A 164833-nucleotide genomic window follows, 5' to 3' on the forward strand; every position below is an offset into this window, starting at 1 on the left:
TCTTGCGGTCGGCATCTCCGGGGCGGTCGACGCGGTGTTGGAAAAATCGGCCACCGATCCGGCGGCCATAAAGCTTGTCTCGATGTCGACGACACTCGCCACCAACGCGCTGGTCGAGGGCCAGGGCGGCCGCGTAGCACTCGTGATGATTGGCTTTTCCGAAGCCGACCTTGCCCGCGACGGGTTGAAGACGGCGCTCGGCACCGACCCGGTGGGCCCCGGCGGCCACGATGTCCACGGCAATGCCGCCAAGCTCGATTTGTCGGCGCTGCAGGCAGCACTGCCGGAGCTGGAGAAATCGGTATCCGGCTTTGCCGTCTGCGCCTATTTCGCCACCCGCAATCCGGCGCATGAACTGGAGGCCCGCAGTCTGATCCGCGAGACGACGCATCTGCCGGTCACCGCCAGCCACGAACTGTCGGCCAAGCTCGGCGGCCCGCGCCGCGCGCTGACCACACTGCTTAACGCCAGGCTGATCTCGATGATCGACCGGCTGGTGGCGGCGACCGAGGGCTTTCTCGAGGTGCGAAAAATCGCGGCGCCGCTGATGGTAGTGCGCGGCGACGGCGCGCTGGTCTCGGCGGCGTTCGCCCGCCAGCGGCCGATCGAGACCATCCTGTCCGGCCCCGCCGCCAGCCTGGTCGGCGCCCGCCACATGACCGGGCTCGACAATGCCATGGTGTCCGACATCGGCGGCACCACCACCGACGTCGCCGTGCTCGACAAGGGCCGGCCGCGGCTCGACCCGGAAGGCGCCACCGTCGGCGGCTTCCGCACCATGGTCGAGGCCGTGGCCATGCGCACCTTCGGCCTCGGCGGCGATTCCGAAGTGGCGCTGGAGGATGGCGCGCTCAACCCGAAAATCCTGCTCGGGCCCCGCCGCCTGGTGCCCTTGGCGCTGGCGGGGATGGCCCATGGCGCCGCCGTCACCGCGGAACTCGAACGGCAATTGCGGGCGCCCAATCCCGGCCGCATGGACGGCCGCTTTGCAGTGCGCACCGGTGTGCCGGACCGGCTTGCCGCTGGACTGACCGGCGCCGAAGCGCGGCTCTACGAGGCGATTGGGGCCGTGCCGCTAGCCGTCGACAGGCTTTTGACCTCCAACGCGCAGAACGCGACGCTCAACCGGCTGGTGTCGCGCGGGCTGGTGCATGTCGCCGGCTTCACGCCATCGGACGCCGCCCATGTGCTGGGCAAGCAGGCCAACTGGGATCCGGCCGCCGCCCGCCTCGGCGCCGAACTGTTCGCGCGCAAGCGCGACGGCCGCGGCCAGCCGATTGCCCCGACGCCGGAGGTTTTGTCGGAGCGCGTGCTGGTGACGCTGACGCGCTGGTCGGCCGAATATATTCTGGAAACCGCGTTCGCCGAGGATGGGCTCGACGGCGCCGCGACCGTCGCCCATGCGCTGGTGCAGCGCCGTCGAGCCCATACCGGCATCGCCCGCTTTACGGTCGCGCTCGACCGTCCGGTCATCGGCCTCGGCGCCTCGGCGCCGCTGCACTATGCCGGCCTGCCGCCACTGATCGGCAATGGCTGCGTGGTGCCGGAAGATACTGACGTCGCCAACGCGCTCGGCGCCGTCGTCGGCCAGGTCCGCGTCTCGGCCGAAGCGCGCGTCAGCCAGCCAAAGGAAGGGCTATTCCGCCTCGCCTCGGGCGAGACCCTCCGCGATTTCCGCGACGAAGCCTCTGCGATCGCGGCGGCCGAGTCCGATGTGCGCACTTTGGTGGCGCAGCGGGCGAAAGACGCCGGCACCGACAGTGCCGAAATCGAAGTCGCCACCGAGTTCAAGGTCTCGACCATCGAAGGCCAGCACATGTTCATCGAGGCGCATGTGGTCGCGGTGGCGTCGGGAAGGCCAAGAGCAGCGATCTAATCTTAGGGACGGGCGGAGTCGAAATAGGTTTCTGCAGGTACGGTTTTAGCCGAGGCCAGGCCCGACCCAAGCCGGGACCATTGCACGACACTGCTGCGGTGAGACCCCGTTGAAAGTTCTGAAGCACTTTGCGAAATGAGAGGGAGAAACAAATCCGCAGGCCATCGCTACATCAATAATAGGCATGCGGGTGCCTTCGATCAGGCGCTTGGCATGATCTACCCGGAGCCGTAGATAGTGGCGGACTGGAGGCATTCCAACCTGTATCGAAAATAGACGTTCCAATTGGCGTCTGGACACCCCTGCCCGTCGGGTAATTTCACTCATGGCCAGCGGATATTCTATGTTCTCCTCCATCATCCGCATTGCCATGAGGAGCTTGTCGCTGACGCCTGCAAAGGCGAGACCCGAAGGCCCCGTCTGGCGGTTTGATCCAGATCGCTGGCCGTCGACGATGGCGTGACGACAAACCTCCTGCGCGACGAACGCGCCGGCGTGGCTAGCAATGAGATCGACAGCCAAATCGAAAGCTGCCAGTTCGCCGGCGCAAGTCGAGAATTGGCCGTCTTTGATGAAAAGGGTGTCGCGGATACGCGGCTGCGTAAACACCTCTGAAAAGGCGGCGAGCCGAGACCAATGGATTGTGCAGCGCCTGCCTGTCAGAAGGCCAGTCTGGGCAAGCAGCCACGTCGCTGTCCCAACCGCCGTTACCGCGACCCCATGGCGTGCGGTTGTGCGTAGGAAGCTGTTCAGCTGTGGCGTGAATTGGTGCTCCACCGGCTCACCGGCCACTACCACCAGATGGTCCGGCTTGCAGTTCTCCGAACAGGTTTGTTGTTTACCAATCGTGGTATCCACGGCTATCGAGATGCCGTTGGCACCCTCAACGGCTCGTGCATCGAGCCCTGCGATCCGCCACCGGAACAACTCTATTCTCGACACCGTGTTGGCTATGCGGAAAGGCTCAAGGAACGCATGCAGCGCGAGATGCGAAAAGCCTGGCAAGACGAGAATCAGCAACGAAAATTGGCTGCAGTCCACCGGACTGTCAAGCGTCGTCAATGACCTGAGAGCACTGATGTTGGCAGGAGCGTTCATTGGATTTCGTCCATGCGATTAGCCGGGCCTGATCTCATCTGTGCCCGACTCCGTGCCCGTTCGGTGCGACTTCTCCAGCACGGGACGACGATGAGACAAACGCCTTTCCTGGTCCTCCCCTCGCCGCAAGCCTGAGATTGCGTCGGCAGTGCCCAACCAAGTCGATTCTCGCCCGCCACGACGGCTTACGACCGGGGCCGCTTATCCTGCCTAAAGCACGGCATCGCCGAGTTCGATTTCCCTGCGTTTTATGAAGTCCAGAAGCGCTTCGTCGACGGCTTCATCGATGGGCGGCGCCTCATATTCCTTTAGCGCTCGGACAGCTGCTTCTATTCCCCGGGTGTTGGCATCCTTAGAGCCGTTGAACGACCACTGCTCAAAGCTGTCGTGGTTCATCAATTCAGGGACGAAAAAGGCGTGCTCGAAATTCTTCAGCGTGTGCTCGGTTCCCAGGTAGTGAGAGCCTGGCTCACTCTGTCGGATCGCATCGAGCGCTTCATCCATCTCGCGCATGACTATGCCCTGCCCGAGCTTGTAGAACATCACCATCTGCTCGGCGTCGAGCATGAACTTGCTGTAGCTCTGGGTCAGAGCCGCCTCGAGGTAACCCGTCGTCGAAAGCACGAAGTTCGCTCCGGCGATAAGTGCGCCATACATGTTGCGCGCCGCCTCATAGCCGGCCTGGGCATCCACGAGCTTCGAACTTGTGTTGCTGCCGCTGCAGCGCCAAGGCAGTTTGTAGTGCCTGGCCAGTTGGCCGACAAGCAAGTTCATGTGGCAGATCTCGGGCGTCCCGGCCATCGGCGCGCCGCTCTTCATGGAGACAGTCGCCAGCCACTGGCCATAGATGCAAGGCGCGCCGGGCCTCACCAGCTGCGCAAAGGCGATGCCGGCAAGCGCCTCCGCATTGAGCTGCGCAACCGCTGCCACGGTGCTCGCCGCCGTGCTGGCGCCACCGAGGACGAAGGGGGCGAAGATCATGGCCTGGTTGTTGGCGGAATAGACCTTGACCGAGTCGAGCATCGTCGCATCCCAGACCAGCGGGGAATTGCAATTTGCAAGCGAGATAATGACCGTGTTGTCCTGGACGAACTCGTCGCCGAACACGATCTTGGCCATGGCGACCGTGTCCTCGGCCCTCTCGCGTGACGTCACAGCACCCATGAACGGCTTGTCGGAGTAGCGTATCAGGCTGTAGTTCATGTGCAGGTGCCGCTTGGGGACCGCGATGTCCATCGGCTCGCAAAGCACACCGCCTGTCATGTGGATTGCCGGGGCCTGGTAGGCGAGCTTCGCGAAATTCACGAAATCCGTGATCGTCGAGTTTCGCCTCTTGCCCTCCAGATCGAGCACATTTGGCGATCCGTAGGCCGGGACAAAGATGCTCTTTCTGCCACCGAGGCTGATCGTCTTGGCTGGATTTCTGGCAACGACAGTGAAGGTTTCGGGGGCTTTGGCGACAAGCTCCAAGAGCTGGTTCCTGTCGATCCTGACCCGCTGGCCGACGACGTCGGCACCGGCCGCGCGCCAGAGTTCGACTGCCTCATCATCGCGGAATTCGATACCTATCTCTTCCAGTATCTGCATGGAGATATTGTGAAGCCGAAGCAAATCCTCCTGGCTCAGCAAGTCCATATAGGGTAACCCGCGCTCAAGCGGCGGCAAGAAAGTAACCGTTCTGTCAGATCGCAATTTTTGCCGAGCGCCTCGGCCACCTGATCTCGCAGACATTTTTTCATCCCTAATTTACGCGGCAATATAGGATTCTGCTGTGACGCTAACCACCAATAAAAAATGATGTAACTTATGAACTGAAGTTATGACCGTGAGTGACCGAAACTATCGTTGTCACACACGAATCCCCCTGCCCGGGAAGCGGGTTCCGCCGCCCAGCCGCCAAGTCCCGCACAAAATTTCAGAGTCGTAGTGGCCGGAAAGTGAGCGCGCAGCTGGCTAGTAGACGGCTTTGGCTCCCGCGACCTCCAGCGTGGTCCCGGCAATGAAACAGGCGGCATCCGAGCTCAGGAAGAACATCGCATCGGCGATATTTTCGGGTTCGCCAAGCCGGCCGAGAGGATTCGACCTACTGAGTTCGGCCACCGCCGTGGCGGGATCGAAACCGCGATGTACAAAGCCGGACCGAAGCATGGGAGTATCGATCTCCCCGGGGCAAACAGCATTGACCCTGATGCCGTCTCCCGCATGGTCTCGCCCAAGACATTTTGAAAACGTGGCGACGGCAGCCTTGCTGGCGCAGTAGGCTGCGTGACTGGGCCCGGGATAGACGCCCCAGGTCGAGGAGATGTTGACGATCGAACCGCCGCCATTTTCCTTCATGAAGCGCACTGCCCGCCGGCAAGTGTAGAATATGGCCGTCAGATTGATGTCGAAGGTTCGCTCCCAATCCTCATCGCTTGTTTCCAGGATCGTCCCGCGCGTGATGATGCCGGAATTGTTGACGAGGGCATCAAGGCGGCCGGTCAGGTTGATTGCAGTGTCGATGAGGTCCTCGCAATAGGCCTTGCTTCTCAGGTCGCCGGGTCGGGCCAGGGCATTTTCCCCAATCTTGTTCAATGCGGTAGTCGTGTCCTGCAATGCTTCCGCGTTGGCGTCACCGGCGACGACAAAATATCCGTTGGCCACGAACTTCGCGCAGATTGCTCGGCCCATCCCGCCAGCAGCTCCGGTGACGATCGCGGTCTTACGTTCAGTCTTCATGATCGTTTATCCAGCGGATCGAAGAGATATCGGCGGCAGGCACGTGCATCCAGGAAGCATGGTCTTATGTCCCCTAGAGGCGCTCATGCACGCCTCGCAGGATTGACGATGCGGTGATAACGCCCACATCTGCTCCGCTCTCATCGATAACGACCATCGGCGTGTTGCCGTGTCGATTGGACAGGCCAAGCAGTTCTTCGATCGGCGTATCAAGCCTTAGCCGCGGAGCATCGGCCAGAGGCTGGCCCTGTCCGACACTTTCGAACTGCTCAAGCGGCAACATCACCGTTTCGGCCTTCAGGAGCTTAAGCCGGCTGCTTCCCTGGACAAATTTTTCGACATAGGGGTCATTTGGACTGCCGATTATCTCGTCGGCTGAGCCGATCTGAAGCATCTTTCCGTCTTTCATCACACCGATGTGGTGTCCCAGCCGGACGGCTTCATCGAGGTCATGGGTGATGAAAAGCGTGGTCTTTGCCAACTTCGTCGAAAGCGCCTTGAACTGATCCTGCAATTCCCGGCGAATGAGCGGGTCGAGGGCCGAGAAGGGCTCGTCCATCAACAAGATGGAGGGATCAGCCGCCAGCGCTCGAGCAAGGCCGACCCTCTGTTTCATTCCGCCCGAAAGCTGGTCGGGGTAACGGTCGCCCCAGCCGGCGAGCTGGACGAGCTCGAGCTTTTCCTCCGCAATCTCACGGCGCTGCCGGACGCTCGCCTTTCGCAGTTCCAGGCTCAAAGCCACATTGTCGCGAACCGTGCGATGGGGAAGAAGCGCTACGTTCTGGAAGACCATCCCCATCGTGCGGGCGCGGAGCTCGCGCATCTCATTTTCGGATTTCAGGTTGATGTCTTCGCCGCCGACGATGATCTGGCCGGAGCTCGGCTTGATCAGACGGTTGACATGCCGGACCAGAGTCGACTTCCCGCTCCCGGAAAGCCCCATGACACAGAAGATCTCGCCTGCCTCGACCTTGAATGAGACGCCGGCAACGGCCGCAACGCAGCCGTGTTTTTCGAGGAGCGTGGCCTTGGAAAGGTCGTTGCGCTGGATGCTGGCGAGGTCGACTTTCGAGCTCGATCCAAAGACCTTCCAGACGTCCTTGAATTCAACGGAATGCGCTTTCAAAGGTAAGCTCCACGATTGAGAGTTATCGCCCGGCGTATCAACGGTGCGGGGCGAGCATGCTGTCACAGGGAAGCGTTCTACTTCGCTGCCTGGTTCGCGTTGGCTATCCAGTTATTCCATTGATTAAGGCAGGTCTTTTCCGGGCTTCGGCGCGCTGCCCAGGAGCCAGGAACCTTCGCTGCGACTGCAAGGTGCCGAAGAGGTCTGTCCATGTTGCTAAGCTGGCCGCTCATAGTCGCTCCCCTTATTCTGAGCCAGCAGCTCATTGCCGGCCACTTTCCAGTCGTCGGCGCCGGGGGAGGACCTGGAGGGTCTGAGCATGTTTGTAAACAGCGCTGCTGGTCCCCGCCTGTACCAGGCAACGTGGCCGAATTGTCTGTGTCGCGACATTGCGGCCTGGGTCAGCCGATCAAGGATAATGGCGAGTATGACGATGCCAATCCCGCCGGTGGCGGCTAGGCCAACGTCCAGGCGACCGATGCCGCGCAAGACCATCTGGCCAAGCCCGCCGACGGCAATCATGGAGGCAACAACGACCATTGAGAGCGACATCATCAATGTCTGGTTGACCCCTGCGAGTATGCTGGGAAGCGCCAGCGGCAACTGAGCCTTGAACAGGAGTTGATTGTTGGTTGCTCCGAAGGCGCGCATGGCCTCGACGACTTCTTCGGGAACCTGCTGAATCCCCAGTGCTGTTAGTCTGATAACGGGCGGCAGCGCAAAAATGATCGTTACGATCACGCCCGGCACATTGCCAATTCCGAACAACATGACGACTGGCACGAGATAGACGAAGGATGGAATCGTCTGCATTGTGTCAAGGATCGGCCGGCAGATCGCAGCGGCCCGCTCACTTCGACCGGCAATCACACCCAGCGGAATGCCGACGATCATGCAGAAGACCACTGCGGTGAAGACGAGAGACAACGTTGTCATCGTTTCACCCCAGATGCCGAGGAGGCCGACCACCACCAACAGACCTGCAACCTGGAGCGCCAGGCGCCAGCCGGCGATCTGCCAGGCAATCAGGCCGACGCATACGATGGTGATGAGCGGCGGGATGCCATTGAGGGCGAGATCAAAAGCCGTGAGCAGCCTGTCGAAAGGCCATTTCAAGGTCTGGAACAGCGGGCGATAATTCGTGACTACCCAGCTCAACACGGCCTCAACCCATTCACTAAAGGGCAGGTGCCAGCTTTTGAACGGATCTAAAATATCGGACAGACTCACAAAAGCTCCTTTCGACCAGAAACTGACTATCGAGTGCTTTCTGGATATCATGAGCGCCAGCGCTGCCCTGGTTCCAAGGCGGAAGGATTGGCTGTGATCAGCAGCCCCCGCAGCATGCTCGAAAAGCTAGAACGGCCGCTGCGTGCGTCGCATTTTGATCCACTCACTCCCGCCCGGAAAACCACCACATCCGTGAATTGTGACCCTGTCACCCCAGGAACGCTAGCTACGCGGGAGCAACAAAACAACCGAACAAATAGTTATACGCGCCCGACTAAATGTTATCCGGCGAAGATGGTTCAGTATGCGCAATCGGCGCCTCATGACCGAGCACCGGCGCGGCGCCAACGAGTTCGGCAGTCGACGCTGGCGGGGCCGGCCTCAGGTCCTCGACCTCGGATATCAGCCAGTCGCGAAAGACCTGGACGTCTTCCCGCCCTATCGCCTTGTCCGGAATCACCAGGTGATGCTTTCGGCCGGTGAGATAGCTTTCACCGAGAGGCCTTATCAAAATGCCTTCATTGACGTAGTCACTCACCAGATGACGCCAACCCAAGCCGATGCCATAGCCTCTAATCACCGACTGCATCATGGTTGCATAATTGTTGAAGGTGAGGGTGCGCTTGAAGGAGGGCGAGATTCCGAATTGCTCCAGCCAGTGCACCCAGTCGAAGGGCGACCAAGGATAGGCGGACCAATGCTGGTCGTCCATGACCAGAAGAACCTCATTTACCAGATCCGCCGGCGCCAGGATTTGCGATGAGTGTGTCTGATAGGCCTTACTGCAAACAGGGAAGACCTCCTCGCTGAAGAGTTCAATGGCTGTGAAGCCGGGGCGCGGCAGATACCCCATGACCACGGAAACGTCGAAACCGTCCGTTGCCGGCGCGGGACTTCGCTCGAGCGAAACCAAGTGGAGATCGACCTTCGGATTGGCGGCAACGAAGTCCCCGATTCGGTGGCTCATGAACAGAGTTGCGAACGACATCGGCATGCCGACGGTCAAGGGCTGGGCTCTCTGCCTTCTACGCACGCTGTCAAAGGCGGCCGCCATATGTCCGAGGCTTAGCGTCACAGCCTCGAACAACTCCTCACCCGGCGGTGACAGCGAGACCTTCTGGTTACCTCGGTTGAACAGCTGGATCTGGAGGTGGTCCTCCAGCGTCAGAATGTGGCGGCTGACTGCTGCCTGGGTAACCGAAAGCTCGTTTGCGGCCTTGGTGAAACTTAAATGCCGCGCCGCTGCTTCAAATGCCCGAAGAGCGCTCAACGGAAGCCTGCGATAGTCCTTCGACATGAGTAATTGTTATACCGGTCCCGACAAAAAGTAAATTGCGTCTCGCCTCGTTCTCTATAAGCATAAGGACGATCGGTAGCAATGATCTCAATTGCACAGAACCCAGGTCGGGCTAAGGGTTGAGCACAGCGGAACGCAATCTGCGTCTAGCAAATAAAAGGCATTGCCTGGCCAGCGATTGCAATGACGTAAACCAGGGATTTTCTGACGTCGGCTGGGTGTCATCTGCTGCTCGAAGCAAGGGGGAAACGTCAACGCCCGGTAAGGGCACTCGATAGGGTCAAGCGCGCGATACTAGTCTCCTAGGATCTCGGTGGCCAATCAACTCCCAAGGCTTCGCCGGAAGCCTGGTCGGTACCCCATCGAGCGTGGGGTACCGACCTTTTTCGACAGAAAATAAGGCGAAAACCGACATGTCCGACGAAGAGATCATCCTTTCGGAGCTTTCCGACGACGAACTCGTGCAGCAGATGCACGACGATCTCTATGACGGTCTAAAGGAAGAGATCGAGGAAGGCACCAATATCCTGCTCAAGCGCGGCTGGGTGCCCTACAAGGTGCTGACCGAGGCGCTGGTCGAAGGCATGCGCATCGTTGGCGAAGATTTTCGCGACGGCATCCTGTTCGTGCCGGAAGTGCTGCTGTCCGCCAATGCCATGAAGGCCGGCATGTTCATCCTGCGTCCGCTGCTGGCCGCCACAGGCGCGCCGAAGCAAGGCAAGATGGTCATCGGCACCGTAAAGGGCGACATCCATGACATCGGCAAGAACCTCGTCGGCATGATGATGGAGGGGGCAGGCTTCGACGTCATCGACCTCGGCATCAACAATGCGGTCGAGAAATACCTCGATGCGATCGAGCAGCATCAGCCCGACATCATCGGCATGTCGGCGCTGCTGACCACGACCATGCCCTACATGAAGGTCGTCATCGACACGATGAAGGAAAAGGGCATCCGCGACGACTATGTCGTGCTGGTCGGCGGCGCGCCGCTGAACGAGGAATTCGGCAAGGCCGTCGGCGCCGATGCCTACTGCCGCGACGCAGCGGTGGCCGTCGAGACCGCAAAGGACTTCATGAAGCGCAGGCACAACGCACGTGGTTGATGCGCGAGGATAGATGCGCCAGCGTTCCGCACCGAGTTTTTGATCATCATCGAGAAGGACCAGTGAACTTATGAATGCGCCCTTTTCAGCGGGAGACCGTTCGCGCATCGTTGGATGGAGCCTTGACCGGCCAGAGATCGACAGTGGCGACGAAATATGCCGCCTAACTATCCTTGCGCTTCCCGGCTTTTCCCTACTCAGCCTGTCGTCCTTCGTGGATCCGCTTCGCCTTGCAAATGCGGTTGCTGACCGAAGGTTTTTCGAATGGACGATGGTCAGTCCCGACGGACAGCCGGTTGAATGCGCCAGTGGTTTTAGCCTCGCAGTTGCCGGTGACTTTGCACGGATTGCTGAGGGCATTCAGGCCTGCAAGGGACCGAGCATGGTTGTCGTCTGCGCCGGCGAGCGAGTCGAAAAGCAGGTCTCGGCCTCGCTGAGTAGGATCCTTCGCCTGTGCAAGCGATTTGGAACCCCGCTCGCCGCGCTAGGCACCGCTACATGGCTGCTGGCCGAAAGCGGGGTGCTCGATGATGCCGCCTGTACTATTCACTGGGACAAGCGGGCCGCGCTCGCCGAGACGTTCGCGCGCGTTCTGGTGAATGACCGGCTGTTTGTTCGTGACGCGCAAATCGCCACATGCGCTGGCGAGTTCGCCTCGTTCGATCTTGTGATGGACCTGATCAGTGAGCACCTCGGCAAAGAAACCGCGTTAGCTGTCTGCAGATATACGACAGCCGGCCACTGGCGCTCTGCGTCTGAGAGACAATGGACGATAACCGGCAGAGAAATGGTGACCTGCAAGCCGCTCGCCGAAATCGTCCGGATCATGGAAGAACATGTCGAGGATCCACTCCCTCTGCGTGATATCGCCAAATGCGTCGGCCGCTCGAGGCGCCAAATCGAGCGGCTTTTCGAGCGCTCCGTTTCGTCCTCTCCCATGCGCTACTACATGACGTTGAGGCTCGCTCGCGCAAAACGACTCATCCAACAAACAGACTTGCCGGTCGTCGAAATTGCGGTCGCGTGCGGCTTCGCATCGGCATCGCATTTTTCAAAGTGTTTCCGTCAGATCTACGGCTGTAACCCGAGGGTCTGCCGAAACTGACCTAGGTCAACATTAACATCCGCCATTCTTCGCGGTGCGTTCGGATCCAGTCTTCTCCTGTTAATTCGATGCAGCACGATCATAGGCACTCCAGTTGGGATTGAATCGCCCACCACCTGCAATCCCGGGTGCCCACACGCTGGCACTTCAATTTCGAATATCGTGAAGAGATAACGCCTCAAACCTATCAAGGGTACCCGGTTGAGCAGGGATGGAAGGCGAAACCGGAGCAATTCAGAATGCGACAATCTCAAAGCATTTCAGAAAAAAAGTTGACCGTAGCTTCTGCCAGACACGGCATCCGCGCAGCGATGATGTCCTTCCTCGTGTGCGTTGCTCTTTTACTTCTGCTGGTAGCGTTTAAGTTCGGCATCATTCTTTAGAAGGCGGATCACCAATCTCGCCACGCGACCAATATCGTAATTACCCACCCCCTCGCCCCCTCGATGCGGCACGGTGCGTCGTCACTCGTCGTCGATGTCCGGGTACTGCGGGGGAGCCTTGCCGATCTTGCTGACGATCCTCGGGTAATTGGCATCGGGCTGCGCCTGCCCTGTTCCAATAAGTTCAACGCGGAAGCGCCACTCGTCGCCGTAGTCGTACAAGAAGGTCATTGCCGAGCCCACCTTCTGGAAGGCTGTGCTGACGCGGGTGCCCTTCACGCTGCGAGAGCCGCTCCCCTCTATGTCGGCGAAGAGTTCGAACCGCAGGGGCGAGTCGAACAGCTTTCCCGTCAGCTTTGAATAGAAGCCGTAGGCGTGATCCAAGTCGAAGCCAAATGCCGCTACGATGGCTTCGGCCAGATCCGCCAGCGTGCTCGAACTCGACACCTCGATGTCCCGACAAAGCCGTGCCCGAAGAGAGGCTCGGAAGATCAAGGTCGCGGGCTCAGTCATCGCAGATTTCAGGCGCTGACGGTTTGAAGGATGATTTTGAAGGAGTTCGTGCCTGGCGCGAGACGAGCCGTGTCGACGACGGTTCGAATGTCGGCTTCGCCCTGGGCGGCCCACATGGCGCGATAGCCGTTGGTGATCTTCCGTTGAACGACGGCGGGTCTCAGCGCCCGTTCGCAGGCGTTGTTCGTCGCGTCGACCATTCCTGGCCATTGGGCAAAGGTCAAAAGTTGATCACGAGCTCGCCTGAACTTGTTTTGGATGTCGCGGGCCAGATCGCACGACGTTGTGGTGGCGAAGATATCGTCCAGACTTCGCTCCAGGGCGCGACGCTTGCCGGCGATGGTCGAGGCGGCGAAGGTTTCCATACCGTCGGCTAGGGCGAAGGCCCTTTGCAGCCAACGTTTGAGCCGTGAGGGCAGCATGTCCTCACTTGCCTCGTCCGCATAGGCGACGTCGCGGGCGAGATGCGCCAGGCAGGTCTGATGCGCATTTGCGTGACCTTGTTGTGCGGCATAGCGATCGGAACACCAGACGTCGGGCCGCTGGCCGTCCATCAGGGTCCGGACCACGACGGCACCGCGCGTTGGCGCCGCTTGATGAACAACCGCTTCGGCGCAGCGAAACACCCAGTGGTAGGCGTTGCTTCCTTCGATCCGCACGCCGGTCTCATCGGAGGCGATGACCTTGGCCCGGCGCAACGCCGCGACGGCCTTGTCGCACTCAGCCGCGAACGCGCCCTGCGCACGGCGCAACATGTTCATCAGTCCGCCCTGGCTAATGTTGAGACCGAAAAGGTTCGCGAACGCGCCCTGCAGCCGCTCGTAGGACAGGGCCTGGAAAGTCTTGAGATAGGTCGCTACGGCGTGCACGCGTGGCCCGAACGGCGTCCCCTTCGCCGCATCTGGCACAGCCGCGACGACCAGCGTGCCGCAGGACGGGCATCGGACTGCCAGACGCCGATGGCGCTCAATCAAAGGCCTGATCGCGGGAAGCTCAATCTTGTCGTGCTCGCTGACGGTTTCGGCAGCAAGATCGCTCGACAGGCTGGCGCGGCAGCAAAGGCATTGGTCGGGATGATGATCGATGATGCGATCGGCATCCTCACTCATGGCGCGGCTGTGACCTTCATGACCCGCCTTGGCGCCGCCAGGCTTTGCCCTGTCCCGACGCGCCTTGCGATCGCTCGAAGGTGGCTTGGACGACGTGCGTGATGTCTTCTCTGGCCGCTGTATCCGCAGCACCAGATCGATCAACTCTTCCTTCGTCAGACGCTGCAAATCAGTGCGATCCATATCCCCATAGATTCAGGGATTCTTGCCCCTGACAAGGGCGTGAGTAATTACGATTCTGCCATCGTTGATGAAGCGGGCGAAGTCGACCCAGCGCCTGAGCATGTAGTTGATTGGCTTCAGAACCTCGGAAGAGCGCGAGAGGGTTTCGCGCTCGCGAAGCAGCCAGGCGTGCATGTCGTCGAGAAGTGGTTTGCTCTTCTCCTGCCGCACGGCATACCGATCGTCAGCGCTGCGGCCGTTGATGGCGCGCTCGATCTCGAACAGCGCGTCGAGGCGCCTGACCGCCTCCAGGGCGACCGGCGAGATCGGTTTGCCCTTCTTGCCATCCCGGGCCTTTTTCGCGATGTCGGCCAATTCGAAGAATCCTCGCCGCGCATGGGCGTAGCAAAACGCCGGCGTGATCGGCTGCTCCTTCCGCTGCGGGTCAAACAGCGGCTCGAAGCCACTGTAACAGTCGCACTGAAGGATGCCGGCGAACCCGGCCAGATGCTTCTGAGGATGCTCGCCGCGCCGGTCGCTCGAGGCGTAATAGATCGCCGCCGGCGGCGCAGGCCCGGCGAAGGGACGGTCATCGCGCGTATAGGTCCATATGCGCCCGGTCGCGCACTTGCCCTTCGCCAGGATGCGAATGGTGGTGTCGTCGCCATGAAGGCGCTCGGCTGCGAGCACATGGCGTTCGATCAGCTGGAAGAGCGGCATGACGGCGAAGGATCCGTGGCCGACCTGATCGGCCAGCGTCGACAGCGGCAGGTCGATCCCCTCGGCCTTGAAGCGCGCGCTCTGGCGGTTGAGTGGAGCATGCATGCCGAACTTGTCGAACAGGATTGTGGCCAGCAGTTGAGGACCGATGAAGCCGCGCGGCGTGGCATGGAACGGCGCCGGCGGCTGGGTGATCTTCTCGCAATCCCGGCACGTAAACTTCTCCCGGACCGTTTCGATGACCTTGAAGCGGCGCGGGATCTCCTCCAGCGTCTCGGTCACATCCTCGCCCAGCTTGGACAGCCTGGATCCGCCGCAGCAGGCGCAGGTGGTGGGTGACTCGATGACGATGCGCTCATGTTCGATGTCATCCGGCCATGGCTTGCGCACCGGTCGCTTGCGCGTGAAGGGGCGGACCTTCTGGATCTTCGCCGCGGCGACCTGCGCGGCAAGCTCATCCTCGGTCGCCGAGGTGACAAGGTCTTCGAGCTCCAATTCCAACTGCTCGATCAGCCGCGCCGTGCGCTCGGAGCGCTGCCCGTACAGTTCGCGTTTCAGCTTCTCGATGCGCAGCTCAAGATGTGCAATCCGCGCCTCGGTGTCGGACAGCATGGCCTGTGCGTTGGCGGCTTCAGCCTGCCAGCTGGCAGCATCCGCGACCGCCACATCGCGTTCAGCCTGCAACGCCTCACGCTCGGCTAGCAGCGCCACGTAGGCGCTGGCAAGATCCGAGGGAAGATCAACCGGCTTCGAAGTCATGTGCCGATTGAATCACATTCCATTGTATTTTCAATCAAAAAATGCTACCCAACCCGGGTTGGACGCCATGTTTCCTGAGGGTTGCGCCAGTCTATCCCAGACAATAGATAACTCAGCTGTGCTGGAGATACTGTCACAGCGCCACCCTCAACTGTTGGCCAGATGAAGCGGCCGCGCTCAAGCCTTTTTGTGAACAGGCATGATCCTTGGCCATCATGCCAGATGACCTTCAGCAAATTTCCACGCTTCCCCCTGAAGCAAAACATGTTGCCCCCAAGGGGATTATGTTTGAGGACCTCCTGCACCCGGAGCGCCAGCGAGGGAAAGCCACATCTCATGTCGGTGTAGCCTGTGGCAAGCCACACACGCACGCCTTGTGTCGGGATCATCGCAGCATTTCCAGGCCCTGCAAGATCCGCAGCAGGACACTTACGTCGACAGTGCGGTCAACGATCACACGCCGGCCGTTGACCCCGACGATTTCCATCCGGCCACCGGCAGACACCGCTTGGCTGGTCGTAGCTGGTACTTCAGAATGCGATCGCGCAGGAGCCGGCTCTTCCGGCTCTACGTCGTGCAGGCTGGGACCGACAACACCCATGTCAATGAACGCGACCGGTGGGGTCTCAGGCAGCGGTTTGGACTGGCCCAATCGCCCTTGCTGGGCTTGCTTTATCCAGATGAACAAGTGGTTCGCGTTCATGTCGTGACGCCGCGCCACAACCGACACCGGATCACCGGACTCCTGCACCTCAAGCACGATCGCCAGCTTCTGCTCAACCGTCCAGGAGCGGCGCGTCCGCTGTTGGCCCGCACCCGGCGGCAGCGGCAGAGCCGCGGACGTGCTCGCTTCCACCGTCGATGGCTGTTCCATAGCCAGATACTTCATTCGCCAAGCGTCCACTTAATCTAAGCGGACACTATCGCCTCAAGCTACGCGTCAGTAGGCGGCCTCCAGCGTATGCATACCTCCGATCTTGGCGTGAAGCGCCTTCAAATCCACCGATGGCGCCTCGGCGCTCGCAACGCCCGAGCCGAAGACGCCGGCGGCGCCATCAAGCAGTTGCGCCTTCCAGGCTGTGATTTGGTTCGGGTGAACATCGAAAAGCTGAGCCAACTCGGCCAGCGTCTTTTCGCCCTTGATGGCAGTCAAAGCCACCTTGGCCTTGAAAGCCGGTGTGTGGTTCCGGCGCGTGCGCTTCGTCATGGTCTCTCCTGATTCGCGGCAACCACGTTGCCGTTGTCAGGCGGAAAATCCACTTATCGCTCTGTCCAGATTCCCCAAGCCAGCTCTCTCAATGCCGAGATGAAGCGCCTCAACATCACAGGCGTCAGTTCCATCCTGAATGGAACTACTCAATCAAACCGCGGCGGTCGCTAAAATCGTAGCGCTTATCGCTGCAGGTGTCCTTAATGCAGGATCATCTGGTCAGACGCTCTGTGCCGTGAGGAGTTTGATGACAATCTCGGCACGACGAGCAAAGGGGCTTGTCTGTATCGGCGAAATGCGGCGCCAGAAGACAAAACGATGGTGCCCTCCGCAATAAGGGTGCAATCACTTCCTCTGCCCAACCGATCGTCCCGCCGCAGCGGGAACCGGGAGGACTGCGTGCGCTTCGATGAGAGGCTTGAGTTTCCTCATCACCTCAGGCAATGGGGGAACGGAGCGATTCTCTTTCGACGAAACATGAAGCAATAGGTGCTCGTAAGTGGACAGCAGGGTGTCGTCGGAAGCTCGATAAAGCCACATAAACGTATGGATCTTTTTGCCATCCGACGGCAGGAGTTGCGCCGTGACATATAGCGCGTCTCCAAGCTTCGCCTCAGCAAGGAGCCGAACATGGCTCTCCACCGTGTAGTAACTGTGGCCAGCCTTTACATAGTCCCTGTCGACGCCGATGATTTTAAGGAGAACTTCGGTAGCCTCGGTGAAGCTTTGAGTGTATCGGTATTCTGTCATATGCCCGTTATAGTCAATCCAAGCAACAGGAACTTTCAATTCGAGAAGCCTTAATGACTCGTTACTCGGACTGGCCTGATGTTTCGGTACCGTCTTCCAGAGATTCGCCTCGAACTCAGCCAGCAGCTTCCCGGCACCCCAGCCACGCCCGCCATCGCCGGCCTTCAGCGCCTGCATGATACCGACGAGATTCCAATCGCGGATCCGTTCGAGCTCTCGAATGCCGCGCCGCCCCGACTGTGCGTCAGACTGCACTGCGATCTTTTCAACGACGTCAGCATCGAGGTCGACCACATCGGTCAGCTTGGTCCAGGGCCAAACGAGGCTGGGATCACACTTGGAAAGAAAGTCGCGCATGCCAGTTCCACCGCCAGCCATGCGGCACGTCTCGAAGAGGCCCATCTGCGCCCAGCGAAGACCGAACGAGTAGCGGATCACATTATCAAGCGTTTCGGTGTCGCAGATGTCGTCCTTGGTCAGCCAGAGGGCTTCCAGAAGGCGATCGCCGACGAAAGCTTCAATTTCCTTGTTGATGATCATCCCCGTCATACCAATAGTCGCAAGCTTGACCATGGCGTCTTCCAGCACAGCTCTGGTGGTATTCTTGCCACCAACAAGCTTGACCAGAGGCAGTAAATAGACAGGGTTGCAGGGATAAGCGACGAACATGCGCTCTGGGTGCTTCATGTCACGCTGGAGATCGGTGGGCATCAGGCCAGAAGTCAAAGACCCAATCAGCGCCTTGGAATCGGCTGCAGCGTCTATCTGGGCGAGCACGCCGCGCTTAAGGTCGAGCTTCTCCGGCACACTCTCCTGAATCCAGGCTGCGCCTCGCACGGCGTCCTTGAGCGACTCGCCGAAACTTGAAGCGCCCTTGACGGGAAGTGGCGCGCTCGTGAGCATCTCATACGCGCGTTCGGCATTTGCCATGACTTCGGACATGAGCCGCCGAGCTTCCGGATGCGGATCAAAGATTCTGGTATCGATGCCGCCTATGACGAAGCGTGCAGCCCAAGCTCCACCTATAACGCCACCCCCAATACAAGCCGCCTTACTGATTTTAGCCATTTTTCATTTAGCTTCCGAATTGCTTCTTCATCAAGTCTGGGCGACCCTTCAGGGAAGCAGGTCGCGATGACCCGCTTCCTGGAGGACGCGCGGCACTTTACCTCTTCGTGAGCTTAAGCTTCCGCCGTACCTCATCGGGGCCAATAATCCTGCCGCCCATGTTTTCGACGACATTGACGGCCTTCTCGACCAACTGACCGTTGGTTGCAAGCTGACCTTTGGCAAGGTAAAGATTGTCTTCGAGACCAACGCGCACGTTACCACCTGCTAAAACAGCCGCCGCCGGATATGCCATCCCGTCGCGTCCTATGGCAAAGACTGAAAATGTCCAGTTAGGGGGAACGCTGTTCACCATCGCCATGAAAGTGTTGAGGTCATTAGGGGCCCCCCATGGAACACCCATGCAGAGCTGAACCAAGACAGGGTCTTCAATCAGGCCCTCTTCGACAAGTTGCTTTGCGAACCACAAATGTCCCGTATCAAAAACCTCCATCTCTGGGCGAACGCCAAAATCGGTCATCATTTTCGCCAACGCGCGAAGTGTCGATGGCGTATGCACCATAACGTAATCGCCAAGCTTGAAATTCATCGTGCCGCAGTCAAGTGTACAGATCTCTGGGGTGCACTCGAGAATGTGGTTGAATCTTTCGGATGCACCGACAAGATCAGTAGTGGGATCGAGTGGAAACGGCTGCTCGACGCTGCCGAAAATCATGTCACCGCCCATACCTGCGGTGATGTTTAGCACAACGTCGGTATCCGCCTGCCGGATGCGGTCAGTGACTTCTTTATAGAGTTCATGCTTTCGAGATGGCGCCCCGGTTTCAGGGTCACGGACATGGATGTGTACGACTGCGGCCCCCGCCTTTGCCGCCTCGACGGCAGCGGCCGCAATTTCTTTCGGGGAACGAGGAACGTGCCGGGAAGTTGACGCGGTATCTGCTGCGCCGGTCAAGGCACAAGTAATAAAGACTTCTCGGTTCATAGAAAGAGGCATCAATCTTCTCCTTAAGTGAGCGCGGGGTGACGGCGGAAGATGCTAGGTATCGCCGGGCAAGGCCGAGACTTGTTAGTACCCAGAACTTTATAGTTGAAATATGGACGTCGACTGTGATCGAATTCCCCAAGGTAACGGGGCATCGAAGAGTGCGTAGATATGCAAGCAAATTATTGACTCACCTCGCATCGGCGCTGATCCCTCCGAGATCGCCGTGCTGAATGCCCCACAGCCATCGAAAATAGCGCACATACGCAGGGTCATTGAGCCTCAGAGATTCCCGCAAGTTGGCGAGCGCGACCGGCGTCGCCGACTAGCCGAGAATCGATTGGGCCACGTCGCCCGGCAGGATCTGCGTACCAGCGAATATCAGCTCAGAAACCGCAAGCAACAGCAGAATGCCCAGCGCAATGCGCTGGGCCACTACCTTTACGATGAAAGACATGAACTACCCGTTGGGCTCACGCGGTTAGCCAGCACTTCAAACCAGCCATATTGTTCATCAGGCTCCAGTTCGGATCGGGAACGAACCCGCCAACCTTGTCGGAGACTGCGTCAATCCAATCGTTGAAGACCGGCGCTATGACGCCTCCGTTATCGCGCAAAATACGACCCATATCGCTGTAGTCCTTCTTGCGTTTAGCGGGATCAAGCTCGGAGCGCGCCGCTATTAGGAGTCGGTCGAAGTCGGCGTTCTTAAAGCGGGTGTCATTCCAAGGTGCAGTCGACAGATAAACGGTTGAATATATTTGATCCTGCGTCGGTCGGCCCGCCCAGTAAGCAGCGCAGAACGGCTGCCTGTTCCAAACCTCGGAATCGTAGCCGTCGTCCGGTTCACGACGGACCTCAATCGGAATTCCTGCCTTCGCCGCGCTCTGTTGGAAAAGCTGCGCGGCTTCAACCGCTCCGGGAAAAGCGCCGTCAGCGGTTCGTAAAACAATCGACGTTCCGTCATGGCCCGACTTCTTGTACAACGCTGCCGCTTGTTCTGGATCATACCGACGCTGCGGAATTGAAGCATCAAAGAGCGGATAGGCCGAGTTTATCGGCATATCATTGCCAACACTGCCATAGCCACGAAGTATTTTGTGGACGATCTCATCCCGGTCGATCGCAAGTTTTAAGGCCATACGAAGGTCCTCATTGTCGAAGGGTGGGGTATCGACATGCATGACAAAGACGTAGTGGCTGCGGCCCGAAACGTTTTTGATTGAAACACCTGCCATCCCTTTGAGTCGATCAGCGACCTTAGGGTCAACCCGGTTCACCATGTGTACTTGGCCGGATTGCAAAGCACCATTTCGGGCGGTTTGATCATTGATGACAAGAACCTCGCTTTCGGCGACATGGCCGATATTGGAGTCCCAGTAGTTCGGAAATTTCTTGAAAGCGCAGCGTATCCCAGGCTGATAGGACTCCACCATATAGGGGCCGGAAGCAATGCCGGAGGTAGGATGGTCCTTGCCCCCGCTGGGCTGTATTACCAGATGAAAATCAGCCATATAGTAAGGAAAATCCGCATTCGGTGACTTGAGTGCAACCTTGAAGGTGTCCCCGTCGTAGGACAAGCGGTCGATGTCGGTCAAAAGTCCCCGCGCGCCGGACTTAGACTTTTCATCCGAGTGTCGCTCGATGGTTTTGAGGACATCTTCTGCAGTCAGTGCCCTGCCGTTGTGAAACTCAACGCCCTTGCGAATTGTGAACTCCCAATTGACACCATCCCTGGATGCAAATTCTTCCGCCAGCCTTGGCTCAAGGTCGCCTTTGGGGGTTACATTGAGAAGGGTTTCACCGTAGTACCGTAGCGCTAGAAAGTTTGTATCGTTGGCGGCATACGCTGGATCAAGCGTATCGGTGCTTGCTCCATTGCCGGCGCCAATTTTGAGGTGACCGCCCTTGATGGGCTCGCCTGCCGCGACAGATTTAGGAAAAACGGAAGCCGCGGCTGCGCTGAGGCCAAGTGCCGAGGCGCGACCGAGGAATTCACGCCGGGACATTTGGCCTGCGTCAAAACTAAATTTCAGGCGTTCGAATTCTGTAGTCATACGAGATCCTCCCGGTTAGCAGTATTTTCAGCGAGCATATGGCGCTTTTTCGAAGCATGTTAGAAATATTATGCGATTGCGGCAGTTAACTTCTGCTGAAAATTGCAAGTCTCATATGCTGATACTTCATTTACGTCCCCCTATTCTGAACAGCCCCCTCCAGCTCCAGCATGAGGGTATTCCCTCATAACGTTTCGAAAATGCTAGCGGCGCTGGAGTAACAAGACAACTGGATAAAAAATTATGCCTCGTAGGACTAAATGTTATCTGGCGGTTCCAACCTGTAAGTTCAATCACGTGGAAGCCTCGGCCGCGTTAGCCGGGGGTGTTTCAGCTGCTAGGATCAAGATCTGCGGCCTTTGTTATCTACCAATTGCGAAACGTCCTCGTGCTCAATTGCCGTGACCGCTCTCAGGCCGGCGACTTGCCAAAGTGACGCGCAAACAGCGAGACCTGCTGAAGGTAGGAGCGCTGGGTGGGTAGCGTCGCCTTAACATTTTCGGCGGACTTTACGGGCATGAGCCCGCACCCGCCCACCGATATTATGACGCTCCGATACAAGCGTCATCGTTTTCCTGCCGAGATCATAGCGCATGCGGTGTGGCTCTACTTCCGATTTCCACTGAGCCTGCGTCATGTGGAAGATATTCTGGCCGAGCGCGGCATCGAAGTCTCGTTCCAGACTGTCGCGGAATGGGCTGCCAAGTTCGGCCGCGGATATGCCCGCTCCATCCGGCGGCGGTCCAGGGGTAGTTTTGCCGACAAGTGGCATCTCGACGAAATGGTCGTTGCTATCAAGGGCAAGAAATTCTGGCTGTGGCGGGCCGTCGATGCCGATGGCTATGTTCTCGATGCCTTGATCCAGAGCCGCCGGAACAAGAAGGCGGCCTTGAAGCTGATGCGAAAGCTGCTGAAAGGGCAAGGCACTCACGCCGCGCGTCATGATCACCGACAAGCTCAGATCCTACGATGCGGCCAAAAGGGAAATCATGCCAGGTGTCGAGCATCGATCGCATTAGGGGCTGAATAACCGAGCGGAGAATTCTCATCTGGCAGTTCGACGGCGAGAACGAGGTATGATCCGGTTCAAGTCGGCACGACAATGCCAGCGCTTCGTTTCCATCCATGGCCCGATCGCCAACCTCTTCAATCTTCACCGGAAACATCTGATAGCCGCCGATCACCGCGACATTCGAGCCGCCACTATGGCGGTCTGGAGGCAAATCGCTTTGTCGACAGCCGCGTGAAGAGGCCACATCGGGGGCATCCCGTGCCCAACCCAAGTTAAGGCGACGCCACCGGCGGCAGAGCCACGCAAAGGGTGAATGACAAACCCGCCCCCCCTGCAAACCCCACCTCCGCCCGGAAATCTGCCCCGGTTACCGCAGCGCATTGACTGGCCGGCCGCTGGAGGCACGTTTGGGGCACGTCTATTCGGACGGTCCTGGCATGCCGCCGCTACGAGACCATCTGACCGCCGCGCTTCGCGACACCTCCGGCCGGATCAGGCGATGCGGAACCGGACGCGCCGTTCAGAATGGCCGCTTACTAGGCCTCCACCGTTGTTGAGCCTGTCGGCACCCGCGCGACCGCAAGCCTACTCCTTGACGCGCACGAGATGGAGTGCATAAAGGAAAGGGCGTATGTCCCTTACGGGGTAGGGGGTAACGTGTCGTTGCCGCTGTCCTGAAAATGCTCGAAGGGCAGTTCGCCGCTTCATACAAAGCCTTCGCCCGGCAATGCAATCCGTATGTCGGCCACACCCGCAGACCGTCATACCTAACATGGAGCGGATTACTGGCACCGAAATCGACCGCATTCTTGCCAACGTCGGCTATCGCATTCATGACGCGCCGCAGTCTTTCTCAGCAACAAGAAAAACCGCGTGATCGCGGCCGCCAAGCGACAGATGCAAGGTCGTTACGCAATCGGGCTGGTCATCGACCAAATCCAGGTCAAGCCCAAAATGGGCCGCAATTATCTCGACGAGTAGATGCTGTCAAACAATTTCCTGATGGCGGACGGCTACAACTTCTCGCTGCAGTTCTAAACAAGTTTAGGGCGCTTTGTGGCTTGTTGTCGTCGCCATCCAAAGTCGGTCAACCTAACGCCTGGATCGCCAATTGGGCCAGCTGGCACCTCTTCACGGCAAATGGACAGGTTGCGAAATTAACTGAGAGATGAACCGGAAGACCAATGCCAAAGATTATTGATGCTGAGCAGACACGACTTCGCATTGCCAAGGCAGCATGTAAGGCGATAGCGGGGAAAGGCATTTCCGCAGTCACGATGATCGACATCGCCAATGCCGCTGGCGTAACGACGGGAATGATTACCCATTACTTCGAAAGCAAGGCAGACATTATCGCAGCTGCCTTGCGCATTCCACTTCTTAACATGGAACGCAAGATGGCTCATCGGCTGGCAAGAGGTGAAGCGGATCTTGCCACTCTGCTTGACGTCGCGATTCCAGCATCCAGGTCCCATTTTGAGGACAGCCTGATCTGGGTGAATTTCTGGGGTGTAATTGCAGCCGATTCTGAATTTCGTAAGCTCAACGCTACGCTGCATCGCGAAGGTGTGAGCATTTTCGCCCAGGTCATCCGTTCAGGGTGGCCAGAAAGTGCGGAGTGGCCGAAGGAGATCTTCGGGAGCGCATTACGTTCGATTGTCACATTCATTTTTGGTCTGAGCGCAGGCGGGGTGACAAATCGAGGTGTCTGGACGAGTGCCGTTCAGCGCTCACAGTTAAAACTACATCTGGGCTTGGTTCGCTGTTGGGCGCGACATCAGGCTCTTCAGGTTAGCGCTGACGCGCAGTGCGTTATAACTGCCAACGGGCGCATCACTAGGGACCGGCAAAGTGGAGAGATAGCGGGCCAGGATAACCAAGTAACGAGAAATCGCAAGGAGCGCCCCACTTCCCGATCCGAGGCCTGATCATTGATGTCATCCTCGATGGAGGGCGTCGTGTGTACGCGGCGCCCGCCTTCAGGCCGCTCGATCAGCGATGCTTGGACATGTCGATCGCTATCAGCACGGCATCAGTGGGAGTGGTGGCGTCGCCTTAACTTGGGTTGGGCACGGGATGCCCCCCGATGTGGCCTCTTCACGCGGCTGTCGACAAAGCGATTTGCCTCCAGACCGCCATAGTGGCGGCTCGAATGTCGCGGTGATCGGCGGCTATCAGATGTTTCCGGTGAAGATTGAAGAGGTTGGCGATCGGGCCATGGATGGAAACGAAGCGCTGGCATTGTCGTGCCGACTTGAACCGGATCATACCTCGTTCTCGCCGTCGAACTGCCAGATGAGAATTCTCCGCTCGGTTATTCAGCCCCTAATGCGATCGATGCTCGACACCTGGCATGATTTCCCTTTTGGCCGCATCGTAGGATCTGAGCTTGTCGGTGATCATGACGCGCGGCGTGAGTGCCTTGCCCTTTCAGCAGCTTTCGCATCAGCTTCAAGGCCGCCTTCTTGTTCCGGCGGCTCTGGATCAAGGCATCGAGAACATAGCCATCGGCATCGACGGCCCGCCACAGCCAGAATTTCTTGCCCTTGATAGCAACGACCATTTCGTCGAGATGCCACTTGTCGGCAAAACTACCCCTGGACCGCCGCCGGATGGAGCGGGCATATCCGCGGCCGAACTTGGCAGCCCATTCCGCGACAGTCTGGAACGAGACTTCGATGCCGCGCTCGGCCAGAATATCTTCCACATGACGCAGGCTCAGTGGAAATCGGAAGTAGAGCCACACCGCATGCGCTATGATCTCGGCAGGAAAACGATGACGCTTGTATCGGAGCGTCATAATATCGGTGGGCGGGTGCGGGCTCATGCCCGTAAAGTCCGCCGAAAATGTTAAGGCGACGCTACCCGCTGCTGCGATGCAGTTTGGCGTGTCCATATTGTCCGCTATTGTGGGTCTAAAAGAGCAGACCGACGCGTCCTTCGACCGTGAAACCCTCATACACCTTAGCTCGGATTCAACAAGGTATCGGATACTGCCTCGACGAGCTCTATTCATCTCCAGCGGAAAAACTATCACTCCGATGTAAAAGAAGCCGGTTGATAGAAGTAATATGTATCATGCGTAAGAATTGATGTATTAACCTGCGGATATTGCCCGTCTCCTCGTTTCAAAATCATTTAGAGTTTTCCCTGCTCCCATGTTGTACTTTGCCAAAACTCTCTGGATGGCCACCAGGCACTCGTCTCGAATCTTCTCCTGTTCTCTAACCGATTTGCTTGCCGCCTGATCCGCTGTGCCGTTTGCAAAGCGATCGATGATTTCTCTAGTCACAGCTGGGGCCGTGTTGTGTGACCAGGGCCAATCAACCGACGGCCCAAATTGTTTAAAGAAATATTCCACGCCACCCTCTCCGGCCGACAGCATGTAGAGTTGGCTCATTCCCATAATTGCCCACCGCAAACCGGGACCGTACACAATGCTTTCGTCGATTTCACCGGTGGTTGCTATATCGTCGTTGACCATATGGAGAATTTCACGCCACATTGACTCCTGAAGCCGATCCGAGAGGTGACCAGAGACCTCCCTCTTTAGAATCAGAACGTGCATTCCAATGGATCGGTAGAATTCAGCGGCTGCCTCCTTCACGTCCGGACTCGTTTGTTCGTTTCCAACGACCTCAACCAGCGGACACAGGTAAACGGGATTGAATGGGTGACCGACGATAATTCGCTCCGGATGGGATAGGCCTACGTGCAATTCGCTTGGCATGAATCCCGAAGTGCTGGAGGAAATAACGACGTCGGGGTCAGCCACTTTGGAAATGGGCTCCAATACCCGCAGCTTGAGTTCGAGAGACTCGGGCACATTCTCCTGAATGAAATCGGCTTTGGCCGCCATCTCTGCCGAGTCCAGGGTGAATGTTAGCCTGCCGGGCGCCGGCATAGGCAGCCCAGCAGTCAGCGCCTGCAATTGCGGCATCGCATTTTCGACAGTATCTCGAATCCATATCTCCATTTTCGGATCTACGTCAGCGGCAATCACGTCGATACCACAGTGCAATGCACGCGCAGCCCAACCGCCACCAATAACGCCAGTACCTAGCAACCCAAGGGTACGTACCTTACGCATACTTTCTCCTATGACTCGACGGTGAACGATACATAACGGGCCGCAGTTGAGAGGGCGACCCTCTCTGATCTCAAGTCCCCGCGCTGATGTTAACCACGTCCATTGTTGAACCCCTCATCTGGCGGAGAGTTGTAACAGGCGATATATAACCGCCTTTTTTGGAACCACGCAAGCCAAAACAGCGCTATGCAGTGTTTCATAGAGAGCTATGGCTGAAACGGGGTGATCGGTTTGAGAAGAGCGGCGCATCGAGGGCGGGTGATGAAGCCTGCCAGAACCTCTCAAGGAGAGCGATACACCATGAACGAGACTATCAACATTGTTCGCCTTCGTCAGCCCGACGAAATCGATGATCAGCTGACGGATGTGCTTCGCAGCGGCGCGCGCAAATTGCTTGCGCAGGGCGATCGAGATGGAAGCCGAGGCGTTTCTTGCCGAGATGAAGGATCTGAAGCTGCCGGACGGGCGCGATCGGCTAGTCCGGCACGGTCACGGCCGGAGCGGATGATCCAGACGGGATAGACCGGTGCCTGTCAGCCGGGTGAAGGTCCGGATCGCGGCGCGAATGGCGAAGCGGACCGGATCCGGTTTTGCTCCCAGCACATGCTACGCATGCCCTCGACCGCATCCCACGGCTTGTGACTAGCCGACGGCGCGATGGCGCCCGAAGGGAATTCAAGCGCTGCAACGGCGACCAGTCGCCGTTGCAGGCCGCCGAAAACTCATCGTTGCGCATCAAGGGGGCTAAATGACCTCCAACCTATCTTTGATCGAATCCCATTTGGTAGGCCAGGCCGATAACGTTTTCAGAATTGTAGAGCTCAATGGAAAAACTACAATTCCCCTTTGTCACGTATCCAATATTGGCGTTGATGTCGATCTCGACATCCTGAAACTCAAGGGGTTGGTTGAATATTGGAAAGAAAGCTTTATAGATAGCCTCCTTAAGAACGAACAGGTCTCGTCGCTGGAGCAGACTTGAGTCGTACATCCATTTCTCTCTGGAAGTTGCAACCAAGTCAATTAAACCGTCCGGAAGAGGTTCATTAGGTTCAATGTCGATACCAAGCGCCCCGATGATTTTCTTCTCTGCAATCGCGGCCGCTGCTACCGTATCGTGATGGGCCAAAGAGCCAACAATGCCAGCTGGCCAAGTCGGAACACCCGATTGCGTCTTTAAGATAGGCATCGGTGGAACTCCTAGTTTACCTAGGAGTGTTCGAGCGATAATTCTTGCCGCACCGCTTTGGCGCCGGACTTTGGTAACAGCGCGCCCTTGCGCAGCGACCTCGGAAGCGAACAATGCGGCTTCGTCGACGCGACCTATCGGACGAACGCCGACGAGAATGTTCGGTTGATCTAACCTTATAATATCCACCTATTTTGCCCCTTTTAGGTTTCGGATTGGAAATCTCACGCAGCCGGCGTTCCTGTCGCAGATAATCGCTGAACCCGGCAAATACCTGGTCCCCGGACCAACGGCGGAGTGGCACAGTTGCAGCGCTTCCCGCGTCGCGCAGCACCGTCAGCAACTGCTTCAGCGCCGCACGGTCGCCCCGCTGGATGCATTGCTTCCTCACTCGGCGCCAAGGTACCTTCGACCATACGTTCTTCGAGATCGGCCTGCTTCAAACGACCTTTTTTCGATCCAACTCAAGAGATGCCAAGACCTCGGCCGAGCCGACATGACCTCGCCTTCGCGGTCTTGCACGTACTGCCCCGGACTACCCAAACCGAAGGCCGAACGCTTTTGCCAGTCCCATGCAAGATTCACTTCCGGCTGGCGGGCTGCGCCTTCACCGGGAGGGGTCGAACCCTCTAGCCCTCTAGGTCGCTTCGAAAGGTTTCAGGTTACATTTCCATTCTCCTTTCCAGGACTCTCCTGTCGCAAGGGAAGTCTATGTCAACATGGAACCGGCGGGCGGCTGCATCTGGGTCTACGGGCCCGACGATCAGCAAATCCCGACCTACACAGACCTCCGCCTCGAAAGGCGGGCCGCCTTCATCCGCGAGTACAATGCCAATCGCTGCCACGACCAAAACGGCGGCCCAACCAGTCGAGGTCACGACAGGGCGCTTTACGTCTTTACGAATTCTCAGACGGCAATCCTTAACATTCATAGATTAGAATGATCCCTATGAAGATTTGTCACCGGACCCTTCTGCAACGGCAGGAACTCGCCAGTGATGTTTCGTTCGTCGTAACCTGCAGTCCCGTTCGGATGTGAGGGATAGCTTCGGAGCGTATCATGCTCCGCCACTTTCCGCTGTGATTATTCGCACGGGTGGTGGTTACGACGGCATATTCGCTCGTACAGGTCGCCGAACGTTGCCGCCTCAATTATCTCATCCAACTTCGGCGACCGCCAGCGGTCGCTTTTCTTGAAATGAGCTTGAAGCTCTGCGGCGAGAAGGCTGTCTCCCCCAATATCGAAGAAGTTGTCGTCCAACCCTATTTCCTTGGTGCCGAGAAGAGCCTTGACTTCATCAAGGAACAGGCTCCTCGGATCCCCCTGCCGTAACATGTCGTCCTTGCTCGTTTCGACTTCGTCCGGCGGGGGTCTTTTCTCTTCTTCTGGCTGCTCGTCGGGCGTGATTGTCCGCACTTGGTCGACCCATTGCCTTATGCGTTGAGGAAAGAGTCGCGTCGCAACAATAATCTGGCCGTTATCAACCGTTGCCAGTATGCGCTTGATGACGTTGATCCCCTCGTCGGAACTTAGCGCCAAATCCTTCACCTGACATGTCCGGTACGCGGCGGTCACCTGCTCATTGTAGGAGGAATCCCAGTCATCCCAGTTGGAATTGATCCACCGGACACCGAGTTTGCCCTGCACCCGGCGTGCAAAGGCGTCTATGAACCTGTTGGCCGCTGCGCGGGCGGCCATCGCTGGTCCGCCGAGGATGGACACGACGGACGAGAAAAGGAACACGAACTCCGGTGATTGCGCGTGAGCGGACTTAATTCGCTGGATCGCACGGTAAAGGTTGCGTGTCCCGATGAGTTGGGAGGCGAACTCATTGGCAGAGGTTGCGTCCTTCATCACTGAAAGAAACTGCGGATCGGCTAGTCCCGCGGCGTGAAAGATCCCGTCGATCCGCCCGAGTTCCCGGACCGTTGTGTCAAGCGCGCCCGACAGGCTGTCGCAGTCGGATACGTCGGCCTGACGAAGAATCACCTGACCTTTTACGTCGTCAAGCGTGGCCAGTCGCCGTCTCCAGCCATCCTCATTGGGGTCCACGCGCCCTGAATTAAGATGGTCGGGTAAGGCAAGCGGGGTTATCAGGACGACAGTGGCCCCAAGTCTTACGAGATGTTCCGTTAAGGCCTGGCCGATCCGCTCGAGTTCTCCTGTGATCAGATAGACGCCCTTTGGTCGCAGGGTCTCCCGTCCGGAAACCTCCGAAGCGAGGGCCACCTCGGAAAAATGAGGCGCCCACCGTCGATCTCCGCGGAGCGCGACGATCGAATCCGGACCAGGCACGTCACGCTCGATTTCAGCCGCGAGCTGATAGCCTATATTCGGGTCGTCGATATTCACATCGACAACCCGGCAATCGACCATTGGGTTTTCCTGCGGCAACACGATGGCGGGACCGACAACGCACGCTTTTTCGGGATCTGAAGGTTCCTCACCGATCTGAACGATCCGATTGCTGACGATCCAGAGGTCGACTGGGGTGTGGAGCGTCAGTGTGGAAAGAACTTGCGCCAAATCGAGTATGGCGTCGTAGCTCCGCAAAAGATGGGTCTGCACATTACCCGGATCCTCGCATGCGTCTGCTGTGCCGCTCAGGTGCCAGAGGCAGACAATGCGGTCAGCGGGACACTGCGAAGCGACCTCGGCGTCGAAGAGCGCCTTCAGGTCTTCACGGGTGGGATCAATGTAAATAGTAGACCCTTCGATTTTCACGGGCGAGTTTGAAGGTTTGGCTCGTCGGCAAACACGGACAACTTCATGACCCGCACCCTCCAACTGCTGTGCGATGCTGTTTGCCAGCACGTCTCCCGCGCGCTCCACCTCCCCAAACGGCCGATCGGCGAGCAGCAGCCATCGTAGCGCCTTTGTACTTCTGCCCCCAAGAACCGTGCGGGGAAGCATTTTCTCTGTCCAGGTCTGCGCATAAGTGAACACGTCCCCCCTATGCTGTTCTCGCTGCTCGGGCTGCCGCGGAAGCGTCGGGCCCGCTGGCCGATCGTCCGGCCAGCAACGGTGACCGTCAAACGAGTACGTCGGAAGGGGAAGGCGCCGGCGAGGACCGAACGGTTCCAATTGATCACTGGCCCGCTTCCAATCTACCGCAACACCGGTGGCCCAGAGCGCCCCAAGACATTCCAGAAGGACATGGCGGTCCGTGGACTCTTCGTCGTTCTCATCGCGCGCGGCTGGCACAATAGCTGGGATTCTCGTCTTACGATCCTCTTGGTTGATCGCCCCATGTGCGAAACGCGTCAGATTGCGCGACGGGCCAAGATCAACGAGTGCAGTTACCGCAGCCGCGACCACGGCTTCGAGAGAGCGATCGAACCGGATAACCCCAATTGCTTGCCTACTCCAGTGGGTCTCCAGCAAGGGCACTTTCGCCTCATGCAGAGATCCTGAATTCAGAGCAATGGCCACATCCGGCAACCGCTTTTCAACGATGCGGACCTGCGCATCGATGATCTCAGCCGCTGGTTTCATCATCTCAGAATGACTGGGAACGCCAGCTGTATTAATGACGTTGTTGGGGATCTGTACTTGTTCGAGCCTCCCCTGAAGCCTTTCGATAAGTTCTCGCTTGCCGGTGAACACGACACCCATATTTGAGTTCACGACACCAACGCTGATCTCGCCAGCTTCAGCTTTATCACGCCAAGCGTCCTCCACGAGGATACGCTCAGCCTCGTCCGGGCCGCATCTGGCCGCAAGCATTGCACCGTCGATACCAAGATTCACCATCGCGCGGCTACGAACAACCGTCAGCCGAATAGCATCATCAAGTTTCAGTATGCCCGCTAGGGTGGCCACGACATATTCGCTCATGCTGTGTCCGACCAGATAATCGGGACGCACTCCGCACAGTTCTAGCAACCGCGCCATGGCGTATTGCACTGCGAAAATCATGGCACTGATTTCTTCGAAGGAGGCGGCCGCGTATGCGTGGTCGTCTCCAAACATGACAGTCTCCAGGTCACGATCCAGAACCGGGCGACTAGCGGCCGCACAAGCCAGGATGGCATTGCGGAAGTCCGGCACGCAATCGAACAGATCCTTGAACATTCGCTTGTGTTGCACTCCGCAACCCGGCACCATGAACCCGATCGACGGTGAGGAAAGGGTCCGATCCGCCGCACGATCCCCCTCTTCTTCTAGTTTCGCGATGGCCATGTCCAAGTTCCGCGCCACAACGACTGTTCGATAATCGAATTGGCATCGCGCCACGCGTAGCGTGTGGGCGACATCACCGAGATCGATCTCGCGCTTGCGCCGCAGGAACACGGCTAGATTCCGGCAGGCCCGGCGTAGCGCTGAAGGAGTCTTTGCAGATAGGCAAAGGGCGTGGGATCCCCGCGCGACCGATCCGGGCCAAGTCCTAGCGTTGTCGCTGTTCCATTCCTGCAGCACGACATGGCAGTTGGTGCCGCCGATACCGAGGCCAGTGACGCCGGCAGTTCGAAGACGTCCCTGCGGGCGGGGCCAAGGTCTAAGCTGCTCATTAACGAAGAAGTGCGTGCCTTCCAGACCCAGATCTTCGTTGAGCCGGTTGATGTTGATGGTCGGGGGGATTACCCCGTGCTGAAGGGTGAGAACTGTCTTGATAAAGCTCGCGACCCCAGCGGCGAAGTTGGCATGGCCGATGTTCGGTTTAATTGACCCGAGCGCACAGGCGTTGCCGGTTTCCTCTTGCCCCGCGAAAGCCTTTGCCAAAGCGCGGATCTCGATCGGGTCGCCGACCTTAGTGCCAGTGCCATGAGTTTCGATATACTCCACGTCTTCGGGGCCGAGTGCCGCAGAGGCAAGCGCTTGGCGCACAACATCGGCCTGGCCTCGCGCGCTAGGCGCCGAGAAGGACGATTTGGCGCGGCCATCGTTATTAATGGCACATCCTTTTATCACTGCGTGGATCGGGTCGTTGGCCGCAAGCGCATCTTCGAGGCGCTTGAGAACGACGACCCCTACCCCATCTCCGAGCACCGTCCCATTGGCATCGGCATCAAAGGCTCGGCACACACCGTCCGAAGAATTGATGAAGTCCTTGACAAACTGATACCCCGCTTGAGGGAAGGTGATGCTCGCCCCGCCTGCCAGCGCCATGTCGCAATAGCCGGCCGCGAGCGACTGAGCGGCGACCGCAATCGCCACTAGCCCAGTTGAGCAAGAGGTTTGCACCGCCATGCTTGGGCCTTTGAGGTTCAGCATGTAGGACACGCGCGAGGCGAGATAGTCCTTGTCGTTGCCGAGATCCGTCAGGAAAGCGAACGGTGCATTAGTAGGATCGATGAGGCCGCCGCCCTTCAAATGGTGTAGTAGATAGAGGGGGAAGGACGAACCTGCGAACACTCCCGTCCGCCCCTCATGCTGGGTGGGCGCGTACCCGGCCGACTCGAGTGCCTTCCAGCAGCATTCGAGAAACACGCGATGCTGCGGATCCATCAGTCTTGCCTCACGCCTCGAGAGACTCCAAAAATCCGGATCGAAAAGGTCCACATCTTTCAGGTGGGCACCCATGCGCACATAATCGGAGCGCTTCAGGACAACCTCCGGAATGCCCCGGGCCTTGAGCTCCTGTGCGGAGAGCGGGGCGATCGAGCACACCCCTTGGCAGAGGTTTTCCCAGAGCGCATCGACGGTCTCCGCGCCGGGGAAACGCGCGGCCATACCAATCACCGCAATGTCTATCCTGGGGCTGTGTCGCCCGTCGAACGCCTTAAAATGCGCCCTGCCTACTGAGATTGGCTGTGTTTTAGGAAGCTTCCGGATCTGGGGTTGTTCCTGCTCGCTACGGCGCTTGTGAAGAAGAGCAGCGAGTTCTTTGAAAGTCGGGTTGAGGAAGACCTCCACTACGCGGAGATCCACCTTCAGACTTTGACGAAGCTGCGTGCAGAGACGGGCGGCCAGAAGGGAGTGTCCGCCGCAGTCGAAAAAGTTGTCGCCCGGCTCAGCAGCTTCAGCCTGTAGAAGGTCGCTCCAAGCTGCGCGAAGTGCCGATTCGACCTCGTCGCCACCTTTCACTGGACTGCACGCCTCTTTCGCGAGGTCGCGGAGGCGCAAGCGATCAAGTTTCCCGTTGGCCGCAATGGGCAATTCCCTCACCGCGACGAAATTTGACGGGATCGCGTAGTGCGGCAGCTCAGACTTCAAATGCGCCCGCAAAGCAGCTTCCCAGCCCTTGCAACCATTCCGCAAGACCACATAGGCGATCAGTCGATCAGGCTGGCCAGTCGCCGCATCGAGTTCCGGCAATACGGCGGCGGAGCATACCCCGGAGTGCCGAAGCAAAGCAGATTCTACAGACCCCGGCACGACGCTGAAACCTCGGATCTTCACCATGAAAGCGCAGCGCCCGATAATCTCCAGTTGGCCGCCGGGCAGCATCCGGCCAAGATCGCCAGTGCGGAACATCGTGCCACCAGCGCGGAACGGGTCGGCAAGGAACCGTTCCCGTGTCATCTCTGGGCTGTTGAGATATCCATGACCCACTGCGTCGCCGCCGACGAAAATCTCGCCCGGGAAGCCCAGTGGCACGGGTTCGCGTTGCTCTTCGAGGACATAGACACTGACATTGTATTGAGGTGGACCGACCGGCACTACCTTTTGTGCTGCCGTAGGATCGATCTCGGTCAAATCAATATGCGCGACCTCATGTGTCTCTGCTGTGCCGTAGTTATTAATAATTTTGACATGCGGCAACGCATCCTTTACTCGCGCAAGCAACGCTGTTGTTACGACCTCGCCTGATAGGTAGATCAATCGGAGATCTGGAAGGCGCGAGGGGACGTCGAGGAAGCCGCTGCTGAGAAGCACATCAAGCAGGGAAGGGGTTAATAATGTTCTGGAAATTCGATTTCGTTCCAAGTAGACGACCAACTGTTGCGGATCGTAGATAACGTCGTCCGGGATCAGATAAGCTGGTATCCCGGCCAGGATCGGCCGCATTATCTCCCAGACCAAGAAGAGATTGACCGCCTCGCGCTCATCAGGCGCGTATGGCAGAGCGTGATAGTACCACTGGTGAGAGCATACATTGGTCCGGTGGGGGCAGACGATCCCCTTCGGTTCACCAGTCGTTCCAGACGAAAATACAATCTGTGCCGGCGCATCGAGATCCACTACTTGGGGATTGCCGTGATTGGCCTTGCCGAGTCTCATTTCCCAGCCATCGTCGAGCGACAACGCAAGACCTGACCAGTTAGGCGAAAGGCTGGCTGCGAAACGGTTATTGGTGACGACGATTTCAACAGATGCCTTCTCAAGCATCCGCTTTAGCGCCGCAACGGGCTGAGCTTTGTCAAGCACAACGTAGGCTGCCCCTGTCTTAAGAATACCAAACAGCGCGACGGCGTATTCAGGTGAAGTATCCATAAGTATACCGACGCGCGAACCTCGGCTCTGACCATGTCCGAGGAGATGTTTAGATAGCAGCTCGCTCAAGTCGTCGAGTTCACGGTACGTCAAGATTCCACTCTCGGAGACAACGGCAGGGGCGTCCGGATTAAGGCCCGCTTGCTTACGGAATTGATCATGTAGTGGTAACTCGGGATACGGCAGGGCGTCGCCAATTCGTATGGAGGCCGGGAGTTGTGCCTTTACTTCCCCGACTTCACGCAGAAGGGTAGACACTACTTCCTCCGTCATCGAATGGGTGTAAAAGTGATCGCTATCAAACATAATCCGGGCGAAGCGCGACGTCGTAAGCCGACGCCATTCGTCTAGGTCATTGGCATTGATTGTTTCGTCTTGAACTCCCCCCATTGCGGTGATTGCCGCCCGGAGAGGCGTTGGTAAGTTCCGATCATAGGTCTCCGCAAGTTCGAAGTCGGCCCGCATTGGGGGCAAGATGAAATTATTAAGGAGTTCCTCGTTTGCCAGCGCCTCCTTGGGGACCAAACCAAGGCTCCGGATCACATCGGTTAATTTGTCGTCCGCGTATATATACATTGGCGGCTCATCCGCCGGCACGTCCGCCGAGGGGTGAGCAGACACGACAACATGGAAGGGACATGGCAGACTGGCCTTCTCCAGGGAACGGGCGATCTCATAAGCCACGAGGGCACCTACGCTATGACCAAAGAAAACAAAAGGCCGGTCGTTGTACCCGCGGAGCGCCTCAGTGACCATGGGTACTAGTACGTCCATGCTGCGGATGGCGGCCTCCGCTGACCGTTTGCCGCGCCCGGGAAGATCCAGGCAAATAAGATCTACGTCGTCGGGGAGGTAGTCTGACCATGTACGGAACGACTGCACGCTACCACCCCCATGCGGAAAGCAGATTATTCTATACGATGGCTGAAGTGAACTCTTTACGACACTCAGCGATGCTCTGGCTTCTCCAATAACTTTGTCCATTTCTCAAATTACTCCGCTTCGATGCAACTTGGAACCAACGTCTCCGCCTGGACGTTGATTTTGTCCGTAAGTTTCACGATTAGTCGGCCCGTTTGTACCCACTTCATTGAGGAACATGACGCGTCCGAAATCGTCTGGAAGTCGCTTAGCGGGGAGTTATCGGCCAAAATCATATGCCCAGCCCCTCGACCTGATCGTCCGACGGAACTAGCTAGGCATTCGTCGTGTAGGCGACATAGGCGCAGCATAAATTCCTCCGAAACAAGCAGTGATCCTTGCCCGACGAGCCGGGTTTCCCACAGCTAGGATAAGGTTCTCGACGTGATTTATAGCGGTTGCGCGCGATGGAAAGAAGGAGATATTTGTAAGAATTGAGTTAAGGCGTCTTTAAAAAACTGTCATCCTAGATAAATGTTATAAGGACGTGTCATTTATAAAAATATAAAAATATTTATCAACTTGAAAAGTCTATTGGTTCATATATTTAACTATTCTGCGGCCTAGACGTACGTGAGCGGTAACTGCTCAGCCCTTCGGTTTAAGGGTTTTCGGCGGGCGTAGGGGTGGATGCATTTTTCGGTTGCGTCGGACTCGCGAATATGAGTCAAGGGTTGGGTGGCTTCTGCCTTCTGATTTTCATGGCAAGGACGCGTTGATCGCCGAGCTGATGGCGCGGATGGATGCGTTGGTTGCACGCAACGAGGCGCTTGTGGCGAAGAATGCGGCGCTGCTGTCGGAAGCTCTCAGCGTCGCCGCAGCGACGGAGGCCAGCGATGAAGATCACAGCTGATCACCTGGCGCGCGGCGCCTTCATCTACATCCGCCAATCGACTGTCGACCAGCTTGCCAACAATCATGAGAGCCGGCGGCGTCAATATGGTCTTGCGGAGCGCGCCCGTGCTCTTGGCTGGGCGGATGTGACAGTCATCGATGACGACCTTGGCCGCTCGGGCTCGGGCGTCAGTCGTCCGGGCTTCGAGAAGCTGCTGTCAGGGTAGCGTCGCCTTAACATTTTCGGCGGACTTTACGGGCATGAGCCCGCACCCGCCCACCGATATTATGACGCTCCGATACAAGCGTCATCGTTTTCCTGCCGAGATCATAGCGCATGCGGTGTGGCTCTACTTCCGATTTCCACTGAGCCTGCGTCATGTGGAAGATATTCTGGCCGAGCGCGGCATCGAAGTCTCGTTCCAGACTGTCGCGGAATGGGCTGCCAAGTTCGGCCGCGGATATGCCCGCTCCATCCGGCGGCGGTCCAGGGGTAGTTTTGCCGACAAGTGGCATCTCGACGAAATGGTCGTTGCTATCAAGGGCAAGAAATTCTGGCTGTGGCGGGCCGTCGATGCCGATGGCTATGTTCTCGATGCCTTGATCCAGAGCCGCCGGAACAAGAAGGCGGCCTTGAAGCTGATGCGAAAGCTGCTGAAAGGGCAAGGCACTCACGCCGCGCGTCATGATCACCGACAAGCTCAGATCCTACGATGCGGCCAAAAGGGAAATCATGCCAGGTGTCGAGCATCGATCGCATTAGGGGCTGAATAACCGAGCGGAGAATTCTCATCTGGCAGTTCGACGGCGAGAACGAGGTATGATCCGGTTCAAGTCGGCACGACAATGCCAGCGCTTCGTTTCCATCCATGGCCCGATCGCCAACCTCTTCAATCTTCACCGGAAACATCTGATAGCCGCCGATCACCGCGACATTCGAGCCGCCACTATGGCGGTCTGGAGGCAAATCGCTTTGTCGACAGCCGCGTGAAGAGGCCACATCGGGGGCATCCCGTGCCCAACCCAAGTTAAGGCGACGCCACTGCTGAAACAGTTCACTTAAATGGGTTCTTCGCGTTGTTCTGCCAATTGGCATGAGTTTTGATGCTCTCGATGCGAATGCCAATAGGGGCCGAACGGGCGCTTCGGCTGATAGTTGGCCCCAACACAAAGGAACTGTTAATGAGCACCCAGGATCAGCAGACAGCACCAGCGGAAGCCGTACGAGAGCGAATCAAAGCATCCCATAACCTCGATGGCGACGCAGTTCGCTTGGCCAGCTTATACCGCGGATGGGCGAGCACCTTCAATCAGGATCAGGTCCGCGTCGGGTACTGTGGTCCCACGATCGTGGCAGAACTGGCAGGCGCCGTGCAAACGGCTTATTTAGCCGGTCAGCGAAATGGCATCGCAGTCCTGGACGCTGGTTGCGGAACAGGGCTCGTCGGCGTGGAACTGGAACGCCTCGGCTTCGGGCTAATCGATGGGTTTGACCTTTCGCAAGAGATGGCTGAAAAGGCGCTGCAAACCGGCATCTACCGCCATGCGCGAGGAAACGTTGACCTTAACGGGCGGCTCTCAGACTACTCGGGCGCGGGATATGACCTAACCGTCTGCTGCGGTGTTTTCACGCTCGGGCACGTTCGACCGGACGGGTTGCGCGAGTTGGCTCGCGTGACCCGTCCGAACGGATTCGTAGTTGCAAGCACCCGCAAGAGCTATGCGGAATCAACATCCTTTGAAGTCGAGGTGCAGCGTCTACAGGATGAGGGTTTCCTTGAATTGGTGCAGTGTCTAAGGAACGGCAGATACCTCGCCGAGGAAGACGGGCACTACTGGGTTTTCCGAATACCAGCCTCCGCATCGGCGGGAAAGCGGCAATGATGACGCTACCGCACGACTCATTCGCGACAACTAGCTAGCAACCTACGCGAGGCGACGAAGCGCGCACCGATGCGCAGGATACGGTCCGCGTAACTGAGCTTCTCTGGGCGCTTGACATGGTAACCGGATCGCACCTGACTAGTGAATACGGTGCAATACTATTCACGCCCCTCTTGTCCGAAGCAGGACAAGAATGTCGCAACCCGACGAAACGGCCGGGCGACGGACCTGTCGATATTGATGAAGTGGTGAAACTCAGAACTTCGCGCCAACCGGCGCAAGTCGCGAGGACAACGGAGCAGGACCGCTGTTCCGTGATTAATCTCAGCCTTCCAAGCCTACTTTGTAGAGTTTCGGCTGTCTCGCTATGAGCCGGAGATCCGATACCCGGTCGTTCGGTTCGGGCCTGCTGATCTGATTGGAGCATTCAATGTCTCATCGGTATTATGATCTCGCATTTTTCGTTGCTCTTGAGGCATTCGAAGCATCGGCATTTCATCTTTCGTTTGAGCTTGCAGCTTCTGAGCTGAACGTGACGCCGGGAGAGATTAGTCGGCAGATCAAAGTCATCGAGAACGAGCTAGATGTTCCGCTGTTTTCGAGGGCAGCGTCCGGCGTGGTGCTTACCAGCGCTGGAAAAGACCTCTACATCGAGCTGGAAAGCATTTTCTCCAAGACGTCCCAGGCGTTGACGACCATTAAGCGCGGGAGTCGTACCCTATGTCCCGACTAGCTTCGCCGATAGGTAGCGGTCGATCAACCTAGGACGTAGTGACGATTTAAGGGTTTGGGATTGAACGAACCCGCTGACGCGGGATTGGCGTGTGCATTGGCTGGAATGGCCTCCTGATGGGAAGGTTTGGTTGCTGAGACCAACCCCTGACCAGGAGACCATCCCATGGCTGAAGCCACGGCAGCGGTAAGCCCGCTGCGCCGTCGTATGATCGACGACATGAGCTTGCGCAACCTGTCGCCCGCGACGCAACGATCCTATCTGCATGCGGTGGCGAAGTTCAGCCGTTATTTCGGCCGGTCGCCGGATCGGTTGGGGCTGGAGGACGTCCGTGCGTTCCAGGTTTATCTGGTGTCGCAGGGCATTTCCTGGCCGGCGCTGAACCAGACGGTCTGTGCGTTGCGTTTCTTCTACGGCGTGACGCTGGACCGGGCGGAGATCCCGGAGCGCATCGTCTATGCGCGCACGCCGCGCAAGTTGCCGGCGATCCTGAGCGCCGACGAGGTGGTGCGCTTTCTGGAAGCAGTGCCATCGTTGAAGGCGCGCACTGCACTGACCACCGCCTATGCCGCGGGGTTGCGCGCCTCGGAGGCGGTGAGCCTCAAGGTGGCGGACATCGACAGCGACCGGATGGTGATCCAGGTCCGCCACGGCAAGGGCGCCAAGGATCGCACGGTCATGCTGTCGCCGCAGCTGCTCGGGATCTTGCGGACCTACTGGCGACTGGCACGCCCGCAGGACTGGCTGTTCCCCGGACGAGGCGACAAGCCGATCGACGTGCAGGTCCTTCATGCGGCCTGCCGCTCCGCGACCAAGGCGGCAGGTTTGGTCAAGCGGGTGAGCGTGCATACTCTGCGCCACAGTTTTGCGACTCACCTGCTTGAGAGCGGTACGGATATCCGGATTATCCAGGTGCTGCTGGGGCACAACAACCTCTCGACGACGGCGCGCTACACCCATGTGGCAACAAGCACGATCGCCAGGACGCAGAGCCCGCTCGACCGCCTGACGCTGGAGGTGGTGCCGCCCGCCTGAGCCCGGCGATGCGCTCCGAGCTGGAGGTGGCGGATATCTTCCGTCGCCATGATCATGCCTATCGTCTTGCCCATGACGGCCATCTCGGCCGCGTCGAGCGCCGCGTCATGTCCGCGATCGAGCTCTGCCGGACTGCGGCGCTTGGCGGCCATGTCGAGGCCTGTGAGGACTGCGCACATGCCCGCGTCTGCTATAACTCCTGCCGCAACCGGCATTGTCCCAAGTGTCAGAGCGCGACGCGCGAACGGTGGCTCGCCGACCGTCAGGCCGATCTGCTGCCGGTGTCTTACTTCCACGTCGTGTTCACGGTGCCGGCCGAAGTCGCCGAGATCGCCTTTCACAATAAGGCAGTCGCCTATGCCATCCTGTTCGAGGCCGTCGCCGCAACGCTCAAGACCATCGCCGCCGATCCGCGGCACCTCGGCGGGGAGATCGGGTTCCTGGCCATTCTTCACACATGGGGCCAGGCGCTCACCCATCATCCGCACATCCATTGCCTCGTCCCCGGCGGCGCTCTCTCTTCCGATGGGCGCTGGCTCAGCTGCCGGCCACGCTTCTTCCTGCCCATCCATGTCCTCTCCCGCCTATTCCGGCGGCTGTTCCTCGAGCGGCTCCAGGCGGCCTATGCGGCTGGGCGACTGCGCTTCTCCGGCACGCTCGACGGGCTCGGTCAGGCCCATGCCTTCACGGCCGCGATCCGGCAGCTTCGTCGCAAGAACTGGATCGTCTATGCCAAGCCGCCGTTCGGCTCGCCCGAGCAGGTCCTCGCCTATCTCGGCCGCTATACCCACCGGGTCGCCATCGCCAACAGTCGCCTGGTCAGCGCCGACGAGACCAGCGTAACCTTCCGCTGGCGCGATTATCGTCACGGCAACGCGCCCAGGCTGATGTCGCTCGATCCGCACGAGTTCATCCGTCGCTTCCTGCTGCACTGCCTGCCCGACGGCTTCCACCGCATCCGCCACTATGGCTTCCTCGCCAATGGATGCCGCCGGACCCGACTCACCATCATCCGGCAACTCCTGGTGGCGATGAAGCTCGCTGCGACCGCCGCAGCCGGCGAGACCACCAGGCCGCTCCCGCGCTTTGACCCAACCGTCTGTCCCTGCTGTGGCGGCATTCTGCGCATCACCGCCACGCTGCCGCGATGGCGCACTGGGCCATCACGACCGCAGCCGGATACCTCATGACGACAGGATGTCGCCCCAGCATCGATCGTGGCAGCGTCGCGGCATCAGCGTCGACGGACGCAATGACCCCCCATATCGTCATCTTCCCGACCAGCCCGAAGAGCACAAGCATTACCCCGAAGCACGCCCAAAGATGCCAACGGGCGCGTCGATCGCCTCGGTCAACGTCGGCGTCTCGGCCTCGTCTTCACCGACATGGCAGCGTTGCATCACACCAAGCCGCACACCTAGAGCAGGCTTCGCGATACTAATCCCATAGCGCGTGGCCGCGTCAGCGGGTTCGCTCAATCCGGCTTCAATGAGGTCGCGCACCGCGCCAAGCCAGACCATCACCGCCGCGCGACCTCACAGAACCCTCCAGATTCCCAAGGATTGGCAAATCAGATTCAACGCTGATTTTTGGAGATCGGCGATGGATTGCGATGCGCTTGGGGACGACCAGTGGGACCGGATCAAGGGTTTTGTGCCCGGTGGCACGAAAGGCAAGCGCGGCCCGCGTACAGATAATCGGAAGTTCCTCGACGCGCTGTTGTGGATGGCGCGTTCGGGTGGCCGTTGGCGCGACCTGCCGGAGCGGCTTGGCGATTACCGCTCGGTGAAGCGGCGCTATTATCGTTGGATCGGGATGGGCGTGCTGGACGATATGCTGGAAATGCTCGCCCGCGAAGCCGACCTCGAATGGCTGATGATCGACAGCACGATCGTGCGAGCGCACCAGCATGCCGCCGGGGCACGCAAGGTCAAAGGGGGGCGGATGCCCAGGGCCTGGGTCGGTCTCGCGGCGGCCTGAGTACCAAGATCCACGCCGCCACCGAGGCGCTCGGCCTTCCCATCCGCCTGATCGGCACCCCCGGCCAGCGCAACGACATCGCCTTGGCCCACGACCTGATCGACGGTATCGACGCCGATGCCGCCATCGCCGACAAGGGATACGACGCCGATCACCTCGTTGACAGGATCACTGAACAGGGCGCAGAGGTCGTCATCCCGCCCAAGCGCAACCGCAAGGTCCAGCGGCAATACGACCGCGATCTCTACAAGGAGCGCAACCGCATCGAGCGCTTCTTCAACAAGCTCAAGCAGTTCAGGCGCGTCGCAACCCGTTACGACAAGCTGCTCGCAAACTTCATGGGTTTCGTCAAACTCGCAGCAATCGCCATTTGGCTCAGATAGTTAAATCGTCACCACGTCCTAGAGCACGTCCCGCGATCAATGAATCGATTGTGATGTGACGTCGGGCTTCGCGGGTGATTCAACATCCACTTTGATGAGGTGGACGATGGGAAGAGCACTGAGCGACGATCTTCGATCGCGGGTCTTGAAGGCTTCGGACGCGGGCATGTCTGCCCGGCAGGCGGCGGCGCGGTTCGGCGTCGGCATATCGAGTGCAATCCGGTGGATCGCACGGGCGAAGATCGGCGAGCGGACGCCGCGGCCGCAAGGCCGTCGACGCGCGTCCAGCCTCGATGCGCATAGAGCCTTCATCGTGGGGTTGATCGATGAGCGCAAGGACATCACGCTGAACGAGATGGTAGAGCGGCTGGCGGTCGAGCGATCGGCTCGGATCAGTCGCAGCGCCTTAAGCGCCTGGCTTGGCCGGCACGGCTGGACGTTCAAAAAAAGTCCGCACATGCACTGGAGCAGGATCGTCCCGACATCCTGAAGCGCCGTCGTGCGTGGTTCGACGGCCAACTCGACCTCGATCCGGCAAAGCTGGTGTTCATCGATGAAAGTGTGCTGCAGAGGCACGGAAGGAGTTCAGTATGAACTAACCCCGTAACGTGAAGCTGCGTGAATGATGGAGGATGGCCCTCCGGGATCGGCTTTCAGGAGCGGGTCTCAAACCAGTCCGAGCTGCTGCGGTAAAGAGCCGTGGTGGTGAGCGTCGGATGAAACGTTCGGACGAGATCCGAGCAGGTGAATGTCCAAAAGACGAACGAAAGTGAACCCTCCGAAGACGCGTCGTTATGAACGTAGGTGTCGTCGAAACCAGGACCGTTTCGTCATCCTGGGACAAGTCCGCCGGGTGCCTGATGACAGGGCGGGCGGCGGCCGGCGTAGAGGGGGCGTGAGTTGGACATAGGCTTTCACGCGGAACTGCAGGAACCAGGCTCCTGATGCAAAGGGAGATGCTCAAGCGGAGCAAACCGCAAGGCGAGAGTACCAATGCGGGAGACTGGGGCGGACCGACCCGTATGAGCGTTGAAGGCCCTGTAATGGGGTCGGAGCAAAGGGGTCGGATCAGGTGGTCGTATTGTTTGAAACAACTGGAAACAGGATGACTTCGGAAAGTACGACAGACAAGCCGTTTCGAATTGAGAAACGTCGAGTGTACGAAGCTTACAAAGCGGTCAAAGCCAACCGTGGCGCAGCCGGGGTGGACGGGCAGACTCTGGAGATGTTTGAGAAAGACCTTGCGAGAAATCTCTACAAGATCTGGAATCGGATGTCTTCGGGGACTTACTTTCCGCCGCCCGTGCGTGCCGTCTCCATTCCGAAGAAGACTGGGGGCGAAAGGGTTTTGGGTGTGCCCACCGTCAGCGATCGAATCGCGCAGATGGTGATCAAGCAGATGATTGAGCCGGATCTGGACTCCCTCTTTCTTCCGGACTCCTACGGTTACAGACCGGGAAAATCGGCTCTGGATGCCGTCGGCGTGACGCGTCAGCGGTGCTGGAAGTATGATTGGGTTTTGGAATTCGACATCAAAGGGCTGTTTGACAATCTTCCGCACGATCTCCTGCTGAAGGCGGTCAGAAAGGACGTGAAGTGCAAGTGGGCTCTGCTCTACATCGAAAGGTGGTTGACAGCGCCGATGGAAAAGAAGGGAGAAGTCATGGAGCGCACACGCGGCACCCCGCAAGGGGGCGTGGTTAGCCCGATTTTGTCGAATCTTTTCCTGCACTATGCATTTGATCTCTGGATGACGAGGACGCATCCCGAACTTCCATGGTGTCGATATGCCGACGATGGTCTCGTGCATTGCCGGAGCGAGCAACAAGCCGAAGCCCTCAAGGCGGAGCTGAGTTCTCGGCTGGCAGCGTGCGGACTTCAGATGCATCCGACAAAGACCAAGATTGTCTACTGCAAGGATCAACGGCGCAGAGAGGCGTATCCGAATGTCACGTTTGACTTTCTCGGGTATCAGTTCAGGCCGCGACGGGTGGCGAACACACAGCGGGACGAGTTCTTCTGTGGTTACACGCCTGCGGTCAGTCCGACGGCGCTCAAATCGATGCGGGCAACGATCAAAAGCTTGAACATCCCGCGGCAGACGCCGGGGACGCTGACCGAAATTGCCAAACAGCTCAATCCGCTCCTCCGGGGATGGATTGCCTACTATGGACGGTACAGTCGTTCGGCCCTGTCCACTCTGGCTGATTACGTTAATCAGAAACTCAGGGCTTGGATCAGGCGAAAGTTCAAGCGCTTTCAGTCCCATAAGACACGCGCCAGTCTCTTCTTGCGAAAGCTGGCGAAGGAAAATCCGGGACTGTTGATGGCTTTTCAAAAGCGCGTCTAAACGACGACAAGCGTTTGGTGCTTGTGGACGGAACAAAAAGGCGGCCTTTGCAGGCCGCCGAGTGTGGAGGATGTGTGCTTTAGAGCGAGGACGGGGCTTTTTCGATATCGCTGTGATCGGTCGGTGTTCGTTGCTGCTCCTGGATAAGTTCCTGGAGTTGGACGCCGTAGTGAGACCAGATGCTATCGGCGAGATCGTTGAGGAGCTCGAAGACAGCGAGCGCCTGTTCGGGTGTCCATTCGGGATTGATGAGGAAGTGGATACCACGACTGAGGCCGGACGGTTGAGGATCTGGTTTCATGCTGCGGGCACCTTTTCGCCGGAGGAGCGGCTGGTGCGTTTTTCGCGCTGTGCCTTTGATCGCTCGGCCGCTTCCTTGAAGCGGTAGGAATCGCCTTCGATGGAGATCACCTCGGATCGGTGCATGAGGCGGTCGACGAGGCTGACGACGCAGGCGGCATTGGGAAAGACCTCCGACCAATCAGCGAAGGGTCTGTTGGTGGTGATGATGGTTGAGCGTTTTTCGTAGCGCCGGCTGATGAGTTCGAACAGCAGGTCCGCATGACGGTTCGAGTAGGACAGATACCCGACCTCGTCGATCGCAAGAACGTCGGCGGCGGCGTAGTGGTGAAGGCGTCGGCGCAAGGCTGCGTCGCTGTCGAGGGCGGCGAGTTCGCCGAGCATCTCGCTGGCGGTTCGGAAGACGACGGTGTGACCGCAGATGAGCGCCTGGTGAGCGACATTGCGAGCAAGTGTCGATTTCCCGACGCCGTTGGGGCCGATAAAGACGATGTTGGCGGCATCGTTCATGAAGGACAGGGTCATCAGATCCTCGACGGCGGCGCGGTCGATGCGGCGAGGCCAGTGCCAGTCATAATCGGACAGTTGCTTGAAGTGGCCGAGCCTGGCGGCACGCGTGCGTCGCCGCATCGAACGGTCGGAGCGCTCCTCTTCTTCCCATTGAAGGACGGCGGCCAGCCAGTCCGCGTCAGCGATTTCGTCCCAATGGGTGATCAGGCCATTGAGGCGCAACGCCTTGGCCCGGTTGAGCAGGATGTCGGGATTATTCATCATCTTTGCCTCCAAGGGTCAGTTGGTCGTAGCTGTCGAGGCGATGCGGCCGTACCGTCGTATCCTTGCGCCGCACGTGTTCGGGCAGGCTCGTTTCGACCGGCGGCGGAGCACCGCGGGCGACCCGGCGGCGTTCCAGTGCGTCGCGAACCGACCTCGAATGGGAGGCGCCGGCATGCAAAGCTTCCTCGACGGCGGCCTGCAGTTCCTGCGCGCCGTACAGGTCAAGCAGTTTCAGCAACGCGTTTGTGATCGCACCGATATTGGAGCCACGCTCGGCGGCCCGGATCATCAGGGTCTGGCAGGCCGGCACGGCGCGGGTCAGGCTGTTGAGGCCGCGATGCTGGCGCGCCTCGCGCTTGATTGCGACGAGTGCCTTGAGGTGCTGAGGGTCCTCGATCTGCTGGTCGCGATCATAGCTGCGACGGTGACTGGCGATCATCTTTGCGCCGTCGAAGACGCGGACCAGGCCGAGATCGGCGCGCACGCTGAGCGTGCGCCGGACATGAGCATGCGGTACCGAGTAATCGTTGAGGTTGAAGCGCACATAGGGCGTTTTGCCAACCTTGGCGGCGACCTGCTCCTCGACGGGGTATGGGTTGGCGGGCAGCGGCAGAAGCAGTGGCTGCTCTTGCGCAAACGCCTGGCGGACCGTCATCGTCCGGTCCTCGGGGCATGGCCGGTCGGCTGCCTGGTTGCGGCACCACTGTTCGGCCTGGGCGTTCAGATCGTCGAGATCGGTGAACTTGCGGGCGATGAAGAATGCTTCCCTTATATGCCGTATGGCGCGCTCGACGCGGCCTTTTTCGTTGCCCCGGGCAACCGCGACAGGACGTGGCTCGAACCGATAGAAGCCGGCGAAGGCAAGCAGCGTCGGATGGAAGCGGATCGCATCGCCCTGGCGCTCGAGCACCGCACTCTTGAGATTGTCGTAGAGCAGGACCCTGGGCAGCCCGCACCATGTGTTGAACGCGCCGACGTGACCGCGCAGGAAGTTTTCCATGCGCGCGTCGAGGAAGAAGCGCAGGTAGATGTCGCGTGAGTAAGAAAGCACCATCACGAACGCCATGAGCGGCCGGCGGGCGTTGCCGATCTCGATGTGACCGAAGTGGGCCCAGTCGACCTGTCCCTGCTCGCCCGGCAATGTGCGCAGCCGCAGGAACGCCTCGGCCGGCTTGCGGGGACGGTGCAGGGCGACCAGGTGCCGAAAGTGCGTCGGCAAGCCCCGGTAGCCGCGCTCGCGCACCATCGCATAAAGGCGGCTGGCGGTCAGCGAGGGGAACTTTTCCAGCGTCTGCTCAATGAATGGAAGATACGGGTCAATGATTGAGGCTCTCTGCAGCGGCTTGTGCCGGGGCAATCCCGCCTGGGCCAGAACGCGATGCACCGTCGTGTGATGGACATGCAATTGCCTGGCGATGGTGCCGCAGCGCCACTTCTCGGCGTGATACAGGCGCAGGATCTGCGCTTCCAGTTCGGGGCTGATGGTCATGATACGGGCTCTCCGTCTGCGTAGTCAGCTTCACGGGCATAACGAGGCCCCCGGCGACGCACGAAGCCGGTGCGAACGAACGGCGACAGTCGACAGTCGCAGCGCCGACAGCACGGCGTGGGCATGACCGATGTCGTCGCCCGCCTGGCGACGTCAGCAAAAGCAGCGACGACATCGTTCGAGGGACTGACCAGTAGTGAACCGGCAGGAGATGCAGGTGGAGAATGATGCGTCACTTTATTGTGCCGAGCCCGATATCGTCGGGCCCGGACCGCATGAGCCAGGCGTCCCCGGCGGCTGCGCTGATAACGTCGCCCCGCCTCGCGCACACTCTCGCGGCGGGCAGCACGGGCGCAGTCCTGGCCGCAGTAGCGCTGTCCCCGGTCGCAGCTGCGGCAGATCGTTACCTGCGAACGGCAGCGGCCGCACAGAAAGAAGCGGCCCGTGAGCATCCGCGACGATCCTTTCGGAGCGCCGCTGGGAGTTCGGGGAAAAGGTCGACGGAATGCGCTGACAATGCGATAATGCAGTCGCGCACCGTCAGTGGAGCGTGACACCGAGCCCGGACTTGCCAGTTGAGATCGGTGTTACGCCGGATTGTTTCTGCGGCGCTGATTACCCGCAGATCTACCACAAGGCACGCGCATGGCGGGGTACGTCGAAAGCCGCCTCAGGGCGGCTGGAGACGTGCCCCGCGTCTATCCCTTCAACCTCCCATGATCAGCACCGCGCCGCAAAGGCGGCCGCCCGCTACAGCGCTAGTTGAAGAGCGCGCGGGCGGCCGCCTTTGCTCTTCCAGCGCTTCAGATCTTGTCGTCGTTTATCAGCGGGTTTCGACCGTCTTCGACAGGGACTGTTCGTGCATTGGAAGGCGTTCGGAACGAACACGTTTACCTGATGGGAGCGGTGTGAATCGAGAGGTTCACGCACCGTTCTGCGAGAGTTGCGCCTTGCAAGCGCGTTGAAGTCTGCCGTCTGAGATGACGGCCGCGGCAAAGCCTAGCGAGCAGCCGCGAACTGAGTCTTGCGTGACGTCCGGTAACGGCCGTTGCGAAGCGTAGACAGGGAGGTTGTAGGCCGGAATGAAGTGAACGGGAAAATAGCCCCGAAATCGAACGTGATCGGAGTAGCCGACCCTGTCTCTCAAAGGGGAAGGCGGAATCGCAACCCGCGTCATCGCGAGCGGGCTGAGGTGCTCCCGGGGTTCGTACCGCCAGCATGCAACCGAAGGCATTGACGTGAACAAGGGAGATCCATCCGGTTCAAGCGCAAGCTTGTAGGACCTGCCAAGCCGATGAGGTGAGAAGGGTCTGATGACCGGGTGGAAGTCAGACTGACTGATAGTACTCGGAGGTCGGGAGAGCCGACTACATGGGGAAGCGGTCAGCGGTAGTTGAATTGTTCTTGGGCGACATGGGCTCCATTCGACGGGAGTCACGGCCTTCTATTCTAAGAGAAGATCAGCTGACCATGGAAACGAAACTTGAACAAATAGCAGTGAAAGCTCGGCGCGAGCCAAATCTTCGCTTCACCTCGTTGGCCCATCACATCACGCGCGACCGAGTGCAAAAGAATCTACTACAGATTCCGAAGCGCTCCGCCGCCGGGGTGGACGGACAGACGGTGGCGGCGGCGAGGGAGAGCTTCGACGGATGGATCGAGCCGATGCTCCAATCCATCCACCGACAGGGATATCGGGCACCGAACATTCGGCGTGTCTATATCCCCAAGCCCGGTAAGACGGAGAAGCGCCCCCTCGGGGTTCCAACTGTCGCCGACCGGGCGCTCCAGCGCAGCACGGCTGAGGTGTTGTCCGCCATCTACGAGCAGGACTTCTTGCCCTGCTCGTTCGGCGGCAGGCCGAAGCTCAGCGCCCATCACGCCTTGGCGACCCTCAATGAGGTCATCGCCGGCGGCATGATCAGCTGGGTGTTGGAGGCGGATTTGAAGAACTTCTTCGGGAGTCTCGATCATGATTGGGTCCTCCGGTTTGTCGAACATCGAGTCGGTGATCCGCGCCTGATCAGCTTGATCCGGCGCTGGTTGAAAGCGGGCGTCTTGGAAGACGGAGCGGTGCATCCGAGCGAACAAGGAACGCCACAAGGCGGATCGATCAGTGTGCTTTTGAGCAACCTCTACCTTCATTACGTTCTCGACCTCTGGTTCGAACGCGTGGTGAAGGGCCGGTTGCGGGGCGAAGCCCGACTGGTGCGCTATATCGACGACTTTGTGATCTGCTTCCAATATCGATCGGACGCCATCCGCGTACAGGAGGCCTTGCGTCTTCGGTTGGGGAAGTTCGGCCTCACTCTAGAGCCGACCAAGACCAAGTTGGTCGAGTTTGGTCGGTTCGCGCAAAGACACGCGGGCAAACGCGGCAGAAACCGCCCGGAAACAATCTACTTTCTGGGTCTAACGCTCTATTGCACGCGAAACCAAAGAGGCAACTTCAAGGTTGGGATGCGCACCGAGAAATCTCGGCTAAAGCGCAGCCTTATGTCTCTGCAGGAGCTCATGCGGCGAATACGGCATTACAAGATCAGTGACCAGGCCGGTGAAATCAACGTCGTCCTGCGCGGCCACTATGGCTATTACGGCGTCGCCGGAAATCTCCGGAGCCTCGTAAAAGTTTATCGAGCCGTGGAGCGTTACTGGCGCGGAATGCTGCGCTGCGCAGCCGCAGCTGGGCAGGCCGACGCCTCACTTGGGACGCATTCAACCAAATCAAAGAACGGACACCGTTGCTGAAGCCTAAGCTGCGCCTCCCTTATCGGGAGATGCAGGCGCTTGCAGTGCTGTGAACCAACTGTCGAAGAGCGTCGGTGCGGGAAATCCGCACGCCACGTTCTGTGGGAACCGGGGGCGGGCGACCGCCTCCGGTGACCCGGTGGGCGGCGTCGCGAGGCGTCCCCCTATCCCGATCAATCCTGAATATCAACAACCCCTAAACCGACTGCAAAATGAAAGTACCGGGGCAAATTGTTCCCGGGGGCTGAAAAGGAGCCTTCATAGAAACAGCGATTGTCGTTCCCGATCCCAACATCCATGAAAGGAAGAACCATGATCCTCATAACCGGAGCCTCGGGCCAGTTGGCATCGCAGATCGTAGCACGGGCGCGGCAGAAAGGCATTGCGGTTCTCGCCGACAGCAGAACTGCCGGTGCTGACCGCTCCATTGACTTCGACAGATCCGAAACGCTCGACTTCACCGGCGTCGAGACCATGCTCCTGACTTCGGCCGGCTCTGCAGAAGACGATTGCGTGGTCCGTCGACATGGTGCCGTTCTGGCTGCTGCTCGCGCTCAGGGGGTGAAGCATGTCGTCTACACGAGCCTCACCTGTGCGAGCGATCATCTCGGCTTTGCCTTGGCGCACCGCTGGACCGAACGCGAGCTTCGGGCAAGCGGTATGGCTTGGACCATCCTGCGCAATGGCCTCTATGCAGAACTGATCGGCTCTCTCGCTGCGCCGCGCGAGGGGGTGATTTCCACTCCCTTTGGCGAGGGCCGGATTTCCGCGGTTGCAAGAGCGGATCTGGCCGAAGCAGCGCTTGCGGTGCTTAGCGATCCGGTTAAGCATGCCGGCCGCTGCTACGAGTTGTCGGGGGCTGCCGCGTTTTCCATCGCGGACCTCGCACAAAAAATAGCAATCCCTTATGAGCCGAGCAGCTTTGAGGAGGAACGCGCGCGGCTTTCGCCCTTGCCACTGTTCGCTTTCCAACCTCCCATGCTGATGTCGATTTCGTCGGCGGCAGCGGCCGGGTTTTTGGAAACTCATGCAACAGACCTCGTCGCGTTGGTGCCTACGCCACTAGACGCGCTAGAGATTGCCTGCGCCGCCGCTCGACAATCGGCGCAGTAGTTTACAGTGCACCTATCTCCTGGCGTAGGCCGGGTGACCTCGAGACGGCGGCAGAAATGAGAGCTCGAACTCGCAGCAGGGTGTCATCAGGCCGAGCAGGGGGCTTGGCTTGAGAGCTGTTGATCTCAACTGGCCGAGACCCATGGCGGTGCATGGCCATAGCCTCTCACTAGAGGCAGCGCAACCTCTGCGAAAATCGCCGAGGCGTCTCGGCGTATCCCCCAAAGCGAGAGCCGGCTTGCTGGCGTGCCTATTCGCGTCCAGCGCGCCATTCCCGCATTGCGAGGTTCAATCGTGCTCCCACCTCGACGAGCGGGCGCGGCGGCAATCTTTGCGGCTTCTCGAAAGCGCGGAAAATTTCACCGAGCAGGGATTGATGACCGACTGCGAGTTCCGCCGTTGCTATGCCTGCGGCGGTAGACTTGGTCCCCCCTATGCCGTTGCAGGCGCATGCCGCGAAAATCCGATCCTCCACTTCGCCGAATAGCGGCACCGTATTCCAGGTGAGCGCCATTGCACCCGCCCAACGATACTGCATCTTTAGGTGGCGATGATCGGGAAAGCGGTCCGCGAATTTGCGATCGTGAAGCTTGGCCGCGCCTTTCATAGCGGTGGCGCCAACTTCAATGCTAGGTATGTAGCTGTAGCGCGACCGGATGAGAATTCTGTCACCAGCAGCCTCGTTGATCCGTCTCACCGTCGTCCCCATCGGCGCTGCCGGCGTTGCTCCCCATTTACTGAGCCCGCCAATGAGCGAAGGGGCAAACGGCTCGGTCAGCGATGCGTAGGTGAAGACGTGGAGAAGCTCACCGCTTCCAAAGCCGAAGCTTTCAGCATGCCCGTTCGTCGCCAGGATCACCTTAGCGGCTCTGACCTCGCCTTTAGGGGTCTTCACGGTGCACCCGCTCGAGGAGGTTTCAATAGACAGGGCGGGTGTCCGTTCGAACAGGCTGACAGAACCTTTAAACCGGTCCGCAATGCCCCTCACCAGCGCAACAGGTTGGACCATAGCGGCACCTGGAGTGAAGAGGCCGGCCTTGAACGAACGCGTGCCCGTAATGTCGGCGATCTCCGCCGCGCCAAGGAGCTGGTGGGGTTCGTCCAACGCCTTCAGCTTGGCAGAATAGGTCGCCAGATGCTCCTTGCCGGCGTCCGTCATGGCCACGCTGTATTTGCCGCAAGGATCGAAGATGTCCTTGCCCCAGTCACTGGCCTGTGCCAGCCGCGCATAGAGCTCAATGGCGCTTCGCGCCACGGTGATCTCGTTGCGGCTCTTAGTGGCCGCGTCAACTCCGAAATTGCCTGACGAGATGTCATGCGGCAAGTCAATGAGAAAACCGGAATTGCGGCCACTCGCCCCATTCCCCACGACATCGGCATCGATGATCGCGACCGAGAGGGTCGGATCTAGCTGAGCCAATCGCGTGGCCGCGGCCAATCCCGCGAAGCCGGCGCCGATGATGACGACATCCGCAGTGATGGCGCGATCGAGTGCCGGTGTGGGAGCTCTCGCGGGGAGCAATGCCGCCCAGCCTGGCTCTGCACCATGCGCCGGTAATCGACTAGCGCGAAACGTCTTTGCCATCATCACAAGGCTTCTTGCTCGACCAGCCCGCCCAGCGCTTGCCGCAGTGCAGCGATCCGATCTGACGAGATGGAGCCGAAGGGTTTCCGTGCGCTGCCACAGCCATAACCGGTAACGTGAGCCGCCGCGTAAACATGCTGGACATAGTCGCCCTCCCAAAGGAGGGACATTAGCGGTTCAAGCTGGCGCCCGATCGCCCGCACGTCGTCCCACCTTTTTTCCTTGGCGGCCTTCGTGATTGCAACGCAAGTCCGAGGAGCGATGTTTGCCCCACCCCAAATCAGTCCAGAGCAACCCGCAAACAGAGAGAAAGGTACCAGCGGATCGGCCCCGTTGATGACATCCAGGCCGGTTGCGATCAACCTGACCTGGGAAATCAGGTCTCCACTGCTGTCTTTCACCGCGCGGAATTCGGGAAGTTCGCAAAGCTTTCGCAGCAGATCAGGCGTAATCCGCACACCTACCGCCTGAGGCACATTGTAGCCGATGATGGGCAGCCCGACCTTTGCGACTTCAGCGTAGAAGTCGAAAATGCTTTCGTCGTCCGATGGACCTTCGAAGAATGGCGGGAGCACCATGACACCGTCGGCACCGGCGTCCTTGGCGAATTGCGTTCTTGCTACGACATCTGCTGTCAGCAGCGCCGAAGCCTGGGCGATTACTTTGGCTCGTCCGGACACCACGCGCGCGCCGCGCTCAATGACGCATCTCGATTCCTCAGGAGTTAGATAGACATGCATCCCGGTACCAGAACTAAACACGAAACCATCGACGCCGGCAGCCAGGTAGCGCTCGATGAGTGCCTCGAAACGCCCGAAATCGACCTGCCCGCTCAAGTCGAACGGTGTCGTGATCGCTAGATTAAGACCGGGAAAAGCGGACGTTGACATTTCAAATCCCTTCTTCGGAGCTGGTCAGATCGACCCATACGGTCTTGGTCTGGCAATACTGATCGTGCGCGTGGATGGACTTGTCCCGGCCACCAAAGCCCGACTGCTTGTAGCCACCGAACGGAGTGGCGGTGTCTCCCTCTCCGTAGCAGTTCACCGTGACCGTCCCCGCCTTGATCGCGCGCGCGGCCCGAAGCGCCCTCGTGCCGTCGCCAGCGAAAACCGAAGCCGCTAGGCCATATTCGGTCTGATTTGCCAGCGAGACCGCTTCTGCAAGAGAGTCCACCGGGATGACCGAGAGGATCGGCCCGAAGATTTCTTCGCGAATATGCTTACCTTCATGGCGGGAAAATTCGATGATCGTCGGTTCAATAGTCGTCCCACCGACAACCTTTCCGCCAACGACAAGCCTGCCATCATTTTCCAGGTAGCCACTGACTTTCTCGAAATGAATGGTCGAAACCAGCGGGCCGATGCGGGTCTCGGGGTCAAGAGGGTCGCCCACCGTCCAGGTCCTTGCGACTTCCGCCAGCTTCTCCAGAAGCCGATCCTTCACGGCTCTGTGAACGAAAAGGCGCGAAATGGCCGAGCAGTTCTGTCCAACGTTCCAGAACGCGCCGTTGCAGATGTGAGAGGCCACGGCGTCTAGATTGCGAACGTCGTCCATGACGATGCAGGCATTCTTGCCCCCCATCTCGAGGACCACTTCCTTCAGATTGCTCTCCGATGAGTATTTTAGGAAGCGACGGCCGGTTTCGGTCGAGCCGGTGAAGGAGACTGCGTCGATATCCGCATGACGGCCGATCGGTTCTCCGACATCCGGACCATCGCCTGTCACAACGTTGAAGACGCCGGCTGGAACTCCGACCTCGAGTGCAAGCTCTGCCACACGCAACGTCGTGAGCGATGTCTCCTCCGCCGGCTTGACCACGACAGTGCAGCCCACGGCAAGCGCAGGGCCGATCTTCCAGGCGAGCATGAGAAGCGGGAAGTTCCACGGAAGAACGACGCCAACGACGCCGATTGGCTCGCGCACGATGAGGCCGAGAGAAGAGTCGTTTGCTGGCGAGACCTGGTCGTAGATCTTGTCGATGGCTTCGGCATGCCATCTGAGACTGTTGACGGCCTCCGGTACGTCGATGTTTATGCAGTCAGTGATCGTCTTGCCGCTGTCAACGCTCTCCATCAGCGCCAATTCGAGCGCGTTCTCCTCGATGACAGAAGCCAGCCTCAGAAGCACCTGCTTTCGGTTGGCCGGCGCCAGCTTCGACCAGCGCCCGTCCTCGAACGCTTGCCTTGCGGCGGAAACCGCTTTGTCAACGTCCGCCGCTGAACCCGCCGGGAGGTCAGCCAGGACCTTGCCTGTTGCCGGATTGATGGTGGGATAAGTCTTGCCCGACAAAGCCGCGACCGGCGCTCCATTCACGATCATGTTGGTGGGCAACCTGATGGATTGCGCCTGCCTCTTGTAGTCAACTGTGCCGTGCATTCCCATTCTCCTCTGGTTCACCACTGACGAAGACTTGCCTTCGAGTGCTGTCGATGCTGCGGAGCGGCATGAGCGACATCGCCTCTGGAGACCAAAAGGCCAGTTCACTTCGTCCTCGGTCGCCCCACAACACGATGACACCTAAGGTAGCTGCACCGGTCCATCGAATGCGGACGATCTTCTCTTCGAAGACCAAGCCACCCTGCCGATACCGCCGAGGCGACAAAAAGCCAGTCCGGGTCAAGGCTCGGTATGCTATACGCAGCAGGCGCCCCCACTTCAAATGAGTATTAATGGGGGTTGAGATAACCAGGAGTCATAGGGATCCCAACGGGGTGCAACAACAGGCGTGCCGTCCAACCCGCGCAAATCATGCTTGGCGCTCTGCCCGTGGGGCGCATTGGCGCGAATGCCGTGACTCAGTCGGGCCGCGCCGCAGCTCGTTCGGTATGCCTTCAGGTACGCGAGCGTTCCGCCCCGATCATGCCCTGCTACTCGCAAGCAATAAACTAGGCCTCGCGATGCCCAATTCCAGCAGTCCATGACGACTGGCGAGGTAGAGGGGAATGCGCGAGCCATCTCGAAATGACAGCGATTGGCTTCTGTAAGCAAAGGCAGCGAATCTTGAGTCTTGCCCCGCCTCCAGCTCCGACGCGGGGTCAGACGCACTCCTCCCACTGGCTACCATGACCTGTCGTTATAGCGGTGCGCACAAAAACTGATTTGCGCCCAACAGCGTTGTCGATGAGCATGGAGGCAGGCAAATGCCAGTCTGCCCTCAGGCTCGCAATCCGCGTGGCGATGGTAAGCATGGCGATGGGCCAAGACTCCGACGAAGCATCCAGTCGGACGGAAAAGACATCTAATGAGACCCGAGCAATGGTGCCGGAGGATTCAGGGAGAACAAAATGAAATTCAAAATTGCCGTTGCAACGATCGCGATAGTGGCCAGTGCAACCCTGTCGGCTGGGGCCGAACAGGTGAAATATGGCTGGCTCGGTGGCGTAAACGAAGAGCTCTTTCAAGGGTATGTCGTGAGAGACGGTCTCCGAGAGTTGGGGTACGATGTCGAGGAGCAGCCGGAGCAAGTTCAAGTCCCGCTCGCACACACCGCCGTTGCGGCTGGAGACCTGCAGTACTATCCGGCGCATTGGGCACCGATGCACAAGGCCTTCTGGGAGGGAGCAGGAGGCGACGAGAAGCTTATGACAGTGGGGACACTGGTGCACGGCGACATACAGGGATATCTGATCGATAAGAAGACAGCGGATGCAACCGGGATCAAATACCTCGAGGATTTAAAAGATCCGGAGAAAGCTAAACTTTTTGATATTGATGGTAATGGCAAGGCCGATCTTTTCGGCTGTGACCCGGGGTGGGGTTGCGAACGTATGATCGAACATCATCTCGACGCTTATGGATTGCGCGCCACCGTCGAGCACAAACAAGGCAGCTATTTCGCCATTATGGCGGATGCCATCGAACGCATCAAAGAAGGCAAGCCCACGCTTTACTACACTTGGGTTCCTGGCTGGATTTCCGGCGTGCTCGTCCCTGGAAAGGATGTTACATGGCTGAATGTGAAGTCTACGTCACTTCCCGATGGCCAAACTGGCAGCACAGAGATCGAAGGTCTCGGCAATTTAGGATTTCCAGTCAACGATACAAAAGTCATTGCGAACACTGCTTGGCTCAAAGCCAATCCGTCGGCAAAGAACTTTCTGGAGGAGGTAACTATTCCAGTTGATGACGTTAGCGCCGAAAACAAGATGATCTACGACGGAGAGAAAAGCCCTGACCAGATTGCCAAGCATGCTACGGACTGGATAGCTGCTCACAAGACCCAGTGGAACAAATGGATTGCCGACGCGAAGGCCGCAAAGTAATGCACAGGAAGAGCGGGATACTTGGTCCGGCTCTTCTCTGTATTAACATCAGTTCTGTATTAGAATTTTAGTTCCGGCCTGAACGAGCGTTTCATCGAAGGTGCTTTTGATGTCTGCGATGAGGTCCTCTGGATCTTCAAGACCGATCGAGAGGCGCAGATGCCCGTACTTCTGGAAGTTGGGTGGATAGCGATCCGAGCCGCCGCGGCCGCTGCCGCCCACGTGCACGATCAGGCTCTCGTCGTGACCGAGCGAGACCGCCGAGGTGATCACCTTCAGATTTGCGACGAACCGATTTTGAGTGTCGGGATCGCCTTCGACCGCGAAGGCCATCATCGCGCCATAGCCCTTGCCGGCGACTGCTTCTTCGCAACCTGATGCTGGTCATGGCTTTCAAGGCCTGGGTAGGTGACATAGGCAACACGCTTGTCGGCAGCGAGCGACTGGGCGACAAGTTCCGCGGTCAAGAACTGCTGCCTGAGCCGAAGCGGCAAGGTGACCGAGCCGCGCATGATCAGCCAGGCGTTGAAGGGAGAGAGCGTTCCGATAGCGTCGCCTTAACATTTTCGGCGGACTTTACGGGCATGAGCCCGCACCCGCCCACCGATATTATGACGCTCCGATACAAGCGTCATCGTTTTCCTGCCGAGATCATAGCGCATGCGGTGTGGCTCTACTTCCGATTTCCACTGAGCCTGCGTCATGTGGAAGATATTCTGGCCGAGCGCGGCATCGAAGTCTCGTTCCAGACTGTCGCGGAATGGGCTGCCAAGTTCGGCCGCGGATATGCCCGCTCCATCCGGCGGCGGTCCAGGGGTAGTTTTGCCGACAAGTGGCATCTCGACGAAATGGTCGTTGCTATCAAGGGCAAGAAATTCTGGCTGTGGCGGGCCGTCGATGCCGATGGCTATGTTCTCGATGCCTTGATCCAGAGCCGCCGGAACAAGAAGGCGGCCTTGAAGCTGATGCGAAAGCTGCTGAAAGGGCAAGGCACTCACGCCGCGCGTCATGATCACCGACAAGCTCAGATCCTACGATGCGGCCAAAAGGGAAATCATGCCAGGTGTCGAGCATCGATCGCATTAGGGGCTGAATAACCGAGCGGAGAATTCTCATCTGGCAGTTCGACGGCGAGAACGAGGTATGATCCGGTTCAAGTCGGCACGACAATGCCAGCGCTTCGTTTCCATCCATGGCCCGATCGCCAACCTCTTCAATCTTCACCGGAAACATCTGATAGCCGCCGATCACCGCGACATTCGAGCCGCCACTATGGCGGTCTGGAGGCAAATCGCTTTGTCGACAGCCGCGTGAAGAGGCCACATCGGGGGGCATCCCGTGCCCAACCCAAGTTAAGGCGACGCCACCCTTTGCAGCCCCACCGGTCTCGGAAATGCCGTAGTTCGAGGTGCCCAGATACTTCATCGCCACGCGTCCACTTAATCTATGCGGACACTACCGCCACAAGGTACGCGTCAGTAGGCGGCCTCTAGCGTATGCGTACCACCGGGGCCCGCCATGGCGCGGTCAATGGCGTGTGTACGCAAATCGGCAATGACCGGTTCGCTGTGTTCACGACCACCAAGTCGAAGAGCCGGCTGAACTTCCTGCGGCTCCTGAACGGCGGGTCGGCCCGGTGGGTCCTGAACGCCGCCTCACGCGCCTACATGCTGGATCTTCTTGCCGGGCGCGAGCCGTCCGGGTTCGAGGACGCGGCGTCATGGGACGCCCATCTGCTCGCCCATGGCCTGGAGCCCAAGGATGGCCCCCTGGACCCGTTCCGCATCGCCAGTGAAGGCGCGTTGTGGGGCGGTCTGACCGAGGCAAAGGCCCTCGACGGCACCGTCATCCTCAGTGATGGGGCGGGCCAGTTCGCAATCGGCGAGCACGCGCGGTGCTGGGTCCACATGGAGCGGCAGATCCATGCCCTCGATAGCTTCACCGAAACCGCAGCGCCGCGCCAAGGCCCTGATCCAGAGCCGGATCTGGTGGCTCTACAACGACATCAAGGCGTGGTGTCTGGATCCCACGCCCCGAAGAGCCAGGGAATTGGCCCGGCGGTTCGACCGGATCGTCGGCATGAAGACCAGGTTCGTGACCCTCGACCTACTCGCGCGCATCCGGACCGACCGCCAAAGCTTCCTGAAGATCCTCCAACGCCCGGACATTCCGCTCTACACCAACGGCTCGGAGAACGATATCCGCAGCGTGGTGACCCGGCGCAAGATCAGCGGCGGAACCCACAGCGACCAGGGCCGTGCCGCCCGCGACACCATGCTCAGCATGATGAAGACCTGCAACGAGCTCGGTGTCAGCTTCTGGGATTATCTCGGCGATCGCCTCGGCATCCCTGGCAGCAAGATCCTACCGCTTCCCGTTCTCCTCGCCGCTCACTGAATCCCAACAGCAGATCGACGCGCCCAAACGCCACCGCCTTTGCCCCGGTTACTCGAAGAATTCCTAACCGCTTGAAATTTAAGGTAATTACTCACGCCCTTGTCAGGGGCAAGAATCCCTGAATCTATGTGGATATGGATCGCACTGATTTGCAGCGTCTGACGAAGGAAGAGTTGATCGATCTGGTGCTGCGGATACAGCGGCCAGAGAAGACATCGCGCACGTCGTCCAAGCCACCTTCGAGCGATCGCAAGGCGCGTCGGGACAGGGCAAAGCCTGGCGGCGCCAAGGCGGGTCATAAAGGTCACAGCCGCGCCATGAGTGAGGATGCCGATCGCATCATCGATCATCATCCCGACCAATGTCTTTGCTGCCGCGCCAGCCTGTCGAGCGATCTTGCTGCCGAAACCGTCAGCGAGCACGACAAGATTGAGCTTCCCGCGATCAGGCCTTTGATTGAGCGCCATCGGCGCCTGGCAGTCCGTTGCCCGTCCTGCGGCACGCTGGTCGTCGCGGCTGTGCCAGATGCGGCGAAGGGGACGCCGTTCGGGCCACGCGTGCACGCCGTAGCGACCTATCTCAAGACGTTCCAGGCCCTGTCCTACGAGCGGCTGCAGGGCGCGTTCGCGAACCTTTTCGGTCTCAACATTAGCCAGGGCGGACTGATGAACATGTTGCGCCGTGCGCAGGGCGCGTTCGCGGCCGAGTGCGACAAGGCCGTCGCGGCGTTGCGCCGGGCCAAGGTCATCGCCTCCGATGAGACCGGCGTGCGGATCGAAGGAAGCAACGCCTACCACTGGGTGTTTCGCTGCGCCGAAGCGGTTGTTCATCAAGCGGCGCCAACGCGCGGCGCTGTCGTGGTCCGGACCCTGATGGACGGCCATCGGCCCGACGTCTGGTGTTCCGATCGCTATGCCGCACAACAAGGTCACGCAAATGCGCATCAGACCTGCCTGGCGCATCTCGCCCGCGACGTCGCCTATGCGGACGAGGCAAGTGAGGACATGCTGCCCTCACGGCTCAAGCGTTGGCTGCAAAGGGCCTTCGCCCTAGCCGACGGTATCGAAACCTTCGCCGCCTCGACCATCGCCGGCAAGCGTCGCGCCCTGGAGCGAAGTCTGGACGATATCTTCGCCACCACAACGTCGTGCGATCTGGCCCGCGACATCCAAAACAAGTTCAGGCGAGCTCGTAATCAACTTTTGACCTTTGCCCAATGGCCAGGAATGGTCGACGCGACGAACAACGCCTGCGAACGGGCGCTGAGACCCGCCGTCGTTCAACGGAAGATCACCAACGGCTATCGCGCCATGTGGGCCGCCCAGGGCGAAGCCGACATTCGAACCGTCGTCGACACGGCTCGTCTCGCGCCAGGCACGAACCCCTTCAAAATCATCCTTCAAACCGTCAGCGCCTGAAATCTGCGATGACTGAGCCCGCGACCTTGATCTTCCGAGCCTCTCTTCGGGCACGGCTTTGTCGGGACATCGAGGTGTCGAGTTCGAGCACGCTGGCGGATCTGGCCGAAGCCATCGTAGCGGCATTTGGCTTCGACTTGGACCACGCCTACGGCTTCTATTCAAAGCTGACGGGAAAGCTGTTCGACTCGCCCCTGCGGTTCGAACTCTTCGCCGACATAGAGGGGAGCGGCTCTCGCAGCGTGAAGGGCACGCGCGTCAGCACAGCCTTTCAGAAGGTGGGCTCGGCAATGACCTTCTTGTACGACTACGGTGACGAGTGGCGCTTCCGCGTTGAACTTATTGGAACAGGGCAGGCGCAGCCCGATGCCAATTACCCGAGGATCGTCAGCAAGATCGGCAAGGCTCCCCCGCAGTACCCGGACATCGACGACGAGTGACGACGCACCGTGCCGCATCGAAAGGGTGGGTAATTACAATTTAAGCCCTGGCTGCATCTGGCATGACGATTGCTTCGCATCTGGTGCCGTTCACTTAAACAGAGTTTCTTCATGCGCAGATAGAAGCCGAAATAATGCGTGATCGATAAGATAATTCTAGAGAAAGATACCAAAGCACACCTCGGCTCTCAGGAATGGAGTAAGACCCATGATCCGCACCATTGCAGCAGTAGCTTGCCGTCTTACGGATTCGGCCTCGGCGTTCGTATTAGAAGCAAGAGAATTCAAATATTTATCGAGTATCGCTGTTTCGAACAGCTGGAAATATCAACTCTCACCCGTGGCGACTGCCAAGAGGTACCCGTCATTGCTGTCAAACGGGCACCTTGACGGTGCTTCCATTTGATATCGTGGCCCCAGGGTTAGCCCAGGCTGCGTGATATGACGCGCATCCGTCAACTAGTATGCCAGCTGCTGAACGCGCCGAAGACGTATTTCGCAGGCTCAGGATATGGTTCAGACCATACTTCGTCTCGTCCGCATCGCGACAACGGTTGTCCGTCCCACGACAGCAGGCATAACGGTGGAACTCCCAAGCAAGTCCACTCTTGAATGGGAAAATTAGGTCCGCATGCGCACGCGATGCCGAAAAGGGGGCGCGAGCCCCGCACCGGCCCTTTCGGTCCAAATCGGGTAGCCTGTTGCAATCTATTTGTCCTGAAGGAGAACGATATGATGTTCCGTCCATTACATGACCGCACCCTGGTTCGCCGCCTCGAGGCCGAGGAGACGGCGGCCGACGGCATCATCATTCCCGACACCGCGAAGGAAAAGCCGCTGAAGGCCGAGGTGATCGCCGCCGCCCTTGGCGCACGCAAAGAACCCGGCCAGCTTCAGCCGTTGGACCTCAAGCTCGGCGACCGCCGTAAGGCGATGCTGGAGGATATCGCGATCCTGACTGGCGGCGCGGTCATCAGTGAGGATCTCAGAATCAAGCTGGAGAATGTCACGCTGGACGTGCTCGGCCGCGCGCTAGGAAGGTCACGATCGAGAAAAAGGAGAACACCACGATCGTCGACGGTACCCGCAGGAAGGAGGAGATCCGGGGCCTCATCACGCTGTTCAAGGCGCAGATCGAGGAGACCACCTCCGACTGCGACCGCGAAAAGCTACAGGAGGTCTTGCCGGGCGGTGGCGTGGCCCTGCTCAGGGCAGCAAGGGCGTTCGACGCGGCCGCCATCGATGGCTCCGACCAGAAGACCGGTGTCGAGATCGCCGTGCGGCGCGCCAGATCGCCGAGAATGCTGGTGTGGATGGCTCGATCGTCGTCGGCAGGCTGCGAGAAGCCGGAGTTCGGCTATGGCTGGAACGCGCAAACCAACGAATTCGGCCGATCTCTTCAACGAAGGCGTGATCAAATCCCGCCAATGTTCCTCCAAAGCGTGCGCGAACGTATTTCTTGTAAGAATGCAATAACCTAATATTGTCGCACGCAGGTACCTTGTGGTAACAATGACTCGCCAAAGGAGGCCGCATGATACAACCCGGTAGAACCCCACTTCATATTCAGCTCGCCGACATCATTCGGTCTCAGATCGAGAGCGGTGTCTATAATGCTGGTGATCAACTTCCAACTGAGATGGAGTTGATGAAGCAGCACGAGCTCAGCAGCAGCACTGTGCGACAGGCGGTGCTCGCGCTTGTGAGTGAAGGCTTGCTGTATCGACGCGCTGGCAAAGGGACTTTCGTTGCGAAGCGTCACATCGGCCGGGACCTGCTTACGTTTTCAGGATTTTCGGAAGAAGCGGCAGCCCGCGGATTCCGGCCGGGTGCTAGGCATATGACGGCCCACTGGCGTCCCGCTGACGCCGTGGCAGCCGCACTTAACGTGCCGACCCATGAGAGCATTTTCACCATCGAGCGCGTGCGAACGATCGACGACGAGGTCGTAGCAGTTGAGACAGTTTCGTTCGTAGCAGCAATCGGTCGCCTGATGGAAAAACTCGACCTTGCCGACACCTCTTTCACCGAGATTCTTGAGCAGCAACTTGGTGTGCCGCTGGCCCGAGCTAAGCAGGAGATACGGGCCGGCATCGCGCGTGCAAAACTGGCAAAAGCACTCGACGTGTCGAGCGGCACAGCGGTGCTGCAGATCGATCGTACTGCCTTCGACACGGCCGATCGGATTATTTACTTCTCGTCCTCGTCTTATCGGGCGGATCGCTACATTTACAGCTGCTGGATCGAGCGAAACAGCGCCTCGATCGCTCAACCTCGCCGATTGATCGGCCGGAGTAGATGAGATGCTTCGCTCTGAGGAAGTCTATGTAGTTGGCTCTTACGGAGTCGCATTTTGGATTGTGGGCGAGGTACCGGCGCCGGGTGAAACCTTGCTAGGGTCGGGGTTCGCCTTCGGAAATGGCGGCAAAGGCTCCAATCAGGCTATCGGAGCCGCGAGACTTGGGGCCAGATGCAGCCTGCTGGCGGGGGTTGGCGCCGACAAATTTGGTTTAGAAGCTCTGGAACTTTGGCGTGTCGAAGGTGTCGACTGCTCGGCGGTGAGGCAAACATCCGAGACGCCTACGATGGCCGGTATCATCATTCTCGACACCGCAGGCGAGAACCGCATCATCACCGATCCTGGCGCCAATGCGCGGCTCACGACGACCGATGTCGAACCTTCGCAGCCACCTGGAAGAGCCCGGGCATCCTACTCACACAGCTCGAGATCCCAGTCGAGACGGCGGCCCGCGCGCTTGCCATCGGCAAGACGCGGGGACTGACGACCATCCTTAATCCTGCACCTGGCCGCGCCTTGCCGAAGGAGATCCTTGCCGATGTCGACATCCTAACCCCGAACCAGTCGGAAGCACGCATCCTGCTGGGGCTCGAGGCGGACGATTGGCAGGCTGACGCCGAAATAGCGGCAAGACTACGCGGCCTCGGCGTCGGGCACGTTGTAATGACGCTGGGAGCGGATGGTGCGCTGATTGCCGGGCCTGACGGAATGACAAAAATCGCGAGCTACCCGGTCGACGTCGTCGACACCACTGGGGCCGGAGATGCATTCAACGGGGCACTCGCTGCAGGGCTGGCCAGTGGATTGACCCTCGCTGAAGCCGTTCGCCGCGGCACCGCAGCGGGAGCCCTCGCAGTCACGAAAAAGCTCGTGGTTCCGGCATTGCCCGATGAGAGACAGATCGCTGAGTTGATGAAAACCCGGACCGCTCCCCGATGAAAATAAAGGTCGCTTTCCTTCCCACCAGCCCCCTAGCTATCGCCGGCGACGTATGTATTGTCGTCGATGTGATCCGCGCCACGACTGCTATTGTCGCGCTTTTCGACGCCGGCAGCGATCGTGTGTTTGTCGGAGGATTTCGCTCGGACGTCGCCAAAGCGCGCGCCGCCGTTGGCGAGAATGGCGCTATCTGCGCCGAGCTGGATGATGGATCACCCCCCCCGGATTCGATTATGAGCCCTCGCCGTACTTGCTGTCCGGACTCGATCTATCAGGCCGCTTTTCGATGCTGGCAACCGCCAATGGCACGCCAGCAATTCTCACAGCAGTGCGCGAAGGCGCAGCTCTAATACTCCTGGGTTCGTTGCGAAATCTAGATGCGGTTGCCCGGCGCGCTCTCGCTGAAGCGTCATGGCGCAATGCACACATCACGATTATCTGCTCCGGCCAACTGCGCAACTCACGTATCGCGATTGAAGATAGCTATTGCGCCGGAATGATCGTTTCCCGGTTCTGTGAACTTGCGAATGATGACGCAGTCGAACTCGACGACTCCGCGTCGCTTGCTCGTGGTTTCACAATCTCACAAAATAGCGCCGCGACGGTGTTGCTGAGCTCAATGACCGGGCGACGTTTTATTGGCAATTTTCGACAGCATGACGTGGAGTTCTGTGCACGCACCAACGAATCGAAGATCGTTCCTGTCGTCAACGCGCAGCACAAAATTTGTGACCATCCGGTTTATCTCCTCGATGCCTAGTAGCGCAGACGCCATCAGATTGATCAGTGGCCGACCTCGCGTCCTGGCTACGGCAGATCTCAGCCCGGAAGGCATCGCCTCGCTCCGCGAAATGAGCGAACTCAAATTGCTCGGCTGGGCAGCCGGCGAGTGGTTCTGTGATCGCAAGCAGCTAATGGACGCAGTTGCTGATGCGGAGGTCATGTTAGCGGGATACGAGTGCTTTGACGAGGAACTGCTGGCTGCCGCACCTCATCTTCGCGCCATCCTATCAGTGCGCTCGGCTCCGCAAGCGAACATCGATGTGGCGGCCGCTACGGCGAGAGGGATCGCCGTCCTGCACACTGTCGGGCGGACGGATCACGGGGTTGCTGAGTTCACGGTGGCGCTCGCGCTGGGTCTTACTCGGCGCCTTATCCCTGCCAGTGCATGGATTAGGTCCCGCTCCCCTGACTTCGACGCCGGGGAGGATTTTTATCGTGGCACGGTATGGGGTCGCGGCGCGGATTCTCCCCAACTCGCATTCACGGGGATCGAACTGCATGGTCGCACACTCGGTATCATCGGCTTTGGGGCAATCGGTCGTGTCGTCGCTGAAAAGTTTTCCGGCTTTGGCATGAGGATTGTCGTCCATGATCCTTATGTCGACAGCGCCGAGCTAAGAACCCTCGGGGTCGAACCGGTCTCACTCGACCAACTTCTGGCACGCTCGGCGATCGTGACGTTGCACGCGCGGCTCAGCACGCAAACGCGCCGCATGATCGGCGCAGATGAGCTCGATCGGATGCGGCGCGGCGCGTATCTCATCAACACCGGTCGGGCAGGCCTTATCGACACTGGCGCGCTACTACGAGCCTTGGATCGCGAACGGATCGCTGGTGCCGCGCTAGACGTCTTTGACACGGAGCCGCCTTCGGCTAGGGATCCGCTTGTTACTCATCCGCGCGTCCTTGCGACGCCTCACATTGCCGCATGGACCGAAGAAATGCGCGTACGTCACACCCGGAGCATTGTGCAAAATCTGCAGCGGCTCTTGGCCGGCAAACCCGGCAATCTATCGAACCCCGAAGTTCTCACGATGGCTGGAAGGACCGCGCCTTGAAAATCATCGATGTCGCCTCGCGTCTCTATCACATCCCGCCGACGGTCTCCTGGGAGGACGCCACACACCGCGTCGCGAACCTGGAATTCATCGTCACCCGCGTAACCACAGACGCTGCAATCATTGGCGAGGGCTTTGCCTACACGACAGGAATCGGCGGAAGCGCCATCCTCGCCCTGATCGATGATTATTGCCGAACGATGCTTGTTGGACAAGATCCGCGACAGATTGAACGGCTTTGGTCGTTCCTCTATGGCCAATTGCATCGCAGCGGCACCGGGGGCATCAACACCCTTGCATTGGGCGCGATCGACATCGCCCTATGGGATATTGCGGCCAAGTGGTACGACGTTCCATTATTCCGTCTGCTCGGTGCGCGGCGTGACAGCATCCCCACCTATGGCAGCGGCATAGACCTCTTCCTCGACAGTGACGCTCTACTCAACCAGGTCGATGGATTCTTGGCAGCGGGCCACAAGGCGGTGAAGATCAAGGTCGGTCGGGAGAACGCCGAAGAAGATCTTGATCGTATCGTAGCCGTGAAGAAACTGATCGGTCCCACGCGACGACTGTTCGTCGATGCCAATCAGCGCTGGAATGTCGCCGACTGCATGATCCGCCTGCAGAAACTCGCGGGTTTCGATCTTGGCTGGATCGAAGAGCCTCTTCATGCCGAGGACATTCGCGGGCACGCCGACTTACGCGGCTTCATAGCGCTGCCCATTGCGGTCGGCGAAAGCCTATATACGCGGCATCAGTTTGCCGATTATCTCCAGGCCAACGCCGTAGATGTCGTCCAGGCGGACGTGTGCCGCGTCGGAGGTATCAGCGAATGGCTGAAGATCGCCAATGTGTCAGCGTCCTTTCACCGCACCATGGCGCCCCACTACATGTCCGAACTGTCCGTCGCCATGATGTGTGCGATCGACAACGCGGACATCCTCGAATGCGTGCACGGCGGAAGCTTCTCGGAAATGGGTGTACTTCAGACGGAACTTCGCCTTGAGAACGGTGTAGCCTTTCCATTTGAAACACCCGGACACGGCGTCACGTTCGACGACGAGAAACTCGAACCCTTCGCTATCGATCCGGCTGAACTCCGGACTCGGAACATGCAGAGCGCAAAGTAAATGCGTATTCATCACGCCAGCACGGCGTTCGATTGCAACAACCTCCTGGGCGAAGGATGCTACTGGAGCGCGTTGGATCATAGCCTTTGGTGGACTGACATTGAAGGAAAGTGCGTTTTTCGCTGGGACGACCACGGGAAAGCTGGGGCTTTGCGGCAACTTCCTGATCGTGCGGCGTTCGTCTTTCCACGGGCGCGTGGTGGCTTCGTGCTCGGCTTTCCTAAGTCGATAGCTGTCACTGATCCCACCTTCACCGACTTCTCACAAGTCGCCGAAATTGAGCCGCACCTCCCGCAAACCCGTATCAACGACGCCGCTATCGATCCCTACGGTGGAATCGTCTTTGGCACATACAATGAACTAGGCCGTGAGCGAACTGGAGGCCTATATCGCATTGCGCCCAATGGCGAGGTCGTTACGCTCTTGAGTGGGGTAGCGGCCGCCAACGGATTGGAATTTTCGCCCGACGGCCAGATCATGTACTTTACCGACACCGCGGAGGGCACAATCCGACGTTTCGCACTCGCTCCGCGTTTTGCGGGTCTTGCCGAGATGGAGCCACTGGCAGGCCCGAACATCGCTCCGGGATCGCCTGATGGCGCCACTGTGGACATTGAAGGGGGCTACTGGAGCGCCAGGCTACGAGGCGGCTGTGTCGTTCGTATTGATCGAAACGGTCACCTGACAGATCGCGTCGATATACCGAGTATGGCGCCAACCTGTGTGGCACTTGGCGGCGAAAGTCTGAAAACGCTGTTCATAACTTCACGACGGATCAGGCAATCATCTGACGAGCTTCTTCGATTTCCCGAGTCCGGCAACCTATTCTGCGTTGAGGTCGGTCAGGCGGGCCGACCGCCCTTCAGTTGTAGAGTTTAGCTTCCCAAGAGAACGAGGCGGCCAACTCGGCCGGCGCGGGCGGAGCGAAATCGGGCTTCGTAGCGGTGAACTGAGGGACAGTGCATGACACCGATCTTCAGCGGCTCTCCGGCTCTTGCGGAAATTCCAGCCAATTGCGCAGCGTTCAACCACTTCCTCTACGATGGCCAGCTCGAGCCCGACAACCTGATCGCGGAGCGCGCCATTGGTGGATTTACAACGACCGATTCATACTGCACCTCCTCTTCAAACGTCCGGAAAGGGGTCGGAACAAGAACTGCTCAAAATCGTACGCTAAGGGCGAACGGAGCAAGAACCCGAGTGCGATATCGGCCGCATTGCACTTGATCTCTGTGGATAGCGTAGCCACGGCTGACGTATGTGCCCCCCAGTTTGACATCGTTCCATCGAGTATTGTGATGGAGTCGGGCGATGCGCAGACGGAAGCTTCTCAAAGATCAAGATCGGCAAAAACTTTTCAGTGTGCCTACCGATGAGGACAGCCTCATCCGACACTATTCGCTGTCATCGGCTGACAGGCTTGAGATTGGCCTTCGCAGGCGAGAACACAATCAGCTCGGCTTTGCTGTTCAGCTTTGCCTGATGCGCCACCCAGGCAGAGTGCTCGCCGCCGGAGAGACTCCGCCTCGCGCAATGCTGAAGTATGTTGCCGATCAGGTCGGCGCCGACCTCGGGTCGTTCGCGCTCTATGCGCGCCGTGAAGAAACCCGTCGCGACCACGCCGCGCGCTTGATGATGTATCTCGATACGAAGAGCGCAACGGGGGAGAACCGTCGAGCGGCGCTACTGGCTGCGATTCAGGCGGCAACGATGTCCGACGACAGCGTCGGGATTGCGAAAGCCATCGCCGCGTCTTTTCGGGAACGCGGTTCCCTACTTCCGGTGACCGAGACAATCGAGCGAATAGGGCTCGCGGGCCGCTCGATTGCTCGTCGGCGGGCAGAGAGAGTGCTCATCGAAGAAATTTCGGTCGATAAGCTTCAATCATTGGATAAACTGTTGGAGGTTGACCCGGCCATCGGCCAGACGCGCTTTCATTGGCTGCGATCGGCGCCAGAAGCGCCGGGTGCATCCAACCTGGTCGGACTGACTGAACGGATTGCATTCTTGCGGACGCTGGAGATCGATCCGAAATTGCAGGCTCGCATATCATCGGGACGGTGGGAGCAGATGATCCGTGAGGGCAACGCCACGCCGGCATGGCTGGCCAACGACTTCAACGCGAGTCGCCGGCACGCGCTGATCGTGGCACAGGTCATCAAACTCGGCCAGAAGCTCACCGACGATGCAGTGTCGATGTTTATCAAGCTGATGGGTCGACTGTTTTCGCAAGCCAGTAACCGCAAGAAACAGCGACACATAGACTGCAGGCCGGATACCGCCAAGGCGCTGCGCATGTTCCTCGACACAATCACAGCCCTGCAGTCCGCCAATGACTATGGCCGGAACGCATTGGAGGTTCTCGATCAAGAAGTTGGATGGCACCGGCTGCTCCGGATGAAGCCTGAGCTTGAGTCGATGGTCGAGGACAACGAGGCGTCGCCATTGACCTTAGCGGCCGAGCAATATGCGACTGTCAACAAATATGCCGGTGCGTTCCTGCAGGCGTTCACGTTCCGCTCAGCTCGCCGCCACGATCCGCTTCTTGCGGCGACTGCGTTGCTGAGACGGCTCTATGCCGAGAAGCGCCGAGCGCTGCCGGAACGTGTCCCCATAACTCACCTCAGCCAAGCCGATCGCAAGCTCATTCTTGGACAGGAGAAGCCGGATCGTCGTCTCTATGAAATCGCAACGCTCGCGGCTTTACGAGATCGACTTCGGTCGGCGGACATATGGGTCGACGGCAGTCGATCCTTCCGACCAATCGACGAGCATCTGATGCCGCGGTCAACGTTCACCACAATGAAGGAGCAGGATAGGCTCGGACTTGGCGTTCAGGGTGACGGTGCGGCCTGGCTCGCGGAAGCGCGACAGATGCTCGACTTCAACCTGAAGCGGCTGGCGCATAGAGCACGATCCGGAAAGCTCGAAGGTGTTCGTCTGGAAGCCGGCACGTTGATCGTTACGCCAACCGCTGGTGAGGTGCCCGTGGAAGCTGAGGATCTTAACGCCGAGATCAGTGAACTCTATCCGTTGATCGAGGTGCCGGACCTCCTGAGGGAAGTGCACGAATGGACCGGCTTTGCCGATTGCTTCACGCATGTTCGCACGGGTGACACTCCGAGGAATGTCTCGGCAATGCTGGCTGGCGTACTCGCCGATGCGACCAACCTCGGTCCGAAACGGATGGCCAGCGCGTCCAAAGGCATCAGCGCTCACCAGATCAGCTGGATGCGTACCTTCCACGCCCGGTCAGAGACCTACCGCGCAGCCCAGGCCTGCGTGACGGACGCACACACCCGCCATCCGCATTCTCGCCTTTGGGGCAACGGCACGACGTCATCATCTGATGGCCAATTCTTCCGAGCAAGCGACCGAGCCGCAAAGCGCGGAGATATCAATCTACATTACGGCAGTGAGCCCGGTTCGAAATTCTACAGTCATCTGTCCGACCAGTACGGCTACTTCAGCATCCTGCCGATCAGTCCGACTGAGAGCGAAGCTGCCTATGTGCTCGACGGGCTGTTCGATCAGGACACGATCCTCGACATTCAGGAGCACTTCACGGACACCGGCGGCGCCAGCGATCACGTCTTCGGATTGTTCGCCTTGATCGGCAAACGCTTCGCACCTCGGTTACGCAACCTCAAGGATCGGAAGTTCCACACGTTCGAGAAAGGCGATGCATACCCGGCGCTGTCGAACCACATCGGAGCACCGATCAACACCACGCTCATCCTCGACCACTGGGACGATCTGCTTCATCTCGCGGCGTCGATCACGACGCGATCCGTCGTGCCGTCGACCATCCTGAAGAAGCTTTCGGCATCGCCAAAAGAAGGTCAGCTCGCCAGGGCGCTGCGGGAACTGGGTCGTATTGAGCGGTCTCTCTTCATGATCGAATGGTACTCGAGCCCGACATTGCGCCGGCGCTGCCAAGCCGGACTCAACAAAGGTGAGGCTGCGCACAAGCTCAAACGCGCGGTGTTTTTCCATGAGCGTGGTGAAATCCGTGACCGATCGTTCGAAAGCCAAGCGTTCCGCGCCTCCGGCCTCAACCTCGTCGTTAGTGCGATCGTACACTGGAATACGGTCTATCTTGATCGGGCTGTCACACACTTGAAAATGGCGGGCAAAAACATCCCCGAGATGCTGCTGAAGCACATCTCCCCACTCAGCTGGGAGCACATCAACCTGACCGGCATCTACACCTGGGACAGCGAGCAGCATCTGCCGGAAGGCTTTAGGACACTGCGCCTTCCGGTGGGGCTAAAGCGTGTCGCATGATGTTCATGATCCGTTCGACTTTAGCGTACGATTTTGAGCAGTTCTTGTTCCGACCCCAGAATTGGATGGGGAATTAGCATTAGGCTGTCCTCAATGCAGGTTGGGGTGCGCCCCGGTGCCGGTTTCATCAATTACATATCCGCGTGAGAACCGATCGAGTCGGTAAGCGCGCGCGGTCTCATGAGGGGAGCCGGTCGCAAGAAGATGGGCGAAAGAGTAACCGCTGGCTGGGGTCGCCTTGAATCCACCAATGCACCAGCCGCCGTTGAAAAAGAGGCCTTCGATGTTCGTGCGATCAATGATCGGTGAGCCGTCCATCGACATATCCATCAGGCCGCCCCACATCCGCAGCAGTCGCGCACGTCCGATCATCGGCATCAGCGCCAAGCCGCATTCAGCCGCATGCTCGACCACCGGAAGATTGCCCCGCTGGGCGTAGGAATTATAGCCGTCGATATCGCCACCGAAGACCAGGCCGCCCTTGTCCGACTGGCTGATGTAGAAATGTCCCGCCCCGAAGGTGATGACGCCAGGAAGTATCGGCTTTAAGCCTTCTGAGACGTAGGCCTGCAACACATGGCTTTCCATTGGAAGCCGCATCCCCGCCATCGCCATCACCCGGCCCGAAGATCCCGCCACTGCGACGCCAACCTTACCGGCACCAATATAGCCCCGCGAGGTCTCGACACCGCGGATTTTGCCATCGACAATCCGGAAACCTGTCACCTCGCAGTTCTGGATCAGGTCCACACCACGCAGGTCGGCGCCACGGGCGTATCCCCACGCCACGCCATCGTGCCGCGCCGTTCCCCCGCGCGGCTGCAATAAAGCGCCACGGATTGGAAAGCGCGCATTCTCGAAGTTCAGAAAGGGAACCATCGCGCGCAAATCTTCGCGGCTCAACAGACGCGCGTCAGCTCCGGCGAGGATAACCGCGTTTGCGCGGCGTCGAAATGAATCGCGCTGCGAATCCGAGTGAAGAAGGTTGATGACTCCGCGTTGAGAGACCATCGCGTTGAAGTTGAGTTCCTGCTCCAGTCCTTCCCAGAGCTTCATCGAAAATTCGTAGAATGGCTCGTTGCCGGGAAGCAGATAATTTGAACGGATAATGGTCGTGTTGCGGCCAATATTCCCCGATCCCAACCAGCCCTTCTCCAGCACAGCGATACGGGACTGCCCGAACGTCTTGGCCAGATAGTAAGCGGTCGCTAGACCGTGACCGCCTCCCCCGACGACCACATAGTCATAGTCTGATTTGGGCTCCGGATTACGCCAAAGAGGGCGCCATCCAGTGTTCCCTTTGAGCGCTTCGGCAAATACGCGGAAGCCTGAGAATTTCATCTCCCGAATTCCTTTTGACAGTATTAGGCTTTTGGGCCCGCAATAGTGGATCAATTCCCACTGCTAGGAGATACGTAGCCACGGTAGCAGAACGACACCGGACCGGTCATTGTCGCCATGTCGCCGTCAATCGCTACGGTCATAACGCCGCCAGGCAGGTGCACTGTGACCTTGCTGCCCTTGACCAAATTTCGTTGATGCGCCGCGAATACCGCAGCGTACGCACCCGTTCCACAAGCCTGTGTCAGGATCCCCGGCCGCTCCCATACGGCGAGTCTGATCGTGTACTCGTCCACAATTTCTGCCGCGCCGACGTTGGCGCCCTCGGCGAACAATGGATGGGTCTGGATTGCGGGCCCGTGCGTGGGGAGGTCTACATTGGCGAGAGAAGATACGAAGAACACCGCATGCGGATTGCCAACGTTTACGGCTACACCGTTGGCAAGCGGGCCCGAGATCAGCGGCAAGTCCAGTGTGTCAGCTGGCTGAGACAGGGGCACACGCCGCCAATCCAAGCTTATGGGCCCCAGCTCCACGCTGACGGTCATCGGCCCGCCATCACGGCATGCCAGCACACCCGCGGCCGTTTCGATTCGGACCTCGTTGGCGCGCGCTTCGTTCATGAGCAGGTAGGCGACGCAACGGGCGGCGTTCCCGCAAGCACCGACTTCTCGGCCATCTATGTTGAAAATTCGCATGAACGCGGCAGCTCCCGCGGCTTGCCCAGCTTTGGTAGGGGGCTCTAGGACAAGCAACTCGTCAGCTCCGACCCCGGCATGTGCATCACAAATCCGCTCAATATCAGGGCTTCGCAGGTGTCGCATGTGTTCGCGTCCGTCTAGAATCACGAACGCATTGCGCACACCGTGCATCTTGATGAACGGGATTTCGAACGTGGGGTTGAACGACCAGGGCTCCCTGAAAAACGCGGTGTGGCTCGGCGTCATGTACTTACCGCCCCCAGATCAGAGTCGTCGTTTGATTTCATATCGCGCCATCTTGAATCAGCTTCGAGCGCCATCATCTCGGCAACGGTCTGGCGCCGCCTGATAATCGCGTAGCGGCTACCATCCACCAGGACTTCGGCTACGAGAGGCCGAGCATTATAGGTCGATGCCATTGCAGCGCCGTAGGCGCCCGCCGACAGGAAGGCAATGCGATCACCCGGCATGAGTGCTGGAAGATGCGTATAGAGACCGAAGGCATCAGCGCTTTCGCAAACCGGTCCTACGATGCGGCACGGACGCGTCGGGCCGCCGCGTGGGCGCAGCATGGTCACGGGATGCAGGGCCTCGTAGAGCGCAGGCCGTGCAAGATCGTTCATACCGGCATCCACGACGACTATATCGGCATCTTCGGCCGGCTTGATATAGAGTACCTGGGTAAGCAGAACTCCAGCCTCGCCCACTAGCCGGCGGCCAGGCTCGACTGTGAGTTCCGCGCACAAGTGACCGACCGTATCGCGAACGACGCCCGCATAGCTGCCCAGGTCGGGCGGCGTACCATGGCCATAAGAGATACCAAGGCCTCCGCCGAGATCCAGTCGATGCACCGGCAACCCGGTGGCACGAAGTTCCTCTGTCAGCCCCGCAATTCGAGCATAGGCGCGTCGATAAGGCTCCAGATGCATAACCTGCGACCCGATATGTACGGCCAACCCAACCGGTTCGAGGAAAGGCGAGGCCGCCACGCGTGCATAGAGCGCCGTTGCCTGCTCTAGAGCGATGCCGAACTTGTCGCCCTTACGTCCAGTCGAAATCTTACTGTGGGACAGAGCATCGACATCCGGATTGACGCGCAGCGCGACCGGAGCGCGAACATTGCGACCTTCGGCGACGCAAGCGATGAGATCAAGCTCGCTCGCGGACTCCACGTTAAACTGATGAATGCCTGTATCGAGCGCCCATGCGATTTCTTCACGCGTCTTGCCGACCCCGGAGAAGATGATACGTAGGGGGGGCACGCCCACGGCTAGCGCCCGTTCCAACTCGCCTCCGGAAACGATGTCCATCCCGCACCCGAGTTGCGCCAGTTGCGCCAGGATGGACAGGTTGCCGTTGGCCTTTACGGCGTAGCATATTGAGACGTCTTCGCCGACAGCGATCTTAAAAGATCGGTAGGCCTCCGCTATCGCCGCGCTCGAATACACGTAAACAGGCGTGCCGAGGCTCGCGGCAAGCTTCTCCAGATCGACCGCCTCCAGCTGAATGGCCCCACCGACGGGGGATAGGCCAACTGTGTGCTTGGAACGCCGTGCAATGTCTCCAAGCTCGGACCGACCGATGTCTTTCTCACGCGCCATAGAATGCCTCTTCCATGCAGTAGAGGACATCATTCCACAGGCATCATGGGATGAAAAATGCACATTTTTTCGCTGGTTTATTCAGTTCTGATATAAAACATTGTTCTAGGTTCCGGGTTTTGCGAACTCTTCGGCCATAAGGCGACATTCCTCCGCTATAAGCGAAGCCGCGTTGGCAGCCAACGTGCTGATCGGCCGCCCTCGTGGACGACAGATGCCGACCACGAAGGGGATCGAAATCGACAGCGGGCGCACGATTACGCCCCGGCCTCTGTAGGCGTGGGCACTGAAAGGGTTTACCAGCCCCACACCTACGCCCTGCTGGACGAGCGAGCAGATAGCATCCGCCATTGGCACCTCAACACGGATGTTACGAAAAGAGCCAGGATCGGGGAACAATCTTTGGAAACGCGCGCGATAGGGGTCGGTGGAGGAGTAGCTAATCAGCGTTTGGTCATCAAGATCGCCCGGAGCGATCACCGCCCGCGCAGCAAGCGGATGTCCAAACGGCAGCACACAGACTTCCTCGCCCGCCGTCACCTCCCCGATCTCCACTCCATCCACCGGCACACCGACCTCTATCACAGCGAGTTCGTAGCGCAGGGCGAGCAGGTCCCTCATGAGGCTCGCTTGCTCGACCGGGTAGAGCCCGATGCGGGAGGATGGTTCGGATTCGAGGAGACGGCGGCAGACGCGCGGCATGAGCGTCAGTGAAAATAGCGGGAGGCATCCGATAAGGACGGACTGATTAGTATTGTCGCGAATAGCTTCTGCGGCATGCATCAATTGCTCAAGCCCGAAATACGAACGCTTGACCTCTGCGTGCAAGGTCAACGCCTTCTCTGTCGCAAACAGGCGCCGGGAACGTCTTTCGAACAGCTTTAAGTCAAGCAGTCGTTCAAGCGTGGCAAGCTCACGGCTTAATGTGGGCTGCGAGGTGCGCATGAACTCTGCCGCTTTCGTCAGGCTGCCAGCGGTCATGATCGCATGAAAAACCTCAACGTGGCGCAAGGTTATTGGCATGCAATTCTCCATATCAGATATGAAATATATTACTTCAAATATGACACATTTTTGAATAAAAAAGGTCGTTCCGACGAAGGCCTCCGCCATTCGCATTTGGCGATGCGACGACCGTCCCTGACGTCTTCGGCGGTGGGGGCAGTCACATCATGTTGGGAAGCGCGAAAGCTCAACGGACACGCCATTTCGAGCTTTACGCTTTGAAACCGCCGAGGCTGCTTCCGCAATCGAAGCATCGCACATGAGAACGGCTCCATCAACGGCCCGCACGGCCATCTCAAGCGGGCGATCAATGACGCGCTGCTGATGCGGGGATCGAGCGATTTCGACGGCCTGGTAGCCTACCGTCGCTTTGTCGACGAGATCGGCAGCCGCGTGAATGCTCGCAACGGCGCCGAGATCGTCATCCCGCCCAAGCGCAATCGCAAGGTCCAGCGGCCTTACGACCACGATCTCTACAAGGAGCGAAATCGGATCGAACGCTTCTTCAGCAAACTCAAGCAGTTCAGGCGCGTCGCAACCCGGTACGACAAATTGCTCGCCAACTTCATGGGCTTCGTCAAACTCGCCGCCATCGCAATCTGGGCACCTCGAACTACGGCATTTCCGAGACCTGTGGGGCGGCAAAGCGGTTCGGCCCGGGCTGATGGCGGGAAGTGGCTTCGGTTTTGGTCGTTGAGGTTGATGCTGGGTGCCGAGTTTGGCGTCGCGGCGGCGTTTTCCGCCGCTTTTGGCGTCATGCAGGCGCAGTTCGCCCCTGGTGCCAGACGTAGCGCATCAGATTGTAGGCGAGGTTCGTCAGGCCGATCTTGGTCCTGGCGCGGGCGATGCCGATCGTGCGGATGAAGAGTTTCATCTGCGCCTTCTGACGGGCGAAGACGTGCTCGACGAAGGCTCGGGTCTTTGAGCGCCGGCCGTTGGCCCGCGACGTCGCTTCGCTCATAGGCCGGCCCTTCGGCTTCTTGTGGTGGATTTCGGAGACATATCCGTTCCGGTCGAGCCACTCCTCGTTCTTCTTCGAGCGATAGGCGGTGTCGGCCCAGACCGTAGACCCGGTATTGGCGCGGTTGAGCACGTTGCGAAGCTGCGCGCCGTCATAGGCGGATGCGCTCGTGACGTTCCAGCCGCGGATGAAGCCGTGCCGGCGGTCGATGGCGGCATGGTTCTTGTAGCCGAAAGCGGGAATGGCGATGTCGCGCTGCTGCGCCTTTCCCTCCTCGGCGACCTTGGCCTTGGAGAACTTCACCGTCCAGCGGGCATCGCGATCCTTCTGGCGCAGCTTGGCCGGCTTCTCCTTCCATGCGTCCGGCACCTTGCCCGCCTTGATGTCGGCCTTCTCGGCGTCGGTGTTGCGCTGCTTCGGCGCCGCCACGATGGTGGCGTCGACGATCTGCCCGCCCATCGCCAGATAGCCGGCCTTGGCGAGGTGCTTGTCGAAGCGGGCAAACAGGTTCTCCACCGCGCAGGCCTGCGTCAGATGCTCGCGAAACAGCCAAATCGTCTTGGCGTCTGGCACTCTGTCGCCGAGCCCCAGTCCGAGGAAGCGCATGAAGGACAGCCGGTCCTGGATCTGGAACTCGGCCTGGTCGTCGGACAGCCCGTAGAGCGCCTGCAGCACCATGATCTTGAACATCATCACCGGGTCGTAGGCAGGACGACCGCCCCTGGCGCCGTCCGAGCGCTTCAGCACCTTGGCCAAAGGCTTGCGGAAAACCTCCCACGGCACAACGGCGTTCAACTTCTCCAGGGGATCGCCGGCTTCGCTTAGCCGAGCATAGAGCTCATCGATATCCCAGAACCCGGCCTGTCCCCGCATCCAATCCCTCCTTCCAAATCGCAACGGCAGTGAATCACAAACCGGTCAAAATGGGGAGGTTTTTCGAGACCTCCATCCTGGCTCAAATAGTTAAATCGTCACTACGCCCTAGTAGCCCTGCACAGAGATTATGACTCTTTGGGGGTTGGCTTTGGATAGGTTTTGGCCATTTTGAGACGGGCCTGCTCGGTCGAGAACATCCAATTGATGCGGGCGCCACTGGCGTTTCGCTGGTGTTCCCAAGCGGCGACCTCGGCGACGAGGCATGCGCGGCTTTCGATGCGGCGGTCGAGGCACTGGCTGCGCAGCACGCCGATTTCGATCTCGACCATGTTGAGCCAACTGGCGTGCTTGGGCGTGTAATGGAACTCCAACCGTCGGAGGATACGTCGCGCCTCTGACGCCGGCAGGCTCTGGTAAAGCGCGGCGGGCGTGTGGGTCGACAGATTGTCGAGGACGACGCGGATGCGCTCGGCCTGCGGGTAATGGAGATCGGCGAGATCGCGCATGCAGTGGGCAAAGTCGTCTGCCGCGCGCCGATCGGTGACCTTCACCTTGCGCCAGGATCGGTGTGCGTCGAGGAAGACGAACAGGTTGGCGGTGCCGTTGCGCTTGTACTCGCAGTCATACCGCTCAAGCCGGCCCGGTTCGGCCGGGATCGGCTGTCGCACCTCGCCGATGAGTTGGGTCGGGCTTTCGTCGAAGCACACCACCGGTCGCTTCGGGTCCGGTGCCTCGGCATAGAGGTCGAGCACGTCCTCCATGCGCGCGACATACTCGGCGTCGACCTTGGGGATGCACCACATGTCCTTGCGCCAGGGCTTGAGATCGTTCTCGGCCAGGCGACGGCGCACCGTCTCGCGCGACAGCTGTCCGTGCTCGGTCAACTTGACGAACTCATCGGCCAGCAGCTCCAGCGTCCAGCGGGCTCGGCCCGGTGGCGGGTTCGAGCAGGCCGTGGCGACCAGCAGGGCTTCCTCCCTGCCCGTCAGCTTGCGCTCCGCGCCGGGGCGCGGCTCTTCTCTGAGCGCCGCCTCCAGACCGATGTCCACGAAACGGCGCTTGGTGCGATAGACGGTGGAGCCGCCGACCACCACTGTCGCAGCAATGGCCTCATCACCCAGGCCGGCATCGGCGGCGAGCAGGATTTGCGCCCGCTTGAGCTTGCGCGCCGGATGCCTGCCGCCTGCCAGCATCGCTGTGAGTTCATCACGCTCGGGTTGGTCGAGATCGACGCGATAGCGTACATTCATCCGGAAGGCCTCCTTCGATTGCCAAGGTTCCGGATGAATCGACAAATGAATCAAATACTTGACGGGCAGCCGCCGGACGCCCCCCAATTCACCGACAAACAGGGCCAGTATCTCGCCTTCATCTGGGCTTATATGCAGGTCAACCGCCAGCCGCCGGCCGAACGCGACATGCAGCGCTATTTCGGCGTCACCCCGCCTTCAGTCCACCAGATGGTGCTGACCCTTGAGCGCTTAGGCCTGATCCGCAGGCAGCCTGGTGTTGCACGAAGCATCGAACTGCTCATCGACCACAACGGCCTACCGCCGCTGCAACCCATCCAACCCGTCATATCCTCTGTGCAGAGGTACTAGATCTCGGTAAGGCCGCGGCGCAGGCGGTTCATGGCGACGGCGCCGCCTTCAGTTATATGAAACTGATCTTCCAGATTGAAACGCGCAACGCCGTCAACATAGAGCGGCACCTCGAATGCGAGCACCATCCCCGGTTGGATTTCGACCTGGCTTCCCGCCGAAATAAAGGGCCATTGTTCGGAGAATACTGAGTTACCGACTCCGTGGCCGAAATGTCCGCGGCTGTAGGATGGAACCCCCTCTCTAGCAAGGCTTTCGCTTACAATTTTATGCACTTTCCCCAATAGGTTCCCGGGGAACAACTCGGCCTCTCCGGATTCGAAGGCACGCTCAACAATAGCATGAAGCCGCTGTTGATCAGAGGTGGGAGGGCCAAAAACAAAGTTGCGGGACATGTCCGCACCATACCCATCTACCGCGCAGACCATGTCGGCCTTGGCCGCGTCACCAGTGCTTATCGTAGCAGCAGCACTCCTTTCCCGGTCTCCCACGAACACAAATTCTTTCGTTTCGACGGTATAATTTGTGCCGTTCGACGCATTCTTCACCCCAGTCCGGTAGAGCGAGATCAGTTCAGTCGTGGTCATGCCGATGGATGCGTTAGACAACATGTGCGACATACCTGCTTCGGAATATTCTATCCCGGTCTGAAGAAGCGCCACCTCCTTGTCAGATTTGATCGCCCTCAGCCGATCGAGTACGGGCGTGCCATCAGCAATCGTGAACCGACTCAGCTTGGTCTCGATGACCGGCAAGTCGGCCGCGGGAACGAAGGCAAGATCCAGACCCACAGTTCCTCGGTCAATACCAAGGTCCGCCATCAGGGTTGAGAGAGCGCCTGCTGAAAAGTCCAGATCGAACGTTTCCGGTCGGCGGAAATCCTGTGGCCGTTTCAGCAACCGGAGAGCTGCTTCAAGTCGCTGTTCCAGCGGCTCATCCACCGACTGGGCGTCGATAGACACATGTTCGATCCATGTCGGGTGAGAACGCAGCACAGCGTCGGGTGCATGTTCGGCGAAGGAGGAAATATCGTAGTCTGGAACGACCAATCCTAGCGGAATGTCCGGCTGCCGTGGCACCAGGGCAAAGCATGCGCCTGCGCGTCGAAACAGCGCGGCAGGGGCAATTGGGGCGCCGGTCGCATAACGGATTGCTTCTGGCTCACACAGAATGAGCGCGTCTAAGCCTGCCTTGTCCATCAGTTCGGAGGCCCTCGCGCGATTTAGCGCGCCATTTTGGGCTGCGTTGCGGCCGTAGCCCACATCAACGTTTGCTTGCATTAGACTCGAGCCTTCTGATTATAAATGAACAGGGGATGCTGATAGCGAGGAAGATCAGCGCAACCATTGTATATGGTTCGTTGTATCGATAGGTTTGGCCGGCAATATTTTGAGCCGCTCCGAATAGCTCAACCACAGTAATCGCCGCCAAGAGTGGTGTTTCCTTAAACATTCCAACGAGGTAATTGCCTAAAACTGGCAGGATCGGCGTGATGGCTTGAGGGCCAATTACAAGGAACCACTTTTTGCCCGTGTGTAACCCAAGTGCGTCTGCTGCCTCGAACTGTCCCCGTGGAACTGAAGCGATTCCAGCGCGGTAGACCTCAGAAAAGAAAGCTGAATAGTGCAGCGATAGTCCAATTATACCAGACCAGAGAGCTCCAATCGTGAGCCCCAAGCCCGGCAGGACGTAAAACACGAAATACAGCTGCACTAAAAGCGGCGTGTTACGGATAAAATAAATGAACCCGATAGAAACGACTCTAAGCGGCATAAAAGCCGATCGATGAAATAATGCAAGCACACCGCCGCCCAGAAGAGCACCCGCGAAGCCGCCAAAGGTCGCGATGATCGTGATAGCCGCGCCTTTTAAAAGCGCTGGAAGGATGCTCAGGGCGAATTGAAGGTTAAACTCCACGACTAGCCCCCCGAAAGCGACCAGCCCTACGCTCCGCCCAGAGTACGAGCAGGTTCAATGGTGTATTGATAATGAGATACAGAACCAAAACGTCCGCCCAGATCAGAGATGTCTGCCCAGTCGAATAGACAAGGCTCTGGCCGTTGAATGTCAGATCTGGGATAGTTATCAGTGAGACGAGAGAAGTCGCCTTTACAATCTCGATTGCCAGATTTCCGAAACTCGGAAGCATGATAATCACGGCTTGAGGCAGCACGACTTTCCGAAAAGTGATCCAATGCGGCAGCGACAGACTGCGAGCCGCCTCAACCTGTCCAGCATCGATGCTCTCGATAGCAGATCGCACGATTTCAGACCCATAAGAGCCGAGATTGAGGCCAAGGCCAATCACCGCCGTAACCTCGGCGGAAAGCTGAATCCCGTAGAGCGGAAGGATAAAATAGAGAAAGAACAGCTGAACCAAGAGGGACGTTCCGCGGAAGAACTCGACGTAAACGAACGCTGCCTTCCGCAGGAACATTGATCTGGACCGTCTTGCCATCCCTATGACGAAAGAGACAATAAGCGTGGCGATGATGGACTCTGCTGCCAATCGCACCGTTACTCCTGCCCCTCGCACGAGGAGGGGCAGGAGTTGTTCATTGTAGAACAGTGCGTCCATAGTGTGGTCAGGATCCGGAACAGATTTGCGCAGCGGTTACACTAGGATCGGGAAGATCTTGTTCGGTAAAGCCGTACGGCTCGAGAATTTTGAAAAGCCGTCCGGAAGTGCGAAGCTGCTTGATGCCGTCATTGACGGCTGTCACTAAATCAGCGTCGTCCTTATTAAAACCAAATGCCTGGTAGTTAAGCATTGGATTTCCATTGTTGTCCTTGGCAATCGTGTAAGGTGCGACACGCTCGACATCGCCCGCACCGAACTTCTTGATCAGATCGCTGACCTCAAGGGCCGGATAGTAGATGGCGTCAACCCGATCTGCCTTCAGTCCGGCGATCGCTTCCGTATCACGGTTGAATAGAACGATGTGGTCCTCGGGGATACCGGCTCTGTGGAGGTCGTCAACCTGGGCAGTTCCGACCTGCGTGCCAACTTTCACGGAGCTGGACTTGGCGATGTCCTCCAGCGAGTGAATTTTATGCGGGTTGCCGGCCTTCGCTGCCAATACATTCGCCACGCGCGTAATGGGGATGCTGAACGCAATTGCCTGACATCGTTTCGGCGTTATGTACATGCCGGCTCCGATGACGTCGAAGCGATGCGCGGTAACACCTGGTATCAGAGCCGAGAACTGGCTGACATTTGCCTCGATCTTTTTGATCTTAATGGGTTCAAGTGCCGCCCGTAGAACCTCGACGATCACTCCCGTCACGGTCCCATCCGGCTCCACATATCCGTACGGCTTCTCGTTGGAGATTCCGACAACGACGGTGCCAGATTCCTTGGCTTTCTCGAGCGAAGTCGTCGCGCCTGCGCTGGACATTGATGGCAGTAGCAAAGCCGCCGCAAGTGCACTGCGTCGAAGCATTTTTGCGTCGTTAGGCATTCCCCTGTTCCTTTCTTTGTAGTTGACTTATTGATATTCGCTGCAAGCGAAATTCCCATCGCGGTTGCCGGATCTATGCAGGTGGCTGATGCCCGACCGCTGGTCACCGTGAAGTTTCCTTCCGTTTCATTCCAGTCGCTAATTATCCGGCGCAGGTGACACATCTGCAAATATTACATTTTTCTGCATATATTTCATTTTTGATATGAGTGCGGCCAATAGGCTTTTCGGCGATGTCACGGTAACGGGTTGTGAGGAGACATTGCGACAGACGCAGGTGGATGAACACCTCGCCGATCAGCTACAAGCGCCATCGTTTCCCACCGCAGATCATCGCCCATGCGGTTTGGCTCTACTTTCGGTTTCCGCTGAGCCTGCGCCTTGTCGAAGAAATGCTGCTGGAACGCGGCCATTGTCGTCTCCTACGAAACGATCCGCCGTTGGGCAAAGAAGTTCGGCCCGGACTACGCCCGTCGCCTCCGACGCAAGCAGCCCAGCCGGGGCGACGTGTGGCATCTGGACGAGGTGGCCATCACCATCGCCGGCAAGAAACACTGGTTGTGGCGGGCCGTCGATCAAGACGGCTATGTGCTCGACGAGATCGTCCAGAGCCGACGCAACACCAAGGCGGCCAAGCGATTGCTGACCAGGCTGCTGACCAAGCAGGGCGTCGTACCAAAGCGGATGATCACCGACAAGTTACGTTCCTACGGGGCCGCTCAGCGGCAGATCATGCCGAATGTCGAACACCGTAAGCGCGTAGGCATCCCCACGTAGCGTGCAGGCGGTTGATCGCTCATTTTCAGCATGAATCATGCGGAGAATCCTGTGAGCGACAGTATGAGCCATCATAGAACATTCGAGATTTTGACGGCGGAGCCTGTGCCGTCCCGGCGCAAGCCGCGCCATCGGTCGGACGAAGAGAAGGCACGGCTTGTCGCCGAAGCGTTCTCGCCAGGGGGCAGTGTGTCGGCGGTTGCGCATTCCGAGGGGCTGGACCCCTCGCAGCTCTATGCGTGGCGCCGCAAGGCGCTTTCGTCGGGCATGGTTGCGCCACTGACGGAGGCAGCGAGCAAGCCGGCGAAGTTCACGCGCTTTGAAGCGGTGGGCAGCGACACGGTGGAAATCGTCATTGGCGATGCAGTGGTGCGCGCCGGCGGCGATGTTGATCCCGATCGCCTGGCGAGGATCATCCGCGCGGTTCGCAAGGCATGATCGCTTCCGGTGTGGTGGTTTACGTGTCGTGCCAGCCGGTCGACTTCCGCAAGGGCGCGGCATCGTTGATGGCTTTGGTCAGGGATGGCGGCCTGGACCCGTTCTCCGGGGCGCTTCACGTATTCCGCTCGAAGCGTGCGGACCGGGTTCGCATCGTGTGGTGGGACGGCAGCGGGGTTTGCCTTTATTCGAAAACGTTGGAAGAGCACAGCTTCTGCTGGCCAGGCATATCGGCCGCGCGCATGCGTCTGGACCACTCGCAATTGATGGCGCTTCTGGCTGGTCTGGACTGGAAAAAGATCCGTCCGGCCAGGGTCCGGCGGCCGTTATCGACGGGCTGAAACCGGCCTGCGGCAAGATGAATCATGCGGCTGGAACGGTTGGGAAAGCGGCTGTTTTTGTGCTCTGTTGCTTGCCATGGTTCTACCGGATCTTGCCCTTCCCGACGACGTTGATGCGCTGAAGGCGATGATCCTTTCCATGGCTCGCGAGCAGGCTGCGAGCGAGGCCCGGATCGCAGTCGCCGAAGCTCGGATCGCAGCATCTGAGGCGGAGGTCGCCCGGCTGAAAGCCGTCGAGAAAAGCGCCAACGAGCGTATTGCCAACCTCACGTCGATCCTTTGCAGCGCACGCAACATGGCACGCGTTCCGAGCGGCTACGCCTGGCCATCGACGACGAGCAGGCCTCCTTTGTCTTCGAGGAGGTCGAGACCGGCCTTTCGGCGATCCGGAGCGAACTTGCTCACGCGGCCGGGGACAAGCCGAAGCGTGCCCCGCGCCCGCGCAAGGGTTTTGCCGCCCACCTCGAACGCATCGAGGAAGTTATCGAGCCGGAAATCCCGGCCGACTGCGAGGAGTTGGAAAAGGTTCTGATCGGCGAGGATCGATCCGAGCGGCTGGACGTCGTGCCGCCGAAGTTCCGGGTCATCGTGACGCGCCGTCCCAAATACGCTTTCCGGGGCCGTGACGGCGTGGTCCAGGCTCTGGCGCCGGCGCACATCGTTGAAAGCGGCCTGCCGACGGAGCGGTTGCTCGCCTATATCGCTGTCTCGAAATACGCCGACGGCCTTCCACTTTACCGGCAGGAGGCAATCTATCTGCGCGACGGTGTCGAGATCAGCCGGTCGCTGATGGCGCAGTGGATGGGACATCTGGGCTTTGAATTGCAGATGCTCGCCGATTATATCCTGGAGCGTGTGAAGGAGGGCGAAAGGGTCTTCGCCGACGAGACGACCTTGCCCACCCTTGCCCCTGGGTCCGGGAAAGCCACGAAAGCCTGGTTGTGGGCCTACGCGCGTGATCATCGACCGTTCGGCGGGACCAGCCCACCGATGGTTGCCTATCGTTTTGAAGACAGCAGAGGCGCCGATTGCGTGGCGCGTCACCTCGCTGGATTCGGGGGCATCCTGCAAGTGGATGGCTACTCGGCCTATACTAACCTGGTCAAGGCACGGGCCAAAGCCGGCGGCAATGAAACAATCCGGCTCGCCGGGTGCTGGGCTCACCTGCGGCGCAAATTCTATGACCTGCACATCAGCGGGGTCTCGCAGGCCGCGACGGTAACGATCACCGCCATGACCGAATTGTGGAAGGTCGAGGACGAGGTTCGCGACAGGGATGCCGGAAGCCGCGCCGCGCTCCGTCAGGAAAAGTCCGCGGCCATTGTCGCGAGCCTCTTCGATCTATGGGAAGCGGAACTGCACAAGGTCTCCAGAAAATCCAAGACCGCCTAGGCGATCCGCTACGCGCTCACCCGGCGGGAGGCGCTGGAACGCTTTCTGATGGACGGTCGCATCGAGATCGACTCCAACATCGTCGAGCGCGCGATCAGGCCCCAAACGATCACGAGAAAGAACAGCCTGTTTGCCGGCAGCCACGGCGGTGGACGAACCTGGGCGACGGTAGCCACCTTGCTGCAAACCTGCAAAATGAACAGCGTCGATCCGCTCGACTGGCTCTCGCAGACCTTGACCCGCATCGCTCAAGGCTGGCCGGCATCCGAAATCGAAATGCTCATGCCTTGGAACTTTAGGGCCTGACGTTATCGGCTGACCGCTTACCGAACACCGTTCGCACAAGGGATTGAATAACCGGTCGGAGAATTCACATGTGCCGCTGCGAAAACGGGAGCGGATGATGCAGGGCTTCCGATCGCCAGGGGCGCTGCAACGCTTCGTCTCGATCTTCTCAGCACTCAGAAATCTCTTCGTCCCGGCCCGCTCACACCGCTCCGCATTCGAAATTCACCACCACCGCCTCCAGGCCCTGACGGCGTGGAAAACCGTAGCTGGGGTCAGGTGAAATCAGCGCCGCAGGTCTTATCGCGTTCTTATCCAGACAACGTGACATCGCCGATCGCCGCTCCCGAAACAATCACATCCATCGGAATGCGAGAATGGGCCCATGTCGGTCAAACCCAATGACTCTTGGTATGAGTCCTGCAATGTGTCAAAAAGGGCTACAAATTTTATAAAATTCATCGCTGCAAATCAACCACGCGCTCTGCGAAACGTGACCTCGGATCGTGGCCCTGTTGCAGGAGGAAATAATGAAAGACGTCGTAATCATCGGATCAGGGAAGATCGGCTCCACGATCTCGCGGTTGCTCGCCGATAGCGGGGACTATCATGTCACTGTCGTCGACCGTAGCGCTGAACAACTGTCGGAAATTGAAAGCGGTCCCGCGCTCTCGACGGCATACCTGGACATCACCGACGAGGCAGCCTTGTGTGCGCTGCTGTCCGGCAAATTCGCGGTTCTAAGCGCGGCGCCCTTTCAGCTCACCGTGGGCATCGCCACTGCAGCGGCCAAGGCTGGCGTACACTATCTCGACCTCACGGAGGACGTTGAATCCACTCGGCAGGTGAAACGGATCGCCGAGACAGCCAAGACCGCATTCATTCCACAATGCGGGCTGGCACCCGGTTTCATCTCCATCGTCGCGAGCGATCTTGCGGGCAAGTTTGATAGCCTGGATAGCGTGCGCCTGCGTGTCGGGGCACTCCCACAGTTTCCGAGCAATGCCTTGAACTACAACCTGATCTGGAGCACCGACGGGGTCATTAACGAGTACATCCAGCCCTGCGAGGCAGTCGTAAATGGCGAACTCGTTGAAGTGCCAGCACTGGAGGAGCGCGAAGAATTTTCGCTCGACGGCGTCACCTATGAGGCCTTCAGCACCTCCGGCGGCCTTGGCACGCTTTGCGAAACGTTGAAGGGCAAGGTCAATACGCTCAACTACCGCACCATTCGCTATCCCGGCCATGCCGCTATCATGAAGGCGCTTTTGCACGACTTGGGGCTACGACACCGCCGCGATGTGTTCAAGGACATACTCGAACACGCCCTTCCGACCACGCTACAGGACGTTGTGATTGTCTTTGTGACCGTTTCGGGACGCAGAAACGGGCGCTTGATCCAGGAAACCTACGCTAACAAGATCTACAGCGCGGAGATTGACGGGCGCATCACGAGCGCGATCCAGATTACGACCGCATCCAGCATCTGCGCGGTTCTCGATCTGCTTGCCGCCGGCAAGATCCCGCGCCAGGGCTTCATTCGGCAGGAAGACATTGCATTGGGCGCCTTTCTGGGGAACCGCTTCGGTGTTTACTATCGGCAGGGAGAGGCGCTGAAGAGCCACGGCGTCACGGTTGCCGCATAAGCGGGGCTATCCCGCGGCCTTCCGCCAGCCTTGTCGATCGGCGGCAGTTTGCGCGACTGGCTGGTTGTAGCGCGACGATTATGGAGTCCGGTCGGCGACAATTGCCGGAGGAGGTTTTGTCGTTGACGGTCGTTGGGGCGGGTACGATGCGGTCCCGATGGCTGCACGGGTAATTGACGCTAGCGACAATTACGCCGGCGTTTGAGTTGGCTCAAGCCTGATGCATCCGCGGGTGATGCCCGCGACAATTACGATGACCGGTCGTCGGTGTCGTCGGGCGGGTAATTGTCGGCGGGGCTGTGCATGGGCACTGAGCGGGCGATGGCGGATCGCTTGCGGTAGCTCTCGCCGTTCATCTCGATGATGGTGGAGTGGTGAACGAGGCGGTCGATGGCTGCGACCGTCATTGCGGGATCACCGAAGTTGTCATGATGCCTCCTTCCTTGATCGCCTGTTGCGTGCGATGCGCGCCCGCAGCGTGCTGATCTGGTTGTCCGAGAGTTCGATTTGCCATGGCTGGCCTTTCGTGAGCTGACGCCCCGTGACCCATCCGCGGGCGAGATAGTCGAAGATAACCTGCGGTGTGATGCCCAAGGCGGCTGCTGCCCCTTGAACGGAGTAGGTTCCATCCGGCCACCGAGCTGGATTGGCGCCAATCCCGTTGATCTTGACGGTGGGGATGCTCCAGCGTGTCCGCAGAAGCCAGACATTCTCACCTTTGAACGCGCAGCCGCGTGCTGCGACAAAGCCTTCCGCGTTCAGCGTCGCCGCAATCTCCTTGTCCATCTTGCCGTCGGCATTCAGCTCCGTCACGCGCTCGCGCAATCTCTCGATATCGATGTAGTTGGCGTAGGTGTGGACACGCCTTTGAAGAGAATGCTCGCTTGTTGCCCCGGTCTGCCACAGGATCTTGAACCAGACCTGGCCCCGCAACCGCCTCTGATCGAGGACGACCTCGTCAATGATGAGACGTAGGATGCCCTTTCGCTCGGCCGACGTCGTTGAAGGGGCATACCAGATGCCAGGCAGGTCTTCGCCCAGCTTTTGAAGACACTCGCGGTCGGACTCACTCAAGACCAGGGGCTCGTCGGACCGCCACCGTTCGTAATCCTGCTCGACGGCTTCGGCGGCGCGCAGCTTCTCTTCCCAGCCGCGCTCCAGAGAACGCGCCACCAGACGGTTCTCGGGCTCCACCGCGTCGTATTGGCGCCGTGCCCGTTCCGTCTCATAGCGGGCCCGCTCGCGCCTCAGAGCCCACTGTCGCTCGAGCTGACGTGTCTCTTCTTCAATCTGGCCCAGCGCGGCAATGGCGATGGCAATCCTGTCCGGCTTCAAAGCGTCGAGCAGGATGCTTTCAACATGTGCGTCGACGGGCAGCGCGCGCCCTTCCTGGCATAGCGGTCCGCCGTCCTGATCGCGGTCGGCACGACACGTGTAGACGGGATAGTTACCTGCAGGACCGCTATAGCGTAGGCTCATCCGGCGACCGCACCGGCCACAAACTGCAATACCCTGCAACAGTGCCGCTCCCTTGCGCGGCACGCCGGAATGGCCAGCCTTATAGCGGTTGATGTTGTTTGCCAGTAGTCTCTGATTCTCCATAAATTCCTCCCAGTCGATGTATCCGGAATGGGCAGACTGAAGACAAACCTCCCAGTCCGCGATGGGGACCTTCACCGTCTTCGGGCGATAGACATCATGGCGAACCCGCCCGCCCTCCGCCCGGCATCGTCCATAAACATACGCCCCGGCATAGGCAGGATTTTGGAGAATGCTGAGGACCCGTGAACTGTCGGCCTCGCGCCACATGATATCGTGCGGAGCGGGACCCATAAGTGGACGCACAGGCAGTGGCAGATCGTTCTTTCGCAAGTATCGCATCACGGCCCGTGCACTGTGAAGCTCGCGGAATTTGGCGAAGACAAGGATGAGCCTTGCCTGCACCTGCTCATCGGGATTGAGAACAATCCCGCCTGCGCGATCATGGGCCAGCCCGGCGGGAACGGGAAGCCGCAGCTCGCCACGCGCCGCCTTCTGACGTTCGCCCTGATGGAGGCGCTGCCTGATCTGGTGAAGCTCCGCCTCGCTCATGATGCCGGACAGGCCGAGCAGCAGGCGATCGTGGTAAGCGCAGGGATCATAAAGACGTTCGCCGTCGGCAATGTTGACGCCGAAGAGCGAGCACAAATCAAGGAGCTGATGCCAGTCGCGATTGTTGCGGGCAAGCCGCGAAGCGTCGAGGCTGATAACAAGGCCGGCATTGCCCAACCCGATCTAGGATCAGCTTCTTGAACCCCACCCGCTCAACTGTCCCGGACCCCGATTTGCCAAGATCCTCATCGATGATGTGCACACGTTCATGCGGCCAGCCGAGGGCGACGGCACGATCGACGAGGCGGTACTGCAACTCCGTGCTTTCTTGATGATGCCCTGGTTCACGGAAGACTGGCGAACGTAAATATAAGCGAGCTTGCCGCGATGCGCGGCTGTCACACATTCGTCCGGCCTATTCGACGCTCTCAACATGCCCGTCCGCCTCGAGCAGCGCGCGCGTTGGTCGCATCCGCATCAGCAGGGGAGCAAGGTTCTGTGCGATCTGCTTTTGCGTTTCCGCTGGCAAGTTGAGCCAAGGTCCCGGGAGGGTTGTCATGCCCGGGTTCGGAAGTTCGGTGAAGGTCTGGGACGCTACGCGGTGCAGATTCGACTGGATGTTCATCGCGAATCACCTCCTCGATATGAGAGGCGAATGTGCTGTTCAAATGGTGCATCAATGTGAGCAACGTCCGGGCGTTGATCCGCCCCAACGACTTCGACGCGCCTTGTTCTTCCGGAGACGGCGCTGCGAGGTCGGTTACCGAGCGCCGAATAGAACGCCGGCGCCCGTCAGACAGCCGTACGACGACGAAGTCTGGACCTCGGGCCGAATGGGATGACAAAAGCTGAAGACGCTGACCCGCAAGGCCGTGGCGCGGATCCGTGACGGTTAAATGAGATACCACCCCGTCCAGAATGGCGGCACCCTGTAATGTTGGGTTCGGGGAAGACATTGTCTCAAGCGGAAAATGGCTGATTTGCGGTGATGGCGATTGAGTGACGTTCGTAGCGGTGAGCGATGAGTTCGAACAAGGCGCTGGTTTCGATCTGGTCCTTTCGGACGTATGACAGGTCGTCGAGTACGATGAGATCGTATTTGTCGAGCTTGTCGAGCATTGCTGGCAGGCTGAGATCGCGGAGCGCGGCCTGCACGTGGCCCTCCGGAAGTGCCGTTGCGCCTTCAGGGCTCCCATAGTCACGCCATCCAACTAAGATCTTGTGTCGCCTTTGTCGGGTCCGCTACATGAAACTGTTCTGTCAATCACTTGTTTTGTCTCGGGCTAAACAGCTGAAAAGCAATCAGAAAGGTTTTCTATGGCTCGGTCAGCCAAATTGGCACGAGTTTTGACACTCCTTGGTACGAGGCGGCGAGAAGTTCCGACCGGCGTCCATGTCGCGGGCAGCAGCGACGAAGGGAGAAGAAAGCCGCATGTCAGGTCTGCGTCAGATCGAATTCTACGGCAACGGGAGCATCGGTAAGTCAGCCACCTCCCAAAATACGTTCGCCGCGCTTGTCGACCTTGGGCAGCAGATCTTCTTCGTCGACCGCGAACCCAAAACCGACTCTAGCCGCCCGATCCTCAATTCGAAGGCGCAGGATACGGTCCTGCACCTGCACGGGAAGTTCAGTGAAAGACCTTGAACTCGAGCCGCGCTCAAAGTCGGCTGCAAAGGCATCAAATGCGTGGAATCCGGTGGCCCTGAGCCAGCCGTCGGCTGCGCCGCCCACAAGGCCACCCCGGCCAGTCGCTTGGCGCGGTGTTCGCGGCCCACGGCGTCGAGCCGATCACGTCCTTCTTCTACGGACGGCCAGGCTGGAGGCTTTGTTGCGGAGCAATCCCAATGACGGCTGAGTATCACCATGTCGATAGTCTGATGACTTCCGAAATAGCAAGGGAATCGCCATGTTTCTTAAAGCTGACGGAACTGAAGTATGGCTGCGGACATCAACAAAGTTGCCATATCTATCCTTTTCTGGCGGGATCGAAACGTCGGAGAACTATTCCGAAATTCGACCAAGGCTGTGTCAGGCCTATGAGTTGCTTTCTGGCATCGCCTCTGACGATGCATTCCTGGTGCAGGAATTCGCGAACGGTGGCGCCTTGGTCTTCTGCGCTAAACCCGACAAGACTTGCGCTTTGCTGCTGCTGGGGAAATTTGACCGCCGCCGGGAGAGGCGAAATCGCTTCGACGTTCTCGAAAACCTCGTCGAAGTCATCGAGAACACTATAGATGGAATTGGCCGACGGGCCGGCGCGACTATCCGCTTCGACTTCATACAGCCTGATCTCGCAATGCGCGTCGGTTGAGAAGGAGGCGTCATGAGTCAGCACATCGTCTTCATCGACACCAATTCGCCCGGCATCGAGACCATGCGTCTCGCCAAGCAAAGGGGATTGCGGGTCTCCCTTATTAGATCCGGCTATCACCACTATGTCGAGACGGAGCGCGTAAAGCGCATATTTTCGACCCTCGATACTATCGTCGCCATTCCAGACTCCACCGTGGATAAGAAGGTTTTGCATGCCATGAGACAGCTCGCAGCGCTTGCGCCAATCGATGCCGTCATCTCCGAATTGGAGCCTTGCGTTGATGTCGCAGCCCGGGTCTGTGAGCGACTGGGCATTCCATTTACCAGCGCATCCGCCGTGACGACTGCACGCGATAAGGCACGCGCGCGCGAAGTGATCCTACGCGCAGGCTTGCACTGCCCAAGATTCCGCCCGGTAACCACGCCGCAAGAGGCGCGTGCTGCGGCGGAAACCATCGGCACTGCGGTGGTGGTAAAGCCGCAGACCGGCTTCGACAGCCTGCTCGCCACGGTAGCGCTCACGCCGCCGGATGCCGAACGTGCGGCCCAGAAACTCCTATCTGGGATCGATGCTCTGCCCAGGCAGCTTCAAGCTCAATTTCGCAAAGGTATCCTCATCGAGGAGTATCTTAGCGGCCCTCTTGTTTCCGCCGAGATAGGTGTACGGGATGGAAGATTCTATCGCTTCATGATGTCCGACCACACCCGCGCACGCGAAGATGAATGTATCGAGATCGGCGCATCGATGCCCGCCAATTTGACACCTGATCAGGTCGAGGCTTGCTTCCGGTACGCGGAAGCGGTTGCGCGGGCGCTGGGGCTGGACTTGGGTATTTTTCACGCCGAAATGATTGCGACGACGCAAGGCCCTGCTCTGGTCGAGATGAATTCGCGGCTAATGGGGGGCGTCATGCCCCATGTATATCGCCATCTGACGGGTGAAATGATCCAGGAGCGGCTGCTAGATATCCATCTTGGACACCCAATCCGCGAAGGCCTGCCGAAACACGCCGGCTACGTCTCCGCCCGTAACATCATTCCCGATCGGGACGCAGCACTGGCCAACCATATCGATCTCTCGTGGCTGGAGGAATATGGCGATCAGCTGATCGAGTTCGATCCGCACCGCCTCGATCCGGGAATTCAGGTCCAACGCCGGGAAACTCTCGGCTGGTTCCATGTGCGGGCCGGATCCTTCACAGAGGCCAATACGGTTGCCAATGCCGTTCTCGGGCGTTTCGAGAAATCCATCGGCATCCCCCTGATGCGATAGCAGTCTGCCGCGCCGCTTCGGGTGACGGGCAGACGACGACGAACAGATAGGGCCTCTCTCTTGTAGCCCTGATGAGCCAAGGGGGCAGCCGTGTGACCCGTCGGTGGCCGATGTGGGCTTGATGGGATTTGCCGCCATGCCGTACCGCAGACGATGCTGCTGATCGATCAGGCGGCCGGCACACAACTCCCCAAATTAACATTTTCCGGCAACATCGCACGCTGCTGCTATCCTTACGGGCGCGGACCTCAACCCGTCCGAGAACTTGCGCGCGAAATGCCTTTCAATCGTGTCATCGACGCCTACGACTCCTGCTGCGAGCCTCTCGAAAGCTCCTCGCCCACCCGTATACCGCCTTTTAATTCGATTGTGCGATTGCTGTCAGTCAAGCATTGTGACCGCTGGTAAAGTTCGGGACTACAAGCCAGCTCGGCGATAGACGGAAATGTGACGTGTCGACGCTTGGGTGAAAGCACCTCCCGCCCAATCTCCACAACGCTCCGCCAGCTCCAACCCCACGCACTCGGCCATCGTATCCAGTTCCTGATGGTACACATATCGAACCGGTTGGGCCAGACGCCGCACGGCTGTTCCAGAAAACAAGAGGAATGATGAAACCAGGTTCTGTTTCAATGAATCGTGGACGTCCGTACGGAGAAATGTGTTTTCATGATCGACGTGCAAAGTCGTAGTTTTCTGCCCGTTCACGAAACCGTCCAAGGCCGGCACATCGATCTCTATGATCAAAAGCCCGTCCTCGCCTAACACCGACGCGGCAGATCGGAAGCAAGCAATTTGCGCTTCGCGCGTGAAGATCTGCATGAACGTGTTGTAGATGCAATAGACTGTATTGTAGCAGCTTGTTAACGTGAAATTGGCAATGTCCCCTTGCCAGGCCTTGACCACACTGCTGCGGCTGGCAAGCAGCCTCAACATGCTGTCGGAGTTGTCGATGCCTTCAACCTTGATCCCTCGGGCGCTCAACGGAACCGCCACGCGTCCGTTGCCAATACCGAGTTCAAGCGCATTGCCTCCGTTACAGTGTCGCTCAAGAAAGGCAACCGTCTCATCTGCCTCAACTATCCGACCCCGCATATTGGTGATGCTTTCGTACACCGAAGCCCAGTCGTCATCGTAGATGAAATTGTCAGGCATTGTCGACACTCCTCTAAATCTATTTATAATACTCTGCGCTTCACTAGTTCTTTTGCACTATCAGCTTCCTTTTTTGTGTCGGTTCGTGAGCCGCAATTCCATGGTCATCGACATCCAGCGATTGCACGCTAGAGCTGCATCCTCTGCGCAACACGCCAAGTGGCCGATAATATCTCGGGTTTATGCTATGGAAGACACCACGGCGACTGCTCGTCGCGAGTTGCTCTACGGCCCACATTTCTGTTGCTTGCAGCGGAAACGAATGGAGCTCACCGCAATGCTCTGACGCAGACCCGACAAGTTGCTCTCCTTTCCTTTGTTCCATCCATCGCGGCTGCCCGCGACATGGATGCCAATCGTCTCGCCGCCTCGCACCGAAGCGCTCAAAACCCGTGCCAATTAACTCGAGCCGAACGAAAAAAATTTGTGATGGTTTTTCAGTTGCTTAGCCGGACGGAACAAGAGATGGACTAACAAGCCTATGTCGCTGACTCGACAAACCCGGCAGACGTTAGATCGTGTCCCATCAGGTTCTCGAATCGCTTCTGTCAATTGGCTCCTTTCTCTTCGCTGATGCAGCGCTTGCCGAACTCAAGGTCTCTCCGTGGTCGATCGCAGGGATCGCCGCATGTTTGCGTCGGAACGGGGGTGAAGTGGCCGTGTTGCATGGACCAAACGGCGAACGATATACGCGCTCTCGCGGACGGAATTCAGCTAGCCCGCTTGATGCACGGCGCTGACCGTTCGGCGGCCTGAGGCGGCGCTCTGGTTGCCTTTGCGGTGGTTTTTCACAATGTTCATCAGGCGCCGGCGGTGATCCGTCGTGATGGAAGGCGGGGGTTTGCAGGTTGCGGTCGACGGGTTCGTTTCGGGGCGTCTGCGCCCCGTCGGCTACGTCACGAGCCGCGCAATGCGATCGAGGACGATGCGCAGGATGCGCTGGTGCGGGCAGGAGCTCGGCAGGTGCAGGCGGATTTGCGTCTTCATCTCGACCACCCGCGCGGCGATTTTGATGAGGCGCAAACGCAGCGTGTCGAATTGGGCGACGGCAAAGCTGGAGCGCTTCGGCATCGCGGCCCGCAAGCGCCACATCAACCAGTAAGCACCGGCATGCAGGAAGAGCCGGAACTGGTTGGCCGTCGCTCTTGTGCAGGAGGTGCCGTCGGCGGCGAGATGCGTCTTCCACGCCTTGATATGGTTCTCGGCCGCTCCGCGCCGGCAGGAGAGATCCTCGTAGAGCGCCTTGGCCTTGCCACCGGCAAGGTTGGTGACGATGAAGCGGGTGTCGCCACCTTGGGCGCCGACCTCGACCCGGGCGATGATGCGCTCGACGCGGCTCCAACTGGCGGCGCCATCCAGGAACTCCTTGAAGTGGCGGACCTTGCCCGTCTTGGCCGACGCTTCGAAGCGCGCCATCGTGCTGGTCTCCAAATCCTCGACATGCTTGCGCAAGGTCGTGGTGGGCGCCAGGCCGAAGATGAAGTCGATTTCGTTGGCGCGGCACCAGTCGATGACCTGCGGGCTGCAATAATGGCCGTCGGCGCGGATCAGGATCCTGGTGTTCGGACAGTTGGCGCGGATCGCCCGCACCAGGTGGCGCAGGTAGGGGCGGATTTCAGCCCCGCTCGGCCGCGTGGCCGGCCGCAGCACCGCACCAACAAACCGTCCCACGCCATTGAATACCACGATCGGCTGGAAGCCGTATTCCTCGTAATGATGAGGTGGAACGGCCCGCTACCGCAGCATCAGAGTCCTAAAACGTGGTCGTTTATTCAACGCCACAAAATAGGAGCCGTTCCGTGAAGCATATTACCACTATCGGACTGGATTTGGCCAAGCAAGTTTTTCAGATCCACGGCGCTGACGTCGAGGGGACTCCAATCGTCAGCCGGAAGCTCCGGCGTGCCCAGGTGTTGCGGTTCTTCGAGAAGCAGCCAACGTGTCTGGTCGGGATCATGGCCTGCGGGGTGCGCATTACTGGGCGCGCGAGATCGCGGCACTTGGTCATGAAGTGCGGTTGATCCCGCCGGCCTATGTCAATTTTGTGAAGTTATGGCGAGGTGAGCATAATGCAGAGCGTTTTTAGCTTGGCGTCGCGCAGAAAGGCGGCTGGCGAGAGCGCGCTGTGGTGGATCGCGACGGTGAGCTAAAAACGTGTTGGACTAAGCCGCCGGCACGGGTGGCCGCTATGGGCGTTCAAATTGAGGCCGTGCTCATGAACCGGCATGGTGTGGGCGCGGATGCGGTCGTGGACGCGGCGATTGCAGGGGTCGGTGCGCCGAAAGCGGCACGGCTATCGGTTGCGGCAAGGTGAGGACCGGCGCCGCGCCCTGCCGGGAAGGGCTGCCCCTTCTCGCAAGATTGTGAGTAACGATTTGATCGGATCGCTTGCGATCAAATGTCCGGCCTTTATGTGCGGTCGCACGTGACTGCTGACCAACATGGTTTCCGCGACGCGAGTTCCTAAACTAATGCCGCTTCACTACCGAGGACCCGGAGCAGGATCCAGCCGTGGCAACGAAACCTTCAGATAAAATTCACAGATCTTTGCAATGCAAATCGCCGACTATGGTATGTTCAGTGCAAAATCTGAGATCAGGTACCCTAATGGAAGCGGGCGCCAGTCGGACCGCCGCACAGGGTCCGTGTGAGAGGTGCGGCTTGAAAGAACCAACGGAGACGCTTCAAAACAAATAAAGCCCGACAGCGCAAAAAACCTCTTTTGACAAAAGGCCAACACATTCCTGCAGTAGAAAATATGCTTAAACATCTCAAGGAGCGCCGAAAAATGCAAGATAATTACATCTATGGTGACAATTGGTCTTCGGTCTATGAGAAAATTACCAATATGCGGGGTAAGATCACAGAAGCAGATGACACTGCCTGCTTTCTTCAGCGACACAGTAGCGGAGGCAGTGCGCTCGAACTCGGCATCGGCGACGGACGAGTGGCGATTCCGTTGAGCGGGCGAGGGGTCAGCGTGGAAGGCATCGACAACTCCGAGAGGATGTTGAAGCTGCTTGCTAGCCGAACCAATTTAGTCAAGGCTTGGCAGGGAGACATTGCCAACTTCACATCAACCAACCGCTACAACACGGTGTATTGCATCTACAACACGTTTATGGTGCTCTTAACGCGCGAAGCGCAGTTATCTTGCCTTCGGTCTGCTGAGCCAGTGTTAAGCGAGGGTGGGACCTTGATCATAGAGATCGATGTGCCGGCCTTGGAAGGTTTTTTCAACGGGCAGAGAACTACGGCATTGCTCGTTGATCATGAAAACACATTTCTCCGTACGGACGTTCACGACCCATTGAAACAGAACTTCGTTTCATCGTTCCTTTGGTTTTCCGGAACGTCCGTGCGGCGTTTGCCGCAACCGTTTCGGTACGTTTACCATCAGGAACTCGACACTATGGCAGAGTGCGTCGGGTTGGAACTGGTGGAGCGTTGGGGGGATTGGACGGGAGGCGCGTTCACCCAAACGTCTACACGTCACATCTCCGTCTATCGCCGAGCTGTCTTGTAGCCCGGAACTTTACCGGCGGTCGCGATGCTTGAACTACTTGCATCTAATCGCGAATTCGAATCGAATTCAGGGACCGGCCAGCGCTGAGCCTGCTACTGGGCAGGGGATCGCAGCCGCTCGAGCAGACCGCGGCCTTCGCGTTCGCAACTGGCGAAGGCGAGTGGCCTCGGCCGCAAGGCTGCGACGAAGCCCGCCGCGAAGGCGTCTGCCAAGCGAAAGGCGCGAGCTTAGTCCAGTCACACGACTCTCTTAACTGGCTGCTCCGCAAGAGGGGCCTTGATGAGACTGCGCCAGAGGCCGAATAGTTTGGGGCGACCATGGGATAATCGGAGGGCAGGCTCCATTTGGATCTGTATTCCTCCGGCGCTCCAAACTTCGGTCTCAGAGCAATGAAACCCCGGAATCTCCATTGAACCGGAGCAAAGATGGGTCTCGGGTCATAACTCATAATGGACGTTAAGATGGCGCTTCAGCGATTTGAACTTCTTTCCGTCCTCGAGACAGATGATACCAAGAGTCATGGGGTTTGACCGAGATGAGCCCATTCTCGCATTCCGATCGATGTGATTGTTTCGGGAGCGATGAGTAGTTTGTGCCAGGCACCGGATGCGGCGTCGATAATGGCGTCGTAGCTGTCGAAGACGCGGTTTGAGAGCCAGTTCTGCCGCATGTACTGCCAGACATTCTCGACCGGGTTCAATTCGGGCGCACGCGAGGGCAGGAAGATCGGCGTGATGTTGGGCAGCATGTTGAGGTTGGTGGTGGTGTGCCATCCGGCGCGATCCATGATGAGCACGGCATGCGCGCCCTTTGTGGCCCCACGACATGCCGCCTTTGAGCAGGCCGCGGATTTCCTGTTTTAGGTCCCCGCAATTTTCGCCCTGGTGGGGGCGTCGAACGGGACCAGCTTGTCCCACGTTCGGCTTATGACGACACGCTTCTTGCCCTTGTCCGATCGACCATGCCGGCCGACTTTCATGCCTTCGTAAAAGCGTGCGGCATGACGGTGTAGCGTCCGCAGGGAATAGCTGACCGCCCTACCCTCCACCCTCCACCGACCTAATGTGCCTGATATCTATGACGACGAGATCGCCAATCTCGGCGAATGGCTCGATCTGACGTCGCTCATCCTCTCCGACATTGTGGAAGACCCTACGCCGTCCGAGCGTGGGCGGCGCGGTCTCTACACAACGACATCCTGAAATGCGTGGCCGAACTCGAGCGCCCCCGCCTCACTGTGTTGTCGGGCGTCATGGAAGCACCGCAACCGGGGCTGCCCGATTGGAAGGTGGCCATTGTCTCGGTGACGCCACGTCTGACCGATCCCGGCGCGCCCAAGCGCCGCCACGTCATGGTCGACCGCCGCTGCGTGGCACTGCCGCCGAATGCGCTCGCTGACAGCTAGGCAATGAGCGCGGCGCGCTCAGCGATGAATTGGGCAATCTGAGCCGGTGCGAAACGGCGCGCATCGACATAGCCATCGGTGCGGAACACTCCATCGACGGCGCCGTGGTCCACGCGCACGAACATGACGCGCTGATCTTCGCGCGCCATGATGATTTCGCGGATGGCACGGAATTCGACGCCGCACCAATCCTTGCGCTGATAGTCCTCGCCGAGGAAGACGACGATCAGCTTGGACCGATTTCGGTAGATGTCCTGCAGGAGGGTGTCCAACGAGAGTCGCGCAAGCTGGGACACGTAGTTGTTGTCGTAGAAGTAGGCATTGGGGCCGATGCGTGCTTCAAGCTCGCGGGCGACCTGCTCGACCAGTCCGCGCGCCTCACCAGGGAAAGAGAGGCCGACATCGAAAGTGTGCCCCGTGATGTCAACGGCCCTCCCGGCCTGCTGGGTCCATGACGGCAGCACGATGCCGCGTGCGGCGTGGAGTTCCTTGGGCAGGTTGACATTCTTGACCGCCCAATGCGTGAGGTTCATTTCCCAGTTGCCGATATCGAGCTCGAAGCTGAGGGCATCGAAATCGGCCGCCACCAGGAACGGATCTACAGGGATTATCTCGTATACGATCCGCACCTGACCGCGGCGTACGGTGACCTCGCGGATGATGCCGAATTTGGGGTCGAGCTTGCAGCCGGCTTCGTAAGCGAAGATGGAAAGCAGACGAGTCAGTTCCTTCAGCGCTGCCTCGTCCAGGGCGCCGAACTGTTGGGCTATCTGCTAGTCGGTGTATCCATGGTGGCGAACGCAGCGGCTGGCGTCGAGCACGCAGGGATCGCCTTTCCACTGGTCTTCCCATCCGGATACGAAGAGATTGTACATCGGCGTGCTTTCAAGGTGAGGCGTCAGAGCAGAAGCCCGACATCGTGGAGGAAGGCGGCGAGCATGGGCTCGACTGCAGCGGCCCGGCGCACATCGGTAAGGCCGATGCGGCGCGCCAGCAGGATCTTGGTCATGGGTTTGTCGTACTGAGGCCAGGCACCATGCAGGGCGACTCCCGATGCTTGCGTGGTCGGCGGCCGATGCTGGGCGAAGCCGTTGAGGTGACGCAGCAGCAGCGCCTCGTGGCAGGGGTCCTGCCAGTTGAGACGGATGTCCAGCTGGTTGGCAAGCTGCTCGGCGTGTTGCCAACGCTGGTTATCGTTCTGCACCTGATCGATGTCGAGGAGCACTGCCCGACGCGCGAATTCCGAGCGACGCCGGCGTCTCCGCTCGATCTCTTGTGCGGCGCGGCGCAAGCGGGAGGTGGGGTCACCCGCGCCCGGGCTGAGGTTCACGACTTCGAGGTGAACCGGACGGCCGGCGGCTTGCAGCAGATCGTTGAGCAACTGCCCATAGGCCTGTTCGGATTCCCCCTCGCAGCCCAGAAAGATCGGCGTTTTCGGTCTTATGGTGGGACGGCGCATCCTCATCCAACCTGGGGGACTGCGCCGTACACGCCGCCGAGATACTTCTTGTAGAGATTGTCGGTGCGGCGAACGGCGCCAACGTCCATCAGGCTAAGCTCGCGACCGCGGGCGGTTCATCGCATTCCAACCCAAGGCGACCGCGACGGGCTCGGTGAGTTCCTTCTTGCAAACAACCGGATCGTCCTTAGCAGCCGGCGGAGCCCGCCAATTTTCAGCACAAGGCGATAGCGGGCGACTAGGCTGACTCGACATTCAACGCATCCAGATCATAGCAGCGGCGAGGTGAATGAAGGCGAGGAAGTGAATGGCGCGTCAGTCGTAGCGGGTGGCGAAGCGTCGGAAGTGCTTGAGCTTGTTGAAGCAGCGCTCGATGCGGTTTCGACATCGGTAGATGAGCGGATCATGCGGGATCGGTTCTGATCTGGAGCGGGTGGAGGGGATGACCACCTTGGCGCCGGTTTCGGCGATGAGGCTGCGCAAGGCATTGGAATCATAGGCTCGGTCGGCAAGGACGGCCTCAGCCGTGTAGCCTTGCAGCAGTATCGGCGCGGCCAGGATGTCATGGCTCTGGCCGGCGGCGAGCAGGAACCTCAGTGGGCGGCCGAAGCTGTGGGCGAGCATGTGGATCTTGGTGGTCAATCCACCTCGGGAACGCCCCAGAGCCTGATTTTGGTCCCCCCTTTCCGGTCGCTGCCTGCTGGTGTGCGCGGACCAAGGTGCTATAGAGCATCAGATATTGGTTGTCCCGGTCCTTGCTGAGATCGTCAAAGATACGCTCCCACACCTTCGCCCTGCACCAGCGCGAGAAGCGCTTGTGCAGCGTCTTCCACTTGCCGTAGCGCTCCGGCAGATCATGCCAATGGGCGCCCGACCGAAGCACCCAAAGCACGCCATTGACGAAAAGCCGGTTGTCCAAGCCCGTCCGTCCAGGATCACCCGCCTTGCCCGGCAGTAGCGCGGCGATCCGACGCCACTGGGCTTCGCTCAGTTCATACCGCTTCGCTGCCATCCATCAGGTCCCCGCCAAATCGCGGATACCTATGGATCACGCTTCCCTCCCGACGGGAATCCTGAATGTCGATTGGTCCTAGCATTACAGTTGCATATTTATCTATGGTCTGAATCTATGGGTCTCCATGATTCGGAGGTCATGGATGACAGGTGCATCAATCGAAACTACGCTTGAGCTTTGGGCATCATCGCTGCGTGACGTGAAAGCGCGTATGCGCGGACTGTTTACGCAGGAGCGAGTTGCAGCATCTGCGAACCTTTTCCTGGACGGCTTGCTGGGTGACGAGCGGCGTAAGACAGGTTGGATGCGCGCTGAGGCGGCCGGTGATCCCGGCCCGTGGCGGCAACAAGCCATTCTGGGTCGCGGGCGTTGGGACGCGGACGCACTTCGCGACATCGTGCGAGAGTATGTTGTAGAAAACCTCGCCACAGATGATGCGGTCCTGGTCATCGATGAGACGGGCTTCCTCAAGCAGGGCAAGACATCGTGCGGTGTTGCGCGTCAATATACAGGTTCTGCAGGCAAGATAACGAACTGCCAGATCGGTGTGTTCGCCGCCTATGTGTCCGCTCGCGGTCATGCCTTTGTCGATCGGGCCCTGTACTTGCCCAAAAGCTGGACCGGAGATCCGGTAAGGCTTGCAGCAACCCATGTTCCTGAGGCTATAGCCTTCGCTACCAAGCCAGGCTTGGCTGTCGATATGATACGGCGTGCGCTGGCAGCCGATGTGCCGTTTTCATGGGTGGCCGCAGATGCGGTGTATGGCGTCGGGGACGTCGAAGGAACCCTGCGGCGAGCCTGCAAAGGCTACGTTCTTGGGGTCAAGTCGGACCACCATTTCGGCTCTTGGTCGGGGAAGCCTCCGGTCGCCGGCACAGCTCAGGAGATCGCCCGTGATCTCGATCCAAGTGCATGGCAGCGTCTTTCCGCCGGTGAGGGCACCAAAGGCGCGCGGCTTCATGACTGGGCCTACTGCGAACTCGCCGATCTCGATGCCGACGAATATAACGAGACGAAATCGGGGCTTTGGACCCGTGGCCTCCTGATCCGGCGCAATATCAGCGACGGCGATCTCGCATTCTTCACCACATGGTGCCCGGCCGGGACGGGCATCCAGACGCTCGTTTCCGTGGAAGGCCATCGCTGGGCGATCGAAGACAGCTTCGAGACCGCCAAGAACGAGCTCGGACTCGATCACAACGAAACCCGGTCATGGCATGGCTGGCATCGCCACGCCTCCCTCGTCATGCTCGCCTTCGCCATGATGGCGGTGATCCGATACCGCGCCAATGACGCGACGCCCCAAAAAAGACCGCGGATGCCGACCATCAGGATTTGATCCGCTGGTCTATCCAGGAAGTCCGGCGCATCGCCATCAGACTCGCCCAGCGTCGCATAAACCCCGCCTACGTCATCGCATGGTCATGCTGGAGGCGCGCCCATCAGGCGGCCGCTCGACGAGCTCACCTAAAATCTAGAATGCAACTGTAATGCTAGTCCTCAGGAGCTCACGTTGCGCCCCCAGAAATCAGCGCTGAAATTGTTCAGCCGGTCATCGTCACCGAGCCTAACCTCAAACTGACCTGGAATGCCCGCTCCGTCACGGCCCGCCCGGAAATAGTCGCGCACTGACCAATGAGCCAACCGCTCAAAGTGCTCCCATTCGTAAAGCAGGTCACTCTCACGGTTCTCCGCAAGCTTCCTGGCGCTCGGCTTTCGCTTAGGCTTCGGCTGAGCGAGCGCATGATAGTCCAAACGGGGCCGGACCTTGTGCTTGAAGACAATGGACCCAGAAGTCCATTCATCCCCGGTCGCCCGGCGCCACCGGTAGCTAACGCGAACCTGCATGTTCTGGGTCAGACCAAATGGAGGCATCGTCGGATCGTAGACAAAAAATAGCTGGCTCTCGCGTTCCTCGACCTCCATGCGTTGCCTTATCTGGGCGAACGCAAAAGTCAGATCACTGCCGGCCTTGTGAGCAGAATATAGCGTCTCTTCGCGCTTTTTGGCCGACTTCGCGATCCTATACGCCGCAAGCGCTCGATCGAAGTACCGAACTTTGGTGGCCACGTACTCTCCGCAGTCGTAGAGTGGTGGGCTGCTGAGTTCTCCGAGGTGCTCTGAACTGATGGCCTGATCAACCAAGTCATGAAGCTCGCCGCTGTTAATCGCGCCGATGGCCTGCTTCTCGCGGTGACTCAGGTTTATCAGCCCCATCTCGCTCTCCGTCCGCATAGATCACACCGTCACGTTCAACGCATTTGAGGTATCTGACAACACCTGTTGTACGAGAAGCGCACCCGGAAACATGACTACAGGTCAGATGCACCTTATGCCTCTATCGTCCTTGACCCGATGAGGTTGAGAGCCCGTCGACCGGCTGCTGCGCTTCATCGCCACGCACGCGCAGGTACCCCGCCTCCGCGCACCGATACCGAAAAGTGACGCCTTGTTTGCCTCCTCCCTTGCTACCGCGTTGCCCGGCGAACGGCCCGGCGGATGACTTCGCTCGAATCTGGATCGGGGTGCTCGCCACCGCCTTTCCATTCATCAGAAACCAGCCATTCTTCAAAGTAGAATAGCCATGTCGCAATCCATGGAATGAAGGTCTGGTCCAAGCGCATCGACCCCACCCACTCATGTGCTTTGGGCAGGTGCAGGCAGAGTCGGAGTGGATCGCGGTAGACGTGCGGCAATTTCCTCTCGCCAGCACGAAGCTGAATGTCCGGTTCCAGCACCACAGCCTTCGCTGATCCGCCTCGCTCATAGCTCAGACGGACGCGATATTCCCGACATAATGGCGTGGGACGAACATGATATTCCCAGGTCAGTCCTTTTGCATTCAACGCACCGTCACCCGCACAAATCGGGTTCGCTCGCAGGAACAGGAACTGCTGTGCGGGCGTTAGATCAGGACGGGTTGACCAGCTCATTCATCACCGAAGTACGTGTTCTTCGGCACAGCGGTCGCCGCATCGCTGTTGGTCAACGTAAGACCAACCATAGGCGCAACAAAAAGCTTCTGCGCCGCGCGCGCGCTCGAGATCTGTTCCGTGCGGGCGTCCATGACGCGCGACACGACGGTCTTGCCGTAGGCATCGCCGAGTTTCTTGGAGATGCGGTCGAGGCCTTCGAGTTCAGAGAGGTTCTCGAAGTCGGCGAGCGCCTTGGCGTTCCAAGCATAAAAAGCCGTGGCCCGCGCAGGCTCCTTGTTCCAGCGCTCGGCGAAATTCTCACCGATGGTCGTTTCGTTGGCGACAACATACATCCGCTGTCCATTAACAAACGGCCGATCGATGAAGTGAGGCATCATCCGGATCGTAGCGATGACGACATCAAGTTCGGAGTCAAAGGTGAACGTGTTCACGCAATACTCGTAGGCTTGCGCTGCCAGCGTCGTAATGACTATGGAGATCGGCGCGATGTCGGCCTCGATGTCGAAGAAATAAATATCGCGGTGGCGCTTCAGCAACTGAACGGTGCGGCGCAAAATGTCCTTGACCCTCCTGTGAATGGGGAAGGGCTCGATATTTGCCTGTCGGTCAGATGCGATGGCCTTTTGAACCTTGAGGCGGGGCCGCATCAAGGAGCGCTTCTCGAACAGTGCCCGATATCCCTTTGGGTTGGTGGGCTTGAATTCGCTCAGGCTCTTATCCGGCACCAACTCACCGCCATTGTTGCAGCTAGGGTTCACAATTGTCGGTGACACATCGAGGTGGAATTCGCGTGCGTAGTTCAGACGCCAGCACCGCTTTTTCTCCTCAAGCATAGCCGCGTAGCGTGGATTTTCGCGAAGCCGGTCGCCAACGATCTTCTTCAGCTCAGCGGGCGGCCGCACACACGCAAATCGGAAAACGAGGCAGATGACATCCACATCAAAATCTTCGCGGCCGAGCGGCTTTACCGAGGTGCCCAACCCGGCTGATCCATGCGGATAAACATCGATGTGTTGCAAAGTAGGATTGTCCGACGAGGACAACCAATCTGCGACCGCCTCATAACTCGCCTTGGCGGCCTCCATTTGCGCGGTGGTCAGTTCGAGATCCTGACAGATCTCGTCCAATATCGAATAGACCTCGGATTTGCGCAGCAAAACATTCTGAGGCACGAGGCTTCTGGCAAGCTCGTTCATTTCATCACCTCGCTTAGTTGGTAGCATGGCACAAACGGCTCTGCCGGTTCCGTCAGAAAAACAGGTTCGATGCGCGCGCGGTCGCGGCGAGCCGCTGCCGCTCCCATCCCTTTCAATTGAGTAATTTTGCGGGTGTCATCGAGCTTAAAGAACTTCTTCGGCACATCCGGGCAGAATCGAAACAGCGCCTCGCGCTCACATTCGTGACCCGTGAGCAACTTGGCCATCCCCATGGCGCTGCGCGATTGACCGTCCATAAACAAACGGATGACATCGGAACCAAGGACACCCCAGCCGGGCGCCTCTCCGATCATGTAAACTTCATTCACGCAGCCAAGGCTGAGCACCCGCAGGCTGGTCGAAGGCCAACCCAGCAAGGTGATGGCCTCAACAACTGCCATTGCGATTGGGTTGTTGCACCACGTGCCGCCGTCAAGCAGACCGACATCGTCTGCTGTACGATGCCGCTTGAAATACGTGGGCGCGGCCGCCGTGGCCATCGCCGCATCGAGGGCAGACTTTTTATAGTCCGTTTTCAATCGGCGATGATGCGCCGTCTTGTAGATATAGACACTGCGCAAGTCGGCATCCCATGCCGGGACCAAGAGCCGCGTCTTGGCATCGCCGATGCGCTTGCCCTGAAGCACACCCTCTAGTTCGGCGCGTAGCAATTCCGCATCATGCTTTGGCGCGGCGACGTGCCGAATCTCTCCCAAGAGGTCACCAACACGCGTAAAGAAAGACCCGCCGCCCTGGCCGAAAATGTACGGGCCACGCTGAACGTAGAGATCGAGGAGCCGCTTCGCCGGCAGTCCCAACGCAAGCCCGATGGCCAGGATGCCGCCGGTTGACGTCCCCGCGATCAGGTCGAAATACTCGCCTATCGGTCGGCCGATGTCTTCCTCCAACGTAGCGAGGAACGACGCTGGCTGAGTCCCCATGATGCCACCGCCATCAATGCACAATATCCGGCGAATTGGTTCCTTGGTTTTCTCATCCAGCGTCGGCATTGTCATCCCTTCGGCGGATACGGGTCATTCCCGTACGAATTGCGATCGCGAATTTCACCATTGGGGCGGTGGACCACGACCTCACTTTTCTGATTGATTGCGATCTCACGCGCTGCGCGTTCGGCGTCCGCCTGGGTGCTGTGCGTGGATGTTACCCTCTGGTTTCCGGCTCCCCGGACAGCTCATGCATTGTCATGGGGGACGATGTGCTGATTTTTACCAGCCATGCTACTCTCCTTCTTTCCTTGACCGGATTCGCAAATGGTAATACGATTCTGTACGCTCGGTCATAGGTTGAGCCCAAAAAAAGTCCCTTTAGGGGCTGACGATCTAGGTAAGGAAGTCTATACGATCTGTCATGATAGAGTCAAGCATCCCATCCACCTTCGCCGCCCGCCTGCGTGACATCCGTGAGAAAAGAGAACTGAGCCAATCCGAGCTTGCCCGTGAGGCCGGGATGCAGCCTTCGGCAATAGCCCACTTCGAGGCGGGCAGGCGCAAGCCATCTTTCGATAATGTCCGCGCACTCGCAAAGGCCCTGAAGGTCACCGCCGACTATCTACTCGGCACCAAGACGACCACAACCGCCTTCCGTGACGAAGACAAATTGTCCGCAAAGGACCGCAATTTTATTCAGAACATCATCGACACGATGATCGGCGAGAAGAAGTAGGATCCGCCCTTGGCAGGCTTCCGGCTAAAGATGGCAACACAGCTCGGCGAAAAAATCGCCGCCGAGTTCGGCTTCCATCAGTTTCCGGTCGATGCGTTCGACATCGCACGGCAAAAAGAAATTTCGGTGCAGGCCAAGCCTGCCGACGTGAAAGGCGTATCGGGCGCGATTATTTTTGCGAACGACAAGGTGACCATCATTTACTCGAATGAGTATGAGAACGCCGGTTTCGAACATTTCTCCCTCGGCCATGAACTGGGCCACTATTTTTTACCAGGTCACCCGGAAGAGATCATAGCGATGGGCGGGGCGCATATGTCCCGTGCTGACTTCACGCAGAATACGTCAATCGAGCTTGAAGCCGATCATTTCGCGAGCGGCTTGCTTATGCCGACGGCGCTGACACGGAAATTTCTATCGAATAATCAGGTCGGCCTAGACAGCATTCTGAAGCTGGCGGATGAAGCCGGATGCTCATGCACCGCTGCCGCAATCCGAGCCGCCGAATGCAGCGCTTATCCGCTCGCATTGGTTCGATTGCCCGAGGCGATTGACCCTTGATGAAGAAGTCATCGGGCTTGGAAAATATGGCTACACTCTAACGCTGCTCAGCAGCGAACGCTTGCCGGATGATCCCGCCGAAGAGGAGGACGAGGATGCTGCCCTCGAAGAGAGCTGGACCCCTCGGTTCGCTTACAAGCGATGATCGAACGAGCTATCGTTTGGCGCGGGTCGCGCAAGCCCAGCGCTTTGTATGTGTAATGACTACGAGCAGCACATGATCTGGGCCGAGTCTGCCGGATTCCCACGGCATATCGCGCGATTCATCTATTGATCAGGTATAGGCAAACGCAGCGCGGCTATTCGCCCGCCTCTTCTCCGATACCCTATTGTCCGGCGGAAAAGTCGGGCATGATGTCACCTGTCAGCAGCTTGTCCTTCGACAGCAATCCGGCATCCTCGAGCGCCTCGAAATCCGGCAGGTCGCGCAGCGTATCAAGGCCGAACTCCAACAGGAATTCTTTTGTCGTCACGTAGGTGTAGGGCGCGCCTGCCGTCGGGCTACGTGGACCGGAAGCGATGAGGCCGGCACCGCGCAGATGACCAATAAAATCGCGACTGATCTCCTTGCCGAAGAAAGACGACAACTCGGCGCGGGTGATCGGTTGGAAGTAGCCGATGCACATCAGCACCAAAACCTCCAACTGCGTAAGGCCGGCCGTCTTCCCACTTCCACCGACAGCGGCGCGGATGGCATCGGCATAGGCCGGCCGGGTCAGGTGCTTCCAGCCGCCGGCGACAGCAACTAAATCATAGGGACGACCGTGCAGCTCCTCGCGAATGTCGTCGATCAAAAGATCGATGCTGCAGTTTTTGCCGACGACCCGCGCAAGCACCTCACGTGTCACCGGTTCGCTGGCTGCAAAAATGGTTGCCTCGACGCGATGCATCCATTCGCGCCAGCGCGCCTCCGGCGGCAAGTGATCCAGCTTGCGATCAAACAGGCGATCGCCTGATCGATGGTCATCGGATCGACCTTTCCCCCTTCTCGCGCGCACTGCCTCCGCCATGGTGTCACAGCCCGTAGATGCGAAAAGTCGGCCGGCCGGAAAGCTCACGCACCGCGCCGAGTTCAACCAGCCGGTCGAACAGCCGGCGCAGGCCGCGATCGCTCATGCTTGAGATCTTTTCCGAGGCAACGATCGCATCGTCTGACAGGAGCTTGTCCACAACAGCGTCCGCCCCTTGGCCCTGAGTTTCGGCGCAACGGCAAGCAGACGGTCCGCGCGGCGCTCGAGCTCAGCGGAAAGATCAATGGCGCGCAGCGCGGCGCGCGCCTGCGCGGCGAGCAGACTTTTGGCACGCTCAGGATCTGACTCAATGCCTGTCGTGGCAGAACTGGCTGCCGCCCGCCGCGGTCGGGCGCTTGTGCCCAAGGCCGCCTCGCGCCTAGCAACGGCATCGCGTGTACCCAACCCATCCGTTGCGCCAGCAGCGCGTCGGCGAGCCATGCCCCGACGGCGCGCGCAAAGCCGTGGCGTTCGGCGGCCATGAATGTGCCGGTCAGCGTTGCGACCATGCCAGCGCCGGCTGCGAGTTGCCGGAGATCCTCCGCCAGATCGCTCGCCGTCTCGTCGTCGCTGGCGTAACCGAACTCTTCCAACACCGCAGCGAGATTTTTTCCTTCAGGAGATCTTCCGCTGGACGCACCGCCAGCCGGCGCCAGGCGAGTAACAAAAGACCGGCGGGACCGACGGACAAAAAATCGCCCGGCCGTGTGAGCAGCACGGGATCGCGCAGCGCATTTTCATCCTCGACGCGGCCGGCCTGTTTCGCCGTTGTCGCGGCCGCCGCAAGCGCCAGGCGCTGCCGCCAGGCGCCGGCCCATCGCTCCTGCTGGCGCACCACCCCATCTTGTTCCGGCCCCTATTAAACGCAGCGCGACACCGCCCCTTCTGCGCGCCGCCTACCCCAGAGAAGTTACCGGTCTCCGGTAAACTTGGTCGCAGATACGAAAACGCTCGGGGTCGGCTCGGGGTCAGCTGGCGTTGTCTTGCGACCGCGACTCTGAAAGTACTGTATTACTTAAGATTGCGAGCCCGCAGACGTCCTCAGGCTAGCTCAATCGCCACAGCGATGCCCTGTCCAACGCCGATGCACATCGTTGCCAGCGCATAGCGGCCACCGCGTTCGCGCAGCTCCAACGCCGCGGTGCCGGAGATGCGCGCGCCCGACATGCCCAGGGGATGGCCGAGCGCGATGGCGCCGCCATTCGGATTGACGTGCTCGGCATCCTCGGCAATGCCAAGCTGGCGCAGCACGGCGATGCCTTGCGAGGCAAAGGCTTCGTTGAGCTCGATGACATCGAACTGTTTTGGCATCAGGCCAAGCCGCGCGCACAGCTTTTGCGTCGCCGGCGCCGGACCGATGCCCATGATGCGTGGTGCAACGCCAGCGGCGGCACCGCCGAGGATGCGGGCGATCGGCGTCAGCCCGTATTTCTTCACTGCCGCAACGATCAGCGCCGCCGCGCCGTCATTGACACCGGAGGCATTGCCGGCGGTCACCGTGCCGCCCTGCCGGAACGGCGTCGGAAGCTTGGCCAGCGCCTCGACCGTGGTGCCCGCCCGGGGATGTTCATCTTTGCAGACAACAATAGGATCGCCCTTGCGCTGCGGGATCGTCACCTCTGTGATTTCCTTGGCCAGCCGTCCATTGGCCTGTGCCGCGACCGCCCTGTCCTGGCTGCGCACGGCAAAGGCGTCCTGATCAGCGCGAGACACCGAAAAATCCTCGGCGACGTTCTCGCCGGTCTCCGGCATCGAATCGACGCCATACTGCTTCTTCATCAGCGGATTGACAAAGCGCCAGCCAATGGTGGTGTCGTAGATCTCGGCATTGCGTGAAAACGCCGTGTCGGCCTTGGGCATGACGAAAGGCGCGCGGCTCATCGATTCGACGCCGCCGGCAATCATCAACTCCGCCTCGCCGGCCTTGATGGCGCGTCCGGCGATGGTCAGCGCATCCATGCCGGAACCGCACAGGCGATTGACCGTCGAGCCCGGGATTTCCTTGGGCAGGCCGGCCAGCAGCAGCGCCATGCGCGCCACGTTGCGGTTGTCCTCGCCGGCCTGGTTGGCGCAGCCATAGACGACATCATCGACCGCCTGCCAGTCGATGCCGGCATTGCGCTCGACCAGTGCCTTCAGCGGCACAGCGCCGAGATCGTCGGCGCGGACCGACGAGAGCGAGCCGCCAAAGCGGCCGATCGGCGTGCGGATGTAATCGCAGATATACGCCTCGGACATGTCAGGCAGCCCTCTCTGCTTTATCCAGCAGAAGCGCCGTCACAGGTCCAACCTTAAAGCCATGTTCGTGGCTTTCGGCGAGGGTCGTAAATGCGGCGTCCAACGATTCGCGATCCTGATTTCGCGCCCAGAAGAGAACTCCCCCTTCATGCTTGGGGAACCCGTAACCATTGGTCAGCACCAGGTCGATATCTGACGGCGAATGAGTTACGCCTTCGGAAATAATCCATGCAGCCTCGCTTGCCATGGAGGCCATTGCGCGATTGACGATATCTGAAGCTGGGATCGAGCGACGAACGCGCCCCGCATCGCTAGACGCCTTCATGATGAGGTCGGTGACGATGGGGTCAACTTCGCCGCGTCCTCCTGCCGCCGGGTACAGATAGTAACCGGCTCCTGTCTTGCGGCCGAACCTGCCAGCTTCGCACAAAAGGTCGGGGATTACGACATAGCGATCTGTCTGTTTGCGGAGTGACGCTGTCGCCTGGCGCATGCGCCAGCTGATGTCGAGGCCCGACAAATCAGCTACGGCGAACGGACCCATGGCAAACCCGAATGCCTCCAGCGCAGAGTCAATCTCGTGCGGTAGTGCACCCTCCTCCAGCATGAATTCGCACTGGCGGCGGTAAGCCCCAAAGAGGCGGTTGCCGATAAATCCGAACGAGTCCTTGGAGAGTATAGGCAGCTTTCCCATTGTGAGTGCGAGGTCAAAGGCCGCGCCTGTCACATGCGGTGACGTACCCTCATGTCGAACGACCTCAATAAGGCGCATCACATCAGCCGGGCTGAAAAAATGCATTCCCGCCACGTCCTCGGAGCGGCCGGAAAACGCTGCGATCTCGGAGACCGACAGGTACGACGTATTCGTCAGAAGGACCGCGCCTGGTCGCGCTGCGCTCCCAAGGGCCTCAAATACCTGCTGCTTTGCGCGGATATCCTCAAAGACGGCTTCGATGACGGCATCAGCCTCGCCAACACGCCGAGCATCTGTGGTGACTGTAAGCCGGGGTAAAAAAAGGCCCAATTGTGCGGGATCAAGTCGACCGCGCTCGACGCGTCGCTGAAGTCCTTTCTGTACGCGTTCAAGTGCGCGGGCCGCGGCATCAGAAGTTGATTCCACGATGATGACGGATTTTCCAGCACCAAGCAGCGCAGCTGCAATCCCCGCCCCCATGGTGCCCCCGCCGATCACAGCAACCACATCAATCGGGTTGGCTCTGGACGCGGCGGCTTCAGCAGCTTTCAAAGCCTTGCGCTCTGCAAAGAACAGATGGCGGAGGGCTGAAGCCTCTCGGCCCATTCTCAGCTTTTGAAACGCCGCCCGTTCGTTCGCTAGGCCTTCCTTGAACGGCAAGCGTCCGCATTGTTCGACGGCGTTGATCGCCGCCACGATATGCGGCCGATGGCGGCCGGAACTAAGCGCTTGAGCCTTCGTGTCTGCGAATGAGGAAGGTTCGCATTCCGGAATCGGCTTGTCGGATACCTTGTGTTTGGCGGACTGAAGACCGGCCAGGAAAGCAAGGGCTTCAGATTCCAGATCTCGCTCGGCCACCGCGTCGATCATGCCTAACTTGACGGCTTCGATTGCAGGTACGCGGGTGCCCGCGCAAATGAGCTCCACTGCCTTTTCCCGCCCAACTAGTCGCGGGAGGCGCTGTGTACCCCCGGCCCCCGGAATAAGGCCGAGGGTGGTCTCCGGAAGGCCGACCACAGCGTCGGGACTGGCAACGCGGCCATCACAAGCTAGTACAAGCTCATACCCTCCGCCCAAGGCCGCGCCGGCAATTGCAGCCACGAACGGCTTGGTACTCTCCTCGATGGCAGCGATGACCGATGGAAGTTGCGGGTCCTTCAGCGGCGCTCCAAATTCGCGGATGTCGGAGCCGGCCATGAACATCGTGGCAGCGCCGATCAACAGGCCACCCGTCAATTCCTCATCAGAGTCCACAGAAAGGACTGCTTTCAGGAGCCCGTGACGAACCTCAAGTGAACCTGCATTGATTGGCGGGTTGTCGATAATGATGATGCCGATATCCCCCCGCCGCTCGAGCCTCACCGCTTGCCGTGTTGCTGATCCTGACATCCACTAACCCTTGCTGACGGCCTTGGCTGGTTGAAACAATGCTCGAGTAAAGCTGCGGCCTGCCCCAAGGCGCTTTTGGATCACCAGCGCCGGGAGGATGGGCCAAAGCTTCGTGCGTCAAACCACGCTGGCGTTGATGGACGCCAACGCAGCGGAAGCTTCCGCGATGATCCGATCGACGAGTTCGGCGCAGCTGGGTACGTCATTGATCAAGCCGACAGCTTGTCCGCAAGACCATATCGCATCATCGAGTTTGCCCTCAAAGTAGACTGAGGGATTCCGGCTGCCGGTGATCAGGGGCAAGAGCTCCTCTAAGCCGGCGCCCGCGGTTTCCATTTGCACGACCCTGCTTGCGAGTGCGTTCTTGGCTACACGCATCGGCGAGCCGATTGATTTCTGTACGATTAAAGTATCCTCGGCTTTCGCAGCCACCATCCAGTCCTTGACGGCCTGGTGGGCGCCCGCCTCCTGCGTCGCCAGGAACCGCGTCCCCATGACGATTCCGTCGGCGCCAAGACTTAAGGCAGCCAGCAACCCTTCGCCGTCGCCGAATCCTCCGCCGGCAATAAGGGGGATGTTGATCCGCGAAGCGGCCTGCCGCACCATGATCAGAGTGCTCACGTCGGTCATTCCAGGATGGCCGCCCGTTTCGTTTCCTACCACGGCGACGGCGTCGCACCCGATGCTTTGAGCCTTGAGAGCGTACTGGGCGGCAGGCACCTTGTGTATGATCTTCAGGCCCGCCTTCTTAATCCGTTCAATGTAGGTCTCTGGATTTTGGCCGGAAGTCTCAAGAACAGGTACGCCTTCATTGATACAAACCTCCAGAAAATCGGCCGGGGCGTACTGTCGTGCCGTGGGAAAGAGGTTGATGTTCACGCCAAAAGGCTTGTCGGTAAGCCTGCGTAACATCTCGATTTCTGCCGAGAAGGTCTCGAGATCAGAGAAAGTTGCGGATGTAATGATGCCTAGCCCACCTGCATTGGAGACAGCTGCGGCCAGTGGGGCGCGCCCGATCCGGAACATGCCCCCGCAGATGATGGGGTGCTGGATACCAAGAAGTCTGGTCAGTTTGGTCTGGAACATGTCCCTGCCTCTTGGACGTTTCGGGAAGTCGCCAACCGCGCAATTCCGCGCCGCTGATGCTAAACTGCCCACTTTTGTTGAGCTGCCTCGTGCCAAACCGTTTCACGGTGGTGCCAGGGCGAACCGAGAAGCAGCTGCCGAGCACGGGCTCGCCGAAAGTAAAGCTGCACATCCGTTTCCAGCGTGTATCCCATACCTGCCCAAATCTGCTGCGCCGTGAAAGTGCATTTGCGGCTGCTCTCCCCGGCCTGGATCGAGGCCATGGCCACATAAACCGGAGTGGGCGAGATCGCTGCGTTGCCCACCAGCAGACGTGCGGCGAAGTTCTCCATATACGCCTCCGCAAGTCGCTGTTGGACGGCTTGGAACGAGCCTATGGCCACTCCGAACGCCTCTCGTTCCTTGGCATAGGCAACGGCTAGGTCGAGTGCCCCTCGGGAAAGACCAACGACCTGAGCTGCCAGGACCGTGCGCAGAACGTTCAGCGCGGCTTCCAAATCTGCCCATCGGCAATCACCATTGCCAATGATGATGGTCTCGCCGTCGGCCACCGACACCCAATCCAGCGTGCGATAGCCATTGTTGGCGATATCCGGATTCGCCGCTCCGCCCCATCCGGCAGTGGGCTTTTGCACCAGCGCCAACGCAACACCCACATCCGCCTGTACGGGGATAAGGACCGCATCGGCACGCTCAAGGTGCTCGGCGACCCATGGCTTACCGCTTTCATTATCTGCCAACGGTGTAATGGCGCAGTCTTCTGCGCTTGCTGGCAGCCCATTCGCCGGCATGGCAATCGCTATAAGCTTCTGGCCGGTGGTGACAGCTTCGATCAATTCGTAGAGGGATCCGTCGTTAAACTCTGCCAGAAGGGGTATGACAAAGGCTGCAGTTTCCGCGAAGGGCATCGGAAACGCCGCAGTGGCCAGCTCCTCTGCAATCATTGCGACAACGGGTAGCCCCTGGGCGCCGAACGCATCGGGAGTCAGCAGGCTAATCCAACCCAAGTCGGCGACCGCCTTCCAGAGTCCGTTTGCGGCATTCCAGTCACCACGTTCCGCTCGGCGGACGACTTTTGTGGTCAGCTCTTTCGCGACAAAGGCCTGAGCGACCTCCTGGATCATTTCAAAATCAGCCTGATCGACAACGCTTTCACTGGCTTCGAGTGCACCCACGCCTTGATTCATGTCACCGAACTCCGTTTGCTGATGTCTCTGCGGCCTGGCGGGCGGCGAGTTCATCAAGAATTTCCTTGGTATGCTGCCCCAATGCGGGGGGCGGCCGATGGGATTTGGGGCGACCGTCACTGGTTATGCCCAAGCCCATGGTTCGAACTCGGCCGAACTCAGGCATGACGAAATCGACGAAGTAGCCCCCGGCCTCGACCTGCTGGTCAAACATCAAGTCGTCTGACATCTGCACAGGCGCGCAAGGGACGGCACAAGCCTCGAACGCGGTGACCCATTCTGTGGTGCTGCGTTTGGTAAACTCGTGCTCAGCATAGGCGGTAAGAGCCCGCCGACTGGCGTCCTCTTCGTCCGTCTGCGGCAGTGCATCTGGATTTTCGAACCAAGGATCCTCCAAACCGACGATGGACATGAAATGCCGTCGCTGAGGGACATTCAGGCAACCTATCGTGACATATCCGTCACTTGTTTCGTAGGTGCGGTAGTAGAGTTCACGCGCGACAAGATCATGCATGTGCTTGGCAGATGCTCGCATACGATCCCTGACCGTCCCTTGCGACTTCTGGGGGTTTTGCCCATCCACGGCTTCAATCGACACCAATTTTTGCCGCTGCAGGCTAAGGGCTGCTTCAATTAGCGTGCTCTCGATCTTCTGTCCGACGCCGGTGCGCTGTCGCTGGATAAGCGCGGACAGCACTCCAATCGCCAGCGTCTGACCGGCGGTGAAGTCAATCAACGCGATACCCGCGTATCGCCGCGGGGCTTTCCCATCCGGATTGGGATTTGACGCGATCAAGCCGGAGACCGCCTGGATCACCAGATCATAGCCAGCATGGAGAGCCCGGGGCCCTTTCTGTCCGTAGGCCGAATTCGAAGCATAGATCAGACGGGGGTTGAGGTCGCGGACCGCCTCGTATCCGATACCCAAGCGTTCAGCGACGCCCGGCCTATAGTTGTGGACCATCACGTCGGCCGATGCGATCAGGGCTTTCGCGGTGCTGAGGGCCTTGTCCGTCTTCAGGTCGAGCACGATGGATCGTTTGTTACGATTGAGCGCAACAAAGCTTTTGCTGAACCCCGGCGAGAACGGGTCTTGGCCTCTCCATTGCTCGCCGGCCGGTGGCTCAACCTTGATAATGTCGGCGCCCATATCACCCAGCAGTTGGGTGCAGAATGGACCAGCAATATAGCCTGAAAAATCGACGACACGTATACCGTCCAGAGGACCTGACGAGGTCATTTCGGCAACCCCAGGCCACGAGTGGCAATGATCCCGCGCTGGATTTCGCTCGACCCCCCAGCCAAGGTAAGCGCCGGAGAGGCGCGGAAAACGGCTGGGAAGAGGCCGTCAAAGATTGCAAGGTCGGAACCGTATTCGAACTGGGCCAGCGGACCGACAATGTCGACCGTTGCGTCCGCCAAGGCCTGGGTCAACAAGCCGACATAGAGTTTTCCAAAGGAGAACTCGGCGCTGACCCCCTTCCCCGCGTCTAGGTTGCGTGCGATCATATACCCGAAACTGCGCGCAACCTGGAGCTTCGTCCGGAGCTCACCGATCTTGTCTTGGACCATGCTGACGTCGGCGAGACGGCCCCTGCCGCAGTCGCTTCCCTCGCGCTTAACATATTCGACGAGTCGATCGAGGGAGAGCCGGGCGGCCCCGACCCTGTCCATACAGGATCGTTCCAGATCAAGGCTGCGCATCGCCTGATGGAAGCCGCGGTTTTCCTCGCCCAGAAGGTTTTCGGCGGGAACGTGCACATCGCTCAGAAAGACTTCGTTCAGGACACCACCGCCCAGTGTTGGGAAACTGTTGACGGTGACACCTGGCATGTTCATGTCGAGTACGAAGAGGCTGATCCCGCGATGCTTGACGACTTTTGGATCGGTCCGCGCGGCGAGGTACATGTGCGTCGCGACCTCGGCCGAGGAAGTCCAGATTTTGTGGCCGTTGACGACGTACTTGTCGCCCGAGCGAACGGCCGCGGTCCGCAGGGATCCAAAATCCGACCCGGCCGTAGGCTCCGAGAACCCCTGGCAAAACATCGCGTCGCCAGCCGTGATCATAGGAAGATATTTGCTCTTCTGCTCGTCGGTCCCGAACAGCATCAGCGAGTTGCCGAAGACCTTGACGGAAAGGAGGTAGGCGGAAAGGGGAGCGCGCGCATAGCCGAGCGCCTCGTCAATGATGGCGGTCTCCAGATGGCTCGCGCTTCGCCCGCCGTACTGTTCGGGCCAGTGGCGGCCGATCCAGCCCGCTTGGCCGAGCGCCTTGAAGAAGGCTGCGGAATCGCCGTCACTCATCGTGCCTTGGCGCTCCAGCCCGCGCACGGTTAGAGGGATCGTCTTCTCGCAAAACTCGAGGACGCGACCACGCAATTCGGCAGCTTCGTCTTCTGTAGGAATGATACGCATTCGCCGGTTAAGCTCCTCTCGACGAGACTTCGTCAGCAGGCGGATTAGCCTGATGCCAACCCATACGCGGCGAACCTGACTCTCGAAATTGAAAAAAAAACAACGCCTTTGAATGCTTCTGAATCGGCAGTCCGTCCTCAGGTGGCGAGGCCGGAAAAGCGCGTCCCGAATGAATAATAATTATGACTTCAATGGGTTGCGGCACCAATGCGCTTCCGCATCAGACGCCTGATCAAGCATGATTGGGCACGATGGTTTCGACAGCAAACGAGCTCGACCACGTCCCTGAATCGCGTTGGAGCGATAGTCTGAGCAGTCGCCTGTCACTGCGGGTTACCTGACGGGGCGGGCGAGCGCTGCATATTTAGGGTGCAGATATCCCTGGACCCCTTCAATGCCGTTTTCGCTGCCGAAACCGCTATCCTTGATGCCCCCGAACGGAGCCTCCGGATAAGCCAGCCCGAAGCTGTTGACTTGGACTATGCCGGCTTGCAGGCCGTTGATCAGCAGCTCTGCTGCTTCGCTGGAGTCAGTGAACGCGTAAGCCGCCAGCCCGAAGGGAAGGCCGTTTGCGATTGTCAGGGCCTCGTCGAGGTCGTCGAAGGTGCAGATTGCAGCAACCGGGCCGAACGGCTCTTCCTGCATGATGCGCGCCGAAGGAGGCACGTCACACAGGATGGTCGGCGGATAGTGAAATCCAACCTGTGGCCGCTTGTGCCCCCCATGGGCAAGCTTTGCTCCGGCCTTCACCGCTTCATCAACAAGTTCATCTATCGCCGCCACCCGCCGCGCATTGATCAACGGGCCGATCGCCTGCAGTTTTGTGGCTTCCACGAATGCGGTTGTGAACTCCTCGGCTATGGAATGATGCACGATAAAGCGACTGGCGGAGACACAGACTTGACCAGCATTCCGGAACTTGTGTGCTGCAGAGAGCTGCGCGGTAAGGACCGGATCGGCATCGGGACACACGATAACGGGCGCGTGCCCTCCCAGCTCCAAGGTGGCCTTCTTGAGCGCTTGTCCCGCTCTGGCACCTATCAGGCGCCCAATGGCAACGGAGCCGGTGAAAGACACTTTGCGAATCCCAGGAGAGGCGATTAGGTAGCTCGAGATTTCGTCAGGGTTGCCAAACACCATGTTTATCGTCCCGGCCGGCAATCCTGCATCATGCAACGCCCTGATCAACGCCGCAGCACCCGCCGGCGTTTCTTCGGCCGGTTTCACGATGACCGAGCATCCAGCGGCCAAGGCCGGGGCGATTTTCGCGACAGGTTGGTAGATCGGGAAATTCCAGGGAGTCAAAGCAAGTACGGGTCCGACGGGTGTCGGCAGAACCATAAGCCGTTCGCCAGATTGACGGCACGGGATCACTCTGCCGTATATGCGCTCCGCCTCGCCGGCATTCCACCGCAAAACCTCTGCAGAATAGAGAACCTCTCCTACCGCTTCGTGGAAAGGCTTGCCTTGTTCGGCAGAGATTTGGCTGCCAATTAACTTTGCTCTGGAGTCGAGGATATCTGCTGCCCGCCTCAAAACCACAGCTCTATCGTGCGCAGAAGTAGCGGACCAAATGTGAAAGCCGCTTATCGACGCCGTCACTGCGTCATCAAGATCTGAAATTGTCGCCTTAGCGCAGTACCCAATCACCTCTCCGGTTGAAGGGCCAATGACCTCAATCCTCGCTGTTCCAGAACGCCAACTCCCGCCAATGAAAAGTAGCGTGTCCGGATAGTCCTCTGCGATCTCAACCGGCGCCATGATCTTCTCCCCTTGGCCTGGATTCCTGTCGGAAGGGTTGATCCGCCTTACTTTGGACCGCTTCAATTGAATAGAATTTCAGTCCTGTTTGAGATATTTCCCGCCGTGGGGCGTTGCATCGGTGAGAGTTGCGCGCCAATGCGTCGCGACGTTGACTATGCTCGCTCTGAAGTGACGGAGGGTCGTTTTGACCTTTCAGCAAGCCAGCGTAGCGCGGTCATTTGCCGGCTATCGCTGTCGACAAGCTGCTAATATGCTGACCCCACCAATGTGCCGGATAAGGCGCAAGGAGCGCTGAAAACCTGATGGGACGCAAAATTCCGCCCTTTGCCGCGATCCGCGCATTCGAAGCTTTGGCACGTCACGGCAATTTGCAGGCGGCCGGTGACGAGCTCGGCATATCTGCGAGCGCTATCAGCCACCAAGTGAAGTCTTTCGAAAGTCACGTTGGAACCAAACTACTGATAAAATCTGACAACCGCCTCCGAATTACTAAGGCTGGATCACAATTGGCGTCCGAGCTGCGCGACATCCTCGATCACTTGGAAGCAGCGATGATCAAGGTCTCTCTGGCGCGAAAGACAGGGCGAATCTCAATAAATCTGTTCCCCTCTCTCGCTGAGCTTTGGATGGTGCCCTTACTGGCCCGATTTGCAGAGCAATACCCCGAGATTTCCGTCACCCTCATCACGAGCCCGGAGAAGGTGGACCTGTCGGGCAGTGATATTGACCTTGCCTTTCAGTATGGCGTGGAGCCCTCAGGAGCGTACAAGTCGATTGCTCTTATTCAAGAGACCATCGCTCCGGTGTGCTCGCGAACCTTCCTCGCACGTCGTGGGCCAATCACGCAGGCATCTGACCTTCTGGGGCATCCGCTTATCTATTGCGCGTCCTCACCCGACGAATGGCGAATGTGGATGGAGCAAAACCAGGTTTCTCTCGGTGATGTGGGCCATTGGCTGGAGGTGGACACACGATCAGCGGCACTACAGGCTGCACAGCAGAACATGGGCATCGCCATCGGGCGACGACCGTTCGCAGATCTAGCGCTGGCTCAGGGCACTCTGGTGCCGATTTTTAAGCAACCGACCCTCACCGGTATGACTTATTTTCTTGTGGCGCCGGCCCGATCGTGGAGCGCCCGTAACGTGCGAACCTTCAGTACCTGGCTGACTGCAGCAGCCAAAGCGGAAAACCCTTTCTTGCCGACCGAGCCCGGAGACTAAAAGTCTGGGCAGCTAGTTTCCCGCGCCCTCCATGCGCCTCGCTTTAATGGCCTCGTCCAGCCAGCCGACTTCTGTCTGCGGAACAGAGGCTAGGAGAAGTTCGGTGTACGGATCGAAGGGTGGCCTTAGCACCTGATCTTTTGGCCCGTAGCGGACGACTTCTCCGCGATACATGACCAGCATGGCATCCGCGATCGACTTTACGGTTGCCAGATCGTGCGTGATGAAGAGATAGGCGAGCGCCTCCTCCTTCTGCAGCTTCAGGAGAAGCTTCAAGATTCCGTTGGCGACCAATGGATCAAGCGCAGAGGTGACTTCGTCGCAGATAATCAATTTCGGCCTTGCCGCCAAAGCTCTCGCGATGCAAACGCGCTGCTTTTGTCCTCCCGACAGTTCCCCCGGATAACGACTTGCGAGGCTCTGGCCCAGTTCGGTTGTCTCAAGCAGTTCGGCAATACGCTGTTCACGCTCTTTGACGCCTATCCCGAAATAGAATTCAAGTGGACGGCCGATAATTGTCGCGACAGTTTGGCGGGGGTTCATCGCGACATCGGCCATCTGATAGATCATCTGTAGCTGGCGAAGCTCTTCCTTAGACCGATCGGCTAGCCGTGGTGGGAGTTCGTGGCCATCAAACTGGATCCGGCCTGCGACCGGCGGCAGCAATCCTGTTATGACCCGTGCAAGCGTCGATTTGCCTGATCCTGATTCGCCCACTACTGCAAGGGTCTGGCTGGGCCGAAGATCAAGCGATACATTGCTTAGGATTTTCACCGCCCCGCTGCCATAGCCCGCTGTCACTCTGTCGACCGTCAGGATGGGGGTTGCATGAGGCCCTTTTTGCTCGTGGTTGATCTCGTGCACAGACACCAGGGCGCGGGTGTATGCCTCCTGAGGGGCCTTGATGATCTGTCGGGTAACGCCATGCTCGACAAGTTTTCCATTGCGCAGGACAGCTATCTCGTCGGCGACTTGCGCTACGACAGCCAAATCATGCGTAATATACAGGGCCGCCACCCCGGTAGCATGGATTGCGTCCCGAATCGCGGCCAGCACATCGATCTGGGTGGTGACGTCAAGCGCAGTCGTAGGCTCGTCGAAGACAATTAAGTCAGGTTCAGAGCATAGGGCCATTGCCGTCATCACACGTTGCAATTGCCCCCCTGACACCTGGTGCGGGAAGCGTCGGCCGATAGTGTCAGGCTCAGGTAGACCTAGCTTTTTGAAGAGGCCCACCGCCCGCTTTTCGGCCTCAGCACGTGTTGCCGTGCTATGGAAAAGAGCGGCCTCCACGACCTGATCCATTAACCGGTGCGCTGGATTAAACGCTGCGGCAGCAGATTGCGCCACATAGCAGACCTCTCGGCCGCGAAGGGCGCGTAAACCCGCCTTTCCACCGTCAAGGATGTCGCGGTTATTGACCATGACCTGGCCGCCGGTAATCTTCACCCCCCCGCGCCCATAGCCCATACTTGCCAGGCCTATCGTTGATTTGCCCGCGCCAGACTCGCCGATGATGCCTAAGACCTTGCCGCGGCGGAGTGTCAACGATACGTCATCAACGAGCGTAATACCTCCCCGCGCTCCTTCAGGTGAGTGCAGGTTCGCCTCAATTCGAAGGTTGCGTATCTCGAGCAGCAGATCGGCCCCAACATCCTCAGCCTCCACTGTGGCGTTGCCAGGTGCTTTCAAAAGTCCAATTTTGCCAGACAATGCCGTTCCCTTCGTTTCAAGTGTTTTTGCTCTTCTTAACGTCACTGGGCATAGCTGCCCCTCGCTCACGCGCAAAGTGAGCGGTCGCCGGATACGATTGGCGGAGTGGCACGGCGTGCGCTTACTATGCCACGCCTCTGATAGGCCGTTACGCCGAAAACTGGTCGACCGGCCCTAATCTTCCTTGAGCCCGCTAGCCCGATGAAGGAACCAGTCCACGACCAAATTGATGGCCACAGAGAGGAGCGCAATCGCGCCGGCCGGAAGGAGCGGCGTGATGTCACCGTAAGTGATCAAGGTTGCGCTGTCTCGCACCATGGACCCCCAATCGGCCGTCGGCGGCTGGATCCCGAGGCCGAGGAATGACAGGCCACTGATCAACAGAAACACGAAACAAAACCGCAGACCAAATTCCGCTATGAGGGTGGGCGCAACGTTGGGCAAGATCTCTCTTGACATGATCCAGATAGCGCCTTCCCCTCGCAGTCTCGCAACCTCTACGTAATCCAGAACGGCCACGTTAACGGCTACAGCCCTCGTGAGCCTGAAAACACGGGTAGAGTCTAAAATCGCAATGACCAGGATCAGGGCAGGTATGGATGTTCCGAAAATTGACAGGAGAAGGAGCGCGAAAATCAGTTGTGGTATCGACATCAGTACGTCGACGAAACGGGACAGAAATTGATCCGTCCATCCCCCGAACGTTGCCGCCGCCAGCCCTGCAGTCGTACCCAATGAAAATGCAAGGATCGTAGTGACGAGAGCAATACCAATTGTATTCCGCGCCCCGAACACCAATCTCGTGAACATATCGCGGCCCAGGCTGTCGGTGCCGAGCCAAAACTGATTGCTCCAGGGCTCGAAAGGAGCAGCCACTATGTCGGCCTCCCCATACGGCGTCAGGGATGGCGCCAAGAGCGCTGTTAGCAAATACACCGTGATGATCGCTATTCCGATTTTCGCAGTGAGTGGCACAGAGGCAAGCCTTCTGGCTCCCGCTCTCAGTGACCCATGCGGTTGGAGGAATGTCATTGTGTTTTGCCGCTTTCCGGAAGGTTTCTAGTCATTTCGGATGCATGAGCCTTGGATTCACCACGATCGACACCACGTCGGCGGTCAAGTTCAGCAGGACGTAGGTCGACGCAAATATGAGGCTGCACGCCTGCACGACAGGGATATCCCTCTTCTGGACGGAGTCCACGATGAGTTGTCCCAGCCCCGGATATACAAACACCACCTCGACCACGACGACCCCGGTGATGAGGTACGCCAGATTGAGAACAACGACATTTGCTATGGGCGCCAATGCATTGGGCAAGGCGTGCCTGACTAGAATCCGCCATTCCGGCAGTCCTTTCAGCCGCGCTGTTTCGATGTATTGGTTTCCGAGGAGGGTGACGATGGAAGTTCGCGTCATTCTCATCATGTGGGCCATGACCACCAGCGCCAGTGTCAACGCTGGAAGCGCAATGGCGGCCAGACGACCCATGAAGCTAGTGCTGGAACCGACGTCAGAAAGGCTTGGGAGGACGCCGGCCTGCACCGCCAGAACAAGGATGAGAATATAAGCGACGAAGAATTCTGGGAACGATATCCATGTCAGAGTGATGACGTTGATTGCTCGATCGATGAACGTGTTTCTGTACAGGGCCGCCACCACTCCTCCACACAGTGCCACTGGTACTGCTATGGCCGCCGCGCTCGCGGCTAGAAAGAGGGTGTTTAACAAGCGCGGGCGGATTAATTCAGAGATGTCTCTCCCACTAGAGAGTGCCGCTCCAAAATTTCCGTGCAGAATGGCCCAAAGCCATTCCCAGTAACGCAGATAAAAGGGCAGATCGAGCCCCAGGCTTCTGCGAAATGCAGCCACGGTCTCAGGAGTCGCCGACTGTCCGAGAATTTCCGTCGCGGCATCGCCGGGAAGGAACTGAATTCCGGCGAAGATCAACAAAGAAACGATCCACAGGGTCAGTGCCCCTAAGGCAACCCTCTGGCCAATAACTTTCGAAATTGCGGTCATCGCCCTATCACAACTCCTCAACGCGTCCACATTCTACAATTTTGCGGATCGCGGCATAGTCGACATCTCAGCACGGATCTCTCTGACGCCCCTAGCGGCGCCGAGTTCGCCCCTTGCCACGATCGATTTGAGGAGGTTCAGTGCCCTGTCATACCGACCGAGCAGAAGCCACTCAGGTCTTCCGAACGACGGCCGGTCCCTCATTGTTGATATGCCCGGGCCGTCATTCAATTGAATTCCAATCCGCTGGGCTTTAGCAGTCTTCAAGCTCTTTCAACTCGCGCTCAGCGTTAAACGGCGTAGCGGCCAGCTCAAGTCACATTTTTTTCGGTGCGTTTGAATCCAATTGGATTGCCCTCCGGTCTGCCGCTTCGCACATTGACACTAATCATAACGGGGACCGGAGTGCCGCGCCCTACGCGGCACTCTAAAATAGGAGATAGCAATGGGTCAGCTTGAATATGGGATTTTCCGCGGCGCGACACGCCGAGAAATCATCAAAGGAGCGATAGCCGGCGTCGGAGCGGTCGCACTCTCATCCCTTCCTACGCTGAAAGCTAATGCAGCGCCCAATAAAGGCGGCACGCTGCGGATCGCGCTCGGCCATGGCAGTACAACGGATACGCTTGATCCCGGACTCTTCGACAACGATTTTACGATCTTCACCGGCTACTGCTATCGCGGGCATCTGACTGAGATTGCTCCCGATGGGAAGGTCATTGGAGACCTCGCCGAGAGCGTCGAGCCCAGCTCTGATGCCAAAACCTGGCGATTTAAGCTCCGCAAAGGGGTCCCGTTTCACAACGGGAAGACCTTGGAGGCCTCCGATGTAGTAGCCTCTTTCAGGCATCACATGGGTGAAAATGCGACTTCAGCGGCGAAGGCTCTGATGGACGGGGTGGATGTGAAAACCGACGGCAGCGATGCGGTCGTCTTCACCCTTAGTGGCGGCAATGTTGATTTTCCGTACATCGTCAGCGACTTCCATTTCGCAATCATGCCCGCCAACGCCGACGGCACCGCCGATTGGAAGTCCGGCATCGGCACAGGCGCTTATAAGATTGACAATTTTGAGCCAGGCGTGCGTGCGGAATTTTCGCGTCAGCCCAATTTCTACAAAGAGAATGCGGCATTCTTTGACGGCGTCTTGGTTCTTGCGGTACCGGACGCGACTGCCCGCCAAACGGCCCTGCGGTCCGGCAACGTTGATATGATTGACCGCGTCGATCTAAAAACGGCGCATCTGCTGGCAAGGGTGCCGAATCTCGCGATTTTCGAAACCAAGGGTACCGGTCACAACACCATCCCGATGGACGTGCGCAAAGCGCCGTTTAATAACGTTGATGTGCGCCTCGCACTCAAATACTCCCTTGACCGCGAAAAACTTTTAGAAACGATCCTGCTGGGTCATGGCGAGGTAGGAAATGACCATCCCATCAGCTCCATGAACCGGTACCACAATGGTGAAATGCCGCAGAAAAAGTTCGATCCGGACAAGGCCAAGTTCCACCTGAAGAAGGCTGGGGCATCCGATCTTTCGGTCGATCTGTACGTTTCTGACGCGGCGTTTGCCGGCGCCGTAGACGCGGCGGTGCTGTATCAGCAGCATGCTAAGCAGTCCGGCATCAACATCAATGTCGTGCGCGAACCAAATGACGGTTATTGGTCGAATGTCTGGATGAAGAAGCCGTGGTCCTTTTCCTATTGGGGCGGGCGGCCAACGGAAGACTGGGCATTTGTGACAGCCTATGCACCTGGCGGCAACTGGAACGAGACATTCTGGCAAAACCCGCGGTTTTCTGAACTCCTTTTGGCGGCAAGGTCCGAGTTCGACGACAACAAACGCAGACAGATGTACTACGAGATGCAAGCCATTCTCAGTGATGATGGCGGCGCAATCGTACCTCTGTTCAATAACTATGTGGATGGGGTGACAACGAAGCTGCACATTCCCGAGGTCACGGCCTGGAACTGGCCTCATGATGGGCACAAATGCCACGAGCGTTGGTGGTTTAACGCATAGAATCGTCGTTTTGGACGGCTCTTCACGGCGTCATTGGGCAGTCAGTTGAATGTAGATGGATGGTGAGTATGCACACAGAGGTACGCCGGAGAATCCAGGCTCTACTGCAGAAGGACGGGGCGGCGGCGTACCTAGCGATCACACCCGCTAATTTCTTTTACACGTCCGGCTATCACAGCAGTTTTCTTGATCTCAGTTGGCGCATGACGGGCACTGACATGGTTTTGGTCCCCGCCGATCCTGGCTTGGAGCCCGTCATGATTGTCAGCGACTTTCTATCCGGCGCCGCGGAACGGTCCACCGACATTCGAGATATCCGACCGTACTCAATGTGGATAGAGGCGCGCGATCTCGATATCGTTGCGTCTCGGCCGAACGACGCCCGACCCGATTTGCGCCCTCTTCGCCCGGAGCAATACAAGCATGCCGAGATTGCCGCCATTGTTGCCGGTGTCCTCGAAGAATGGAAATGTGCTGGTGGTCGTATTGCGACTGATCTGGACTTCATGCAGGTCGAAACCCGGATACACTTAGCAAATGCCTGCAGCCGGGCCACGTTCGTCGACTGGGCCGATGCCATTTACAAGCTGCGTTCGATCAAGCATCCCGAGGAAATCAGGCGGCTGCGCAATGCAGCCATTGTCTTCGATAAAATGCTCGAGCGGTCTTTTGCAGGCATCAAAGAGGGCTATACCCTCGAAGAGATGCGCGTCGAGTGCGAGCTGGGCGCCATTGAAACCTTTAGGGCCAACCCGGCTATCGGCGAATATCAGGGGAGTTGGGCTTTCAACGCCATCGGTATTGGCGATACCAACCGGGTGAAAAACGGCGACGTCATCAAGGTCGACGCCGGCGTCCGCCTAAATGGCTACTATAGCGATTGCGCCCGCGTGGCCATCTTTGGTGACCCTTCAAAAGAGGCGCTGCTGGTCTACGAGGCTCTGAGCAGGGCCAGTGAAGCAGCAGCCCTCAAGCTGAAGCCAGGCAATACCATGCGGATGGTTCACCAGGTTGCCGAGCAGACGGTCCGAGCGAATGGCTTACCGAACTACACACGTGGTCATTTTGGTCATTCGATTGGGATCGACAACCTAGTCGAAGAACGGCCATTCATTGGGATGAATGATACGGTTCTTGAGCCCGGTATGGTGGTCTGCCTCGAGCTTCCCTATTACCCGCCGAGCGTCGGGGAATTCAACATCGAGGACATGTGGCTGATTACCGACACGGGCGCCGAGTGCCTGAATTTTGTGTCGCGGGATCTACTTGTCGTCTGAGTTGACTGGGAGCCGCCGCTCCCCAATCGCTTTAGTCGCGGAAATGCCCGGCCAAGTTTGCGGTTAGCAGCTGACATTTGCGAATGCGGGTCGACGGCTTTTCATGCCGTCGACCTGCCCCAGACTCAAGACATAAGCTCCTTGCGGGTCGTCAGCCGCACAGACGCCGCCAAGTCCACCGATCTCAGCTGGCTGCAACCCACAGCAATCCGTCGAATACCTTCGACGATGTTCGCATCAGACGTTGCTACCGACAGTCTTATGAACGGGTCCCCATAGAAGGCGGCCCCTGGAACCGTGACTACGCCCGCAGCCAACAAATGATCCGCAAAGTCAGTCGATGATGCGATGACCATGCCATTGGGTGCCTGTTTGCCAATGTACGCTCCGCATTCCACATACAAAAAGAATGCGCCCTGGGGCATTCGAGGCCTAAGGTCGGGTACCTTGGAGAGGGCCTCCACCGCAAGTGCGCAACGCCGGCGGTAGACCTCGCGCCATTCCGCTAAAAACTCTTGCGGACCGTCCAGGGCGGCGATGCCCGCAGCTTGGCTAATTGAACATGGCCCGCCGCTGGTCTGGGAAAACAAAACACGCAAACCGGTGGTCCACCAAGATGGTCCACCTGCATATCCAATGCGCCACCCGGTCATTGCGTACGCCTTCGACAACCCGTTGACGGTCAACACCCTGTCAGCCAGGTCCGGAGCTACTTGTGCCAGGGTCGCGAAAGTCGCCGGCGCGAAGACGACATGCTCATAAAGATCATCTGAGATTACGTTGACGTGGGGATGACGACGCAACACCTCCGCTATAGCACTGAGTTCCTCAGCGGACGCCACAGCACCCGTCGGATTGCCTGGCGAGCAGAGAAGAAGGAGCTTCGTTTCAGCCGTGATCGCCCTTTCAAGCTTGCCGGCGTCAATCCCATATTCCTCAGATTCCGCAGTTTGCAGCAGCACGGGCGTTGCTGCACAGACCTGCGCCATGCCTACATGTGACGTCCATGCTGGGGTGGGGATGATGATCTTATCCCCTCGGTCCAGAACCACCTGCATTGCGCTCGCAATCAGTGGCTTTGCGCCGGACGCGATTACGACCTGGGAGCGCTCAAAATTCAAACCATTGTCGCGCGCGAATTTACGCCGTACTGCGTCCTTGAGAGCCGCCGAACCATCCGCAGCTGTATATCGTGTATACCCCGCATTGATCGCGTCGATCGCTGCCTGTCTGATGTGCTCAGGCGTATCGAAGTCCGGCTCGCCGAGGGATAGGTCGATAAGATCAGTACCGCGCGATCGCAAATCGGTGGCACGGTCAAACATCTTACCGATTGGGGATCCCGGAACCTTGCGGATCGTGTCTGACAACATCGCTCTCAAGCCTCCGCCAAAAAGTGGTTCGGGCCGAGGCTCTTCGGTCCGACCAAAACGTGGATTACGGCGGCGCGGCCCGATGACAGGGAGCGCTCGAGCGCGGGTTCAAAATCCTCGGTTGCTTCAACCCGTTCACCATGTGCGCCATACCCCTCGGCGACCTTGGCAAAGTCGGGATTGCGCAGATTGGTCCCGGAGACGCGTCCTGGGTAACGTGCCTCTTGGTTGCCACGAATGGTACCGTAGCTCTCGTTGTCAATGATGATGAACAGTGGGTCCAGCTGATACTGGATCGCAGTTGCAAGCTCCTGGCCGTTCATCAGAAAGTCGCCATCTCCGCCGATGTAGACGGAAGGCGAATGTGGTCGCGCAAACTTGGCCGCAACGGCAGCTGGAACGCCCATACCCATCGCCCCGTTGATCGGAGCCGCGGCTCCCAAGAATTGCCGATAGCAATAGTGAATATTGGCCCAATCAGTGGCGTTCCCGGCACCAGTGGTCATTGTCGTGTCGCGCGGAAGGCGCTCGTTGAGCACGCGCATGACCTCGGCCATGTCGACCGGCCCAGGTTGAGGCGGCAACGTCACATGGGCCGTGTAACCGGCCAAAGCGTCTGACGTTGCTGCGGTATGGAGACGCGTGGGCCGAAGTTCCGCGAGCGCCAAGGCGGCGAGGCTCGGGTCAGCCAGGATCGGCAGATCGGCCTGATAAAGCCTCCCGAGTTCCTCCGCCCCAGGGTGGATATGTACAAGCTGGCAGTCAGGTCGTGGCGCAGCAATGATCTTGTGTTTCATCGTAGTCGGATCATTCAGGCGGGAGCCCAGAGCGATAACCAAATCGGCCTCGCGGGCGTATTGGTTCGGCTGCGGTATGCCCCCAAAGCCAACACTACCGACGAAGTTGGGATGATCATGGGGGAACAATCCCTGGCGCCGGAAGCCTATGGCAACGGGCAGGTCGTGTGCCTCGGCAAACCGAATGACGGCCGCGTGCCCCTCTGGTGTCCAGATTGTTCCTCCCAACAGCAACAGGGGCCTTTTTGCCTGCTCAAGCATTTGGCCGACTGCGGATATGTCTGCGGGAGAGGGAGTGGCGGGCGTCTCACGAGCCGCAGCTAAGTCGGGCGTATCGGTCAGCGAAAACAGCATATCTTCGGGCAGCGCAAGCGCAACCGGCCCTGGTCGTCCCGACACTGCGATCTTAAACGCTCGGTTGACGTACTCAGGCAGCCGGCCTGCGTCATCTACTTCCGCTACCCACTTCACGGTTTCGCCCAGAAAGCGTCTGTAATCTATCTCTTGGAAAACCTCGCGGTCGCGATAAGGCCGGCTAATTTGGCCGATCAAGAGGATCATCGGCGTCGAGCCTTGCATTGCCGTATGCAACCCGATGGTGGCGGAGGTGACTCCGGGTCCCCTGGTTACGAAACAAATGCCCGGGCGGCCGGTCAAATCCCCATAGGCTGCGGCGGCAAAGCTTGCGCCCCCTTCTTGCCTCATGGTGACATAACGCAGGGCATTGCCTAGATCATGAATGGCATCAAGTGCAGCGAGATAACTCTCTCCGGGCACGCCAAATATCACCTCGGCACCATTTATCCGCAATGCTTCAACTAGAACCTGCCCGCCGCTGCGCATGCTGCCCTCACAATGGTTGCAAAAAGCGCCCCCGGGTGGTCTTAAACCACCCGGCCGGTGACGTTTTGCTGTTGATTTCGATGACGTAGAGAAACCAGAAATATGCGGCCACACCAGCGAAAAAAATTCAAGGGGGCCCAAAATGCTCAACGAAGTTCACCCTCAGGAGTATCGTGAGCGTCACATAATCGGTTGCGCGGAAGCGCGAGGTGGGAGAGAGGGACCTCGCCCAGAATTCTGTAAATGCGATTCAGACCGAAGCCGAAGGCGCAAAAAAAGCGCCGAATCATCACTGCCAGCCTTGGTGACGCGGATCCGTTTGTTCGGCGCACCCGCCAACATTTCGCCAGCTCCCTTGGGCGCGAGTGTGCCATTCAGAATTAACTGTCGCTGTCCGAAATTAAGCCGATCTCCGGAGGTCGTTTCCGCGCTCGTGCAATAGCTTAGGCGCATCGCTGCCGCACGACATGACACGAAGCGTGGTCTCGATCCGGGAAAGACGAATGCTGCCAACGCCGTTGGTAACGGCAGCGCAGTTCTGGGGAGGTGGCAAAGCGCGCGAAGGGAGGTGTTCTCACCGTAGATAACAATCGCTTCGTAGGCGTCGGCCCCCACAACGTTGTGTTCGGCGCCGGTATTCACCCAATCCTCGCGCGTCGGCTGCCCGATCTCAAAACGCATGCCGATACGGCTTTCGATCTGATCCATGGCGTTGGTGTCACGCCTCGTTCCCGCCAACCGATGAGCGTTACCAGAGAGCAGCAACGGGAAACCGCAGCACTCCTGAAGATGCAGCAGCTCCCGTAACACAGTGGGTGTGAAGTTCTGATATTCGTCCACCAGTAACGCACGCGTCGCGCCGTATCGGGCGTCCAAAAAGTTGATGCAATCCTTCCCAAGGTCGTAGGTGAACTTGCTGTCCTTTTGGACGCCGTAGGCGTCGTGCAGCATCTGGAAAATCAGCCTGACAGCCTTGCTATGCTGCGCAACCTCACAGTAGGGAGCTCCGCTTTGGGCGGCTATCCACCTGAGGTAATTACCCACCCCCTCGCCCCCTCGATGCGGCACGGTGCGTCGTCACTCGTCGTCGATGTCCGGGTACTGCGGGGGAGCCTTGCCGATCTTGCTGACGATCCTCGGGTAATTGGCATCGGGCTGCGCCTGCCCTGTTCCAATAAGTTCAACGCGGAAGCGCCACTCGTCGCCGTAGTCGTACAAGAAGGTCATTGCCGAGCCCACCTTCTGGAAGGCTGTGCTGACGCGGGTGCCCTTCACGCTGCGAGAGCCGCTCCCCTCTATGTCGGCGAAGAGTTCGAACCGCAGGGGCGAGTCGAACAGCTTTCCCGTCAGCTTTGAATAGAAGCCGTAGGCGTGATCCAAGTCGAAGCCAAATGCCGCTACGATGGCTTCGGCCAGATCCGCCAGCGTGCTCGAACTCGACACCTCGATGTCCCGACAAAGCCGTGCCCGAAGAGAGGCTCGGAAGATCAAGGTCGCGGGCTCAGTCATCGCAGATTTCAGGCGCTGACGGTTTGAAGGATGATTTTGAAGGAGTTCGTGCCTGGCGCGAGACGAGCCGTGTCGACGACGGTTCGAATGTCGGCTTCGCCCTGGGCGGCCCACATGGCGCGATAGCCGTTGGTGATCTTCCGTTGAACGACGGCGGGTCTCAGCGCCCGTTCGCAGGCGTTGTTCGTCGCGTCGACCATTCCTGGCCATTGGGCAAAGGTCAAAAGTTGATCACGAGCTCGCCTGAACTTGTTTTGGATGTCGCGGGCCAGATCGCACGACGTTGTGGTGGCGAAGATATCGTCCAGACTTCGCTCCAGGGCGCGACGCTTGCCGGCGATGGTCGAGGCGGCGAAGGTTTCCATACCGTCGGCTAGGGCGAAGGCCCTTTGCAGCCAACGTTTGAGCCGTGAGGGCAGCATGTCCTCACTTGCCTCGTCCGCATAGGCGACGTCGCGGGCGAGATGCGCCAGGCAGGTCTGATGCGCATTTGCGTGACCTTGTTGTGCGGCATAGCGATCGGAACACCAGACGTCGGGCCGATGGCCGTCCATCAGGGTCCGGACCACGACAGCGCCGCGCGTTGGCGCCGCTTGATGAACAACCGCTTCGGCGCAGCGAAACACCCAGTGGTAGGCGTTGCTTCCTTCGATCCGCACGCCGGTCTCATCGGAGGCGATGACCTTGGCCCGGCGCAACGCCGCGACGGCCTTGTCGCACTCAGCCGCGAACGCGCCCTGCGCACGGCGCAACATGTTCATCAGTCCGCCCTGGCTAATGTTGAGACCGAAAAGGTTCGCGAACGCGCCCTGCAGCCGCTCGTAGGACAGGGCCTGGAAAGTCTTGAGATAGGTCGCTACGGCGTGCACGCGTGGCCCGAACGGCGTCCCCTTCGCCGCATCTGGCACAGCCGCGACGACCAGCGTGCCGCAGGACGGGCAACGGACTGCCAGGCGCCGATGGCGCTCAATCAAAGGCCTGATCGCGGGAAGCTCAATCTTGTCGTGCTCGCTGACGGTTTCGGCAGCAAGATCGCTCGACAGGCTGGCGCGGCAGCAAAGGCATTGGTCGGGATGATGATCGATGATGCGATCGGCATCCTCACTCATGGCGCGGCTGTGACCTTCATGACCCGCCTTGGCGCCGCCAGGCTTTGCCCTGTCCCGACGCGCCTTGCGATCGCTCGAAGGTGGCTTGGACGACGTGCGTGATGTCTTCTCTGGCCGCTGTATCCGCAGCACCAGATCGATCAACTCTTCCTTCGTCAGACGCTGCAAATCAGTGCGATCCATATCCCCATAGATTCAGGGATTCTTGCCCCTGACAAGGGCGTGAGTAATTACCACCTGAGTGCTACAGTCTTGCCGAGCCCGGCTTTGCCGACCGCAAGCACCGGATATCGCATCTCGACCGCCATATCGAAGGCCGCGCGCACGGTGAGCGCAGCGCGGGTGTCAACGAATATCCTCATTCGACGATCCTCTTCACCAAGTCCATCTGAGCGGCTATGCGCGCGTCCTGTTCGCGTCGACGCTCTTCGGAGGTGGATGGCTGCTTCGGCATTACGATCCGCGCCAGCCGCTGAGACGGGTCGAACGACACTTTGCCCGCCGGCTCGTTGGGGATACCCTGAACAACGCGCACCTCCAGAGATTGCTCTCGCCAACTGCCACACTGGCAGGCCCTCTAAACTGCCTGACGAGAGATTCCTGCCAACTTGGCGGGCAAGTTGAGTGGCATGAACTCTTTCCACGACATCGTGCGTTACACGGACGTGCATCGCCCGTGTCCGGTTTGCCATCGTCAGATGCAGCCGGACGCGTTTCCCGAGTTGAACGGCCGCGACGGCGTCCCACGGTACACTTTGCCGGGGGCGGCTCCCTGCACGATCTTCGTGCTGCTCGACTTGATGCGGAACGAATGGGAGCGGGCGCTAACCGCCACGAACGGGATGTCTGGGCGCGTTTTCCCACGCCTGGTCTTCGTGATCCTGTTCTGGACGGCCTTTGAGGTGTTGATGGAGCGGTTTTTCGAGGCCGCCTTCGCTGACGATCCCGAGAACAAGGAACTTCGCCGGACGCCCAACATCGGGCAAAGGCTGAACCGGGTCTACCGCGACCGCTGGGGCAAGACCTTCTGGGACGATCTGGCCGACATCGGCTACCCCGAGGTGTCCCGCCACCTCCAGACCGTTCAGCATCGGCGCAACGCGTTCATCCACGGCGACGCCGCGGCGATCGACGATGCGCTCGCCGTCTCGACAGTCGCCAGTTTGCTGGACGTCCAACTGGCTTGGATCGCTCTGTTCAACAAGCGATGTATCGGCAGGCAGAACAAGATTCCGGTATGGGCGTTCAGACCGAAGCCGTGATCGTGGTGCTGAAGGGCTGGCCGCCGCCCAGATCTCAAGCCGTCCCATTTTTGCAGAGATGACCCGAAATCGCCTTGCGGACCGCGCCGGAAAATAGAGCGCGGCGTTCGGGGTCCGCGACCAGCGCATCCCGGAGCGTTTTTGGCAACTCGAGTTGCACGCCCGCCCGGGATATTCCGCGGTTGCATATGTTGTTCCGGTGCTCGCCGGGAAGGCAATGGCCGGACGTGATGGCCTTGAAGCCCACGCTCGTAACTGCCAGCGCAATGGCGTCGCGCAACTCCTTGCCCCGGCCGCCGAGCCAGATCGTCTCCGGGTCGTCGCCGTCCGCGCGGCCGTGCATGCCGATCGCGATCTGGGCCTTGCTCACCAAGCCGACGCATTGATTTTCGTCGAAATATTCGGATGGTATATGCAGCTCGCGATGCGGTCGTTTCGGCTTGAGCCCTTCAAACAGGTAGAGCGAGAAATCATCTCCCGCGACGGCGGTGGCCAGTTGAGACGTGCCATGCTCAATCCAGCCGCCATGCGGCGCGACAATTGCTACGTTCGAAGCTCGATCCAAGACCAGGAAATCGTAGTCGACGCCCTGCAGCTTCTCGGCTGCCAGGTCAGCGAAAGCCATGTACTCGCCGTCTTTGGTCTTCCGCACAATGCCTGGAGATCGATTCATCGCTAGCTCCCTGTCTATCTATTGTCTCCTCCGGATCGCAACGAAGAAGGCCAATGGCCGGTTCAGTTCCGGTCAAGTCACCTCTCCGGGGGATAACTGGCAAGTTCACTCTTCGTTCTATCCGGCCGCCCTGCAATCCTGTATACTTTGAGGCGTTCTTTTGCACCACGTTCCCTTGAGAGGATCTGCCTGATGACTGTCCAGCCCAGGACTCTCAATGAGCCGACAATCAGCTGCCCGCGCTGCAAGACCGACATCAAGCTCAACGAGTCGCTCGCGGCGCCGCTGATTGCGGCGACGCGCGAGGAATATGAACGGCGACTGGCGCAGAGCAACGCCGCCATGACGGCCAGGGAGGAGGAGGTTCAACGCAAGCAGGCGGCTATCGACGCCGCCCGGGATGACATCGACAGCCAGGTCGCCGAAAAACTCAAGCTCGAGCGTGCCGCCATCGCCGCCGAAGAGGCCCGCAAGGCAAAACTTCTGGTCTCGACCGACCTTGAGGACAAGGACAGGAGGTTGGGCGAGATGGAGGCGACGCTGAGGGCGCGGGACGAAAAGCTCGCCGCGGCGCAGTTGCAGCAGGCCGAATTTATGAAGCAGCAGCGGGCGCTCGACGATGAAAAGCGCGAAATGGCGCTGACCATCGAAAAGAGGATCCAGGAAGGGTTGGACGCCGTCCGCGTCAAGGCCAGGACCGAAGCCGAAGACGGCCTCAAGATGAAGGTGGCCGAGAAAGAGGAACAGATCGCCGGCATGCAGCGCCAGATCGAGGAGCTGAAGCGCCGCGCCGAGCAAGGATCTCAGCAGCTTCAGGGCGAGGTCCTTGAGCTCGAGTTGGAGTCGCTGATCGCCCGCCGGTTCCCGATGGACATCATCGAACCGGTCGCCAAGGGTGAGTTCGGTGGTGACGTGCTGCAACGCGTGGTGGGACCGGCCGGCCAGCCGTGCGGCGCGATCCTGTGGGAATCAAAACGCACCAGGAACTGGAGCCAGGGCTGGCTGGGCAAGCTGCGGACAGACCAGCGCGCCGCCAAGGCAGACATCGCGTTGATGATCTCCGAGGCGCTGCCTGCGGGGGTCGAAACGTTCGATCTGGTGGATGGCGTCTACATCGCCCATCCCAAATGCGCGATTCCGATCGCGATCATGCTCCGGCAGTCCCTCATCGAGCTCGCCAACTCCCGCCTCGCCCAAGACGGCCAGGCCACCAAGATGGAGCAGGTCTACGGCTATCTGACTGGCCCCAGGTTTCGCCACCGGGTCGAGGCGATCGTCGAGAAATTCTCCGATATGCAGGACGACCTTGCCAAGGAAAGGAAAGCCACAATCCGCCTGTGGGCCAAGCGGGACGCTCAGATCCAGGGTGTCATCGAGTCGACCGTCGGAATGTACGGTGATCTGCAGGGCATCGCCGGCAAGGTGATGCAGGAGATCGCGGGCTTGGAGGTCTTGGCCATAGAAGCATCCGCGTCCATCTCCGAATAGGGAAGGTGGATGTGCAACTGGATGTCGGGTTTGAGAGCGAGGGCAAGCTGCCCTTTGTTACGGATGATCCGTCAAAGGCGGAACGCAACGCCAAGAAGCCGCGGTGCTGAACCCCCTCGCCCTGCCGGGTCATCAGATTGCTATGCAGCCTCCGGTTTTTGAGCCAAGCTGGTGCGGATATGAAAGCCTAGCCGTGACAGACCGCGAAATTCACCTCTACCTCGACGACAGCGGCAGCCGCGAGCCAGACCGAGAGCCCAAAGAGAAGCGCCGGGACGAAATGGATTATTTCGCCCTCGGCGGCATCCTCATCAACGAGGAAGACGTCGACGAGCTCTACGCCCGCCACAAGGCCTTCTGCCAAAAGCACGGCATCACCTACCCGCTTCACTCTTGGGCGATCCGGGGCGGACGCGGCGACTTCGGCTGGCTGAAGAAGCCGGAGGCCGCCTATGAGTTCCTGGGAGATCTGCAAGGGATGTTGCTTGCGCTGCCCGTGATCGGCATCGCCGCGGTGATCGACCGACCCGGCTACGTCGCCCGCTACCGGGACCGGTATCAGGACCGCCTGTGGTTTATGTGCAAAACGGCCTACTGCATCCTGATCGAGCGCGCCGCCAAATATGCCCGCAGCCAGGACCGCAAGCTGCGCGTGTTCTTCGAGCGCGCCGGCAAAGCCGAGGACCGCGACCTGGTGGCCTACACGCGGATCCTGAAGACGCAGGGGATGCCGTTCGACGGTGCCAACTCCGCCAGTTACGGGTCGTTAACCGCCGAGGAGTTCCGGGACATCGTGCGCGGGGAGCCGCGCGGCAGAACCAAAGCCACACCGATGCTGCAGATCGCCGATCTCTACCTCTATCCGATGGCCAAGGGCGGCTATGACCCGTCCTACCGGCCCTACCGGGCCCTGATGGACCACAAGCGTCTCAACGACGCGCACCTACAGCCCGAGGACCTGGCATCCTGCGGCATCAAATACAGCTGCTTTGAACGGATAAAAAACAAAGACCCGGACTAGCCGGGCCTTCGTTTTGAAAAGTTCGGCTGGCGCCTGGCGCCAACCCCGGAGCGATGCTCACGTCCAAAGTATGGGTATTGACGCTCTCTTTGTCAACACCCCGGGTGAACCTCTGGTCGGGGGGGCTCTATCTTATCGCTTGCATATAGCACGGTTCGTCTAATCGACACTTCATATTATCAAGTCCTCTTCTTTGGGTGCAGCGCCGTTCCCCGGCCCCTGAATCCAGGGACATAGGCCGGACGAACCTTGAAACACCCTCATGGATTGGTCGACCGAAGATGACGCGCTGCGTATCGCTGCCGACCTGATCAACGACCCGGGCCATCAGATAGGCCAGAGCGGGGTTTATGCGCCTCGGCTCCCAGCCGTACCGCTCGGCGACCTGGCCTGTATCGTGGGGCATCGGGCGGGACGGACGAACCGAAAACACCACTTCATCTCGGTCACCTATATGGAAGGCTTCGCCGATGACCGCGGCCGCGTCCAAGTCTATCGGGCCGAGGCGCCAGAGGCACCGCTGCCGAAGGAGCCGAGGGCAACTGGGTACGAGAACTACTATTACTCTCAGAAACTCCCCGGTGGCGGTCAAGAAAACCACAGATTCGAAGACCTCTGGAATCCGATCGAGACCGTTTGGCCAGAGACCGTCCGTGCGCTTCAAGCTTACCCTGTTCAGACTTCAGAAATTGATCAACGGTAAGCGGGCTCGCCAGAATGGCGTCGATCCTGCCGGCGACCAGGTCCTGGCTGGCCTCATCCTGTGTCTGGTATGTTTTGATCTCGGCCAAGCTGTCTTTGAAGTGCTTGCTGGCGTAGACTTCGGCGTTGCTGGAGACCTGAACACCGAGGATTTTGCCCTTGAGGCCTTCAGGCGTAGGTTCCATTGCGGCTCCCTTGGGACCGGCAATTGTGTACCCGTTGTCGCTATAGTATTTGTCGGAGAAATCGATCGTCTTCTTGCGCTTCTCGGTGATCGACATCGAACTCATGATGACATCGATTTTCTTGGACGTCAGAGAAGGAATGATCCCGTCCCAGGCCACCGGAGTGATGACGCAGTCGAGTTTTGCCTCGGCGCAGATTGCATCAATGATTTCAATCTCCCAGCCGACCCATTTTCCAGAGGCGTCCAGGGACGAGAATGGAGGATAGGGCTCTGCCGCGATTCCGACCTTCATCTGGTCAGCTTGCGCCATCAAAGTAGATGCCCAAAAGACTGCCGCTGCTACCGTAATTTTGGAAAGTATGCTCACTATGATTCCCCTATAAGTCGTGTGGTTCACTTTGGTGTTTCAACCGCTAAGTTACTCTGCGGATGAACTGTTGAAGCCTCTCCGATTTCGGAGAGCCGAATATTGCGTTCGGTGGTCCTTCTTCCTCGACGCGGCCCTCGTGAAGAAAGACCACGTGGGTGGCGACCTCGCGGGCAAATTTCATTTCATGCGTGACCAGGATCATGGTGCGACCTTCACGGGCCAAACCGCCAATGACGCCCAACACCTCGCCGATGAGTTCAGGATCGAGTGATGACGTTGGTTCGTCAAAGAGCATGACGCGTGGCTGGACCGCTAGCGCGCGGGCGATTGCGCCACGCTGCTGCTGGCCGCCGGATAGAAATGCCGGGTAGACGTCCCGCTTTTCCAGAAGCCCCACTCTCGCGAGCAGCTTCTCGGCTTCAACGATCGCTACTTCTCGCTTGAGGCCAAGCACACGAACCGGCACCTCGATCACGTTTTCGATCAAGGTCATGTGGCTCCAGAGATTGAAGCTCTGAAAGACCATGCCGAGCCTGGAACGTATGCGTTCGATCTGCTTTCGGTCCGCCGGAACGGTGCTTCCACTGCCGTCTGGCTTAAGGCGTATTTCCTCGCCATTCACCCTGATAACACCGCTGGTCGGGTTTTCCAGGCAGTTGATACAGCGAAGTAGCGTTGATTTGCCCGAGCCGCTGCCACCGATGACCGCCACCACATCCCCGTCGCGTGCAGATAGCGAAACCCCCTTCAATACATGTAGCGAGCCAAACTTCTTGTGCAGGTCCTCTACGTGGATCGCTTCGGCGGCTGCGTCGGGCACTGTATGACGAGGAATTGTTCTAATTGTTGCTGACATTGCTACCGGCTCCCATGTCCGAAGACAAAAGATACGAGCAAGAGCAATAGTTCTGTTCTGAACGCATTCATTCTAGGTCCTCTTTTTTGCGTCGAATTTCTTAGTGTCTGAATCGGAATGACCGCCGTGTTTTCAGGCCCTTGCGAGCCGTCGGGTAAGCATGCGGATGTTTGCGATGAGGACCCAGGCCTGTGCGGATTCGATGGATCGCTCGAAGTCCTTGGCCAGCCTACGGCACCTACCCAGCCATGCGAAGGTCCGCTCAACGACCCATCGGCGTGGCAGAATCTCGAAGCCTTTGGCGCTGTCCGATCGCTTGATGATCTCCATCGTGAACTTGCCGATCTTTTGCAGGACACCCCGCAGTTTCGGCCCTGCATAGCCGCCGTCGGCGAAGACATGGCGCAGCCACGGCCAGCGCTTGAGGATGGATTTCAGGACGGCCGGCGCGCCGTCGCGGTCTTGAATGTCGGCGGCGTGAACGACGACGCCGACCAGCAGGCCCAGCGTGTCGACGACGATGTGGCGCTTGCGGCCCATGATCTTCTTGCCGGCGTCGAAGCCTCGTATTCCGCCGCTTTCGGTGGTCTTGACCGACTGACTGTCGATGACGCCGGCGGACGGGCTCGCTTCCCGGCCTTCCCGTTCGCGCGCCGCCATGACGAGTTCATTGTTGACGGCGCGCAGCAATCCTTCGTCCCGCCAGCGCCAGAAGTATTTCTGCACCGTCGAGAACGGTGGGAAGTCCTTCGGCAGAAGCCGCCATGCTCCGCCCGACGACGCCATGTAAAGCAGCGCGTTCACAACCTCGCGCAGGTCCGTCTTGCGGGGCCGGCCGATCCGGTTCGGCGCCGGCATCAGCGGCTCGATCAGCGCCCACTCCGCGTCCGTCAGGTCGCTTGCGTAGCGCGGGCAGCGCCGTTCATAGTGAGGGCGAGTGGTTTCGGTCCAGGGCATCATGATCTCCGTCGAATCTCAGCAATCCGACAGAATCACAACCCGCTGAAATCACTCACTTCTTTTTGGAGCAGACACTTAGACATAGACGCGCGGGATGTGGTCCCGGAGCTGGGCATAAAGCCCAATTACGTCGGTGCCCCATAGAGCGACGATTTCGTCCTGCGTGATCGTCTGGTTTCCTTGCTGCCCAAGCAGGAGCACCTGGTCACCAAACCTCGCGTCAGGGACGTCTGTCAGATCAATGCGGAGGTGTTCGAGATGCGCGGGACCAAGCAGGCGTGCGCGGTGCCCCCGCACCAACGCCTCCGCTTGCGCTGGAAGGTGGCGCGGAAATCCGTCGCCCCACCCCATCCCCAGCACACCGATGGTCATTCCCGAACGAAAACCGGGTAGGTCCGGCATTGGGCCGAGAGAATAATCGATCCGCTTGACGGAAACGAGGCATGTCGAAATGGCCCTAAGCGCCGGCCGCAGTGTGACAGGCCGCGCGGGTCGATCTGTCTCGGGAAGACCGATGAACAAGGCCCCGGGATCGACGGCATCGAGATCCATCGCAGGGTACTGAAGCACACCTGCAGTGCTCGACAGCATGGTGATAGGAGGGCGGGTGCCGGAATCCTCGGCATCCTGTAGAATCCGCTCGAGGCGGGCGAATTGCTCGCTCGCATCCGAAGCCGACGATGTTGGTAGCTCGCTAAGATGGGCGTAGAGCCCTGTACGTCAACGTCTTTGTAGGCGTGCGCGGCCGCGAGAAGTCGACCCATTTCCTGCGGCGTGGCCCCGGCTCTGAAGAACCCGAGATCCGCCTTTACGAAAATGCGCGTGGTATTCATGGCGGCACGCCAACACTCCAGTTCATCAACGCTGGAGACGGTCACAGTGAGTCCGAGCGATTCAATTGTTTTCGACGACGTCGGCAGAGGTCCGGGATAGAGCAGAACCGGCAGATCTATACCCAAGTCCCGAATGGCGATGGCGTCCGATAACGTAGCCACGGCGAAGCCGTCAGCCCCCTCTGACGCCAAGGCGCGGGCGACAGGCCCCGCTCCACAGCCATATCCATTGCGCTTCAAACACGCAAAAATTTTCACCTTAGTAGGCAGCTGCGCGCGGAGTTGATGATAATTGTGCCTGATCGCACCGAGGTCGATCTCGTACCAGCTATCTCGCAAGGCCGCACTTTGCCAGCCGGCAGCTAAGCCCAGCGATGAAGAATAAGCTTGATCGTGAATTTGCATACCAGACCATGGAAGGCACTCAAAAAACCGTCAATTTATTAAGTTTTTGTGACACCCTATTAGCTTTACTGATATAGCGGGCAAACGGATGCGGAGGGCTCCGCAGCTATCGAGCTAGGGGCAAACGCGATGGAAGAAAGTTTGGGTCGAAACAGCAAGGCTGGATTCAGGTCTGCCCAGATTTTTCGGGAGATCATACGGACCGGTTCCACAAGGCGAGCGGCCAAAGAACTTGGCATCACCCAGTCGGCCGTAAGTCAGCATCTCAAACTGTTTGAAGACACTGTGGGCGAGGAACTGTTCGTGCGAGATCGCCGTGGCCTTATCCCAACCACACGCGCGATCGAGCTTTACAACCGGCTAGACAGATACTTCGAGACAGTAGGGCGGATTGAGAGGGAAATCACCGACAGTTTCCGCTCTAAGCAAAGCCGTCTAACGATTGCCGCACCTCATATATTCGCGTTAAAGCTTATCCCGCAAATCATTGATGCGCTCAACGATCTCGATCCATCTCTAGAGTTTCATTTCAGGGCACAGCGATACGATGAGATAGCACAAAGCATTGTGACCGGAGAGGCCGATATCGGAATATCCCGGCTGCCGTTAGACGGGCGTTTTTTCGAGTGGCAGATAGTGGCAGATAGCACAAGCGTCTGTGTATTGCATCCTGACCATCCCCTTGCCAGAAAAGACGTCATAACTCTGGATGGCATCTCAGACGAGCCGCTTATCGATCTAGAGAAAGAATACACTTCCAGCAAACTAGGCTCACTGGCGCACGGGCGGAGTGCCAAGATCTTCTCCGACACGATAGGCTTGGACGTTTCTTTTGTGGCCCACGGGATGGGCATCGCAATCGATAACGAATTCATTGCGCAGCAATATCAGATGTTTGATGTGAGGATCGTTCCTTTTCGACCCTCAGCAAATTACCACTACGTGGTATTTTGGCGCCGCAGCAGTGATAAGATCTCGCACCACTCGGCGATTGTGGAGACATTCGTGAAGGTGATAAAACGTGAACAATCATTGAGAATGAATGCGCTGTTAGCAGACGGACATACCGAAGCCGGGTTTCCGCGCGCCGGCTGAGAGAGCGTTTGCGAAATGGAACCGATCCTACGCGAGGTTCTGATAGTTGATCGGTTCACCACCCAGGCGTCGCCCCGAAAATCGCGGCTCATCTGCATAGGCTCCGCGACTGAGGAGTTTTCCGCTCTCCGTTCTCCGCAATACATTTCACAGCTAAATCACAAAGAAGAGGTGTGCTCAGACTTATTTGGCGTGAATAATTTCTTCTGACACTTCCGTCCGCAGCTTCGCACCCACGACAAGCGGCGGCCAAGAGCGGCGATAAATTGATCATAGCGCTCTGCCCCTCTTGCACGCGCCGCCACCTGTGCGCTTTCTGGTAGAGGGGTGGTCGAATTTAGCCAAAGCGGACGAACAGGGCGAGTGTTTCACTCGTCTGTCCTGCGCCGTGCCGCTAGGTCGAGGATGCCGCCACGCAGGAAGCAAGTCAGTTGCGTGTAACTCTAGACTAGCGGCCGATATGCTGCATGACTTCAGAATTCATCCGTTTCACTGGAATTGTCGACCCGCCGCGTCCGCATCTCAAACAGGGGACGGCTGATGTTCTATCGGCCGTCGTCCGTGACGACGAATTCTATGCTCGGCTCCTTCCGAAGAAGCGGCGGCCGTAAGGCAGCGCCGTCCGTTAGACAGGTGCAGCACGACTCAGGCGGCCGGCTGCTGACTTTCGACCGTCGGCTCGACCGCTGCGTCGGTTATCTCCGCATCCTGCTCGGCAGTGGCCGCCAGGGCAGCGTCGGCTGGTATCGGCGCCTTCCGCTCCGCCTCGGCGAGGCGCTCGATCCTGAGGGAATCCTTAAGGGCAGCCAGCGCCAGAACAAGCTTTTCCATCTCCACAACCGGGCGAACTGGCTCGTCGTCCAGCCGATGGTCGCGGCGGATCTGCTGGATCAATCGCTGGATCGCGTCCGCCTCTACGGAACCATCCAGTAGCGCCTCAACCTTCTCCAGTAGGTTCGAGACCTCCTCCCTGGCTGCTGTCCGGGGATGGTCGCGAACGAACAGCTGCTGTTCACGGTCGACCAGATGGCTCAGCCGGTCGCGTCCCGCCTCACCCTCCGCACGGCGGCGCAGCCGGTTCAAGTCCATGAAGACCCGACGCATGCGCTCCAGATACAGATCGATGGCATCGCAGTGTTCAGCGGTCCGCTCCTCGCACAGCCTGACCACGGCACGTGCGAAAGGCAGCTTTTCAATCCTCGTATCCTTCTCGGCCAGCATGGCTTCGAGCCTCTTGAAGAGACCGCCTACCTGGGCGCCGCATTCGAGGTCGCCGGCGGAAATCGTCGTCGGCTTGCCCGCTCGATACATCGCGAGCTCCTGAAGGCAGACGTTCGCGGCGGCGGCAGCTAGCGAAGCTGGGACCAGATCCTCGATCTCGGCGATGCCCTCGACGTCCTGCTCGATCTTTCCCAACTGCAGGACTAGGTCTGACGACAAGAGGCTGCTCAGTGGCTTGCGCTTCAGAGCCTTGACCGCGTCATCGCCGGCCGAATCGGAATCCACCAGCACGACGACCGGCGGCTTCTCCGCATCACGCCCGCGCACTAGGTGGACCATGTAAGGCACGTGGCTCGCCGACCCGCACGGCACGATCACGATACTATTCAGGTCGAGGGAGTCGTTCTCGCGCGCACCCAACTTCCGGATGGCTCGCGACGCTCCTGCCAAGAGCACCTGCTCCGTGATGCCCTCGACTAGCAGGTTAACCGACCCCACGAAGGCGGTCTCCCCGACATAGGAACCGAATGCGGAGCGCAGCGGCTCATAATGGTTCTGGGCGGCATTATCGACGACCAGCGTTCCATCGCGTCCACGCCCCTTCTCGAGAACGCGGATGCGCTCCGCGTGATTCTTGTCGATCAGGAATGGTGAGTGTGTCACGTAGACTACCTGGATGGCCGGGCGATCCGGCTGATCGTCCGTTAAGTCGCGCAGAACACGCATGAGGTCCTGCTGCGCTTCGGCGGACAGATACGTGTCAGGTTCGTCCATGAGCAGGATTCGCTCCTGCGATCCCGGTCGATGAGTCTGAGACTGGATTAGATATGATAGGAAGTATTTCAGACCGCTGCTGCGCTCCGCGAACGTGTATTCCGTCCCCGTGCGGTCGCGGATGGTGAAGACTAGGTCGTGCTCGCGCGGCGCCACGCGCAGCGAGAAGTCTCTGTCCTGGACCCACCAGCGGCGGAAATTCAGCGATCGCTCGAGCTGCTCGTTGATCCGCTCGACCAGCGCATTCGCGTATCCCTCTTGGCCGTCGGCGATCGCCTCTGCGAGTTCAGATATTGCCTCTGGGTCGATCCGTGCCAAATCCAGCAGAAGGCTGCGTGCCAAGCCGAGCGAGCGACCGTCCTCATCGACCTGCGGCGGGCGGCCAAGTTCCTGGACGAGCGGCTTCAGAATAGCGAAGATGCCGGATGCATTACTTTGAACCGAGGTGTGATCCGGGCCGATCAAACTGGCGAGCGGCTTCAACCCGTCGAGCAGCGACGCTCGCGCTCGACGGGAGGAATGCTCTCCCGTCGCACTTCCCGAAACGAGCCAACTGAACGGAACGCTGTCGGGCAAAGCAACGGACGAATGAATTCGATAGGGACTCGGAAGAATCGCCGTGAACTCCTTCGCGTCTACGACCTTGAGGGGATAGGCCAGCCACTCGTCACCGGCAGGGATCCATATGGTCAGATCGTCGGGCCCTTCGCGGAACATCATGAATTCGGTAGCCGCAGGCTCGGTCGCCCCGGTCACTTCCTTAATAGCCTCCCACTCCGCTGGGGTTACCTCAACCCAGGCCACGCCAAGGTGAGGCCAGCACCCCTCGTCTACAGTCACCCCGAAGAATTCGCAGTAGCGGCAGAGGTCGCGGCGGGCGAAGCCCTCGCCGGTAACTGCCTTTTCGATAGCGCTCAGAAGGTGACTCTTGCCTGACTCGTTCGCGCCGACGATTGTGGTCAGACGCTCGTCTATCCGCACCTCCACATAGGGAAACCACTGGCCGCGGAAATTCTCCCATTCACCTCGCGCCTTAGCGCCCGGCTTTGCCTTGCGGATCCGGTCAAAATTGAACGACTTATAGAAGCGCGCAAAGACCGTCGAAAGATGCATGCCTAGTCCCCCCCAATAGATCGGCGCAGACTGCCCGATGTTCTCTTCTTGTTCAACGCAGTTCGGACACGCGATCCCTCGGTCCAAGACTCTTCTCCGATTCTCATGTCTCCCAGTTCCGCCGTCGTCGAACGCTGGTCGCGAGTTGGGGCTGAGGTCTTCGCGGAGCGAGCCTGATTGGCGATCCAGCGTTAGCCGTCTCAACCTGAAATCGCGGCAACGTTTGCCGACGACTGATCCAATGCCAACCGCAATCGCTCGATTTCCGGGCGACTGTGTTCACGGGCGGCAAGAATCTGGGCCCTTGTCTGCTTGAGTTGCTCAAGACCGAGAACCAGGGCGCCCTGCAGCCGCTTGCGGTCGCCGAGAATATCCTGGTCAATCTGCGCGATATCGCGTGGATCGATCGCGCGTGAGGGATCGAAGACAAAGCGGGCTTCGACGGACCTTCGCCAATTCAACAACTTCTGCGCGGTTTTGGGTCCGAATCCGGGCACACTGTAGAGCTTGTTCCTCTCGACATCGAGCGCTGTTTCGACGCCATACGACTCCAGGACCTGTTTCTTGCCCGGTCCGATGCTCTCGATCTTTGCCGATGAGATTTCAAAGTTGTCCAGGAACCGGTGCAGTTGCGCCTGGCGGCGGTTGCGCTCGAGCTCCGAGATCCTGGCTACCCGTTTGGAAGGTAAGATGTCCCATTCGCGCCTGAGCCCGGCGAGCACCGTTTTTTGCCTGTCGAAGGCATCCGGCCCGGCCCTCTGCATCCACGGGGTTTGCGCGTTTTTCCACTGGGTGGCGGCCTCGCCGGCGATGCGCCGGTATTCCGCAGCCTCGCTGTCCCTGTTCAAGAAACCTCTCAACCCCAGAAAAACCCCCATGGCGATGCCCAGCACCCAGATCTGCGCCATCATTAAGCCAGCGACGCCGACCACTGCGGCCGCTATTCCTGCCCGGAAATTGGTGCGGCGCGCGTGCCCCTTGAGCTTCAAGGCGTTGGGATCTGGTGTCACATTCTTTTCGAGGACGGTCGGCACCGGCCCGGGGTGCGGGATGGCGTCCACCTGCCGCTGGAATCCGGCGATATCGAAAAGCGTAGCCCCGCCGGCGGGAACAACGGTTGAGAAGAGCGGGACGCCCGTGGCGCCTTCCATTTTGCACCAAGGGCACGGCGATGAGCCAAGTGACCAGTGGCTGGAATTGGCGGAGCACTGCTTGAGGTTCGCTTCAAGTTCCGCCAGGGCAGCCACCCATTCCCGGGCCACGGGCCTGCCAGCCGACGTTCCCCTTTGCGAGAAGGCATCCTCAAACATTTTTGCAAGTCGTGGGCCGACGATGGCGAGTTCGGGGGAACTCGGAGGCCTCGCCATTCCAACCGCGGCGGCGTTCGCCCCGTAGGGAAAGCGGTGCTCCTCGATCGCCTTCGAAATCGGCATGTCGCCGGTTCCCGCGTAGCGGCCGGCAAAGGGGTGTTTTCCCATGAACAGCAACAGGAAGGCCATCACGGCCAAACCGAAATTGTCGTGATTGGGCGTCCTCACGATGCCCGAAAACGATCTGCCCTGCAGCTCCGGCGGTGTGAAGGTCTCGATGCCCACCTCGCAAAGATATTGCTGTCCCAGATAGGAGACCTGGAAGCTGTCGCAGTCGATCAGGCGCACGGTAGCGTCCTGCGCCACGAGCACACCGCCGTGGTTCACATCGCCGATGACGCAGGCGTTATCGTGAACGGCCGCAAATGCTCTCGCGGTGTTTGCCGCTACACGTGTCAGAAATCGCCAATCGACCCGCTGAAAGTCGGTTCTGCGGCTTTTGGGGCTGTAGAGCTGATGGATGCTTTTGCGACCGCTGATCTTCGGCATGATCAGCCCGATGGGCTTGCTGTCCTTGGAGCAGACCAGCCCCGTCGGCCAGGCCGTCAGCTTTTCGAGTGAATCGGTCTTGATCTTGCCCATCGCACGGATCTTGTCGATCCTCTGCTGGTCGAGCGGCCGGTGGTAGATCTTGGCGACATGGTTCTTGTGTGCAGTTAGGTCGTAGACGGCGCCCTCGCCGCCCTGGCCGACGATTTCGCCAAGCTTGAGGGCTTCCCCTCGCAGAGTGAACACCTCGCGGACCTTGGCATTCATTTTGCGGCCATCATCGCTTCAGCTGGCGATCTCGTGGCCAGGATCAACGACTTGTCATCATCGGTCCTCTGGCAGATCTGCGGCGAAAGCAGATAAGCCTTCAGTCCATCCGACAGCGTAGAGTCCTCGCCCGCGACTGCCGATCGTCTGACCGCCGGGAACATCGTATCGAAGAAAGGCTGATGGACGCTGCGCGAAGCCTGGTGCAAGACGAGGTTCTCGATACCGTCCGAGAACAGCGCGACCTCGTCAATGCGCCGTGGCGCGAACTCGAATTCGAGGACATCCGCGACATTTGACGACGTGACGAAGTTGGTCGTGTTGGCAAACTCGCCGTGCTGCGGCCAGAACACGTAGGACCATCCGTCTTCACTGCCGTGCGAAACAACCATTGCGCCGTCGCCGACCTGGAAGAACACAGTGCTTGTAGGGCCGAGGATGGCAACCAGCAGCGTGCATGCATAATCGCGCACCTCATGACCGAGTGCGCGCGCATGAGCGGCGATGCGCTCGGCAATTTCGGTCACCCACGCCAACGCTTTTGGCCGGTCGATCTGATCGAGCGCACCGTTCTCTGTGAAGTGCACGAAAATGAGCTCCAGCAGGTTCTGCCCGGCCAGCCAAGACCCAACCTCCGAGTGCGCCGCACTGCCAGCGCCGTCGCAGACAGCGGCCGCGAGGATTGGACCTTCCCTGCCCTCGATCAGGGCATGGACCGAATTATCCTGACAGGGCTTGCCGGCCGTGACATGCGAAGTGCCGATGGCGCTAGCCGACGCTATGCGCCAAGACATCACACCTCAGCCCAACCTGCGGGAGATTGGAGCGCCACGGTCTGTCCGACCTGCGACTGCGAGACGCCTGACAGCGATGCGGAGAGCCATGAGAACAGCTCGCGGAATTTGAGGCCACTTAGCTTCAGCGGCTGGCGTGTGGAGAGCTTGGCAAGGATGTCCATGTTGGCACCCTCGACGCCAACGGCGAAGAACGAAAACGCCTTTGCTGCCTCGCCGGATTTGACCGCGTGTTCGGCAGCAACGATGCTGTCCGTGGGTGCGCCGTCCGTCATAAGAAAGACCCATGGGCGATAATAGGAGATGCCGTTCGCGCGGTATTCATCTTTGCGACGTCGCAACATCTCTAGGCCTTGCTCGATCGCCGCACCCATTGGGGTGTCGCCGCTGGTCACCAGCGTGCTGGGCGTAAACAGGTCAGCGGTCTGGAAAGGCGCGACGATATTGACCGGTCCGAAGGTGACGATCGCGACCTCGACGCGTTTCATCGCCAGGCTGTCGGCCGCGAGCTCGTCCTTAAAGGCGACAAGGCCCTGGTTCAGTGCGTCGATCGGCGCTCCGTTCATCGAATATGACGTGTCGAGCAGAAGGAGGCATGGACAGCGAGGTTCGGGGTTATCCGCGAACTCTGCAGCCCCAAACGGTATCTGATCAAACTGGTTGGACATTTTACTCGCCTTTTCCCCGAAATATCGCTTCCCGCAAGCCCGGGGCTCCCGGCATTCGACAGGTAGCGTCCAAAAATTATTGATACCGGGATTGCAAAGCGCGTCGATGCCCTTGCCCGCCCCAATTTTCAATCCCCTTCCCTATCTACAGATGCTCGGTTTCTGCTGTCAATTGACTTGAGATTTAGCCACCAAAAGTCGATTCGACTTTCGCGCACTGCTCTGTTTTGTATTGTGCAGGGAGGGTGAAATGGTCAGCCAACAACGGATCGGCTGGGGCATCGCGGTTTTCTGCGCTATCGGGTGGGCCATGTCGAGCATCGACGCCAGATCGCCACCCCCCCCGCCCCGCCAGCGGTCCCCGCGGCAACTACCTCCGCGGCGCCTCAGGCACAGCCGAACAAGAGCTCGATCGCCTATGCAAAGCCCGACGCGGTGGCTGCCCAGGAGCCCAACCCCACCACGTTGGTCCGCTGGCTGTACACCACCAAAAACGTCCGTGTCAGGGTCGCGCCTGAAACCGGGGCGCGTATCATCACCACGCTTCCGCTGGGCGACCTGGTCCAGACCAATGGTCAACAAGGTGACTGATACAATGTGAGGGTCTCTGCACGGATCGGATGGATCCATGGCGACTACCTCAGCGAGGCAAAGCCGGTCGATCTGACTTCGACCGCACCGCTCGCGCCAGCGGCTGTATCAGATGACGGCACCGTTTCGGAGCATGCTTCGGGCGATCCTGTCAGAGACCCCGTGGTCGGCATATGCGACTGCCCATACGACCTGATGCGCAATGGGCGTTTGTGCGGGGCCGGAGCGCTTACAGCAGGCCAGGCCGCAGAAGCCCGGTGTGCTACTGGTAGGAGGGCTGCGCCGCCAGCAGCGAGCGGTTGATCCACCCGAATGTGACTTTGTCCTTGCTGACCCGGGCCCAGCGACCATTGATTTCGACCACCGTCAGAGCGGTGCCGGCCGGCACCTGCCTCACCACGGTGCCGCCCATGGAAGGATCCGAACGGATATTCGCGGTCCTGGTCACGACTGCCGTTGGAAATTGCTCGCTTTGCGGCTGCTCGACCGCTGCCGAGGAACCCAGATCGGTTCCCGATGAAGTGCTTGGTGGTTTCTGATCACCAGTGGAGGTGGGCCAGCTATTGCCAATGGGAGCGTTCTGCTGAACCGGCGCTTTGGCTGCTTCCACAAATGGCGGCAGAATCGAAGGGCTGATGTCGCGGCTTGCCGGCGGCAGCGGTTGGGTCTGTCCTAGTTCCTGGCGGACGGTTCGGGGTGCCAATGTCAGGCTTGGCGCAGCGCCGGATTTTGTGTCGGAATTCTGGGCCATCAAGGCCGCCCCAACACCGACGACGCCGATAGCAACCAACGAGACTTGCGCCGCCCGGCTTCCCCTGGCGGCGTGGTAGATCAGGGCCACGAGTGCTGCGATCAATAAGCCCAGAAAAAGAGCTGATTTACCGCTGCGCTTGGAAGCATAGGACATGCCCGAACCGGGAAGACCAACCGTGCTCTGAATGCCGCCACGACCCATGTTCAACGTGGAGCCGGGCTTGCCAAAGGAGGCACTGCTGAGCCCTTTCCCGGTGACGTTCAGGCGAACGCCGGGAATAAGCCTCAATGACTTTCTGTATCTAAACCCCACTGCGCCCCCGCGCGTACTTTGAAGCGAACATTAGCGTTGGGGCACCTACGAAGCAACGTCCGTTTCATAGAACTCGAGGCCAAGCAGTCTATCGATTTGAAAGTCCCGTTCGCGCTTGGCTGGGTTCGTAGCAACGGCCTTCACTTTGGCCGGGCCTTTATCCTACGGCGTCCCGACGTCGATCTGCAGCACTGGAAGCAGTATGTCCTGCTGCGCAAGATATGATTTGAGGGTTTCCTGGAAACGCTCAATGTCTGGCAATACCTTGCGGCCTACACGGATGATTTCATCGCCCTTTGGCTCTTTCGCGAATACAACGTTGATCTTAAGATCCGCCAGGCGACGGTTCAACACGAGAAACCGATCGAGGGTGTTGTTCAGCCCGAAATCAATCGCTACGTCTTCTTCATGTCGCCTCAGTTTCCCGGAAACGAGCGCCGCCCGCAGTTCGAGCGTGCTGGCGTCGAGGTTTGGTTGGTCGATGTCTGACAATCGCGCAGCGTTTGACCTGGTCGAGTTCGAAGATCGGTGGGAGTGTTTTTAGCGGGCAGCTATTCTCTGAACACCGCCATCGGGCCGAAGACCAACAATCGTTATACGAGGCGGATAGATCCTGCGCATCGTCTCAGAAACCGAATGACACCACATAGCTTAACAGCTATATGGATACGGGGGAATCGTTGCTAATCGACGCTCTTTGTTCGCTCCGTTAAACGGAATGGTCCTAGCGTCGCGCGCTTCCCAGCAGCAACCGCGCCATTGGGCCAATGGGGAAGCATGATGGGGCGACACCTCGAAGACATTTCCGACCTGACCGCGGCACGGCAATCCGCGATCGAGCCGCATCGTGATGCGGTCCCGGAGGAGGTGGAGGGCCTGCGCGAGCTTCGGCAGATCGCTGGTAAGGGTCAGGCCGAGATCGCTTCCGCGCTCAACATCAAGCAGCCGTCCGTCTCGAAGATCGAGAACCAGGCGGACATGTATCTCTCGACGCTTAAAAGCTATGTCGAGGCTGTCGGCGGCAAACTCGAACTTGTCGTCAAGCTTCCCAAGCGCCCTGCCCTTCGCATCCACCAACTCGGCGAGGCGATTTCACAACCACGGACTGCTCCAAGCCGGCGCGCCGTAACCCGCGAGGCGAAGCCTCGCCATGGATGAATTGCAGCGCGCCATCTACGTCCTCCACTTCCGGCTGGCCTTCCACACCAAGCAAGGCATCACGTTCCAGGATTGGTTCGTTCAGCTCGCAGGCCATGCCTTTGGCGCGGACTTTGAAGAGGTGCGCCCCTACGGCGCCCAAGGCGATCTCAAAAGCGACGGCCGCCGCGTCAGTACGCGAGCGGTGTTCCAGTGCTATGCCCCCAAGCAGATGACGGACACCAAGTTGATCGCCAAAATCGACGAGGATTTCCATGGTGCCCTCGCCCACTGGGGCGACCAGATGAGCGAATGGATCTTCGTCCACAATGACGGCGACGGCCTCCCTCCGAAGGTGGTCCAGCATATCGACGCGCTTCGCGCCGGCCATCCCGATATCAACATCGAGACCTGGTCCGAGCCGGAACTGCATGCGCTTGTCTTCACACTGGCCCTTCCCGCCATGCAGGCATTGTTCGGCTACGCGCCCTCGATCGCCGTTCTCGACCACCTTGTCCTGAGCGACATCGTCCCGATCATCGACGCGCTCGCCCGGCAGGAGCCCAATCCCAATCCGCCTCTGACGCCGCCCTCTCTTGAGAAGTTGAAGAAGAATGAACTGTCGGACGACAGCGCGGTACTGCTTCAAATGGGCCGTCGCAAGAGCGCGCTCGTCGATACATTTTTCAGCAAGAGCGCGCGGCCTGATCTCGGCGAGCGGATTGCCGAGGCGTTCCGCACGCGATACGCCGAACTCAAAAGCCTGGAGCTCCCGGCGGATTCAATCTTCGGCTACCTGCAGGACTATGCTGGCATGAACGGCGAGCCCAAGCGTCAGGGCGCTGCACTCGCGGTCCTCGCTTATTTCTTCGACAGCTGCGACATCTTCGAAGACCCGGCCGTCCTCGTGGAGGCGTTATGATCCTCCCGACGAAACATGTGCGTCCCGAACGCGCCCTCATCGGTGTCGGTGCCGAAGTGCTAGAGATACTGAAGCGGCCGATGACCATGTCCCGACTCTGGGACGAATTGCGCGGCCGCCGGTCACTGCATACCCCGAACGCGCCGATCGACTATCAGTGGTTCATCCTGTCGCTCGATCTGCTCTTCACGATCGGCGCCGTCGACTATGATCGCGGCCTGGTGCGGAGGTCCGCATCATGATCCGGCGTTTCAGCAGCGATCTCGCGTCCTTCAAGGCCCTGACCTTCAAGCCGGGCCTCAACATCCTGCTTGCCGACAAGAGCGCTGGCGCCAGTGATCGCCAGTCCCGCAACGGCGCGGGCAAGACCAGCTTCGTCGAGTTGGTACATTTCCTGTTCGGTGCGGAAGCCCGCAAGGAGAGCATCTTCCGCTCCCCGGAGCTGGTCGATTGGACCTTCGATGCCGCGGTCGACATCGCCGGCCAGGCGGTGTCTGCCGCCCGCAGCGGTGCAAGACCGAGCCGCATCATGATCAATGGTGACGTCGAGGGCTGGCCTGTCCCGCCGCAGTTCAACCGCGAGGCGGGCCTATATGAGCTCTCCAATGAGAACTGGAAGGCCAATCTCGGCGCCCTGTGGTTCGGCCTGCCCGTCACCACCGGGGACGAAGCCGAGCGTTTCCAGCCATCGTTCCGATCGCTGTTCTCCTATTTCGCGCGCCGCCAGCTCAATGGCGGCTTCCAGCGGCCGATGCAGCATGCGACCGTCCAGCCGCCGTGGAACCAGCAGGTGTCGATCTGCTACCTGCTTGGCCTCGACTGGACCATTCCGGGCAAATTCCAGGAATTGCGCGGGCAGGAAAAGGTCGCTCAGGAGCTGAGAAAAGCCGCCAAGGGCGGCGATCTCGGGCGGTTCTTCGGGCGCGCGGCGGACCTGCGCACCAGACTCACCGTTGCTGAGGCCCGCACTATCCGGCTGCGGCAGCAGCTCATCAATTTCGAGGTCGTGCCCGAATACAAGGAGCTTGAGCGCGAAGCCAATGAGATCACGCGCGAGATCGACGGACTGAATGTCGAGAACGTGGTTGATGGCGACCTGCTCCAGCAGCTTCGCGCCTCCCTCAACGACGAGGCCGCGCCGGATCTCGGCGATGTCACGAAGCTCTATGCTGAAGCCGGGGTGGTGCTCTCCGACATGGTGCGTCGCCGTTTCGATGAAGTGGAGCGGTTCCACCGGACGATCATTGAAAACCGGCGCGCGCATCTCAGTGCCGAGATCGCTTCGGCCGAAACGCGCATCGCAGAACGCGACCGGCGCACGATCGAACGTGATCGCCGGCGTCGCCAGATCATGACGGTTCTTCGCTCCGGCGGCGCCCTCGAGCACTATACCAGCCTGCGCGAGGAAGCTGGCCGCGCCGAAGCAGAGGTCGAGGGCCTCCGCCAACGCCTTGAGACCGCGGAACGCATCGAGAGCACCAAGGCCGAGCTCGACATAGAGCGCGCCAATCTTACCAAGGCGCTGCGCGACGACATCCACGAGCGCAGCGATATCATCCGCGAGGCGATCCTCGCGTTCGAGGCGCTATCCGAGTCGCTTTATGAGAAGGCCGGGAGCCTGACCATTTCCGAGACTGGGAGCGGCCCGCAGTTTGATGTCCATATCGAAGGGCAGCGCAGCAAGGGCATCACGAACATGCAGATATTCTGCTTCGATCTGATGCTGACCGAGATCAGCCTGCGGCTAGGCCGCGGCCCAGGCTTCCTGTTGCACGACAGCCATCTCTTCGACGGCGTCGACGAGCGCCAGGTCGCCAAAGCGCTTCAACTTGGCGCTGAGCGCGCTGAGGCGGCGGGCTTTCAATACATCGTCACCATGAATTCCGACGCCCTCCCCAAGGAAGGATTCCAACGCGGCTTCAACGTCCAGGACCATGTCATGGACCCCAAGCTCACGGATGCGACCGATACCGGCGGATTGTTCGGCTTGCGCTTCAACTAGACCGCCTCTTCTCCAGAAGCCGGTCGCCGAACACGAATGCCTGTGCCATGACCGGAATCGATGACGACGACGTCCCCTGGGCTGATCCTGCGATCCGGACCGACTATGAAGCGGCTCTCGGCCGCTTCATCCTCGCCTTCAACGAGGTCGATTATTATCTGAGCCAGATCATCGCCTGGGAGCTTGGGGAGAGAAAGTCCCAACACCTACGCTCCTCACTGACGGCAGGCCCCTTTGCGGCGCGGTTGGATACGCTTGAAGCACTGTCGACCACGTCCAGGCTGGGAGGAGTAGCGACTCTGCCGATGAGCCGCCTGCGGTCGCTGAACGCTGACCGGAACCGCCTCGCCCACGGCCATTTTGACCAGAACCCGTTCGACGGTTCCTACAACGTCGTGCTGGCCGCAAAGGCGCATGAATATCCTATCAAACGCATATCTGCCTTGGCAAACGAGCTTGCCACGATCGCCGAGAAGTTTCGCCAAGCCTATCTGGCCCATCATTTCGACGACCCGGACGAGGTAGGGACTGAATGATCACTCGTCGCCCCAGTGACATTTTCAACAATCTTCGATGAGGTCGACGACGCGCCATGTTCATTGAACGCCTGACACTTTCCAATTTCCGTTGTTTCGGGCCTGCCCCGCTCACCATCGATCTCACGCCCGGCCTGACGGCCTTCGTCGGCGTCAACGGCGCGGGCAAGACGGCCGTCATGCAGGCCCTTCAACGCCTATTCGGAATTACCGGCGACCATCGCCGACTGCGGCGTCAGGATTTTCATATTCCGTCCGTCGAAATCGCCGCGCCCCTGCAACGGAGCTTCGTACTGGAAGCGATCGTGGCCTTCCCCGAACTCGATGCCGCCGGTGCGGGCGGAGCAGCAATCCCAGAATTCTTCCACCAGATGGCCGCCGACGAGGCCGGTAGGCTGAAATGCCGCCTGCGCCTCGAGGCGACATGGACGGATGACGGATCGCTCGACGGAACGATCGAGCAGAAATACTGGGCGATCCGGACTTTCGGCGCCTACACCGAAGCAGACTGTACAGAGCTGAAGGCGACCGATCGCGCCCGCATCCAGATGATCTACGTCCCGGCGACGCGCGATGGCGCCTCTCAGGTCACGGCCTTCCTGCGCGGCAGGCTCTGGCGCGCGATCAACTGGTCGCAGGGGGTTCGGGACACGTTTACCGATGCAGGCACGACGCTCAACGGCGCTTTCGCGGGCGAGCCCGCCGTGGATATCATTGCCGCGGCCGTCAGACGGCGCTGGCAGGAGGTTCATACGGCGGGGACCGACACGACGCCGCTCTTCCGCCCGATCGACCTGCGCTTCCAGGAATTCATCCGCAAGGTCGAAGTGGTGTTCCGCCCCGACGAGGCAGGCCGGGAACGCGCCCTCGATGACCTGAGTGATGGTCAACGGTCGCTCTTCCACCTGGCGATGACAGCGGCGATCCTCGATGTCGAGGCCGGGATTGTCGCCGATCCCGCCGCAGCGGGCTTTCAGGACGACGGCGTGCCGCTGCCGGCACTGACCCTCATCGCGGTGGAGGAGCCCGAAAACAATCTCGCGCCCTTCTATCTCTCCCGAATTGTTCGCCAGATCAAAGATCTGACGCGAGGACCGCGCGCCCAGGCCGTCGTCTCCAGTCACTCACCGAGCATTCTCGCCAGAGTCGATCCGACCGAGGTCAGGCATTTCCGGCTCAACCCGGCTGATCGCACTGCACGAGTGCGGCCAATCAGCCTGCCACCCGGTGAGGAGGAAGCGTCCAAGTTCGTCCGGGAAGCAGTGCGGACCTACCCCGAGCTTTATTTCGCGCGCTTTGTCGTGCTCGGCGAAGGCGCGTCCGAAGAGGTCGTTCTGCCGCGTCTTGCTGAGGCTATGGGCTTGGAGATCGACCGTTCCTTCGTCGCGGTGGTTCCGTTGGGCGGCCGGCATGTGAACCACCTCTGGCGGCTGCTGACCGACCTCGATATCCCCTACGCGACCCTGCTCGATCTCGACTGGGGTCGTTCCGGCGGCGGGTGGGGGCGCATAAAGACGACTTGCACGCAGTTGCTCGCCAATGGCGTTCAACCGGCGCAGTTGTTCGGTCCTCACCTGAACGCAGCAGGCACCGTTGTGGTCAACGTCGAGGGCTTCGATGCGCTGGCCCCTGACAATATCGCTGGCCTCAACCAGTGGATGGGCTGGCTGAATCAATTCAACGTCTACTTTTGTACCCCTCTCGATCTAGACTATTCCATGCTTCAGACCTTCCCGGCCGCCTATCAGGTCATTGAGCCGGGTCGGCAGGGTCCATCGCCATTGGGCGATCCGCGCACGGCAGTTCTAGGTGACGACGGTCTGCCGCACCTCTATGGCCCACCCCAGGATGCCTTCCTGCGCTGGTATCGTTATCTGTTTCTCGGGCGGGGCAAACCAAGCACCCATGTCCGCGTCCTGAGCAATCAGGATTCTGCCGTTCTCGCCGCAGGCGCACCACCGGAAATCCGAGCTCTCCTGACCTCGATCGTCGCCCGCCTCACGCCCGCGGCTCCGGCAGGTGCCTGATCATGCCTCTTGTTCGTCCGGACGACTGGCGCCCGCGTGGCATCGACGATCTCGAACCCGCAGCGTGGAATGCGCTCCGGCACGGCGGTTCGGCATGCGTGGTGGCTGGGCCTGGCGCCGGCAAGACCGAATTTCTGGCCCAACGCGCGGTCTATCTCCTCGAAACCGGGATCTGCCATGCGCCGCATCGCGTACTGGCGATCTCATTCAAGACTGACGCCGCCAGCAATCTTGCTGCGCGCGTTCGCCAGCGCTGCCCTCCCGAGCTCGCCAACCGCTTCGTGTCGCTCACCTTCGATTCGTTCTGCAAGAGCCTGGTCGACCGGTTTCTCAACGCCGTCCCGGCCGATTGCCGCCCCACCCGACCCTATGACATCGCCTTTCCCAAGCGGTGGCAGGTCGATCAGTTCCTGACGCTGGCGCGCCTCAACGCGCCGCAGGAATGGCAGGCCGACATCGCTGCCTTCAGTGCAACGGATTTCGAAGCGCGGGTGGTCGGCGGCTATCGACTTCCGCTCGCGCCTCAGGCACCGCAAAGCGCAGCAGAGTTCACCATCGCCCGATGGTGGGCGACGCAGTTGCGGCCTGGCCATCCCTCCTCGCTGACTTTTGTCAGCATCAACCGTCTCGCCGAGCTCCTTCTCCGCGCCAATCCGCATATCCGCAACGCGCTGGTCGCCACCTACCCCTTCGTCTTCGTCGACGAATTCCAGGACACGACTTTCGCGCAATACGACTTCCTGCTCTCGGCCTTCTCCGGTGGACAGACCATCGTCACAGGTGTCGGCGACGACAAGCAGCGGATCATGATATTCGCCGGCGCTCGAAGGGATGCGTTTCAGCGGCTTGAAGCCGATTTCGGTGCAGCCCGTTTCCCTCTGCTTTTCAATTTCCGATCGTCGCCCGATCTCGTTGCCATCCAGCATGTCGTCGCGCGCGCGCTCGATCCGAATGCCGCTCAGACAGTTGCCCGTGCGGCGCGCCAGGTCGATGGCGACGTGGCGCAAGTCTGGCGCAGCCAGACCAAAGCCGCCGAAGCCGCGCATCTCGCCCAATGGCTCGCCAATGACATGGGGACCCGTGGACGATCGCCGCGAGACTATGCGCTCCTCGTCAAGCAAAAATCCGATGATTACGAGCACGAGCTCGCATCACCGTTCGCTGCCCATGGCCTGCGCATCCGCAACGAGAGCCACGCTCTTGGGAAAACCTCGCTTCAGGATCTCCTCTCCGACGACCTCTGTCGCCTCGCGATCGCAATGTTTCGCCTCGGAGCGACACGCCGCGCGCCTGCGGCCTGGCAGTTGGTCTCGTCCAAAGTTCTGGCGCTCCGGGCGGTCGTAGCCGACGACGACATCGGCGCGGCGAAGGTCGAGGCAGACCTGACCGCCTTCCTTGCCGCGCTTCGCGCCGATATGGCGGCGACAGCTCCATCCCGGAATAGCGCCGCTGACTTCGCGACGCGAGTCTTTGAATATCTCGACCTGGCAGCCATCGCCCGAACCTATACCGAATACGGTGTCGGTGACCTCCTCCAAATCATCCTTGAGGCCTTCTGCCTGCATTTCTTCGCGTCGGCCGATGGCGCCGCCGACTGGACCGCCTGTCTGGACGCCTTCGAGGGCGTCAACCAGATCCCGATGATGACCGTGCACAAAAGCAAGGGATTGGAATATGACACGATCGTCTTCGTTGGCCTTGATGACCAAGCCTGGTGGGCACATGTTCCCGGAGATCCCGAGGGAGTAGCGGCCTTCTTCGTCGCCCTCTCGCGCGCCAAGCAGCGCGCCATCTTCGCGTTCTGCCAGGAGCGCGGTGCGCGCAACAATGTCGCCGAGCTCTACCAGCTCCTCACCGACGCCGGCGTGCCGGAGATCGCTATATGAGCGCGGAACCCAATCTCGGCGAGCGCCTAGCTGAATACCTCAAGACGCGCTCCACTCATGAGCAGATGCCGATCGTCGCGGCCGTCGCCGGCATCACGGTCCCGCCGCAGGAGGACAATATCAGCAAGCGCGATCGGGCGCGGATCGGCCTTCAAGGAAAGACCGAGTACGAGCTCGGCGAGATCGCGCGCAAGCTCGGGGCGCATTTCGGGGATTTCGGCCTGGAAGAGGCGGGCTGGGCCGTTCTGGAAAGGGATTGCCCCCGGATCACGGAGATCACCCGGCGCGATGTCGCCAAATGCTTCGGTGACGACCTGTCCGGCGAGCAGAGCGTTGTCGAGCTTGTCAAGCGTCTGTTCCCCATGGGCCTCGTCGGCACCAGCTTTTTCTCGGCCCGACCCCTCGCGGACGAGATCGACCAGCACATGGTCCGCAACTTCGGTGACTGGAGCGTCGAATTTCTCTTCGAGCAGATCGGCGCCCTCACATGCTCCCGCGACCGCTTCGCCCGCCTGATCGAGGCCGCGCTTCATCCCCTCGGGCGACGTGGACCCGGACAGGTCGATCTCGTCACCTCGATCAACGCCGTACTGCGGCGCGACGGATATGAGCTGAAGGTCGACGGCGAGGAATCCGGCTATCCGCTCTATCGTCTCGCGCCGATCGCCCGTGGCGTGGTCGGCGCCCCCAAAAATCTGATCTTCGCCTCCAATGGCCCAAAGCCCGAGATCGGCGTCTCCGACGCCATCAACAACGACATCGTCATCCTCTCCAATGCCGCGAGCTGCCTGGTCTATGATCGCCCCATACGGCGCGACGGCCTCCTTTGGAGCGAACTGGTTGATTGGTGGCGGTCGCAGGATCCGGCATCCGACGAACCCGCCCGCGCGCTCGGCGAGCGATTGCACGCCTCGCTCGCCTCGGATGCCGAACGCACCCTCTTCAGTACCTATTTCAAGATCTACCGGCCACGCCTCGGCGACGCGCTGCCGGCGCTCATCCCGCAGGTCTATCTTCACTACGATCCCGCCGTGGTGAAGCTTCTCCGGCATCGCTCCGGGCTACGCCGGCAGCGCATGGATTTCCTGTTGCTGCTCCCCGGCCATCAGCGTGTCGTCATCGAAGTGGATGGGTCGCAGCATTTCAGCGCCGAAGGGAAACCCTCGCTCACCCTTTATGCGGACATGGTCTCGGCCGATCGCGATCTTCGTCTGGCTGGCTACGAGATCTATCGCTTTGGATCCAACGAACTCGCCGGCGCCAATGCGCCGGCCGAAATCGAAGGCTTCTTCGATCGTCTCTGGGCACTCCACAAACCAATGCCACACAAATCCTGATGCCGACCGCAGGGGCGGTTCGAACGGATGTCATGGACGAAACGAGTCCTTTCGGCTTGGCCGTGAAGGAACTACAGAAGCCCCGCGTTCGGGTTCTCGTCGGAACCGATGCGAAGTCAAGCAAGGCGACAGGAGCAATCCTGCGGACGCACCGTCGATATTGATCGCCTGCGATAAGATCCGACTATAGAGTGGCTAAACAGGCGATTCAGCCGACGGTTACATTTAACTCGTGTCCGAAGTCTCCGCGCCATTATCATCCGTCGCGTCTTCTCCGTCGCGATCAAATTGGGACCCTGGAAAATCGCCGGCCAACAGCCTTTCCTTGCTGAGCAACCCGGCATCCTCGAGCTGCTCCATGTCTGGCAGATCGCGCAAGGTCTCGAACCCGAACTGCGACAGGAACGCCGGCGTGGTGACGAAGGTGTAAGGCGCGCCGGGCGTCGGGCTGCGCGGACCCGAGGCGATGAAGCCGAGTGAGCGGAGCGTTCCGATCAAATCGCGGAGAACCGATCCGCGTTCTCTCCGAAGTCTCGATTTCGTGCGCTCGCGCGGCGACAACAGACGACATCCTGCACGTCGCGCAAGCCAGTATCACGTGACATCGGCATATCCCGCGCGCTTGGCCTGACGCACTGCTGGATCGAGCGCCGCATGCCCAGACAGGCTATGGCGGCACATCGAGCCGGAGCGCTTACGTGCGGACCACCACGTCACCTCGATGCCTCCTTGCGGCGGCCGTGCGGGAAAGCCTGAAGAACGAAACTGGGCCAAGCAGCCGCAAAGCCGCGACAAGACGAGCATCCCGGAGAAACAAACAGAACGGGGAATGATATGACGACAAGATCACGACTGGACCAGCGCAGACGATGCTATCGGTCGAAACGCTCATTCGTCGTCGTGGTGTGCGCGTCATTATCTCCTTTCGTTTCCGCCGCGAACTTCTCTAAGATGCTGTGCGGCTGCGCGCGCTGGTTTGCCGCGGGCAGCGTGATGCTCCGGCCGTGTCCACCAATGGCCGTCGCCGCACACCGGTTTCGCGGGAGTCAAGCCGCCGGTGTGCTGGTCGTCCTCGACGCCGACACGCTCGATCCAGGCCAAGTGCGTCGCTCTCTCCACCGCTATGTCCGCTGCTGCTCGCTCTACAACCGCCTGACGCTTTCCTCGACAAGATGGCGTCACGCAGATGGAGCTGGCGCGAGAGCTTCGACAGTCAGGCCGCCAAGACCTGAGGGTGAGCTGCGCAGGGCGTCACCTTGCCATGACGGCAAGGGACTCACCGCCGACGACGTCGTCGTCGTCGCTGAAGCGCCATCTCGACAACTCGTTGTTCGCAAGGTTGCCAAGTCGCCGCGCAGATTGACTGGCTTCAAGCGGTCGACAAGTCGACCGTGGAGATCACGCCGCGACGAATGCCGACCTGCCGACGTGCTGATCCCGGCCTTCGCGCTTTACCAGCGCGGCTTCATGGGCGAGGGACTGTCATTCCTGTCGGCGGCGATCATCGTCGTTTCCAGTGCCATCTACTATGCCGACACCGGCATGAAGACGAAGGAGAATTTCTTCAAGGGATTCCCCGTCGTCTGGAACATGGTGGTTTTCACGCTGTTCGTCATCGAACCGGGACAGTGGGTTTCGTTCGCGGTGGTGGTGGTGGCCGGCATTCTGACTTTCGTGCCGATCAACTTCATCCATCCGGTGCGGGTGGTGCGGCTGCGGCGCATCAATCTCGCGATGACGCTTTTGTGGTGCGCTTTCGGCGCGCTGGCGCTGGCGCAGGCGGCACTCGCCGCCTTCTATGATCAGATCGGCGTGCTGGGCGAGCAGGTCGGCACCTTCACCAAGATCGGCATCACCATTACCGGGCTCTATCTTGCCAGCATCGGTGGCATCATGCAGTTCTTTCCAAATCTCGGTGCCAAGAAGGCCTGATCAGCTACTCCTCAAGGAAGCCCAGCCCATGTCCAAAGCGATCCGCATCCACG

Annotated in this window: 128 protein-coding genes and 32 pseudogenes (1 of these 160 cut by a window edge); 72 read left to right on the forward strand and 88 right to left on the reverse strand. The window is 59.2% G+C overall.

All coding sequences use genetic code 11. From position 1 onward, the window contains the following. Positions 1 to 1876, forward strand: the 3' portion of a protein-coding gene (locus ACFSQT_RS17635) for a hydantoinase/oxoprolinase N-terminal domain-containing protein (RefSeq protein ID WP_379020716.1). It extends 137 nt beyond the left edge of the window; 1876 of the gene's 2013 nt are visible here — the last part of the coding sequence; its start codon lies off the left edge, out of view; it ends in the stop codon at positions 1874 to 1876. A 45-nt stretch (positions 1877 to 1921) separates the two neighbouring features. On the opposite strand, the gene ACFSQT_RS17640 is transcribed toward ACFSQT_RS17635, so the two are convergent. The 6 genes from ACFSQT_RS17640 to ACFSQT_RS17665 all read right to left on the reverse strand — a co-directional run bounded on the left by ACFSQT_RS17640 (position 1922) and on the right by ACFSQT_RS17665 (position 9345). Further along, positions 1922 to 2974: a GlxA family transcriptional regulator gene (locus tag ACFSQT_RS17640; RefSeq protein WP_379020718.1), complete on the reverse strand. Its 1053-nt coding sequence runs from the start codon at positions 2972 to 2974 to the stop codon at positions 1922 to 1924. Between the two features lie 210 nt (positions 2975 to 3184). Continuing rightward, positions 3185 to 4705 carry a trimethylamine methyltransferase family protein gene (locus ACFSQT_RS17645; RefSeq protein ID WP_379020720.1) on the reverse strand — a complete coding sequence of 507 codons (1521 nt, stop codon included), beginning with the start codon at positions 4703 to 4705 and terminating at the stop codon, positions 3185 to 3187. 222 nt (positions 4706 to 4927) lie between these two features. Further along, positions 4928 to 5692 carry an SDR family NAD(P)-dependent oxidoreductase gene (locus ACFSQT_RS17650; protein WP_379020722.1) on the reverse strand — a complete coding sequence of 255 codons (765 nt, stop codon included), beginning with the start codon at positions 5690 to 5692 and terminating at the stop codon, positions 4928 to 4930. A 73-nt stretch (positions 5693 to 5765) separates the two neighbouring features. Next, positions 5766 to 6818, reverse strand: a complete 1053-nt coding sequence (locus tag ACFSQT_RS17655) for a quaternary amine ABC transporter ATP-binding protein (RefSeq protein WP_379020945.1) — start codon at positions 6816 to 6818, stop codon at positions 5766 to 5768. A 216-nt stretch (positions 6819 to 7034) separates the two neighbouring features. After that, the gene (locus tag ACFSQT_RS17660) at positions 7035 to 8048 is read right to left on the reverse strand and encodes an ABC transporter permease (RefSeq protein WP_379020724.1); all 1014 of its coding nucleotides are present in this window, start codon (positions 8046 to 8048) and stop codon (positions 7035 to 7037) included. Between the two features lie 274 nt (positions 8049 to 8322). Continuing rightward, positions 8323 to 9345 (reverse strand): LysR substrate-binding domain-containing protein, encoded by a 1023-nt coding sequence (locus tag ACFSQT_RS17665; protein ID WP_379020726.1) that lies wholly within the window; start codon positions 9343 to 9345, stop codon positions 8323 to 8325. 413 nt (positions 9346 to 9758) lie between these two features. Between ACFSQT_RS17665 and ACFSQT_RS17670 the strand changes: the two genes are divergently transcribed. Together ACFSQT_RS17670 and ACFSQT_RS17675 are read left to right on the forward strand one after the other, a co-directional pair. Further along, on the forward strand, positions 9759 to 10451 hold the full coding sequence (locus ACFSQT_RS17670; protein WP_379020728.1) for a corrinoid protein: 693 nt from the start codon (positions 9759 to 9761) through the stop codon (positions 10449 to 10451). Between the two features lie 70 nt (positions 10452 to 10521). Then, entirely contained in the window at positions 10522 to 11556 is a 1035-nt protein-coding gene (locus tag ACFSQT_RS17675; RefSeq protein WP_379020730.1) for a GlxA family transcriptional regulator, read from the forward strand. A 464-nt stretch (positions 11557 to 12020) separates the two neighbouring features. On the opposite strand, the gene ACFSQT_RS17680 is transcribed toward ACFSQT_RS17675, so the two are convergent. The 7 genes and pseudogenes from ACFSQT_RS17680 to ACFSQT_RS17710 all read right to left on the reverse strand — a co-directional run bounded on the left by ACFSQT_RS17680 (position 12021) and on the right by ACFSQT_RS17710 (position 18230). Then, on the reverse strand, positions 12021 to 12452 hold the full coding sequence (locus tag ACFSQT_RS17680) for an IS1096 element passenger TnpR family protein (protein WP_095090355.1): 432 nt from the start codon (positions 12450 to 12452) through the stop codon (positions 12021 to 12023). Between the two features lie 8 nt (positions 12453 to 12460). Continuing rightward, positions 12461 to 13744 (reverse strand): IS66 family transposase, encoded by a 1284-nt coding sequence (gene tnpC / locus ACFSQT_RS17685; protein ID WP_379020732.1) that lies wholly within the window; start codon positions 13742 to 13744, stop codon positions 12461 to 12463. A gap of 39 nt (positions 13745 to 13783) precedes the next feature. After that, positions 13784 to 15202: pseudogene (tnpC, locus tag ACFSQT_RS17690) on the reverse strand (IS66 family transposase); the annotation flags it as partial. A gap of 44 nt (positions 15203 to 15246) precedes the next feature. Next, positions 15247 to 15591, reverse strand: coding sequence for an IS66 family insertion sequence element accessory protein TnpB (gene tnpB / locus ACFSQT_RS17695; RefSeq protein WP_378976456.1), 345 nt, complete (start codon positions 15589 to 15591; stop codon positions 15247 to 15249). Then, entirely contained in the window at positions 15588 to 16091 is a 504-nt protein-coding gene (gene tnpA / locus ACFSQT_RS17700) for an IS66-like element accessory protein TnpA (RefSeq protein ID WP_378976454.1), read from the reverse strand. The genes tnpB (ACFSQT_RS17695) and tnpA overlap by 4 nt, the downstream gene beginning before the upstream one ends. Positions 16092 to 16154: 63 nt before the next feature. Then, positions 16155 to 16409, reverse strand: a pseudogene (locus ACFSQT_RS17705) (transposase); the annotation flags it as partial. Between the two features lie 348 nt (positions 16410 to 16757). Continuing rightward, the gene (locus ACFSQT_RS17710) at positions 16758 to 18230 is read right to left on the reverse strand and encodes a carnitine 3-dehydrogenase (RefSeq protein ID WP_379020734.1); all 1473 of its coding nucleotides are present in this window, start codon (positions 18228 to 18230) and stop codon (positions 16758 to 16760) included. Between ACFSQT_RS17710 and ACFSQT_RS17715 the strand changes: the two genes are divergently transcribed. Continuing rightward, positions 18123 to 18341: a hypothetical protein gene (locus ACFSQT_RS17715; protein ID WP_379020961.1), complete on the forward strand. Its 219-nt coding sequence runs from the start codon at positions 18123 to 18125 to the stop codon at positions 18339 to 18341. The two genes, ACFSQT_RS17710 and ACFSQT_RS17715, sit on opposite strands and share 108 nt — an antisense overlap. Here ACFSQT_RS17715 and bcoG read toward each other — a convergent pair. From bcoG to ACFSQT_RS17730, 3 genes and pseudogenes are all read right to left on the reverse strand, one after another. Further along, entirely contained in the window at positions 18328 to 19227 is a 900-nt protein-coding gene (bcoG, locus tag ACFSQT_RS17720) for a 3-dehydrocarnitine:acetyl-CoA trimethylamine transferase BcoG (RefSeq protein ID WP_379020736.1), read from the reverse strand. The two genes, ACFSQT_RS17715 and bcoG, sit on opposite strands and share 14 nt — an antisense overlap. A 202-nt stretch (positions 19228 to 19429) precedes the next feature. Next, a pseudogene (locus tag ACFSQT_RS17725) lies at positions 19430 to 19672 on the reverse strand (ABC transporter permease); the annotation flags it as partial. Between the two features lie 16 nt (positions 19673 to 19688). Continuing rightward, positions 19689 to 21272 carry an ABC transporter substrate-binding protein gene (locus ACFSQT_RS17730; RefSeq protein ID WP_379020738.1) on the reverse strand — a complete coding sequence of 528 codons (1584 nt, stop codon included), beginning with the start codon at positions 21270 to 21272 and terminating at the stop codon, positions 19689 to 19691. Positions 21273 to 21789: 517 nt separating this feature from the next. Here ACFSQT_RS17730 and ACFSQT_RS17735 point away from each other — a divergent pair. Next, positions 21790 to 22519 (forward strand): annotated as a pseudogene (locus tag ACFSQT_RS17735) (IS6 family transposase). A 949-nt stretch (positions 22520 to 23468) separates the two neighbouring features. Next, entirely contained in the window at positions 23469 to 24212 is a 744-nt protein-coding gene (locus tag ACFSQT_RS17740) for a TetR/AcrR family transcriptional regulator (RefSeq protein WP_379020740.1), read from the forward strand. 169 nt (positions 24213 to 24381) lie between these two features. On the opposite strand, the pseudogene ACFSQT_RS17745 reads toward ACFSQT_RS17740, so the two are convergent. Both ACFSQT_RS17745 and ACFSQT_RS17750 read right to left on the reverse strand, forming a co-directional pair. Next, positions 24382 to 25111, reverse strand: a pseudogene (locus ACFSQT_RS17745) (IS6 family transposase). 270 nt (positions 25112 to 25381) lie between these two features. Then, entirely contained in the window at positions 25382 to 26374 is a 993-nt protein-coding gene (locus tag ACFSQT_RS17750; RefSeq protein WP_379020742.1) for a 3-hydroxyacyl-CoA dehydrogenase NAD-binding domain-containing protein, read from the reverse strand. Between the two features lie 300 nt (positions 26375 to 26674). On the opposite strand from ACFSQT_RS17750, the pseudogene ACFSQT_RS17755 reads away from it, so the two are divergent. Further along, positions 26675 to 26971, forward strand: a pseudogene (locus ACFSQT_RS17755) (IS256 family transposase); the annotation flags it as partial. A gap of 163 nt (positions 26972 to 27134) precedes the next feature. Here ACFSQT_RS17755 and ACFSQT_RS17760 read toward each other — a convergent pair. After that, positions 27135 to 27752 (reverse strand): 4'-phosphopantetheinyl transferase family protein, encoded by a 618-nt coding sequence (locus ACFSQT_RS17760; protein ID WP_379020744.1) that lies wholly within the window; start codon positions 27750 to 27752, stop codon positions 27135 to 27137. Between the two features lie 895 nt (positions 27753 to 28647). Further along, positions 28648 to 35925, reverse strand: coding sequence for an SDR family NAD(P)-dependent oxidoreductase (locus tag ACFSQT_RS17765; RefSeq protein ID WP_379020746.1), 7278 nt, complete (start codon positions 35923 to 35925; stop codon positions 28648 to 28650). Positions 35926 to 36577: 652 nt separating this feature from the next. On the opposite strand from ACFSQT_RS17765, the gene ACFSQT_RS17770 reads away from it, so the two are divergent. From ACFSQT_RS17770 to ACFSQT_RS17800, 7 genes and pseudogenes are all read left to right on the forward strand, one after another. Beyond that, positions 36578 to 36715, forward strand: a complete 138-nt coding sequence (locus ACFSQT_RS17770; protein WP_379020748.1) for a hypothetical protein — start codon at positions 36578 to 36580, stop codon at positions 36713 to 36715. Then, positions 36699 to 36917: pseudogene (locus ACFSQT_RS17775) on the forward strand (recombinase family protein); the annotation flags it as partial. The gene ACFSQT_RS17770 and the pseudogene ACFSQT_RS17775, both read left to right, overlap by 17 nt. A gap of 40 nt (positions 36918 to 36957) precedes the next feature. After that, positions 36958 to 37687, forward strand: a pseudogene (locus ACFSQT_RS17780) (IS6 family transposase). A gap of 191 nt (positions 37688 to 37878) precedes the next feature. Further along, on the forward strand, positions 37879 to 38580 hold the full coding sequence (locus ACFSQT_RS17785; RefSeq protein WP_379020750.1) for a class I SAM-dependent DNA methyltransferase: 702 nt from the start codon (positions 37879 to 37881) through the stop codon (positions 38578 to 38580). A 430-nt stretch (positions 38581 to 39010) separates the two neighbouring features. After that, positions 39011 to 39313, forward strand: a complete 303-nt coding sequence (locus tag ACFSQT_RS17790; RefSeq protein WP_379020752.1) for a LysR family transcriptional regulator — start codon at positions 39011 to 39013, stop codon at positions 39311 to 39313. A 165-nt stretch (positions 39314 to 39478) separates the two neighbouring features. Beyond that, the gene (locus tag ACFSQT_RS17795) at positions 39479 to 40348 is read left to right on the forward strand and encodes a tyrosine-type recombinase/integrase (RefSeq protein ID WP_095090404.1); all 870 of its coding nucleotides are present in this window, start codon (positions 39479 to 39481) and stop codon (positions 40346 to 40348) included. An 8-nt stretch (positions 40349 to 40356) separates the two neighbouring features. Then, positions 40357 to 41538, forward strand: coding sequence for an IS91 family transposase (locus ACFSQT_RS17800; RefSeq protein ID WP_379019615.1), 1182 nt, complete (start codon positions 40357 to 40359; stop codon positions 41536 to 41538). A gap of 111 nt (positions 41539 to 41649) precedes the next feature. Here the strand turns inward: ACFSQT_RS17800 and ACFSQT_RS17805 are convergent, their stop codons facing one another. After that, positions 41650 to 41871, reverse strand: coding sequence for a hypothetical protein (locus tag ACFSQT_RS17805; RefSeq protein ID WP_379019613.1), 222 nt, complete (start codon positions 41869 to 41871; stop codon positions 41650 to 41652). Positions 41872 to 41950: 79 nt separating this feature from the next. On the opposite strand from ACFSQT_RS17805, the gene ACFSQT_RS17810 reads away from it, so the two are divergent. From ACFSQT_RS17810 to ltrA (ACFSQT_RS17820), 3 genes and pseudogenes are all read left to right on the forward strand, one after another. Continuing rightward, positions 41951 to 42711 (forward strand): IS5 family transposase gene (locus tag ACFSQT_RS17810; protein ID WP_379020754.1). Its coding sequence is split into 2 segments (ribosomal slippage): positions 41951 to 42290 and positions 42290 to 42711, totalling 762 coding nucleotides; the frame shifts between segments, so codons are not numbered across the junction. 106 nt (positions 42712 to 42817) lie between these two features. Beyond that, a pseudogene (locus tag ACFSQT_RS17815) lies at positions 42818 to 43278 on the forward strand (helix-turn-helix domain-containing protein); the annotation flags it as partial. A 538-nt stretch (positions 43279 to 43816) separates the two neighbouring features. Further along, complete coding sequence (ltrA, locus tag ACFSQT_RS17820) at positions 43817 to 45061, forward strand: group II intron reverse transcriptase/maturase (RefSeq protein ID WP_379020756.1); 1245 nt, start codon at positions 43817 to 43819, stop codon at positions 45059 to 45061. 79 nt (positions 45062 to 45140) lie between these two features. Here the strand turns inward: ltrA (ACFSQT_RS17820) and ACFSQT_RS17825 are convergent, their stop codons facing one another. The 3 genes from ACFSQT_RS17825 to istA are packed head-to-tail and all read right to left on the reverse strand — an operon-like array spanning position 45141 to position 47624. Then, positions 45141 to 45362, reverse strand: coding sequence for a hypothetical protein (locus ACFSQT_RS17825; RefSeq protein ID WP_095085189.1), 222 nt, complete (start codon positions 45360 to 45362; stop codon positions 45141 to 45143). Next, a complete protein-coding gene (istB, locus tag ACFSQT_RS17830) occupies positions 45359 to 46135 on the reverse strand; it encodes an IS21-like element helper ATPase IstB (RefSeq protein WP_206073656.1) in 777 nt (258 codons plus the stop codon). Before istB ends, ACFSQT_RS17825 begins: the two co-directional genes overlap by 4 nt. Continuing rightward, a complete protein-coding gene (gene istA / locus ACFSQT_RS17835) occupies positions 46125 to 47624 on the reverse strand; it encodes an IS21 family transposase (RefSeq protein ID WP_379020758.1) in 1500 nt (499 codons plus the stop codon). The genes istB and istA overlap by 11 nt, the downstream gene beginning before the upstream one ends. Positions 47625 to 49094: 1470 nt before the next feature. Here istA and ltrA (ACFSQT_RS17840) point away from each other — a divergent pair. Continuing rightward, positions 49095 to 50372 (forward strand): group II intron reverse transcriptase/maturase, encoded by a 1278-nt coding sequence (ltrA, locus tag ACFSQT_RS17840; protein WP_379020760.1) that lies wholly within the window; start codon positions 49095 to 49097, stop codon positions 50370 to 50372. 312 nt (positions 50373 to 50684) lie between these two features. Next, a complete protein-coding gene (locus ACFSQT_RS17845; RefSeq protein ID WP_379020762.1) occupies positions 50685 to 51485 on the forward strand; it encodes an NAD(P)H-binding protein in 801 nt (266 codons plus the stop codon). A gap of 250 nt (positions 51486 to 51735) precedes the next feature. Here ACFSQT_RS17845 and ACFSQT_RS17850 read toward each other — a convergent pair whose 3' ends face one another. The 3 genes from ACFSQT_RS17850 to ACFSQT_RS17860 are packed head-to-tail and all read right to left on the reverse strand — an operon-like array spanning position 51736 to position 55449. After that, positions 51736 to 53073 (reverse strand): NAD(P)/FAD-dependent oxidoreductase, encoded by a 1338-nt coding sequence (locus tag ACFSQT_RS17850; RefSeq protein ID WP_379020764.1) that lies wholly within the window; start codon positions 53071 to 53073, stop codon positions 51736 to 51738. Continuing rightward, a complete protein-coding gene (locus ACFSQT_RS17855; protein WP_379020766.1) occupies positions 53073 to 53960 on the reverse strand; it encodes a dihydrodipicolinate synthase family protein in 888 nt (295 codons plus the stop codon). The genes ACFSQT_RS17850 and ACFSQT_RS17855 overlap by 1 nt, the downstream gene beginning before the upstream one ends. A 1-nt stretch (position 53961) precedes the next feature. Further along, complete coding sequence (locus ACFSQT_RS17860) at positions 53962 to 55449, reverse strand: aldehyde dehydrogenase (RefSeq protein ID WP_379020768.1); 1488 nt, start codon at positions 55447 to 55449, stop codon at positions 53962 to 53964. Between the two features lie 908 nt (positions 55450 to 56357). Between ACFSQT_RS17860 and proX the strand changes: the two genes are divergently transcribed. Beyond that, on the forward strand, positions 56358 to 57335 hold the full coding sequence (gene proX / locus ACFSQT_RS17865; RefSeq protein WP_379020770.1) for a glycine betaine/L-proline ABC transporter substrate-binding protein ProX: 978 nt from the start codon (positions 56358 to 56360) through the stop codon (positions 57333 to 57335). Between the two features lie 48 nt (positions 57336 to 57383). Here proX and ACFSQT_RS17870 read toward each other — a convergent pair whose 3' ends face one another. Further along, complete coding sequence (locus tag ACFSQT_RS17870; protein WP_379020772.1) at positions 57384 to 57671, reverse strand: PLP-dependent transferase; 288 nt, start codon at positions 57669 to 57671, stop codon at positions 57384 to 57386. After that, entirely contained in the window at positions 57668 to 57847 is a 180-nt protein-coding gene (locus tag ACFSQT_RS17875) for a PLP-dependent transferase (protein WP_379020774.1), read from the reverse strand. The genes ACFSQT_RS17870 and ACFSQT_RS17875 overlap by 4 nt, the downstream gene beginning before the upstream one ends. 72 nt (positions 57848 to 57919) lie before the next feature. On the opposite strand from ACFSQT_RS17875, the pseudogene ACFSQT_RS17880 reads away from it, so the two are divergent. Next, a pseudogene (locus tag ACFSQT_RS17880) lies at positions 57920 to 58649 on the forward strand (IS6 family transposase). A 404-nt stretch (positions 58650 to 59053) separates the two neighbouring features. Here the strand turns inward: ACFSQT_RS17880 and ACFSQT_RS17885 are convergent. Continuing rightward, complete coding sequence (locus ACFSQT_RS17885; protein WP_379020776.1) at positions 59054 to 59260, reverse strand: hypothetical protein; 207 nt, start codon at positions 59258 to 59260, stop codon at positions 59054 to 59056. Between ACFSQT_RS17885 and ACFSQT_RS17890 the strand changes: the two genes are divergently transcribed. The 13 genes and pseudogenes from ACFSQT_RS17890 to ACFSQT_RS17950 all read left to right on the forward strand — a co-directional run bounded on the left by ACFSQT_RS17890 (position 59259) and on the right by ACFSQT_RS17950 (position 72086). Further along, entirely contained in the window at positions 59259 to 59732 is a 474-nt protein-coding gene (locus tag ACFSQT_RS17890; protein WP_379020778.1) for an IS66 family transposase, read from the forward strand. The two genes, ACFSQT_RS17885 and ACFSQT_RS17890, sit on opposite strands and share 2 nt — an antisense overlap. 134 nt (positions 59733 to 59866) lie before the next feature. After that, complete coding sequence (gene tnpC, locus ACFSQT_RS17895) at positions 59867 to 61150, forward strand: IS66 family transposase (RefSeq protein WP_379016781.1); 1284 nt, start codon at positions 59867 to 59869, stop codon at positions 61148 to 61150. An 8-nt stretch (positions 61151 to 61158) separates the two neighbouring features. Then, positions 61159 to 61590 (forward strand): IS1096 element passenger TnpR family protein, encoded by a 432-nt coding sequence (locus ACFSQT_RS17900; protein ID WP_095090355.1) that lies wholly within the window; start codon positions 61159 to 61161, stop codon positions 61588 to 61590. 735 nt (positions 61591 to 62325) lie between these two features. Further along, positions 62326 to 63006, forward strand: a pseudogene (locus tag ACFSQT_RS17905) (co-chaperone GroES); the annotation flags it as partial. A gap of 118 nt (positions 63007 to 63124) precedes the next feature. Further along, positions 63125 to 63892, forward strand: coding sequence for a GntR family transcriptional regulator (locus ACFSQT_RS17910; protein ID WP_379020780.1), 768 nt, complete (start codon positions 63125 to 63127; stop codon positions 63890 to 63892). Position 63893: 1 nt separating this feature from the next. Beyond that, positions 63894 to 64373, forward strand: a complete 480-nt coding sequence (locus tag ACFSQT_RS17915; RefSeq protein ID WP_379020782.1) for a PfkB family carbohydrate kinase — start codon at positions 63894 to 63896, stop codon at positions 64371 to 64373. Beyond that, a complete protein-coding gene (locus ACFSQT_RS17920; protein ID WP_379020947.1) occupies positions 64298 to 64828 on the forward strand; it encodes a PfkB family carbohydrate kinase in 531 nt (176 codons plus the stop codon). The genes ACFSQT_RS17915 and ACFSQT_RS17920 overlap by 76 nt, the downstream gene beginning before the upstream one ends. Further along, positions 64825 to 65001 (forward strand): annotated as a pseudogene (locus tag ACFSQT_RS17925) (2-phosphosulfolactate phosphatase); the annotation flags it as partial. The gene ACFSQT_RS17920 and the pseudogene ACFSQT_RS17925, both read left to right, overlap by 4 nt. A gap of 38 nt (positions 65002 to 65039) precedes the next feature. Then, a complete protein-coding gene (locus ACFSQT_RS17930; RefSeq protein ID WP_379020949.1) occupies positions 65040 to 65588 on the forward strand; it encodes a 2-phosphosulfolactate phosphatase in 549 nt (182 codons plus the stop codon). After that, a complete protein-coding gene (locus ACFSQT_RS17935) occupies positions 65581 to 66669 on the forward strand; it encodes an NAD(P)-dependent oxidoreductase (RefSeq protein WP_379020951.1) in 1089 nt (362 codons plus the stop codon). Before ACFSQT_RS17930 ends, ACFSQT_RS17935 begins: the two co-directional genes overlap by 8 nt. Next, positions 66666 to 67799: a mandelate racemase/muconate lactonizing enzyme family protein gene (locus ACFSQT_RS17940; protein WP_379020784.1), complete on the forward strand. Its 1134-nt coding sequence runs from the start codon at positions 66666 to 66668 to the stop codon at positions 67797 to 67799. The genes ACFSQT_RS17935 and ACFSQT_RS17940 overlap by 4 nt, the downstream gene beginning before the upstream one ends. Continuing rightward, entirely contained in the window at positions 67800 to 68678 is an 879-nt protein-coding gene (locus tag ACFSQT_RS17945; RefSeq protein WP_379020786.1) for an SMP-30/gluconolactonase/LRE family protein, read from the forward strand. Between the two features lie 432 nt (positions 68679 to 69110). Beyond that, a complete protein-coding gene (locus ACFSQT_RS17950; protein WP_379020788.1) occupies positions 69111 to 72086 on the forward strand; it encodes a Tn3 family transposase in 2976 nt (991 codons plus the stop codon). A 90-nt stretch (positions 72087 to 72176) separates the two neighbouring features. Here ACFSQT_RS17950 and ACFSQT_RS17955 read toward each other — a convergent pair whose 3' ends face one another. The 4 genes from ACFSQT_RS17955 to ACFSQT_RS17970 all read right to left on the reverse strand — a co-directional run bounded on the left by ACFSQT_RS17955 (position 72177) and on the right by ACFSQT_RS17970 (position 76842). Continuing rightward, positions 72177 to 73427, reverse strand: a complete 1251-nt coding sequence (locus tag ACFSQT_RS17955; RefSeq protein WP_379020790.1) for a sarcosine oxidase subunit beta family protein — start codon at positions 73425 to 73427, stop codon at positions 72177 to 72179. 50 nt (positions 73428 to 73477) lie between these two features. After that, a complete protein-coding gene (dapF, locus tag ACFSQT_RS17960; protein WP_379020792.1) occupies positions 73478 to 74374 on the reverse strand; it encodes a diaminopimelate epimerase in 897 nt (298 codons plus the stop codon). After that, on the reverse strand, positions 74371 to 75729 hold the full coding sequence (lysA, locus tag ACFSQT_RS17965) for a diaminopimelate decarboxylase (RefSeq protein WP_379020794.1): 1359 nt from the start codon (positions 75727 to 75729) through the stop codon (positions 74371 to 74373). The genes dapF and lysA overlap by 4 nt, the downstream gene beginning before the upstream one ends. Positions 75730 to 75834: 105 nt before the next feature. Next, positions 75835 to 76842 (reverse strand): LysR family transcriptional regulator, encoded by a 1008-nt coding sequence (locus ACFSQT_RS17970; protein ID WP_379020796.1) that lies wholly within the window; start codon positions 76840 to 76842, stop codon positions 75835 to 75837. A 135-nt stretch (positions 76843 to 76977) separates the two neighbouring features. Between ACFSQT_RS17970 and ACFSQT_RS17975 the strand changes: the two are divergent. Beyond that, positions 76978 to 77154 (forward strand): annotated as a pseudogene (locus ACFSQT_RS17975) (IS21 family transposase); the annotation flags it as partial. Beyond that, positions 77143 to 77337, forward strand: a pseudogene (locus tag ACFSQT_RS17980) (transposase); the annotation flags it as partial. The pseudogenes ACFSQT_RS17975 and ACFSQT_RS17980, both read left to right, overlap by 12 nt. 151 nt (positions 77338 to 77488) lie before the next feature. On the opposite strand, the gene ACFSQT_RS17985 reads toward ACFSQT_RS17980, so the two are convergent. Then, complete coding sequence (locus ACFSQT_RS17985) at positions 77489 to 78568, reverse strand: IS5 family transposase (RefSeq protein WP_379020798.1); 1080 nt, start codon at positions 78566 to 78568, stop codon at positions 77489 to 77491. Positions 78569 to 78696: 128 nt separating this feature from the next. Further along, the gene (locus tag ACFSQT_RS17990) at positions 78697 to 79821 is read right to left on the reverse strand and encodes an IS630 family transposase (protein WP_379020800.1); all 1125 of its coding nucleotides are present in this window, start codon (positions 79819 to 79821) and stop codon (positions 78697 to 78699) included. A 45-nt stretch (positions 79822 to 79866) separates the two neighbouring features. On the opposite strand from ACFSQT_RS17990, the gene ACFSQT_RS17995 reads away from it, so the two are divergent. After that, the gene (locus tag ACFSQT_RS17995) at positions 79867 to 80172 is read left to right on the forward strand and encodes a LexA family protein (protein WP_379020802.1); all 306 of its coding nucleotides are present in this window, start codon (positions 79867 to 79869) and stop codon (positions 80170 to 80172) included. On the opposite strand, the gene ACFSQT_RS18000 is transcribed toward ACFSQT_RS17995, so the two are convergent. The 4 genes from ACFSQT_RS18000 to ehuB are packed head-to-tail and all read right to left on the reverse strand — an operon-like array spanning position 80169 to position 83633. Then, entirely contained in the window at positions 80169 to 81452 is a 1284-nt protein-coding gene (locus ACFSQT_RS18000) for a M24 family metallopeptidase (protein ID WP_379020804.1), read from the reverse strand. The two genes, ACFSQT_RS17995 and ACFSQT_RS18000, sit on opposite strands and share 4 nt — an antisense overlap. Then, complete coding sequence (ehuD, locus tag ACFSQT_RS18005) at positions 81436 to 82089, reverse strand: ectoine/hydroxyectoine ABC transporter permease subunit EhuD (protein WP_379020806.1); 654 nt, start codon at positions 82087 to 82089, stop codon at positions 81436 to 81438. The genes ACFSQT_RS18000 and ehuD overlap by 17 nt, the downstream gene beginning before the upstream one ends. After that, the gene (ehuC, locus tag ACFSQT_RS18010) at positions 82079 to 82750 is read right to left on the reverse strand and encodes an ectoine/hydroxyectoine ABC transporter permease subunit EhuC (RefSeq protein WP_379020808.1); all 672 of its coding nucleotides are present in this window, start codon (positions 82748 to 82750) and stop codon (positions 82079 to 82081) included. The genes ehuD and ehuC overlap by 11 nt, the downstream gene beginning before the upstream one ends. A gap of 7 nt (positions 82751 to 82757) precedes the next feature. Beyond that, a complete protein-coding gene (gene ehuB, locus ACFSQT_RS18015; RefSeq protein ID WP_379020810.1) occupies positions 82758 to 83633 on the reverse strand; it encodes an ectoine/hydroxyectoine ABC transporter substrate-binding protein EhuB in 876 nt (291 codons plus the stop codon). A gap of 281 nt (positions 83634 to 83914) precedes the next feature. On the opposite strand from ehuB, the pseudogene ACFSQT_RS18020 reads away from it, so the two are divergent. The 6 genes and pseudogenes from ACFSQT_RS18020 to ACFSQT_RS18045 all read left to right on the forward strand — a co-directional run. Further along, positions 83915 to 84401 (forward strand): annotated as a pseudogene (locus tag ACFSQT_RS18020) (IS6 family transposase); the annotation flags it as partial. 60 nt (positions 84402 to 84461) lie between these two features. Beyond that, the gene (locus ACFSQT_RS18025) at positions 84462 to 84848 is read left to right on the forward strand and encodes a transposase (RefSeq protein ID WP_379020812.1); all 387 of its coding nucleotides are present in this window, start codon (positions 84462 to 84464) and stop codon (positions 84846 to 84848) included. Further along, a complete protein-coding gene (gene tnpB / locus ACFSQT_RS18030; RefSeq protein WP_379020814.1) occupies positions 84845 to 85189 on the forward strand; it encodes an IS66 family insertion sequence element accessory protein TnpB in 345 nt (114 codons plus the stop codon). The genes ACFSQT_RS18025 and tnpB (ACFSQT_RS18030) overlap by 4 nt, the downstream gene beginning before the upstream one ends. Positions 85190 to 85265: 76 nt before the next feature. Continuing rightward, positions 85266 to 86887: pseudogene (gene tnpC / locus ACFSQT_RS18035) on the forward strand (IS66 family transposase). Positions 86888 to 86900: 13 nt separating this feature from the next. After that, positions 86901 to 87149 (forward strand): annotated as a pseudogene (locus ACFSQT_RS18040) (DDE-type integrase/transposase/recombinase); the annotation flags it as partial. 247 nt (positions 87150 to 87396) lie between these two features. Beyond that, on the forward strand, positions 87397 to 88512 hold the full coding sequence (locus tag ACFSQT_RS18045; RefSeq protein ID WP_379020816.1) for a saccharopine dehydrogenase family protein: 1116 nt from the start codon (positions 87397 to 87399) through the stop codon (positions 88510 to 88512). A gap of 248 nt (positions 88513 to 88760) precedes the next feature. Here the strand turns inward: ACFSQT_RS18045 and ACFSQT_RS18050 are convergent. The 5 genes and pseudogenes from ACFSQT_RS18050 to ACFSQT_RS18070 form a co-directional block, all read right to left on the reverse strand. Beyond that, positions 88761 to 88934 (reverse strand): annotated as a pseudogene (locus ACFSQT_RS18050) (ATP-binding protein); the annotation flags it as partial. A gap of 4 nt (positions 88935 to 88938) precedes the next feature. After that, the gene (locus tag ACFSQT_RS18055; RefSeq protein WP_379020819.1) at positions 88939 to 90780 is read right to left on the reverse strand and encodes a recombinase family protein; all 1842 of its coding nucleotides are present in this window, start codon (positions 90778 to 90780) and stop codon (positions 88939 to 88941) included. Positions 90781 to 91018: 238 nt separating this feature from the next. After that, positions 91019 to 91228, reverse strand: a complete 210-nt coding sequence (locus ACFSQT_RS18060; protein ID WP_095083306.1) for a hypothetical protein — start codon at positions 91226 to 91228, stop codon at positions 91019 to 91021. Positions 91229 to 91337: 109 nt separating this feature from the next. After that, positions 91338 to 91559, reverse strand: a pseudogene (locus tag ACFSQT_RS18065) (DUF5372 family protein); the annotation flags it as partial. 7 nt (positions 91560 to 91566) lie between these two features. Beyond that, positions 91567 to 91758: pseudogene (locus ACFSQT_RS18070) on the reverse strand (ATP-binding protein); the annotation flags it as partial. A 277-nt stretch (positions 91759 to 92035) separates the two neighbouring features. On the opposite strand from ACFSQT_RS18070, the pseudogene ACFSQT_RS18075 reads away from it, so the two are divergent. From ACFSQT_RS18075 to ACFSQT_RS18085, 3 genes and pseudogenes are all read left to right on the forward strand, one after another. Beyond that, positions 92036 to 92452: pseudogene (locus tag ACFSQT_RS18075) on the forward strand (hypothetical protein). Between the two features lie 58 nt (positions 92453 to 92510). Next, complete coding sequence (locus ACFSQT_RS18080) at positions 92511 to 92915, forward strand: hypothetical protein (RefSeq protein ID WP_379020821.1); 405 nt, start codon at positions 92511 to 92513, stop codon at positions 92913 to 92915. A gap of 12 nt (positions 92916 to 92927) precedes the next feature. After that, positions 92928 to 94190, forward strand: coding sequence for an ATP-grasp domain-containing protein (locus ACFSQT_RS18085; RefSeq protein ID WP_379020823.1), 1263 nt, complete (start codon positions 92928 to 92930; stop codon positions 94188 to 94190). A gap of 417 nt (positions 94191 to 94607) precedes the next feature. Here ACFSQT_RS18085 and ACFSQT_RS18090 read toward each other — a convergent pair whose 3' ends face one another. Beyond that, positions 94608 to 95345, reverse strand: coding sequence for a class I SAM-dependent DNA methyltransferase (locus tag ACFSQT_RS18090; RefSeq protein ID WP_379020825.1), 738 nt, complete (start codon positions 95343 to 95345; stop codon positions 94608 to 94610). Positions 95346 to 96236: 891 nt separating this feature from the next. Further along, positions 96237 to 97061: pseudogene (locus ACFSQT_RS18095) on the reverse strand (IS1380 family transposase); the annotation flags it as partial. 83 nt (positions 97062 to 97144) lie between these two features. On the opposite strand from ACFSQT_RS18095, the pseudogene ACFSQT_RS18100 reads away from it, so the two are divergent. Both ACFSQT_RS18100 and ACFSQT_RS18105 read left to right on the forward strand, forming a co-directional pair. Next, positions 97145 to 97395, forward strand: a pseudogene (locus tag ACFSQT_RS18100) (IS110 family transposase); the annotation flags it as partial. A 738-nt stretch (positions 97396 to 98133) separates the two neighbouring features. Beyond that, positions 98134 to 98871, forward strand: a complete 738-nt coding sequence (locus ACFSQT_RS18105; RefSeq protein WP_379020827.1) for a class I SAM-dependent DNA methyltransferase — start codon at positions 98134 to 98136, stop codon at positions 98869 to 98871. A gap of 295 nt (positions 98872 to 99166) precedes the next feature. Here the strand turns inward: ACFSQT_RS18105 and ACFSQT_RS18110 are convergent. Continuing rightward, positions 99167 to 99380, reverse strand: a pseudogene (locus tag ACFSQT_RS18110) (MucR family transcriptional regulator); the annotation flags it as partial. Between the two features lie 8 nt (positions 99381 to 99388). Then, positions 99389 to 99694 (reverse strand): annotated as a pseudogene (locus ACFSQT_RS18115) (transposase); the annotation flags it as partial. Positions 99695 to 99935: 241 nt separating this feature from the next. On the opposite strand from ACFSQT_RS18115, the gene ACFSQT_RS18120 reads away from it, so the two are divergent. Both ACFSQT_RS18120 and ACFSQT_RS18125 read left to right on the forward strand, forming a co-directional pair. Then, positions 99936 to 100073, forward strand: a complete 138-nt coding sequence (locus ACFSQT_RS18120) for a hypothetical protein (RefSeq protein ID WP_379020828.1) — start codon at positions 99936 to 99938, stop codon at positions 100071 to 100073. A 50-nt stretch (positions 100074 to 100123) separates the two neighbouring features. Continuing rightward, positions 100124 to 100276, forward strand: a complete 153-nt coding sequence (locus tag ACFSQT_RS18125) for a hypothetical protein (protein WP_379020829.1) — start codon at positions 100124 to 100126, stop codon at positions 100274 to 100276. On the opposite strand, the pseudogene ACFSQT_RS18130 reads toward ACFSQT_RS18125, so the two are convergent. The 3 genes and pseudogenes from ACFSQT_RS18130 to ACFSQT_RS18140 form a co-directional block, all read right to left on the reverse strand. Further along, positions 100273 to 101151: pseudogene (locus tag ACFSQT_RS18130) on the reverse strand (toll/interleukin-1 receptor domain-containing protein). The gene ACFSQT_RS18125 and the pseudogene ACFSQT_RS18130 sit on opposite strands and share 4 nt — an antisense overlap. 23 nt (positions 101152 to 101174) lie before the next feature. Continuing rightward, complete coding sequence (locus ACFSQT_RS18135; RefSeq protein WP_379020831.1) at positions 101175 to 101735, reverse strand: RloB domain-containing protein; 561 nt, start codon at positions 101733 to 101735, stop codon at positions 101175 to 101177. A gap of 315 nt (positions 101736 to 102050) precedes the next feature. Next, positions 102051 to 102747, reverse strand: a protein-coding gene (locus ACFSQT_RS18140; protein WP_379020833.1) for an IS5 family transposase whose coding sequence is annotated in 2 segments (ribosomal slippage) — positions 102051 to 102411 and positions 102410 to 102747 — 699 coding nt in all. Because the reading frame shifts where the segments join, the coding sequence is not laid out codon by codon here. 127 nt (positions 102748 to 102874) lie between these two features. Between ACFSQT_RS18140 and ACFSQT_RS18145 the strand changes: the two genes are divergently transcribed. Beyond that, a complete protein-coding gene (locus ACFSQT_RS18145) occupies positions 102875 to 104089 on the forward strand; it encodes an IS701 family transposase (RefSeq protein ID WP_379019609.1) in 1215 nt (404 codons plus the stop codon). A gap of 161 nt (positions 104090 to 104250) precedes the next feature. Here the strand turns inward: ACFSQT_RS18145 and ACFSQT_RS18150 are convergent, their stop codons facing one another. From ACFSQT_RS18150 to ACFSQT_RS18170, 5 genes and pseudogenes are all read right to left on the reverse strand, one after another. Next, a complete protein-coding gene (locus ACFSQT_RS18150; protein WP_379020835.1) occupies positions 104251 to 104967 on the reverse strand; it encodes a hypothetical protein in 717 nt (238 codons plus the stop codon). A gap of 251 nt (positions 104968 to 105218) precedes the next feature. Further along, positions 105219 to 105683: a type II CBASS E2 protein gene (locus tag ACFSQT_RS18155; protein WP_379020837.1), complete on the reverse strand. Its 465-nt coding sequence runs from the start codon at positions 105681 to 105683 to the stop codon at positions 105219 to 105221. After that, positions 105680 to 106882: a nucleotidyltransferase domain-containing protein gene (locus ACFSQT_RS18160; RefSeq protein ID WP_379020839.1), complete on the reverse strand. Its 1203-nt coding sequence runs from the start codon at positions 106880 to 106882 to the stop codon at positions 105680 to 105682. The genes ACFSQT_RS18155 and ACFSQT_RS18160 overlap by 4 nt, the downstream gene beginning before the upstream one ends. Further along, on the reverse strand, positions 106879 to 107892 hold the full coding sequence (locus ACFSQT_RS18165; protein WP_379020841.1) for a CBASS cGAMP-activated phospholipase: 1014 nt from the start codon (positions 107890 to 107892) through the stop codon (positions 106879 to 106881). Before ACFSQT_RS18165 ends, ACFSQT_RS18160 begins: the two co-directional genes overlap by 4 nt. A 2-nt stretch (positions 107893 to 107894) precedes the next feature. Next, positions 107895 to 108119 (reverse strand): annotated as a pseudogene (locus ACFSQT_RS18170) (DUF2188 domain-containing protein). A 131-nt stretch (positions 108120 to 108250) separates the two neighbouring features. Between ACFSQT_RS18170 and ACFSQT_RS18175 the strand changes: the two are divergent. Genes ACFSQT_RS18175 through ACFSQT_RS18185 form a run of 3 tightly spaced genes read left to right on the forward strand, consistent with a single transcriptional unit; the run spans position 108251 to position 109271 of the window. Further along, on the forward strand, positions 108251 to 108565 hold the full coding sequence (locus ACFSQT_RS18175; RefSeq protein WP_379020843.1) for a helix-turn-helix domain-containing protein: 315 nt from the start codon (positions 108251 to 108253) through the stop codon (positions 108563 to 108565). A gap of 9 nt (positions 108566 to 108574) precedes the next feature. Then, positions 108575 to 109126 (forward strand): ImmA/IrrE family metallo-endopeptidase, encoded by a 552-nt coding sequence (locus tag ACFSQT_RS18180; protein WP_379020845.1) that lies wholly within the window; start codon positions 108575 to 108577, stop codon positions 109124 to 109126. Beyond that, positions 109116 to 109271 carry a hypothetical protein gene (locus tag ACFSQT_RS18185; protein WP_379020847.1) on the forward strand — a complete coding sequence of 52 codons (156 nt, stop codon included), beginning with the start codon at positions 109116 to 109118 and terminating at the stop codon, positions 109269 to 109271. Before ACFSQT_RS18180 ends, ACFSQT_RS18185 begins: the two co-directional genes overlap by 11 nt. A 181-nt stretch (positions 109272 to 109452) precedes the next feature. On the opposite strand, the gene scpB is transcribed toward ACFSQT_RS18185, so the two are convergent. The 9 genes and pseudogenes from scpB to ACFSQT_RS18230 all read right to left on the reverse strand — a co-directional run bounded on the left by scpB (position 109453) and on the right by ACFSQT_RS18230 (position 120906). After that, a complete protein-coding gene (gene scpB, locus ACFSQT_RS18190; protein WP_379020953.1) occupies positions 109453 to 110136 on the reverse strand; it encodes an SMC-Scp complex subunit ScpB in 684 nt (227 codons plus the stop codon). 4 nt (positions 110137 to 110140) lie between these two features. Next, a pseudogene (locus tag ACFSQT_RS18195) lies at positions 110141 to 110980 on the reverse strand (DUF1403 family protein); the annotation flags it as partial. Between the two features lie 197 nt (positions 110981 to 111177). After that, complete coding sequence (gene pcaF, locus ACFSQT_RS18200; RefSeq protein WP_379020849.1) at positions 111178 to 112374, reverse strand: 3-oxoadipyl-CoA thiolase; 1197 nt, start codon at positions 112372 to 112374, stop codon at positions 111178 to 111180. A 1-nt stretch (position 112375) separates the two neighbouring features. Continuing rightward, on the reverse strand, positions 112376 to 114457 hold the full coding sequence (locus tag ACFSQT_RS18205) for a 3-hydroxyacyl-CoA dehydrogenase NAD-binding domain-containing protein (RefSeq protein WP_379020851.1): 2082 nt from the start codon (positions 114455 to 114457) through the stop codon (positions 112376 to 112378). 117 nt (positions 114458 to 114574) lie between these two features. After that, positions 114575 to 115543 carry an NAD(P)H-dependent flavin oxidoreductase gene (locus tag ACFSQT_RS18210; protein WP_379020853.1) on the reverse strand — a complete coding sequence of 323 codons (969 nt, stop codon included), beginning with the start codon at positions 115541 to 115543 and terminating at the stop codon, positions 114575 to 114577. A 59-nt stretch (positions 115544 to 115602) separates the two neighbouring features. After that, positions 115603 to 116730, reverse strand: a complete 1128-nt coding sequence (locus ACFSQT_RS18215) for an acyl-CoA dehydrogenase family protein (protein ID WP_379020855.1) — start codon at positions 116728 to 116730, stop codon at positions 115603 to 115605. A 1-nt stretch (position 116731) separates the two neighbouring features. Next, positions 116732 to 117970 (reverse strand): CaiB/BaiF CoA transferase family protein, encoded by a 1239-nt coding sequence (locus ACFSQT_RS18220; RefSeq protein WP_379020857.1) that lies wholly within the window; start codon positions 117968 to 117970, stop codon positions 116732 to 116734. Next, positions 117967 to 119145, reverse strand: a complete 1179-nt coding sequence (locus ACFSQT_RS18225) for an acyl-CoA dehydrogenase family protein (RefSeq protein ID WP_379020859.1) — start codon at positions 119143 to 119145, stop codon at positions 117967 to 117969. Before ACFSQT_RS18225 ends, ACFSQT_RS18220 begins: the two co-directional genes overlap by 4 nt. A gap of 333 nt (positions 119146 to 119478) precedes the next feature. Beyond that, positions 119479 to 120906 (reverse strand): NAD-dependent succinate-semialdehyde dehydrogenase, encoded by a 1428-nt coding sequence (locus ACFSQT_RS18230; protein WP_379020861.1) that lies wholly within the window; start codon positions 120904 to 120906, stop codon positions 119479 to 119481. A gap of 305 nt (positions 120907 to 121211) precedes the next feature. On the opposite strand from ACFSQT_RS18230, the gene ACFSQT_RS18235 reads away from it, so the two are divergent. After that, positions 121212 to 122132 carry a LysR substrate-binding domain-containing protein gene (locus ACFSQT_RS18235; protein WP_379020863.1) on the forward strand — a complete coding sequence of 307 codons (921 nt, stop codon included), beginning with the start codon at positions 121212 to 121214 and terminating at the stop codon, positions 122130 to 122132. Between the two features lie 12 nt (positions 122133 to 122144). Here the strand turns inward: ACFSQT_RS18235 and ACFSQT_RS18240 are convergent, their stop codons facing one another. The 3 genes from ACFSQT_RS18240 to ACFSQT_RS18250 form a co-directional block, all read right to left on the reverse strand. Further along, on the reverse strand, positions 122145 to 123800 hold the full coding sequence (locus ACFSQT_RS18240) for an ABC transporter ATP-binding protein (protein ID WP_379020955.1): 1656 nt from the start codon (positions 123798 to 123800) through the stop codon (positions 122145 to 122147). Between the two features lie 219 nt (positions 123801 to 124019). Continuing rightward, complete coding sequence (locus tag ACFSQT_RS18245) at positions 124020 to 124721, reverse strand: ABC transporter permease (RefSeq protein ID WP_379020865.1); 702 nt, start codon at positions 124719 to 124721, stop codon at positions 124020 to 124022. A gap of 187 nt (positions 124722 to 124908) precedes the next feature. Further along, positions 124909 to 125865, reverse strand: a complete 957-nt coding sequence (locus ACFSQT_RS18250) for an ABC transporter permease (protein ID WP_379020867.1) — start codon at positions 125863 to 125865, stop codon at positions 124909 to 124911. A gap of 445 nt (positions 125866 to 126310) precedes the next feature. Here ACFSQT_RS18250 and ACFSQT_RS18255 point away from each other — a divergent pair, with 445 nt between their 5' ends. After that, the gene (locus ACFSQT_RS18255) at positions 126311 to 127888 is read left to right on the forward strand and encodes an ABC transporter substrate-binding protein (protein WP_379020869.1); all 1578 of its coding nucleotides are present in this window, start codon (positions 126311 to 126313) and stop codon (positions 127886 to 127888) included. A 68-nt stretch (positions 127889 to 127956) separates the two neighbouring features. Next, positions 127957 to 129165, forward strand: a complete 1209-nt coding sequence (locus ACFSQT_RS18260) for a M24 family metallopeptidase (protein ID WP_379020871.1) — start codon at positions 127957 to 127959, stop codon at positions 129163 to 129165. A gap of 125 nt (positions 129166 to 129290) precedes the next feature. Here the strand turns inward: ACFSQT_RS18260 and ACFSQT_RS18265 are convergent, their stop codons facing one another. From ACFSQT_RS18265 to ACFSQT_RS18290, 6 genes are read right to left on the reverse strand one after another with little or no spacing between them, the layout of a single operon-like run. Continuing rightward, entirely contained in the window at positions 129291 to 130535 is a 1245-nt protein-coding gene (locus tag ACFSQT_RS18265; protein WP_379020873.1) for a pyridoxal phosphate-dependent aminotransferase, read from the reverse strand. An 8-nt stretch (positions 130536 to 130543) separates the two neighbouring features. Beyond that, positions 130544 to 132328 (reverse strand): thiamine pyrophosphate-dependent enzyme, encoded by a 1785-nt coding sequence (locus ACFSQT_RS18270; RefSeq protein WP_379020875.1) that lies wholly within the window; start codon positions 132326 to 132328, stop codon positions 130544 to 130546. A 30-nt stretch (positions 132329 to 132358) separates the two neighbouring features. Continuing rightward, a complete protein-coding gene (locus ACFSQT_RS18275; RefSeq protein ID WP_379020877.1) occupies positions 132359 to 133246 on the reverse strand; it encodes an AAA family ATPase in 888 nt (295 codons plus the stop codon). A gap of 9 nt (positions 133247 to 133255) precedes the next feature. Beyond that, positions 133256 to 133687: an IS1096 element passenger TnpR family protein gene (locus tag ACFSQT_RS18280; protein WP_095090355.1), complete on the reverse strand. Its 432-nt coding sequence runs from the start codon at positions 133685 to 133687 to the stop codon at positions 133256 to 133258. 8 nt (positions 133688 to 133695) lie between these two features. Then, positions 133696 to 134979: an IS66 family transposase gene (gene tnpC / locus ACFSQT_RS18285; protein WP_379016677.1), complete on the reverse strand. Its 1284-nt coding sequence runs from the start codon at positions 134977 to 134979 to the stop codon at positions 133696 to 133698. 47 nt (positions 134980 to 135026) lie between these two features. After that, on the reverse strand, positions 135027 to 135158 hold the full coding sequence (locus tag ACFSQT_RS18290; protein ID WP_379020879.1) for a hypothetical protein: 132 nt from the start codon (positions 135156 to 135158) through the stop codon (positions 135027 to 135029). Between the two features lie 267 nt (positions 135159 to 135425). Between ACFSQT_RS18290 and ACFSQT_RS18295 the strand changes: the two genes are divergently transcribed. Continuing rightward, entirely contained in the window at positions 135426 to 136058 is a 633-nt protein-coding gene (locus ACFSQT_RS18295; protein ID WP_379020881.1) for a hypothetical protein, read from the forward strand. Between the two features lie 34 nt (positions 136059 to 136092). Here the strand turns inward: ACFSQT_RS18295 and ACFSQT_RS18300 are convergent, their stop codons facing one another. After that, the gene (locus tag ACFSQT_RS18300; protein WP_379020883.1) at positions 136093 to 136731 is read right to left on the reverse strand and encodes a poly-gamma-glutamate hydrolase family protein; all 639 of its coding nucleotides are present in this window, start codon (positions 136729 to 136731) and stop codon (positions 136093 to 136095) included. A gap of 192 nt (positions 136732 to 136923) precedes the next feature. Here ACFSQT_RS18300 and ACFSQT_RS18305 point away from each other — a divergent pair, with 192 nt between their 5' ends. The 3 genes from ACFSQT_RS18305 (at position 136924) to ACFSQT_RS18315 (ending at position 139943) form a co-directional block, all read left to right on the forward strand. Further along, a complete protein-coding gene (locus ACFSQT_RS18305; RefSeq protein ID WP_379020885.1) occupies positions 136924 to 138219 on the forward strand; it encodes a DUF2130 domain-containing protein in 1296 nt (431 codons plus the stop codon). 193 nt (positions 138220 to 138412) lie between these two features. Continuing rightward, entirely contained in the window at positions 138413 to 139240 is an 828-nt protein-coding gene (locus ACFSQT_RS18310) for a DUF3800 domain-containing protein (protein WP_379020887.1), read from the forward strand. A gap of 454 nt (positions 139241 to 139694) precedes the next feature. Next, a complete protein-coding gene (locus ACFSQT_RS18315; protein WP_379020957.1) occupies positions 139695 to 139943 on the forward strand; it encodes a DUF4238 domain-containing protein in 249 nt (82 codons plus the stop codon). Here the strand turns inward: ACFSQT_RS18315 and ACFSQT_RS18320 are convergent. From ACFSQT_RS18320 to ACFSQT_RS18340, 5 genes and pseudogenes are all read right to left on the reverse strand, one after another. Further along, a pseudogene (locus ACFSQT_RS18320) lies at positions 139906 to 140499 on the reverse strand (transporter substrate-binding domain-containing protein); the annotation flags it as partial. The gene ACFSQT_RS18315 and the pseudogene ACFSQT_RS18320 sit on opposite strands and share 38 nt — an antisense overlap. 43 nt (positions 140500 to 140542) lie before the next feature. Beyond that, positions 140543 to 141355: an ABC transporter ATP-binding protein gene (locus ACFSQT_RS18325; RefSeq protein WP_379020889.1), complete on the reverse strand. Its 813-nt coding sequence runs from the start codon at positions 141353 to 141355 to the stop codon at positions 140543 to 140545. Between the two features lie 132 nt (positions 141356 to 141487). Continuing rightward, positions 141488 to 142312, reverse strand: coding sequence for an IS5 family transposase (locus ACFSQT_RS18330; protein WP_379020891.1), 825 nt, complete (start codon positions 142310 to 142312; stop codon positions 141488 to 141490). 78 nt (positions 142313 to 142390) lie between these two features. Further along, positions 142391 to 142867, reverse strand: a complete 477-nt coding sequence (locus ACFSQT_RS18335; RefSeq protein WP_379020959.1) for an alanine racemase C-terminal domain-containing protein — start codon at positions 142865 to 142867, stop codon at positions 142391 to 142393. Between the two features lie 15 nt (positions 142868 to 142882). Then, positions 142883 to 143553: pseudogene (locus ACFSQT_RS18340) on the reverse strand (alanine racemase); the annotation flags it as partial. Positions 143554 to 143682: 129 nt separating this feature from the next. Here ACFSQT_RS18340 and ACFSQT_RS18345 point away from each other — a divergent pair. Then, positions 143683 to 144648: a LysR family transcriptional regulator gene (locus ACFSQT_RS18345; protein WP_379020893.1), complete on the forward strand. Its 966-nt coding sequence runs from the start codon at positions 143683 to 143685 to the stop codon at positions 144646 to 144648. A gap of 645 nt (positions 144649 to 145293) precedes the next feature. Here ACFSQT_RS18345 and ACFSQT_RS18350 read toward each other — a convergent pair. The 6 genes from ACFSQT_RS18350 to ACFSQT_RS18375 all read right to left on the reverse strand — a co-directional run bounded on the left by ACFSQT_RS18350 (position 145294) and on the right by ACFSQT_RS18375 (position 153493). Next, a complete protein-coding gene (locus tag ACFSQT_RS18350; protein ID WP_379020895.1) occupies positions 145294 to 147756 on the reverse strand; it encodes an AAA family ATPase in 2463 nt (820 codons plus the stop codon). A 200-nt stretch (positions 147757 to 147956) separates the two neighbouring features. Further along, the gene (locus tag ACFSQT_RS18355) at positions 147957 to 149882 is read right to left on the reverse strand and encodes a helix-hairpin-helix domain-containing protein (RefSeq protein WP_379020897.1); all 1926 of its coding nucleotides are present in this window, start codon (positions 149880 to 149882) and stop codon (positions 147957 to 147959) included. Continuing rightward, entirely contained in the window at positions 149879 to 150676 is a 798-nt protein-coding gene (locus ACFSQT_RS18360) for a PP2C family serine/threonine-protein phosphatase (protein ID WP_379020899.1), read from the reverse strand. The genes ACFSQT_RS18355 and ACFSQT_RS18360 overlap by 4 nt, the downstream gene beginning before the upstream one ends. Then, positions 150676 to 151344 carry a vWA domain-containing protein gene (locus ACFSQT_RS18365; protein ID WP_023722599.1) on the reverse strand — a complete coding sequence of 223 codons (669 nt, stop codon included), beginning with the start codon at positions 151342 to 151344 and terminating at the stop codon, positions 150676 to 150678. Before ACFSQT_RS18365 ends, ACFSQT_RS18360 begins: the two co-directional genes overlap by 1 nt. Positions 151345 to 152197: 853 nt before the next feature. Next, complete coding sequence (locus tag ACFSQT_RS18370; RefSeq protein WP_379020901.1) at positions 152198 to 153001, reverse strand: DUF4236 domain-containing protein; 804 nt, start codon at positions 152999 to 153001, stop codon at positions 152198 to 152200. 162 nt (positions 153002 to 153163) lie between these two features. Continuing rightward, positions 153164 to 153493: a hypothetical protein gene (locus ACFSQT_RS18375; protein ID WP_379020903.1), complete on the reverse strand. Its 330-nt coding sequence runs from the start codon at positions 153491 to 153493 to the stop codon at positions 153164 to 153166. Between the two features lie 288 nt (positions 153494 to 153781). On the opposite strand from ACFSQT_RS18375, the gene ACFSQT_RS18380 reads away from it, so the two are divergent. From ACFSQT_RS18380 to ACFSQT_RS18415, 8 genes are read left to right on the forward strand one after another with little or no spacing between them, the layout of a single operon-like run. Further along, positions 153782 to 154159, forward strand: a complete 378-nt coding sequence (locus ACFSQT_RS18380; protein ID WP_379020905.1) for a helix-turn-helix domain-containing protein — start codon at positions 153782 to 153784, stop codon at positions 154157 to 154159. A 1-nt stretch (position 154160) separates the two neighbouring features. Then, positions 154161 to 155060, forward strand: coding sequence for an ABC-three component system protein (locus ACFSQT_RS18385; RefSeq protein WP_379020907.1), 900 nt, complete (start codon positions 154161 to 154163; stop codon positions 155058 to 155060). After that, positions 155057 to 155302, forward strand: coding sequence for an ABC-three component system middle component 6 (locus tag ACFSQT_RS18390; RefSeq protein WP_379020909.1), 246 nt, complete (start codon positions 155057 to 155059; stop codon positions 155300 to 155302). The genes ACFSQT_RS18385 and ACFSQT_RS18390 overlap by 4 nt, the downstream gene beginning before the upstream one ends. Continuing rightward, on the forward strand, positions 155299 to 157062 hold the full coding sequence (locus ACFSQT_RS18395) for an ABC-three component system protein (protein ID WP_379020911.1): 1764 nt from the start codon (positions 155299 to 155301) through the stop codon (positions 157060 to 157062). Before ACFSQT_RS18390 ends, ACFSQT_RS18395 begins: the two co-directional genes overlap by 4 nt. A gap of 47 nt (positions 157063 to 157109) precedes the next feature. Then, entirely contained in the window at positions 157110 to 157598 is a 489-nt protein-coding gene (locus ACFSQT_RS18400; protein WP_379020913.1) for a hypothetical protein, read from the forward strand. A gap of 56 nt (positions 157599 to 157654) precedes the next feature. Beyond that, positions 157655 to 159625, forward strand: coding sequence for an ATP-dependent nuclease (locus ACFSQT_RS18405; protein ID WP_379020915.1), 1971 nt, complete (start codon positions 157655 to 157657; stop codon positions 159623 to 159625). A 2-nt stretch (positions 159626 to 159627) separates the two neighbouring features. Then, positions 159628 to 161511, forward strand: a complete 1884-nt coding sequence (locus tag ACFSQT_RS18410) for a UvrD-helicase domain-containing protein (protein ID WP_379020917.1) — start codon at positions 159628 to 159630, stop codon at positions 161509 to 161511. After that, positions 161508 to 162848 (forward strand): AbiJ-related protein, encoded by a 1341-nt coding sequence (locus tag ACFSQT_RS18415; RefSeq protein WP_379019619.1) that lies wholly within the window; start codon positions 161508 to 161510, stop codon positions 162846 to 162848. The genes ACFSQT_RS18410 and ACFSQT_RS18415 overlap by 4 nt, the downstream gene beginning before the upstream one ends. Positions 162849 to 163073: 225 nt before the next feature. Here ACFSQT_RS18415 and ACFSQT_RS18420 read toward each other — a convergent pair. Further along, positions 163074 to 163358, reverse strand: a pseudogene (locus ACFSQT_RS18420) (SMC-Scp complex subunit ScpB); the annotation flags it as partial. 53 nt (positions 163359 to 163411) lie between these two features. Between ACFSQT_RS18420 and ACFSQT_RS18425 the strand changes: the two are divergent. Both ACFSQT_RS18425 and ACFSQT_RS18430 read left to right on the forward strand, forming a co-directional pair. Next, positions 163412 to 163572: pseudogene (locus ACFSQT_RS18425) on the forward strand (HAD-IA family hydrolase); the annotation flags it as partial. A 290-nt stretch (positions 163573 to 163862) separates the two neighbouring features. Continuing rightward, positions 163863 to 164780 (forward strand): CDP-alcohol phosphatidyltransferase family protein, encoded by a 918-nt coding sequence (locus ACFSQT_RS18430; protein ID WP_379020919.1) that lies wholly within the window; start codon positions 163863 to 163865, stop codon positions 164778 to 164780. The last annotated feature ends 53 nt before the right edge of the window (positions 164781 to 164833 follow it).

The organism is Mesorhizobium calcicola (genome assembly GCF_042682105.1).
GTDB classification, from domain to species: Bacteria; Pseudomonadota; Alphaproteobacteria; order Rhizobiales; family Rhizobiaceae; genus Mesorhizobium; species Mesorhizobium calcicola.

Bases quoted from the DNA above. Each gene is read 5' to 3' on its own strand.
- ACFSQT_RS17950 (WP_379020788.1), top strand. From the start codon at position 69,111: ATGCGCAGACGGAAGCTTCTCAAAGATCAAGATCGGCAAAAACTTTTC.
- ACFSQT_RS17860 (WP_379020768.1), bottom strand. From the start codon at position 55,449: ATGCACGGCACAGTTGACTACAAGAGGCAGGCGCAATCCATCAGGTTG.
- ACFSQT_RS17845 (WP_379020762.1), top strand. From the start codon at position 50,685: ATGATCCTCATAACCGGAGCCTCGGGCCAGTTGGCATCGCAGATCGTA.
- pcaF (WP_379020849.1), bottom strand. From the start codon at position 112,374: ATGTCCGAGGCGTATATCTGCGATTACATCCGCACGCCGATCGGCCGC.
- tnpC (WP_379016677.1), bottom strand. From the start codon at position 134,979: ATGGATCGCACTGATTTGCAGCGTCTGACGAAGGAAGAGTTGATCGAT.
- ACFSQT_RS18305 (WP_379020885.1), top strand. From the start codon at position 136,924: ATGACTGTCCAGCCCAGGACTCTCAATGAGCCGACAATCAGCTGCCCG.
- ACFSQT_RS17680 (WP_095090355.1), bottom strand. From the start codon at position 12,452: ATGACTGAGCCCGCGACCTTGATCTTCCGAGCCTCTCTTCGGGCACGG.
- ACFSQT_RS17985 (WP_379020798.1), bottom strand. From the start codon at position 78,568: ATGCGGGGACAGGCCGGGTTCTGGGATATCGATGAGCTCTATGCTCGG.
- ACFSQT_RS17825 (WP_095085189.1), bottom strand. From the start codon at position 45,362: ATGAAACCAGATCCTCAACCGTCCGGCCTCAGTCGTGGTATCCACTTC.
- ACFSQT_RS18330 (WP_379020891.1), bottom strand. From the start codon at position 142,312: ATGCCCTGGACCGAAACCACTCGCCCTCACTATGAACGGCGCTGCCCG.
- ACFSQT_RS18135 (WP_379020831.1), bottom strand. From the start codon at position 101,735: ATGCGCCGTCCCACCATAAGACCGAAAACGCCGATCTTTCTGGGCTGC.
- ACFSQT_RS17900 (WP_095090355.1), top strand. From the start codon at position 61,159: ATGACTGAGCCCGCGACCTTGATCTTCCGAGCCTCTCTTCGGGCACGG.
- ACFSQT_RS18125 (WP_379020829.1), top strand. From the start codon at position 100,124: ATGGAAGCACCGCAACCGGGGCTGCCCGATTGGAAGGTGGCCATTGTC.
- ACFSQT_RS17675 (WP_379020730.1), top strand. From the start codon at position 10,522: ATGAATGCGCCCTTTTCAGCGGGAGACCGTTCGCGCATCGTTGGATGG.
- ACFSQT_RS18160 (WP_379020839.1), bottom strand. From the start codon at position 106,882: ATGAACGAGCTTGCCAGAAGCCTCGTGCCTCAGAATGTTTTGCTGCGC.
- ACFSQT_RS17945 (WP_379020786.1), top strand. From the start codon at position 67,800: ATGCGTATTCATCACGCCAGCACGGCGTTCGATTGCAACAACCTCCTG.
- ACFSQT_RS18415 (WP_379019619.1), top strand. From the start codon at position 161,508: ATGAGCGCGGAACCCAATCTCGGCGAGCGCCTAGCTGAATACCTCAAG.
- ACFSQT_RS18355 (WP_379020897.1), bottom strand. From the start codon at position 149,882: ATGAATGCCAAGGTCCGCGAGGTGTTCACTCTGCGAGGGGAAGCCCTC.
- ACFSQT_RS18155 (WP_379020837.1), bottom strand. From the start codon at position 105,683: ATGAGCTGGTCAACCCGTCCTGATCTAACGCCCGCACAGCAGTTCCTG.
- bcoG (WP_379020736.1), bottom strand. From the start codon at position 19,227: ATGCCTCTTTCTATGAACCGAGAAGTCTTTATTACTTGTGCCTTGACC.
- istB (WP_206073656.1), bottom strand. From the start codon at position 46,135: ATGATGAATAATCCCGACATCCTGCTCAACCGGGCCAAGGCGTTGCGC.
- ACFSQT_RS17800 (WP_379019615.1), top strand. From the start codon at position 40,357: ATGCGCTCCGAGCTGGAGGTGGCGGATATCTTCCGTCGCCATGATCAT.
- ACFSQT_RS17750 (WP_379020742.1), bottom strand. From the start codon at position 26,374: ATGCGTAAGGTACGTACCCTTGGGTTGCTAGGTACTGGCGTTATTGGT.
- ACFSQT_RS18325 (WP_379020889.1), bottom strand. From the start codon at position 141,355: ATGTCAGCAACAATTAGAACAATTCCTCGTCATACAGTGCCCGACGCA.
- ACFSQT_RS18315 (WP_379020957.1), top strand. From the start codon at position 139,695: ATGGAAGGCTTCGCCGATGACCGCGGCCGCGTCCAAGTCTATCGGGCC.
- ACFSQT_RS18080 (WP_379020821.1), top strand. From the start codon at position 92,511: ATGTTTCTTAAAGCTGACGGAACTGAAGTATGGCTGCGGACATCAACA.
- ehuC (WP_379020808.1), bottom strand. From the start codon at position 82,750: ATGGACGCACTGTTCTACAATGAACAACTCCTGCCCCTCCTCGTGCGA.
- ACFSQT_RS18220 (WP_379020857.1), bottom strand. From the start codon at position 117,970: ATGACCTCGTCAGGTCCTCTGGACGGTATACGTGTCGTCGATTTTTCA.
- ltrA (WP_379020760.1), top strand. From the start codon at position 49,095: ATGGAAACGAAACTTGAACAAATAGCAGTGAAAGCTCGGCGCGAGCCA.
- ACFSQT_RS18060 (WP_095083306.1), bottom strand. From the start codon at position 91,228: ATGAACATCCAGTCGAATCTGCACCGCGTAGCGTCCCAGACCTTCACC.
- tnpA (WP_378976454.1), bottom strand. From the start codon at position 16,091: ATGAAGTATCTGGCTATGGAACAGCCATCGACGGTGGAAGCGAGCACG.
- ACFSQT_RS18145 (WP_379019609.1), top strand. From the start codon at position 102,875: ATGATTCGGAGGTCATGGATGACAGGTGCATCAATCGAAACTACGCTT.
- ACFSQT_RS17645 (WP_379020720.1), bottom strand. From the start codon at position 4,705: ATGTCTGCGAGATCAGGTGGCCGAGGCGCTCGGCAAAAATTGCGATCT.
- ACFSQT_RS18165 (WP_379020841.1), bottom strand. From the start codon at position 107,892: ATGCCGACGCTGGATGAGAAAACCAAGGAACCAATTCGCCGGATATTG.
- ACFSQT_RS18085 (WP_379020823.1), top strand. From the start codon at position 92,928: ATGAGTCAGCACATCGTCTTCATCGACACCAATTCGCCCGGCATCGAG.
- ACFSQT_RS18255 (WP_379020869.1), top strand. From the start codon at position 126,311: ATGGGTCAGCTTGAATATGGGATTTTCCGCGGCGCGACACGCCGAGAA.
- ACFSQT_RS18380 (WP_379020905.1), top strand. From the start codon at position 153,782: ATGGGGCGACACCTCGAAGACATTTCCGACCTGACCGCGGCACGGCAA.
- tnpB (WP_378976456.1), bottom strand. From the start codon at position 15,591: ATGATCCCGACACAAGGCGTGCGTGTGTGGCTTGCCACAGGCTACACC.
- ACFSQT_RS18105 (WP_379020827.1), top strand. From the start codon at position 98,134: ATGCAAGATAATTACATCTATGGTGACAATTGGTCTTCGGTCTATGAG.
- ACFSQT_RS18230 (WP_379020861.1), bottom strand. From the start codon at position 120,906: ATGGCGCCGGTTGAGATCGCAGAGGACTATCCGGACACGCTACTTTTC.
- ACFSQT_RS18295 (WP_379020881.1), top strand. From the start codon at position 135,426: ATGAACTCTTTCCACGACATCGTGCGTTACACGGACGTGCATCGCCCG.
- ACFSQT_RS18235 (WP_379020863.1), top strand. From the start codon at position 121,212: ATGGGACGCAAAATTCCGCCCTTTGCCGCGATCCGCGCATTCGAAGCT.
- ACFSQT_RS18350 (WP_379020895.1), bottom strand. From the start codon at position 147,756: ATGCATCTTTCGACGGTCTTTGCGCGCTTCTATAAGTCGTTCAATTTT.
- ACFSQT_RS18000 (WP_379020804.1), bottom strand. From the start codon at position 81,452: ATGCAAGCAAACGTTGATGTGGGCTACGGCCGCAACGCAGCCCAAAAT.
- ACFSQT_RS17910 (WP_379020780.1), top strand. From the start codon at position 63,125: ATGATACAACCCGGTAGAACCCCACTTCATATTCAGCTCGCCGACATC.
- ACFSQT_RS17955 (WP_379020790.1), bottom strand. From the start codon at position 73,427: ATGAAATTCTCAGGCTTCCGCGTATTTGCCGAAGCGCTCAAAGGGAAC.
- ACFSQT_RS18225 (WP_379020859.1), bottom strand. From the start codon at position 119,145: ATGCGTATCATTCCTACAGAAGACGAAGCTGCCGAATTGCGTGGTCGC.
- ACFSQT_RS18365 (WP_023722599.1), bottom strand. From the start codon at position 151,344: ATGTCCAACCAGTTTGATCAGATACCGTTTGGGGCTGCAGAGTTCGCG.
- istA (WP_379020758.1), bottom strand. From the start codon at position 47,624: ATGACCATCAGCCCCGAACTGGAAGCGCAGATCCTGCGCCTGTATCAC.
- ACFSQT_RS17665 (WP_379020726.1), bottom strand. From the start codon at position 9,345: ATGTCGAAGGACTATCGCAGGCTTCCGTTGAGCGCTCTTCGGGCATTT.
- ACFSQT_RS18335 (WP_379020959.1), bottom strand. From the start codon at position 142,867: ATGGATCTCGATGCCGTCGATCCCGGGGCCTTGTTCATCGGTCTTCCC.
- ACFSQT_RS18410 (WP_379020917.1), top strand. From the start codon at position 159,628: ATGCCTCTTGTTCGTCCGGACGACTGGCGCCCGCGTGGCATCGACGAT.
- ACFSQT_RS17730 (WP_379020738.1), bottom strand. From the start codon at position 21,272: ATGACTACAGAATTCGAACGCCTGAAATTTAGTTTTGACGCAGGCCAA.
- ACFSQT_RS17795 (WP_095090404.1), top strand. From the start codon at position 39,479: ATGGCTGAAGCCACGGCAGCGGTAAGCCCGCTGCGCCGTCGTATGATC.
- ACFSQT_RS17870 (WP_379020772.1), bottom strand. From the start codon at position 57,671: ATGATGGCCTTCGCGGTCGAAGGCGATCCCGACACTCAAAATCGGTTC.
- ACFSQT_RS18430 (WP_379020919.1), top strand. From the start codon at position 163,863: ATGGCCGTCGCCGCACACCGGTTTCGCGGGAGTCAAGCCGCCGGTGTG.
- ACFSQT_RS18280 (WP_095090355.1), bottom strand. From the start codon at position 133,687: ATGACTGAGCCCGCGACCTTGATCTTCCGAGCCTCTCTTCGGGCACGG.
- proX (WP_379020770.1), top strand. From the start codon at position 56,358: ATGAAATTCAAAATTGCCGTTGCAACGATCGCGATAGTGGCCAGTGCA.
- ACFSQT_RS18150 (WP_379020835.1), bottom strand. From the start codon at position 104,967: ATGGGGCTGATAAACCTGAGTCACCGCGAGAAGCAGGCCATCGGCGCG.
- ACFSQT_RS17990 (WP_379020800.1), bottom strand. From the start codon at position 79,821: ATGAATGTACGCTATCGCGTCGATCTCGACCAACCCGAGCGTGATGAA.
- ACFSQT_RS18390 (WP_379020909.1), top strand. From the start codon at position 155,057: ATGATCCTCCCGACGAAACATGTGCGTCCCGAACGCGCCCTCATCGGT.
- ACFSQT_RS18260 (WP_379020871.1), top strand. From the start codon at position 127,957: ATGCACACAGAGGTACGCCGGAGAATCCAGGCTCTACTGCAGAAGGAC.
- ACFSQT_RS17710 (WP_379020734.1), bottom strand. From the start codon at position 18,230: ATGGCTAAAATCAGTAAGGCGGCTTGTATTGGGGGTGGCGTTATAGGT.
- ACFSQT_RS17670 (WP_379020728.1), top strand. From the start codon at position 9,759: ATGTCCGACGAAGAGATCATCCTTTCGGAGCTTTCCGACGACGAACTC.
- tnpC (WP_379016781.1), top strand. From the start codon at position 59,867: ATGGATCGCACTGATTTGCAGCGTCTGACGAAGGAAGAGTTGATCGAT.
- ACFSQT_RS18205 (WP_379020851.1), bottom strand. From the start codon at position 114,457: ATGTCAGGATCAGCAACACGGCAAGCGGTGAGGCTCGAGCGGCGGGGG.
- ACFSQT_RS18215 (WP_379020855.1), bottom strand. From the start codon at position 116,730: ATGAATCAAGGCGTGGGTGCACTCGAAGCCAGTGAAAGCGTTGTCGAT.
- ACFSQT_RS17970 (WP_379020796.1), bottom strand. From the start codon at position 76,842: ATGGCGGAGGCCTTCGTCGGAACGACCTTTTTTATTCAAAAATGTGTC.
- scpB (WP_379020953.1), bottom strand. From the start codon at position 110,136: ATGGCGGAGGCAGTGCGCGCGAGAAGGGGGAAAGGTCGATCCGATGAC.
- ACFSQT_RS17765 (WP_379020746.1), bottom strand. From the start codon at position 35,925: ATGGACAAAGTTATTGGAGAAGCCAGAGCATCGCTGAGTGTCGTAAAG.
- ltrA (WP_379020756.1), top strand. From the start codon at position 43,817: ATGACTTCGGAAAGTACGACAGACAAGCCGTTTCGAATTGAGAAACGT.
- tnpC (WP_379020732.1), bottom strand. From the start codon at position 13,744: ATGGATCGCACTGATTTGCAGCGTCTGACGAAGGAAGAGTTGATCGAT.
- ACFSQT_RS17850 (WP_379020764.1), bottom strand. From the start codon at position 53,073: ATGATGGCAAAGACGTTTCGCGCTAGTCGATTACCGGCGCATGGTGCA.
- ACFSQT_RS18300 (WP_379020883.1), bottom strand. From the start codon at position 136,731: ATGAATCGATCTCCAGGCATTGTGCGGAAGACCAAAGACGGCGAGTAC.
- ACFSQT_RS17890 (WP_379020778.1), top strand. From the start codon at position 59,259: ATGCCCTCGATAGCTTCACCGAAACCGCAGCGCCGCGCCAAGGCCCTG.
- ACFSQT_RS18090 (WP_379020825.1), bottom strand. From the start codon at position 95,345: ATGCCTGACAATTTCATCTACGATGACGACTGGGCTTCGGTGTACGAA.
- ACFSQT_RS17935 (WP_379020951.1), top strand. From the start codon at position 65,581: ATGCCTAGTAGCGCAGACGCCATCAGATTGATCAGTGGCCGACCTCGC.
- ACFSQT_RS17995 (WP_379020802.1), top strand. From the start codon at position 79,867: ATGAATCAAATACTTGACGGGCAGCCGCCGGACGCCCCCCAATTCACC.
- tnpB (WP_379020814.1), top strand. From the start codon at position 84,845: ATGATCGCTTCCGGTGTGGTGGTTTACGTGTCGTGCCAGCCGGTCGAC.
- ACFSQT_RS18250 (WP_379020867.1), bottom strand. From the start codon at position 125,865: ATGACCGCAATTTCGAAAGTTATTGGCCAGAGGGTTGCCTTAGGGGCA.
- ACFSQT_RS18345 (WP_379020893.1), top strand. From the start codon at position 143,683: ATGGAAGAAAGTTTGGGTCGAAACAGCAAGGCTGGATTCAGGTCTGCC.
- ACFSQT_RS18210 (WP_379020853.1), bottom strand. From the start codon at position 115,543: ATGTTCCAGACCAAACTGACCAGACTTCTTGGTATCCAGCACCCCATC.
- ACFSQT_RS17915 (WP_379020782.1), top strand. From the start codon at position 63,894: ATGCTTCGCTCTGAGGAAGTCTATGTAGTTGGCTCTTACGGAGTCGCA.
- ACFSQT_RS17885 (WP_379020776.1), bottom strand. From the start codon at position 59,260: ATGGATCTGCCGCTCCATGTGGACCCAGCACCGCGCGTGCTCGCCGAT.
- ACFSQT_RS17790 (WP_379020752.1), top strand. From the start codon at position 39,011: ATGTCTCATCGGTATTATGATCTCGCATTTTTCGTTGCTCTTGAGGCA.
- ACFSQT_RS17875 (WP_379020774.1), bottom strand. From the start codon at position 57,847: ATGCGCGGCTCGGTCACCTTGCCGCTTCGGCTCAGGCAGCAGTTCTTG.
- ACFSQT_RS17740 (WP_379020740.1), top strand. From the start codon at position 23,469: ATGCCAAAGATTATTGATGCTGAGCAGACACGACTTCGCATTGCCAAG.
- ACFSQT_RS18045 (WP_379020816.1), top strand. From the start codon at position 87,397: ATGAAAGACGTCGTAATCATCGGATCAGGGAAGATCGGCTCCACGATC.
- ACFSQT_RS18400 (WP_379020913.1), top strand. From the start codon at position 157,110: ATGACCGGAATCGATGACGACGACGTCCCCTGGGCTGATCCTGCGATC.
- ACFSQT_RS17650 (WP_379020722.1), bottom strand. From the start codon at position 5,692: ATGAAGACTGAACGTAAGACCGCGATCGTCACCGGAGCTGCTGGCGGG.
- ACFSQT_RS18360 (WP_379020899.1), bottom strand. From the start codon at position 150,676: ATGTCTTGGCGCATAGCGTCGGCTAGCGCCATCGGCACTTCGCATGTC.
- lysA (WP_379020794.1), bottom strand. From the start codon at position 75,729: ATGGCGCGTGAGAAAGACATCGGTCGGTCCGAGCTTGGAGACATTGCA.
- ACFSQT_RS17715 (WP_379020961.1), top strand. From the start codon at position 18,123: ATGCGGATCAAAGATTCTGGTATCGATGCCGCCTATGACGAAGCGTGC.
- ACFSQT_RS18405 (WP_379020915.1), top strand. From the start codon at position 157,655: ATGTTCATTGAACGCCTGACACTTTCCAATTTCCGTTGTTTCGGGCCT.
- ehuB (WP_379020810.1), bottom strand. From the start codon at position 83,633: ATGCCTAACGACGCAAAAATGCTTCGACGCAGTGCACTTGCGGCGGCT.
- dapF (WP_379020792.1), bottom strand. From the start codon at position 74,374: ATGACGCCGAGCCACACCGCGTTTTTCAGGGAGCCCTGGTCGTTCAAC.
- ACFSQT_RS17640 (WP_379020718.1), bottom strand. From the start codon at position 2,974: ATGAACGCTCCTGCCAACATCAGTGCTCTCAGGTCATTGACGACGCTT.
- ACFSQT_RS17855 (WP_379020766.1), bottom strand. From the start codon at position 53,960: ATGTCAACGTCCGCTTTTCCCGGTCTTAATCTAGCGATCACGACACCG.
- ACFSQT_RS18175 (WP_379020843.1), top strand. From the start codon at position 108,251: ATGATAGAGTCAAGCATCCCATCCACCTTCGCCGCCCGCCTGCGTGAC.
- ACFSQT_RS18290 (WP_379020879.1), bottom strand. From the start codon at position 135,158: ATGAGGATATTCGTTGACACCCGCGCTGCGCTCACCGTGCGCGCGGCC.
- ACFSQT_RS18395 (WP_379020911.1), top strand. From the start codon at position 155,299: ATGATCCGGCGTTTCAGCAGCGATCTCGCGTCCTTCAAGGCCCTGACC.
- ACFSQT_RS17785 (WP_379020750.1), top strand. From the start codon at position 37,879: ATGAGCACCCAGGATCAGCAGACAGCACCAGCGGAAGCCGTACGAGAG.